Below are 230,686 nucleotides of genomic sequence, written 5' to 3' on the forward strand. Positions count from 1 at the left end.
TTTGCAGGCATCAGCCGGAATAAACCCAAAGACCGGCTCACGCCGCTACTCGATGCCCCGGATGCGGATTCGCTGCTGAACTGGCTACGTCGCCAACCGCTGTTACAGGTTGATGAAGAGAAGAAGCTGGTGATGGCGCATGCCGGGATTACACCACAGTGGGATCTCCAAACCGCGAAAGACTGCGCCCGCGATGTCGAAGCCGTGCTGTCGAGCGACTCGTACCCGTTCTTTCTTGATGCCATGTATGGCGACATGCCAAATAACTGGACGCCGGAACTGACCGGATTGGCACGCCTACGTTTTATTACTAACGCCTTTACCCGCATGCGTTACTGTTTCCCGAATGGCCAGCTGGATATGTACAGCAAAGAGTCGCCGGAAGACGCGCCCGCTCCACTGAAACCGTGGTTTGCCATCCCAGGACCGGTCAGTGACGCCTATAGCATTGCCTTTGGGCACTGGGCCTCGCTGGAGGGTAAAGGGACGCCGGAAGGGGTTTACGCGCTGGATACAGGCTGCTGTTGGGGCGGGGATCTCACCTGTCTGCGCTGGGAAGACAAACAGTACTTTACTCAGCCGTCAAATCGCCATCTGAAGCTGGATCCCGGTGAGGCGGTAAACGCCTGAAATGTTTATGCCTGATGGCGCTACGCTTATCAGCCCTACTCCAGTGCCGGATGTAGGCCTGATAAGGCGTTTCGCCGCCATCCGGCAATTACATGATTAACGACGTTCCAGAACTTCGAAGCAATAGCTGTGTGAGTTTTGCGCGTCGGCATCGTGGAATTCGCTAAAAACGGATTCCCAGTCATCCGGCTCGTAGTCCGGAAAATGCGTATCCCCTTCGACTTCTGCATCGATATGCGTCAGATACAGCTTCTGTGCTTTAGGCAGGAACTGCTCATACACGCGCCCACCGCCAATCACCATAATCTCGGGTTCATCGCCACAGGCAGCAATCGCCTCATCAACAGACTTCACCCACTGCACGCGATCGTCGGTGCCCGGCTTGCTGCTGATGACGATATTTTTACGCCCTGGCAACGGTCGGCCGATGGATTCCCAGGTATGGCGCCCCATAATAACCGGCTTATTTAAGGTGTTACGTTTAAACCAGGCGAGATCGGCAGGGAGGTTCCACGGCATGGCGTTTTCCATACCGATGACGCGATCTACCGCTAACGCCGCAATCAGACTGATCATTGAATAATTCCCGGATACAAAAAAATTGTCGCCACTATACGGAAAGCGCATTCTTTCGTCGACTAGCCAAAGGAAGATGTGCAGGAAAATTTTCTGTTCTGCTGGCGAGTCCGTGACTTCTTAGTGGGCTGCCAGCATTACAGTAGTTCAAAAACAGTCAATTAGCAGTAAAGTTTGCAGAACATCACATTTTTTACCCTATGTTGACGGTTTCACTTCCGGCTCATCTGCGACGTCTCCCGTATGTTTACCTTCATCCGTGCCTTGCCAGCCATGGCGTTGAATCAGAGACAAATGCTGACGATCCTCGGTAATAATTTCACTCAACATGGCGCTGGTGCGCTTATATACCGCCGCGCGTGAAATCGCGTCGTTTTCACCTTTCACCATTTCCTCAACCATCAGCGTATTGAAACGACGGAATAAATCGGCCCGCTCACGTGCTTCATAGCGCCCAAGCCCCAGACCCTCCAGCGCCAGGCGCCCGGTTTTCAACGCGCCTTCAAAGGTTTCACGCTCAGGCATCTCAACCCCCGCCTGACGCAAGCGAATGTAATGATCAACATCGCGCGCCCGGGCAATAATTTGCAAGTGCGGGAAATGTGCTTTCACCATTTCGGTCAGTTGCAGACTGGTTTGCGGATCGTCAATGGCATTAATGATCACCTCCGCTTTCGCGGCCCCCGCAGACTCCAGTAGATCCATCCGTGTTGCATCGCCATAAAAAACCTTCATCCCAAATTTGCGCAGCGTTTCGATATGGTCCGGGTCATGATCAAGTACCACCATCTTCACCCCGCTCGACAGCAGCAAGCGACCGGTTATCTGGCCGAATCGACCAAACCCGGCGATAATCACCCGGGGTTGCTCCTCATCGATTTCATCCGCCTCACGCGCTTCACCGGTGGACGATTTTTCCAGCCGCGTCAGGACAACCAGCAAAATGGGCGTGGCCGCCATCGACAGTGCCACCGCCAGCGTCAGCGCTTTTGCCCATTCAGGATCAAGCACATTGGCCATTTGCGCCGCACCAAACACCACGAAGGCAAACTCACTCCCTTGTCCTAATAATACGGCAAACCAGCGACGTTGCTTGTTCGGCACCTGCAACGGCTTAGCAATCACCCACAGCATGATGGTTTTGATTGCCAGGAAACCCGCCAGCAGAATAATAATACGTAGCGGATTATCAATTAGCGTGCCGAAGTCGATAGACATCCCGACGCCGATGAAAAACAGCCCCAGCAACAACCCTTTAAACGGTTCGATATCACTTTCCAGCGCATGACGATACTCCGAGCTTGCCAGCAAAACGCCCGCCAGGAATGCGCCCATCGCCATCGACAGGCCCACCTCTTCCAGCAATAAACCGAATCCAAAAACCAGGAACAGGGCGACGCCGCTGAACACTTCCCGCAGTCCGGAGCGCGCGACAAAACGCAGGGCCGGTCGTGTGACATAACGACCCAGAACCACCACCAACGCCAGTGCACCGGCCACTTTCAGCGCCGACAGCGCAAACGCTCCGAGCGTGGTTGACGCCCCGCTCGCCGCCAGCAGCGGGATCATGGCAACCAGCGGAATGGCGGCAATATCCTGGAACAACAGTACGGCAAACGCACTGCGGCCCATTTGCGACACCATCAGGTTGCGTTCATTCATCGCCTGCATGGCGATAGCCGTCGAGGAGAGAGCCAGCGTCATGCCAATAAGTACAGCCACCTGCCAGCGCAGGCCGAGGAACATACAGAACAAACCAATTAATCCGCCGCAGACCACCATTTGCAGCGCGCCACCACCAAACACCGATGTCCGCAGCTTCCATAAACGTTGTGGGTCGAGTTCCAGACCGATGACAAACAGCATCAGCACCACACCGATTTCCGCAAAGTGCAGGATAGATTCGGCGTCCGTCACCAGCCTTAAACCCCACGGGCCGATGATGCACCCTGCAATGAGATACCCCAGCACCGAGCCTAACCCCAGTCGTACCGCAATCGGCACAATCAACGCCGCTGAGCCAAGATATATCAGCGCCTGTATCAGCGTGTGGCTATCCATGATGTGCCTCCTGCCATTCCATTAAGCGCTGCTTGTAATGCCGCGCCTGCGCCTGCAGCGTTTCGTCATCACAGATGAACGTACAGTGCATCGCAAACGGCGGTAACCACTTAAGGCCGCAATATAACGCCGTGGCCTGCAACGGTTGAGAAAGCACGTCAAAACCTGGGTGTGAGCCGATATCAAAATGATTTTCACCGCCGCCGGTGGTGACCGCCCACAACAAATGTTTACCGCGCAGCGCAGTGCCACCATGACCATACGCCCAGCCGTGGGCGAGGACTTTGTCCATCCACAGTTTGAGGAGAGGCGGTGTGCTGTACCACTGCATGGGATGCTGCCAGACGATGAGGCTCGCGCGTGAAAGCGCGTCCTGCTCCGCGGCGATGTCGATATTGAAGTCGGGATAAAGCTGGTAGAGCGAACGAACCTCTACGCCCTCCAGCGTCCTTGCCTGCTCAAGCATCCGCTTATTCGCATGCGAGTGCTGCGGATAGGGATGTGCATAAATGATGAGAATCATGATTAGCCTGCTATCACTGCATTATTGTAATACCAGTGAGTTTAGTCAGTTAATCAGCAGGCTAAAAGTCAATATTATTGAGTAGCTGAATGGAGAAAACTGAATTAGTTGTCGAGTTCGCTCATATCTTTCACTTGATCGCGGTTAATTTGTTCCGTTTTACCGGTTTCCGCATTTTCATACGACACCAGGCCTGTATCATCATCCACCTGCGGCTTGCCGTTGGTGACAATGGTTTTACCGTCGGTTGTTTTAACCGCCTGGTTGGAGGAACAACCGACGACGGTGAACAGCGCTGCTGCGGTAAAAATGGTGGTGATCAGAATATGTTTTTGCATGGTGTTCTCCCTGCTTTTCAGTCATTTTCAGTGATATACCGTTTAAGTTTAGGCTAACTGACTGAGTAACAGGGAAAATACAGAACACTCCTAATGGCTGGCTCTCGACGCTGGCTTACTGCGGATCGTCATTTGGCTGGTCTGAGCCAGCGTCAGCCCCCGCGTTTCTGGCGCAAAGGCAATGGAAACCAGCAGGCCAATCAGCGAAATCCCGGCCCCCATCAGCATCACATGGCTGATCCCGTATTTGGTGATGAATACTGGCAGCGCCCAAGTAGACACAATGGTTCCTACCCGGCTTAGCGACATGATCACCCCGACGGCGGACGCGCGAATATCGGTGGGGAACAGCTCATTGGGGTACAACCACTGAAGGTTCCCCGGTCCTCCTGAGAAAAACGCATACACGGCAAACGCCAGCACCACCAGCCAGACGCCCATATCAGGAATCAGCCCTAACACCGCCAGCGCCAGCGTCATCATAATAAAGCTGCCGATCAACAGCGGCCTACGACCAGCACTGTTGAGCCAGAACATCGGTGGAATACAGCCCAGCATAAAGCACAGGCTAATCACCACGTTACCCAACGCGGCGCTTTTCCCAACGCCGAGGCCGAGCAGCCCGACAATTTGTGGACCGAAGGTGTAAATGGCGAACATCGGGATCACCTGACAGGTCCAGATGGCGGCGACAAACAGGACAAACGGGAAATGGCGGCGATTAAACAACTGGAGAAAGCGTGTTTCCTGCGGTGCTTCTTCGTCGAACACCACCGGCTCGCCGAACAGCTTGATCATCATCGCGTCACACTCTTTTACCCGCCCTTTACGCAGTAGCCAGCGCGGCGATTCGGGAAGATCAAAGCGACCGATGAGGATCAAAATGCAGGGGATCACCGCGCTGCCCAACATCCAGCGCCATCCACCCTCGACATCATACAGCCAGTAGCCGACCAGATCGGCGCAGGTCGCACCGACATACCACATGGCAGCGATAAAACCGATGGAAAAGGCGCGCTGTCGGGTATTGGAAAACTCGGTGATCATCGAAGTGGCTATCGGATAATCTGCGCCGATGACCACCCCGATCAACACCCGCATCACCAGCAGCTCTACGGGAGAAGAAACAAACATCGTCGCCGCCGATATCACGCCAATGGCGATGATATCGATGATGAACATTTTGCGCCGCCCGACTTTATCGGAGATGTAGCCAAACAGCGACGTGCCGACAAACAGCCCGGCCAGCGTCCCGGCACCTAACAGACCAATCCACTCCGCATCCAGCTTCAATGCCGGTGTGAGCTGCTCCAGTGCAACGCCAATCATCACCAGCACATAGCCATCCAGAAACGGTCCACCGCTTCCCCACAGCATTATTCGCCGGTGAATGGAGGTGAATTTGATGTCATCAAAGTTCCTGGGCTGCTGCATGGTGATGTCCTGTTTTATTTAACTTAATGCCTGATGGCGCTGCGCTTATCAGGCCTACGTACTGTGCCTGTAGGCCGGATAAGGCGAAGCTGCCATCCGGCACCAGGTTTAGCCGTAGCGGAACTCCACACCAAAGGTGCCGCGTGGGTATTCCCATTTCTCCAGCGCCGTATCGAGTCCGAGAATTCGACAAGTGCCGCATTCCAGGCAACCGGCGTAATCAAAGCGCACGCTGCCGTCATCCTGTTTTTTGTACAAGCCGGCCGGGCAGGCTTTGATCAGCACCTCCAGCACCTGTTTATCGGGCTGAGTTTTCAGAATGATATGCGGGCTTTCTTCATCGACATTGAATTTATTGACGCCCAGTTTGACGTCTACATTGACGGGAGAAGTCATAATACGGTCACTCCTTTAAGGCCATCCTTCATCAGGTTGATGAAGCCCACTTTCTTCGCATGACGCAGCAATGTTTTACGCATCGGGACCGGCGCTGAACCATCCACGGTAAACAGGTCGCGGGCGATATTCACTACCATTTCTGGATAGGCGGTAAACATGCGGGGGTTATCGAGGAACGCGGGCAGCTTCTGATACATGCGCATATCGCGCATCGGGCCGTCGTCCAAATGCTGGTGATATTCGGCAAGCGCTTGCTTGCTAAAATCGTCACGCTTCATGGCTGAAAGTACCGTTTTAGCGGCCGCTTCGCCTGCCGAGATAGCCAAATCCATACCGCGAATGGTGAAGCCAAGGTTCATACACATTCCGGCAGCATCACCAGCAATCAGTACACCGTCGCCCACCAGTTCCGGCTGCATATTCATCCCGGCTTCCGGCACTACGTGAGCGGCATATTCCACCAGCTTGCCACCAGCAATCAGTGGGGCAACGGCCGGGTGCTGTTTGAAATCTTCTAGCATTTGCGGGACCGATTTTTTCGCGTCCTTCAGGTGATGAAGGCCGCATACCAGCCCTAAAGAAACAGTGGTTTCATTAGTATAGAGGAAGCCACCGCCCATCAGGCCGTCAGTTGGCGACCCAGCAAACAGACAGGCTGCGCCTTCGTTACCCTGCAGATGAAAGCGGTCTTCAATCACCGATTTCGGCAATTCAATAAGCTCCTTCACACCAACGGCCACATGTGCCGCATCAACGCGCTTGGCCATACCCAACTTTTCTGCCAGAAGAGAATTCACGCCGTCAGCGAGGATCACCACTTTTGCTTCAAGAATATCGCCATCGGCCTCCACACCCACGACCTTGCCATCACGCTGGACGACATTATCCACGCGGATACCGGTAATCAGCTGGGCGCCCGCCTCTTCAGCCTGCTCCATCAGCCAGGCGTCAAATTTACTGCGCAATACGGAATAAGAAACCTGCGACGCCGCCGCCTCTTCTCCGTTGCAATAATCCATCGTCATCGCCCCTTTTTCAGTCATAAAGGCGAGTTTTTCGTGGGTGATCATGCGTTCAATGGGAGCATGCTCAGCAAAGCCGGGGATGATACGCTCCAGGCTGTGCGCATACATGCGCCCACCGGTGACATTCTTCGCGCCAGCAGAATTGCCGCGCTCGATAACCAGCACCTGTGCACCTTCACGAGCGAGCACCAGCGCCGCAACCGAGCCAGCCAGCCCTGCACCCACGATGATGGCATCAAAGATATCTTCGGACATATACAACTCCTCTCAGCGGCAGAGTACTTTCGTACTCTGCCCGGAATGGTTTAGCGCGCTAATGCGGCCGTCAGCGCAGGCAGGATCTTCAGCGCATCGCCAACGATGCCAAAGTCGGCGTACTGGAAAATCGGGGCATTCTTATCTTTGTTGATGGCAAAAATCGTCTGTGCGCCGTTCGCGCCAACCATGTGCTGGATCTGCCCGGAGATCCCCACAGCCAAGTACAGGTCGGGCTTGAGCATCAAGTTGGAGATCCCAACGTAGCGTTCGTGCTCCATCCACTTCTCGTTTTCAGCCACCGGACGGGAGCAAGCCAGCTCAGCGCCCATGGCCTGGCACAGCGCTTCCGCCAGCGAGATATTCTCTTTGCTGCCAATACCGCGTCCCACGCTGACCACCAGTCGCGCTTTGTCGAGATCGACGCTGTTGCTCTTGCGCGCTTGCGTGGCGGTACGGGTGACCGCGACGGCCGGAGCCTGCCACTGCACCTCATGCTTCTCACCGATGCGGGATGCCTCTGGCTGCATCGCGTCAAACGTTCCGCTGCTGAGCGTGATCACCGCAAATGGCGAGGCGATGGTTTCCGCCCCCATTGCCAGACCGCCATACACCATATGTTTGACCGCCACATTGCCGTCCTGCAACGTCACCGAGCTGGCATCGTTAGACACCGCAGCCGACAAACGAAAGCCCAGCTTTGCTGCCAGCAGTTTACCGCGACGAGTATTCGGCAGCAGTACCGCGCCACCTTCACTGTGCTGACGAATGGTCTGGGCCATCACATCCGCATAATCTTCGATCATACGGTCATCGGGTTTACCGCTGAGCAGCCAGACATGGTTGGCGCCCAGCTGGATTGCTGCCGCACTGTCAGCCTCGCTCAGTACGAACGTGTTGATTGACTCACCTAAAGCCTGCGCACCCTTCATCAGCTCCGGCAGACGAGAAGGGGTATCGCTGAATACCCAGACACTGGAAAACTTGTTCATAACATCCCCTGATAATTAAATGATTTTGCGCAGGTTCTCGACAAACGCGGCGATCTGTTCTTCACCGTCACCTTCAATCACAACGCGCTGACGCTCGCGTTGCTTCGGTGCAGCAACCTGTTGGGCGGAATACACATCCACGCTATTTAGCGCAATATCCGCTGGCGACCAGACCTGAACCGGTTTTTTCGCCGCGCCAAGAATGGCTTTCATGGAAGGGATTTGTGGGGTGTTGATGTCGGTAGAGACCGCAATCACCGCTGGCAGCGGGATGCTCAGAGTTTCAATTTCATCTTCCAGCTCGCGTTCTACCGTGAGGGTGTTATCCGCCAGTGAGAGGATCTTGCTCACACCGTTAATCGCCGGGATATTCAATGCTTCGCCCACCAGCAGACCGACCTGCTGGGCATAAAGATCGGAAGATCCATCACCACAGATAATCAGATCAAAACCGGATTTTTGTGCCGCGGCAGCCAGTGCTGTCGCCGTCTGCTGAGGCAGCGCCTGTTCGAATTGATCGTCAATCACCACGATCAGCTCATCCGGACCGCGAGAAAGCACATCTTTGCGCCCTTTAGCATTGGTCAACGCTTTGCCACCCACGCTCAGTGCAACAACCTGAACCTCTCCCAGCTGCTGTTTTAACTGGCAAGCAGCCTCAATCGCATTCAGGTCGTACTGACTGATTTTGGCATCAGCCTTGCTGAGATCCAGCGAACCATCAGCATTATTAATCGCAATATCCTGTTCGTCAGGCACGCATTTGTAGCAAGTAATTATCTTCATTGCATCTCCAGAAATCATGAAGGAAACGTTATTCATATCGGCTGTGTTAAATACAGATATCACGCTCTTTAATTCGGAAATAAAACATTAATCACCAATATTGAAAATGTCACACATTCATATTTGTAACTTTCAATAGTGTTATGCATCTCAACAATATTGAAAATCACCTGTCAAATATGAAAGTTTTCAATATTGTTTGCTGGTTCAACAATATTGAAAGACAACGACTTATAAAACTTAAAAAACCAACATCAAGATACTGATTTAAAACAATAAATGACAAAAAATCCAACAAAATAGCCAGCATAAAAAAGTGTGACGCACATAACAGAACCACCGCTAACGAATACCCATTATGAGTTACTCACAGAGGCGCCCCAGAGGTTAAATAGTTATCAACAAATTATTAATAATAAATATACAAAACAGCACAATCGGGAACGCTAAATAAATTTCGTTTTCACACTGGAATTCACTTATGAAAAATGAAAAGAAGAAATCGGGAATAGAACCAAAGGTTTTTTTTCCGCCATTAATAATTGTCGGAATACTTTGTTGGCTAACAGTAAGAGATCTTGATGCCGCGAATGTGGTTATTAATGCGGTATTCAGTTACGTCACCAATGTCTGGGGCTGGGCATTTGAATGGTACATGGTGATCATGCTGTTCGGCTGGTTCTGGTTGGTCTTTGGCCCGTATGCCAAAAAGAAATTAGGTGATGAAAAACCGGAGTTTAGCACCACCAGCTGGATATTTATGATGTTCGCCTCCTGTACATCGGCTGCCGTGCTGTTCTGGGGTTCAATAGAGATTTACTACTATATCTCCACCCCACCCTTTGCTCTCGCGCCTAACTCCACCGGCGCGAAAGAACTCGGTCTGGCGTACAGCCTGTTCCACTGGGGGCCGCTGCCGTGGGCAACCTATAGCTTCCTTTCTGTGGCCTTCGCCTACTTCTTCTTTGTGCGCAAGATGGACGTCATCCGTCCCAGCTCCACACTGGTACCGTTAGTTGGCGAGAAACACGCTAAAGGGTTATTCGGCACCATCGTCGATAACTTCTATCTGGTCGCGCTGATCTTCGCGATGGGGACCAGCCTCGGTCTGGCTACACCGCTGGTGACCGAGTGTATCCAGTATCTGTTCGGCATTCCGCATACCCTGCAATTAGACGCCATCATCATTACCTGCTGGATCATTCTGAACGCCATTTGCGTGGCCTGTGGTCTGCAAAAAGGGGTGAAGATCGCCAGCGACATTCGTAGCTACCTGAGTTTCCTGATGCTGGGCTGGGTGTTTATCGTCAGCGGTGCCAGCTTCATCATGAACTACTTCACCGACTCCGTCGGCATGCTGATGATGTATTTACCGCGCATGCTGTTCTATACCGACGCTATCGGTAAAGGCGGCTTCCCGCAGGGCTGGACTGTCTTCTACTGGGCATGGTGGGTGATTTACGCCATCCAGATGAGCATCTTCCTCGCCCGTATTTCTCGCGGCCGTACCGTACGTGAACTGTGCTTCGGCATGGTACTGGGTCTGACTGCTTCCACCTGGATCCTGTGGACGGTCCTTGGCAGCAACACGCTGCTGTTGATGGATAAAAATATTGTCAACATCCCACAACTGATTGAGCAACACGGCGTGGCGCGCGCCATCATCGAAACCTGGGCCGCATTGCCGTTCAGCACCGCCACCATGTGGGGATTCTTTATCCTCTGCTTTATTGCCACCGTCACGCTGATTAACGCCTGCTCTTACACCCTGGCGATGTCCACCTGCCGCGAAGTTCGCGACGGTGAAGAACCGCCGCTGTTAATCCGTATCGGCTGGTCGGTACTGGTCGGCGTCATCGGTATTGTTCTGCTGGCGCTGGGCGGACTGAAGCCCATCCAGACGGCGATTATTGCCGGAGGATGCCCGCTGTTCTTCGTCAACATTATGGTCACGCTGTCCTTTATTAAAGACGCCAAAGTGCACTGGAAAGACAAGTAAGTTTAATTAACCCATTACTGAAGAGGCTTGAAGATGGATTTCAATTTGAATGACGAGCAGGAACTGTTTGTCGCAGGTATTCGTGAACTGATGGCCAGTGAGAACTGGGAAGCTTACTTTGCCGAGTGCGATCGTGACAGCGTCTACCCAGAACGTTTTGTAAAAGCGCTGGCGGATATGGGCATCGACAGCCTGCTGATCCCGGAAGAACACGGCGGTCTGGAAGCCGGTTTCGTCACCGTTGCCGCGGTGTGGATGGAATTAGGTCGCCTTGGCGCACCGACTTACGTGCTGTATCAATTGCCGGGAGGTTTTAACACTTTCCTGCGTGAAGGCACCCAGGAACAAATTGATAAAATCATGGCGTTCCAGGGCACCGGTAAGCAGATGTGGAACTCCGCTATCACAGAACCGGGAGCTGGATCGGATGTTGGCAGTCTGAAAACCACTTATACACGCAAAGATGGTAAGGTTTATCTTAATGGCAGTAAGTGCTTTATCACCAGTAGCGCCTATACCCCGTATATCGTGGTGATGGCTCGTGATGGTGCATCGCCGGATAAACCGATTTACACCGAGTGGTTTGTTGACATGACGAAAGCCGGTATCAAAGTCAATAAGCTGGAGAAACTCGGCCTGCGCATGGACAGTTGCTGTGAAATTACCTTTGATGACGTCGAACTGGATGAAAAAGACATGTTCGGTCGGGAAGGTAATGGCTTTAACCGCGTGAAAGAAGAGTTTGACCACGAACGTTTCCTCGTCGCCCTGACCAACTACGGTACAGCAATGTGCGCCTTTGAAGATGCGGCGCGCTACGCCAATCAACGCGTCCAGTTTGGCGAAGCAATCGGTCGTTTCCAGCTCATTCAGGAGAAGTTTGCGCATATGGCGATCAAACTGAACTCCATGAAAAACATGCTGCTGGAAGCCGCGTGGAAAGCAGATAACGGCACCATTACCTCGGGTGATGCAGCAATGTGCAAATACTTCTGCGCTAACGCCGCGTTTGAGGTCGTGGACACCTCCATGCAGGTACTCGGCGGTGTGGGTATTGCGGGCAATCATCGCATCACGCGCTTCTGGCGTGACCTGCGTGTTGACCGTGTTTCCGGTGGCTCTGATGAAATGCAGATCCTGACGTTGGGTCGTGCGGTACTCAAGCAATACCGCTAAGTGGGATGCCGGATGGCGCTTCGCCTATCCGGCCTACAACTAACTGCCAGGAGTTACATTATGGACCATTTACCAATGCCTGCATTTGGGCCGCTTGCCGGCGTACGCGTTGTCTTTTCAGGGATCGAAATCGCCGGGCCGTTCGCCGGACAGATGTTTGCCGAATGGGGCGCTGAGGTTATCTGGATTGAAAACGTCGCCTGGGCCGATACCATCCGCGTGCAACCCAACTACCCGCAGCTGTCACGCCGCAACCTGCACGCCCTGTCACTCAATATTTTCAAAGATGAAGGCCGGGAAGCGTTTCTGAAGCTCATGGAAACCACCGACATTTTCATTGAAGCCAGTAAAGGTCCGGCCTTTGCCCGCCGCGGTATTACCGATGAGGTTTTATGGGAGCATAACCCGAAGCTGGTTATCGCTCACCTCTCCGGCTTCGGCCAGTATGGCACCGATGAGTACACCAACCTCCCGGCGTACAATACCATCGCCCAGGCGTTCAGCGGTTATCTGATTCAAAACGGCGACGTTGACCAGCCGATGCCAGCCTTCCCGTACACCGCCGATTACTTCTCCGGCATGACAGCCACCACGGCAGCCCTGGCTGCTCTGTATAAAGTGCGCGAAACGGGTAAAGGCGAAAGTATCGATATTGCCATGTACGAAGTCATGCTGCGTATGGGCCAGTACTTCATGATGGATTACTTCAACGGCGGTGAAGTTTGCCCGCGCATGACTAAAGGTAAAGACCCCTACTACGCCGGTTGCGGCCTGTATAAATGCGCCGACGGCTACATCGTGATGGAGCTGGTTGGCATTACGCAAATCAACGAATGCTTTAAGGATATTGGTCTGGCGCACATTCTCGGAACGCCAGAAGTTCCGGAAGGCACACAGCTCATCCATCGTGTTGAGTGCCCCTACGGCCCGTTAGTCGAAGAGAAACTGGATGCCTGGCTGGCAGAACACACTATTGCAGACGTTCAGGCGCGCTTTGCCGAACTGAATATCGCCTGCGCGAAAGTACTGACGATCCCGGAACTGGAAGACAACCCGCAGTACGTAGCCCGTGAATCTATTACCCAGTGGCAAACGATGGACGGTCGCACCTGTAAAGGCCCCAACATCATGCCGAAATTCAAAAATAACCCAGGGAAAATCTGGCGTGGCATGCCGTCACACGGCATGGATACCGCCGCCATTCTGAAAAATATCGGTTACAGCGAAGCAGACATTAATGAGCTGGTCGGCAAAGGTCTGGCCAGGGTTGAGGATTAAACGCGATGCGCTGACCGGCTTTGCGGGTTAGCGCTCACGCCTGATTTCAGTGGATAAGGTAAAATGGATATCGTTGGCAGACAAAACTTACGTCAGATGTGGGACGACCTGGCCGGGGTGTACGGAGATAAAGCAGCACTTATTTTCGAATCCTGCGAAGGAAACGTTCGGCAGTTTAGCTATGCCTCACTTAATGAAGAGATTAACCGTACGGCGAACCTTTTTCATTCATTGGGCATACGCAAAGGCGATAAGGTCGCATTACATCTGGATAACTGCCCGGAGTTCATTTTTTGCTGGTTTGGGCTGGCAAAAATTGGCGCCGTGATGGTACCGATTAACGCCCGCTTGCTGGGGGAAGAAAGCGCCTGGATCCTGCAAAACAGCCAGGTCAGCCTGCTGGTCACCAGCGCTCAGTTTTATCCAATGTACCGCCAGATAAAACGGGAAAATACCACCCCGCTTAATCACATTTGTCTCATCGGAGAGCAGGTTCCGGCTGACGATGGCGTGAGCCATTTTTCTCAGCTCAAGGACCAGCAGCCGACAACGCTGTGCTATACACCACCGTTATCCACTGATGACACGGCAGAAATTCTGTTTACCTCAGGCACCACCTCGCGTCCCAAAGGGGTGGTGATTACCCACTATAACCTGCGTTTTGCCGGTTACTACTCCGCCTGGCAGTGCGCCCTGCGCGATGACGACGTCTACCTGACGGTCATGCCCGCTTTCCATATTGACTGCCAGTGTACGGCAGCCATGGCGGCTTTTTCCGCAGGCAGTACCTTTGTGCTGATAGAGAAATACAGCGCCCGGGCCTTCTGGGACCAGGTACGTAAATATCAGGCGACGGTGACGGAATGCATTCCGATGATGATCCGCACCCTGATGGTACAGCCCGCAAGCCCGACTGACAGGCAGCACAAGCTGCGCGAAGTGATGTTCTACCTCAATTTATCGGTGCAGGAAAAAGATGATTTTATCACGCGCTTTGGCGTTAGGCTGCTGACCTCCTACGGCATGACGGAAACCATCGTCGGTATTATTGGTGACCGCCCCGGTGACCAACGGCGCTGGCCTTCCATTGGCCGCGTGGGCTTTAGCTATGAAGCCGAAATCCGCGACGATCATAATCAGCCGTTACCTGCCGGAGAGATTGGCGAAATCTGCATTAAAGGCGTGCCGGGTAAAACGATATTTAAAGAGTACTACGCACAGCCACAGGCCACGGCCAACGCGCTGGAGCCGGACGGCTGGTTGCATACCGGTGATTCCGGCTACCGGGATGAAGACGGCTTTTTCTATTTCGTTGACCGGCGCTGCAACATGATTAAACGCGGTGGGGAAAATGTTTCCTGCGTCGAGCTGGAAAATATAATCGCTGCTCACCCTAAAATTCAGGACATTGTCATTGTCGGTATTAAAGACGCTATCCGCGATGAGGCGATTAAAGCCTTTATCGTATTGAATGAGGGGGAAACATTAAGCGAAGCGGAATTTTTCAGTTTCTGCGAAGGCAATATGGCGAAGTTTAAGGTTCCCTCGTTTTTGGAGATAAGAACCGACCTGCCGCGTAATTGTTCCGGAAAAATAATCAAAAAAAATCTGAAATAAATCCTCCGCCAGGAATGCCTCCTGTCGGCAAATCTATTTTTTGGAGATGAGCTATGAGTGAATCATTACATCTGACCCGTAACGGCCCGATTCTGGAAATTACATTAGACAGGCCCAAAGCGAATGCCATTGACGCCAAAACCAGTTTTGCCATGGGTGAGGCTTTTCTTCATTTCCGCGATGACCCGGAATTGCGCGTGGCGATTATCACCGGCGGCGGCGAGAAATTCTTTTCTGCCGGCTGGGACCTAAAAGCGGCAGCAGAAGGTGAAGCGCCGGATGCCGATTTTGGTCCCGGTGGTTTTGCCGGTTTAACGGAAATATTTGATCTCGACAAGCCGGTCATCGCCGCAGTAAACGGCTATGCCTTCGGCGGCGGATTCGAGCTAGCGCTGGCGGCAGATTTTATCATCTGTGCGGAAAACGCCAGCTTTGCGCTACCGGAAGCCAAGCTTGGTATCGTGCCAGACAGCGGCGGCGTGCTGCGTCTGCCGAAGCTGCTGCCGCCTGCTATCGTCAACGAAATGGTGATGACCGGCAGACGAATGAGCGCCGAAGAAGCACTGCGCTGGGGGATTGTGAACCGCGTCGTCAGCCAGGTTGAACTGATGGACAGCGCCCGCGAACTGGCGCAGCAGCTGGTGAATAGCGCCCCGTTGGCCATCGCCGCGCTGAAAGAGATTTACCGCGCGACCAGCGAAATGCCGGTAGAAGAAGGCTACCGCTACATCCGCAGCGGCGTGCTGAAGCATTACCCATCCGTACTGCACTCTGAGGATGCGCTCGAAGGACCGCAGGCATTTGCTGAAAAACGCGATCCGGTGTGGAAAGGTCGTTAATGTGCTGAGGCCGGATGGCGCTTTGCTTATCCGGCCTACAAAAAATGCACACTCGTAGGCCGCGTTATCCGGCAAAAACAACTGAGGAATATCGTGAGTTATTATGCGTTTGAAGGCCTGATCCCGGTGGTACACCCACAGGCGTATGTCCATCCTAGCGCAGTGCTGATTGGCGATGTGATCGTCGGTGCTGGCGTATATATCGGTCCTCTTGCCTCGCTGCGCGGCGACTATGGCCGCCTGATCCTTGAAGCAGGCTCGAATCTTCAGGATGGTTGCATCATGCACGGCTACTGTGACACCGACACCATCGTGCATGAGAATGGACACATCGGACATGGTGCAATCCTGCACGGCTGCGTCATTGGCCGGGACGCGCTGGTTGGCATGAACAGCGTCATAATGGACGGCGCAACAATTGGCGAAGAGAGCATTGTCGCCGCCATGAGCTTTGTTAAAGCCGGATTTACCGGCGAGGCAAGGCAAATGCTGGTCGGTTCACCTGCCCGCGTGCTGCGAGAGGTGACAGACCAGGAGCTGCACTGGAAGCGGCTGAACACCAAAGAGTATCAGGATCTCGCGGTTCGCTGTCGGGTAGGGTTACGCGAAACACAGCCGTTAACGCAGATTGATAAAAACCGCCCGCGTCTGAAAGGCACAACGGATGTGAAGCCCAAATCAGCACAGTAATTGATGCCGGATGCGCTCACGCTTATCCGGCCTACGAGTCAATTACCGTTTATGCCGCCATCAGGCAAACTTACAATTAGCGACGCATACTTTTTGACAGCATCATCTGCCATTTCTGCTCGCGATTAAGCTCTGTTGGCGGTACAGCCGACATACGCGGCATTTTCCCTACGCTCACTTTTTTATCCTGCAAATTGTGATTCAATCTGCTGTAGAGATGAGAATCAATACTCACGACTTTCACCAGACGCTGGCACTGACAGCCCCGGCCTGCAATCTGGTTAGGGATCATCTTAACTTCACAAACAATTTCTCCCACCTCAGACAGAATATAGGAGAGCGTATTAATTGCTTTGCAGTGTTCAATATTAAAATGGAGGGAGATTTCTTTTGCCGTGACCCAACGATCTTCAGCCCTGATCCAATCGGCAATTAACAAATAAAGCGGTCTTTCAACATACTCTTCACACATAAGCACACCATTTCACAAATTAAAAATCTGGCTACGGCCTGTCTGGATAAATAAAAACAAAGCCATATTAAAATTGTGTATATGAGAGATAGTATGCGACTTGAATGTTGATTAGTGTGAGCAACATCTTGCTTATTACATTGAAAATGTGGTTATCACAGCGCTATTTGCCCGTAATGACCTTAATAGATAAAAAAAACGGTTTCTTTACAGAAACCGTTTCTTATTAAATTGCAGACCCGACCAGCTCAGAAGCGGGTGGGTCATTGTCGATTACTTCGCGATCTGTGCGTGCATTTCCTGAACGGAGGTCACCTTCTCGGTAGCATCCGCATTCAGCGCCATCGCCGTGGCGAAACCGCCGTTCAGCGTGGTGTCATAATGAACTTTGTACTGCAGCGCGCTGCGGCGAATCAGCTTGGAGTCTTCAATCGCCTGACGACCTTCAGTGGTGTTGATGATATAGGTATATTCGCCATTCTTGATACGGTCCTGAATATGCGGACGACCTTCATGCACCTTGTTTACCAGACGCGGGTTGATACCGGCTTCCCCCAGTACAATTGCCGTACCGTGGGTTGCGTCCAGCTCGAAACCAAACTTCAGCAGCTTCGCCGCCAGGTCAACGACGCGCTCTTTATCGCCTTCACGCACGGAGAGCAGTGCGCGGCCCTGTTTCTTCATGGTGGAGCTGCTGCCCAGCTGCGCCTTGGCGAATGCTTCCGCAAAGGTGCGACCTACGCCCATCACTTCGCCGGTAGAGCGCATTTCTGGCCCTAACAGGGGGTCAACGCCCGGGAACTTGTTAAACGGCAGCACCACTTCCTTCACCGAGTAGTACGGCGGGATAATTTCTTTGGTGACGCCCTGCTGTGCCAACGTTTGACCGACCATCACGCGCGCCGCCACTTTTGCAAGCGCAACACCGGTGGCTTTGGAGACAAACGGTACGGTACGCGCCGCACGCGGGTTGACTTCAATCAGGTAAACTTCGTTGTTCTTCACCGCAAACTGGACGTTCATCAAACCACGAACCTGCAGTTCGAAGGCCAGTTTCTGCACCTGCTGGCGCATCACGTCCTGAATTTCCTGGCTCAGCGTGTAGGCTGGCAGGGAACACGCGGAGTCACCGGAGTGAACGCCCGCCTGCTCAATGTGCTCCATGATGCCGCCAATCAGCACCCTTTCGCCGTCGCAGATAGCGTCCACGTCCACTTCTACTGCGTCATCCAGGAAGCGGTCCAGCAGCACCGGCGCGTCGTTGGAGACGCTGACCGCGGTCTGGAAGTAGCGACGCAGGTCGGCTTCGTCGTACACAATTTCCATTGCCCGACCGCCAAGCACGTAGGACGGGCGCACCACCAGCGGGTAGCCAATCTCTTTTGCCTTCTCGACCGCCATTTCAATGGCGGTAACGGTGGCGTTGGCCGGTTGTTTTAGCTTCAGACGGTCAACCGCCTGCTGGAAACGCTCACGGTCTTCAGCGCGGTCAATCGCGTCCGGGCTGGTGCCGATAACCGGCACGCCTGCGGCTTCCAGCGCACGCGCCAGCTTCAGCGGAGTCTGCCCGCCGTACTGCACGATAACGCCTTTCGGCTTCTCGATACGCACGATTTCCAGCACGTCTTCGAACGTTACCGGTTCAAAGTACAGACGGTCGGAGGTGTCGTAGTCGGTAGAAACCGTTTCCGGGTTACAGTTGACCATAATGGTCTCGTAACCGTCTTCGCGCAGCGCCAGCGACGCATGTACGCAGCAGTAATCGAATTCGATACCCTGACCGATACGGTTCGGGCCACCGCCCAGCACCATAATTTTGTCGCGATCCTGAGTCGGGTTCGCTTCGCACTCTTCTTCATAGGTGGAGTACATATAGGCAGTGTCAGTGGAGAATTCTGCGGCGCAGGTATCCACACGTTTATAAACCGGGTGCAGCTTATACTGTTCGCGCAGTTTGCGGATTTCCGCTTCGCGCACGCCAGCCAGTTTTGCCAGACGCGCATCGGCAAAGCCTTTACGCTTGAGCTGGCGCAGGAAATCAGCGTCGAGGCCGTTAATCCCCAGCTCTGCAACTTTTTCTTCCAGACGCACCAGTTCTTCAATCTGTACCAGGAACCAGCGGTCAATGTTGGTCAGGTTGAAGACGCCATCAACGGACAGACCAGCACGGAACGCATCGGCGATGTACCAGATACGCTCAGCGCCTGCATCTTTCAGCTCGCGACGAATTTTGGTCAGCGCTTCCGGGTCATCCAGGCTCACCTTCGGGTCGAAACCGGTGGCGCCCACTTCCAGACCGCGCAGCGCTTTTTGCAGCGATTCCTGCTGTGTGCGGCCAATCGCCATCACTTCGCCGACGGACTTCATCTGCGTCGTCAGACGGTCGTTAGCACCGGCAAACTTCTCGAAGTTAAAGCGCGGGATCTTAGTCACAACGTAGTCGATAGACGGTTCGAACGACGCCGGGGTGCGACCACCGGTGATGTCGTTCATCAGCTCATCGAGGGTATAACCGACAGCCAGTTTCGCCGCCACTTTGGCAATCGGGAAACCGGTCGCTTTCGAGGCCAGCGCCGAGGAGCGGGAAACGCGTGGGTTCATTTCAATGACAATCAGGCGGCCGTTTTTCGGGTTCACCGCAAACTGCACGTTAGACCCGCCGGTTTCTACGCCGATTTCACGCAGTACCGCCATCGAGGCGTTACGCATGATTTGATATTCTTTGTCGGTCAGCGTCTGGGCAGGCGCTACGGTGATGGAGTCACCGGTATGAATGCCCATGGCGTCGAAGTTTTCGATGGAGCAGACAATAATGCAGTTATCATTTTTGTCACGTACCACTTCCATCTCGTACTCTTTCCAGCCAATCAGCGATTCATCAATCAGCAGCTCTTTCGTTGGGGAAAGATCCAGACCGCGTTCGCAAATCTCTTCAAACTCTTCGCGGTTATAGGCAATACCGCCGCCGGTACCGCCCATGGTGAAGGACGGGCGGATGATGCACGGGAAGCCGACGTCAGCGGCAACCGCCAGCGCTTCTTCCATGGTGTGGGCGATACCAGAACGCGCGGTGTCGAGACCGATTTTCTTCATTGCGATGTCGAAGCGACGGCGATCTTCTGCTTTATCAATCGCATCGGCGGTGGCACCAATCATGGTCACACCGAACTCTTCAAGTACGCCCTGACGCTCCAGCTCCAGCGCGCAGTTCAGCGCCGTCTGGCCGCCCATGGTAGGCAGTACCGCATCCGGGCGCTCTTTTTCGATAATTTTGCGTACCACTTCCCAGTGAATTGGCTCGATGTAAGTGGCATCGGCCATTTCCGGGTCGGTCATGATGGTCGCCGGGTTGGAGTTGACCAGAATAACGCGGTAACCCTCTTCACGCAGGGCTTTACACGCCTGCGCGCCGGAATAGTCAAACTCACACGCCTGGCCGATAACAATCGGACCCGCGCCCAGAATCAGGATACTTTTTATGTCTGTACGTTTTGGCATGGCTCTTTTAACTCCTGATTATTTCGCGGACTGACGGTATTGCTCAATTAACTCGATAAAGTGGTCGAACAGCGGCGCAGCATCGTGCGGCCCCGGGCTCGCTTCAGGGTGGCCCTGGAAGCTAAACGCCGGTTTGTCGGTGCGATGGATACCCTGCAGGGTGCCATCGAACAGTGATTTGTGTGTGACGCGCAAGGTAGCAGGCATCGAGGCTTCATCCACCGCAAAACCGTGGTTCTGCGCGGTAATCATCACGGTGTTGTTATCGATATCTTTCACCGGATGGTTGCCGCCGTGGTGGCCAAACTTCATCTTGATGGTCTTCGCACCGCTCGCCAGCGCCAGCAGCTGATGGCCGAGACAGATGCCAAACACCGGAATATCGGTTTCGAGGAATTTCTGAATCGCGGCAATCGCGTAGTCACACGGTGCCGGGTCGCCAGGACCGTTGGACAGGAAGATACCGTCCGGATTCATCTTTAATACGTCTTCTGCGGAGGTCTGCGCAGGCACAACCGTCAGGCGGCAGCCGCGATCCACCAGCATACGCAGAATGTTGCGTTTCGCGCCGAAATCGTAGGCAACCACGTGGAACGGGAGTTCTTCAGCGGATTTTGCTTCCGGCAGGTCGCCTTCCAGCGTCCAGCTTCCCTGGGTCCAGCCATACGGTTCTGCCGTAGTGACTTCTTTCGCCAGATCCATGCCGTTCAGGCCCGGGAAGGCTTTCGCTTTTTCCAGCGCCAGCTGTGCATCCAGGTTATCCCCTGCGATGATGCAGCCGTTCTGAGCGCCTTTCTCGCGCAGCAGACGGGTCAGCTTACGGGTATCAATATCGGCAATCGCCACGATGTTATGGCGCTTCAGGTAAGAAGAGAGGTCTTCGGTATTGCGGTAATTGCTGGCAATCAGCGGCAGGTCGCGGATGACCAGACCTTGCGCATGTACCTGAGAAGATTCTGCATCGGCTTCATTGGTGCCGACATTGCCGATATGAGGATAAGTAAGGGTGACGATTTGGCGGGAATAGGAAGGATCAGTGAGGATTTCTTGATAACCGGTCATTGAAGTATTGAAAACGACTTCCCCAACCGCCGAACCTGTTGCCCCTATGGCCCGACCGTGAAACTGGGTTCCGTCTTCCAGAACCAATAGCGCTGACTTAATCAAAACACCCTCCAGAGAATATTCACTCACTTTATTTGCATATTAATTCATTAACACAGTATGAATCAATGCAAATTTGCTTACCTATGGATTTCTGGCAAACGGCGGCATTCTAGAGACAGCCCGGGGAAAAGTCTACCCAAAAGGGGATTTTTTATTATTATTTTACGCCACTGGGACAAATCATGTGATTTAACAGGCAAAAAGATCAGCTAAGTAACGGTAGAAAACGCTTGCGGGAGGTCAAGAATGTAAAAATGAATCATGACAGACAAAAAAGTGGACCATTTGGTCAAAATTTACATTGAGGCAACAAAAACACATTACAAAACATCTTAAAATAAGCATTTTAATTGAAAATTATAAAAACAATGGAAAAATAAAAGGGCAATAAAATATTGCCCTATGTAATCAATAAATTATGATTACAATAACCACATCACGAAGGGTAATAAAACCTTATAAACTGCCTAAATCAAGCACATCTTTCATATCAAAAAGACCATTTGACTTACCTTTCAACCACATCGCCGATCTTACCGCACCGTTGGCAAACGTCATACGGCTGGACGCTTTGTGCGTAATCTCGATACGTTCGCCAATATCGGCGAACATCGCCGTATGTTCCCCGACGATGTCACCAGCACGCACCGTGGCGAAACCGATAGTGCCAGGCACACGTTCACCGGTGTAACCTTCACGCGAGTAGACGGCACAGTCCTTTAAATCTTTGTCCAGCGCCCCGGCAATCGCCTCCCCCATCGCCAGCGCCGTCCCTGACGGTGCGTCGACTTTATGACGGTGGTGCGCTTCAATAATTTCGATGTCGGTGTAGTCGCCCATCACCTTCGCCGCTTTCTCCAGCAGTTTAAGCATCACGTTCACGCCGACGCTAAAGTTGGCGGCAAACACAATGGCAATATCCTGCGAGGCATCGCGAATGGTCTGCTTACCGGCATCATCAAACCCGGTCGTGCCAATCACCATGCCTTTTGCATGCTGCCGACAAAATGCCAGATGCGTCAGCGTGCCTTCCGGGCGGGTAAAATCGATAAAGACATCGAAATCGTCTTTTACCGCTTCGAGGCTGCTCTGAACGGTTACGCCAGATTTTCCAACGCCCGCCAGCTCACCAGCATCGCTGCCCAGTAAAGAGGAGCCATCACGCTCTAGTGCCGCCCCCAGTTGTACTCCTTCCATCGCCATCGTGGCCTGAATTAACTGCCGTCCCATGCGGCCACCGGCGCCTGCAATGGCGACGCGGATTTGTGCATCATGCATAGCTATTCTCTTTTGTTAAAATTGCGTAAATCGTTTTCAGAGTAACCAGCCCGCGACAGGGTCGCCAGCCGAAAACGTCCATAATTAGAAATTAATGATAAACAGAGAGGAATATCAGTAAAAGACATGATTCACCCCGCAGGATGAATCATTGCCGCAGACGGGGAAAGAAGTCAAACTCGCTCAGAATGGCGACAGACGATAAGAAAAGCACTTTAAAACCCAACGGTAGGTAGCCAATTCGCGTGACCGTTTCTGCCAGCCCATTTTCAGGCCGCTAGAGTATAGCTCACCACCATCTGCCCTTTTTTCAGCTTAACCTGTGTAATGATCACCTCACCCAGCTCGGATAAACGGGCCACGTGCGTACCGCCACAAGGATATCCCGGTAGGTCACCAAAACCGACCTGGCGTAAGCCGCCGTCAAAGGTAATTCGGCGCGCAAGATTGTCGGTCTGCCATTGGCCAATTTTCGCCATCAGTTGTGCCGCTTCCGGCAAAGTGCTGCCCTCACCTATCGCAAAAGTAATGCGCCCTTCATTCGGCCAATGGTGCGCTTTAACCGGTCGCCAACCAAATATTTCACCGGCCTGACCAATCATGTGCCCGGCTGAGTGCAGACGGGCGTGAAGATGGCGGACAGCAGCATCAATATGCAGCGTCGTTTCGCCAGGCGGCAGCGGTTGCGCCACAATATGCACCACCTCTTCACCGCGCGTCATCACGCCTTCAACCGGGACGCCACCGATCGCGCCACTGTCCGAGGGTTGTCCGCCGCCCTGTGGATGAAACAGCGTGCTATCGAGCGTAATCGCATAGCGCCCATCGGGTTCTGCCGTGCAGTGTGTGATCGTCGCATGGCCTCGGGTGTCATCGCTGGTGTAATAAAGACGTTCAGTCATGGTTGTTCTCCTCTTGATGAGCAGAGTATATTCACTTTACCAGCACCGATAATCCCATCAACATTCAATGCATCTTTGCCCGGTACGCACAAATGAATCCCAACCTGCTTCCTGACCTTGCCACCTTTGTGTTGATTGTCGACCAGGGGAGTTTCTCCGCCGCCGCCAAAATATCCGGCGCAACGCCTTCCGCTATCAGCCGCAGCGTCTCGCGGCTTGAGCAGGCATTAGGCAGCAAACTGCTGCACCGCACCACCCGTAAGCTGGCGCTAAGCGAGACCGGGAAGATGGTTTATGAACACGCGCAAGAGATGCTAAACGCCGCGCAAATGGCGGTAGACTCCGGCAGCAGCCGCCAGACCATTGCCCAGGGGAAGCTAACGGTCAGCGTGCCAAAGGCGGTCGGGCGTTTTGTTATTCACCCTTTAATGGCGGAGTTTTTCACCCGCTTCCCGGACGTGGATGTCTGTCTGAGGCTGGAAGACCGCTATATGGACTTGATTGATGATGGCGTGGATCTGGCACTGCGCATCAGTCAGTCGCCGTCGCCGGGTTTGTACGGCAAGCCGCTGATGCCGGTCAGTCACGTTATCTGCGCCACGCCGGAATATTTGCGCCAGCACGGTACGCCCGATACCCCACAAGCCCTGCGCGATCATAGCTGTATTAGCCTTGGCGAAACGCCCGCTGATTCGCGCTGGAAGTTTCGCCGTGGGGATAAAATTGAAACTCTGCAAACTCATGGGCGTTATGCTGCCAACCATACCGGCGTGCGGCTGGACGCGGTAAAGCATCATCTGGGGATTGGCAGCCTGCCGCTGTTTACCGCCCGTGAAACGCTTGCCAGCGGCGAGATTGTCCAGGTATTACCGGAGTGGGAGTTTATCAGCGATTACAGCGGCGATCTGTGGCTCTTATGGACACGCAACCAACATATGCCCGCCAGAATGCGGGCCATGATTGATTACCTTAGCGAGAAATTGCCTCAATCTGGCCGTTGATTATGGCGCGCGTGACAGCACCTCAGCGACCCACTGGCGGAAGCCGTCAACATCCAGCGCCAGCGCGACCTGCGCGTTGGCGGGCTGCCCAAGGCGACCCTCGATATCCACTACCGTCGTTCCCGAGGTGTATTCCCCCTGGGTTTCCACCGCCACAAAGCAGGGCTGGAGCGTGAACAGATCCGGGCGGACCAGCCAGGCAATGGCGCAGAGATCGTGCATACGCAGACCGGTATTCATGCTGCCGCTACGATAATGACTGAACAGCGCGTGCAGCATTTTCCCCGTCTGATTAAGTGCGGGTAATGTTGCCAGGTACTCTGGTGCCAGCATGGCCTGGTTGGTGACATCCAGCCCGCACATGACTATCTCCAGCCCACTGCGAAAGACCTTCGCCGCCGCTTCGGGATCGACAGCAATATTAAACTCCGCATTGGGCGTAAAGTTACCGCGCCCGGCTGAACCGCCCATCATCACCAGGCGGCGAATATTGAATACGCATTCAGGATAGTGGGTAAGCAACAGAGCAATATTGGTCAACGGGCCAATTGCCACCAGCGTAACGGGCTGCGGGGCATGCATCAGCGCATCTCGAATTGCCTGGAAGGCGGGTTTCGCCAGCGGCTGTCGATTGTGTTCGACAAAATCATACCCTGCCATACCGGACTCACCGTGCACTGAAGCCGCATCACGCAGCGGCCGCACCAGCGGCATAGCTGCCCCCTGCACCAACGGAATATCCGCATTCCAAAAGTGCAGCAACTGCAACGCATTACGGGTCGTTTTTTCCACCGACACGTTGCCTGCCACCGTCGTCATCAGCTGCAGATCCAGCTCAGGGGAAAACAGTGCAGCGGCAATCGCCGCCGCATCATCAATGCCGGGATCGGTATCAAGAATGATCGGTAAGCGCATGGTTTCTCCAAAAAAAATGCCAGACGTTAAGTCTGGCATCTTCTCATAATCATGACGCGAAAGAGTTACTCTACTTCACGAACATCCACACGCAGCTCTTTCGGCACTTCGAAAACGATGTTCTCTTCACGGCCTTCCAGTGGGATAGCATCCCCACCGCCGAGCTCCTGCAGACGGACAATCACGTTCTGTACCAGAATATCCGGCGCAGAAGCACCGGCCGTCACGCCGACGCACGCCGCATCTTTCACCCAGGCTTCCTGGATATCGGTCGCATCGTCAATCAGATACGCGGCCTTGCCCATACGCTGGGCCAGTTCTGCCAGGCGGTTGGAGTTAGACGAGTTTTTCGAGCCGACAACCAGTACCACATCCGCTTGCTCCGCCAACGCACGAACCGCTTCCTGACGGTTGGTGGTGGCATAGCAGATATCGTCTTTGCGCGGCCCAACAATTTTCGGGAAGCGTTGACGCAGGGCATCAATCACATCAGAGGTGTCATCAACCGAGAGCGTAGTCTGGGTCATGAAGGAGAGCTTACCTTCATTTTTGACATTCAACGTCAGGACGTCTTCCGGCGATTCCACCAGGTACATCCCCCCCTGCGGGTTGCTGTACTGGCCCATCGTACCCTCAACCTCCGGGTGTCCGGCGTGACCAATCAGAATCGACTCTTCGCCACGGCGGCTGGCGCGCGCGACTTCCATATGCACTTTGGTCACCAGCGGGCAGGTGGCATCAAAGACCGTCAGATCGCGGCCTTTGGCTTCGTTACGCACGGCCTGAGACACGCCGTGGGCGGAGAAAATCAGGATCGCACCGTCCGGTACTTCACTGATTTGCTCAATAAAAATTGCACCGCGCTCGCGCAGGCTATCCACCACATAGCGGTTATGCACCACTTCATGACGGACATAAATCGGCGCGCCGTAGATAGCCAGCGCGTTTTCCACAATGCTGATAGCGCGGTCTACGCCAGCGCAAAATCCGCGCGGGTTAGCCAACAGGATCTGCATTTTACGCCTCCAGTGCCGGTTCGACTTCCAGCACTTCAATATCAAAATGAACGGTATGCCCAGCCAGCGGATGGTTGAAGTCAACCGTGATGGAATCACCGTTGATTTCGCGGATAACGCCTGGCATCTCACTGCCGTCCATTGCGGTAAAGAGCATGATAGCGCCAATTTCTGGCTCACCCGCGTCCATAAACTCCCGACGCGAGAAATACTGAATGAGGTCCGGGCTTGATACGCCAAAAGCAGCATCAGGCTCCAGAGCAAAAGTGGTTTTATCGCCCTCTTTTAACCCCAGCAGGTGTTGTTCCAGTCCTTCAGACAGAGAACCGTCGCCCAGGCGAAACAGCGCAGGCTTGCCGTTGCTGCGGGTTGACTCTGCGGTGGAGCCATCGTCGAGCTTTAAGGTGAAGTGCACCAGCACCGCACTGTTACTCTGTACTGATTTAGACATGCAGGTTGCTCTTTAAAAGTGCTGCCGCCTGTTTGCCCGGTGGCACTACGCTTACCGGGCCTACAAGATTCGCAGTAGAATGTAGGCCGGATAAGCATAGCGCCATCCGGCATATTTTTATGCGGCTTTTTTCTCTTTCGCCGGTAAGAAGCCTTCCAGCACAATCAACGCCGCACCGATACAAATCGCCGTATCGGCAAGGTTGAAGGTGGCGAAATGCCAGTCACCTACGTAAAAGTCAATCATATCCACGACGAAGCCGTGCCACAGGCGGTCAAACAGGTTGCCCAGTGCACCGCCAATGATTAACGCATACGCGATGTTATTCAGCTTCTGCGTCGCCTTCGAGCGATACATCATCACCATTAGAATGACGCAAATACCGATCGCGATACCGGCAAAGAACCACCGCTGCCAGCCACCGCTGTCAGCCAGGAAGCTAAACGCCGCGCCATAGTTACGCGCATAGTGCAGATTCAGTGACGGGAACAGCGACACCGTATCCCCCAGAGCAAAATTCTGGAGGATCAGGTACTTGCTGCCCAAATCAATAATCAGCACGACTACCACCAGCCACAGCCAGCGGAGTCCTGTTGAACAAAGAGGCTGACTCATCAGGCAAACTTACGTTGTTCGCCATCACCGGCGATGTTGCTGACACAGCGTCCGCAGATTTCTGCGTGTTCCGCCACCTGACCCACGTCGGTCGTGTAATGCCAGCAGCGCGGGCATTTCTCGCCTTCGGCTTTGCTCAGAGCAATTTTCAAGCCTTTGAGCAGTTCGCTCTGCTGAGCATCGGCCGGTGCTGCAGCATAGTCCGCAACGGTCGCACCCGAGGTCAACAGAACAAAGCGTAACTCTTCGCCCAGCGCTGTCAGCTTGGCAGCCAGTTCAGGTTCAGCGTACAGGGTCACTGCCGCTTCCAGAGAACCGCCCACTTTCTTGTCTGCACGTGCCTGCTCGATGACCTTGTTCACTTCGCCACGCACTTTCAGCAGCTCGTCCCAGAACGTATCGTTCATCGCTTCGGTATCGGCCAGGCCAAACAGCCCCTGATACCACTCACCGGTGAAGACATACTTCTCGCGGGAACCCGGCAGGTAGCCCCAGATTTCATCTGCGGTGAAGGACATGATCGGCGCCATCCAGCGCACCAGTGCTTCAGCAATATGGAACAGCGCGGTCTGGCAGCTACGACGCGCCACGCTGTCCGCTTTCGCGGTGTACTGACGGTCTTTAATGATGTCGAGGTAGAACGAACCCATTTCGACGGAGCAGAAACGCATCAGGCGCTGTACCACTTCGTGGAAGTCATAGGCTTCGTAGGCTTTGAGGATCTCGTCCTGCGCCGCTTGCGCACAGCCCACAGCCCACCGGTCCAGAACAACCATCTCTTCCGGTTTCACCATGTCTTTCACCGGATCAAACCCGTTCAGGTTTGCCAGCAGGAAGCGCGCGGTGTTACGGATACGGCGATAGCTGTCAGCAGCACGTTTCAGGATTTCGTCAGAAACAGCCATTTCACCGGTATAGTCGGTAGACGCCACCCACAGGCGCAGAATATCCGCACCCAGCTTGTTCATCACGTCCTGCGGAGAAACGGTGTTACCGATGGACTTGGACATCTTGCGGCCCTGACCATCAACAGTAAAACCGTGGGTCAGTACCTGACGGTACGGCGCTTTGCCCTTCATCGCAGTGGAGATCATCAGCGAAGACATGAACCAGCCACGATGCTGGTCAGAGCCTTCCAGATACATATCTGCCGCATGCCCCGAAAACTCAGGACGCACGTCGACGACGGATGAGTGGGTAGAACCAGAGTCGAACCATACGTCCAGGGTATCCGGTACTTTGACGTACTGATCGGCTTCATCACCGAGGATATCTTTGGGATCGAGATCCCACCACGCCTGGATACCGTCAACTTCAACGCGTTTAGCCACTTCTTCCATCAGTTCGATGGCGCGCGGATGCAGCTCTTCAGTGTCTTTGTGGACAAACAGAGACATCGGCACACCCCACGTACGCTGACGGGAGATACACCAGTCAGGGCGGTTGGCGACCATCGATTCAATACGCGCCTGGCCCCAATCGGGGATCCACTGCACGCCTTTGATCTCTTTCAGCGACTGCGCACGCAGGCCTTTCTGATCCATGCTGACAAACCACTGCGGGGTGGCACGGAAGATGATCGGTGACTTGTGACGCCAGCAGCACGGATAGCTGTGCTGCATCTTCTCAACGTGCAGCAGTGCACTTTTTTCAGTCAGCAGCGCCACGACAACATCGTTCGCTTTGAAGACGTTAACCCCATCCAGGGTCGGGTACGTACCCGGCAGATAGGTACCATCTGGCCCTACCGGGTTTGCGACTTCCAGGCCGTATTTCTGACCAATCACATAGTCATCCGGACCGTGGCCAGGCGCGGTGTGTACCGCACCGGTACCGGCATCCAGCGTCACGTGATCGCCCAGGATCGCCGGAACATCAAAGCCCATGAACGGATGGGTAAAGCGCAGCAGTTCCAGCTCAGCGCCTTTTACCGTGCCCAGAATGGTGTAATCCGCCGCGCCGAGGCGCTGCATCACACTTTCGACCAGGTCTTTTGCCAGAATCACGGCCTGACCGTCAATCTGCACCAGTGCATAGTCAAAATCAGGGGCCAGAGAAATCGCACGGTTAGCCGGCAGGGTCCACGGAGTGGTGGTCCAGATAACCAGAGAGATCGGGCCATTCACGTCAGAAACGCCAAATTTCGCTTTCACCGCATCCTGATCGGCGGCGTGGAACGCAACGTCGATAGACGGGGAGGTTTTGTCGTAATACTCAACTTCCGCTTCCGCCAGCGCGGAACGGCAGTCTACACACCAGTGCACCGGCTTCGCGCCTTTATGCAGGTGGCCGTTGCCGATGATTTTGCCCAGCGCGCGAATGATGTTGGCTTCGGTTTTGAAGTCCATCGTCAGGTACGGCTTCTGCCAGTCACCCAGCACGCCCAGACGGATAAAGTCTTTACGCTGACCGTCAACCTGCGTTGCGGCGTATTCGCGGCACTTGGCGCGGAACTCTGCGGCAGTGAACTTTTCACCCGGCTTGCCGAACTCCTGCTCTACTTTCAGTTCGATAGGCAGGCCGTGGCAGTCCCAGCCAGGGATATAAGGGGAGTCGTAACCGGAAAGCCCTTTGGACTTCACGATAATGTCTTTCAGAATCTTGTTAACGGAGTGACCAATATGAATGCTGCCATTCGCATAAGGAGGGCCATCATGCAGAATAAAGGTTTTTTTGCCTTTTTTAGCCGCACGAATGATGCCGTACAGGTCATCATCGGTCCAACGCGCCAGCATTCCCGGTTCACGCTTGGCGAGATCGCCGCGCATCGGGAACCCTGTTTCCGGCAAATTCAGGGTTGATTTAAAGTCACTCATCAGATTCTCGGTTCCGTATTTAAAACTCGTATAGGCGTTAAGCCGGTTTTGATAGCCCAAAAAATTCGCGGGCAGTTAACTCATCACGCGCAATCTGCGCTTTTAGTTCATCCAGCGAGGCAAATCGCTGCTCGTTGCGTATTTTTTTACGCAGCACGACATCTATATGGCGACCGTAGAGGTCCATTACAACATCCAGTAGATGCACTTCTAACTGCTGGCGTACACCGGCCACCGTTGGGCGGGTTCCGATATTCGCGACACCGGGTAAAGGCGTTTCGCCCAAGCCCATCACCTCAACCGCGTACACCCCTTTAACTGGAGAAACCTGGCGACGAAGCGGTAAATTCGCCGTGGGGAACCCGATGGTCCGCCCTAACTCGTCGCCGTGTACCACCCGTCCTGAAATGGTAAACGGATGGCCCAGTAAGCTTTCGGCTAACAGCAGATTATCTTCTGCTAGCGCCTGGCGCACAGCAGTGCTGCTGATTCGCACCCCGCCCTCACAGAAGGTCTGGGTGCTGGTGATATCAAAGCCATACTCCGCGCCCGCTTCCTGTAATAACAAGAAATCGCCCGCGCGGCTAGCGCCAAAGCGGAAATCATCACCTACGGCAAGAAATTGTACGCCAAGGCGCTTCACCAACAGGTCGCTGATAAAGTTCTGCGCCGTTAATGCGGCAAAACGCCGGTCAAAACGCACGCACAGCACGTAATCAACACCACATTCCGCCAGATAACGCAGCTTTTCCCGCAGGCGGGTCAGTCGCGCAGGTGACTTTTCAGTCGCAAACAGCTCCAGCGGCTGCGGCTCGAAAATCATCACCATGACCGGTAAATTTCGTTTGCGCCCTTCTTCCTGTAAGCCCTGCAACAACGCGCGATGACCACGGTGCACGCCGTCGAAATTACCAATAGTCAGCACACACCCATGCGGGGCCTGACTGAGATTATGTATGCCTCGTATCAGCTTCATGTCTGGCTCAAAACAGTGAAAATCGTGAAAGTATACCCTGTACAGCGGTCAAGGTTAACCGGCGATTGGTTCTGCGAAACAGAAAGAAGATTGTTTTCATTGTTATGAAACAAAATGCGGTCCTCCGCTGACCAATCAATTCAACTTTTCTCGTGGAAAAGCTGTATTCACAGCACGCAAGCTGGTAGAATCCTGCGCCATCACTACGCAACGAGTGCTGCAATTTAAACGGCGCTTATTTGCACAAATCCATTGACAAAAGAAGGCTAAAAGGGCATATTCCTCGGCCTTTGAATTGTCCATATAGAACACATTTGGGAGTTGGACCTTGGCTAATATCAAATCAGCTAAGAAGCGCGCCGTTCAGTCTGAAAAGGCCCGCAAGCACAACGCTAGCCGTCGCTCTATGATGCGTACTTTCATCAAGAAAGTATACGCAGCTATTGAAGCTGGCGACAAAGCTACTGCACTGAAAGCATTTAACGAAATGCAACCAATCGTGGATCGTCAGGCTGCTAAAGGTCTGATCCACAAAAACAAAGCTGCACGTCATAAAGCAAACCTGACTGCACAGATCAACAAACTGGCTTAATCGCCTGCTTGCTGTCGCTTTGTGAAAAAACCCGCGTAAGCGGGTTTTTTTATGTCTGTTTACTTACTCCCCGGCGCAAACAATGCCGAGTAGTTAGCATTGCAAATACGCTGCACCGCCGGATGCTGGATCATCCTCTCCGCAAAAATGGCATGGTACTCCTCCATCACATTCTCCACGCGTCCAATCTCAATGATGGAATCATCAGCGTAGAAATTGTTCGAATAGAGCGTAGGGGCGACGAAAATAGCATTGTGCGTAGCGCCAAAGGCTTTCATCAAGGCGGCATCGTCAAACTCCCCGAGGATCTCAACGTTCAGTCCCTGCGAGTTAATCCAGTTCAGCAGCTTGCGCCCGAGCATTGAGCGACGTCCTGGTATCAGCAGGCGACGCTCCTCAAGGCAGGCTGGAAACGGCTTCTCCGGCAGCGGATTGGTGCACCAGAAACTCACGCAACACTCGCCGATTTTTACCGAGAACAGCCCTTCCTGCTGCGTTGAGTCGATTGGGCAGTCGGAGATAATCATATCCAGCTTGTGCTGGCTGAGCTGCTCCAGCAGCATCTCATGCGTGGATTCAAAGCAGCGTAGATGGATTTGTTCATCGTCAACGACGGCAGCGTCGAGCACGCTACTGACCAGCTGTTTAGATAACGCATCCGCCACGCCCACATCGAACAGCAAGTTAGACTCTTTGCGGTAGTTCACGATATCCAGCATCTCCTGGCTTAAAGTGAACATTTTGTCCGCATAACGAAAAACTAATTCGCCTAGCTCACTAGGCTCCAGCCCTCGCCCCTTACGCTTAAACAACTTCCCCTGTAAGCGCTCCTCCAGCGCTTTGATCTGCCCGGTAATGGTTTGCGGTGTCAGATAAAGCGCTTCTGCGGCCCCCACCACCGAACCTTCTTTATACACATGCCAGAAGTAATACAGGTGGTTGTAATTTATATGAGACATACTCTCTCCCTGAAAATTGTCACCAAAGGGTTATCGGCTCAGGCTGACGCGTTTAACCGGGTACGCAGCCAGCTATAACCGATCACCGCCGATAGCAGAGAACCAATCAGGATCCCCAGTTTCGCCCAGTTAATCAGCTCCGGATCAACGTTACCAAACGCCAGGCTGGCGATGAAAATAGACATCGTAAAGCCAATCCCGCAAAGAATACCCACCGCCATGATTTGCTGGAAGTTCGTGCCTTCAGGCAGCTGCGCCACCTTGAGGCGTAATGCCAGCCAGCAGAACAGGCTAATCCCCAGCGGTTTACCGATAAGCAGGCCGGCGATAATCCCTAGCGGCAGGATGGAGGTCAATCCGTCCATCGTCACACCCTGCAGTGGAACCCCCGCATTGGCGAAGGCAAACAACGGCAGAATCAGATAGGCCACCCACGGATGCAGCACATGCTCCAGACGTTTCGCCGGAGAACGGCCATGCTTTTCCTTCAACGGGATGAAGAAACCGACAATCACACCCGCCAGCGTCGCATGCACCCCTGACTTCAGCACTGCGGTCCATAACACGACGCCCACCAGGATATAAATACCGGTACGTCTGACACCACACAGGTTCAACGCCGCCAGAATAAGAATCGCTAATGCGGCAACCCCCAACGACAGCAGAGAGAGATCGCTGGTATAGAACAGTGCGATGATCACAATCGCGCCAAGATCGTCAATAATCGCCAACGCCATCAGAAAGATTTTCAGCGCCAGCGGAACACGGCTGCCCAGCAGCGCCAGTACGCCGAGCGCAAAAGCGATATCCGTTGCCGCCGGGATCGCCCATCCTTCACGTGTGATGGGGTCGGCATAGTTGAATGCCAGATACAACAGCGCCGGGACAATCATCCCGCCAATCGCGGCAATCACCGGAAACGCTGCCTGGCGTAAACTAGCCAGCGATCCCTGCATCAGCTCACGCTTAACTTCCAGACCAATCAGCAGGAAAAACACCGCCATTAAGGCGTCGTTGATCCACAGCAGCATATTTTTATTGATCTCAAGCGCGCCGACCCGCAGTTGAACCGGGGTCTCCAAAAAGTCGTGGTACCATCCACTGGTTACGCCGATATTGGCCATCAACATTGCTACTACCGCAGCGATGATCAAAATAATGCCTCCCGAGGCATCGCTACTAAAAAAACGATGTAGATGTTTCACTTTTATTCTCTCTATTGGGTGAATACTTCGTAATTACTATCTTACTCCGCATAACTCATCGTTAATATTAGATTATTCATGATAAATAGATCGGTTTTTACGATCTAACAATTTGGGATTGTTTCGTTCCTGTTCAGGACGGATCCGACAAAATAAAAAAGCCTGAGACTCTTCAGTCCCAGGCTTTTTATCAAATTTATGGCGGTAAATTAACGCGTCAGGTCGTCAAAGAATTTCTTCACGCCGTCGAAGAAGCTTTTAGAACGCGGGCTGTTTTGTTCCCCCGTCGGGCCACCAAAACTGTCCTGCAGATCTTTCAGCAACTGTTTCTGCTTGTCGTTCAAACCAACCGGGGTTTCAACCACCACGCGACACAGCAGATCGCCCTGAGCACCACCGCGTACCGACTTAACGCCTTTACCACGCATTCGGAAAAGTTTACCAGTTTGCGTTTCGCCAGGGACTTTTAACTTCACGCGGCCATCCAGCGTCGGGACTTCAATCTCGCCGCCCAGCGCAGCCATCGCAAAGTTGATCGGCACTTCACAGTACAGGTTATTTCCTTCACGTTCGAAAATCGGGTGCTGTTTCACCTGCACCTGAACGTACAAATCGCCTGACGGTGCGCCATGCTCACCCGCTTCGCCTTCACCAGATAAACGAATACGGTCACCGGTATCAACCCCAGCCGGGATTTTAACGGACAGTGTTTTGCTCTTCTCTACGCGGCCATGCCCGTGACATTTGTTGCACGGATCTTTAATCAGCGTACCGCGGCCCTGACAGTGTGGACAGGTCTGCTGTACGGCAAAGAAACCCTGACGCATCTGCACCTGACCGGAACCGTGACAGGTCGGACAGGTCTGCGGCTGAGTCCCGGATTTCGCGCCGCTGCCGTGGCAAACGTCACACTCTTCCAGCGTAGGAATACGGATCTCTTTGGTGACGCCACGCACGGCTTCTTCCAGAGTGAGATCCATGTTGTAACGTAAATCCGCACCACGTGAGGCGCGCTGACGGCCACGACCACCGCCAAAGATATCGCCAAACACGTCACCAAAGATATCGCTGAAGTCAGCACCGCCGCCGAAACCGCCACCGCCGCCCATACCGCCTTGCTCAAACGCAGCATGACCGTACTGATCGTAAGCCGCGCGTTTTTGCGCGTCGGTCAGGATCTCGTAGGCTTCTTTGATCTCTTTGAATTTGGCTTCGGCCTCTTTATCACCCTGGTTACGGTCCGGGTGAAATTTCATGGCCAGGCGCTTATAGGCCTTTTTGATTTCACGCTCTTCCGCTGTTTTGGAAACGCCCAAAATCTCGTAATAGTCTTGCTTAGCCATCTCTTTTTATCTGCCCCTAACATGCGTGCACGGGCGGAGAGGAAACCTCTTCGCCCGTGCCAGTGTTTTACCCGTTCAAAGGGCGATTATTTTTTGTCTTTCACTTCTTCAAACTCAGCGTCGACAACATCGTCATCTTTCGCGTTGTTCGCGGAAGCATCAGCTGAACCCGCCTGCTGCTGTGCATGCTGCTGCTGAGCGATTTCCATCAGTTTCTGGGAAACCTGTGCCAGCGCCTGCATTTTCGCTTCGATATCTGCTTTGTCTTCGCCTTTCAAAGACGTTTCCAGCGCAGTCAGAGCGGACTCGATAGCAGTTTTGTCGTCAGCCGGCAGTTTATCGCCTGCTTCTTCAACCTGCTTGCGAGTGCTGTGCAGCAGATGGTCACCCTGGTTACGGGTCTGGACCAGCTCTTCAAACTTACGGTCAGATTCTGCGTTCGCTTCTGCTTCGCGAACCATTTTCTGAATTTCTTCTTCGTTCAGACCAGAAGACGCCTTGATGGTGATCTTCTGCTCTTTACCGCTGTTTTTATCTTTCGCAGAAACGTGCAGGATACCGTCAGCATCGATATCGAAGGTCACTTCGATCTGCGGCATACCGCGCGGTGCCGGGCTGATACCATCCAGGTTAAACTGACCCAGATCTTTGTTATCAGCAGCACGTTTACGTTCACCCTGCAGCACATGGATGGTTACCGCAGACTGGTTGTCTTCAGCGGTAGAGAACACCTGGCTGTGCTTGGTCGGGATAGTGGTGTTTTTCGCGATCAGCGGAGTCATCACGCCGCCCATGGTTTCGATACCCAGAGAAAGCGGGGTAACGTCCAGCAGCAGTACGTCTTTAACATCACCGGTCAATACACCACCCTGAACAGCAGCACCGATTGCTACAGCTTCGTCCGGGTTAACGTCTTTACGCGGTTCTTTACCGAAGAACTCAGCAACTTTCTTCTGTACCATCGGCATACGAGTCTGACCACCGACCAGGATAACATCCTGAACGTCAGAAACAGACAGACCAGCATCCTGCAGAGCAACTTTCAGCGGCTCGATAGAACGGTTAACCAAGTCTTCTACCAGGCTTTCCAGTTTCGCACGAGTCACTTTGATGTTCATGTGTTTCGGACCAGACGCATCTGCAGTGATGTACGGCAGGTTAACGTCGGTCTGCTGCGCAGAAGACAGCTCAATTTTCGCTTTCTCTGCGGCTTCTTTCAGGCGCTGCATTGCCAGCGGGTCGTTACGCAGGTCAATGCCCTGATCTTTCTTAAATTCATCAACGAGATAGTTGATCATGCGGCTATCGAAGTCTTCACCACCGAGGTGGGTATCACCGTTGGTTGCCAGAACTTCGAAGGTTTTTTCACCGTCAACTTCGTCGATTTCGATAATAGAGATATCGAAAGTACCACCACCGAGGTCGTAGACCGCGATAGTACGGTTGCCGACTTCTTTGTCCAGACCGTAAGCCAGTGCAGCAGCGGTCGGTTCGTTGATGATACGTTTGACTTCCAGACCTGCGATACGGCCGGCGTCTTTCGTTGCCTGACGCTGAGCATCGTTGAAGTATGCAGGTACGGTGATAACCGCTTCAGTTACCGGTTCGCCCAGGTAATCTTCAGCCGTTTTCTTCATTTTTTTCAGCACTTCAGCAGAGATCTGCGGCGGTGCCAGTTTCTGACCTTTTACGTCAATCCATGCATCACCGTTGTCAGCACCGATGATTTTGTACGGCATGATGGCTTCATCACGCTGTACTTCTTCGTCCTGGAAGCGGCGGCCAATCAGGCGTTTAATCGCAAACAGGGTGTTTTGCGGGTTTGTCACTGCCTGACGTTTAGCCGGCTGACCAACCAGAGTTTCACCATCCTGGGTATAAGCAATGATAGAAGGCGTGGTGCGATCGCCCTCGGCGTTCTCCAGCACACGTGCAGTAGTGCCATCCATAATCGCTACACAAGAGTTGGTAGTACCCAGGTCGATACCAATAATTTTACCCATCTAAACGTCTCCACTAAAAATTCTGTCATCAGGTGGTTGTGAATCTGTAATAAGGGCGAAACGTGCGGTTTCAACTACCCTGAATCGTTTTTTTTCAGACTCACCACTGCGGTTGTCTACAAGATGGGGTCGTAACCCACGTCATCAAGGGGGGCATGCAAATTTTTTTTAGCCCGATCGCAATAAAATGAGAGATAACGGGCAGAAAAACAGGAAAGTAAATAGTCACCACCCCAAAATAATTCATAAAACCAATATTAAAAATACCAGTCATTCACTTGAAAATTGTAATAAAAAGAAAAGATTACCTGCATGAACCGTTTTTCCAACGGCGGTATTATGGTCACTCGTCACTCACTTTTGAACCCGTCAAAGAGAAATTTCATGAAATCCCTGTTTACCCTTCCCGCCAGCCTGTTGATAGGTCTGCTGCTGAGCAGCACTGCACAGGCTAACGATCATAAAGTTCTGGGAATGATTGCCATGCCCAGAAATGCAACCAACGATCTCACGCTAAGAATCCCTGTTTGTCGTGTCGTGAAGCGTATTCAACTGACGGCAGACCGTGGTGATATCACACTAAATGGCGCTTCCGTTTATTTTAAAGCCGCGCGCATGTCCAGCCAGAGCCTGAATGTTCCTTCCTCCATCAAAGAGGGGAAAACCACCAACTGGATTAACATCAATAGCGACAACGACAACAAACGCTGTGTGTCTAAAATCACCTTCTCTGGCCAGTCAGTAAACTCCTCCGACATGGCGACCTTAAAAGTCATTGGTGATGACTAACCCCCTGACTTCTCGGCCATGATATTCAGTACTGGGGAAAAAAATTCATTTTCCCCTCATCAGATCATAGACAGCCCCCTCTCCCCTGATTATCATGCCGCGCCCCGAAGTCCGTGATCGTTTTTCGGGGAAATTATTTCACCATTCAATCAATGATGATTTTGAGGAATTATGGGCAACACTAAGTTGGCTAATCCGGCACCACTGGGCCTGATGGGCTTCGGCATGACCACCATTTTGCTTAACCTGCATAACGCGGGTTTCTTCGCCCTTGACGGTATTATCCTGGCGATGGGACTGTTCTACGGCGGTATCGCGCAAATTTTTGCCGGTCTGCTGGAGTACAAAAAAGGCAATACCTTCGGCTTAACCGCCTTCACCTCTTACGGCTCGTTCTGGCTGACGCTGGTCGCGATCCTGTTAATGCCGAAAATGGGCCTGACAGAAGCACCGAACGTGCAGTTCCTCGGCGTGTATTTGGGTCTGTGGGGCGTGTTCACCCTGTTCATGTTCTTCGGCACACTGAAAGCAAACCGCGCGCTGCAGTTTGTCTTCCTGAGCCTGACCGTGCTGTTCGCCCTGCTGGCTGTGGGCAATATTGCAGGTAACGAAGCGATTATTCATGTTGCTGGCTGGATTGGCTTAGTGTGTGGTGCAAGCGCCATTTACCTGGCGATGGGTGAAGTGCTGAACGAACAGTTTGGCCGCACCATCCTGCCAATTGGTGAAATGCACTAATTCTGTCTGTATCCCCCCGCAAGGGGGGATAATCCTTACAGACGCTGTAATTCTCCCTCAGCGTCCGTATCACGATGATAAATATCCTGTCGTAGCCAAATCCCTAGCCCTAAACCCACCAGCGAAAGCGCCAGCACATACCAGGCCGGAGCCATCGGCGACACACTCATCAACATCGTGACCGCGATTGGCGTCAAACCACCGAAAATGGCATACGAGACGTTATAGGAAAAAGAAATACCGGTAAAACGGACTTCCGCCGGGAACGCCCGTACCATCACGTAAGGCACCGCGCCAACCACGCCAACGCACAGCCCAACCAGACCGTACAACAGGAACAGGTGCTCAGGATGACTGCCGATCAGGTGATAGAAAAACCAGCTGGAACAGGCCAGCAGCAGGCTACCGACAATAAAGGTTTTGCTGGCACCCACTCTGTCGACCACGAATCCCGCCAGCAAGCACCCGATGCACAGCATAATGGTGGCCACGCTGTTGGCCTGTAACGTCAGCGCAGGTGCAAAACCATACTGTTTTTGCAGCCAGACGGGCGACATCAGGATCACCACCACAATCCCAGCCGAGAGCAGCCAGGTCAGTAGCATCGACACCGCCACTGCTTTTTTATGCTTGCTGACGACCGACTTCACCGGCAGTTCCTGCGCCAACGCTTTGCGCTGCTGCATCTCGAGAAAGATCGGCGTCTCCTGCAACCAGCGGCGCAAATACATTGCCACCAGCCCAAACGCACCTCCCAGCAAGAAAGGTATACGCCAGCCGTACTCATGTACCGCCTGCTGCGTCAGGCTGGTATTCACCAACGTGGCCACCACCGAGCCCAGAAGGATCCCCACCGTTAACCCGGCAGTCAGCGTTCCACAGGCAATGCCGATACGGCGCTCCGGCACGTGTTCGGCAACAAACACCCAGGCCCCCGGCACTTCTCCTCCAATGGCGGCACCTTGCAGAATACGCATCAGCAACAGCAACAGCGGGGCCAGGATCCCCATCGAGGAATACGTCGGCAGCAGACCTATCGCCAGCGTCGGTATCGCCATCAGTAAAATGCTCAGAGTGAACATTTTTTTGCGCCCGACCAGATCGCCAAAATGCGCCATGATGATGCCGCCTAACGGGCGCGCCAGATAGCCCGCGGCAAAAATACCGAAGGTTTGTACCTGACGTAGCCATTCGGGAATGTCCGCGGGGAAGAACAGCTCACCCACAACGGCGGCAAAGAAGACAAAGATAATAAAATCATAAAACTCGAGCGCCCCACCGAGAGCAGCGAGCGAAAGGGTTTTATAATCCTGGCGATTCAGCGGTCGAGAATGTTGTGACATAGCAAACCATGCGTCAGTGGAGTGATTGAAGGTGTTTAGCGATACGTGTAAATCAAAAATTACTATATCGTAAACAATTCAATACTCCACCGGCATTACGCTTTATGTCACGAAAAGGCTACTTTCAGGCATTTGTATCGCGTATCGCGCTTTTAGGCCGAAAAGATGCTACCACTTCCGGGGCGGTTTCCACATACGGCCCATCCAGCAGCTGTATACAATATGGTACACTTGCAAAAATACCCGCCACAATAACGTTACCGTCGGCGTCTTTCACCCCTTCCAGCGTTTCTTTGATCGATTTCGGTTGGCCAGGCAGGTTGAGGATCAGTGCCTGCTTGCGAATAACCCCAACCTGACGGGAGAGGATCGCCGTCGGCACAAAGTGCAGGCTAATCTGGCGCATTTGTTCACCAAAGCCGGGCATCTGCCTGTCGGCTACCGCCATCGTAGCATCTGGGGTTACATCACGACGCGCCGGGCCGGTGCCGCCGGTGGTCAGCACCAGGTGACAGCCCATTTCATCAACCAGTTCACACAATGTTTGTTCAATGATCGCCTGCTCATCCGGGATCAACCGGGTTTGCAGTTCAAAAGGCGTTGTCAGGGCGGACGCTAGCCACTCTTCAAGTGCGGGAATACCCTTATCCTGATAAACACCGCTGGAGGCACGGTCAGAAATAGAAACTAAGCCAATGCGTAAAGTATTCATGATTATTCCGTTTAAACAGTCTCGTTAAACAGAATGATACACTGCGAAGGGAAGGACAGACAGATTTCAGAAGAGGTAGCGTGACCCCCGTCAGGGCCACGCGCAAATGATTACAGCAGATCGCCGATCATTTTTTCCAGTTTGCCCTGGTCTACAGCAAACTTACGGATACCGTCCGCCAGTTTGTCTACAGCCATCGGATCCTGGTTGTGTTGCCACAGGAACTCAGCTTCAGTGATACGTGCAGGACGCGCTTTCACTTCGCCAGAGAAGGACAGTTTACGTTCGAGCGCGCCTTCGCTTTCAGCCAGCTCTTTCAGCAGTGCCGGGGCAATAGTCAGACGATCGCAGCCCGCCAGCTCAATGATTTCGCCGATGTTACGGAAGCTCGCGCCCATCACCACGGTTTCGTAACCGTGCTGTTTGTAGTACTCATAGATTTCCGTGACGGAAACCACACCCGGATCTTCTGCCGGTGCGTACTCTTTCTTATCGGTGTTGGCTTTGTACCAGTCCAGAATACGGCCAACGAACGGAGAAATCAGGTAAACGCCTGCTTCTGCACATGCACGCGCCTGCGCGAAGGAGAACAGCAGAGTCAGGTTACAGTTGATGCCTTCTTTTTCCAGCTGCTCCGCGGCACGGATACCCTGCCAGGTAGAAGCTAGTTTGATCAGAATGCGATCGTTGCTGATGCCAGCATCGTTGTACATTTTGATCAGACGTTTCGCTTTCGCGATAGACGCTTCGGTGTCGTAGGACAGGCGCGCGTCAACTTCAGTAGAGATACGACCCGGGACCAGTTTCAGGATCTCCAGGCCGATGTTTACCGCCAGTTTGTCCGTCGCGTCGACGACCTGCTGCGCGCGGTCGTTGCTCTGCTGCTTAGCCCAGGCCACAGCGTCATCAATCAGCTTGCGGTATTCCGGGATCTGCGCTGCGTTAAGAATGAGAGAAGGGTTAGTTGTGGCATCCTGAGGCTGATACAGCTTCATTGCCGCGATGTCTCCGGTGTCGGCCACTACAGTGGTGAACTGACGAAGGGAGGTCAATTTGTCCGTCATGATAGCGTTTCTCTTTAAACAGCGTGTTAGGGGGATGTAACCGATCTTTCCTGATGATAGCACGACGCACTCTCAGCGCAACCGCCGGGAGTGCCTCACCTGCCGTTCAGCCCTGATTACGCATCTCAGAGCCTATAGTGCGCAATTAAAGAGTCGACCTGATGTTATGGTAAACTCCCGCTATCAATCTCATTACAAGGTTTATACTGTTCGATAATTGGTAGCGCTTACATCAGGATATTAGCGCGTGCCGGCATCAACAAGAGGGATGTTAATGCCTGATTTTTTCGCATTTATTAATGAAATACTGTGGGGCTCGGTGATGATCTATCTCCTGCTGGGCGCAGGATTTTGGTTCACTTACCGTACCGGTTTCGTCCAGTTCCGCTACGTTCGCCAGTTTGGCAAAAGTCTTAAAAATAGCATCAACCCACAACCTGGGGGTTTAACCTCATTTCAGGCTCTGTGTACCAGCCTCGCCGCCCGTATCGGCAGCGGAAACCTGGCAGGCGTAGCCCTGGCTATCGCGGCTGGGGGGGCGGGTGCCGTCTTCTGGATGTGGGTCTCGGCGGTGATCGGCATGGCAACTTCATTTGCCGAATGCTCACTCGCCCAACTGTATAAAGAACGCGACAGTAAAGGCCAGTTTCGCGGCGGACCCGCGTGGTATATGGCGCGCGGGCTGGGCATGCGCTGGATGGGCGTTCTGTTCGCCATCTTTTTACTCATTGCCTATGGCTTAGTTTTTAACAGCGTCCAGGCGAACTCGGTCTCGCGTGCGCTGGAGTTTGCTTTCGACATCCCGCCCCTCGTATCCGGGATCTCGCTGGCAGTGCTGTCTTTGCTCGTCATCGTCGGCGGTATTAAAGGCGTTGCCCGCCTGATGCAATGGATCGTGCCCTTAATGGCCCTGCTGTGGGTCGGCTGCAGCATCGTCATCTGCCTGTGGCATATCGGACAGATCCCTGAGGTCATCGTCACCATTGTGAAAAGCGCGTTTGGCTGGCAGGAAGCCGCCGCCGGCGCCGCCGGGTATACGCTAAGCCAGGCCATTGCCAGCGGCTTTCAACGCGGTATGTTTTCTAATGAAGCGGGCCTGGGTTCAACGCCTAACGCCGCGGCCGCGGCCGCGTCATGGCCTCCGCATCCCGCCGCACAAGGCATCGTGCAGATGATTGGCGTGCTGGGTGATACGTTGGTTATCTGTACGGCCAGCGCAATGATTATTCTACTGGCAGGCAATGGCACCACGTACGTTCCAATGGAAGGTATTCAACTGGTCCAGAAGGCCATGGTAACGCTCACGGGGGAATGGGGTGCCGGGTTCGTTGCGCTGATTGTGGTTCTGTTCGCCTTCAGCTCTATTGTCGCTAACTACATTTATGCAGAAAATAATCTGATCTTTCTGAAACTGGACACCATTCGCATCATCTGGATTTTGCGTATTACCACCGTCTGCACCGTGATCGGCGGAACACTACTCCACTTTCCGCTGGTGTGGCAGCTCGCCGACATTATTATGGCCTGCATGGCCATCACGAATCTGACGGCGATTTTGCTGCTTTCCCCGGTTGTTCATACTCTTGCCAGCGACTACCTGCGCCAGCGAAAACTCGGCGTGCGACCGGAATTTGATCCGCAGCGTTATCCTGATATCAGACAACAGCTTGCACCTGATACCTGGGATGAGCCGCCGCGCAGCTAGCGCGGCAATCGCAACCATCGATCAATTCTGTCGTTTTTTTTGCTACAGTCGCAGTAAATCTCCCGCAAGGACTGGATATGCTGATTCTGATTTCACCTGCAAAAACGCTCGACTACCAAAGTCCACTGGCCACCACGCGCCATACGCTGCCCGAGCTGCTGGACCATTCCCAGCAGCTTATCCACGAAGCGCGTCAGCTGTCTGCACCGCAAATAGGTAAGCTGATGGGGATAAGCGACAAGCTGGCGGACCTGAACGCCACTCGTTTCCACGACTGGCAACCTGACTTCACGCCCGATAATGCGCGTCAGGCCATCCTGGCGTTTAAAGGCGACGTCTACACTGGGCTGCAGGCAGACACCTTCAGCGAGGCCGATTTTGATTTCGCCCAACGGCATTTACGCATGTTGTCCGGGTTGTACGGCGTGCTGCGCCCGCTGGATCTGATGCAGCCTTACCGCCTCGAGATGGGCATTCGCCTTGCCAACACCAAAGGCAAAGATCTCTACCAGTTCTGGGGGGACATCATCACTGACAAGCTGAACGAAGCGCTGGAAGCACAAGGCGACAACGTGGTGATTAACCTCGCCTCGGATGAGTATTTTAAGTCCGTGAAACCGAAAAAACTGAACGCGGAGCTGATCAAACCGGTCTTCCTCGACGAGAAAAATGGCAAATTCAAAGTGATCAGTTTCTATGCTAAAAAAGCGCGCGGTCTGATGAGCCGCTATATCATTGAAAACCGCTTAACCCAGCCAGAACAGCTGACCGCCTTTAACAGCGAGGGCTATTTCTTTGATGAAGAAGCTTCCGATAAAGGCGAGTTGGTGTTTAAACGTCACGAGCACTAGTGTACATGCCGGATGGCGGCTAACGCCTTATCCGGCCTACGACACAAAACGAATGCCCGTAGGCCGGATAAGACGCGCTAGCGTCACCATCCGGCACAACAATTATCCGCGGGTCATCATCAGTTGACGCAGCGCGGCAAAATCAGCCGGTAGATGATGCGACAGCAGCGGCAAGTCCGCACGCTCCGCCAGCTCTTTTGGTAGATCCAGCGTCACATCAAGGATCTGTTCAACGCTTTCTTTAAACTTCGCCGGGTGCGCGGTCCCAAGGAACAGGCCATATTCGCCTGGGTTCAGTTGATCACGCAGCGCGCGGTACGCCACCGCCGCGTGCGGCTCTGAGGTGTAGCCAATCGCCTGCAGCTCACGCATCGTTTCCTCAGTGGTCGCATCGTCAACGGCCGCATAGCCCAGTTCGTTCAGACGCCAGATTTTACGACGGAACAGCTCTTCCACGCGCGGCCAGTTGTTCGGCTGGCTGACATCCATGGCATTCGATAAGGTCGCCTGGGTGGCTTTCGGCGCCCACTCGCCTTCTTCAAGGAAACGCGGAACCGTATCGTTGACATTGGTTGCCGCGATAAAACGCTTCACCGGCAAACCGAGTGATTTTGCCAGCAGTCCAGCGGTCAGATCGCCAAAGTTGCCGCTCGGTACAGAAACCACCAGCTGATTGCGCGCCTCCTGCGGCAGTTGCGCCACGGCCTCAAAGTAGTAGCAGATTTGCGCCAGCAACCGGCTGATGTTGATCGAGTTAGCCGAATTTAATCCCAGCGCCACCTTTAGTTCTTCGTCATCAAACGCCTGTTTCACCAGCGCCTGGCAGGCATCAAAATCACCGTCAATGGCGACAGTTTCAATGTTTCCACCCAGCGTACAGAACAGTTTTTCCTGTAACGGGCTGATCTTACCGTTAGGATAGAGGATCACCACGCGCACATTTTTCAGGCCATAAAAGGCATGCGCGACCGCCGCCCCGGTATCGCCGGACGTGGCCGTCAGGATGGTTACCGGCTTATCGCCGCTGATGTGCGTCAGCATCTGCGCCATAAAGCGCCCACCAAAGTCTTTAAAGGCCAGCGTCGGGCCGTGGAACAGCTCCAGACAACCGACATCCCCCGTCACCTGAGCAACCGGCGCAGGGAATGCAAACGCCGCGCGCACGCGATCTGCGAGGACGTCATTCGCTATTTCATCACCAATAAAGGCGGACAGGATCTTTGCGCTACGGCTGACAAAATCCAACTTCAGCATTTCATCGATTTCGGTCAGGCTAAATTCCGGCAGATCGTGCGGAAAAAATAACCCCTGTTTTCTACCCAACCCTTGGGTGACGGCCTGCGCGAAACTGACCTGCTCGTTATGATCTTTTAGATTGTAGAGTTTCATTTATTTTCCCAGTACCCGTGCGCCCGCCGTGTCCAGCCGGCAAATATGAACAAAGCCTTCCTGATTTTGCAGGTAATTTTTACCCAGCCAGTCTGCAACCCGCTGCGCCGTCTCCGGTTTATCGCACAGAGCAAACAGCGTCGGTCCAGAACCGGAAATACCACTGGCCACCGCGCCGATTTCCGCCACCGCCTGACGCGCCTGGCTGAAGCCTGGCAGCAAGCGGGTGCGATATGGCTCGGCAATCACATCTTTCATCAGCTTTGCCGCTAACCCTGGCTGACGGGAATAGCAAGCATGAATGAAGCCCGCCAGATGTCGCCCGTGGGCGATACAGTCCTGGCGACGGTATTGCGCCGGTAAAATCGCCCGCGCTTCAGCCGTTGAAACCTTAATTCCCGGATAGGCCAGCACCCACAACCACTCATCAAAGCCTGGCACCTGTTGGCTGATAATGCCGTTTTCCTCAATCATCAACTGCATACCGCCCAAAAAGCAAGGCGCCACATTATCGTAGTGAACACTGCCGGAGATACGCCCTTCCAGCTCACCCATGATCGCCAGCAGGCGGGTGTCGTTGAGCGGTTTACCGCAGTGCTCATTCATTGCCACCAGCGCGGCCACAACAGAACAGGCGCTGGAGCCTAAGCCGGAGCCAATCGGCATATTTTTTTCCAGCGTCATCGTCACCGGAACGGCTTTCCCCAGCTCCTGACAAAATCGCTCCCAGCACTGGTAGACGATATTTTCCCGCGGCTCTGACGGCAGTTTGCTCGCAAAGCGCCCCAGGTTGTTGAGGCTAAAGCTGTCAGCGGCTTCCACAGAGACAACATCACCTAACAAAGAACCATCAACGGGCGTGACCGCCGCCCCAAGCACATCAAACCCGACGCTCATATTGGCACTGGAAGCCGGGGCATAAACTCTCACCATGTTAAACTCCTAACTTCCATGAAAGGGTGCGTAGCAGATCGGCAAAGACGCCCGCCGCCGTGACATCATTACCTGCACCGTAACCACGCAGTACCAGCGGTAATGGCTGGTAGTAGTGACTGTAGAACGCCAGCGCGTTTTCGCCATTTTTCACTTTATACAGCGGATCGTTGCCATCCACTTCGGCGATTTTCACCCGACACACACCGTCTTCTTCGATATTGCCAACATAGCGCATGACTTTCCCCTCATCACGGGCTTTCGCCACGCGCGCGGCAAACGCATCATCGAGCTGCGACAGCTTAGCCATAAACGCAGAGACATCGCCAGAATCATCAAAATCTTGCGGTAACACCGGCTCAATAACGATATCGCTAAGCTCCAGCTCGCGACCGGTTTCGCGGGCGAGGATCAGCAGTTTGCGCGCCACATCCGTCCCGGAAAGGTCATCGCGTGGATCGGGCTCGGTATAGCCCATTTCGCGTGCCAGCGTGGTGGCTTGCGAGAAGCTCATGCCTTCATCCAGCTTGCCAAAAATAAACGACAGCGAACCGGACAGAATCCCCGAGAAGCGTTGCAGTTCATCACCTGCACTGAGCAGGTTTTGCAGGTTTTCGATAACCGGTAAGCCTGCGCCAACGTTGGTGTCATAGAGGAATTTACGTCGGGACTTCGCGGCGGCAAAACGTAGCTGATGGTAGTAATCCATCGACGAGGTATTCGCCTTTTTATTCGGCGTCACGACGTGGAAGCCTTCGCGCAGGAAGTCCGCATACTGATCTGCCACGGCCTGACTTGACGTACAGTCCACAATCACCGGGTTAAGCAGATGGTATTCTTTCACCAGGCGAATTAAGCGACCGAGGTTGAAAGGTTCCTTGGCTTCCGCCAGCTCCGCCTGCCAGTTTTCCAGATTCAGACCGTGAACATGGGTCAGCAGGGCCTTCGAATTCGCCACCCCGCAAACGCGTAAATCAATATGCTTGCTCTTCAGCCAGGTTTGTTGCCGCTTAAGCTGTTCAAGCAGCGCAGACCCGACGCCACCGACGCCTATGACAAAGACTTCTATCACCTGATCGGTATTGAACAGCATCTGATGCGTCACGCGCACGCCGGTGGTGGCATCATCATTGTTCACCACCACCGAAATAGAGCGCTCAGACGAGCCCTGGGCGATAGCCACGATATTGATGTTGGCACGCGCCAGCGCGGCAAAGAATTTCGCGGAGATACCGCGCAGCGTACGCATACCGTCGCCAACTACTGAGATGATCGCCAGGCGCTCAGTGACCGCCAGCGGCTCCAGCAGTCCTTCTTTCAACTCGAGGTAGAATTCATCCTGCATCGCACGCTGTGCACGCGCACAGTCGCCCTGCGGGACGCAGAAGCTGATGCTGTATTCAGAAGACGACTGGGTGATCAGTACCACCGAAATCCCTGCGCGAGACATCGCGGCAAACACGCGGGCCGCCATGCCGACCATCCCTTTCATTCCAGGACCCGACACGCTGAACATCGCCATATTGTTGAGATTCGAAATGCCTTTTACCGGCAGATCATCTTCATCGCGGCTGGCGCCAATCAGCGTACCCGGCGCTTGCGGGTTACCGGTATTTTTAATCAGGCAAGGGATCTGGAACTGGGCAATCGGGGTAATGGTGCGCGGGTGAAGCACTTTGGCGCCGAAATAAGACAGCTCCATCGCTTCCTGATAAGACATTGACTTCAGCAGTCTGGCATCGGGGACCTGACGCGGGTCGCAGGTATACACGCCGTCAACGTCCGTCCAGATCTCACAGCAGTCTGCACGCAAACAGGCAGCCAGCACGGCGGCGGAGTAATCAGAGCCGTTACGTCCCAGCACCACCAGCTCACCTTTTTCATTCCCGGCGGTAAAGCCTGCCATCAACACCATATGGTCTGCCGGAATACGGCTGGCGGCAATTCGACGCGTAGACTCGGTAATATCAACGGTCGATTCGAGGTAATGACCCACCGCTAACAGTTTCTCAACCGGATCAATAACCGTCACTTTGTGGCCACGTGCTTCCAGCAGCCCGGCCATAATTGCGATCGACATTTTTTCACCACGGCAGATAAGCGCGGCGTTGATGCTGTCCGGGCACTGTCCCAGCAGGCTGATGCCGTGCAGAACATGCTTAATTTGGGCAAATTCTTGTTCAACAAAGGCTTTGAGTTGCGCCAGCGGGAAACCGGGCTGAACCGCGGCAAGACCGACCAAAAGCTCAGAGAAAATACGTTCGGCGTCGCTGATATTGGCTAAAGCATCCTGGCCACCGATGGTCTTCTCAATCATCGCCACCAGATGGTTAGTGATTTTTGCCGGGGCAGAGAGGACGGTCGCAACCTGCCCCTGCCTGGCATTGCTTTCCAGAATATCGGCAACCCGCAGAAAGCGCTCTGCATTTGCCACTGATGTACCGCCAAACTTCAACACTCGCATGGTTTACCTCGTTGCCTCTGGTCGAAAAAAAAGCCCGCACTGTTTAGGTGCGGGCTTTTTTCTGTGTTTCCTGTACGCGTCAGCCCGCACCGTTACCTGTGGTAATGGTGATGGTTGTAGTAATGGTGGTGCCGATGCGTTTCATGATGTTGTGTGCTCTGTAATTATTATCTGTCTGTGCTCTATTCTTTTAGGGTTAAAGTATCTCGTGACCTAAGTCAATAAATTTCTAAATTGATCACGTTCCGAAACTTGTTCACGAGTCACTGCTTACCGTTTTACTTTCAACCAATACGGCGCGTCAGGCACGCTTGAAGTTAGAATAAAAAACCCACAAAGAATAGATTGGCAATATTTTATTTTGTGATATTTTTTTCAATATCATGTAAAAAACGGTGCAACATTGCCGTGTCTCGCTGTCCTAACAGGCCCATTCGTTGTTGCAACCAGTCCGTGAGTTTGATGTCATCGGCAACATCCAGCGTGGTCAATAAACGTAAAACACGCGTCCGTAATGCCTGGAGCTGAAGCTCATCCGTCACCTCAGCGGTTTTAGCGGGCTGTTGTATTAAACCGGCTAATTGATAGCAATACACCATCACCGCCTGCCCCAAATTCAGTGAAGGATAGTCAGCCACCATCGGTACGCCGGTCAACACGTCTGCCAGCGCCAGTTCTTCATTCGTCAGGCCAGAATCCTCACGGCCAAAAACCAGCGCAGCGTGATCCATCCACGCCGATTTTTCCTCCAGCAACGGAACCAATTCGACCGGAGTAGCGTAATAATGAAACTTTGCGCGACTGCGCGCCGTGGTAGCAACGGTAAAATCCACGTCGTGCAACGCCTCGGCTAACGTTGTAAAAACGTTAATATTATCAATAATGTCACCCGAACCGTGGGCCACCCAGCGCGTGGCCGGTTCCAGGTGTGCCTGACTGTCAACGATCCGCAACTCGGTGAATCCCATGGTTTTCATCGCACGGGCTGCCGCACCAATATTTTCCGCTCTGGCAGGGGCCACCAGAATAATTGTTAAACGCATTTTGCTACTCTTTTTGGTCAGTTTGCCGATAATAATGTGATGCACATCAACATATTACGCAGCGCGAATTTACATATTTTTAACAGAGATCACTGAAAAAGCATTTTACATTAAGTAAAAAATGCTAAACTGTTTCGTACCTGTACTATTGCTTTTTATGTTAACAGAAGTTGCATATCCTTCTGTTTATTCATGATAATTTAATTTAAAATGGATCTCATTCGTAGGATTCATTACATTTATTAGTTAGCACGTGCAACTAGTTGTATTATTGCAATTTTGTGATGAAAGCTAACATTTGGATACGATGATTTCATCAAACTGTTAACGTGCTACAATTGAACTTGATATATGTCAACGAAGCGTAGTTTTATTGGGTGTCCGGTACGTCTTAGCCTGTTATGTTGCTGTTAAAATGGTTAGGATGACAGCCGTTTTTGACACTGTCGGGTCCAGAGGGAAAGTGCCCACGACCAAGCTAATGATGTTGTTGACGTTGATGGAAAGTGCATCAAGAACGCAATTACGTACTTTAGTCATGTTACGCCGATCATGTTAATTTACGACATGCATCAGGCAGGTCAGGGACTTTTGTACTTCCTGTTTCGATTTAGTTGGCAATTTAGGTAGCAAACATGCAGACCCCGCACATTCTTATCGTTGAAGACGAGTTAGTAACACGTAACACGTTGAAAAGCATTTTCGAAGCGGAAGGCTATGATGTATTCGAGGCGACAGATGGCGCGGAAATGCATCAGATCCTCTCTGAATATGACATCAACCTTGTGATTATGGATATCAATCTGCCAGGTAAAAACGGTCTTCTGTTAGCGCGCGAACTCCGCGAACAAGCTAACGTTGCGCTGATGTTCCTGACGGGCCGCGATAACGAAGTCGATAAAATTCTCGGCCTCGAAATCGGCGCGGATGATTACATCACCAAACCGTTTAACCCGCGTGAACTGACTATCCGTGCTCGTAACTTGCTGTCCCGTACCATGAACCTGGGCACGGTCAGCGAAGAACGTCGTAGCGTCGAAAGCTACAAGTTCAATGGTTGGGAACTGGACATCAACAGCCGTTCTCTGATCGGTCCTGACGGCGAGCAGTATAAACTGCCACGCAGCGAATTCCGTGCCATGCTTCACTTCTGTGAGAATCCGGGCAAGATCCAGTCTCGCGCAGAACTGCTGAAAAAAATGACCGGTCGCGAACTGAAGCCGCATGACCGTACCGTTGACGTGACTATCCGTCGTATTCGTAAGCATTTCGAATCTACGCCGGATACGCCAGAAATCATCGCCACCATTCACGGTGAAGGCTATCGTTTCTGCGGCGACCTGCAGGATTAATCTCATCCTTGCGGGAACAAAAACGGCGCGTAAAGCGCCGTTTTTCATTTTATCTCCACCCTACTTCCACAAACGAAATTCATCGTTTTCCACGGGTTGCGTCTCTTTTGCTTTGGGCCGAGCCAGTGCGTGCCAGTCAAGATGACGCGTCAGGAACATAATCCCGCACAGTGCCAATAACAGCACGCCGGTTCCCAGTAGCAAAGAACTGTCCTGCGAACGCAGTAACACCCACATCACCCCGTCCAGTGCCAACAGCGCCAGGGTGAACAGAATACTGTTACGCCACCCTTGTAATACCGCCTGTAAATACACGCCGTTCATCAGGGCACCAATCAGGCTGGCAATAATCCACGCCGCGGTAAAACCAATATGTTCTGACAGTGCCAGCAACAGCAGATAAAACATCACCAGCGATAACCCTACCAACAGATACTGCATGGGGTGCAGGCGCAGGCTGGTCATACTCTCAAGCACAAAGAAAGACATAAAAGTCAGCACGATCAGTAAGATGGCATACTTCGTTGCTCTGTCGGTCAGCTGATATTGATCGGCCGGTGTAGCTACCGCCACGCTAAACGCTGGCATTCCCTGCCAGCCAATTTTTTCCCCATCAAAACGATCACCGAGGTTATTGGCAAACCAGCTGCTTTGCCATTGGGCCGTAAACCCTGATGCACTAACTTCACGCTTCGTGGGCAAAAAATCCCCCAGAAAATTGGGATGCGGCCAGTTACTGGTTAGGGTCATTTCGCTGTTACGTCCAATGGGGACAACGGAAAAATCCCCGGTACCGTTCAGATTAAGCGACAGCGCCAGACTAAGGTTTTGCTTCGTCCATTCCGCATCCGGCAGCGGAATGTGGATCCCCTGCGCACGCCCATCAAGCCCCGTTCCCGGCTCAACGGCCAGCGACGTCCCGTTAATCTGCGGCACTTTCACCACGCCAATCCCGCGTGCGTCGCCGACGCCAACCACAATAAACGGTTTCCCTAACGTTATATTAGGGTGATGCAATTCACTCAGCCGTTCCGCATTGAACTCCGCGTTCAACGACACATCGTTATGCCAGACCTGGCCCTCATAAATGCCGACTTTACGTCCTTCAACATTTTGATTGCCCTCAACCATCAACGACTCCGGCAGCCAGAAATGGATATAGCTGCGCTTTTGCGAGACTTCTTTACCGTCTTCCAGCGAGGTATAAAGTTCGGTCACGGGGATAGCAATTAGCGGCCCAACTAACTTCTGCGGCCCACTGGTACTCTGCCGGATAGCATCTTCGACCTCATTACGGTAATCCGATCGCTCAACGATTATCTGCCTGACCATCGTCAGAGGAATTAACAGCAACAGCATGGCGCCACCTAAGGTGACGATTTTCCAGAACAGGGGGGATTTCAACATAGCGTTCTCCTTTGCAATGACGACAAGGTAGAACGGCTATGTGCGCAGAATTTGAAGTTATGTGAAGTGACGGTGAAGTGTGAACGACGCCTGTACTCCGCCTTCGGGGCGATTACTCAGTGTCACATCGCCGTCAAACAGACGGGCAACTTCGCTGACAAACGCCAGCCCCAGACCGCTGCTCTTGTGACCATTCTTGCGGGGCAGTGAATAAAATCGTTCAAAAATGCGCGGTAACGCAAAATCAGGGATCCCGCTGCCGCAGTCCGTCACCTGCAATGAGACCTTTTCTCCTTGCTGCTGCGCACTCAGGACAATGGTCCCCTGTTCAGGGGTAAAGTCGATGGCGTTATCCAGCAGATTACCCATGGCCTGCTCCAGCAGCGCAGGTTCAGCCGCAACCACCCATGATGAGGGCACAATGTTGAGCGTGATATGTTTAGCAGCCAACTGGACGCTACGCGACTCGCGCAACTGAGCAAACAGTACATCAACCGCAACGGGCGTAAACGCAACATCCTGCCGGTTTTCCAGCCGCGCCTGGCGCAACAGGGTTTCGACCAGTGCCTGCATACGCGCATTTTGCGTCAGAATATTTTCGGTAAAACGTGCCACCACGTCAGGTGGCGGCCCTTCACGTAAAATCTCCGCCGCGCCACGAATAGCCGCCAGCGGGCTTTTCAGTTCATGGGTTAAGGCATACACATACTGCTCAATGTAATTCTTACCCTCCAGCTTCAGGCGCATACTTTCCAGCGCCTGCGCCAGTTTTCGCAATTCACTGCTGCCTAAATCCGGTAACGCGACGGGCCGATTCTCGGTCACCGAGTCAGCATAGCGCGCCAGCCGGGCAATAGAGCGGTTGATCCACCATACCATTCCCACGCCAATCACTAATGCGATCCCCAGCAACACCGCGCTCGCCCACAGCATCCGCCGCTCGCTGCGTTTAATTACCGGTGCCATTGCCGCATTGGGCTTCCCGACGCTAAGCACCCCAATAATGCGCTCACCGTCGATAATCGGTGCCGCAACGTACATCACCGAGCTTTCCGGGTCAGCCGGATTTTGCAGCGTACTGCGCGCACCATATTGCCCGCGCAGCGTTAACCACACGTCGTTCCAGCGGGAATAATCTTCCCCTACTGCTTTATTGGCGGAATCAAACAACACCTTGCCCTGAGCATCAGTCATGTAGACGTGATACTCATTGCGCACTTTGTTAATGCCGCTGATGTTGGCACGAAAAGGGCGGTTATGCAGTTGCGAGAAGGCCTGCGCCAACTTACCGTTGGCAGCAGAGCCAGAGAGTACGTCGTCGCGTGCCAGCGCCGCTAACAGCGTGGCGGTGTCAATCAGCGTGCCTTCGGTGGCCCGGCGTACGCCAGGTTTAATCTCCTGCACAAAAATAGACAGAACAAACCAGGCGGCAACGGCGACAATCAAAAAGTAGCCCAGCAGCAGTCGCATGCCAATGCGCATCAGGCGTTCCTCAGGCTGTATCCCATCCCGCGATGCGTGTTAATCGGCGAGAGATCCGGATTAATAGCCCGCAGTTTGGCGCGCAGTGTTTTGATGTGCGTGTCCACCGTTCTGTCGTAGGTATCCTGCGCATCGGCCCAAACTAAATCCATCAGTTGCTGGCGCGAGTAGATACGCCCCGGCGACATCAGCAAGGTTTTCAGCAACAGGAACTCATAGCGCGTCAGGTTTAACGGACAGCCAAACCACGCAATCTGCGCGGCGGGTTCATTGAGTTCAAAATTGCCAAAACGCGCTGCCGATGGCGGTGCTGCAAATTTCCTCACCCGCCGCAGCAGCGTGCGCACCCGGGCGCACACCTCGCGCGGCGAGAAGGGTTTGGCGACGTAATCATCCGCGCCAATCTCCAGACCTAACAGGCGGTCCACTTCATCGCTGCGGGCGGTCAGAAAAAGAACCGGCAGCGCCGGGTGGCGCTCCAGCAGACGTCGGCACAGTTCAAAACCGCTGATATCAGGCAGTCCGACGTCGAGGATTATCGCATCCGGGCATCGCTGACGCGCGCTTTCCAGCACCGGCAGTCCACGCTCAAACGCTTCCACGCTAAAACCTTCCTGTTGCAGCATGTAGATAAGCGTATCCGCGATACCCTGCTCATCCTCAACCAACCAGATCAACGCCTGTTGCATTTTGCTTCCTTGTTACTGCCGCCACGGCATGATGGGCACCGCGCTGATGGCATTTTTCGGCGAACCGTCGACAACCTTGTCGGAATAGGCCAGATACGCCAGCGTGTTGCGTTTTTCATCATAAAAACGCACCACCTGTAATGATTTAAACACCAGCGACGTCCGTTTCTTAAAGACGACTTCGCCCTGCGCTTTACCGTTCTTGATTCTGTCGCTTAGCTCAACCGGCCCCACTTGCTGGCAGGAAATGGCGGCATCGGAGGTATCTTCAGCCAGCCCTAACCCGCCCTTAATGCCACCGGTTTTTGCGCGGCTAACATAGCAGGTCACATTGGTTACATCGGGATCGTCAAACGCTTCGACGACGATTTTATGATCCGGTCCAAACATTTTAAATACCGTATCGACAGAACCAATCTGCTCCGCATGGGCCACCTGCGCCAACAACAGCAAAATTGAGGAAATGACTAAGCTCTTATATTTCATATTGTTACCATTTTTAAAAGTTGCCCTGAGCAATTATTCAACATTCTAAAATAAAATGTATACAGATCACAGGATTACAATAATCACGCTTTCGTATGTCCGAAAACAGCATTTATGAGCAAAAAAAACACTGAATGCTAAAACAGCAAAAAATGCTATTATCCTCTTACCTGACGTCAGGTACTCGCTGTTGAAAGGATGAGGATATTTTATGGATCAGGCTGGCATTATTCGCGACCTATTAATCTGGCTGGAAGGTCATCTGGATCAGCCTCTGTCGCTTGACAATGTGGCGGCAAAAGCAGGCTATTCCAAGTGGCATCTGCAGAGAATGTTTAAGGACGTGACGGGCCACGCTATTGGTGCCTACATCCGCGCCCGTCGTTTATCGAAGTCCGCTGTGGCGCTACGCCTGACTGCGCGTCCGATTCTGGATATTGCCCTGCAATACCGTTTTGACTCTCAACAGACGTTTACCCGTGCGTTCAAAAAACAATTCGCTCAGACGCCTGCACTGTACCGCCGCTCGCCGGAATGGAGCGCTTTTGGTATTCGCCCACCGATGCGACTCGGGGAATTTGCGATGCCAGCGCATCAGTTCGTGACGCTGGAAGACACGCAGTTGCTCGGCACCACGCAAAGCTACTCTTGCTCGCTGGAACAGATTTCCGACTTCCGTCATGAAATGCGTATTCAGTTCTGGCGCGACTTCCTGAGCCAGGCTCCTGCCATTCCGCCGGTGCTGTACGGACTCAACGAAACGCGTCCGAGTTTTGAAAAAGATGACGAGCAGGAAGTCTTCTATACCACCGCACTCACACCGGAACAGGCCAGCGGCTATGTACCGTCCGCGCAGCCAATCCTGTTGCAGGGCGGCGAATATGTCATGTTTACCTATGAAGGCCTGGGAACGGGCGTGCAGGAATTTATTCTGACAGTGTATGGCACCTGTATGCCAATGCTGAACCTGACTCGTCGTAAAGGTCAGGATATAGAGCGATACTACCCGGCAGAAGATGCCAAAGCAGGCGATCGCCCTATTAACCTACGCTGCGAATTCCTGATTCCTATTCGCCGTTAACGCTGTAGCTCATCCAACGCAGGGGCGTCCAGATGCGAGATGTCCCCTGCCGTTTCGACCACCCAACCCGGCGCAAGCCATAAACTTTCCTGATAATCGACGCGGGAAATCGAGCAGTTGCGCAGACGCAGCCGACGCTCAGCCCAGGCGGGCAGTCCCAGAATCGTACTCACCAGGCAACCCAGCGCAATACCGTGGCTTACCAGCAATGGGCGGCTCCCTTGCGGCAGTTCCAGACAAGATGCCAGCGCGGCGTTAACACGATCGGCCAGTTCCTGCATGGATTCCCCATCCGGAATACGACCATCAACCGTGCCGTTGACTAACTGGCGACGCCAGCCCTCTTCCTCTGGCGTCAGAGAGTCGATGTGGCGCTTTTCCAGCACCCCCATATTCAGCTCGCGCAGGCGGGCGTCGAAGGTGATATCACAGCCACACGCCTGGGCGATGATTTCTGCGGTGCGTCGTGTACGACCTAAATCGCTACTGATGACGTGAGTAATGCCAAGCGAGCGGGCGCGTTCGCCAACCTGCATAGCTTGCTGTTCACCTTTAGCGGTCAGCGGGCTGTCTGACTGGCCTTGAATACGTCGCTCGGCGTTCCACTGCGTTTCACCGTGGCGAACAAGGTATACCTGTAACATGCGTTTTTTCCGTTATACTGCGATGCGATGAATTTTCAAACTGAGCTTAATTATGCACAAGGTTATCTCTGCGACCACCAATCCTGCCAAAATTCAGGCAATTCTTCGGGCATTTGAAGAGATTTTCGGTGAAGGATCCTGCCATATTGAACCCGTCGCCGTCGAGAGCGGTGTGCCGGAACAACCTTTTGGAAGTCAGGAAACGCGCACTGGCGCACGAAATCGCATAGATAACGCACGCCGCCTGCATCCGCAGGCCGATTTCTGGGTGGCCATTGAAGCCGGCATTGACGATGACGCGACCTTCAGCTGGGTGGTGATTGATAATGGCGTTCAGCGCGGTGAAGCGCGTTCCGCTACGCTACCGCTGCCGGCGGTGATTCTCGACAGAGTCCGTCAGGGAGAAGCGCTCGGTCCGGTGATGTCACAGTACACTGGCATTGACGAGATAGGCCGTAAAGAAGGGGCGATTGGCGTGTTTACCGCCGGGAAGTTAACCCGTGCCAGCGTCTATCACCAGGCGGTGATCCTGGCGCTCAGCCCGTTCCATAACGCGGTGTATCGGTAATTATTTGCGCTACGTTATAGGCCTGATAAGCACTGCGCCATCAGGCAATTCAATCTTTTCCGAGCAGCACCTGTTCCAGCCACTGACGCAGCTCGACCGGCGCAGTTTTGAGGCTATTGGACCCACGCGTTATGGTCGCAATACCGGCCCCAAGCTCGTTTTTCAACTCGCGTTGGCTCATCTCGCCGCGCAGCAGTTCTTCAATAATGCGCACGCGAGTCCCCAGCGCTTCGCGCTCATCAGGCGTTAACATCAAATTGAGCAATGGCTGGTGTAAATCTTGCTCATAAGCGTGTTTAAGCAGGTCGACAAAACGTAACCACTCCTGGTGACGCTGTTCTGCCATCTCTGCTGAATAGGGTGATTGCTGAGTCATAAGATATCGCCATCGTTGCGGGGGAGGCGCGATTGCCTCCCCCTTTGTACTCTTTAACGAGTACGATAGCATAACACACTCACCACGATCAGTAACGGCGTTGCCATTCTGCGTCGTTCATCAATTCCGGCTTATCACCGAGGAAGTAACGATAGTAGGCATCGTAAGCCAGCACGTTTTTCACGTACCCACGGGTCTCGGAGAACGGGATGCTTTCTACAAAGGCCACCGCGTCAATGCGCCCTGCACTGTTGCCAAGCCAGGTACGAACGCGACCCGGTCCGGCGTTATAGGCTGCTGAAGCAAAGATGCGGTTATTGCCAAACTGTTGATACACATACTGTAAATAGCTGGTGCCGATGTTGATATTGGTCTCAGGATCCAACAGCTGATTCGGACTGCTGTAACCCGGAATCGAGAACATCTTCACTGTATGCGTCGCCGTACCCGGCATAATTTGCATCAACCCGCTGGCACCCACCGGCGATTTTACCTTCGGGTTCCAGGCACTTTCCTGACGGGCAATGGCCATCGCGTAGCTTGGCTGAATGTCTTTCCCGCTGGTGTAACGGGTAAACAGATCTTTGTAGGCCAGCGGGAAACGCTCTTCCAGATGATCCCAGAGTTTGCCAGCGATCGTGGCCTGCACGCTCAGATCCCACCAGTGGTTGTTAAACGCATAACGCGCCAGCTGCGCCTGCTCAGACTTGGTGCGGCTGGTGACCAGATTCGCCCACTCGCTGCGCGCGGTGTTGTCCATGTTCCAGTACATCAACTCACGTACGCGCGCCATCTCCGGTCCCTGCGTCAGGGCAGCGTCAACATCCGCAGGCGCTTTGTCTATTTTCAGCGTGTATTCTTCACCAAGGCGCTGTGCTGCCACCATCGGATAGAAGCCACGCTGCTGCATCAGCGCATGCAGGATCTCTTTCGCTTCGGCGTCACGTCCGCGCTCCAGCAGCAGATCCGCCTGCCAGTAACGCCATTCATCTTTTTCCTTCGCGTCCATCGGCAGACGCGCCAGCCAGGTATTCAGCCCTCGACGATCGCCAGTTCCCAGCGCCATCCGCACGCGGCGCTCCACAAGCGTGGTGGATTGTGAGCGCATAATCGCGTCATCGCGCCATTTGGCCTGCTCGTCAGTAACGTCGTTGCCCATCAGACGCCAGGCGACGATATCGCGCAGCTCCTGAGTTTGATCGTCATTTAACTGCTGCGCCTGCGCCAATGAAGGGATCATCAAACGTGCATTTTCCGCGTCCTGACGCGCTACGCTGGCAAACGCCACCGCCGCCATCTGACGGGTAAAATCCGTAGCGCCGGTGGTGCGCGCAAACGTCATCACCGAATTAGGGTTATTTGCCAGTGCAATAATCGCTGAAGCAATGGTCTGATAATCCGCTGGCATTTGTCCGGCCAGCGCGGTAACCAGTCCGGTATTACCCGCCTTCATCGCCAGGCGAATACGTTCAAGATACGCTAACGGATCCTGAGTCCCCGATGCCCGCCATACGCCGAATAATTTGTCACAGGCGTTGGGCTGACTCTTCCCGGTCAGCCAAAGATCTTTTGCACCTTGCCAGGCTTCTTCGGCCTGCCCGGTACTCCATTTCGCATAGTAGTAATTACATTGCGCTTCGGTGGTGCCGGGCTTATCCGGGCTGAATGCTAACAACCCTCGCCAGTCTTCCCGACGTGCCAATTCGTTCACGAAGCGCGATTGCAACGTGCGTGCAGGCGGCAGCGTTGGATTAGCGCGCACAAAATTGGTGACGGTAACGGTGGGCTGATTCATCAGATCGTCAGTAATCTGGCGATATTCAAGGTAGGGATACAGAGGGTAGCTTTTCAGGCCCGGCATCATCTGCTCGACGACGTCCATCTGCCGGTTATCCCAGGCCTGCTTAATTTGTGCATAGCGATTGCGCTGTTCATCCAGAGAATCCGCTCGCGCCACTTGACTGACCGTCAGCAGACATACGCTGGCTGCCAGCAGGCGCCAGGCTACGTGTTTGGCTTTGTCCACAAGCTCTTCCTCTTATCGTGTTACGACTGTGCAGCATCATGCCGCTTAATAGATTCATGCTAATCAGACATTGCAGAAAGTGCCACGTTCCGGACACTTTTTTACTTTTGTTGCGAGTGAGATCTGCTGGCTGGGATTGAGCAATGAAAAAGGCTACACTTCGCCTTTGATAACTATTCATCACCCTACTCAAAATCATTCTGGCTGCATCAAGGCGGCAAGAGAGAAAATCCCTGCAAGCATAGATGGCTATGTGACCAGGGTTTTCGAATGCAGCCAACACAGAGGCAGCCTGAAGGATGAAGAGTATATAAAAGAGGCGAAGTCCAACGTGGCTCAATTCGTTTATACCATGCATCGTGTCGGCAAAGTCGTTCCGCCGAAACGTCATATTCTTAAAAACATCTCTCTGAGCTTCTTCCCGGGTGCCAAAATCGGTGTACTCGGTCTGAACGGCGCGGGTAAATCCACCCTGCTGCGCATCATGGCCGGTATTGATACCGACATCGAGGGCGAAGCTCGTCCACAGCCGGGCCTCAAGATCGGTTACCTGCCTCAGGAGCCGAAGCTGAATCCGGAACATACCGTGCGTGAGTCCGTTGAAGAAGCGGTCGCCGACGTGGTTAACGCCCTGAAAGGCCTGGATGAAGTGTACGCGAAGTACGCCGAGCCGGATGCCGACTTCGATAAGCTTGCCGCACAGCAGGGTAAATTCGAAGAAATCATTCAGGCACACGACGGCCACAACCTGAACGTGCAGCTGGAGCGCGCCGCTGACGCACTCCGTCTGCCGGACTGGGATGCCAAAATTGAGAAGCTGTCCGGGGGTGAACGCCGCCGCGTCGCGCTGTGCCGCCTGCTGCTGGAAAAACCAGACATGCTGCTGCTCGACGAACCGACCAACCATCTGGATGCAGAATCCGTGGCATGGCTGGAACGCTTCCTGCACGACTTCGAAGGGACCGTGGTGGCAATTACCCACGACCGTTACTTCCTCGATAACGTGGCTGGCTGGATCCTGGAGCTTGACCGCGGTGAAGGTATTCCGTGGGAAGGTAACTACTCTTCCTGGCTGGAGCAGAAAGATCAGCGTCTGGCGCAGGAAGCCTCTCAGGAAGCGGCTCGCCGTAAATCCATTGAGAAAGAGCTGGAGTGGGTACGCCAGGGTGCAAAAGGCCGTCAGTCGAAGGGTAAAGCCCGTCTGGCACGCTTTGAAGAGCTCAACAATACCGAATACCAGAAGCGTAACGAAACCAACGAACTGTTTATCCCACCAGGACCTCGTCTGGGCGATAAAGTCGTTGAGGTTACTAACCTGCGTAAATCCTACGGCGACCGCGTCCTGATCGACGACCTGAGCTTCTCGGTACCGAAAGGCGCTATCGTCGGGATCATCGGTCCGAACGGCGCGGGTAAATCCACCCTGTTCCGCATGCTCTCCGGTGAAGAACAGCCAGATAGCGGCACCATTGAACTGGGTGAAACCGTGAAACTGGCCTCCGTTGACCAGTTCCGTGACGCAATGGATAACAGCAAAACCGTGTGGGAAGAAGTATCCGGCGGGCTGGATATCATGAAGATCGGCAACACCGAAATGCCAAGCCGCGCTTACGTAGGCCGCTTCAACTTCAAAGGTGTTGATCAGGGTAAACGCGTCGGCGAGCTGTCCGGTGGTGAGCGTGGTCGTCTGCACCTGGCGAAGCTGCTGCAGGTTGGCGGCAACATGCTGCTGCTCGATGAACCGACCAACGACCTGGATATCGAAACCCTGCGCGCGCTGGAAAACGCCCTGCTGGAGTTCCCGGGCTGCGCAATGGTTATCTCGCACGACCGTTGGTTCCTCGACCGTATCGCCACCCACATTCTGGATTACCAGGATGAAGGCAAAGTCGAGTTCTTCGAAGGTAACTTTACCGAATACGAAGAGTACAAGAAACGCACGCTGGGCGCAGATGCGCTGGAACCGAAGCGTATCAAGTACAAGCGTATTTCTAAGTAATTGCCGTTAAGTGCCGGATGGCGCTGTGCGTGTCCGGCCTACGAGGTGAGTGCAACTTGTAGGCCGGACAACGCGTTTATGCCGCCATCCGGTATTAAAATCTACCCCTGCTCACCCATCAATTCTTTCACCAACTCCACGCAGCGCAGGAAGCGACCGTCATAGTCTGGCTCCTCGACGTGGACAAAATCGATGTTATTTTCCTGCAGCATTTCCACCAGCAGCGACTGAAACGCCTTCCGGTCAACCGAACTGCCCAGACTGCGTAGTCCATCTGCCACCCACGGCGTGTTATTTTCCAGCAGAATCACCAGGTCAAAGCGGTACTCGTCGATCAGCGCCTGCACAAACGGGTGCTCACGCCCTTCATACTTTTTACAGAACGCCTGCGTCGTGACAAAGTCGGTGTCGATAAATGCCACTTTATTAGCATATTTAACTGCAAAATCAATGTATTGCGCTTGTCCAAGCGCGATTTTATCGTAATCGGAATACTGCAGAGCCATCTCATCGCCGCCCAAATGGGAGAAGACGTAATCACGGCCATATTCCCACGCACTGGTGGTGTTGAAGATATTGGCGAGTTTGTTCACCAGCGTCGATTTTCCGCTCGACTCACCGCCAAGGATCGCCACGGTGCGCACGAAAAACGGTTTCACCTCGGTGGGAATATACTCCCAGTAGCGAAACGGGTTCTCACGGATTTGCCCGCCGCTGATGCTCATGAATGTGCGCTTGGGATCGACCAGCACCGTTTCGATTCCCAGATGTTCCAGATACTGCGGCGCATCGGCTTCTTCAGAGGTGTAGATCCAGTTTGGCTGGATCCCTTTCTCCTGCATAAACGTTTTTATGCCGTTACTCCAGACATCCCAGCCGTGCGGATAGGGCTCCATGCCTTCTTCATTAAAGGCATGAATACGGATATTTTTCTGATATTTGAAGGTTTGCAGCAGCCAGCGAAGACGGTCAGAGACTGTGGGCTGCTGTGACATGGCACTGTCTTCAAACAGGCTACGGTCGCGCGTTTCATCATAGCCCATGATGATATGCAGCTCGTCAACCTGGCTACAGGCGCGCTGGATCAGATAAATATGCCCGGTATGCAGCGGATAAAACTTACCGAATACCACACCGATATTTTTCTGCTGACGGGGAAACTCAAGCCCGAGAAAACGGTGCAGCGCCTCCAGCTTTTGCGCGCTGGGGCTTTTGATTTTGGCATTCAGCAGTTGGCTTAAATATCCCTTGGTCATACCACTGGCATCCGCCACCTGTTGCAAGGTACAGCCCTTTTGCTTAATGGCGGTTTTGAGATAGTCGAACGATGACACAAGAGCCTCCTGCTGGAAAAATCGCGTAACACTGCCTGATGGCGCTTCGCTTATCAGGCCTACAGGGTGAAACAAATAATTACCCTATGGATTTCTGGTGGCAGCCAACATACCTGCCGACAGAAAGACGACGGGTAATGAATTATAAGTCGTCAAACACGTTTAACGCATCCGCGAGCTTTTTAACGCCAAAAACCTGCATTCCTTCCGGCACCTTTTTCGGCACATTGGCGGCAGGAACAATCGCCCGACGGAAACCGTGCTTCGCCGCTTCAGAAATTCGCTCCTGGCCGCTGGGAACCGGGCGAATCTCCCCCGCCAACCCCACTTCGCCAAAGACCACGAGATCGTGCGGTAGCGGCCTGTCGCGCAGGCTGGAAACCATCGCCAGCAGTAACGCAAGATCGGCACTGGTTTCGGTGACTTTGACGCCGCCAACCACGTTAACGAACACGTCCTGGTCAGACATTTGCAGGCCGCCGTGACGGTGCAACACTGCCAGCAAGATCGCCAAACGGTTTTGTTCCAACCCGACTGCTACGCGCCGAGGATTCGCCATCATCGAGTGATCGACCAGCGCCTGAATCTCCACCAGCAGTGGACGCGTCCCTTCCCAGACCACCATCACCGAGCTGCCGGAGGTCACTTCATCGCCACGACTTAAGAAAATAGCGGAAGGGTTACTGACTTCGCGCAGGCCCTGTTCGGTCATGGCGAAGACGCCAAGCTCATTCACCGCACCAAAGCGGTTTTTATGGCTACGCAGGGTACGGAAACGAGAATCCGCATCGCCGTCAAGCAGCACCGAGCAGTCAATGCAGTGCTCCAGTACTTTTGGCCCAGCCAGAGAGCCATCTTTGGTGACGTGACCGACCATGACAATCGCCACGCCGCGCGTTTTAGCAAAGCGCGTCAGGTATGCGGCGGTTTCACGCACCTGCGCCACGCTGCCCGGCGAAGACTGAATATCCGCCATGTGCATCACCTGAATGGAGTCGATGACCATCAGCTTTGGCTGCTCTTCCTCTGCAATCAGGCAAATCTGCTCAATGCTGGTTTCTGACAGCATATTCAGATTTGCCGTCGGCAGACCGAGTCGATGGGCGCGCATCGCCACCTGTTGCAGCGATTCTTCCCCGGTGACGTACAGGGTCTTCATCTGCTCGGCAAGCTTGCACAGCGTTTGCAGCAGCAGGGTGGATTTCCCGGCGCCTGGATTACCGCCGATCAGAATGGCACTGCCGGGCACCACACCGCCGCCCAGCACGCGGTCAAACTCTTTAAAACCGGTAGAAAAACGCGGCAGCTCTTCCAGACTGATATCCGCCAGCTTTTGCACCTTAGCGACGCCTGCATTACCGGCATAGCCGCTGAGGCGCTCGTTACGTGCCACCGTCGGTGACGCCGCAAGACGCACCTCGGTGATGCTGTTCCAGGCCTGACAGGCGCTACATTGCCCCTGCCAGCGCGGATAATCGGCCCCGCATTCATTACATACAAAGGCGCGTTTAGGAGCTTTTGCCACGTTTTACCTCGTTATTTCTGGTTCATGCTACCGGAGAGAATGCAGAACACCCCCATCAGGTCAGCGTGACGGATAGTAATCTCTGTCTTTTCATTCACTTTCGGCTTAGCATGGTAGGCGATCCCCAGCCCTGCCGTTTTGATCATCGGCAGATCGTTAGCGCCGTCGCCAATCGCCACCGTTTGCGTCATTGGGATTTCATATTCCTGCGCCAGTCGGGTCAGGGTGGTGGCCTTGTACTGAGCATCGACGATATCGCCAATCACGTTGCCGGTAAATTTCCCGTCCATGATCTCCAGCTCGTTCGCCACAACCGCCGTCAGGCGCAGCTTTTCGCGCAGATATTCAGCAAAGAAGGTAAAGCCACCGGAGGCTATCGCGACTTTCCAGCCCAGCGTTTCCAGCTTCAGCACCAGTTGCGTTAAGCCGGGCATCAGCGGGAGATTTTCACGTACCTGCATCAAAATATTGGCATCCGCCCCCTTCAGCGTGGCGACGCGGCTGCGCAAGCTAGCGGTAAAATCCAGCTCCCCGCGCATCGCGCGTTCCGTCACTTCTGCGACCATCTCGCCGGTTCCAGCCAGTTTGGCGATTTCATCAATGCACTCGATCTGGATCGCCGTCGAATCCATGTCCATCACCAGCAGGCCTGGCGTGCGCAAATGCGGGATTTTCCCCAGCGGGGCAACATCCAGTTTGGCATCATGCGCCAGTTTTGTTGCCCGCGGTGTTAACGATCCCGCGAGGCGAATCACCTGATAATCCTCGACGCACCAGGCCGCCACAATCACCATCGCCGCCCCCAGTTTGCTCTGGTATTGCGTTAAGCGTTGTTTATCCAGCCCACGACCATACAGCAGCCAGCCGCTACGGCCCGCGTGGTAATCCAGTGGCATCACTTCATCACCACTTAAAGAGAGGGGCAGACCTGGCCACAGAGAGACATCTTCAGGTAGATCGCACCAGGTAATGTTAGGCATTAAAGCTCCTGTAAAATCGTTCGGGTCGGAATCATCAGGGGAAAATAACGCATGAGGCTACCCTGTAACCAGCGCTTCTGGCAACATTAAGTCTCAAATTTTCAGCAGGTGGAATATGGCTCGCGCAAAACTGAAATTCCGACTTCATCGTGCAGTGATTGTATTGTCCTGCCTCGCGCTGCTCGTCGCCCTGATGCAGGGCGCGTCGTGGTTTAGTCAAAACCATCAACAGCAGCGAAATCCGCAGCTGGAAGAGCTGGCCCGCACGCTGGCCCGCCAGGTTGCATTAAACGTCGCGCCGCTGATGCGTACCGAAACGCCGGATGAAAAACGCATCGCTGTCGTGCTGCGCCAACTCACCGACGAGAGCCGTATTCTCGATGCGGGCGTCTATGATGAACAGGGCGATCTCATTACGCATGCCGGTGAGAGCGTGAATGTTCGCGACCGGCTGGCGCTGGACGGTAAAAAAGCCGGGGGCTATTTTAATCAGCAAATTGTCGAACCCATTCAGGGCAAAAATGGTCCGCTGGGCTACCTGCGCCTGACGCTGGATACCCACACCCTTGCCACCGAGGCCAAACAGGTGGATAACACCACCAACATTCTACGCCTGATGCTGCTCCTGTCACTGGCGATTGGCGTGGTATTAACCCGGACATTACTGCAAGGTAAGCGCACCCGCTGGCAACAATCGCCGTTCCTGCTGACCGCCAACAAACCGGTGCAGGAAGAAGACAGCGAGAAAAAAGAGTAATTCACCAGGAAGGAAATCAACCATGACCACATTACGCCTGCTTATCTCCGACTCTTACGATCCGTGGTTTAATCTGGCGGTTGAAGAGTGCATTTTTCGTCAAATGCCCGCCACGCAGCGCGTGCTGTTTTTATGGCGCAACGCCGATACGGTGGTCATAGGCCGGGCGCAAAACCCGTGGAAAGAGTGCAATACCCGACGCATGGAAGAGGATAACGTCCGGCTGGCTCGCCGTAGCAGCGGCGGCGGCGCGGTGTTTCACGATCTCGGTAATACCTGCTTTACCTTTATGGCAGGCAAACCGGAATACGACAAAACCATCTCCACCACTATCGTACTCAATGCCCTGAACGCACTGGGCGTCAACGCTGACGCCTCCGGGCGTAACGATCTGGTGGTCAAAACGGCCGAAGGCGATCGCAAAGTTTCAGGTTCGGCGTATCGAGAAACCAAAGATCGCGGGTTCCACCACGGTACGCTGTTGCTGAATGCCGACCTCAGTCGTCTGGCGAATTACCTCAACCCTGATCAGAAAAAGCTTCAGGCGAAGGGGATCACCTCCGTGCGTGGTCGGGTCGCGAATCTGGTTGAACTGCTGCCTGAGATCACTCATGAAAAAATCTGTGAAGCCGTGACCGACGCCTTTTTCCAACACTACGGCGAACGCGTAGCGGCTGAAATTATTTCCCCGGATAACACGCCGGATCTGCCCAACTTCGCCGAAACGTTTGCCCGCCAGAGCAGTTGGGAGTGGAACTTTGGTCAGGCCCCTGCCTTCTCTCATCTGCTGGATGAGCGTTTTACCTGGGGTGGCGTCGAGTTACATTTCGACGTGGAGAAAGGCCATATCACCCGCGCGCAGGTCTTTACCGACAGCCTCAATCCCGCGCCATTAGAAGCGCTGGCGGGCAGCTTGCAAGGGTGTCTGTATCGGGCGGACAGGCTGCAACAGGAGTGCGAGGCGTTGATTGGCGATTTCCCGCAACAGGAAAAAGAGCTACGAGAACTGTCGGCGTGGATAGCGAGCGCGGTACGTTAATAAAAAAGCCCGCTGGCGCTGTGCTTAGCGGGCTTACAAAACCGTAGGCCGGGTCAGGCGAAGCCGCCCCCCGGCACTAAAGATATTACTCTTTATCGCCCAGCAGCACGGATTCCAGCGCGATTTTGATCATGTCGTTGAAGGTCGTCTGACGTTCAGCAGCAGTGGTCTGCTCGTGAGTACGGATATGGTCGGACACGGTGCAAATGGTCAGCGCTTTCGCACCAAACTCAGCCGCAACACCGTAGATACCCGCCGCTTCCATTTCCACGCCCAGCACGCCGTATTTTTCCATCACGTCGAACATTTCGCCGTCCGGAGAGTAGAACAGGTCAGCGGAGAACAGGTTGCCCACGCGCGCGTCTACGCCCAGCGCTTTGGCCGCATCAACAGCATTACGCACCATGTCGAAGTCAGCAATAGCGGCAAAGTCATGATCTTTAAAGCGGATACGGTTAACTTTGGAGTCGGTGCAAGCACCCATTCCAATCACCACGTCACGCAGTTTGACGTCCATACGCACAGCGCCACAGGAGCCTACGCGGATGATTTTCTTCACGCCGAAATCGGTGATCAGTTCTTTGGTGTAGATGGAGCAGGATGGGATACCCATACCATGACCCATGACGGAGATCTTACGGCCTTTGTAAGTCCCGGTGAAACCTAACATGCCGCGAACGTTGTTCACTTCACGGACATCTTCGAGGAAAGTTTCAGCAATGTGCTTCGCACGCAGCGGGTCGCCAGGCATCAATACGACGTCAGCGAAATCACCCATTTCTGCATTAATATGTGGAGTTGCCATCTTTTATCCTTATTTCGTTGTTATTGCCTGATGGCGGCTACGCCTTATCAGACCTACAAAACCGTAGGCCCGGTAAGCTTGCGCCACCGGGCAATTGCATTACAGCATGTTTTTACCGTAGTCCATCGGCGACGTACCAAAGTAGCTCGCCAGCGTCTGACCGATATCCGCGAAGGTTTCGCGGTGACCCAGTGAACCCGGTTTGACTTTCGGGCCATAGATCAACACCGGAATGTGCTCACGAGTGTGGTCAGTGCCCGGCCAGCTTGGGTCACAGCCGTGGTCAGCGGTCAGGATCAGAATGTCATCTTCCCCCACCAGCTCCATCAGCTCAGGCAGGCGGCGGTCGAACAGCTCCAGGCCTGCGGCATAGCCGGCGATATCGCGACGATGGCCCCAGGAAGAGTCGAAGTCGACGAAGTTGGTGAAGACGATGGTCTCATCACCCGCTTCTTTCATCTCTTTGATGGTGGCGTCGAACAGCGCGTCCAGACCGGTCGCTTTCACTTTTTTAGTGATACCGCAGTTCGCGTAAATGTCAGCAATCTTACCTACAGAGACAACATGGCCTTTTTTCTCGTCGACCAGTTTCTGTAGAACGGTCGCCGCTGGCGGTTCTACGGCCAGATCGTGACGGTTACCGGTACGTTGGAAGTTACCGGCTTTATCACCAATAAACGGACGGGCGATCACGCGACCAATGTTGTAGCCGCCTTCGGTCAGTTCTTCACGGGCGATTTCGCACAGCTCGTAGAGTTTATCCAGACCGTAGGTCTCTTCGTGACAGGCAATCTGGAACACGGAGTCAGCGGAGGTATAGAAAATCGGCTTGCCGGTTTTCATATGTTCTTCGCCCAGTTGATCCAGAATGACCGTACCGGAAGAGTGGCAGTTGCCGAGGTAGCCCGGCAGGTTGGCGCGCTTAACCAGTTTGTCCAGCAGCTCCTGCGGGAAGCTGTTTTCATGATCGGAGAAGTAACCCCAGTCAAACAGCACCGGCACACCGGCGATTTCCCAGTGACCAGACGGCGTGTCTTTGCCGGAAGAGAGTTCATGCGCCCATGCGTAGGCACCGATCACTTCCGCATTACCGTCCATTCCGGCGGCAATTTTACCTGTAGAACCTTCGTGAGCTTTCACCAGGCCCAGACGGGTCAGGTTAGGCAAATTCAGCGGACCTTTGCGACCATTGTCAGCTTCGCCTTTCGCACAGGCTTCTGCAATATGCCCCATAGTATCGGCGCCAACGTCGCCAAAGCGGTCAGCGTCTTCAGTCGCACCTATACCAAAGGAGTCCAGCACCATAATAAATGCACGTTTCATATTATTCTCCGTACCTTTTGCGCCGCAAAAAAGCGATCAGATCAGTATACAGTTATTCGGTTATACGACGATAGACTGTCGGTGTAATTTCTGGCGCTTTGTCGTCAAGACTGATTGCCGCTTTGACCGCTTTCGCCGCTTCCTGCCAGCTGGCTTCATCTTTGGCATGGATCACCGCCAGCGGACGCTGCCCGTCTACGCTGTCGCCCAGACGCGCCATGTCGCTAAAGCCGACGCTGTAATCAATGGTGTCCGATGCCTGACGACGACCGCCGCCCATGGAAACTACCGCCATCCCCAGCGCACGGGTATCCATTGCGCTAACAAAACCTTCGGTATCAGCATATACCGCTTTGCTGAGCATTGCCGTCGGCAGATACTTCGCATAATTTTCCACGAAGTCGGTCGGACCTTTTTGCGCCGCGACCATGCGACCAAAAATTTCCGCCGCTTTACCGTTATCCAATACCGCCTGCAGCTTGGCGCGGGCTTCGGCATCGTCTTTCGCCAGTTTGCCGGAGATCAGCATTTCCACACTCAGCGCCATGGTGACGTCTAACAAACGTGGATTGCGGTATTCACCGGTCAGGAACTGCACGGCTTCGCGGACTTCTACTGCGTTACCGGCGCTGGAAGCCAGCACCTGGTTCATATCGGTTAACAGTGCGGTGGTACGCACGCCTGCCCCGTTCGCCACGCCGACAATTGCTTCAGCAAGGGCTTCTGAAAGTTCGTAGGTTGGCATAAAGGCGCCGCTACCAACTTTCACGTCCATGACCAGCGCATCCAGCCCTTCCGCCAGCTTTTTCGCCAGGATCGAACCGGTGATCAGTGGAATGGAATCCACCGTCGCGGTAATGTCGCGGGTGGCATAAAAACGTTTATCCGCCGGTGCGAGCGAGCTGGTTTGCCCAATAATCGCCACACCCACGTCTTTAATAATTTCACGGAAACGCGCGTCATCCGGGAAGATGTCAAATCCCGGGATCGCTTCCAGTTTATCCAGCGTACCGCCGGTATGACCCAGACCCCGCCCGGAAATCATCGGAATATAGCCGCCGCATGCTGCAACCATTGGACCTAACATCAGTGACGTTACGTCACCCACACCGCCGGTAGAGTGCTTATCCACAATCGGGCCGTTCAGCTGCAGACTTTTCCAGTCCAGCACGGTTCCTGAATCACGCATTGCCATGGTCAGCGAAACACGCTCAGGCATTGTCATATCGTGGAAGAAAATGGTCATCGCCAGGGCGGCGATTTGCCCTTCAGAGATGGTGTTGTCGCGAATACCGTTAATAAAGAAACGAATTTCTTCATCACTCAGCGCATGACCATCACGTTTTTTACGAATAATTTCTTGTGCGAGAAACAAGGGAACCTCCCGATTATGGGCCGGGTAAGCAATGCGCCACCCGGCAAGTCGTATTCATGCCGGATGGCGGCTTGCGCCTTATCCGGCCTACGATGGGCAATAAAAACTTAGTAGCTGCTTGCGCTCTTGCCGTCGCCGTGACCCAGCGCCTTCAGCAAGCTTGCCAGCAGGCTGGATGCGCCAAAGCGATAGTGACGGGAATCCGCCCAGTCTGCGCCAAACAGTTCATCAGCAATGGCGAGGAATTGCTGCGCGTCTTCCGCAGTACGCACGCCACCAGCCGGTTTGAAACCAACGGTTTTCGAAACGCCCATATCGCGGATCACTTCCATCATGATGCGTGCGCTTTCCGGCGTCGCATTAACCGGGACTTTACCGGTAGAGGTCTTGATGAAATCAGCCCCTGCTTTGATGGAGATTTCAGATGCTTTGCGAATCAACGCTTCTTCTTTCAGTTCACCGGTTTCGATGATCACTTTCAGCAGCACGTTTGCCGCTGCACACGCCTCTTTACAGGCTTTCACCAGGTCAAAACCGACCTGCTCATTACCGGCGATCAGCGCACGATACGGGAATACCACATCAACTTCGTCTGCGCCGTAGGCAATCGCTGCACGGGTTTCTGCCAGCGCAATATCGATGTCATCGTTGCCGTGCGGGAAGTTGGTTACCGTTGCAATACGGATATCCGGCGTGCCCTGCTCGTTCAGCGTTTTACGCGCAATAGGGATGAAACGCGGATAGATACAGATTGCCGCCGTGTTACCCACTGGGGTTTTTGCCTGATGACACAGCGCGATCACTTTTTCGTTGGTGTCGTCATCATTCAGGGTGGTCAGGTCCATCAGTTTCAGGGCACGCAGGCTGCTTGCTGTTAAATCGGTCATAACATTCTCCAACGGCATCGCCGTATAAAATTTCACCTTGCGAGTTTGTTAGTATTCTAACATCCGCTCGCTATTACACTTCGATATACATCACAGTTAATGAAAACCACATACAGATTTGCATTACTCTAATGAGATCTACTTCAAATAATTGAGCTTTACTGGCGAGAAGCGATGGCATCAGGCGCATCCGGATCAAAGGTTAAGGATCGGTTGCTTCCTACAATGTTGCTTAACCTTCGGCACATAAAGGAATCGACGATGCCCACTTCAAGCGAACTCGCGCTGCAACAGCGCTGCCAACAAATCGTGACCAGTCCGGTGCTCAGCCCTGAGCAGAAACGCCACTTTCTGGCGCTGGAGGCAGAAAACGCACTGCCTTATCCGCAGTTGCCTGCTGAAGCACGCCAGGCGTTGGATGACGGGGTTATCTGCGATATGTACGAAGGTCATGCCCCGTTCAAACCACGTTATGTTTTGCCCAATTATGCGCATTTTCTGGCCAACGGTTCAGCCTGGCTGGAGCTGGAAGGTGCACAGGATCTTGATGACGCCTTATCCTTGCTCACCATTCTGTACCACCATGTTCCATCAGTGACATCGATGCCGGTGTACCTTGGTCAGCTCGATGCCCTGCTGCAACCGTATGTTAGAATTCTAACACAAGAAGAGATCGATATTCGAATAAAACGTTTCTGGCGGTATCTCGACAGAACCCTGCCAGACGCCTTTATGCATGCCAATATTGGCCCGGCCGATACGCCGATCACCCGCGCCATTTTACGTGCAGATGCAGAGCTAAAGCAGGTCTCGCCTAATCTTACCTTTATTTATGATCCACAAATCACACCTGACGACCTGCTGCTGAACGTGGCACAAAATATTTGCGAATGCAGTAAACCACATATTTCCAACGGTCCTGAAAATGATAAAATTTTCACAAAAGGCCATTATGGCGTCGTCAGTTGTTACAACTCGCTGCCGCTGGCGGGCGGCGGAAGTACGCTGGTTAGGCTGAATCTGAAAGCCATCGCAGAGCGCAGCACGTCTGTCGATGACTTCTTTACGCACACCCTACCGCACTATTGCCAGCAGCAAATTGCCATCATTGATTCACGGTGTGAATTCCTCTATGAGAAATCACATTTCTTTGAGAATAGCTTCCTGGTGCAGGAAGGGTTGATTGATCCCGAACGTTTTGTGCCGATGTTTGGTATGTACGGCCTGGCGGAGGCGGTAAACCTGCTGTGTGAGAAGGCCGGGCTGCACGCACGCTACGGCAAAGATGAGAGCGCTAATGAGATGGGCTATCGGATCAGCGCCCAGCTTGCCGACTTTGTGGCCAACACTCCGGTGAAATACGGCTGGCAGCAGCGGGCGATGCTGCATGCGCAGTCGGGGATCAGTTCAGACATTGGCACCACGCCGGGCGCGCGTCTGCCGTATGGCGACGAGCCGGATCCTATTACTCATCTGCAAACCGTGGCCCCGCATCACGCGTATTATCACGCCGGGATCAGCGACATCCTCACGCTGGATGAAACCATCAAGCGTAACCCACAGGCGCTGGTACAGCTTTGCCTGGGCGCGTTTAAAGCCGGAATGCGTGAATTTACCGCCAACGTCAGCGGTAACGATCTGGTCCGCGTCACCGGTTATATGGTGCGCCTGTCGGATCTGGAAAAATACCGTGCCGAAGGCTCACGCACCAACACCACCTGGCTGGGCGAAGAGGCCGCTCGCAATACTCGCATTCTGGAACGTCAACCTCGCGTGATGAGTCATGAACAGCAGATGCGCTTCAGTAAGTAGGCTGATCCCTTTCTCCTGCGTCGACGGGCCGGGCAGTCGCCTGGCCCTGTTCCTGCAAGGGTGCAATCTGCGCTGTAAAAATTGCCACAATCCGTGGACGATGGGGCGCTGCAACGATTGCGGGGAGTGCGTACTGCATTGTCCACATGACGCCTTAAGTCTGAGTGCGGGAAAAGTGTGGTGGCAGTCCGATGTTTGCCAGCAGTGCGACACCTGCCTACAAATGTGCCCGCAGCAGGCCACGCCAATGACGCAGACGATGAGCGTCGATGAGGTGCTGCATCACATTCGTAAGGCATCGTTGTTTATTGAAGGGATAACCGTGAGCGGCGGTGAGGCGACAACGCAGCTTCCTTTCGTGATTGCGCTGTTCTCAGCGATCAAAGCCGATCCGCACCTGCAACACCTGACCTGCATGGTGGACAGCAACGGCATGCTGCGTGAAACCGGCTGGGAGAAGCTGCTGCCGGTTTGCGATGGTGTCATGCTGGATTTAAAAGCCTGGGACAGCGCATGTCATTTGCAGCTCACCGGGCGCGATAACGCGGCAATCAAGCGCAGTATTCTCTTTCTGGCCGAGCGGGGAAAACTGGCGGAGCTTCGCCTGCTGGTCATTCCCGGACACGTTGATTACCTGCAGCACGTTGATGCGCTGGCCGCGTTTATTCACCGCCTGGGCAACATTCCCGTGCGGCTTAACGCGTTTCATGCGCATGGCGTGTATGGTGAAGCCAAAGCCTGGCCGAGCGCGACGCCAGAGGACGTGGAGCAACTGGCGCAAGGACTGCGCGAACGCGGTGTGAATAATGTGATTTTCCCGGCGCTGTACCTGTGAAATGCCTGATGCGCTTCGCTTATCAGGCCTACGGAGCTCACACTTTTGTCGGCCGGATACGCCATCCGGCACTCAACAATCACACCGTAAACAATGCCGTCGTATTGCGATACAACGCCTCGGCGATGACCTCTGCGGGCTCCGGGCGCAGCTCACATAATACTTCAAACACCCTGGTGACCTGCTCCGGGCGATTGGGCTGACCCTGAAAGCCGTTGAGCGGCATATCCGGCGCATCGGTTTCCAGCAGCAAGGATCCCAGCGGCAGCCGCGCCATCACCTCGCGCGTTTTGCTGGCTCGGGGATAGGTAATGGTTCCGCCCACGCCAATTTTGTATCCCAGCTGCACAAAGCGTTCCGCCTGCTGCAAGCTTCCGGCAAAGCCATGCACTACGCCGGTACGCGGTAGCGCATGGCGCTTAAGGTGCATCGCCAGTTTGTCATGAGTACGTCGTGAATGCAGGATCACCGGCAGTTCGTAGCGCTTCGCCAGTTGAAGCTGCGCGTCCAGCATCCTTTCCTGCTTGTCGAACTGCGGATCGTCACGATACAAATCCAGTCCTATCTCTCCTACCGCCACCACCTTCTGTACACGCTTTTCCAGCGCCTGTTGCAACTGGTCAAGGGCATCATCGTCATGATGCTCAATCACAATCGGATGTAAACCCAGAGCTGCAAATAGCGGGGGGTAAGTTTGCGCCAACGCCAGCACGCGGGAAAAGTTCGCCGCCTCGGTCGCCGGCATAATAATGCGGCTCACACCGGCTTCAATTGCCCGCTGAATGCTGGCAGGTTCGTCGCCGGTGAACGGCGGAAAATCAAAATGACAATGCGTATCGATAAACCGATAGCTCACGCCAGATCCTCATGGCTAAACGTCGTGTCGTTGGCCTGAGGTGCATCGGCCACCACGGGTATAAGGGCATCGTTGGCAACCGGTGCCGGAGGGACCACCACCGGTCCAGGCACCATAATCTTCGGCGTCTGGCGGGGCAACGGTGTGTTTTTCGCCAACAGTTTACCGACGGTCGCCAAAAAGTAACGTCCGCACAGGCGTCCGGTTTTATAGTCTTCCCGCAGGGCCGGAATTCGGCTTCCCAGCGCCATACTGTGGAGCGGCTTGGGCGGATAGATCTCAAAGATACGCAGCTTACCCGGCGGTTTTTCAATAAAACTCTGAATGGCGCGGTAGCTGGCCTCATGATGCTGCACCAGATTGACCAGCGGTTGCAGGCTGCTTTCCCCCAGCCAACGTTCCATGCGTTTGAACCACTGCGGGGTGTAGTACATTTGCGAGGGCACGGTGCGGATCACCACCAGCGTTTTGGCCCCCTGTTTTACCGCCTGCTGAACGGGGATGGCGTCACTGACCCCACCGTCCAGATAGTTCACGCCGTCCAGCGCTACCCCGCTACGATAAAATCCAGGAATGGCGCTGGACGCACGCAGAAGGTCGAGCCAGTTTTGTCGGTTCGGCGAAAAATAACCCGGCGTGTAGTCATCTCCGCGACAGGCGCACATGTAAAACGCTTTTCCCGCGGCAAATAACTGTTCGGCATGGTCTATCGCCAGCGGCATCTGCGCGGCGGTGGCCTCTACCAGCCAGTCGAGATCGATGAGATTTCCCCCGCGCACAAACCGCACCGGGTCAAAGAATTCACGTCGGGTGGTGTAGCGCATAATCACTTTGCGCCCGTAACCTGGCTGGTTACAGAGATAGGCCGACAGGTTTTGCGCACCAGCGGACGTCCCGTAAAAGAGATCAAAAGGATTAAACTGCGCGCGCATAAACTCGTCCAGCACGCCCGCGGTAAAAATGCCTCTTTGCCCTCCGCCCTCGCACACCAGCGCCATGCTGCCGGGTTGAAACGGACGTAACGATAACGGCGCAATATTACCGAGCGTGACGGGTATTCTCTGCCCCACCTCTGCCTTCCTGTTTTTTTTATGATAGAGCGACAAAGTAACGCAAATTACGTATCACTAAAACCGTAAAAGCCAGTCCGCTGGACTGGCTGAGTAGCAATTTTTCTTTACGGTTTACCAACTAGGGTCGTTTACGCCCGGTAAACAGGCTGACCAGGAACAAGATAATCCCCACCACGAAGACAATTTTCGCTGCACCTGCAGCGGTACCCGCCAGTCCACCAAAGCCCAGAGCGGCGGCAATTAACGCGATAACCAGAAATATGATGCCCCAACGAAACATACGCTTCTCCTTTACCATAGTTAATGTCAACCGCTTGATATGGGCGCTCAGGCCGCCCATTGCGATATTTTAGTGTGGTGCACAACGCGCCTTCCGACAAATATCAGGTTGGCGAATTAAGTCGAATTACTGAGTTTTGAGGTCGTTTTTAACGCTTTTCACGCCATCAACGGCTTTGGCGATACTCTCAGCGCGCTCGATTTGCGCCTGTGAGTCAACGGTGCCTGAAAGCTGAACCACGCCATCGGTGGTCTCCACTTTCACTTTGCGAGAAGGAACGATGTCATCAGCCAGCAATTTGGCTTTGACTTCACTGGTGGTTGCCGTATCGCCCGCATAGCCTTTTACAGAAGTGCTTTTGCTGTCACGCACGTGCAGTTTGTCGCTCACGGAGGTAACTCCCTCAACGCCTTTCGCCACTTTTACCGCTTCTTCTGCCTGCGCCTGGCTTTCAACAAATCCGCTTAACGTGACCACTTTCTGGTCTGTTTTAACCGAGATATCGGTGCTCTTAATGCTTTCGTGATCGACCAGCGCGGCTTTCACTTTTGCGGTAATGGAGCTGTCATCCATGAAATCGCCGACTTTATTCATCGAGCTATCAACTTTCTGCCCTGTGCTTTCAAGACCGGATTGCCCTTTATCGGTGGTCGCGTTTTCTGCAAATGCAGACCCCGTGGCAACAGCAGACGTCAGCATCACAGCCAGCAGCGTTTTTGAGATCTTCAGTTTTGTCATTGTCATCGATTTAATCCTTTTTTTGCTCATATCGATGCTCTGCCGCTTATCGGGCTGAGCCAGCAACTAATCTCGTAATCAAAATAAATATCAGCTAAAACAACTAAGATGAGAAAGTAACGTAGAATTTAAAGCCGATATTTATGTCATCACATTGTTAAATATAGATCACAATTTTGATGTCGCAGACAAATATGGTCAAAAAATAGGCGAAATGAGGAAAAAATGCGGGATTTAAGAACATTCCGTAAGGGATTAATAAGGCAGGGAAAGTCGCAGGGCACGGCATAAGCCGCACCCTGGAAGGTCGATTAGTGTTCGCGAGTTTTACGGAACGTCACGTCCGGATAACGTTCCTGGGTGAGGTTCAGGTTAACCATGGTCGGGGCGATATAGGTCAGGTTATCGCCGCCATCCAGCGCCAGCTGAATTTCGTTTTTACGCTTAAACTCTTCGAATTTCTTCACGTCTGAGCATTCTACCCAGCGCGCGGTCGCCACGTTGACCGATTCGTAGATCGCTTCAACGTTGTATTCGCTTTTCAGGCGGGAAACGACGACGTCAAACTGCAGCACACCAACGGCACCGACGATCAGGTCGTTGTTGGCAATTGGACGGAAGACCTGCACCGCACCTTCTTCAGACAGCTGTACCAGCCCTTTCAGCAGCTGTTTTTGCTTCAACGGATCTTTCAGGCGAATACGACGGAACAGTTCTGGCGCGAAGTTCGGAATACCGGTGAACTTCATCATCTCACCCTGGGTAAAGGTGTCGCCAATCTGAATGGTGCCGTGGTTGTGCAGACCGAGGATATCGCCCGGGTAGGCTTCTTCCACGTGAGAGCGGTCACCCGCCATAAAGGTCAGCGCATCAGAGATCACTACGTCTTTACCAATGCGCACCTGACGCATTTTCATGCCTTTCTCGTACTTGCCGGAAACCACACGCATGAACGCCACGCGGTCGCGGTGTTTCGGGTCCATATTGGCCTGAATTTTAAACACAAAACCGGTGAATTTCTCTTCAGATGCCTCAACGATGCGGGTGTCGGTTTTGCGCGGCATAGGCGCAGGCGCCCACTCCACCAAACCGTCAAGCATATGGTCAACACCGAAGTTACCTAACGCGGTTCCGAAGAACACCGGAGTGATTTCACCGGCGAGGAACAATTCCTGGTCGAACTCGTTAGACGCGCCCTGCACCAGTTCCAGCTCGTCGCGCAGCTGCTGCGCCAGGTCTTCACCGACGGCGGCATCCAGCTCCGGATTATTCAGGCCTTTAACAATACGGACTTCCTGAATAGTGTGACCTTTACCGGTCTGGTACAGATAAGTTTCGTCTTTATACAGGTGGTAAACACCTTTGAACAATTTACCGCAGCCAATCGGCCAGGTAATTGGCGCGCAGCCAATTTTCAGTTCGTTTTCGACTTCATCCAGCAGCTCCATCGGATCGCGGATATCACGGTCGAGTTTGTTCATGAACGTCAGGATCGGCGTATCGCGCAGACGCGTTACTTCCATCAGCTTACGGGTACGGTCTTCTACACCTTTCGCGGCGTCGATAACCATCAGGCAGCAGTCCACCGCCGTCAGCGTACGGTAGGTATCTTCCGAGAAGTCTTCGTGCCCTGGGGTATCCAGCAGGTTTACCAAGCAGTCATGATACGGAAATTGCATCACAGAGGTGGTAATAGAGATACCACGCTGCTTTTCCATCTCCATCCAGTCTGATTTCGCGTGCTGGTTAGAGCCGCGGCCTTTAACGGTACCGGCGGTCTGGATTGCCTGTCCGAATAACAGCACCTTTTCGGTGATCGTCGTTTTACCGGCATCCGGGTGAGAAATAATGGCAAAGGTGCGGCGTTTGGCCACCTCTTGCAAATAAGGAGACAACGTCATAGTTCAATCTTCTTGAGTAAGCGCGGCTCTACGTCACGCATGTTGAATACGAAAAATTGCGGCTATTTTACCCATCAATGGGGGGGAGGCAATCAGTGTTTACACAGGAGTTGTTCCAGTTCGCTTAATGAAGCCACGGTCCAGGTCGGTTGAATGCCCGCCGGCTGTTCGCGTTGGTGCGCATTTAACCAGCAGGTTGATAGCCCGGAATTGATGCCACCCAGAATATCGGACTCCGCCGTGTCACCCACCATCAGCACGCGGGAGCGTTCGGGATTGCCCGCCTGCTCCAGCGCATAATCAAAAATACGCGGGTCGGGTTTTGCTACACCAACCTGCTCAGAAATAACCATCAGGTCAAAGTAATCGCGCAGACCGGTGCGTTCAAGACGGATTTGCTGCAACGCGGTAAACCCGTTGGTAATAATACCGATTTTCGTTTTGCCACGAATCGTATTCAGCAGCGACACCGCACCTGGCAACGGAGAGCAGATTTCTGCCATCGCATTAATAAACGCATCATTGAGCGACCCAGGCGGCACGTTCAGACGCTCAGCCCAGCTCAGGAAACGGGCATGCTGCAGTTGTAATGAGGTGATCGCACCGTTTTGATAATCCACCCACAGCGGTTTATTCACGGCCTGGTAGTCCTGAAAATCCTCAGCGGTAAAGGTAATGCTGTAGTCAAGAAACATCCGCTGTAGGCCGGTAAACGCGTCAAATGTGAACAGCGTTTCGTCGGCATCAAAGAAAATCCAGTCCCACTTCTTCATCATTACACCTTGTCTTACATACTGATTGGCAATGCCATAATAATGGCGTCTTCGTGGCCGTCGGCTGTCGGGTAGTAATTGCGGCGGATCGTCGCCTCGTTAAAGCCCAGGCTTTCGTACAGCGCAATCGCCGCAGCGTTCGAGGCGCGAACTTCTAACCACAGCGTCAGAATGCCGCGTTTTTCCAGCTCGTCGATCAGGTACTCCAGTAGCTCACGTCCCAGTCCCCGTCGCTGAAAATCAGGATCGACGGCAATGTTGAACAGCGTGGCTTCATCCAGCACGACCTGCGTTATCGCAAAGGCGGCCATCGTTCCATCAACGGTTAACTGATAGTTGAGATAGCGATCGCCCTGGTTGCTGGCAAATGTTTTTTCGCTCCATGGAAAAGCATGGGCGCGTTTTTCAATCTGAAATGCTGCGGGTAAATCAGTCGGATTGAGGGAAGAAATCGTGTTCATATGCGCAGATTTGTTGCCATAAGGCGGCGCGTGCCGCTGGGTTTTCCCGTAATTCATTAAACGCAGGACTGGTGACCTGAGCGCCATCCAGTTGCAGAGGCTCTTCGGTTCCCAGCCGCCAGCTATTACAGCGACTGCCTTGCGGCAGCATGGCGACACGGTCTGGCGTCAGTTGTAAAACCTGATCCGCACTGACGGTCAATGCGCGTAAAATATCGTTCATCAACGGTTCGGTTAACGCGGGTGGCTCCGCCGCGACCATCACCAGACGGACGTGCGCAGGAATGGAAATCGCGATCTCCCCTTGCAGTGCGCCAGGACGGCGCAGCGACCACTGCGTAATGCCCAGTTGCTGTAACTGCCAGTCTCGTCGGGATGTCATAGCGAAACACTCCTGTCTATCAGGGGCGCAAATATAGCAAATCTGTCGAATCTACGCCAACAAACAACGATACACGACATCCCGCAGGCCGCCTTGATTCAGCTTGACTGATTTTGTGTATATAATCGCAACCTGTATAAATTGAGGAGCATTCCATGTCTGCTTTTACCCCGGCAAGTGAAGTCTTGCTGCGCCACAGTGATGATTTCGAACAAAGCCGTATTCTGTTTGCCGGTGATTTGCAGGATGACCTGCCTGCCCACTTCGAAAGTGCCGCCAACCGCGCGCATACCCAACAACTCCACCACTGGCAGGTGTTAAACCGCCAGATGGGCGATAACGTACGCTTTAGCCTCGTAGCCCAGGCCGAAGACGTTGCGGACAGCGATACGCTGATCTATTACTGGCCGAAGAATAAGCCGGAAGCCCAGTTCCAACTGATGAACATTCTGTCGCTGCTGCCGGTCGGCACCGATATTTTTGTCGTTGGCGAGAACCGCAGCGGTGTACGCAGCGCGGAGCAGATGCTGGCCGAATTCGCACCACTGAATAAAATCGACAGCGCACGCCGCTGTGGTCTCTATCACGGTCGCCTGGAAAAACAGCCGGTCTTTGATGCCGAAAAATACTGGGACGAGTACAGCGTCGACAACCTGACCATCAAAACGCTGCCGGGCGTGTTCAGCCGTGACGGCCTGGATGTCGGCAGCCAACTGCTGCTCTCAACCCTGACGCCGCACACCAAAGGTAAAGTGCTGGATGTCGGTTGCGGGGCGGGTGTTCTCTCCGTAGCCTTAGCCAGTCATTCACCGAAAGTGCGACTGACCCTGTGTGATGTCAGTGCATCCGCGGTTGAAGCCAGCCGAGCTACGCTTGCGGCAAACGGAATTGAAGGCGATGTCTTCGCCAGCAACGTTTTTTCTGACGTGACCGGTCGCTTTGACATGATCATCTCCAACCCGCCGTTCCACGACGGGATGCAAACCAGCCTCGATGCCGCACAAACTCTGATTCGCGGCGCGGTGCGTCATCTGAACAGCGGCGGTGAACTGCGTATTGTGGCCAACGCCTTCCTGCCGTACCCGAAAATTCTGGATGAGATGTTTGGCTTCCATGAAGTCATCGCCCAGACCGGTCGTTTTAAGGTGTATCGCACGGTAATGACCCGCCAGGCAAAGAAAGCCTAACGGAAATCACTCACGGCCATGTACGTGGCCGTTTTTGCGCCAATCAACCCAGACCGCGTAATTAGCTATTGACGAAAAGTTGAAAACCACTAGAATGCGCCTCCGTGGTAACGATACTTTTTGAGTGTCGATGGTATGCGAAGGTGGCGGAATTGGTAGACGCGCTAGCTTCAGGTGTTAGTGTCCTTTCGGACGTGGGGGTTCAAGTCCCCCCCCTCGCACCATAATCCACGTTTGATATTGCTCGCACTGGGCGAAGGTGGCGGAATTGGTAGACGCGCTAGCTTCAGGTGTTAGTGTCCTTAGGATGTGGGGGTTCGAGTCCCCCCCCTCGCACCAACGAGGCGATATCAAAAAAAAGTAAGATGACTGTGCGAAGGTGGCGGAATTGGTAGACGCGCTAGCTTCAGGTGTTAGTGTCCTTAGGATGTGGGGGTTCGAGTCCCCCCCCTCGCACCAATTATCTTATTTTCCTCTCGATTATCTTCCTTGCTTTGTTCATCCCTGATTCCAGTTCATCATCATCAGAACCACACCGGCGATCACTGCTGCGCATGAAGGCAGTAAAACAAAATGCCGTAAACGCTTGTGGTACAGCATCAGTGAAGTTAACAGTAATCCTAATACAATCATCGCTTTCCATGCGTGAACTGACAGGTCAGTAAAAGCCAGACCCGCAATGAATATCCCCGGCAGCAGCACACCCCATCCACTGCCCAGCGCACGTTGCAACATGGTTTCACCTATGACATTGATAATGATAACCAATATCATATGATATATTTTCTCATTTGTCAGCGGGGAGGTACTATCAATTATATGAGTTTTACTTAACGATTGATGACATGAATAATTTAAGGTGATAAATTGCTCGCCGGTTAGCTTTTCAACTAAAAACAATAAAGACCCCGGCTAATGATACCTCGTTCGTTATTTGTTTTATTTACCAACACACCTTCGTATATAGCAGATAAATAACAACATTTACCTATGACAGTACAATCCTGGCGAACGCTACGCACCAAAAAATATCAACTCTCTTTACGACTGTTTCTGCTGCTCAACGCAGTCTCCGCACTGTTTACACTCTTTTTTCCACTTTTTGCCGTTAAAGCGTTATCAGAACCGGCGTTGACGATACTCGTGATGAGTACACTGTTGCTGGCATGGCATGGGAAATATGCGGATAAACGAATTAATCTTCCTTTTATTTCACTCGCTTTTGGCTTGTTGTGGGCATTACATATTTCCTTGAAATATAACGCACTAGGTCATAATGATTATTCTTTTCTATTGATAGCGCTGCTCAGCGTACTGTTTATTGGATCAATTGCTTTTGCCAATAATATCATCGCCTTTACCTTCCATTCACTCCCCTCCGTTGCCGTCTGCTTGTGGCTGAACGGCAGCGAACATGGACTGCGCGTGATCTATTTTATGGCGCTGCCGATGGCCGGGATCGCCATTCAGCACGTGATACAAAAGCGCTATGACGGTTTTGCTCAGCAACTGATGTACAAGCTACTGGAAGAACGGGAAACGCTAAACGGTCTCAGTATGCTCGACCCGTTAACCGGGTTGTATAATCGCCGGGGACTGCAACACCGACTCGATACGCTGCTGGCCCTGAGCAACGCGAAGCATTACGTGCTGCTGCTGGATATCGACCATTTCAAAGCCTATAACGACCATTACGGGCATATGATGGGTGACCAGGCGCTGATCCGTGTTTCTGCCGCCATTCGGGATTCCGTACGCTCACGGGATGTGGTGGCACGTTTTGGCGGCGAGGAATTTATGGTTTTACTGACAGCAGTCGATCCGCAGCAGGCACAGGCCGCCGCCGAGCGTATTCGCCAGAAAGTCTACGATCTTAAAATTCCCCACATGTTTAACGAAAACGTGGCCACCAACGTGACCGTCAGCATCGGCATTGCGCCGTTGGTGGATCAGGATATTGATGCCGCAATAAGCAAAGCGGATAAAGCCCTTTACGAAGCCAAAAATCAGGGACGCAATAACACGCTAGTCAGCGATGAACTGCGGATAAACTAACCCCTGCCTACGCTATCCGTGCGCTGCCTCCCGACACCACGACAAAGATCTTGCCATAGCCAGCCCTCGCCTATAGGATTAGCAATCATTATCATTTAGATTAACATCCTTATATAGCTATGGCTTATCGTTCCGCACCGATCGTTGAAATCGTTGAAGATGTCATCTGGCGCAGCCACCTCCCTACGGAGATGCCGTCGCTGGCCGATTCAGTGCGTGCAACCCTTGCTCAAACCCGTGAGCACCTACTGGATTTCATTCGTCTCGATGAAACACCGCCACAAGGTGCCATGACGCTGCATGAATGGGCCCAACCCGCCACGCTGCGTTCACTCCTGGCAGTTTATTCCGATCATATCTATCGCAATCAGCCCACGTTAACTCGTGAAAACAAACCGCTGATTTCACTCTGGGCACAGTGGTATATCGGCCTGATGATGCCCCCGCTGATGGTGGCGCTGCTGACGCAAAAAGACGCCATTGATGTTGCACCCGAACATATGCACGTCGAGTTTCACGAAACAGGTCGTGCAGCCTGCTTCTGGATAGACGTTCACCCCGACAGGCAGACCACCGCCCGCTCACCACAACAGCGGATGGAAACACTGATTCTTTCTGCACTGACGCCGGTTGTCCGGGCGCTGGAAGCAACGGGAGAGATTAACGGCAAGCTTATCTGGAGCAATACCGGATACTTAATTCACTGGTATTTGACAGAGATGAAGCCGCTGCTGGGTGATGAACTACTGGCAGCGTTGCGCCAGGCCTGCTTCTTTGAGAAACAACTCACCTGTGGCGAGGATAATCCACTCTGGCGCACCGTGGTGCCACGTGACGGGCTGTTAGTCCGCAGAACCTGCTGCCAGCGCTACCGTCTGCCAGACGTCCAGCAATGCGGCGACTGTACGCTGAAATAAGCGAGAATCCTCCCCCTCGCCGCTCGTCTTAAACGTCCTGCTGATGTTGCTTTGTTGTAACAATAAAATATTTACAGCCACGCTTCCCCTGTGACAAATTACGCCATGCGGTTTTCTGCCGTGCAGAACTGCGCGTACGCTATCGGGAGAGAAGAATGAGTTTGCAATCAGTACGGCAATTTTTGGCGGAACATGCCCCGGATATTGAAATCATTGAACTGGACCAGAGCACGGCCACCGTCGATCTGGCAGCGAAAGCCCACAATGTTGAACCCGGACAGATCGCTAAAACGCTTTCTCTAAAAGTAAAAAATGACATTATCCTGGTCGTCGCCAAAGGCGATGCCCGTCTGGATAATAAGAAGCTAAAAGGTACGTTTGGCGCGAAAGCCCGCATGCTGAGTAGTGATGAAGTGGTCAACGCAACGGGACATCCGGTTGGTGGCGTCTGCCCTTTTGGACTGGAGACCCCCATTTCAGTCTACTGTGATATCTCCCTGAAGCATTACGCTGAAGTCCTACCCGCAGCTGGTGCCACGCACAGCGCAGTGCGTATCACGCCAGACAGAATGGCTGAACTGACTTCTGCTACCTGGGTTGATGTCTGTCAGTAACGAATACCCACCCTGGTGCCGGAGAGTGAATCCGGCACACGCGTAATCGCCCCGTTACGAAACCGCATGGAGAAAAGGCGCTGGCTCCCCGGCACGCAGGTACAGCAGAATATCAGCGGCATCCAGGAGTCCGGCGTCAGAATTCACACCCAGTTTAGACATCACGTTAAATTTATGCGCCCGAATGGTTTTAATGTTCCGTTCAAGCTGAATGGCGATCTGCGGCATCGAGTATCCATTCGACATAAAACGCAGTATTTCGCGCTCAGTAGGGCTTAACATACGGTTTTGGTTAACAAACCAGTGATTTTTTGTCCCTTCGACTCCCCGTTTGGCGCAATTCAAGGCTGCGAGTAGCCCTTCCTGTAATACATCCAATGATGATGCTTTGCTGATGACCCCATCCAGCGGCAGCGGGGAAAGCGAGCTAATTAATCGCACTTCAGCATCATCATCAGCGATCACCACGCGCCGGATACGCGGGTAATTGACCGCCAGTTCCGTCAGGTAGACCAGCCCTGCGCGGCGATCCGCTCTTAACGCTGAAAGTGAAAAAATGACCGCAGAAAAAGATGTTTTTAACATTTCCTGGCTAAAGGTCGGCTGATTAGAAAACTGATAAAGATGGTATGGGCTATCTGGCATGGTATTAAATAAACTCTTAATACCTACACGACTCATTGCGCACTTTTCTACCAGTGCGACATTGCTTTTGTTATTTCTGCTTTCCATTCCGTGGTCTCTCCATAAACTGAAGGTAAGTTCAGCTCTCGTGCTCCTTGAGAACTGTTTATCCATGCATACATTTCTGCATTGCTATGGATTGATAAACGACGCATCGCGCTATTTTTTTGCGCGCTAATTGTTTTATTACTTTTCTTTAGTAACATCGCAATCTGGTTAATTCCCCAACCTTTTCCGAGTAGCCGTAACACTTTTCTTTCAGAAAGGGTGAGCACAATTGACCGAGCGCTGTGATCCTGTAATTCAGGGATAATTGGCGGAGAGAGCAGCACCTTACTGATTCTCTCGGCCCGGGTATTTCCCGAATGAATAACATTCACCAGACTCTCAATGGGTTCCGCATCAGATAAGAGTGAGCTGACAGGACACATGAGCAACTCAACAGCCAGAGGATAAAACAGGCGTGAAACGAGAAAAACCCAGTGGATATCGCGATATTGAGACAGTAAAGAATAGTATTGATCGCAGATTGCACGCGGATTACTACAGTCCCTGGTTAAGTCGGCTATCACCAGGTCAGAGCAGCGCAACTGCAGCAAAGTTAGTTCTTCTACGGAGCGACAATACGTCAGTTCATAATCAGAGAACTGCCCTTGCATCACCCCTTTAAGCCCAGTTTGTATGATTGGTAATTTACTAATGATAATTGCGTTCTTGCAGCGTCCTGGCAACATAAATCCTCCATATTCACCTGTCCGCAATCTTGTTCACCTGAAATTCTTTCATAAATAAAAAAACAATAAGACAGCAGGTAAAAAAGATAGACAGTATGAATTGTTTATCCTTGGTTTTTATTTTAAATATATGAAAAAGTGATGACACTACAATCCTAATAGCATCACACTATAAAACCATCCTGACATAATCACTTAGAGGAACATTAATTGTACAATTAAAATATCTACATTAATTTATTAGCGCTACTTACGTAATTGCTGCACACAGGAATAACCGCACCAGGGAAGTTAACCCTATAGCATAGAAAAGAGAGCCGTACATCGGCAAAACTCACCGCTCTGCCTCTTTTTTCAACACAAAGATTGATCTTAGCCAGAGCCAGCGGGATCATGCTTCATGATAAAAAGAAGACAGTCGTTATCCAGAGTGCATCTTTTCAGTCAGAGCGAGCCATGCAAACAGAGCAGTCGTCACAGCGAACGGTTACACGGTTATGTATACAATGCGGACTATTTTTATTGCAACACGGAGCGGAAAGCGCGCTGGTTGACGAACTCTCTACCCGCCTCGGCCTGGCGCTTGGTATGGATAGCGTAGAAAGCGCCATCTCCTCTAACGCTATCGTCCTGACCACCATTAAAGACGGACAATGCCTGACATCGACCCGAAAAAATCAGGATCGCGGCATCAATATGCACGTCGTAACCGAAGTTCAGCACATCGTCATTTTGGCCGAGCATAAGCTGCTGGACGGCAAAGGCGTGGAGAAACGCTTTAGTCAGATTAAACCGCTGCGCTACCCTCGATGGCTGGTTTCATTGATGGTCGGCCTGTCCTGCGCCTGCTTTTGTAAGCTGAATAATGGCGGATGGGATGGGGCGGTTATTACCTTTTTTGCCAGCATGATTGCCATGTATATCCGCCAGATTCTGGCCTCCCGGCATTTGCATCCACAAATTAACTTTTGCGTCACCGCTTTTGTCGCCACCACCATTTCCGGTCTGCTGCTAACGTTGCCGACGTTTAATCACACGCCGACGGTTGCCATGGCGGCCAGCGTGCTGCTGCTGGTTCCAGGTTTCCCATTGATTAACGCGGTCGCAGATATGTTTAAAGGGCACATAAATACCGGGCTGGCGCGCTGGGCCATTGCCAGCCTGCTCACGCTGGCAACCTGCGTTGGTGTAGTGATGTCGATGACTCTGTGGGGGTTACGCGGATGGGTGTAATTGATTTCATTTTTGCCCTGCTGCAGGACATGATCCTGTCTGCAATTCCGGCTGTCGGATTCGCCATGGTCTTTAACGTACCGCATCGGGCGCTCCCCTGGTGTGCCCTGCTCGGCGCGCTTGGGCACGGTTCACGCATGGTGATGATGACCGCGGGGCTCAATATCGAATGGTCAACCTTTATGGCATCATTAGTGATTGGCTGCATCGGGATCCAATGGTCACGCTGGTATCTGGCGCACCCGAAAGTCTTTACCGTCGCGGCAGTAATCCCCATGTTTCCGGGGATCTCCGCATACACGGCGATGATCTCTGCGGTAAAAATCGGTCATTTCGGTTACAGCGAAGAGCTGATGATTACCCTGCTGACTAACTTCCTGAAAGCCTCGTCCATCGTGGGGGCTTTGTCCATCGGGCTTTCCGTACCTGGATTATGGCTGTATCGCAAACGCCCGCGCGTGTGACGGTGCACCTGCTTAATACCATAGCGGATGGGGAATCACCCTCATCCTGCTTCTCTCCTTCTTCTCTGTGTTACTATAAAAGCAGTCCCCTTCTCGGTTGTTGTTCAGTATTGAGAAACATTATGCCCTGTAAAATTTTGACTCCGGACGTCGTCGGTATTGACGCCTTATTACACGATCACCAGGCCGTGCTGGCAAAGTCAGCAGGTGGCGCAGTGGCCGTTTTCGCCAATAATGCGCCCGCGTTTTATGCCGTAACCCCTGCGCGTCTGGCCGAACTACTGGCGCTCGAAGAGAAGCTGTCACGTCCGGGAAGCGATATCACGTTGGATGCGCAATTTTACGAAGAGCCGCAAGCGGCACCTGTTGCCGTACCGATGGGGAAATTTCCGATGTACGCTGACTGGCAGCCCGATGCTGACTTTCAGCGACAGGCCGCGCTATGGGGCATCGCGCTCAGAGAACCGGTCACCGCCGAAGAGCTGGCCGCGTTTGTGGCCTACTGGCAGGCAGAAGGTAAGATCTTTCACCATGTTCAGTGGCAGCAAAAACTCGCGCGTAGCGTACAAATTGGCCGGGCCAGCAATGGCGGAATGCCCAAACGTGATGTTAACAGTGTCAGCGAACCTGACAGTCATATTCCACCGGGTTTTAGAGGATAACGATGAAAAACGTTGGCGACCTGATGAAACGTCTGCAAAAAATGATGCCGCCCAATGTCGAGCCCGCATTCAAAACGGGCGAGGAACTGCTGGCGTGGCAAAAAGAACAAGGTGAAATTCATGCCGCGGCGCTGGCGCGCGAGAACCGGGCCATGAAAATGCAGCGCACGTTTAACCGCTCCGGTATCCGTCCGCTGCACCAGAACTGCTCGTTTGAGAACTATCGGGTCGAGTGCGAAGGACAAATGAATGCCCTGAGCAAAGCCCGTCAGTACGTCGAAGAGTTTGATGGCAATATCGCCAGCTTTATCTTCTCCGGCAAACCTGGCACCGGAAAAAACCATTTGGCTGCCGCTATCTGCAACGAACTGCTGCTGCGCGGCAAGTCAGTGCTGATCATTACCGTGGCAGACATTATGTCGGCAATGAAAGAGACGTTCAGCAATCGTGAAACCAGCGAAGAACAGCTGCTCAACGATCTCAGCAACGTAGATCTGCTGGTGATCGACGAGATCGGCATGCAGACCGAATCGCGCTATGAAAAAGTGATCATCAACCAGATCGTCGATCGCCGCTCTTCCTCCAAGCGACCGACCGGCATGCTGACAAACAGCAATATAGATGAAATGAACAAACTGCTGGGTGAGCGCGTGATGGATCGTATGCGGCTCGGCAACAGCCTGTGGGTGATTTTTAACTGGGAAAGTTATCGCAGCCGAGTGACAGGCAAAGAGTATTGAGACCATTCCTAACATCAGCAGCGCTATACTGCGCTGAAAAGGCATAACACGAGTTACCTATAATGATAATGATGAAAGCAACAAAACGATTTCTGTGCTGTGCGGTTGCCGCCAGCACGCTGATCTCCACCAGCGTTTTCGCCGCCTCCTGGCAGGATTCACTCTCCAGCGCGGCTGGCGAACTGAGTAAGCAAACCTCTGGCTCTCAGAGCAGCAGCTCACTTTCTTCCCTGACCAGCCTGCTCGGCAGTAATCAGTCGCTCACGTCCAGCAGTATGAACAACGCAGCCGGGATTCTGGAATATTGTGCGAAACAGAAACTGGCTTCGGTCACCGATACCGAAAACGTCAAAAATCAGGTGCTGGATAAACTAGGCCTGGGCGCAACGGAGCAGAAAAAAGACACCAACTATCTGGACGGCATTCAGGGCATGCTCAATGCCAAAGATGGTCAACAGCTTAATCTGGATACGATTGGTAACAGCTCACTGGCAAAGCAAGTCAAAACCAAGGCCTGCGATCTGGTGTTAAAACAGGGTATGAACTTCATTTCCTGATGTACAAATGCCGCGCACGGTTTTTCACAGCCTGCGCGGTATCAATTTATGTCCCGCAAACATTCCTCAAAATAATCAGTAATCCCCTTAAACACCCTGCATATCTAAACCAATTCTGAATAACAACGTAATTAAATGTCACTACAATTGCAGCAATGTAACAACGCTATTACATTGTACTTTTCAGAAATGATTAGCCTGCCAGGTATTTACCCGGCTTACTGAGGATCGTCCGTTGTCTGAATTATTCTCCATCACTCTGTTTCTCGCGTCGGTGTTGATTTACGCCTGGAAAGCGGGTCGCAACACCTGGTGGTTTGCCGCCACGTTAACGGTGCTGGGGATTTTTATTGTCCTGAATATCACGCTGTATGCCAGCGACTATTTCACCGGCGACGGCATCAACGATGCAGTTCTGTACACGTTGACCAACAGTCTGACCGGCGCGGGCATTGGCAAATATGTTCTGCCCGGCATTGGGATTGCACTGGCGCTGGCCACCGTGTTTGGCGCGCTGGGTTGGGTGCTTCGCCGTCGTCGCCACCATCCTCATCACGTGGGTTACAGCCTGCTGGCTCTGCTGCTGGCGCTGGCGTCTGTGGATGCCAGCCCGGCGTTTCATCAGATAACCGAACTGGTGAAATCCCAGTCGCGCGATGGCGACCCGGATTTTGCGGCGTATTACAAAGAGCCGTCAAAAACCATTCCCAACCCGAAGCTGAACCTGGTATATATCTACGGCGAAAGCCTGGAACGCACCTATTTTAACAATGATGCATTCCCGGATCTGACCCCGGAGCTCGGGGCATTAAAAAACGAAGGGATGGATTTCAGCAATACTATGCAGCTGCCGGGAACGGATTACACCATCGCCGGCATGGTCGCTTCACAGTGCGGCATTCCGCTGTTTGCCCCGTTTGAAGGTAACGCCTCGGCATCAGTTTCCAGCTTCTTTCCAAACAATATTTGCCTGGGCGACATCCTGAAGAACTCCGGCTATCAAAACGTCTTTGTACAGGGCGCAAATCTGCGCTTTGCCGGGAAAGACGTGTTCCTGAAATCCCATGGTTTTGATCATCTGTACGGCGCAGAAGAGTTAAAAGGCGTAGTAGCGGACCCGGCCTATCGTAATGACTGGGGCTTTTACGACGATACCGTCCTTGATGAAGCGTGGAAAAAATTCGAAGAGCTTTCACAGTCTGGTCAACGTTTTTCACTGTTTACCCTGACGGTCGATACTCATCACCCGGATGGATTTATTTCGCGCACCTGCAACCGCAAACGCTATGACATCGATGGCAAAGCCAATCAGTCATTTAGCGCAGTCAGCTGTAGTCAGGAAAACATTGCCGCGTTTATTAATAAGATCAAAGCGTCACCGTGGTTTAAAGATACCGTTATTGTAGTGTCCTCCGATCATCTGGCGATGAACAACACCGCCTGGAAATACCTGAACAAGCAGGATCGTAACAACCTGTTCTTCGTGCTACGCGGCGACAAGCCGCAGCAGGATACGCTGGCGGTGAAACGCAACACGATGGATAACGGCGCGACCGTCCTGGATATTCTCGGCGGCGATAACTTTATCGGTCTAGGACGCAGTAGCTTGTCGAGCGAGTCGGTGTCAGAAGTATTCCTGAACATCAAAGAGAAAATGCTGGCCTGGAAGCCCGATATTATTCGCCTGTGGAATTTCCCCAAAGAGATGAAAGCATTCACCGTCGACACGGACAAAAGCATGATCGCGTTCTCCGGCAGTCACTTCCGCCTGCCGCTGCTGCTGCGCGTGTCGGAGCAACGCGTTGAGCCACTGCCGGAAAGTGAATACTCTGCCCCGCTGCGCTTCCAGCTGGCGGATTTCGCCCCGCGCGATAACTTTGTCTGGATAGACCGCTGCTACAAAATGGCCCAGCTGTGGGCACCGGAACTGGCGCTCTCCACCGACTGGTGTGTATCACAAGGGCAACTGGGCGGGCAGCAAATTGTACAACACGTCGATAAAGCCAAATGGCAAGGTAAAACCGCGTTTAAAGACACGGTGATCGACATGGAGCGCTACAAAGGTAACGTCGATACGCTGAAAATTGTTGATAACGATATTCGCTACAAGGCCGACAGCTTCGTCTTTAACGTGGCCGGCGCGCCAGAAGAGGTGAAACAATTTAGCGGGATTTCGCGCCCCGAATCCTGGGGGCGCTGGTCCAACGCGCAGCTGAGTGACGAGGTAAAGATCGAATACAACGCCCCGTTACCGAAGAAATTCGATCTGGTGATCACTGCCAAAGCGTTCGGTGACAACGCCAATCGTCCCATCCCGGTACGCATCGGCAACGAGGAACAAACGCTGGTGTTAAGCCATGACGTCAGCACCACCACGCTGCATTTTGATAACCCAGCAGACGCCGACACGCTGGTCATTATCCCACCCGATCCCGTCGCTACCAACGAGGGCAACATTCTGGGCCACTCTCCGCGTAAGCTGGGGATCGGAATGGTTGAAATCAAAATCGTGGACCTGCAAGGATAAAAAAAACAGCGCCCAACACACCTCCGGGCGCTGCATGGCAACCTTATCAGAAGGTGATCACGCCCTTAATCAGTTCACGGTTGTTGATCACATCCCGCTCGTAGATCTCTGCAAGCGTGGCAAACGCGTAACGGTGAGTCAGCATCATGTCCGCCGTCAGCTTACCTTCCGACATCAGGCGACCGACTTTGGCAAAGTCTTCCGGCGTGGCGTTGCGACTGCCCATCATGGTGGTTTCTTTCTTGTGGAATTCTGGGTCAGAAAACTGCAAATCACCTTTGAACAGCCCAACAAACACAATGCTGCCGCCGTGACGAATCAAATTCACCGTGTTGTTCATTGCATGCTGATTCCCCGTCGCATCAATCACTTTTTGCGCCAGAGAACCGTCAAACTGCGCGCGTAGCTGCGCGTCAAAATCCTCAGCAGAGGGATCGATAACCGGTAATCCTAAGCGGGAGACTACATGCTCCCGCCTGGCAGGGCTGGTGTCCGCCACCACCACCTGCGCGCCATCGGCTTTGGCAATCGCCGCTGCGCCAAGACCAATCGGCCCCGCTCCCACCACCAGCACCTGCTCGCCAGGCACCACGGCAGCCCGACGCACAGCATGCGCACTGATGGCATACGGTTCGATCAGCGCCGCCGCCTGCGGATCAATGCCCTGCGCATCCAGCAAGTTGGTCTCCGGCACGGACAGGTATTCGCTGAAGCCCCCATCCTGGTGCACGCCAATCACCGAAATCTTCTCGCAGCAGTTGGTGCGCCCGCTCTGGCACGCCGGGCACTGTTGGCACGCAACGTAAGGAATAACCGCAACCTGCTGGCCTATTTCCAGATTTTGTATATTCCGCCCCAGACTGACAACTTCCCCACATATTTCATGGCCTAATACGCGTGGATAGCTGAAAAAAGGTTGATTGCCACCCCATGCATGAATATCGGTCCCACAAATCCCGACAGACTTTATTTTTATTAATGCTTCGCCATTACCCGGAATAGGTATATCACGTTCTTTCCAGACTAATTTTTTGGGTTCCTGGCAAATCAGTGTATTCATCGTAGACATGATTCTGCTCTCCTGTTTTTTTGTTGCCTCAGATATCGATGAAAATAAAAATACTGGCGCAAGCAGAAACATAATCTGTGAAACCCAACGCATAAAAATGTTTTAAATCGGGTTTTAATAGGTAAAAAGGAGACGCCATGAGCCGTTCACAGAATCTACGCCACAATGTGATTAACCAGATAATTGATGATATGGCGCGGGGTCATATTCCTTCCCCACTTCCTTCGCAAAGCGCGCTGGCAGAGATGTACAACATCAGCCGCACCACCGTGCGCCATATGCTGGGCCATTTAGCTGAATGCGGTGTGCTGACGCAGGTGGGTAGCCACTACGTAATCGTACGCAAACCGGATCATGACGACGGTTTTGATTGCACTACGGCCTCCATGGCTGAGCAAAATCGTATTTTTGAACAGGCCTTTTTCACTATGATTAACCAGCGCCAGTTGCGCGCAGGCGAAACGTTCTCCGAGCTGCAGCTTGCCAGAGCAGCGGGCGTCAGCCCGGTCGTTGTGCGGGAATACCTTTTAAAATTCGAACGTTACAACCTGATTAAAAACGAAAAACGCGGTCAGTGGAGCATGAAGCAGTTCGACCAGGCCTATGCCGAACAACTGTTCGAACTGCGCGAAATGCTGGAAACGCATTCTTTGCAACATTTCCTGAATCTGCCCGACAACGACCCGCGCTGGCTACAGGCCAAAACGCTGCTCGAGCGCCACCGGATGCTGCGCGACAGCATTGGCAGTAGCTTTCGTATGTTCTCGCAGTTAGACCGCGAGTTCCACGCCCTGCTGCTTTCCGCTGCTGATAATATCTTTTTCAATCAGTCACTTGAGATAATTTCTGTGATTTTCCACTTCCACTATCAGTGGGACGAAAGCGACCTCAAGCAGCGCAACATCATTGCCATCGATGAGCATATGACCATTCTCAGCGCGCTGATCTGCCGCAGCGACCTGGATGCCACCCTGGCACTCTGTAACCATTTGAATTCAGCCAAACAATCGATGATTCGCTCTATCAATCAAACCAGTGACAGCACCCATTAAGAACGGATAAAAAACAGCAAACCACTACCGGGAGCACGATTTTATAAAAATAAAAACGCCAGAAAAAACCTCTTGCCTATGCTCACGCTAAGTCGACTGCATTAAAAAAATTTCGTGAGCGGTGATGAATAACGTGATTTATCACTGGTATTTTTCAATACAGCACGGTCTGGCACCGTGTAAAAATAAATTATTGAGGTTCAGGAGTCCGGCGTGGAAAAAAATAATATTACCCTCGACCCGAGTTCTTCGTTTGGCACCTCGTCATCTGCGGATATTAATGTCCCGCCAGACGGCATGGTGCAACGCAGCAGTCGAATAAAACGTATTCAGACCACAGCAATGATTTTATTATTTTTTGCGGCGGTCATTAATTATCTCGACCGCAGTTCACTGTCAGTAGCTAACCTGACAATTCGTGAAGAACTGGGACTCAGCGCAACCGAAATCGGCATCCTGCTGTCCGTGTTCTCTCTCGCTTACGGTATTGCGCAACTGCCCTGCGGTCCGCTGCTGGATCGCAAAGGCCCGCGCATTATGCTGGGGCTAGGCATGTTCTTCTGGTCGCTGTTTCAGGCGATGTCCGGAATGGTACATACCTTCACTCAGTTTGTGCTGGTACGTATCGGGATGGGGATTGGTGAAGCGCCAATGAACCCGTGCGGCGTGAAGGTGATCAACGACTGGTTTAACATTAAAGAGCGCGGCCGCCCAATGGGATTATTCAACGCTGCCTCAACGATTGGTGTCGCCATTAGCCCACCGATTCTGGCCGCGATGATGCTGGTGATGGGCTGGCGCTGGATGTTTATCACTATCGGCGTACTGGGTATTTTCCTCGCCATCGGCTGGTACATGCTGTATCGCAACCGCGAGCAGATTGAACTGAGCGCCACCGAACAAGCGTACCTGAACGCCGGTAGCGTCAATGCCCGCCGCGATCCGCTGAGCTTTGCCGAATGGCGCAGCCTGTTCCGTAACCGTACCATGTGGGGCATGATGCTGGGCTTTAGCGGCATCAACTACACGGCATGGTTGTATCTGGCCTGGCTGCCGGGTTACCTGCAAACGTCCTATAACCTGGATTTAAAAAGTACCGGGCTCATGGCCGCGATCCCGTTCCTGTTTGGCGCAGCTGGCATGCTGATTAACGGTTTTGTCACCGACTGGCTGGTGAAAGGCGGCATGGCGCCGATTAAGAGTCGTAAGATTTGTATCATTGCCGGGATGTTCTGCTCTGCTGCATTTACCTTCGTGGTACCGCAGGCGACAACCTCAATGGCCGCCGTGTTACTGATTGGGATGGCGCTGTTCTGCATCCACTTCGCCGGCACGTCCTGCTGGGGTTTGATCCACGTCGCAGTGGCTTCCCGTATGACCGCGTCCGTGGGCAGTATTCAGAACTTTGCCAGCTTTATCTGTGCGTCGTTCGCACCGATTGTCACCGGATTTATCGTGGATACCACCAACTCTTTCCGTCTGGCGCTGATTATCTGTGGTTGCGTGACGATGGTAGGGGCGTTCGCTTATATCTTCCTGGTTCGCCAGCCGATTAGCGACCCGCGTCAGGAGTAATGACGTGTAGCCCGATAGCATCGGGCTACACATACCTTCCCGGTAAGCCGGATGAGCAATAGCACCATCCGGCATCACAGGCTTAGAACGTTTCCCAGTTCTCACCCGCATCCGTCGCCACGGCTTTACGCGGCTGGGTGGTTGTCGATGCCGGTTTTACGGCAGCAACATCACGCGGACGCTTTTGATCGTGCTGAATACGGAACACGGCAACGGCCTGGGTCAAACGGCTGGCTTGTTCTTCCAGCGCCGCCGCGGCGGCAGCGGACTCTTCCACCAGCGAGGCGTTCTGTTGGGTTACACGATCCATCTCGGCAACGGCCAGACCGACCTGATCGATACCGCGGCTCTGCTCGTCAGATGCTGAGGCGATTTCCCCCATGATATCGGTCACGCGGGTCACCGCATTGACGATCTCATCCATGGTTTCACCGGCGCTTTCAACCAGCGTTGACCCGACATCCACGCGGCTGACCGAGTCTTCAATCAGGCTCTTGATCTCGCGCGCGGCCTGCGCACTGCGCTGGGCCAGGTTACGTACTTCACCGGCGACCACCGCAAATCCACGGCCCTGCTCACCTGCGCGTGCCGCTTCTACTGCGGCGTTCAACGCCAGAATGTTAGTCTGGAAGGCAATGCCGTCGATCACGCTAATAATGTCGGCGATTTTCTGCGAACTGGAGGCGATGTCACGCATGGTTTGCACCACATTGTCCACCACTTTGCCGCCTTTCTGCGCCGTTTCGGAGGCACTCAGCGCCAGATGGCTGGCCTGACGGGCGTTTTCGGCGTTCTGCTTCACGGTTGCCGTCAACTCTTCCATGCTGGCCGCGGTTTCTTCCAGCGAAGCCGCCTGCTGCTCAGTACGTGACGAGAGATCGTTATTGCCCATCGCAATCTCGCTGGCACCGCTGTAAATGGCGTTAGCACCGTTACGCACATCACCCACGGTGCTCATCAACTCACTCTGCATGTGGCGCAGGCTCTCGGCCAGTTGCCCAATCTCGTTGGAGCCTTCCACGTCAATGCGCTTCACCAGGTCACCGCTGGCAATATGACGAATGCTGTCAATCAGGCGGTTCATCGGGGCGATCAGCGAGAACTTAATGCCAAACCAGACGGCGATAATGGCCGCCAGCACGGTAATCAGCACGCAAGCCAGCACCCACATCGCCTGGCTGTAAGAGCTGTTGTTATCTTCAACCGCAATGTCATACAGACGATCGTTCTGCTGCATGTAGTTCATATACTGCTTCTCAAAGCCATCCTGATAGCTTTGCGTCGGCTGATCAAAGAACGCATTGATCTTGCCGTCGCCCAGCAACTGGATCAGCTCCGCCAGCGCGCCGTGGTAGATGTCATAGGTACGATTGATCTCCTGGAACGCGGCTTCGCTTTGACGCGGATCGCGCGGCAGCGATTCATAGGTTGCCCAGTTTTTCTCGGTCATTTTCAGCGCAGTGCTCGCCACCTGCATCAGCTCCGCCACGGTGGCGCCGCTGCCGATATTGCTCTGATCCATCATGTAGCGGATCCCTGCCCTGTTCAGGGTATTTCGCGTTTGCAGCAGTTCAACCCAGGTCGCATTCAGCGCAGACTGCTGCTGGCGAATGGTTTGCAGAACGGTAAAGTTCTCCTTGTCATTCTTCAGTGAATTAAAGAACAACCCGCCCGAGGCCAGTTGTAAAAGGCCAAACAGCGCCAATACCAGCAGTAAGCTGGTAACAATCTTCATTCGTTTTAACATGTTTTCTCTTTCCGCTAGACAGATGTCAGAATTTTCGGCCTGAAAAGAGAAAACTTTACGGAATTCGTGCTTCCTGAATCGATCGCAGCATCGACGAATCGGCGATACCGCCTTCCGTAAGGGCTCTAAAGGAGTTTTTTAGTGATCTCAATCACATAATCATCCGCATTTACCGCTCCCCGGAACCGCTCACTGACACTTGGGACCGCTTAAGCTGACATATAACCACTCACATATTTACCTTACTTTACGCGCGTAATTCTCTGGCAAGATCCTCCCAACATAGCAGTCAACTTATCTCCTCAAACACACACTCAAACTCACGCGGCTTCGGCCAATTATTAATTAGATACCAGGTTTTACTATGGATACGAAAAAGATATTCAAGCACATACCCTGGGTGATTCTCGGAATCATCGGTGCATTTTGCCTCTCGGTAGTGGCATTACGTCGGGGTGAACACATCAGCGCCCTGTGGATCGTGGTCGCCTCTGTCTCTGTTTATCTGGTGGCCTATCGTTACTACAGTCTGTACATCGCCCAGAAAGTGATGAAACTTGACCCCACGCGAGCCACGCCGGCGGTCATCAACAACGACGGTCTGAACTACGTCCCAACCAACCGTAACGTCCTGTTCGGTCACCACTTTGCTGCTATCGCCGGGGCAGGTCCGCTGGTTGGACCGGTACTGGCCGCGCAAATGGGCTACCTGCCTGGTACGCTGTGGCTGCTGGCGGGCGTAGTGCTGGCCGGTGCAGTGCAGGACTTCATGGTGCTGTTTATCTCTTCTCGTCGTAACGGCGCGTCTCTCGGTGAGATGATCAAAGAAGAGATGGGCCCGGTACCGGGAACCATCGCGCTGTTCGGCTGCTTCTTAATCATGATCATCATCCTGGCAGTGCTGGCGCTGATCGTGGTGAAAGCGCTGGCGGAAAGCCCGTGGGGTGTGTTCACCGTCTGCTCAACCGTACCGATCGCGCTGTTCATGGGGATCTACATGCGCTTCCTGCGCCCGGGACGTGTGGGCGAAGTGTCGGTGATTGGTATTGTTCTATTGGTTGCCTCCATTTACTTCGGCGGCGTGATTGCCCACGACCCGTACTGGGGCCCGGCACTGACCTTTAAAGACACCACCATTACCTTTACGCTTATCGGCTACGCGTTTATCTCTGCGCTGCTGCCGGTATGGCTGATCCTCGCCCCGCGCGACTATCTGGCCACCTTCCTGAAAATCGGCGTTATTGTTGGTCTGGCTGTCGGTATCGTTATCCTGAACCCAGAGCTGAAAATGCCGGCGATGACCCAGTACGTTGACGGTACCGGTCCGCTGTGGAAAGGGGCACTGTTCCCGTTCCTGTTCATCACCATCGCCTGTGGCGCGGTGTCTGGCTTCCACGCGCTGATCGCCTCCGGTACCACACCGAAACTGCTGGCCTGTGAAACCGATGCGCGTTTCATTGGTTATGGCGCAATGCTGATGGAATCCTTCGTCGCAATTATGGCGCTGGTTGCCGCCTCCATCATCGAACCGGGTCTGTACTTCGCGATGAACACCCCGCCTGCGGGCCTTGGCATCACCATGCCAAACCTGCATGAAATGGGTGGCGAGAACGCGCCGCTGATTATGGCGCAGTTGAAAGACGTGACCGCGCAGGCAGCGGCAACCGTCAGCTCCTGGGGCTTCGTGATTTCGCCTGAGCAGATCCTGCAAACCGCGAAAGACATCGGTGAACCGTCCGTTCTGAACCGCGCCGGTGGCGCACCGACGCTGGCTGTCGGTATCGCGCACGTGTTCCACAAAGTGCTGCCGATGGCTGACATGGGCTTCTGGTACCACTTCGGTATTCTGTTTGAAGCGCTGTTCATCCTGACCGCACTGGATGCCGGTACCCGTTCTGGCCGCTTTATGCTGCAAGATTTGCTGGGTAACTTCGTCCCGTTCCTGAAGAAAACCGACTCTCTGGTTGCCGGTGTTGTGGGTACTGCGGGTTGCGTAGGCCTGTGGGGCTACCTGCTGTATCAAGGCGTGGTTGACCCGCTGGGCGGCGTGAAGAGCCTGTGGCCGCTGTTCGGTATCTCTAACCAGATGCTGGCCGCCGTGGCGCTGGTTCTCGGCACCGTGGTACTGGTTAAAATGCAGCGCACCAAATACATCTGGGTTACCGTGGTTCCGGCAGTATGGCTGCTGATCTGCACCACCTGGGCGCTGGGTCTGAAACTGTTCAGCACCAACCCACAGATGGAAGGCTTCTTCTTCATGGCAAGTCAGTACAAAGAGAAGATTGCTAACGGCGGTGAACTGACCGCGCAGCAAATTGCCAACATGAACCATATCGTCATCAACAACTACACCAACGCCGGCCTGAGTATTCTGTTCCTGGTGGTGGTGTACAGCATCATTTTCTACGGGTTCCGTACCTGGCAGAAAGCCCGCGCCATCAACGGCCGCTCTGATAAAGAGACGCCGTATGTACCGGTGCCGGAAGGCGGCGTGAAGACCTCTTCACACCACTAACCTGATGCCGGGAGGCGCGCAGCGATCCCGGCCTACAGAATGCAGTTAACGTAGGCCGGATAAGGCGCAAGCCGCCATCCGGCTTTATTCATTAACAGGACGGCAGAATGTTTGGTACTTTAGGTCAGGCAAAAAAGTATCTCGGTCAGGCGGCAAAAATGCTGATTGGTATTCCGGACTACGACAACTACGTCGAGCATATGAAGACCAACCATCCCGATAAGCCGTACATGACCTACGAAGAATTCTTCCGCGAGCGCCAGGAAGCCCGCTACGGTAGCGGCGGAAGCAGTTGCTGTTAGAAGGAGAAATGAATGACCCCGATTGCAGTCACCCTACTCACCGGTTTTCTCGGCGCGGGTAAAACCACCCTGCTGCGCCATATTCTCAACGAGCAGCACGGTTACAAAATTGCCGTTATCGAAAACGAATTCGGCGAAGTCTCGGTGGACGATCAGCTAATTGGCGACCGCGCCACGCAGATCAAAACCCTGACCAACGGCTGCATCTGCTGCACCCGTTCCAGTGAACTGGAAGACGCCTTGTTAGACCTGCTCGACAACCTCGACAAGGGTGCGATCGATTTTGACCGTCTGGTGATTGAGTGCACCGGCATGGCCGATCCCGGCCCGATTATTCAGACCTTTTTCTCCCATGAAGTGATTTGCGAACGCTACCTGCTGGACGGCGTGATCGCGCTGGTTGACGCGGTGCACGCCGACGAACAGATGAACCAGTTCACCATCGCCCAGTCGCAGGTTGGCTACGCCGACCGCATCCTGCTGACCAAAACCGACGTAGCAGGTGAAAGCGAGAAACTGCGTGAGCGCCTGGCGCGCATCAACGCCCGCGCGCCGGTGTATACCGTCACTCATGGCGACATCGACCTCGCGCAGCTGTTCGACACCAACGGTTTTATGCTGGAAGAGAACGTGGTCAGCGCCAAACCGCGTTTCCACTTTATCGCCGACAAACAAAACGATATCTCCTCGATCGTCGTCGAACTTGATTACCCGGTGAATATCAGCGACGTATCCAGGGTGATGGAAAACCTGCTGCTGGAATCTGCCGAGAAACTATTGCGTTACAAAGGCATGTTGTGGATCGAAGGCGAACCCAACCGCCTGCTGTTCCAGGGCGTCCAGCGTCTGTACAGCGCCGACTGGGACCGCCCGTGGGGCGACGAACAGCCGCACAGCACGCTTGTGTTTATCGGCATTAATTTGCCGGAAGATGAGATTCGGGCGGCGTTTGCGGGGTTGAAGAAGTAATCCCCTGCTGAATTGCCCGGTGGCGCTACGCTTACCGGGCCTACAAAGCCTTCTCCCGTAGACCGGATAAGGCGCAGCCGCCATCCGGCACTCACAACCTCGGTATAGGGCTATTTCTTGTTTTGCTCTCTCAGCATAGCCTCGCGCAAAATAGCATTTAGCCGCGTCTGGTAACCCTTCCCGGGACGCTTTAACCACTCCATCACATCGGCATCAATGCGCACCGATGCCTGAGTTTTCAACGGACGGAAAAACGTACCGCGATTAGCCTCTGACCACTGCTCATCCTCGGTCACCGGAATGTCGCTGTAATCAATATCATCATCCGGTTTATTCGCCAGCGCCTTCAGTTCCGCCTCATGCTGAGCACTCAGCGCGGATGCGCTGCCACGTTTATGTTTAATCATGCTCATAACGATTCCTCTCTTTACGATCTGCCTTTCTGGCACTGATGATACGAATGACTTCAAAGCCACTTTCAAACCTAACGCTATGGGCAACAAGAATAACCACAATGCCATGAACAAGACCGATGGTCTGCCACCGGTACTCACCGTTCTCATAACGATCCTGTCTGGACAAATGCCGGGGATCGTCGAAAACGAGTACCGCGTCCTCAAAGCGAACACCATGTTTACGGTGGTTACTTTGTGCCTTGTTTGCATCCCACTCAAACTCCATTGGCATGTATTTTATCCCTAATTGTATATACAAAAATGTATCTACAATTATCTTACGATTATACCTGGATTGTTGGAAATAGCTTCACAACTTGACGATCAGGGATTAAATTTTGTAGGCCGGATAAGGCGGTTACGCCGCCATCCGGCACTGACAGCCTCTGTCGATGAAAGAACAATTACTCCACCTGATCGCGTCGCAGCCCGACATCCTTTAGCCGCTCATCGCTCATCTGTTGCAATACGCGCCGCGTTTGCGCCCGCAGATGCCAGCGTTTAATCGCCCTCCAGACCTGCACCAAACCAATAAATGGCTGCTTTGCTCTGTTCTCATGAAATTCCATACCCGCCTCCCCGTCTTATCTGAGACGTTATCTTCGCGGATCCAGGGGGATACAATACAGATTCACAAAGTACTTTTATTTAACATACAGATTGGTTAAAAAGGATCCTGCATCGCCTTTTTCACGCCAGTCTGTACTGGTTTTTTGATCTGTATGGTACCCATGAGGGATACAGCATGACGCGTTACCAATATCTGGCCAGTCTGCTGGCCGAACGCATTGAGCAGGGGTTGTATCGCCATGGCGAAAAGCTGCCGTCGGTGCGTAGCCTGAGTCAGGAACATGGGGTCAGCATCAGCACCGTACAGCAGGCATATCAGATGCTGGAACAGCGACAGCTGATCACCCCGCAGCCGCGCTCCGGCTATTTTGTCGCCCCGCGTAAAGCACAGCCGCCGGTGCCGCCAATGTCGCGTCCGGTACAGCGTCCGGTGGAGATAACCCAGTGGGATCAGGTGCTGGACATGCTGGCAGGTCACGCAGACACATCAATCGTCCCTTTCAGCAGCGGCGTTCCCGATATTAATCAACCCAGCCTAAAACCGCTGTGGCGCGAGTTAAGCCGCGTGGCGCAGCATAATCTGCGCGCGGTGCTGGGTTACGACGAGCTGCCCGGCTGTCGGGAACTGCGCCAACAGATAGCCCGGCTGATGCTGGACGGCGGTTCGGTGGTCAGTGCGGACGATATCGTAATCACCAGCGGCAGCCAGAGCGGAATGTCGCTGGCGCTGCTGACGGTCTGCCAGCGCGGCGATATCGTCGCCGTGGAATCCCCCGCCTATTACGGCACCATGCAACTGCTACGCGGTCTTGGCATCAAAGTGATTGAGATCCCGACCGATCCGGATACCGGGATCAGTATTGAAGCCCTGGAGCTGGCGCTGGATCAGTGGCCGATTAAAGGGGTGCTGCTGGTTCCCAACTGCAATAATCCCCTCGGATTTATTATGCCGGATGCCCGCAAGCGGGCGGTACTCACCCTCGCCCAGCGTCACGACATTGTGATTTTCGAAGATGATGTGTATGGCGAACTGGCTACAGAGTATCCGCGCCCGCGCACGATCCACTCCTGGGATAGCGACGGTCGAGTGCTGCTGTGCAGCTCATTTACCAAATCCGTGGCGCCGGGTCTGCGCGTGGGTTGGGTGGTTCCGGGTCGCTATTATGACAAACTGCTGCACATGAAATACGCCGTCATCGGCACCAGCGTTCCCGCCACGCAGCTGGCGGCGGCAACCTTTGTGCGCGAGGGTCATTATCATCGCCATGTCCGGCGCATGCGCCAGATTTACCAACGCAATATGGAAATCTACACCTGCTGGGTACGGGAATACTTCCCCTGCGGGATCTGCGTCACCCGACCAAAAGGCGGCTTTATGCTGTGGGTCGAATTGCCACCACTGGTCGACATGGTCTGCGTCGCCAAACAGCTCTGCCGCCTGAAAATCCAGGTCGCGCCAGGTTCGCTGTTCTCGGCGTCAGGAAAGTATCGCAACTGCGTACGTATCAACTGCGCACTGCCACCAGACGAAAAGCACCGGGAAGTGATGCAGAAACTCGGAGAGGCGGTGATGGTGGCGATAGAGTAAATCGGCACACCCGGCTTCGCCTCTATCTAATGGCTTAAACCCTGGATATCCTCAGCGGACAGTCGGGTAATTTTTTGTATCGTGTTGATATCGATACCGTCGGTCAACATGGTGCGGGCAATACGCAATGCTTCATCACGCCGCCCCTCCATCAGCCCTTCCTGTTTACCTTCCTGTTTGCCTTCCTGCCACCCTTTTTTAAATCCCGCCTCATGCAATCTGTCCGCGATCGTCATCAAATGCTCCTTATGCTGCGGTGAACGTTCGGCAATCGCACTGATAAACGTATTGAAGCGAGGTGCATCACCGGTTCGCAAAATATAATTAAACAGCGTCTTGAGCTGGCTGTCATTAGTGGACCCGGTAACTAACAGAGAAACAATGTTCTCGACCAATCCCATAAGATCGCGCTGACGGATATGTTTTTGTATTAATTCCAGCAGCGCCATACGGCGATGCTGCACAATCTCATCGTCCGGAATAACTGTAATATCGACCAGCGGAAACGCTGCGGCATAAAGCCGACGAGCCAATGTTGGATTGGCAAATTCATCCAGCCAGCACAGTGACCAGGGATACGGACTTTTAGCGCCGTGATAAAACAGCATCGGCACCACCAGCGGTAATTGCGGGTGTCCGGCATCTAAATGTTTTTGCATGGCCGCTATCGCATAGCGCATCAACCTGAACGCCATATGCGCATCCGGTGTACTCTGATGTTCAATCACTACGTAAATATATCCATCCCCTTCCGTCGTTTTCAGCGACCACAGCACATCGGAGTAATACGCGCGTAAATCCCCCTCAATAAAACTGTCAGACTCGAGCTTTAGTGTCTGCAGGTCACATATTTCGCGTAACGCATCAGGGAGATGAATCTGTAGAAAATCCCGGGCAGTCTCCGGATGACGTAAAAATGTTTTAAAGACCGCATCATGCGGGGTTGAGGTCGGTGTTTTTTTCATGGAGATCCATCGTCCGAGGAAAAAGATGGCGCGACTATAACGGCTAAATTTATGACTCTCATTCAACACGTTTTATGTCTGCGAGGCACTATCCACAGTAAATACCGCCCTCTGCAAGGCAGACATTTTCTCAGAACACTCCCCGCAAAAACGCGTTTGCTTACGCGCCCATTCGCATTACACTGCGGATGTCTATTTTCCATTCAACTGACGCCACCCGAGGTGCGATCTCGCTATTCCCGTTGAGGGTTTTCTCCCGACAAGGAGCTGTTTTATGCAACGGATTTTCGCGTTTTTCTCGCAACGCGCCACGACGCTTTTTTTCCCCATCGCGCTGATTCTGTACGACTTCGCCGCCTACCTGTCAACGGACCTGATCCAACCCGGCATCATTAATGTCGTGCGGGATTTCAACGCCGATATCAGCCTGGCACCGGCTGCGGTTAGCCTGTATCTGGCGGGTGGGATGGCGCTACAGTGGTTGTTAGGTCCGCTTTCCGATCGAATTGGTCGCCGACCGGTGCTAATTACCGGCGCGCTCATCTTCACCCTTGCCTGCGCGGCTACACTGTTCACCACCTCAATGACGCAGTTTCTGATTGCTCGCGTTGTGCAGGGCACCAGCATCTGCTTTATCGCCACCGTCGGCTACGTCACGGTGCAGGAGGCATTTGGCCAGACAAAGGCCATCAAGCTGATGGCCATCATCACCTCCATTGTGCTGGTGGCACCGGTAATTGGCCCGCTCTCCGGGGCGGCGCTGATGCACTTTGTCCACTGGAAGGTTCTGTTTGCCATCATTGCCGCGATGGGCCTGGTCGCCTTTATTGGCCTGCTGTTGGCGATGCCAGAAACGGTGCAGCGCGGCACGGTGCCGTTCAGCGCACGCGGCGTACTGCGGGATTTTCGCGATGTATTTCGCAACCGGGTGTTCCTGTTTGGGGCCGCCACGCTGTCGCTGAGCTACATCCCGATGATGAGCTGGGTGGCGGTATCGCCGGTGATCCTGATCGACGCGGGCGGCATGACCACCTCGCAGTTTGCCTGGGCGCAGGCTCCGGTATTTGGAGCGGTTATCGTCGCCAATATGGTGGTGGTGCGATTTGTGAAGGACCCGACAAGGCCGCGCTTTATCTGGCGGGCGGCACCTGTCCAATTGAGCGGGCTGGCGATACTGATTGGCGGCAATTTACTCTGGCCACACGTCTGGCTGTGGTCGGTGCTGGGCACCAGTCTGTATGCCTTTGGTATCGGGATGATTTTCCCGACGCTGTTCCGTTTTACGCTGTTTTCCAACAACCTGCCGAAGGGCACGGTCTCCGCATCGCTGAATATGGTGATCCTGACGGTAATGGCGGTTTCTGTCGAGATCGGGCGCTGGCTGTGGTTTAACGGCGGCAGGATTTCGTTTCACCTGTTGGCGGTTGTCGCAGGTATTGTCGTGATATTCACGCTCGCCGGATTGTTGAAGCGGGTACGTCAGCACGAGGCCACGACGTTAGCCACGGAAAACTAACCTGCCATGCTTATTCGCCCTACGCCATCGTGGTAGGCCGGATAAGGTGCTGGCACCGCATCCGGCATTTATCACATCACATTACGCGATACGCGCGAACCCGGCGTCCAGATCGGCAATCAAATCACCGACATCTTCCAGGCCAATATGCACCCTGACCAACGTGCCGCTGAAGTCGACATCCCCGGCCGGGCGAATGCTGTTCAGCTCCTCCGGCTGATTAGCCAGAATCAGCGACTCGAATCCGCCCCACGAATAGGCCATATGGAACAGCGAGAAGTTATCGAGGAAATTCGCCATCTGTTCATCAGTCAGGCGCTTTTTCAGGATAAACGAGAACAGGCCCGAGCTACCGGCAAAGTCGCGCTGAAAATACTCATGGCCCGGACACTCCGGTAACGCCGGATGGTTCACCCGCGCCACCTCCGGTCTTGCCGACAGCCAGCGGGCAATATGGATACTGCTTTCCTGATGCTGTTTCAGACGTACCGCCAGCGTACGCAGTCCGCGGCTGCCGTTATACGCCGTGTCGGCATCCAGCGTTTGCCCCATCAGATACGAGTTCTCACGCAGACGATCCCAGCAGCGGGCGTTGGACACCGCCGTGCCCAGCATGCCGTCCGAGTGGCCAATGGTGTATTTCGTCCCCGCCTGAATGGAAATATCCACGCCGAAATCCAGCGCCTTAAACAGTACGCCCGCCGCCCAGGTGTTGTCGATCATGATGACGATGTCAGGGTTCACTGCGCGGATCGCCTTCACCATTCCCGGCACATCCTGGACTTCCATGGTGATTGAACTGGGCGATTCCAGAAACACCACTTTCGTCTCAGGGCGCAGAAAATCGACGATACCTGCGCCAATCAGCGGATCGTAATAGGTGGTTTCCACGTTGAATTTACTCAGGATCTTATTACAGAAATCCTGGGTTGGCTCATAGGCCGCGCCGGTCATCAGGATATGATCGCCGCTTTGTACAAACGCCAGAATCGCGTTGGTAACCGCCGCGGCCCCGCACGGGTACAGCGCACAGCCCGCACCGCCTTCCAGATCGCTCATCGCCTTCTGAAAAGCGAAGTGGGTATACGTACCGCGACGACCATAAAACAGTTCCCCGTTAGCGCGATTGGCGGTAGCGAATTTTTTATCCTTCACGGTATCAAACACCAGCGAAGAAGCGCGTTGGATAACCGGATTCACCGCCCCCTGGGTGTAACGTTTGTCACGTCCGGCGACGACCAGTTGGGTTTCAATCTTCATTGCGTCTTTCATAACATCTCCTGTTTCTTAATCCGTGTGCAAACCTATACCGCAGCGGCGGTCGCGTTGATTTCAGCGTCGTTCTGCTTTTTTCCAGCAAACCGCTCAACAATTTGTGCCGCGTTCAAATCATGGATCACGTTGATAAGCGTGGCGGGCGCATCGGTAATCGTACCCAGCACCACCAGCATCGGGATCGCTTCCATCGGCAACCCGAGCGTGGTGACAATAAAGATCTCACCCAGAAACGCGCCGCCCGGTACGCCGCCGACGATAATGGCCGAGAGCACGGCAATCAGCATGGTCAGGAAGAAGGTCTCGGTGGTGAACGGCATGCCGAGCACGGAATAGATAAAGACAATTTTCAGCGCGGCAATCATCGCCACACCGCCTTTATTCAGGTTAACCAATAACGGAATAGAGACATCGACGATTTCCGGGTTAATCCCCATCGCCTTACCGGCGCGCAGCGTGACAGGTAACGTGCCCAGTGAAGAACAGGTTCCCAGCGCGGTGGCGGAAGGTTCAATCGCATTACGCCAGAAGGCTCTGACCGCCGGAACACCGCCACCAATATACGAATAGAGAATTGAGCCGAAAACAAAGTAGACCAGCGTGGCGACCATAAACAGGCCAATGGCGCGGGCAAAGGTTAACAGCAGCGCGGAATCCTGGCTGGCCATGGTCGCAGCGAAATAGCAACCAAGACCAATCGGCGCCACTTTCATAATGATAGAGACGATCTTCATGATCACGGTATTGGCATCTTCCAGCAGTGACGCAATGCGTTTCCCCGCCTGATCTGATTGCCCAATCGCCACACCGGCAATGATCGCCATGACGATCAGCGCCAGAATATTGGACTTCGAAAACAGTCCGATAAAATCATTGGTGGTGATCATGCTGACAAAATCCATCTTGCCACTGCCCGCCTGCACGGACTGCGAGAGATCGATAGTGACGCCCTGCGCCGGGTTGTACCATAGCGCCAGCGCCACAATCCCGGCAGCCGGAATAAAGGCCATCGCGATCGAAACAATAAAGATAATCGCCATAATGCGTCCCAGCCTTTTCAGGTCGGTCATACTGGCGATAGAAGACATGACGCTGATCCCCACCAGCGGCACGATGATCATAAATAACAGGTTTAAGAATATCTGACCGACTGGCTGGAGTGTGCTGGCAAACGTCGGGGCATAAATACCTAATAAGCCGCCAATAACCAGAGCAAATAATAAAATAATCGACGATCTGTAGGGTTCGAGTCGTGACCACATAATGGGTACCTTTTAAATTATATAATTTTTAATGAGACTACATTCACAACTTGATGCGTTTCAGGCCTGCCTCCTTATATTTTGTGATGCAACTCACTTAACCTGTTATTTTTTCATTTTGCCAGCGAGTTGTTTCCTGTGATTCAATAGTTGCATGTTTAAAATGCGAATGTAACGGCCTATTCGTACCGTTTTTGCAAATCACTTGTGAATTAAAGGAAATTATGGGTACGCCGATTTCACTCAAGCATTTGGAATTTTTCGTCAAAATCGTTGACTGCGGAGGGTTATCGGAGGCCGCCGCGCAGCTCAACGTCTCGCCTTCCGCGGTAAGCAAAAGCCTGACGGCAATGGAAGACACGCTGGGGACAACGTTAATTAAACGCACCACCCGCAGTATTACCCTGACCGATGCCGGGCAATATTTATTTAACCGCGCCAATAAGCTACTGACAGAGTTTGATGAAACGCTGAATACTACCTCCGGTTATTACCACAGCCCGCAGGGCGAATTACGCATCACCTGTTCCATTGCCTTTGGTTATTCGCGACTGGTAAACCTGGTGGATAAATATCGCACCCAGTTCCCGGATGTGAATCTGTACATCGATCTCAACGATAACTTCGTCAATCTGAACGAAACCGATTTCGACATCGCCCTGCGCATCTCCACCGCGCCGCCGCAGAATTACGCCATGCGTAAACTGGTCCCTATCCGCTGGGCGTACTGCGCGTCGCCGGGATACCTCGCAAAAAAAGGGATGCCCCAGCGTCGCAGCGACTTGGTGAATCATGATTGCCTGGTTTACCCCGGCCTCACGCCAGTGCTTAAAGTGGCAGACGAGCAGGATCGTTTGCACCAATTGAAGCTCCATATGCCGATCCAGGCCAACAGCAGCCTGGTGTTATTGAAGTCGGTGTTAGAAGATCAGGGCGTGGCGTATTTACCCACCTATCTGATTGGCGATCATATTCAAAAAGAAGAGGTCACGCCGCTGATGCTCGACGGCACCATCACCTGTGAAACCCACGCCCTGTATGCGCTGTATTTTCCCAGCAAGTACAGTAATCCGAAGGTACGATCGTTTATCGATTTTCTGGTGGCGGAACTCGGTCCGTTACCCGCGTGGGACAACTGGATCCCAGGATAAGATCATTCAGTCTAAAAATGGGAGGCGTGCCACAATTTTTGCACGTTCCCCCCGTCTGGCTCTATCCTTAAGTCTATGAATAAAATTGCTGAACTCAAACGCGCCAAGCGACTGGCGCTCTCTCTGCTGCTGATTGCTGCCGCGACCTTCGTCATCACGTTGTTTCTGCCACCCAACTTCTGGGTGCTAGGGATCAAAGCGATTGCCGAAGCGGCGATGGTAGGCGCGCTGGCGGACTGGTTCGCCGTGGTCGCGCTTTTTCGCCGGGTACCGATCCCGTTTATCTCGCGCCATACGGCGATTATCCCGCGTAATAAAGACCGCATCGGCGAAAACCTGGGTCAGTTCGTGCAGGAAAAATTCCTCGACACCCAGTCACTGGTGGCGCTGATTCGCCGCCATGAACCGGCGCTGCTCATTGGCAACTGGTTCAGCCAACCAGAGAATGCCCGGCGCATCGGCCAGCATCTGCTGCAGATCATGAGCGGATTTCTCGAACTGACCGACGACGCCCGCATCCAGCGGCTGATCAAACGCGCGGTGCATAAGGCTATCGACAAGGTCGATCTCTCCGGCACTAGCGCATTAATGCTGGAAAGCATGACCAAAAACAACCGCCACCAGGTGCTGCTCGACACGCTGATTACGCAGCTGATCGCCCTGCTACAGCGCGACAGTTCGCGGGCGTTTATCGCCCAGCAGATTGTGCGCTGGCTGGAGACCGAACATCCGCTCAAAGCGAAGATCCTGCCAACCGAATGGCTCGGTGAACACAGCGCCGAGCTGGTCTCTGATGCGGTCAACTCCCTGCTGGATGACATCAGTCACGATCGGGCGCATCAGATCCGCCACGCCTTCGATCGCGCCACGTTGAACCTGATCGATAAGCTCAAACACGATCCTGACATGGCCGCACGTGCAGAAAGCCTCAAAAGCTACCTGAAAGAGGACGAAGCCTTTAACCGCTATCTCGGCGAATTGTGGGCGGATCTGCGTCAGTGGGTGAAAACCGACATTAACGCCGATGATTCTCGCGTGAAACAACGCATTGCCAGCGCCGGACAGTGGTTTGGCGAAACGCTGGTTGCCGATGGTGCCCTGCGTGCGTCGCTGAATGAACACCTGGAGCAGGCTGCGAAAAAAGTCGCTCCGGAGTTCGCTACCTTCCTGACGCGCCACATCAGCGACACGGTCAAAAGCTGGGATGCACGGGAAATGTCGCAACAAATTGAGCTCAACATCGGCAAAGATTTGCAGTTTATTCGCGTCAACGGCACGCTGGTTGGCGGTTCTATCGGGCTGGTGTTATATCTGTTGTCGCAACTACCGTCTCTGCTCACGCTGCCGAATTTTTAAGGAGAAAAAATGGCTGAAATCACCCTGTCATCCGCGGAGCGCGATCGCCTGCGCAACGAACTGGAAACGTATTGCAGCGACCACTTCGATCTCGACCTTGAGCAGTTCGATGCCGAGTTCTTTATTGATTTTATTATCGAAAAACTGGGACCTGCGTTTTACAACGCCGGTATTGAAGAGGCGATCCGCACCCATATCGCCTACAGCGAACGGATCCAGGAAGAAATGGACCTGAAGAAAATCCTCTGACGGTAAAACCTGCATCATTTAACTTTAAATTATCATTTGCATATGTAATATAACAAATATCCACATAACAGCGTGAAGTGAGCGTCTGCATGCCGCAGGGAAGTCCTGGTTCAAATCATCATTCCATCCGCATCGCGCTGTTTGGCCTGCTGGTCTTGACGCTGGGCATGGGGATTGGCCGCTTTCTGTATACGCCAATGCTGCCGGTGCTGTTGACTGAAGGTCAGTTTACCTTTAGCCAACTCTCGTGGATTGCCAGCGCCAACTACGCCGGGTATCTGGCAGGCAGCCTGCTGTTTTCCTTCGCCTTGTTCCACCAGCCCTCACGCCTTCGTCCGATGCTATTAGCCTCTGCGCTCGCGACCACCGGACTTATCCTGGCGATGGCGTTTTTTACTCAGCCCGCACTGATGATGGCGATCCGCTTTCTGGCAGGTGTCGCCAGTGCCGGTATGATGATCTTTGGTTCGATGGTGGTTCTGCAGCATACCCGTCATCCGTTTGTGATTGCGGCCCTGTTCTCCGGTGTCGGGACCGGCATTTTTCTCGGTAATGAGTATGTCATCGCTGGTTTACGCTTTGCGCTGTCATCGCACACGCTGTGGCTGGGTGCCGGAGTCCTTTCTGGCTTACTCCTTCTGCTGCTGGTCGTGCTGCTCCCCTCTCGTGACCGCGTGCTGCCCGCCGTACCACTGGCAAAATCCGCGCATCAACCGATGTCATGGTGGCTGCTGGCGTTGCTTTACGGGCTGGCCGGTTTTGGCTACATCATTGTCGCCACTTACCTGCCGCTGATGGCGAAAAATGCCGGTTCGCCACTGCTGACCGTACACCTGTGGTCGCTGGTTGGCATCGCAATCATTCCGGGGTGTTTCAGCTGGCTATGGGCGGCGAAACGTTGGGGAGTCCTGCAATGCCTGACAGCCAATCTGCTGACCCAAAGCGCCTGTGTGGTGTTAACACTTGCCAGCGACTCGTTGTTCCTGCTGGTTCTCAGCAGTATCGGTTTTGGCGCAACCTTTATGGGAACCACCTCACTGGTGATGCCGCTCGCCCGCCAACTCAGCGTGCCGCGAAACATTAACCTATTGGGACTGGTGACGCTGACGTACGGCATTGGGCAAATTCTCGGGCCGCTATTAACCAGCCTGCTGGGAAGCGGTGCTGTCGCCATTATCAACGCTACGCTATGTGGTGCTGCGGCGCTATTTTTTGCTGCACTGATTAGTGCAGTACAATGCTATAAACAGCGCTCTCTTACACCTAAAGAAGTATAAGCACCCCCTCTAAAAAATATTAAATTCGGATTACTCCGTAATTAAATGTCAACATTTCATAATCCACAAATAACCAATAATTCATTTCCCAGACACTTTATAATCCGTCTTAACTCATTTGTAAAATAAACATAAAATGAGTAAAAATGGACATATCCATACAACATCAACAGCATATTCAGGAACAGTACATGTCGTGGTTTAAAAAAATCATACTTGGGTTAATTATTATCATCAGCTTATTTAGCACCATGAAGGATTATAAAGACTTCGGCTTTTTCGGGGCCGCAGGGCTGTTTATTATATTTGTACTCACCACGATTTTTCTCTGGCAGTGGGCTGCCGGAAAGTGGCCAGAGATAGGCACCATCAAAGCGATTCTTATTTTGCTGGCCAGTACCATTGCCTCTATATTCGTCATTAATATGGCCATCGCCGGAAATTTACATGTAGATCTGATGGAAGTAATGCGCGTTTCGATTACGCATAAACCACTTTTTTATCTCATTTTCTGCGTGGTGGCATGGGTAAAAGTGGGGATCTGGAAGTGGTTATTTAGCGAAGTGCGTGGCAACCCACAGCAGCCAGTCTGACAGGAAAAGCAATGTAAAAAAGGCGTCTGACTAGAGACGCCTTTTTCATGACATAACAAAAACTTAGAACTGGTAGGTCAGGCCAGCAACAACTTCGTTGTCACCGTCCTGGCCATTGAGCAGGTTAAACTTGTAACCCACATCGGCCACGATGTTTTTGTTGAAGTAGTAATCGGTACCCAGCGCCACGTACTCGGTCAGGTCAGTGTTGTCAGTGTCACGTGAGTGGACGTAAGCCACGTTCGGACGCAGACCAAAATCAAACACATAGGCCGCCATCGCTTCAAAGTGCTGCGCTTTGTTGGCATTCTGGATCAGGTTGTGGGATTCACCGTACATCGTCGCCACATAGACAGCATTGGCATCATACTTCAGGCCCGCACCCCAGAATTCAGCGTTATCACCTTCCCAGCCCTGCTGTTTCTGCTCAGCAGTTACCGCGCTGGTAGAGTAAGCCGCGATGGCAGACACGCCAGAGTCCGCGATGTTGTCATAACCCAGAGAGAAGCCATAGCCATTGCCGTGCTGTTTAGCCGGGTCCGCATCGGTATCATCCTGACCCTGGTATTGCGCCGCCAGGTTTACACCATCAACGGCACCAAACAGATTTTTGGTACGGAGTGTTGCAACGCCAGAAGTGCGTGTAGTAAGGAAGCGGTCAGTATTTTCATAGGAATCACCGCCGAACTCTGAAAGAACGTCAGTGTAAGATCCCACGTCATAAGCGACACCGTAGTTACGACCGTAGTCAAAGCTAACGTCGTGACCGTAATCCAGGCCAGCAAACGCGAGACGTGTTTTAATACCATCCTGAGAACCTTCTGCTCCAGCGGCATCAAACTGACTTTCAAAGTGGCCATAACCGGTCAGCTGATCGTTAATTTGTGTCTCACCACGAAAACCCAGACGCGCATAAGTACCGTCGGCGTCGGTGCCGTCAGTCCAGGTATGTACGGCTTTAACTTTGCCGTACAAATCCAGTTTATTGCCATCTTTGTTATAAATTTCCGCTGCATGAACGGACGTTACCCCTAATGCCATCACGGCTAATGCCATTGCTGTCTTTTTCATTTTTTACTCACTTTTAATTGTGAATTTTGCTATCAACTTTGTTATGCGGGCGGCGCGCCAACATAAAAAAGCCCCCTATTGAACAAGGGGAAAACAAATAACACACCAGTAAAATTATTAAGGACGTAGCAAGGCATATATCATTATTGGGAATATAAATAAAACCCAGGCAGAGCGTGATAGCATGTATTACTGAGAGTCACTCTCATTAATAGAGCGATGTAGCATTAATGCTTCAGCAATAATATCTTGTTTGCTTTTTCGTGTTTCAAATGCCAGCGTGCGAACGTATTCCCACAAAGAGGTATCGACACGCGCACTTAAAAGAACCATATCTTTCGAGCGGGTACCTCTGGCTTTTCGACTATCGGGATAATCTCGAGAAGGCATTGTCATCTCCTGAACGCAATAATACGCTTATGGCGATGAAATATGCATCCAGTGTAAAAACATGTCAACGGCAAAAAAAATGCACAATAGTAATGAAACTGTTAATAAATCACTTAAAAGTGGAACGCTATTTCAAATGAAAGATAACTTGATTGTAGAATAATGTGTAATTTTTACTTTACGCACATTCATTGTGACTCATTAGATTAAAAAAAAGACGTCTACCGCGTGGCTAACAATGTGCCATCAAAACATCATTCCAGCCAATAGGTTACATAACGTGTTTAATGTCTACTTTTACCTAAAACCCCTGTTTTTATATGCCTTTTTGCGTTGATTTTCGGTGCTATCCGCTGCGTAAATCGCGTTGATTCTCACTGCGTTGTCGCCTGCGTTGTCGAAAAATAAGCACGGAAAGGTAAAATTTTAGTAAACATTGCATTCTTTCGCTTTTAAAAATAAGTCGATTTAAATTGATTTAGATCAATTTTACCAGCCACGTAACGGCGTAAAAATCGCCACTTGCGGTGACTGGAAACAATGTTGTACACCGATTTTATCAGCAGAAAAAACAGGTGCAGGGACGTTAAACCGCAGAGGAAAGCGCGGACCAGGACGCCATTTTCAGGCGATCCCTTGCGAAAGGAGAGTCCGCAGAGTGCGGAATGTCATCCCGCTCTGGGCTACAACGCCAGAGCGGTCTTATTCACGAATCTCAACAATCTTCAATAATCAGATACACCGCCTTCACCGGACCATGCACCCCGACCACTTTGATAAGCTCAATATCCGCCGTTGAGCTGGGCCCGCTGATGATGTTAATGCACGACGGCATACGCTCACCGGCCTGCGCTTTCTGATGCAGAACCTGCGCCAGTTGCGCCACACGCGGCAGGATGCTGCTTTTACGCAGCACGAAAATAGAGGACTCGGGCAACAGGCTGATTGAACGCCCGCGCTCCGGAGCGGAAAACAGCACCACGCCCCCGGACTCCGTCAGGCCATACTCGGCATACACCACGCCAACTTTCGCCTGCTCGGCCTGAACAATATTCTCGGCTCCACGCACCGGATCCCAGACCACAGCATTACACTCTCGCTGCAAACGATCGGTTATCCCCAGTTCTGCCAGCCGACTGTCGCCGCTAACCACCACCGGCTGCTGCCCCAGCTGTTGGCACAGACGTAACGCCGCCTCAGGGGCCTGCGCCTCATGGGTCAGTTCGCACTGCGCCAGCATCACCTCGCTGGCAAACTGCACAAACGCATCGCAGCGCTGCTGCGGGCTGAGTTCGGTCAGCCGCTCGTTCGCATAGTTGTTCACCGGCGCGGCTTCGGCCTGCGGTTCCCGCCGCAGCGGACGGCCCAGCGCCTGGGCAACGGTGTTTAAAAACGCGGTACGGTTATCCATTCTTTTTCTCCTGCGCCTGATGTTTCTTAAACCAGCTACGGAAACTCTCTCCGTCAGCATCAGGAAGATCGCGCGCTTTCATCCAGTCGCCAATCGCGCCAACCTTGAGCGGCGTTTTACCGCCATTGATAAACCAGCTCGCCGCGTGGGCACCGGCCATCATGCCGACCTTCCACAACCCTGGATGGCTGTTGGCATAAGCGAACATTTTGATCGCCCGACGTTCCGCTTTCGGGGTAATCCCTTCCTCGGCCATTACCCGGCGATGGCGCAGGATCAGTTTTGACAGCGGGATCTGTACCGGACAAACGCTGTCGCAGGCCGTGCACAGTGAACAGGCGTAAGGCAGGTCTTTAAAATCTTTATAGCCGCCGAGCAGCGGAGAGATCACCGCCCCGATAGGCCCTGGATAAATAGAACCGTAGCCGTGCCCGCCAATATGGCGATACGCCGGGCAGGTGTTCATACAGGCTCCACAGCGGATGCAGCGCAGCACATCGCGAAACTCAGAACCCAGCACCTGCGAGCGACCGTTATCCACAATCACCAGGTGAAACTCTTCCGGCCCGTCGACGTTATCCGCCTCGCGCGGCCCGGTAAGCCAGGTGTTATAGCCCGTCAGACGAGCGCCCACCGCACTGCGTGCCAGCATAGTGATCAGCACGTCCACGTCGGCAAACGTCGGCGCGATGCGCTCCATGCCCATCACCGCAATGTGCGTTTTCGGTAACGTGGTACACATCCGCGCGTTACCTTCGTTGGTGACCAGGCAAACCGAGCCGGTCTCCGCCACCGCGAAGTTACAGCCGGTAATGCCAATTTCAGCGCTGAGGAAATCCTCGCGGATCTTCTGGCGGATGAACAAGGTCATCGCTTCCGGCGTTTCCGGACCGTCATAGCCCATCTGCTCATGCAGCACGCGACGGATCTGATAGCGATCTTTGTGGATAGCCGGGACCACCACATGCGAAGGCGGATCCTGATCCAACTGGAGAATATATTCGCCCAGATCGGTTTCGATCACCTGAATACCGGCATCCTGCAGCACGTGGTTAACGCCGATCTCTTCGGTCACCATCGACTTGGACTTCACCACCTTCTTCGCATTTTTCGCTTTCGCGACCTGCAAAATATAGCGGGTAGCCTCTTCCTTGGTCTGCGCGAAAAACACCTGACCGCCGTTTTCCGTCACTTTCTCGGAGAGTTGATACAGGTAGGCGTCGAGGTTACTCAGAACGTGGTCGCGGATCTGGCTGGCACGGTCGCGCCATTCTTCCCAGTGCCCTAACTCATCGACCATTTTTTGCCGGTTCGCGCCGATGCGCCCCTGCGCGTTCGCCACGGCTTTACGCATAATCGGATCGTCAATTTGCTGGCGAATGCGCGTTTTAAACTCTACATCGCTGGTTTTTATCGACATCTCTTTCCCCTCAGCGGCTCATCAGCACTTCAGCAATATGCATTACTTTGACCGGCTGGCCTTCACGCTGCAGTCGGCCGCCAATGTTCAGCAGGCAGCTGACGTCGGCACCAATCAAATACTCCGGTTTCGCATCCATGAGATGCAGGACTTTCTCTTTCACCATCTCGCCGGATATTTCGGCCATTTTGACCGAGAAAGTGCCGCCGAATCCGCAGCAGGTGTCCTGATCGGCAAAGGTTAACAGCTCCAGACCGCGTACGTTTTTCAACAGCGTGAGCGGCTCTTCTCTCACGCCCAGCTTGCGAGTCAGGCTGCACGAAGGGTGATAAACCGCTCTGCCCTGCAGGCTGGCACCGACGTCCACGACGCCCAGTTTGTTGACAATAAAAGAGGTGAGATCCTGCATACGCGCGGCAACCTTTTCGGCGCGCAATGCCCATGCAGGTTCATCGGCCAGATACGTCGGGTAGCTTTTGACCGCATAGGTGCATGAACCTGCCGGAGAGATAATCGGATCGTCATTATCCTCCAGCGCAGCGATCATGTTTTTCATCCCCGGGATGGCTTCTTTGATATAGCCACTGTTAATGGCGGGCTGACCGCAGCACCCCTGCTTCTCGGGGAAATTAACGCGGCAGCCGAGCTTTTCCAGCAACAATACGGAATCACGTGCCATCCGTGATTTCAGCGCGTCACCAATACAGGTGACAAAGAAATTTACATTCACAATAAATACCCCATTGCTTCATTGCCTTTTAAAACCGGCGGCACATCGCCGCCCGGTAATAATTCAATAATAAAAACTGGCCATTAATAAAACGGTGATACCTGACCTTTACTGTTTTATTGTCTGTTTGTCAGGCCCAGTTTTTACGTTTACTGGTTTTACCAATGCCCGGGTTCATGCTGTTGGTCGGGTCATTTTCCTGATAAAACCGCGCCAGATTTTCAGGCGCTTTATAAAGGTGGCCAACATTATGTTCTGCCGGATATTGCGCCCCGCGTTGGCGCAACAGTTCGAGCATCTGTTCTTTTAACGCGTGCGCATCAACGCCTTTTTTAACGATATAATCCTGATGGAACACATGGCACATAAAGTGGCCATAATAAAGTTTATGCACCAGCTGACTGTCAATTTCAGCCGGCAGATGTTCATACCACTCGGTATCATTGCGGCGTAGCGCAATATCCAGCGCAAGAATATCCTCAACCTCATCAGAATGAACGGCCTGATAGCGAATGGCGGCTCCCGCTGCAGCAAAGCGGTGCAGAAACGCCTTGCTGCCCTCTTCCGGGGTACAGGCAAAGAAATCTCCGTCTGCCGTTTTAAAGTACTCGGTTAACCATGCCTGCGCTTCGCCGATGCCGTCCCCTGCCATTTTCAGCATCAGATGATGCTCGTAGTTGTCACGCCAGGTTTTCATGCGTGGCGGGAGATGGCTCGGGAAAAAATGACTGAATGTCTGCATTGCGCGGTCGGTAAAGTGCGGGCGGAATATCTTCACCTTCTCCAGCATGGCCTCGGTGCGCCCCTTCAGATTAAAGAAAAACGGCATTTTGTCGGTGCCGAGTTTGTCGATCATCAGGAAGGTGTCTTTGCTGTATTTCTCTGCAACATCATAGATATCACGATGCATATACTCACCGGCGACCGGTAAGTGTGTAAACGTCGCCAGCATATGGCGGCGTATGTCCGTCAACACCGAGGTCTGATTGGTGCCAATATAGAAAACCTGCTGATTCTTCTCAGCTTCAAAGGTGTCCAGACGCACGGCAAACACCGCCAGTTTCCCCGCGCAGCCTGAGGATTCGAACAGGCGGTCCGGGTCGGCGTTGTAGCGCGCCGGGGTGTCGGCATCAACGTCTCTGACGCGGGTCACGTAGTCGTGGTCGTGCGCGTGACGCCCGTCATGACTGACGTCAGCACGCGCAATCGCGTTGTTATCCAGGCGGGCGAGGATCTGTTCCGGCGTCTCGCCCAGTTCGATGCCCAGATGATTAACCAGTTGTAGCTGTCCCTGTTCATCCACGCGGGCAAACAGTGACATCTCGGTGTACGCCGGGCCACGCTGAACCAATGCACCACCAGAGTTATTACAGATACCGCCAATCACCGACGCACCAATGCAGGAGGAGCCAATCACCGAATGCGGCTCCCGGCCAAACGGCTTCAGCGCCTTCTCCAGCGAATACAGCGTGGTGCCCGGATACGCCAACACCTGCTTGCCCTCATCCAGCACATGCAGACTGTCGAGGCGCAGCGTGCTGATGATAACGATGTCGCGATCGTAGCCCTTGCCGTTCGGCGTGGAGCCTTCCGTCAGGCCGGTATTTGAGGCCTGCATCAGAATGATTTTATCGGCCTCCACGCAGGCCTTGAGCACCTGCCACAGTTCAAGCAGAGAGCCGGGGATCACCACCGCCAGCGCCTCGCCCTGACCCGAGCGGAAGCCCTTGCGATAACGCGCCGTTTTGGACGGATCGGTAAGGACGTAGGCGGGGCCAACCCGTTGGGTAAGTGCAGTCAAAAAGGATTTATTATCAGTGTTTTTCATGGAGGGCGGCTCTCCGCTCCTTATATCAAGGCAATCGAAAATGGCGATAGATTCATTTGTATGACAAAACAAAATAATCCCCCAATCATTACTTACATGCAATACCCTGGTTTATTTCTTTCGGCCTCGCTCACATTTTTATATTGAAAACCACAATTATCAGAAATCAAAAAACCGTTTAAAATGACTTACCCGCCCGTCTCTATCATTATTACACAGACCATTATATAACTATTTATAGGTACCCATTTTGCGCCCAAAGATATTTACAGAGCATTATTTCTCAATTAAAAGCTTACAATAGTTACAAAACCATTAATCATAATTACTTTATCCACTGAAGCGATTCAGTTTGCATATTTTATTTATCCAGCAATGTAACTTTCCCGCCATAAATACAAATAAGGTTTAATAAACCCATCAGGAATAGTAATGAACGAATATATTATGTTTGTTTTAGCCCTCTCTCCTTTGCTGCTTATGGTATTTTTAATACTAAAATTAAAAATGCCGATTCATTATTCAGTCTTGATTACGCTGGCCTTTACCATCGCGCTGTCGGCGATATTCTGGGATATGCCGTTACAGAATTTGAAAGCCTCCGTGGGCTATGGTGCCCTCAAAGGGTTATGGCCGATTGTGATTGTGATCCTCGGTGCGATATTCAGTTATAACGTGATGCAGGCCACCAAAGCGCTGGATATTCTGCGCGATATTCTCGCCAGTATTAGTGAAGATAAACGCATCCAGGTACTGCTTATTTCGTGGTGTTTTGGCGGGTTTCTTGAGGCCGCCGCTGGCTACGGCACCGCGGTTGCCATTCCTATCGGCATCCTGATCGCACTGGGATTCAATCCGCTCAAAGCGGCCATCGCCTCACTCGTCGCCAATACCGTGCCGACGGCATTCGGCGCGGTGGGTATTCCGGTTTCAATTCTCGCTGAACAGGTTAACCTGCCGGTTTTCACCCTCGGCGGAACCATTATTATGCAGCTGGCGCTGTTTAATATTCTGCTGCCGTTTGTGATTATTTGTATTATCGGCGGTGGCCTGAAGGCGATTCGCGGCGTGTTCTTCATCACACTAATTTGCGGTATTACCACGCTGGTGCCGCAGTATTTTGTCGCTATCCACCTTGGCGCAGAACTCCCTGCATTTGCCGGCAGCCTGGTCAGCCTGTTTGCCGTCGCCATTCTTGGTCGCCTGCGCAACGGCAAAACCGCTCCCGAATGGCGCATTGAAACCAGCCATACCCGGGAAACCACACCGCGCTCGGCGAAGGTGCTGTTCCGGGTCGGCTCCATCTACCTGTTTATTTTTATCTTTATTCTGCTGTGCTCGCCGCTGTTCCCGGCGGTAAAAGCGGCAGCATCGCAGCTGGCTTCGGTACTGCATTTCACCCTCGCCGACGGTAAAACGCTGGCGCTGAAAATCGAGTGGGTCACCACGCCGGGGATGCTGATCATCTTTGCGACCCTAATCGGCGGTTTTATCCAGGGGGCTTCGGCGCGCGGGATGCTGGAAGTGTTTGTCAAAACCATTTTCCAGTTGAAGAACTCGATCGTCGCCATTATGGCGATTGTTGCGCTGGCCACGGTGATGGATCTCAGCGGTATAATCGCCACGCTGGCTCAGTCGATTGTTGACCTGACCGGCGGCTCGTATGTCTTTCTCGCCCCGGTCATTGGCGCGCTGGGTACGTTTGTCACCGGCAGCGACACCAACTCGAATATTCTGTTTGGTAAACTGCAAACCATTGCTGCCAGCAAGTTGAATATTGACCCGAACTGGCTGGCGGCGGCCAACACCTCCGGCGCGACGGGCGGGAAAATGATCTCCCCACAGAGCATCGCCATTGCGGTTTCCGCCACCAAAATGGAAGGCCAGGCGAACCAGATTATGTCTGGCACCATGAAATACTGCTGCGCCTACATCGTGATCCTCGGCTTAAAGGTCGGCCTCTTTTACTACTGGTTTATGGCGTAACGCATTGTCAACCCCAGCCATATTCTGGCAAGCGTGTTTGACAAGACAGTGAACAAAAAGGTTTACAGCCACCCGGTCAGGAGAACGCCGCGGCTGGCTTTACGATTTGTCGGCGCTGACTAAAATAGCGCCGATATTTCAAAGAGAGGATTGTTGTTATGTTGTTCTGGAAAAAGATGGTGAAGAAGTTCGACGCCTTTTCTGCGTTGATCCCACCACGCTACTTCCGCGTGTAATGCCTGGCACTTATGCCTGATGGCGCTTCGCTTATCAGGCCTACGTTTCACGCACATTTGTAGGCCGGATAAGGCGCAAGCGCCGCATCCGGCTGCTACAGCAGAGTAAAACACTCACCCCTTTCTCTTACGCATTCCGCACGTTCTTAACACCACCACCCGTAAACGCAGCCACGCAAAGCGATAAACCAGCGGATGCTGAAACCGTAGCAATGTCAAAAACATAGCGCCTCCCGTTACCGGAACGTAGGCAGCAGGCCAAACACGTCCAGCACCACCGTCAGGTAGACAACCGCCCCGCAGACGATCACCAGGTTAAGCACCGTGTTATTGCAGGGTGCAGTGTAGCTGGCCGTAGGGAAACGCTTACGCGCCGCTTTTACCAGGAACGGTGGCAGGATCACGCTCCAGATGGTGAAGGCCAGACCGGCATAGCCAATCGCGTGAACAAAACCATTCGGGAAGAAAAAGCACACAGCAGCCGGTGGGAAGTAGGTTACCAGCGCAGTTTTCAGACGACCGACGCCATTATCCGGGAAGTGAAACAGGTCAGCGATATAGTCAAACAGGCCGAGGGTTGCCGCCAGCAGGGAACTGGCTACCGCAAAGTTGCCGAAGAAGGTCAGGATCAGATCCATATAGCGGCTGGTAAACAGCCCGCTGATGGCCTCGACAAACACGTCGATATTGCCGCCTTTAGCGATAATCGGCGGGAATTCCGAACGGCTAATGTTGCCCATCGTCACGCCCAGCCAGAAGACATACAGCAGTAGAGCAAACAGCGTGCCGATGATTATCGAACGCGTAATATGCGGGATCCCACTCTTACCGTACAGTTTGACCAGGCTCGGCACGTTGCCATGAAAACCAAATGAGATAATACAGAACGGCAGCGTCATCAGGATATACGGCAGGTACTGCGACCCTGGGATCGCCACCGCGACACTGTCGACCAGTTTCGCCACTTCAATATGGCCGACTAGTCCGGAGAACGTGGCAAAGAAGGCGATAAACTTACCGATGATCAAAATAGTGGTGATGCGTCCGACCAGCAGCGAACTGTACCAGGCAATCGCCCCGACCAGCATACTGACAATCACCACCGAGACATTCGCCGGAAAGCGCACGCCGCTGTATTTGAACACAGTTTGCGCCATCACCGCCGATGACCCGGAGATATAGGCGTAGGTCAGAATATACAACACAAAGCCAAACGCGATACCGACCACGATATTCCACTTCTGGCCTAATAAATCCTGAGTAAAGGTATTAAAACTGGCACCTGCGCCGTAATGCAGGTTAACTTCAACCAGCATCAGGCCGGTTAATAACATCATGATGGCAACAAAAAGCAGAATGACAGAGGCGCCGGGAAACCATACGCCGGCCATCGCAATCGGCAGGGAAAACATTCCACCGCCCACGACGGTTGCGATAACCAACATGGTTCCGCTAATCAGTCCGGGGGTACTACTCTGTCGCTCAATGGCATTAATATCCATGATAAATGTTCCTGTAGACTATTCGTTATAATTACAGCTGTCATTTGTACATCATGCGGATAATAAAAATGTCGGAGTCAGGGTTTGCAATTTTTTCGTTATATTGCGGTAACGGGCACCGCAAAGGCTTCCTGTTCATGGAAAAGGAATACAAAAAAGCCCCATCACAAGATGGGGCCTGAATAACATTTAAATATAGTCAAAGCGTGCGGTAAAGAAGCGCAACTGCTTAGGCTCGTAAATAAACTTCAACCCGCGAATATCTTCTTTATGCTGGTAAAGTTTAATGATGCCGTCTGCCACAACATCCATATGCGCATAGGTATACACGCGACGTGGAATAGTCAGGCGTACTGTTTCCAGTTTTGGTCTGTGGTGCTCACCAGTGGCATTATTACGGCCCGCAGAGATAATTCCACGCTCCATACTGCGCACGCCGGTCTCGACATAAATGCTGGCTGCCAGACTCTGCGCCGGGAACTCGTCCTGGGTCAGATGCTCGCAGAAGCGACGCGCATCGAGGAATACCGCGTGTCCGCCCACTGGCTCAACAATCGGCACACCGGCAGCTTTCAGCTTGTCGCCGAGGTAGCGAACTTGCTTCACGCGGTGCTCGATGTACTCATACTGCATGGCTTCGCGCAGGCCAATCGCCATCGCTTCCATATCGCGTCCGGCCAGACCGCCGTAGGATGGCATGCCTTCATAGACCACCACTAACTCTTTGGCAGAAGAGAACATTTCGTCGTCGTTCATGCACAGGAAGCCGCCGATGTTCACCAGACAGTCTTTTTTACCACTCATGGTACAACCGTCGGCATAGCTGAACATTTCATGGACGATCGCGGCGATGCTCTTGTCCTCAAAACCCTGCTCTTGCTCTTTGATAAAGTAGGCGTTTTCTACGCAGCGGGTGGCATCGTAGAACACTTTAATGCCGTGAGCTTCCGTCAGCTCGCGTACCGCACGCATGTTAGCCATCGAGACCGGCTGCCCGCCCGCGAGGTTAACCGTCACCGCCAGGCAGATATACGCAATATTCTCTGCGCCTTTTTCATCAATCAGCTTTTGTAATTTTTTAAGATCAATATCACCTTTAAAAGCAATATTCAGACCAGCATCGTGTGCTTCGTCACGCACGATATCCACGAAGATGGCACCGTTTTTTTCCTGGTGATAACGCGTGGTGGTGAAATACATATTCCCGGCAACATATTGCCCCGGCTTAATGGCCAGCTGCGATAACAGGTTTTCTGCACCGCGTCCCTGGTGAGTCGGAACAATATGTTTAAAGCCAAACAGTTCCTGCACGGTTCTTTCCAGATGATAGAAGTTTTCGCTGCCCGCGTACGCTTCATCACCCATCATCATTCCGGCCCACTGCTTGTCGCTCATCGCGTTAGTGCCGCTGTCTGTCAGCAGGTCAATATAAATATCTTTCGAATTTAACAGGAAAGTATTGTAACCCGCTTCTTGCATTTTTATCAGGCGTTCATTACGCGGGATCATAGATACAGTTTCAACGCTTTTAATACGGAAGGGTTCTGCCGGATAATTCATGTTGTTTCTCCAGTAACAGTGGTCGTGTACGTATTAATGTGAAGTAAATCATATCGAGTTCATCAACAGAGGCTGATGAAATATTACTATTCTCCGCCTGATACAGGGGGTGAAATAATGTGGAAGCACTATGCAAGATTTGATTGATTATGGAAATAGCCCAGTCAACATTAATCACTGCCAATAATTTAAAAAGCTGTAAATGTGAGTGATGCAAATCACACGTCTTTTTTTTACCCGTTCATATTCAACAAGTTTTTTTCTGCGTGTTGATTTGCTGTTTGCCGTTGTGTGTCTGTGGAAAGTGGAAATACTGAAAACTTAACTTTCCACGCTGTTCTCACAATCTACGGGTGAATAAGTACACGCCATTTTGTGAGAGTCGGATCACTTCACGGGGTTATATTTGTGATTCATATCACTAAAAGTGTAAACCAAAGTGTACAAACCGGTGTAGTTTCAGAGTTTGCTATTTGCTTCAGTGAGTTAGATCGCATTTTTAGCCCAACTCAGAGCCATGATATTTTCTGGAAATAATCGGTCTTTGACGGATGAAATGAGAATGAATTTATACGCTGAATAATACTGGTTTTATTGGCGCAGGGAGATGTTCTATTTATTCCGAATAGCATGCTAATCGCGCTTATTTCATTATATTTACATCTGGACTTCCCCCATTCTACTGGCGTAATTTACAGGGGTTTTATTAGCGCGACGCGAAGGTGCTACCAACACCTCCGCATCGCTAATCACAGTAACTATTTCACGAGAATAGCCATCATGACTGATACGCATTGTATTGCAGTTTCGTTTGATCCAGAAGTCCACGCCGCCGATAACCGCCATTTGAAGGTGGGATATGCGAGTCGTTATCCCGATTACAGCCGTATTCCGGTGAAGTACGTTCGCTTTCCGTCCATCGTGATGAAGGGGATGTGGTTAAAAGCCGCCGGATTCGACACCGGCACCGACGTAAAAGTACGGGTGATGGAAGGCTGCATCGTGCTCACCGCCCAAACGCCCCAGCCCGAAGAGTCAGCGCTGATGACGTCGCTGCGCAAAGTGGAAAAGCTGTCGGCGCGCAAACAAAAGCAGGTGCTGGAGTTTATCGCGGTAATTGCGGGGAAAGCGTCGAAGGGGTAACGGTCTTGCTAAAGGCGCCTGCGGGCGCCTTTTTAGAGTGGGCTGCGCCATCATTCCATTATGCCGTGGCGCGTTCGTTCCAGGAATCATGCGCTAAAAGATTACCGTCTTTATAGAGATGAGTGATCTTCTCGTAATTCATTGCAACTTCTTCCATATGACCCGTACCCGGACAACCTCTCGTGTCATGCATAACCGGACTGACTGAAATGACCTTTACGTTTTCCAGCGTGATCCGATAATACTCCACCTCCTGCCCTGCATCATTGATATGGTAGAAACGAAAGTCAGCAGTTTTAAACGTCTGGCCCGTTGCTGTCGCCTTGAAAAGATAGGGAGACGAACTATCAAGTTCTTTGGTGAATTGGAATGGCGAATGCTGACGGGTGCCAGTAACCTTGCCGGTCATTGGATCTGTCGGGATGTTTAAATTATGGTACAAACCCCGTAGTTCAATGCTTCCCTCACGAGCAGCAACATCAGAAGAACCGCGGATAACTGCACCGCCATCATCAGTCAAAAATAAGTGTACTGGTACAGCCATTTTTTGCACTCCTTACCACTTAGTCGTATAACCATTTCCCGGCTTTTGCCGATGCAATCAACATCCCGATAGTGAAGTCAGGCACAGGAACAGGTCGTAACTTCTTGAAGGGATTCCATGAGAAAGGCTCAACAGGATAGTAAGTTTCAATCTTAAAATTCCCTCTGGCGACCTGAAATTCTTCAAAGAACTCATCCATTAGCTCTTCTGCTTCACTAACATCAAACTGCATGTCAGTGTCAAAATCACTGTCCATCGTTAGCAAGCTTTGCTTCTTTTCATTATTGAATAAATAAACACCGTTGTAGCGTCTTACCAGTGCAAAAACACGTTGCTCAATATCATCTACCATAACTTATCATTACCCCGCGCTATACGATTGTAATCGCGTATTGAGCAGTAAGTGATTATCGAAACATCAGCGAATAAAATCACCTCCCCTATTAGGGGAATCGTCCGACCTACGAATGTACTTATTTTCGTAACCATTCGTCGTTTTGCCGTCCAGGGAGTATAGCCGCCAACCCAGGTTGGTAATTTTATGCCAAAAGGAAATTTGGCAGTTTTAAAATACCTCCGCATTGCTTTAGAAATCCGTGACGTACCTTCCTTTGCCCCTTTAGGCTTGGCTCTCGTTTTCTGATTGTTAACGCCGCTGTAAAGTGCAACCATTGCTAACACATCAACCCCAAAGTGATCTGCTGTGGTTTCGCAGAAAATCATGAAAAACAATTCAGACGCGGTAAGGTTAGAGCGACCGGCATAAAAGTATGTTCCGTTGAGTTCCTCTACTGTGTCCATCAGCACCCCTTCTTCCCTCAATGATTAGCTTGCTTATCGTACTCCTGAGGAATCACGAAGAATAAGGTTGACTACCATAAAAATTCTATTTTCAGATAAAATAAAATTCATGTCGCTGGTAGTAAGATAACAGACGACAGTAATATAGTAATTGAGTGTAATATCTGGCAAGGAAGACATTCATAACAGTAATATAAATAAAAATACTGAGGCAGTGCAATATGAGTAAGCTTACCATTTTGATAATAAATATAATTCTTAGCGGTTATTTGGCAACTGTATATTTAATTTACTTATTCGACTTTCCATTATTATCACCGCCAGGAGTGATTATATTTCCACCTTTATAGTCAACAGGTTATTATCCTCGAAGATACGCCTGTTGGGTGGAGTACTTGATATATTCTCCGTCACCATACGCGATTTCCCTCTCTGCATAGATCCTGGCAGTACGACTTTACGCTCGAAATACGGTGTGAAAAAGAAATACGTAACGAAAAACGTATAACAGGAGGGACATTATCCCGCCTGTTATAGCGATAATTATTTCACTAACGCAGATATATCCTTGAAAAGTGAATGGGCGATTTCCACACCGTCTCGAATTGTACGCGTACGGGAATGGTAGCGACGTTCGCCCGGCAAACGCGCCCCTTGCCGCTGCATCCCGGCAAAGAGCATCTCGGCACGCGCCAGATGCCGCGGGGCATCCAATCCCAGAAAGCGGACCGGATCCAGGGCCAGGATCAGCTCACCACCATAGGGCAACCCGCCAGCGCCGTTATCCCACGCCAGTGATTCCGCACTGGTCATATCACCGATTAGCGGTCCGGCAAGCAGTTCCACCATCGCCGCCAGAGCTGACCCTTTATGCCCGCCAAACGTCAGCATCGCACCGTCGAGGATCGCCTGCGCGTCGGTGGTGGCCTGACCGTCACCATCGATCCCCCACCCTTCCGGCACCGCTTTTCCTGCCCGTTGATGGAGCTGGATCTCACCCCGTGCCGCTGCACTGGTCGCCATATCAAAGATAAACGGTGGTTTTTCTTCACGCGGCCAGCCAAACGCTATCGGGTTAGTGCCAAAAAGTGGCTGCGTCCCGCCAGCAGGGGCAACCCATGCATGGCTGGGCGTCGTCGCCAGCGCCACCAGCCCAGCCTCCGTAAGCGGCTCAACATCGGCAAACAGCGCCGAAAAGTGCACGCAGCGGTTAATCGCCAGTGCTGCAATACCACTGTGGCGCGCCTTTTCCATCAACAGCGGAAGCGCGCGCTCGAACGCCAGCAGGGAAAATGCCCCACCGGCGTCCACCTTCACAATGGCCGGAGCGGTATCGGTGATAACCGGCTCGGCGTCGGGTGACACCTTCCCTTTACGTAGGGTCGCCACAATCCCCAGCAACCGCCACAGACCATGCGAGGCACAGCCATCACGCTCGCCGTGGGTAACGTTTTTCGCTACCACTGCGGCATGCGCTTCACTGAATCCGTTCCCGCGCAGCACCTTATATGCCAGCGCATAAGCCTCTGTTAACGAGAGGTTTACCATCTCCATGACCGACTCCTTTACTCTTCTTCATCACCGGTAAAGTTAGCCTGCGGCAGACAGGTTCGCTCACCCCAGTAGTAAATCCCCAGCGACATCACCGCCACCACGACCGTATCCCACGGATGACCAATGACCCCTGTGCCGCCAAAACTGCCCAGCCAGGAGAAGAGCATAATCAGCGCGTAGAAGGCGATAAGCCACAGAGACGATTTCACCTGTTGTGCCAGACTCACGGTGTGCACCGGCACTTTTGACTTGCACAGCACATAGACGACAAACATCACAATCTGCAGCCCCAGCAGCCATGACAGCGTGCCCCAGCCGGACCAAAATACAATCAGCGCCGAAATCACAAACGACACCGGGCCGATGATCCCGAAGGCACGCACGCGGAATGGGCGCGGCAAATCCGGCGCATTACGACGCAGACCCGCCGCCGTGACCGGAGCAATGGCGTAGCTCAGCACCAACGCCGCCGACACCACGCTAATCAACTGTTCCCATGACGGGAACGGCAATGTCCAGAAGATAGACAATGCGAAGGTCAGCCACAGCGCCGGACGCGGAATGCCGGACTCTTTATCAATGTGGGTAAACGCCTTAAAGAAGGTGCCCGCTTTGGCCCAGCCATAAATCACGCGCGGCGTGGCGTTCATGTAGATATTGCCGGTACCACTTGGGGAGACAATCGCGTCGCACACCACCATAAACGCCAGCCATCCCATACCGAGTGTAATGGCGATATCTCGGTACGGCAGCGAGAATTGCTTGCTGATCTCCGCCCAGCCCCCTCCCAGCATATCGGTCGGAATACTGCCAAGAAACGCCACCTGCAGCAGCACGTAAATAATCGTCGACAGCACCACAGATAAAATCAGCGCCACCGGAATGGTACGCTGCGGATTCTTTACTTCACTCGCCACCGAAATAATTGGCGTCAGCCCCAGGTAGGCAAAGATGATCCCACCGGCGCTAATCGCGGCCTCAACGCCCGACATGCCAAAAGGGGCAATGCCCTGAACGTGCAAGTTCTCCGGTTTGAAAAAGGTAAAGAGCGTCACAACCACCGCCAGCGGTACCAAAAACTTCAGAATACTGATGATGTTATTGGAGCGGGCAAACGTTTTTACACTGTAGTAATTCAGCGCGAAGAATAAACACAGCAGCAAAAACTGCACCACCCATCCCAGCAGCGTTGGGTCGCTCGAGCCAGGTTGAGTCAACATAGGGAACCAGGCTGCCGCATACTGCCGCGCGGCAACAATCTCAATGGAGATGAGGCTTGAGAACGCAATCAGCGTAATAAATCCAAGCAGGTATCCCATCAATTCACCGTGGGAAAAGACCGGATAACGGATAATCCCCCCGGCGCGAGGCAGCGCAGCGCCCAGTTCACAATAGACAATCCCCAACAGCAGAACGGCAATCCCGCCGATGACCCACGAGGCAATGCCCGCAGGTCCGGCAATGGATGCGACATGGCTTGCGGCAAACAGCCAGCCGGAACCGAAGATGGCCCCGAGCCCAATAAACGTCAGGTCAGTTAGCGTAAGCTGCTTTTTAAATTTCCCCACCTCGACAACGCGGGACTGTGTTTGGTGCGTAGAGTGAATCGTCATGGTCATGCCCTTTAGTCAACAGAGGGGGAAATGGCTTCCCGGGTCCACTGCCCGTTAATCAGGCGCAGCAGGTTCAGAGGGTTGTCATCCTGGACAGCAGGCGGAAGCAGCGCGGCAGGCACATTTTGCAGGCATACCGGGCGTAAAAAACGATCGATAGATTGGGTTCCTACCGAGGTACCGCGAGAGTCGGTGGTGGCAGGCCACGGGCCGCCGTGCACCATGGCATCACAGACCTCGACACCGGTCGGATAACCGTTAAACACGACGCGTCCCGCTTTTTCACTGAGGGCGGGCAGCAGGCGCTGCGCCAGCGGCCCATCATCAGATTCAGCGTGAACCGTTGCCGTCAGTTGGCCAGGAATGGCGTGCAGAATGGACTGCAATTCCCCCTCATCTGCCACCTCGACCAACACCGCCAGCGGGCCAAACACCTCATGCTGCAGAAGTGGATCCTGTGCCAGCAGCAGCGAAGCCGGTGCCCGATACAGCCGGGCCTGCGCGCGACCGATAACCCTTTCGTCCGATCCTGCCAGACGCTGAATATTCGGATGCGCCTCAAACGCGCTGACCCCTTCTTCGTAATGGGCAAGCGTCGGGGCATTCAGCATGACTTGTGCCGGCACCTGGCCCACCGCGTCTTTCAGTGCCTGCGTGAAGCGGGACATGCCCTCGCCGCGCAAGGCAAGGATCAGCCCCGGCTTGGTACAAAACTGGCCACATCCCAGGGTGAAAGAGGACACCAGCTCATGTGCCAGCGTTTCTGCCCGGGCAGCGACGGCCTGCGGCAGAATAATCAGCGGGTTAATGGCAGACATTTCCGCAAAGACGGGGATCGGCTGTGGACGCTGCTGCGCCAGTTGCCAGAGCGCCTTGCCACCGCGCAGCGAACCGGTAAACCCCACCGCCTGAATCGCCGGATGGCGAACCAGCTCCGCGCCAATATCGGTGCCGAAAATCATGTTAAAAACACCCGCAGGCAGGCCAGAGGCCGCGACCGCACGCACTATCGCCTGGGCAGTCAACTCCGCCGTCGCCATATGCCCAGGATGGGCTTTCACCACCACCGGGCAACCGGCCGCCAGCGCGGAGGCGGTATCGCCCCCCGCCGTAGAGAAGGCCAGCGGGAAATTGCTGGCACCGAACACCGCCACCGGGCCAAGCGCGGTCAGATACTGACGCAGGTCCGGGCGCGACAGAGGCTTACGCTCAGGGAGTGCGGTATCAATGCGTACGCCAAATGCATCGCCCCGACGCAGCACCCCGGCAAACAGACGCAGCTGATTGCTGGTACGCGAGCGCTCTCCCTGTAACCGTGGCAGCGGCAGCGCCGTCTCCTGATGGGCAATCGTGAAAAAGTCCTCACCGAGCAGATCCAGCTCGTTGGCAAGCGTGTCGAGAAAGTGGGCACGCACATCGGGCGATGTCTGTGAATAGACCGGGAATGCCTGCTCAGCCGCCACCGCGGCGGCGGCGGCCTCCTCGCGGGAGGCCGGGTAAAAATGGTATCCAGTCAGTTCGCCATCAGCGGCGCGCAGGCTCGGCAGTGTCGCCTCACCGCTTGCCACGCGGCGACCGGCAATAAACTGCTGCCCCGATACAGAGAGAGGTAATGTCATCATCGCTCCTTTACTTAAAGGCCGACATCCGGCAGCTGTGGTCGGGTCGCCAGCGCCTTCTCAACAATCGCCACCACTTGCGCACGGGTATCCCCTTCCAGCGCCAGACGCGGTGGGCGGGTAATGGCGCTACCGCGCCCCAGCAATTCTTCACAGAGCTTGATGCACTGCACCAGATCCGGACGCACATCCAGATGCAGCAGCGGCATAAACCAGCGGTAGAGCGCCATCGCTTCCTCATAACGCTGCTGTTTTGCCAGGCGGAACAATGTCTCTCCTTCACGCGGGAAGGCGTTTGACATCCCGGAGATCCAACCTTCTGCCCCAACGGCGATACTCTCTACCACCACATCATCCAGCCCGGCGAACAGCACAAAGCGGTCGCCAACGGAATTACGCAGGTCGATAAAACGGCGGGTATCGCCGGAGGAGTCTTTGAAGCAGACGATGTTGTCGCAGTCGGCGAGCGTGGCCAGAATGTCCGGCGTCACGTCGTTTTTGTAAATCGGCGGGTTGTTGTACACCATGATCGGCAGGTCGGTAGCCATAGCCACACTGCGGAAGTGGGCCGCCGTTTCATGTGGTTTTGAGGAATACACCAGCGCAGGCATCACCATAATGCCGTCAACGCCCACGTGCTCAGCCTCTTTCGCCATCTTCTGTGCAAACGCGGTGGTGAATTCGGCCACCCCCGCAATGACCGGGATCTGACCGCCCGCAGCGTCTTTCGCCACTTCGATGATCTGCAGCTTTTCCTGCGTGGTCAGAGAGGTGTTCTCCCCCACGCTGCCGCACACCACCAGGCCAGAAACACCATCCTTGACCAGGTTTTTCATTACCGTGTGGGTGGCATCCAAATCCAGGGAATAATCGCTGCGAAACTGGGTGCTGACTGCCGGGAATACACCGCTCCAGTGAATGGCTTTCTTACTCATGTTCGGTTCCTTGTCGTCAATTTGTTAATTTAAAGTGAATGAATGGTGAATATTCACTGACAGATTGACGTTTCAGGCGACCGACTGCTTGGTGGTTTTCTTCCTCTTTGATGACGAAATTAGCACAGTGCGCGTGTTTTACCCGGCGAGCGTGAGGCGGAAATCACGCGGTGTAGAGCCCGTCATCGCCTTAAACTGGCGGCTAAACGCGCTGTGATCGGTATAACCACACTGCAACGCAATATCAGTAATCGGCGTATCGCCCGCCAGCAGTTCGGTGGCTTTTTCCAGTCGAACTTTGTGGATCATCTGGCGCGGTGTGAGATGAAAAATACGCTTGCAGTAGCGTTCAATTTGCGCGACCGACATGCCACTCAGGGCGGTTAGCTCTTCCATCGCAATGGGCCGGTGGTAATGGTTGCGGATATGATCATCGACGATCGCCAGCCGCTGCCACGCCGGGTGACGCGCCTGCGCTTCCTGCAGATCGTGTGAAATTCCTGCCATACCGATGACCTGGCCCTGCGTATCCCGCAACGCCAGTTTCTGGGTCAAACACCAGCCACGTTCGCGACCGTTGTAGAGATGCATTTCCAGCTGATCGCGCAGCGTTACCCCTTCGCGCAGCACCCGCATATCCTGCTCGGTATAGCCCAGCCCAAGCGCCGAAGGGAAAACATCGGCAGAGGTTTTGCCCAGCAGGGAGACCACAGTCTTAAACCCGCAGCGACGTGCCAGGGTCATATTGACCATCAAATAGCGAGCCTGCACATCTTTGATAAAAAAAACCACATTCGGAATGGCATTAAGCAGTGGCGCAATCAATGCCATCGCATGGAGCAACGTCTGGATATTGTCCGGACGCTGCCGCGCCAGCCCTTCACATATCTGGCTAAGTTCAGCCACTTCCAGCACCGGCGACAGGGCCCGCACATCATCAATCACACAGGACATCATGCTTCCTCCCGATTAGTGACCTGAATATTTATTAACTTTTTGTTAACTGAGCAAGTGTCCTTACCGCGTTTTGCGATCCTGCCGTAGGTTTATAATTTCCCCTTTTCCAACCACTGGCGCGGTTGCCTTTTTTGGTTTACCACACCACTAACCAAATGATTAATAAAAAAATAAATATGACAAAGCCCTAACAATGATGCCGGCCATTATGCTGATTTCGTCATTTGGCGTGACGAAAGCGATCAAGCAAGAACGCAAGGCTTGCGTCAGCATTTAGCAACAAAGTATTAACCTTCTGGAGATCCTATGACAGCGCAGTACAGTGAACTGAGAGTGATTGATTCCCACACCGGCGGTGAACCTACTCGCCTGGTCATTGACGGTTTTCCGGATCTGGGTACGGGGAACATGGCCGAGCGTCGGGCGCGTTTTTCCCGCGACTACGACGACTGGCGTAAAGCCATTATTCTTGAGCCACGCGGTAACGACGTCCTGGTCGGCGCATTACTCTGTGAACCTGTTTCGCCACAAGCCACGGCAGGGGTCATCTTCTTTAACAACTGCGGCTTTCTGAATATGTGCGGCCACGGCACCATCGGGCTTATTGCCTCGCTGGCATGGCTTGGCCGCATTCAACCCGGTAAACATCTGATTGAAACGCCGGTGGGCGATGTGACCGCCACGCTGCACGAAGATGGCAGTGTCTCGGTCGAAAACGTTCCGGCATACCGCTGGCGTAAGCAGGTACAAGTTGAAACCGTTCACGGTACGGTAACGGGTGACATCGCCTGGGGCGGCAACTGGTTCTTCCTCGTCAACGATCATCCGTTCGCGGTCACGCCGGACAAGATCCCTGAATTGACGGCATACGCATGGGCAATCCGTGAAGGGTTAGATCGTGCAAGCATCCGTGGCGAACATGAGGGCATTATCGATCATATCGAACTGTTTGCGGAGGATGATCACGCGGACAGCCGCAACTTTGTACTCTGTCCAGGTAAAGCCTGGGATCGCTCCCCCTGCGGCACCGGCACCAGCGCCAAGCTGGCCTGCCTGGCAGAGGACGGTAAACTCAAATCCGGAGAGTCCTGGCGGCAGGCAAGCATCATCGGCAGTGAATTTACGGCGCATTTCGTGCCGCATGGCGACAAGATCGTCCCGACGATCCGCGGAGAAGCATGGGTCTGCGGTGATAACCGGCTGATCCTCAATCCTGACGATCCGTTCTGCTGGGGGATCGTGCTGTGACCGAAAGTGACGTTATTGTCATCGGAGCCGGGATTATCGGTGCCGCCTGCGCCTGGCAGTTGGCCGCTCGCGGGCAGCGCGTCACGCTGGTCGATGACGGCAACCCGGGCGCGACGGCGGCAGGCATGGGCCACCTGGTGTGCATGGATGACGATCCTGCGGAGCTCGCCCTCTCCGCCAGGTCTCTGGCGAGCTGGCGCAAACTGACGCCCCGGATGCCGGAAAGCTGCGCCTGGCGCGGATGCGGCACGCTGTGGCTGGCAGAAACGCCGCAAGAGCTTGCGCTGGCAGAAGAAAAGAAACAACGGATGGCACAATACCAGGTTGTCAGCGAAATGCAGACCCGCGATCAGCTTGCCGCACGTGAACCGCTGCTCACCGCCGGGCTCACCGGCGGGCTGTGGGTCCCCGACGACGGGATAGTTTACGCCCCAAACGTCGCCCGCTGGTTCATTGACGATGCCGATTTAACCCATCTTCGTGATAGCGCCCTCTCTGTTGATGCCCCCTACGTCACCCTACGCAGCGGCAAACGACTGCGCGCACGCGCCATCGTCATCGCCAATGGTCTGGGGGCCAACACGCTGTTGGATGAACACTGGCTCAGGGCAAAAAAAGGCCAGTTGGCGATCACCGACCGTTACGGCCCCTTGCTCAGCCACCAACTGGTAGAGTTGGGATACGGTGCCAGCGCCCATGCAGGCGGCACCTCTGTGGCATTTAACATTCAGCCGCGCCCCACCGGACAGCTGCTGATTGGCTCCTCCCGCCAGTTCGATAACACCGACCGCGAGGTTGATCTCCCCTTGCTGGCACAGATGCTGGCGCGAGCGCACCATTTTTTACCGTCTCTGGAGACGCTTAATATCATCCGCTGCTGGAGCGGTTTTCGGGCAGCATCCGCTGACGGCAACCCGCTGATTGGCCCACACCCCACTCGTCCGGGTATATGGCTGGCGCTGGGGCATGAAGGTCTGGGCGTCACGACCGCACCGGCAACCGCCGAGTTACTCTGCGCCCAGATCCTGGGTGAACGCCCGGCGATATCTCCGGATGCCTGGCTCCCCGCACGCCTGCACAAGCAGGAGGCCATCGCATGACAACTCTGAACGTGAAAATCGACGGCCAGACCTGTGAGGTTCCCGTCGGAATAAGTATTGCGGCAGCACTGGCCCTGATGGGCAACGGCGTGACCCGCCGTTCGGTCAGCGGCAAACTGCGCGCGCCCTTCTGCGGAATGGGTGTGTGTCAGGAGTGCCGCATCACGGTGAACGGGCGCCGGGTGCTGGCCTGTCAGACAGAATGCCAGCCCGAAATGGTGATTGAAAGGAGCCATCATGCAAAGCGTTGACTGTGAGATCCTGATCCTTGGCGCAGGGCCAGCCGGATTGTCGGCGGCACTGGCTGCCGCACGTTGTGGAAAATCGGTGGTGATCCTCGATGACAACCCGCGCCCCGGCGGGCAAATCTGGCGCGACGGGCCGCAGGTTTCGCTCCCCCGGCACGCCCGGCAGCTTCGTCAGGCGGTGGCGGAACACCCCCGCGTTACGCTGCTGAACGGTGCCCGGCTCATTGCCCGTCCCACCCCACATTCCGTTGTCTTCGAAACCGCAGACGACTGCGGCGAAATCCGCTGGCAGCGACTGATTTTATGCTGCGGTGCCAGAGAGCTCTCGCTACCTTTTCCCGGCTGGACGCTACCCGGCGTGACGGGTGCCGGAGGCCTGCAGGCCCAGATAAAACACGGCCTGCAGGTCAAGGGGGAACGCGTGGTCATTGCAGGCAGCGGTCCACTTCTGCTGGCGGTCGCCAGTACGGTGAAACGCGCTGGCGGGAATATTGTGGCCATCATCGAACAGGCACCGATGACCACACTGGCCCGTTTCGCGACAGGGCTTTGGCGTTGGCCGGAAAAATTGCGCCAGTTGGGCGAGCTCTTTCCGGCCCGCTATCACCCGGCAAGCCAGGTCATCCATGCGCAGGGGGATTCCTGTCTTCAGTCTGTAACCGTACGTCACCAGGACAGAAACCGGGAGATCGTCTGCGACAGGCTGGCTATCGGCTACGGACTGGTACCGAATATTGAACCCGGCGCAATCTTTGGCTGCAAAACAGAAAACCAGGCGATTTGGGTCGATGCAGAGCAATGCACCAGTGTGCAGAATATCTATGCGGCAGGGGAATGCACAGGTTTTGGCGGCAGCGAGCTGGCGTTAGCCGAGGGAGAAATTGCTGGCTACGTCGCAGCAGATTGTCCGGAAAAGGCCCAAACCGCCATAGCCGCGCGCGCGCGCTGGCAGCGTTTTGCACAGGCACTGCATGCGACATTTGCGCTGCCGGAGTCGCTCAAAGCCGCGATCACCGCGGATACGCTGCTGTGTCGTTGTGAGGATATTCGCTGTGGAGATGTACAAAATGCTGAAAACTGGCAAACAGCAAAGCTTGCGTCACGCTGTGGTATGGGTGCCTGTCAGGGAAAAGTCTGCGCCACCAGCGCCCACTGGCTGTACGGCTGGCCGCTACCGCAACCGCGCGAACCGCTCTCCCCCGCGCGAGTCGACACGCTTATCCATCTCGCAAAACCAGAGGGCTGATTTATTTGTTCCCGCGCTTTGCAATATGGCGATTCACACTCAGAGCGATGATGAGTGTCCTTTCAACGATTCTGCGTGGGTACAAATATTATCGAACCGGGATATACCTGCAGATGTACCTACATCAGCAGGTTGATGTAAATTGAATCAGGTTGACTTAGGTTGAGTGAAAAAGCGTGGAAAGCCTTGCGGATACTGGATTTCAGGCATAAAAAAAGACGTCTGTTGACGTCTGATTTTTCGCTTTTGGTGCGAAGGCCGGACTCGCATTTTCAACATAACCATCTGAATAATATAAATATAAAAACAAAACGAATCGCTTTATATACTCACTTATATACTCAATAAATTTTAGTTTACAACCATTAAGAATCAATGAGTTAAGCCAAGTGGTATATTCCCAGCTTTAAGCCGTTTTTGCTAGTAAGAAACAGCGGCAAAAGACTAGTTTCAACGGGGCGTAACTAACATCCCCGATATCCTCTTTGGTGATATGTGCAGTATTGCACTGGCTCCCCCTTAATATTACCGTTGGGGGGCAACGGCGAAACGACATGAACATGCCCGGGTTCATCAGCAATGTGAAAGGTTCCGTCGTTAGTATTTACGGCATCAATCAGCTCAGTCAGTTCCCCCCCCCACCAACGTCTACGGCTATTTCCATATTGAGCACCCAGAACACTGATATTGTCAGCGTTAACTCTCAGACCAATTTTCATCGTTTGGGCTCCAGCAGTTTGTTGCCACCAGTGATATCGGCCACCATTCTGTAACTGTTGCGGGTCATCAGGCCGCAGGCTTTACGGGCAAGTAGGATATCGATACGGGTAACAAGTGCTGACTGCTCAGTGAAACTGAATCCCGGGCAGTCGGTGCGCACCAGTTCGTATTTTTCAACGATAAAATTGACGGCATCGCACAGCGATATACCAGCGTCAATGTGTGCCTGAATGATGCGCTTGTCGGCAAAGGGGGTGTCATTCAGTGCCAGGCCATAGTGCTGCGCCAACAAATGGGTCAGTAACATCTGCCAGACTTCGGCTGGTGACGGGCAGGCGCGAGCCGCCCGTTCTGGTGAAACAGGTAAGGTTTGCATGCTAATACTCTCATTTGTAGATGAAGAAAAGGGGGAATAAGAGGGACAGTGGTAACGGTGTGTTATGCGTTTATCGTGGGGGTGGGATAAATCGAAATATACAGATAACCGCAACTACCCCTCGTGTCTGCGTCGCAGGTTAATCCTTTCGCATGCATCGTGACACAGTGCGGGTGGCGGGGATTAAGCACCCCGCTGCTCAGCATTAGTTCTAACTGTTTCAGCAGCAGCGGGAAGGCCTGGTCGAGGTGACGCAAATCTTCATTACTGAATGTACCGGTGATACTGCCGCGGTCAGCCAGGTAGTGCAGACGGTTGCCTTCCTGCACCAGACGTGCGCCAAAGCACGGGGTGATATCGCGCTTCAGCCCCCACCAGGGCTCTGTGACGTCATGATTTACGGCGGGTGTAGCTGGTGTTGTTTGCGACAAGGTAGTGCTCCTTAAATAAGGTTAATTGAGGGTGACGCTGCGCAGGACCACATACGGGCCATGGCGGTCCTGACGACGTTCAGCAAAGACCGCCAGCACCCCACGGATGTCCTGGACCTCACGACCGGCATAATGGCAGACGCTGCCGGACCATTTGTATTTTCCAGTACAGAAGCGAAACAACCGGGATTCGGGATGCTGACGGTATATCGTCATCGCCTGGCGTTTACTGATAATTTTCATTCCCCCTCCCTACAGCCAGCCACGTTCGGCAAAGGAGACGATACCCATCCCGCCGATGACCAGGTGGTCCGGCAGGCGAACATCAACAAGGGTGAGTGCAGTTTTCAGGCGCGCCGTAACCTGGCGGTCGGCATCACTGGGTTCGGCATGCCCTGACGGATGATTGTGGGCAAGGATGACGGCAGCAGCGTTATATTTCAGCGCTGCCTTCACCACCTCACGGGGATGCACCTCTGTGTGGTTGATTGTACCGGTGAACAGTGTTTCGTGAGTAATGAGGCAGTTCTGATTGTCGAGGAACAGAACCATGAACACTTCGCGCTCTTCCCTTGCCAGCTGCAGGCGCAGCCAGTCCCGGACTGCACTGCTGGAGGTGAAGACCACACCGGGTTCACGTAGCTGGCGTTCCAGGATGTTCAGCGCGCTCCGCAGAGTTCGCTGTGCATGCGGGGACAGGACAGATGGTGGGTGAGGATGAATTAATGAAGGGAACATATCGGATTGTGACGGTGCGGGTAACAATGTGGTGTTCGTCATAGGCAGCAATTCCTAATCAATGATGCGCATAATCGCGTGACATTCTGGGTGGCGGAGTGCGTAGTCGCGCAGACGGTAATAATGCTCAGTCATGGTGTCGCATTCGGTACGACAGGCATGATGACTGTACTCAATGAGACAGACCGCAATACCAGCGGCTTCAGTGCTCATTCCTGCATCGTTACCGTTCATGTTGTTGAACAGTATCCATTTTTCTTCATTGCCGCTGCTGGCCTCCGGTGCCATAAAGGCTCCACCGTTGCTCAGCGTGTAAAAACTCCAGATACCGCCGCCGTAATCCTCACAGAAGCGGTCCATCCAGGTGAAGATGCGGGGTTCCAGCGTTATCCACTGCGGAATGGTGCCGAAGTGTTGCGGCCAGAAGCCGATGCGTTGTTCATCGGGTACTGGCGTGGCGGTGATAATTAGCTGTGGCTCGTTAGCCGGGGTGAGGGTGTGTTGTGTCATGGTGCTCTCCGGGAATGAAAACGCCAGCGACTCAGGCTGGCGTGATGGCGAATAAATGATGTGGTGTGAAGAGTGTTGTTGTGCTATCGGGTTAAGTGCGCGAGGAATTAGTGTGCTGATGGCTCCTTCAGAATACCGTACTGCCGGATATAAGGGTTAAGCCCGGCTCCGGCGTCAGACTCAAAACTCCATGCCCGCCAGGCCATCCGGCCTTCGCGGTCACGAACGACCAGGCGGAAATGGCTGTGCTGGTCATCTTCAATGGTGATATTGCGGTACGTTGCCGTGACAGCTTCCGCCTGTGCCCGGGTGAAAGGACCCGGTGGCAGTAACACTGACTGGAACATTTCAGGCTCCTGATGAAAGAAAACCCCGGCAGCCTGGTGGCTGTCGGGGTTGGATTGCATGTCGAAAATGAATGTATCAGTCGTTAGTGCAGTTCGCTAACGTTGGCAGGACCTTTTGTGCATTCTGCACATCAGATTTAAACGTTCCAACTTTCCTGTCATTGATGTAGACATCAAACTGCGAGGCCTTGCGAATATCCATGATGAAGCCGTACCAGGCGTTATCCCCGTTACGCCAGCCCAGGCTGGACGGAATGGGGTATTGCTGATGGTTCATCACCACCGTGATGTCGGTACCGTCATCATGCGAACTGACCGTTTTGTCTCCCGCGAGGGTAAGAAAAACCGAGTGCTGGTAGATACCGTTCTGGTCCGGATTTTCCGTACAGTTGATGGTAAACATCTTCCCACTGGCGTCCGTCACGCTGTATTCCGCATTGCCCTGGCCGTAACCCTGCTGCCAGAGTCCGGGAACCGCAGAAGCATTAAAGCTCGCGAGCAGTACGCCTGCCAGCACAAACCGGCTGAGTGAATGTGTTTTCATTCCTGTTTCCTTTATCTTTGTTTTTATTCCTGATTATCAGGATTTGACGGTATCAGCAGCCGCCCCATCAGTTTGCCGTCATGGGAGTATTCGAAGTATTTTTCCTTCGTATACGGGTCCGTGATCTCGTGGTATTCCAGTTTGATGTTGTCGGCAATACACAGCGCATTCATCAGCGGCTGCACGGTTTTTTCCTCCATATCCACCAGGTAGTAATAACTGCCGCCCTCGCAACCTTCCGGCGACTGACGGGTACGTAAGACCTGCAGAGTGAGACCTGTGGAGAAGCCAATCTGTGCCCATTCCTCACTGACATCATCCTGGCGGCTGACCACGTCACTGAAGCGCGGAGGCGTGAGGTCCTTGAATTTGCTGATGGCTTTCAGGTCATCACTCCTGTCATCGCAGGCGCTCAGCAACAGGGTGGTGGCAACCAGTGTCAGCAGAGGGAGTGTTTTACGTTTCATTATTTTTTTCCTGAAATCAGACGAACGACTTTGGCAAAGACATAAATCCCCACGAAAATGCCTACCGGAACACCGACGAACGGCGTCAGCGCAACACTGGCAGCACCGGCTGCGCCACCGCCTGTCAGCAGTGCGGCAACGGTGCCAAGTGTCAGGGCCGTGAGGCTGTCAGACACCCCGGTTTTGTTCAGAATGATGACGATGACAACAATGGCGATAATGGCAATAACGGGCATAGGGTTCCTCCCTGTTGCCGGGTTGATAACAAAGCCTGTGCTATTCCGGTGGGTTGTCAGCCGGAACAAACGCAAGCAGTGACTGCTGGATAAAACGAAAATGGGGCAAGGCCTGAATGAACACCGGTTCTTCAGCCAGGCGGCACAGACTGTCATTACGGCGGAACGTCTCCTGCAGGGGCTGAACCAGATGGATTTCATCCAGGGTGAATACGGCGATATGTCCGCCGTGCTCACCCACCAGGTACCAGGCCTGCTGGTGGATGAGCAACCGACAGGGAGCCAGTCGCTCACAGCGCTGTCCATCCGCAATCAGCATCACCCGCCTGCGCCCGGTAATAGCCTGAATCAACCGCCAGAAAGACAATGAGCCAGACGGTGAAGGGAGCGGACTGGCGGGCGATATCACGCAAGGAGACTCGTCACACATCAGCAGTGCGTTCACCAGGCGTCGGTCAAGGCCAGGGAAAAGCCCGGCCAGCCCGCTCCGGTGGGCAAAGATAAGCACATCTGGCACCATCTGCATCTCACTGCCAGCAGTACGTAAGCGGCAGTAGCCGGACTGATATTCCAGGTCCAGATACATCAGCCGCTCACGAAAATCCCGCCGCAGTGTGCGCACTGACACGCCAAACTCAGCGGCCAGTTTGCGTATGCTCAGCGTTTCCCCCGCCACCAGACGGCTGATTATCAGTGACAGCCTGACAGCCAGCCGGTCATGGCGGCGTTCTGCCTGTATCATGAATGGTTCTCCGTGAAAGTTAACTGACTGAAAATGATGTGAATATTTTAAAGAGGGGTGTGGACAGGGTATGGACACTGCAGAAACTATTTTTCATTTCTGCAAAAGTCAGATGTGGTGGGGGTTACAGGTCATCTTCGAGGGAGTGAGATCTGTCAGTACGTTGCAATGCGGACAGGTGGTGTCCGATATTAACAACATGGCAACAATGGGAATGACTACTGCAGTTGTGTAAGCAACGTTTCCGCCATCACCCACAGTGCCCGGTTAAGCTTCACATCCCCGTCAATGCCACGTACCGCACGGGTGTGCGTCCGCCCGCCTTTAACATTACGGCCACTGAGTCCGCCCTTAATCAGGTTTTCCTGCACGCGCTGATAAGTGGTCCACAGGTCATTGCTCTCATCCTGCCAGCGGCGCGGGGAGAGTATCTGCGATTCGGTCACGGGCTGGTGGTCCTCGCCAAAGCGGTAGGTGAGCGCAGCCTTTGCCAGTGCCCGCTGCGCGGGAGGCGGCAACAGTAGTGACTGCATGGCATCGCGCTTTTCTTCCACCCGGTCAAAAATCCCCAGCACCTCATAGGCCCCTTCAATCACCTGACTCACCACGTCCCCTTTGTGTGGCACCCTTACTTCACCAAACGACTCGCCGCAGACAAGGCCGTTCTGACACACGGCACGAAATAACCCCGGAAGCATCTGATACGAACTGGTGCCATCGTGAGAGTTGAGCAGGATAATTTCCGGTACCTGTTTACCGGTAATCTGTCCCTCCCGACGCAGGCGCAGCATATGCTTCGTATGCTCCCGACGACCCGGGTCACGCACCCGGGTCTGACAGGCAAAGAACGGCTGAAAACCTTCCCGCTGCAGACTGTCCAGCAGAGAGATGGTCGGTATGTACGTGTATCGCTCACTGCGGGATGCGTGTTTATCCTCGCTGAATACGCTGGGCACCACCCGAAACAACTCTTCACGGGTTAACGGACGGTCACGACGGATAAGGTTTGCTGCGCCAAAGCGCGAAGCCAGACGGGTCATAGCTAAACTCCTCATTACTGGAAAAATAGATACAGGAAAACCCTGTCGCTTAAGCGACAGGGCCTGGGGAATAACAGGAAAGGGTTAAATACTCAGAAGAAGAAATCCCAGACGGCGCGGGCCACGGACACCACTGTGGTGCGCACGGCCTGAATGATGGCCCGCACCGGGGCAGGTATCAGGGGAAAGGCGCTGACTGAATCAAGTACTGTACCTATGGTTTCACCAAAATCATTCCGGGCCTGCTCCTGGACTACCGTTGTGTGAAAGGGGCGCTGCAGATGCACTACTACCGGGCTGCTGGCCTCGCGTGGCAGGCACTTAATCATCTGCTCTGCCATCACCCGTACTCCCCACTGCAGACGGACCGATATGACACACACCGGATGCACGGGCTGGAACAGTTCGTGCAGCAGGCAGATTTTACGGCTGATATTTTGTTTCTGCTCTGTGGACAATTTATCTCCACCGCTGCCAGGCTCGGCCTTGTCCGTCTGACTGATTACGAACAGCACCTTATGCCGGTATGCTTCACCGATCACCTGCTGGTAAAAATGCTCATCTGTTACCAGTGCCCGGTCATCGGCCTTAATCAGCCACAGCACCAGGTCAAGCCGGGGAAGCTGGTCTCGATACAGCGCAGCATACTCGTTGTCACGTGCACCACTTTCGCCTACACCGGGCAGGTCCACCAGTGTCATAAACCGTTCGCCAACCTGCAGGCGAAATCGCAAAGGTTCACGGGTACAGGCCGCCACATCGCTGACCGGCGATACTTCACCGGCAAACAAAGCATTACAGAGTGACGATTTCCCCGCTCCGGTTTTTCCCATAATGCCGATCGCTGGTTCATAATGGGTTAACTGATTAATCTGCTGCAATATACGTTCAGACACCCATTGCGGCAGGCCGGAAAGCGAATGGTTTAATGACTGTAAACCTCGAGAGGTATTCATGGAAACTCCTGCAATTAATAAAACTAAAACGGCAGAACCGTGAAGTTCTGCCGTTATGCTGGTATGTTCATGAAGATGATATATATCTGAGATTTGTTTAAATTACGTAACGCTCACCAATAATCAATCTAAATACTTCCAGTATTCATAAGGAAAGTTGATAGTGACATTGGGTGGGTAAAGTTGATGGGACAAAGCTTTATCAATGGGCATAGCAGCTATAAAAATAAAACCATCCCGAAAGGCAGTTACAGGAACCCATGAAATGTAAGCAGCGTTTAAATGTTTTTTATTTCTGCGCATGTAGTCATCAATCCCAAAATTACAAAAATCAATAGCGCGTACATAACAAATCGATTGAATATCAAACAAATATTTATCAATAACAAATAATGGAATTTCCACCTCAATTAAATCAAATTCAAACCTCTCGACAACCTTACTTTTTATGCATAAATAAACATAATTAGATTTTTCATCCCCTTCTCTCCTGTGAGTTTTTATAATTCCCTCTATCTTTTCAATAAACCCCTCTCTGTAAGAATTCCATTCATCTAACACAGGAAGTGAAAAATTAGTTATAGGTTCATGGCGGACGCAGAAAACAAGTTTTCCGGAGAGAGAGTGAAGATATTTAAGTGTGGAATTATCTTTATGCTGCTGTGTTTCGAAGTGACGAACCTCATGATAAAACATGCTAAAAAGTCTGTTTTCAACCTCCTGAGTAATTCTATTTTGATATGTCACAAAATCAAGAATAGGTGCAGTGGAACGCAATAACTCACATATTACTTTAGAACGTGATGTGCCATTGGATTCGGCATACCTGTCGATTGAATCAATCGTTAAATTATCATCGGTATTAAATGTTATTCTCTTTATCATAATTGTTATGCATTTTATTGATTATGCATAACAACATATCACGAAGGACCGTAAAGCGCCAGATCGCACTGCAATACTTCAGATTTCGCGCACACATTTCTTCCTGTGTAAGGCCACCATGCGAACCTGCGATAGAATCCTTGAAACCATCAGTTCTTACTGATTTAAGGTTAATTAGTATTATCACCCGGAGTTAACCATCTTCCTCCTGTAATCAATACTCATCCCTGTATAAAAAATACATCACACATCTATCTATTGAACCCCGTTTAGTTTGAGGATAGATCATGAAAGAACCCTACAATGCTAACCCTAATTACCCTATGCATCGTTTACTTCTCGAAGATATAAACCACCACCTGGATGAAATGTTTGAGCGTTATTCCCGCTTACTGGCTTTTCGTATGGATTTTGGCTGGAAACAAGGAAGTGAACGCTCGCAGCGTAATCTCATGGATGAGATGGAGGGCGAGATACAGCACCTGATGGACGTGGTAATTGGCCGAAAGATGGTTATTGGGTACTACTGGGTAATTGAATACAGACAACGTAAGGGGCTACATGTACATGCCATGATTTATCTTGATGGGCAGAAGCATCGGAAATGTTATCCGACCTCGCGTGCGATAGGTGAAGAATGGCGCAGCTTAACAGACGATGAAGGTCTCTTTCATCTGTGTTCCAAGAAAAAGCATTTCGTTGCAAGCTCCGGAACAATAGTGGATCACCGCAATAGGCAAGCAGTTGATGAACTACGTTACGTAATCAGTTATTTAGCCAAATCTGAGCAAAAGTCACGAGGGGTTATTGCAGGTATGAATGCTATACCTCCCCGCAGCCGTAGAGGCAGGCCCAGGAAGGAATAGCGACAAGTAAATATTGAGCCGAAGTTTTTTTACAACAGAAGCCATTGATGTGGAGGAGCTGACGGTAATGATTGGTTTACTAGCAGCTCCGGTTATTCATCTTTAACCGGAACACATCACCATGTATACAAAACCTGCACTGCTTGAAGATCAATTCATTGATATGAAATTCATTACCCAGCTTACTGGCCTGAGCGATAAATGGTTTTATAAGCTGATACAGGATGGATTATTTCCTAAACCGATTAAGCTAGGCAGAACGTCCCGCTGGCTAAAGAGTGATCTGGAAGAATGGCTATATTACCGTATTTACGAATCTCGTAATTAAACCCTATGGCCCGGAGAAAATGCTTTCATCTGTAATCAAGATTAAGCGTCCCCTTCCCTCCTTGTCAAAGCCAAGACTAATCAATACACAAGCGTTTACGTGACTTACTGTTCGTGAGATCATACCTTCAAAATCTAAATCATGGGCAGCTTCAACAGATTAGCTTGGAAATCGTTATAAGTTAACACCTAAACTCAGTGAAAACGCCGGCGAAGTTAAGCCGAAATGAGATAAGTACATGATTTCATTAACAGCTAGTCAGCTGATTTCCTTTAAGAACGAGAAGATTATTAGATGAAGAAAGTATCTTGTGTTGATTTATTTTGTGGTGCAGGCGGGTTGACACATGGTCTTGTGCTTGAGGGAGTACCTGTTGTCGCAGGTATTGATATTGATCCTGCCTGCAAGTTTCCCTATGAGACTAATAATCAAGCAAAATTTATTGAAAAAAGTGTAAGCGATTTTACATCTTCAGAATTAAATGAGCTTTACGCTGATTCAGATGTGAGGATTCTTGCAGGTTGTGCACCTTGCCAACCGTTCTCAAGCTACGCAAGACGCTATGAGCATGGTGGTAAGGATGGGAAATGGGGGCTATTGTACGAGTTTTCTCGCTTGGCTGAGGAAACGTGCCCAGATCTGATCACCATGGAGAATGTCCCTTCCGTTGCAAAACATGAAGTTTTCAACGACTTTGTCGATACCTTAAAACGCATTGGCTACCATGTGTGGTATAGCGTGATCGATTGTACGCATTATGGTGTTCCCCAAACGCGCAAACGCATGGTTCTACTCGCTTCACTACATGGCGAAATTAAGCTAACTGAGTCAACTTGCATTCAACCCATTACAGTACGGGAAGCAATTAGAAATTTACCTGCTATAAAAGCTGGTGAGTCAGACATTGGGGACAAGTTGCATGTTACTTCAACGTTGTCAGTGAAAAACCTACAACGTATCAAAGCTTCTAAACCCGGTGGGACGTGGCGTGATTGGCCAGAGCATCTAGTTGCTGACTGCCATCGCACCGATAGAGGCAAAACATACTCAAGTGTCTATGGCCGTATGGAATGGGATAAACCAGCTCCCACAATGACCACGCAGTGCTATGGCTTTGGGAACGGCCGCTTTGGCCATCCAGAACAAGACCGGGCAATCTCTTTGAGGGAAGCCGCTATCCTACAAAGTTTTCCTCAAGACTATGTATTTGTTCCCAAAGAACAAAAAGTAAGTCTTAGAATTCTGGGGCGTATGATAGGTAATGCTGTTCCTGTGAAGCTTGGTCAGGCAATCGCTCGTAGTATCAATGCACACCTTAGTGATGTGAATTTAGCCTGAACGAAGTGAGAACGTTTAACCAGCTACTGGGCATAGTGAACCGGAATCTGAATAATGTATGGATATTTCGAATAAAATAAACCAGGTCCAAAGAAGTACTCCTGAGCCAGGACAGCTCGTTGAAGTTCGCCGACGCCAATGGATCGTTGTAGAAGTCGCATCCTCTCAATTACCAACTGCTTCATCTCAGCAGCATGCAGTGACTCTTTCTTCTATTGATGAAGATGGTTTAGGGGAATTACTTGAGGTCATCTGGGAAATTGAACCAGGGGCTCAAGTAATTGAACGCGCTGGTTTGCCATCAATTACTGGCCTTGATGACTCTGACACCCTGGAAGCCTTTCTTGATGCTGTGCGCTGGGGGGCAGTGACCAAAGCAGACCACCGTAATTTCTTACAAGCACCATTTCGTAGTGGAGTCAGCATTGAGGACTTCCAACTGGATCCTTTGGTTCGTGCAATTGACATGGCTCGTGTCAATTTACTCATCGCCGATGACGTAGGCCTTGGTAAAACCATTGAGGCTGGGTTAATCATTCAAGAGATGTTACTTCGACATCGTGCTCGTACGGTTTTGATTGTCTGTCCTGCATCGTTGCAGGAGAAGTGGCGTATGGAAATGCTGGAAAAATTCGGTCTAGAATTTCATATCGTCGATACCAGTTATATCAAGAGATTAAGGCGTGAACGAGGAATTCATGCCAACCCGTGGACATCGCATCCACGGTTAATCACTTCGATGGACTGGGCCAAGAGCGGCGAAGGCCTACGCGCCATGCGTGATGTTCTCCCCCTAAAGACCAGCTATCCACGCAAATTTGACATGCTGGTCATTGACGAAGCACACAACATCGCACCAGTAGGTGGAGCAAGCTACGCCATGGAAAGTCAGAGGACTCGATTCATCCGCTCGATCAGCCCTCACTTCCAGCATCGTTTGTTTCTAACCGCTACACCACATAATGGCTATACCGAATCTTTCACTTCTTTGTTAGAACTGCTGGACGATCAACGCTTTGCCAGGAACGTACTTCCAGACGAGAAACAGCTGAATCAGGTGATGATACGTAGACTCAAAAGTGATTTGGTCGATTCAGAGGGTAAGCTGCTCTACGCTCAACGCAAACTCGAAGCCTTATCCGTCGCATACTCAGCACAAGAGCGCTCTATCCACGATAAACTAAATGAATACTGCAAAAGCAGAGAACAAGATGCAGAGAAATCTAATAAAATCTTTGGGACTGCCTTTGTCAATCAGCTGCTGAAGAAACGACTATTTTCCTCACCTGCAGCCTTCGCATCCACGCTTGAAAAACACATAGCAACTTTAACACATGGCAAGCAAACCAGTGACAAGAACGCTATGGCAGAGCGTATTCTGCGCAAAGCAATTCTTCGGGCTGAAGAGGATTACGCCAACGATCAAGAGGTAGAAAATGCCCAAGCAGAGGCCGTTGAAGAAGCCTCTCGTCACACCCTACCGCTCACGCCCGACCAGAAAGAATTATTGAATGATCTGCGCCAATGGGCACAAATAGCCAAGTACCAAGTAGATGCTAAAGCTAAGGGTGTTCTTGATTGGATTGACACAAATTTAAAAACACATGGTCATTGGAATGAACACCGGGTGATTCTGTTCTCCGAATATCGAACCACTCATCAATGGATGCACGAGATTCTTGCCAGCCATGGACTTGGTGGCGAGCGCTTGGCTATTCTTCATGGAAGCATGGCGCAGGATGAACGCGAGAAAGTCAAAGCAGCATTCCAGACATCACCTAAAACATCTGCCGTTCGCATCCTACTTGCTACTGATGCTGCTTCAGAAGGTATCGATCTGCAGAATTACTGTAATTACCTGATACATCTAGAGATTCCTTACAATCCCAATGTAATGGAACAACGCAATGGACGTATCGATCGCCACGGACAGCGCCAGAAAGAAGTCGTGATCTGGCATCCCGTGGATGGAAGTGAAAACGGTGATCTTCGTATCGGTGGTCACGGTGACGACATCCTTCGAGCTCTACGGAAACTCGAATCAATGCGAGCAGACATGGGCAGTGTCAATCCAGTCATCGCACCACAAATGTCAGGTTTGATTGAAGGCTCTATCAAAGAAATTGATACTCGTCTAGCAGAATCCAGAATCGCAAAAACCAGACGCTTCATTACTGCTGAGCGCGAACTTAAAGAACGAATTGCTAAGCTACATGATCGACTCTTGTCTGCTAAGCATGATTTTCATCTTACTCCTGAACATATCCACATGGCCGTTAATACCGGTCTCACACTTGCAGGCCGTCCAAATCTAGAGCCTTTTGAGCTACCGGATTTGCCTGCTGGCTCTATATTCAAGATGCCTGCACTGTCAGGTACATGGGCACGCTGTCTTGAAGGATTGCGACACCCCTACACCCAGCAGATTCGCCCCATAACATTTGATCACTCAGTGGCTAAAGGTCGCGATGATGTCGTATTGGTCCACTTGAATCACCGTTTGGTGCAGATGTGCCTGCGTTTACTACGAGCCGAGGTGTGGGCACATGATGATGTAAAGAACTTGCATCGAGTTACAGTACGCTCAGTACCAGACACATTACTTAATAGTCCTGCTGTGGCCGTCGTCTCACGATTGGTCATCACTGGGGGTAATCACCATCGACTTCATGAAGAGTTGACAGTAGCGGGGGGCTATCTTGGTGACAAAGCCTTTCGACGTGAAGAAGGCGTCAACAAAATTCAACAATGGTTCGAACAAGCTAAATCATTGACCACTGAATTTGCGCTATTTGATGCCTTCCGCGTTCGTTTTAATCGTGCACAAAACAGCATTCTTCAGTCTGTTGAGGCAAGATCAAAAGACCGTCTGCAAAACCTAACTAATACCCTTCAGACCCGTAAAGATCGTGAATTGGCTGATATCAGTAATGTTCTCAACGAACTTGAAAGAACTATTACTGCTGAGTTGGCGAAAGATCAACAACCTATGCAGTTTTCACTGTTCTCAGAAGATGAACGAATACAACTCAGACGTGATAATGCTGCCTTGGAAGCTCGTCTTGCACGCATACCGACAGAGCGCGAACAGGAAATACAAGCAATTGAAACTCGCTACACCAAAATTGATGACCGCACTTTCCCAGTTGCAGTCATTTTTCTCGTTCCTGAATCTACTATTCAGAGGGGTGTAGCATGAGTTTGACTAATTTACACGCCGATTGGCTATCACTGATCGACATTTCAGGACCCTTTCTCGCAATTCCCGTACTGATGGAAGCCTTCCCTCAGGGGCTAGAAGAACTCAACGGAATCAAACGCAAACGGGTACGCCAGGCCTATGATGAATGGCGTGAAGCGCTGGAACAGGAAGATCCTCTGTTAATTGAATTGCACTATGCATGGCTTGATGAGGTCCTATCTCGAGTCCTTGATCTTGATGAAGATGGTAAAAGTGATGTACTAAAACGCGTTGAATGGTGCGCAAACCATCTGGAATCTGTGCTACCGGATCATGGTGTAGCCCAGTACCCAGATTTAGCCGTTGTTGATGAGCAACGTGCAAACAAGCCATTGATGCTCATACACACCTATACACCGGACGTGGATCTTGAGGCCACGATGAAACAGGATGGATGGCTAACTACCCCGGCAGACCGCATGGTCCAGTTATGCCGCTCTCTTGATTGTCGTCTCGGGTTAGTGACTAACGGTGAACGCTGGATGTTAGTAGATGCGCCAGTTGGTGCGGTTACCTCCTTCGCCAGCTGGTATGCACGCCTATGGAACCAAGAGCCAATTACATTGCAAGCTTTTGTGCACCTGCTCGGAATCCGTCGTTTCTTCGTTAATGAATCCGAACAATTACCAGCATTGTTCGACTGTTCGCTGAAATACCAAGACGAAGTGACCGACGCTTTAGGTGAACAAGTCCGCCGCGCCGTAGAAGTATTAATACAGTCCCTCGACAAAGCTGATCAAGATCGTAATCGCGAACTACTGCACAACGTTATAGAGACCGAGCTTTATGAAGCCGCACTGACTGTCATGATGCGTCTAGTATTCCTTCTCTCGGCTGAGGAGCGCGGACTACTACTCTTGGGCGACGAACGCTACGAGACCAACTATGCGATTTCCACTCTACGCATGCAGTTACGTAAAGAGTCTTCAGAAATCCTCGAACGACGTTGGGATGCCTGGTCACGCCTGCTGGCAATCTTCCGTGCAGTTTACTGCGGCGTAGAGCACGAGAACTTGCGTCTACCCGCATTGGGTAGCTCACTGTTCGATCCCGACCACTTCCCTTTCCTTGAGGGAAGGGCCAAAGGTTCTAATTGGCGAACAGATACAGCTAAACCATTGCCAATTGATAACCGTACTGTTCTGCTCCTACTGGAAGCTATTCAACAGTTCCAGGGACGCACACTTTCCTATCGCGCATTGGATGTGGAACAGATCGGTTATGTCTACGAAGGTCTGCTTGAACGCACAGTCAGGCGCATCGGTGAAGTCACGCTAGAACTAGATGCAACAAAAAAAGCGCAATCACCTTGGGTCAAATTGGCTGAGCTGGATTCTGCAAACATGGATGGTATCGAGTGCTTGGTCGAATTGCTGCAAGAACGCTCTGGTAGTTCTGTCAGTAGGGTGCGAAAAGATCTGACTAAAACAGTCGATGACACCTTAGCCGATCGCCTCTTAACAACTTGCCAAGGCGACATACAACTACGCGACCGAATCAAACCCTACGTTCACCTACTTCGAACCGATCCTTGGGGTTATCCTTTGGTCTATCCTGCCGGGGCTTTCATCGTCACCAGCGGTTCTAATCGACGCGAGACTGGCACTCACTACACACCGAAATCGCTTACCGAAACCATCGTTACTGAAACGCTAACACCGATGGTCTATATCGGGCCAGTGGAAGGTACTCCACGTGAAGCGTGGAAACTTAAATCCCCCGTCGAACTTCTTGATATTAAGATCTGTGACCCTGCAATGGGCTCGGGTGCTTTTCTTGTACAAGCCTGCCGCTGGCTGGCCGATCGTCTCGTTGAGGCTTGGTCGCTGGCTGAAGAAGCAGGAAAAATGGTGAGTGAGGACGGCTACGTACTGGAGATGCCTGACACAAAAGAGCTACTGCCACGCGATACCGATGCTCGCATCGTCATCGCCCGCCGCCTTATCGCCGAACGCTGCCTTTATGGTGTTGACTTGAATCCACTGGCAGTTGAGCTTGCTAAGCTTTCCATCTGGCTAGTAACGTTAGCTAAGGGTCGACCATTTGGGTTTCTTGACCACAATTTACGCTGTGGTGACAGTTTGCTTGGTATCCATCGGATTGATCAGCTTACCCAGCTTTCGATGAGTCCTACAACTCAAGGACAGCTGCGTCTGTTCGGCAAAGATATTAAGCAGGCTGTACACGAAGCCATTGCGCTGCGCCAGCAATTACGTGAGACATCTATTCGCGATGTGCACGACGTGGAGTCTATGGCACAACTGAACACCAATGCTCAATTCAGACTAGATGTGCCGCGACGTATTGCAGATGCGTTTATCGGGGAAGTATTTGCAGCAAACGGCAATGCCGTAGCATTGGAAACCGCTTTAGTATCTCTTGCCATCCAAGCCGAGCAAGCGATGGAAGGTGATAACGAACAACTTGTGTTAATACAACAAAGGACAATCACTGCTTTTTCTACTGATTTGCTCACCGACAAGCTATCTCGTAAGCCTTTCCATTGGCCATTAGAGTTTCCAGAGGTGTTTGAGCGTTGCGGAGGATTTGACTGTATAGTCGGTAATCCACCATTTTTAGGTGGACAAAAAATTACTGGTACCATGGGTGATTGTTATCGAGAGTATTTGGTAAACGCAATCGCTGGCGGAAAACGGGGTTCTGCTGATTTGGTTGCCTATTTCTTTATTAAAGCTAATTCTTTACTTGCTCCTCATGGATTCTTTGGGTTGATCGCGGTGAATACCATATCAGAAGGAAATACCAGAGAAGTTGGGCTTGATTCAATACTTAATTTAGGCTCAGTAATTTATAGCGCAATCCCAAATTTAGTGTGGCCAGGTAAAGCTAATGTTGTTACTAGTAGTGTGTTTATTTCAAAATCAAAATGGAACGGCCCTTTATACATTTCAGATCATCAAGTTTCAGTCATTAGTGCAGCATTAACGCAGCGAGAAAACTGGCGACCTGTCAAGTTGAAGGATAGTTGTGGTCTAGTATTTCAGGGAGTTATAACTCTTGGCGAAGGATTTTTAATTGACAACGAAACTTATACAAATTGGGTTGATGAAAGGGACAAATCCTGTGAGATAGTTTTTGACTATCTGATAGGGAAAGAGGTGAATCAATCACCAACACATGCACCAAGTCGAAGAGTGATTAATTTCTTTGATCTTGATGAAAGTGCTGCTACGCAATATTCATCTGCATTCAATTTAATTGAAAAATTTGTCAAACCGGAAAGACAGCGTCAGAAAGATGGTGAGTATGTGCTTAGAAGCCCTCTACCACAGCGGTGGTGGCAATATGGAGAAAAAAGACCAGCTTTATTTCATAAAATTGGAAGAGGTTCAAACTTCATTAGCCATCCTAAGGGCTGGAGTAATGATATTAAACCGCTTAAGCGAGTTATTGTTTTTGCAACAGGTGCAACAAAATATCCCTGTTTTACACTAGTACCGAATACATATATCTATGCTAATACACTCTGTGTAATTGCTAGCGATAGCTATTCACTATTTGCTTGCCTGTCATCCGATATTCACGCGGTTTGGGCTTGGGAACATGGTTCTCGAATGAAGCAAGACTTACGTTATACGCACGGAGATATCTTCGAAACATTTCCTTTTCCTCCAGATGTTATAGATCAAAACGATCAATTACTATCTTCTTTGGGAGCAAAATTTTTCGAAGAAAGAGCGACATATATGGTGAATGAAAATCAAGGGATGACCAAGTTCTACAATGCCTTCCACAATCCAGAAAGATCATCTCCATCTCTCAGCGAATTACGCAAACTGCAAGTAAAAATAAATCTAGCTGTGTTACATGCCTATGGTTTCGATGACTTGGACTTAAGCCATGATTTTCATGAAGTGGCGTACTTACCAGAAGGAAAAAATATTCGCTATACCATCAGTGAGTTTGCCAGAGAAGAATTGCTCTATCGCTTGGCTAACCTGAACAGAATCCGGCATGAGGAAGAACAAAGAAAAGGATCAAAGTAATAAGAGAAAATAGGTCCCCAAACCAATAGACCATCGGAACCGTGTATAAGGCAGTATTTTGGGTAAGGAGCCCGTATGACAGAGAAAAGCAAATCAACTATATCGCCTAATGCATGGTTCGCTATTGACCGTGACCGAGTGAAAGATCCCGCCTTAGCCTCCTTTGCACTGCTATTAAAAGGTGGACGTCCCCTTAATCAAGGTATATCCAATGACGATTGGGTATTGATCCTGGACAAAACAGGTCATATCACCCGAGTGGGGCGTATTCTGCGTATTCGTTCTGATCTCGAAACCACCACACTCTTTTTCGATCGAATGTTGCAGGTTGAGCCATCGGTTTCAATTGGTATGACCTCCATCAAATTACCTGCTAAAGGAAGCTCTGGTCGCATTCAATGGAAAGATTTCATTGAAATGCTCCCCGAGGTACTGCACACGAGCATTGCTGAAATACCAACGATCGAAGATCAGACATACATCCGTGAATTACTGCAGTTGGCTGTGATGGATGACTTGCTCGGTCCGGCAGCCGGTCCTAATGAACTTATAGTCGATATGGGAGTGAGAGACCGCTATTTGGTTGGTAAGCTTGCGCCACGTGAAGCAGCCGAACGCGGCTCAGAGTTTCCAGTAGATCCAGAAAATGCAGACGATGATGCTGGAGACCAGATTGTTAAAGCTCAGACGACAAAAGTTAATTCTCCAACAGTAGCTGGTCGTGGAGAACCTGACGCACCGGAAGAAATTGATGCCGCTAGCAACCAATCATTGATACCAAGTAGCCTCGGAATGACTTTCTGTGTAGACGGCGATGTTGCTCAAATCGAAATCGAAGCTCGTTGGGGACGTTACGAACGCAGCGAAGATCATGAGATCTACAGAACTCGCAAAAACAAGGAAACAGGAGTCGAAGAGCAGACAAAAGCCAAAGTCTGGCAGCGCATCCCTTGTGGTGGGAAAAGAGTATTATCGCTTACCGAAGGGGTTATTTCACCAGAACCGCTAGACTGCACCACTCCAGAAGTCCTGATACAAGGTACCATCCGTCCCAAAAATGAGAATGGCGATCGGCTAGTCACACTATTCCTTGTCAATAATCAGGAAGAACCGCCTTCTAACCGTGACTCGGCATGGGTTTTCCAACCTGAATTGATTGCTCGACCAATACAAGATGCTGTCGACCCATTTGTTTTTAGGCGTAAACCTGTTCTGAATGCTGACGGTGTGGATCCTGAACGCGAAGCATTAGAAATGATTTACCAGAACCGCGTAGAATTTGCAGTAGGGCATGGTGTTGCGGTACATGCTGAAACTGCGGATAACGTAGAACTAGCGACAGAAATTCGTACGACTGTGATGCCTCAGTACGAGGTACAAAGAACTGAGACGCCTGGTCTTGATATATCTGATCGGCCAGCGCTGCAGAAAATGGTAAGTAGTGGTTTCCTTGATATGCAGACACTGGCGACTTTGGATATAGATTCGCTCGTTAATGCATTGAGTATGCTGACCAAGGACTACGATGCGTGGATAAGTGAGCAGTACTCAAGCATGGGAACCAAGGCTACAAGATTTGACGCTCAAGCCCAAGCAGCCATGGATAGATGCAAAGAAATTCTTATCCGCCTGCAACAAGGTATTGACACACTTAAACATAATGAAAAAGCGTTGCTGGCTTTCCGTTTCGCTAACCGGGCAATGGCAGCACAGCGCATACGCAGTTTATACGCACTGGATAAACGTCGTGGAAAAGATGTTACGGTCGAAAAATATAATAAAGAAAAAAACCGTACCTGGCGCCCTTTTCAGTTGGCATTCCTGTTGCTTTCCATCCCATCGTTGGCAGACCCGTGCCATCCCGATCGAGTACAACCTGTAAATGCTTATGCTGACCTACTGTGGTTTCCTACTGGTGGCGGCAAGACTGAAGCCTATTTAGGTGTAGCGGCCTTCACTATGGCCATACGGCGTCTACAGGGTAATTTAGGCGGGTATGATAGCTCACGCGGCTTAGCCGTTATCATGCGATACACACTTCGCCTGCTAACACTGCAGCAGTTTCAGCGTGCGACAGCTTTGATTTGCGCAATGGAAGTATTGCGCCGCGAAGCACAAGATAATGGAGATAAATCCCTTGGTATAGAACCTTTCACTATAGGTCTTTGGGTCGGAAATAAGGTGACTCCGGGTTCTACCGATGACAGTCATCGAGCCGTTGAAGATGCCCGCAATCCAGGTAAGTACAATGCAGGTGCAGCTTCACCCGCCCAACTAACCAGTTGTCCTTGGTGTGGTACCGAAATAGCACCAGGACAGGACGTAGAGGTTCACAAGGACAAATCGGGTGGCCGAACTTTCGTTTACTGCGGTGACAAAAAGGGGCGTTGTGACTTTTCAAAGGGCAAATCAAGCAATCAATCACATCCCGGTATTCCAGTATTGGTAGTGGATGAAGAGATCTATCACCGCCCTCCAACGATGATGATTGCCACAGTGGACAAGTTCGCCATGATGGCGTGGCGCGGTCAGGTACGGACACTCTTTGGCCGGGGGGGACAGGAATGTACGCGGCATGGTTTGCTCTGGCCAGGAGCCAACTGCAACGGCAATCACCCAGCCTCCAAGGGGCAACCTTCCACTAAGGCGAAAACTATCGGCCCTATCCGACCACCAGACCTTATTATCCAAGATGAGTTCCATCTCATCAGCGGGCCTCTGGGCACGATGGTAGGGTTATATGAAACCGCTGTTGATGAGTTGTGTAGTTGGACACTTGATGACAAGACCGTCAAACCGAAAGTCATCGCTTCTACAGCAACCGTCCGCAAAGCTAAAGAACAAGTAAACAGCGTCTTCATGCGCAAAGTAGCAGTGTTTCCGCCGCATGGATTGGATGTTGAAGATAACTTTTTCTCGGTTCAACGTGCAATAAAAGAGAAGTATGGTCGTCGTTATCTCGGCGTATGTTCACCCGGTAGCTCAAGACCTGCAATGTTAATTCGCGTTTACACCGCTTTCCTGACCGCGGCACAAGAATTATTTAACCACTTTGGTGAACCAGCCGATCCCTACATGACTATGGTCGGTTATTTCAACTCGCTACGTGAATTAGGTGGGATGAAACGACTGGCAGAGGATGATGTGCAGACACGTTCTTATCGGGTCCAAATGAGTATGGTTGAGCGGCCCGCATTGGCACAACGCAGTATAAGCAACATTCGCGAACTAACTTCCCGCGTATCTAGCCAAGACATTCCTAAATACCTTGATAACTTAGAGGTTAAATTCAAGTCTGAATTTGATACAACTACCGGTAAATATGTTACCAGATGGCAGGAAGGTGATACTCGAGCCATTGATATCGTACTCGCCACCAACATGTTGTCAGTAGGTGTTGATATCAATCGACTTGGTCTCATGGCAGTGAATGGTCAACCCAAAGGAACAGCGGAATATATTCAGGCTACCAGTCGCGTGGGGCGCTCATTTCCTGGTTTGGTTTGTACCGTACTCACATGGGCTCGTCCGCGAGACTTATCTCACTATGAAACATTTGAACATTATCACGCCACTTTCTACAAACATGTAGAGGCTCAATCGGTCACCCCATTCTCTCCTCGAGCTATGGATCGCGGTTTAACAGGGACTCTGTTAAGCCTTGTACGTCTGGAGAATGACGCATTCAACCCGAATGAAGGCGCAGGCCAATTGAGTACGTCTAATCAATTCGAGATCAGCAATGCCATCAAAGTGCTGGCAACAAGAGCAGGTAATGTTGCGGAAGACAACTCGCGTAAAAAATTAGCAGAGAATGAATTGAAAGAGCGTGCCGACGAATGGGCAAAAAAAGCATCTATGGGCGGAAGAATTCTCGGATATGAAAAGCGTGGGCCTGAAAAGGATAAGACAGTTAATTTAATTGAATCTCCAGGCCTGAAGCCGTGGGATAACTGGACGGTTCCAATGTCAATGCGAGAAGTCGAACCGGGCGTACGACTGATAATGAACAAAAACCATATCACTGATGATAAAGATTGGAAGCCACGTCCCGCAACGAAGGGTGAGGATTGAATATGAATAGTGATGAGAAAACACCTGTGGGTGAAGTACGCCCCAGCCAATTACTTTGGACCTATGGGCCTGGAGCGCTAATTGATCTTCCAAATCTATCTGTCGTAACGCTTGGAATAGACCGGTGGGAAAAGAACCGTTGCCAGCCAATCCAGGAAATCCGGCTGCTTGAAGCAGTTCGGAAGAAATTGGGAGATCAAGTTGAAAGTTTGCGTATGCCACCATTTCAGAAAGGTGAAGTGGTCGATATGTGGTCTGCTGAAGCAAATATAGGAGTTCCCGTTCGTCCTTTCCCACGGTGGCTACGTTGCGTAAAGTGCGGGCTTCTTTCACCTTATGATGCTGGATTATTTGAGATCAAAGAAAATCGGTATAGACCCGAACGCACTCGCTTTCTCCATAAAGGCTGCCGAGGTTCTAAAGGAGATCAGCCTGCCAGGGACGCGGATGCCGTACCTGCCCGTTTCCTGTTGGCCTGCCGTGATGGTCATCTTGATGATTTTCCTTGGCATTACTTTGTTCACGGCGGCAACAGCTCGTGCAAAGGGACGCTGCGATTCTTTGAAAGTGGAGCCTCGCTACAAACCGAAAATTTATGGGTAAAATGCGATGAATGCGAAGCCTCAAGGAGTATGGCACATGCGTTTGGTAAGGCAGGCAAAGAGAATCTTCCTGCATGCAGGGGACGTCATCCTCACTTGGATTACTTCGACACCGAATGCGATGTGGAACCACGTGCAGTATTGTTAGGAGCCACTAATAGTTGGTTTCCGATGACGCTGTCTGCACTCGCGATCCCTCTGTTGCATGTATCACCATTACATCAGATTATTATTGATTATTGGGATGATCTCGCTGATGTGGAGGATCGTTCTGAGCTGAAGGGGATACTCAAAGCGCTCAAGAAAAGGGGTGAGGCTCAAGGCATTGAGAAACACGACCCAGAGACAATTTGGTTAGCTATTGAAGCACATCGGTCGGATAATTGTGAAGAATCTGTCGGTGAGATCGATATCAAAGGGCCAGAGTGGGATGTTCTAATAGAACCAAATCCCCCTGCAGACTACCCACATTTCATGAGTAAGAAGACCTGTACTCCTCCACGATTTTCACCATTTATCGAACGAGTATTACTCCTAGAACGGCTACGTGAGGTCAATGCATTAGTCGGATTTACTCGAGTTGAAGCGCCTGAAGAATCTGACGATCCGAGTGAACGTGTTCAAATGGCTAATCTATCGCGAAACAGACCTGACTGGGTGCCAGCCAGCCAAGTACATGGCGAAGGTATTTTCCTCCAATTTAATGAAGAAGTCTTAGTTGCTTGGGAGTCGCTGGATGCGGTCAAAAAAGTGGACAAAATGCTTCGTGATGGGCATACCGGATGGCGAAATTCACGTCATCTAGATCCCAATGAGGGCTATCCAGGTATTCGCTTTGCCATGCTTCACACACTTTCACACGTGCTGATTCGTGAGCTGGCACTGGAATGTGGATACAATGCCGCAAGTATTCGTGAACGCATCTATGCCAATACAACCTATGATAGTCCGCAGGCTGGTATCCTTATCTACACAGCTGCCGCCGATTCAGACGGTACTCTGGGAGGTCTAGTCGATCTTGGTAAACCGGAAAATCTAGGTCGGTTACTAGTACAAGCGCTGAATCGCTCAACGGTTTGCTCCTCTGACCCTCTATGTTCTGAACATGATCCAGCGAAGGATCGCTCGTTGCATGGTGCCGCATGCCATGCATGCAGTTTAGTAGCCGAAACCTCTTGCGAGAAGGGAAACCGCTACTTGGATCGAGCTCTGCTTGTGCCAACACTTGAGTACGCTGATGCAGCTTTCTTCAAGGATTTATTAAATGGATGAACTTCTGGAAGCCATTTCAGCATTGATCTCTCTTGTCTCATCCGAGAAGGTAAGATCCATCGCTGAGCACATGCGTCGCATTAACGCCAACAAATCTATGACCACACTAGACAGTGTGGTCAGTACCCCGATAGCTGCGACAGTGGTCAAACAACTCGCGATCGCTTGGCAGAAGACTTCCATCAGTCCAAATGAGTTAGCAGCTATGCTTCTTGCTGCCAGCCACATATATTCCAAAGTTACTTCAGAGCAATCTACTGAATTAGTGTGGACCGGGCCAACTACACCATTTGTTTCAGCGCGCCGCACCGAGCAGGCATTACTGCAGGTTATTAGCGCAGCAGAGCGAACTCTGTTCATTACTAGTTTTGTCGCTTATAACGTTCCGACTATAGCGAAAGCACTAAACGCAGCAAATGAGCGTGGAGTTATGATCTCAATTTTACTTGAATTATCCCAAGACCAAGGTGGTAGTGTAACTTTCGATACGATCGCAAAGATGAGGATACAAGTGCCGTCTGCCAAGCTTTATACATGGCAAGATAAGGACAATGAATATTATGGCGGATGTGTCCACGCAAAAGTTGCAGTTGCTGATGCCAAGGAGTGTTTTATTACCAGTGCAAACCTAACCGAACATGCTATGGAAAAGAACATAGAAGCAGGCGTGCTTATTTCAGGTGGAAGCATTCCAAAGCAACTTAATGAGCATCTTTTTTCACTTGTTAAAACAAAAATAATTAGTTTAGTGTGACCAAATTATATGCATTGCTCAGGTTTGAGATTAGATATATTAGTCGCAACCAGATCTAACTACGTGCTATACAATCGGGGAAAAGTGGACATAGTACCTGAAAATAGCATTCGTAGCAGCGCCCTGGATACTCCTAAATTGTTTGTGGCGATTCATTGTAATGATATCAAAGCAACTATACTTAAATCACGATATGAGTCACATACAATCATTCCCCCACAATAAACCAACAATGCTTTAATATTGTTGATTTATTGTGATTTTTAATAATTCAGATGTTTTATATTACAATTGAATAGTGCAATTTATCTCTGAACAGGACCTCAAAATGTCAATTAACACTCAAGCAACTGAGATAAATTTTCAGCTTCTAGTACAACGCCATCTACAGCAACGACTTCTGGCGGCGCCAAGCGAGAAATGAACTTGACACAGCCCCCCAGATCTTACCGATGAAAATAACATACCAATGAGATAAAGAGAATCACGCAACGAGTTATTTTCAAAAACCTTATTTAATAATCTCTTGGTAACTACTTAGAGCTCTTTTATATATTAAATCGCTTCTATTACCTAAATTATCAATCACATATTCATATCCAAATTTTAAATCTAAATCTCTAACGAAATTTTCAGTTTCAGACGAGATGATATCAATTGTACTAGCTAACTGAACTCGCCCCAAAGTAGACGACGAATTCCATGCATATTTTGGAGAATGTTTCAGCATGGCTATAAGTTTTATTACTTCTTCCACAATGAAATTTTCATCTAATTTATCATATGATGATTTAATAAAACTAGGGTATCGATACCACTGAAACTCATCTATTATAGAAAAATCAATTAGACTTTTTCTTGGAATAAATGCAGCAAAGGGTATTTTTTTTAACTCAGAGACTAGCTCTTGTTTGATAAATATTCTTGCGCCTTTACCTGCTCCCTCGAGTTTCACCGCATCTGTTACTGCACCACCACAAATAAACATTCCGAGCTTAGTATTTATTTTTTCGGGTTCAACAATCTGTCCATTTGCGAGCCCCCCCCTACAAAGGAGTCCGCCCAGAACAGACCTCCACATTATATCACGAGCTACATTAACAACCACATTCGGGTCTTCTGACCAAATAAAAGCACAATCAGATAGTTGTGCCACCTTGACGTTTTTTAGGTCTTTTGTAGCAGATACTAATATTCTTCTGAATTTTAATAATAATTTTGCACAAAACTGATGTTCTGAAAAACCACTATTATAACTAAAGTTATGCGCCAGAAAATCCTTTTCACTAATGTCTACTTTTCCTTGAGTCAAAGCGCCAACGCCAAGAATATCTACAAAAAAAACCGCTCCAGTGTATTCTTTCAAAGAATCCCCCAATAGTATCCTTAATCACAATCCGACATAGGCTTAGGAAGAAGCAATTCTTCTTATCATGCCAGTGATTCTGCCTAATTTAAGTTCAGTCGAAACTGAAATCAATAGCAGTACTAAATTAGCAATATCCGATTCTTGCACAGGCTGTGTGAAAATTCAGACTAAGAACTGAAATGCGTGAAGCTATGCAAAATCTGAAACTGAACGACTGGACAACTACGCAGAGACACAGTTTTCAGCTCTGCTTTTTGCCGCATCGTTTTCACACTGCCTGTGCACAAAGAGAACGTAATGCGTATGTAATGCTTTGCCATCTACTATAACTTACTAACTCAAATGAGATGACACGTGCTTAATGGGTTAGGCGTTTCTTTGGCACGTACATCATGACCAAGGATATCGCGGCGCAAAAGATAAGTAGGGAATCAGGTGCGACGTTGCGGTACTACCGCCCTTTCTGAGCGCTGGTAAGAGCAAATCTGCCGGAAAAGTGTATACTTTAAACATAAACAGGCAAAAATGGTTTGAAGCAATTAGTAGTTATATTCTTTATTATTTTCACAGGTGGGTAGTATGAGTTTTTCGCAAAAAGAAATCGAAGAACATGAACATTATGAATCATATTATTTCTGTAATGTTGTCAAAAATGTATTGAGCAATCAAAGTGCTTATATGAGAGGTCTAAATGATTATTATGGCGATGGTCGATCTCTTGTATTCAACAAGGCTTTTCCAAAATGGTCGCACTTTCATTACTTCATTGAATTTATTATTGATTGTGTGTATCTTGAGAGTTTAAACTATAATGAGCTTGAGACGCGTCTGAAAGCATTCAAAAACCACGCAAAAGATTTTGGCGCAAACTCTAGTGATGCAGTTGTTTCTTTCAATAATATGCGACAATCATACTTGCTGTATCTTAATAAGATAAATGTATCTTTGAGTGTAAGTACCGCAACTGAATTAGATGGTTTTTTAAACGATTTTTATGAGAGCTTGGAGTTTGAAGAATATAAAGAAAGAACGATTAAAGAGGTGTTTTATATTTTATTTGGGGATCGTTTTGTTTTACAGTTATATAATGAGATGATCGCTGAGGTTAGAGAGGGAGATTGGGATTCTATAAATTGTAAGGAAAGTGTCACTACAAAAAAGGGATATCTCAAAAGATCAGCGATCCCAAAATGGGTACAAAAAGCTGTATATCATCGAGATAAAGGTCGCTGTGTGCTATGTAAAAAAGATTTGACTGGATTGATAAATATTTATAACAAATCTAATTACGATCACATCGTTCCATTAGCTAGGTTTGGAATCAACGATGTTTCTAATATCCAATTACTCTGTGAAGCATGCAATCAGAAAAAAAATGCAAATAACAATCAATCTTCAAAAGACTACTTCCCTTGGTATGTCATTGGAAAGAATTAGCATTTAGACTCATGGGTAAATATTAATGGCATATCGAAAATAATCACCTAAATTATCAGCATTAGCCACATTACGCTACAGTGCCTATATCGCGGTATAATGATCGGAATTTTACCTTGATATTTTTCAGATAAAAGAGAAACCGTATCGTATACCTCCACCTAACAAATGCAGCTTTTATTTCTGAGTAAGACATAGTGGTAAAACGAAAGACGCTTATGACAAGACGAACGTAGACCTTGCTTCATCAAGCGATTCTTACCAAAGAGGAGCAGGTTACCACAAAAGATTAAGTATGAGCCAATGCAGATAATTGTTGCTGGATATTAAATCAGCATTCACCATCCAACCATAGGTGAAAAAGACATCTGACTATTGATACTGCCAAATGCCTTTATGACGAATACTATGCATTAGCCGCGAAATCTCATGCAACCAATTTATTATTTTTATCTATTTTCCAACATTGATTTTCGCAAAATCAAACGGGCTAACCCCCTTCTCCCGATTCGCATCCAAATAATCCGCCCACCACTGCACCATCAGCCTCCGCTCCCCTAAGTGTTCAGCCTTATGAATATAAGCCGCACGCACAGAGTTACGCTCTTGATGACTCATCTGCCGTTCTACAGCATCCTTCGACCACAATCCCGACTCAATCAATGAACTACAAGCCATGGTTCTAAAACCATGTCCGCAAACTTCAACTTTCGTATCGTAGCCCATCACACGCAAAGCCTTGTTAACCGTGTTCTCACTCATCGGCTTACGAGGATCATGATCGCCAACGAAAATTAGCTCGCGATTCCCACTCATACTTTTGATCTTTTCCAAAATCAATAGAGCTTGCCGCGATAAAGGAACAAGATGAGGAGTCCGCATTTTTGATCCTCGATGTGAATGCTTCACACCTTCCAGTGGCTCACGCTCCCCCGGAATCGTCCACATTGCGTTTTCAAAATCGACTTCTGACCAGCGAGCAAAACGCAACTCACTAGATCGAATGAAGACTAACAACGTCAGCTCGACAGCTAAGCTTGTTAATGGTCTGCCGGTATATGTGTCGATACGATGAAGTAGTTCAGGAATGCGATTAAGTTCTAGCGCAGCACGATGCTGTCGTTTAGCTGTGGCAACTGCTCCAGCGATCTCTTGTGCGGGGTTGTAATCAATTAAACCGCTTTGCACGGCAAATCGCATAATTGCTGTTGTTCGTTGCTGTAGACGCGCCGCCACTTCAAGACGTCCAGACATCTCTACGGCTTTGATGGGAATAAGTAAATCTCTGGTTTTTAACTCAGCGATATTCCGCTTACCAATCGCATCGAACAGATTATCTTCCAGACTTTTAAGGACACGGGCACTATGGGACTCAGACCACTTTTGATTGCTAGCGTGCCAGTCTCTGGCAACAGATTCAAAAGTGATGACCTCTTTAGCCTGTTCTTCTTTTACTGCACGCTTATGCTCACGAGGATCGACACCGGCAGCAACAAGCCTCCTGGCCTCTTCCCTCTTTTGACGAGCATCAGCCAGTGAGGTTTCGGGGTAAACACCAAAAGCCATCAGGTGTTGTTTACCGCCAAAGCGAAAACGAAACCGCCAATACTTTGAGCCATTTGGGTGAACAAGCAAAAACATGCCGTCGCCATCGACGAGCGAGTATTCCTTTGCCTCAGGTTTTGCCGAACGCACCTTGGTATCAGTCAGGGCCATGATGGTATTCCTTCCATATGCTGCCGTGAGTATATAAGCATTATCGAACCAGCATATATACTCGGTTCTATACTCACAAGCATGTTGATGTGGGGTAACTCAGATTGACGTCAGTTGACTGAAAAGCGGGGCAAAGCCTTGCGGGGACTGGATTTTAGCCATAAAAAAAGACGTCCGTGGACGTCTATTTACATACATATGGTGCCGAAGGCCGGACTCGAACCGGCACGTATTTCTACGGTTGATTTTGAATCAACTGCGTCTACCGATTTCGCCACTCCGGCACGGAAGGGATGCGGAAAACGTTGTGGATTATACCTGTCGCACGCCACCATGCAAGCGGCAGCGCACGATAGTCGCGCTAAGTGTTGAAAAAAACAGCGCCATTGCGGTTCGATCGCCCACGCGCCCTTCTTCCTCCCGCTATTCTCATCTCTAACCTGAATTTTTCCGGAATTTACCTCGCAAAAAAATGCAACGTGACCCGCTCGGTTTACATTTGCTGCTGTTTACTATGAGATATCGTTACTGAATCCAGTAATAGCAGTTACCAACCGTTCTCAGGACACCGTTATGCGTTTCTATCAGGTTGAACCCACGCTGGAAAACTACTGGCGCGGGATTATCCTCTTTGGCAAGAATGTGGCTTCCTACAAGTTTGCGCTCGCCCATGCCTTGCACGAACTCAAACCTGATGGCAGCGATCTCATCACACTTGAAGATCTGGCTGTACCGTTCAGCAGCCATTTGTGCCGCCATCTCAGACATGCGCCAAAGCAGATAACCTCACGCAGCAGCCAGTTTATTACCGCCTGTACGCAATTTAATAACGGCGAGATCACGCGTGATGAACTCACCGCCATCACGGTCCGGCAAGGGTTTAATAACGTGATTGATGCCTTTCATAATGTGAATCAGGGCGAAATTGAAAAACGCTTTTTTATTGATGAGCGTAAAACGCATAAAGGCATCCGGATGACGGATAATTTCTACAATCTGGGTGAACGTCTGCAATACCGAAACCTTATTTTTGAAACAGATGCGCGCTGGAACCTCGTCGAACAAGCCTGGGCAATGAATATCTCCAGCCACCTGATAAATGTCGAGTATGACAACGATGACCAAATGCTGTTTAGCAGGAACAGTGACCGGCGGGTGACGATCTCCAGCTGTCGTGACAGCCTTAACGGTTATCAGAAGGGGCGCTGCTTCTACTGTTTTGCGCCTATTAGTTTGCTCCCTGGCGACGACACCTTTGCCGATGTTGATCATTTTATCCCGTGGAAAGCTCGGGGACAGGTCGCAAATATCGATGGCGTCTGGAATCTGGTACTCGCCTGCAAAGAATGTAACCGGGGTGGGAAAGGCAAATTTGCCCAACTTCCCTCACCCAGGCTACTTCAGCGTCTTCGGGACAGAAATGAATATTTCATAAACAGCCATCTTCCACTGCGTGAAACATTGATTCGCCAGACGGGCGCGACCCCGACGCTGAGAAACACATTTTTGAACGACAGCTGGAACGAGGCGCTTAAAATACTCTTTCACCAATGGGAACCCCTTGCACAAGGAACGGATACATTCTGATGACTCTCGAATATTACCAGCGCCACGCGCAGGATTTTTTTAGCTCTACGGTTAATGTCGATATGGAATCGCTTTATCTCCCCTTCCTGCGACACCTCCCGCAGAGCGGACGTATTCTGGATGCAGGCTGCGGCTCCGGCCGTGACAGTAAGGCCTTCCTGGAAAAAGGTTATCAAGTCGAAGCATTCGATGCCTCTGCAGAAATGGTTAACCTTGCCAGCCAGCATACCGGACTGTGCGTCAAACAGATGACATTTAACGATATCGCCGACACCGAACGCTATGATGGTATCTGGTGCTGTGCATCGTTGCTGCATGTGAGCGCCGAAGCGTTACCCGGTGTAATGAGCAAACTCGCTCACGCGCTTAAAACCGGGGGGATATGGTATGTCTCGTTCAAATACGGCGAAACAGAAAGAGTGAAAGACGGCCGTCACTTTACCGATCTCACCGAGCAGGGACTGGAAAAGCTGATCGCACCGCTGAGCGATATCACGCTAATCAGCAGTTGGACGACGCTCGATAAGCGTCCTGACCGCGACGAAATGTGGCTCAACGCATTGCTGCAGAAAAGGCCCTAATCCCCCCTTCTGCGAAGCACCCTATTTCCCCATGCTCTACACTTCCTGTTCAACACCACACTGAGGGAAACACGATGTCGATGATAAAAAGCTACGCCGCAAAAGAGGCGGGCAGCGAACTCGAACTCTATGAATATGATGCGGGCGAGCTAAAGCCGGAAGATGTCGAAGTACAGGTCGAATACTGCGGTATCTGCCATTCCGATTTGTCGATGATCGACAACGAATGGGGGTTCTCTCAGTATCCGCTGGTTGCCGGGCATGAGGTGATTGGTCGCGTGGCGGCGCTCGGCAGTGCGGCGCAGGATAAAGGTCTGAAAGTGGGCCAGCGCGTTGGGATTGGCTGGACGGCGCGCAGCTGCGGGCACTGCGATGCCTGTATCAGCGGTAATCAGATTAACTGTCTGGAAGGCTCCGTTCCCACGATCCTCAATCGCGGCGGCTTTGCCGAGAAGCTGCGCGCAGACTGGCAGTGGGTGATCCCGCTGCCGGAGAGCATCGATCATGCGGCTGCCGGTCCATTGCTGTGCGGCGGCATAACGGTGTTCAAACCGCTGCTGATGCACCACATCACCGCCACCAGCCGCGTCGGGGTGATTGGTATCGGCGGCCTGGGGCATATCGCCATTAAGCTGTTACACGCGATGGGGTGCGAAGTCACCGCGTTCAGCTCCAACCCAGCGAAAGAACAGGAAGTGCTGGCGATGGGGGCCGATAAAGTGGTTAACAGTCGCGATCCGGAGGCGCTGAAAGCGCTGGCGGGCCAGTTCGATCTCATCATTAATACGGTTAACGTCGATCTCGACTGGCAGCCCTATTTTGAAGCGCTGGCCTACGGCGGTAATTTCCACACCGTCGGCGCGGTGCTGAAGCCGCTGCCGGTGCCGGCGTTTACCTTAATTGCCGGCGATCGCAGCGTCTCTGGTTCGGCAACCGGCACGCCGTTCGAACTGCGCAAGCTGATGAAGTTTGCCGGGCGCAGCAAGGTATCGCCAATCACCGAGCAGTACCCGATGTCGAAAATCAATGAAGCTATCCAGCACGTGCGCGACGGCAAAGCCCGTTACCGCGTGGTGCTGAAAGCCGATTTCTGATGCGGTGGCTCAGTCCCGTAAGGGGCTGAGCTTATTGCCCATGACGAAATGCGAGCACAGCCTGGCGGCACTGTTCCGTCACATGCTCGATGTCATGGTTCACGTCGATGCGGGCAATATCGCGTTCATCTTCCTGCGGGCACTCCAGCGCGTCGAACTGGCTTTTTAGTAATCCCACCGGCATAAAATGCCCTGCCCGACGCTGCATGCGCGCCAAAATAGTCTCGTAATCGCCATCCAGCCACAAAAAATGCACATTCGGGCTGCCCTGGCGCAATATATCGCGATACTGTTTTTTTAATGACGAGCAGACAATAAATCCGGTTTCATTCTTTTTATACAGGCTGTATGACGCGTCATTTAACCGTTCTAACCACGGCAGCCGGTCTTCATCAGTTAATGGAATACCTTCCGACATTTTATCAATATTTTTGGCGGGATGGAGATCGTCACCATCTATGAATTTAGCGGATAATACGGCGGCAACTTTGCTGCCAATGAGTGATTTACCGCTACCAGAAACGCCCATCAAAATATAACTTTCCCCAGCCATCTAAAAAACTCCAGATTCATATTCCATGGCGCGATATTACGCCTTGCTGATGAGGGAATTCACGCTTTTTCAGTACCACTGAGCAGATTTATAAGGCGCATCACGTTATGCGTAACATTGTAGTGTAACAATTTTCCAGCGTGATCCTCATCACAAATAATAACAATTAAAACCGTTTAAATGCTGCCGAGGTTACTACCTGACCAGTGAGGAATTTATGCAAGTCAAAACCCAATCCTGCGTTGTCGCGGGTAAGAAAGCTGTTGCCATTACCGACCAAAATATTGAATGGAATAATAAAGGAACGTTAGTGCAAATTACCCGCGGGGGAATTTGTGGTTCCGATTTACATTATTATCAGGAAGGCAAAGTCGGTAATTTTACCGTTAAAGCACCAATGATTTTAGGCCATGAAGTTATTGGTAAAGTGGTCCAGAGTGATTCACCTGAATTACATGAAGGTCAGTCGGTGGCGATTAACCCGTCGAAGCCCTGCGGCCACTGCAAATACTGTCTGCAGCATGAAGAAAATCAGTGTACGGAAATGCGATTTTTTGGCAGCGCCATGTATTTTCCCCATGTTGACGGCGGCTTTACCCGGTTTAAAACCGTCGATACCGCACAGTGCATCCCCTACCCGCAGCAGGCCGATGAAAAAGTCATGGCCTTTGCCGAACCGCTGGCGGTAGCAATCCATGCAGCGCATGAAGCGGGCGACCTGCAGGGTAAACGCGTGTTTATCTCCGGCGTTGGGCCAATTGGCTGCCTGATCGTCAGCGCAGTGAAAACGCTCGGCGCAGCAGAAATCGTCTGTGCAGACGTCAGCCCGCGTTCGCTTTCGCTGGCGCAACAGATGGGCGCAGACACGCTGATTAATCCGCAACAAGACTCGCTCGACGCGTGGAAAAAAGAGAAAGGCTATTTTGACGTCAGCTTCGAAGTCTCCGGCCATCCTTCCTCAATCACCACCTGTCTGGAAGTCACCCGCGCGAAAGGCGTGATGGTGCAGGTCGGCATGGGCGGCGCGGTACCAGAGTTCCCGATGATGATGCTGATCGGCAAAGAGATCGCGCTTAAAGGCTCGTTCCGCTTTACCACCGAATTCAATACCGCGGTGTCGTGGCTAGCAAATAACGTTATCGATCCGCTGCCGTTACTCAGCGCCGAATATCCGTTTACCGACCTTGAACAGGCGCTGATCTTCGCCGGGGATAAAACCCAGGCGGCGAAAGTCCAGCTCGTTTTTGAAGACATAAAATAAGGAATAGCATGATGAACGATCTTTTTTCACTGGATGGCAAAAATATTCTGATCACCGGTTCGGCGCAGGGTATTGGTTATTTACTGGCGACCGGGCTGGGCAAATATGGCGCGCAGATCATCGTCAATGATATTACGCCGGAACGCGCAGAAGCCGCCGTGGCAAAACTGCAGCAGGAAGGGATCCGCGCCGTTGCCGCGCCTTTCAATGTTACGCATAAACAGGATATCGACGCCGCCATTGACCATATCGAAAAAGATATTGGCCCGATTGATGTGTTGGTGAATAACGCCGGTATCCAGCGCCGTCATCCGTTCACCGAGTTCCCGGAACAGGACTGGAACGACGTGATTGCGGTGAACCAGACGGCAGTATTCCTGGTGTCGCAGGCGGTCACTCGTCGCATGGTGGAACGCCAGGCCGGGAAAGTCATCAACATCTGCTCCATGCAGAGCGAACTGGGCCGCGACACCATCACGCCATATGCCGCCTCAAAAGGGGCGGTAAAAATGCTCACCCGTGGGATGTGCGTTGAGCTGGCGCGCCACAATATCCAGGTCAACGGCATCGCGCCGGGCTACTTCAAAACCGAGATGACCAAAGCGCTGGTCGAAGACGAAGCCTTCACCGCCTGGCTGTGCAAACGGACGCCGGCCGCGCGCTGGGGCGATCCGCAGGAGTTGATCGGCGCGGCGGTCTTCCTCTCGTCCAAAGCATCCGATTTTGTTAACGGACACCTGCTGTTTGTCGATGGCGGCATGCTGGTCGCCGTCTGATACAACACAACGCAACATCACGCAGCGCCCTGGCGCTGCATTTTTGGCACACCACTCTACATAATTTATAAGAGAAAAGATTATGCCATTAATTATTATTGCGGCAGGCGTCGCGCTGCTCCTGGTCCTGATGATTGGCTTTAAAGTTAACGGCTTTATTGCTCTGGTCCTGGTAGCGGCGGTCGTCGGTTTTGCCGAAGGGATGGATGCCCAGGCCGTTCTGCACTCAATACAAAATGGGATCGGCGGTACGCTTGGCGGGCTGGCGATGATCCTCGGGTTCGGCGCCATGCTCGGAAAGCTAATCTCCGATACCGGCGCAGCCCAGCGCATCGCCACTACGCTGATTGGCACGTTCGGTAAAAAACGCGTGCAGTGGGCGCTGGTCATTACCGGGCTGGTCGTCGGTCTGGCGATGTTCTTCGAAGTCGGTTTTGTTCTGCTGCTGCCGCTGGTGTTTACGGTGGTGGCCTCATCCGGACTGCCGCTGCTGTACGTCGGCGTGCCGATGGTGGCGGCGCTGTCCGTGACCCACTGTTTTCTGCCGCCTCATCCGGGACCAACGGCGATTGCCACGATCTTCGAGGCCAACCTTGGCACCACGCTGCTGTACGGCTTTATCATTACTATCCCGACGGTGATTGTCGCCGGGCCGCTGTTCTCCAAGCTGCTGACCCGCTTTGAGAAAGCGCCGCCGGAAGGCTTATTTAACCCTCACTTGTTCACCGAAGAAGAGATGCCGTCGTTCTGGAACAGTATCTTTGCCGCGGTTATCCCGGTCATACTGATGGCGGTCGCCGCAGTGTGCGAAATTACGCTACCGAAGACCAACAGCGTGCGGGTGTTCTTTGAGTTTATCGGTAACCCTGCTGTCGCCTTGTTTATTGCCATCGTCCTCGCCATTTTCACCCTTGGCCGTCGTAACGGACGTACGATCGAGCAAATAATGGATATCATTGGCGACTCTATCGGCGCCATCGCCATGATTGTGTTTATCATCGCCGGCGGTGGGGCGTTTAAGCAGGTGTTGGTCGACAGCGGCGTGGGCCAGTATATCTCGCACCTGATGACCGGTACCTCACTCTCTCCGCTGCTGATGTGCTGGACGGTCGCGGCGTTGCTGCGCATCGCGCTCGGTTCAGCCACCGTGGCGGCGATTACTACCGCGGGCGTGGTGCTGCCGATTATTAACGTCACCCATGCCGATCCGGCGCTGATGGTGCTGGCAACCGGTGCGGGCAGCGTGATTGCTTCCCACGTTAACGATCCGGGATTCTGGCTGTTTAAAGGCTATTTTAATCTCAGCGTCGGCGAAACGTTGCGCACCTGGACAGTCATGGAAACGTTGATTTCCATTATGGGACTCCTTGGGGTTCTGGCGCTTAACGCCATTCTGCATTAGTTCGGCATTACCGGGGAGCACAAGCCAGCGCTCCCCGGCTCAGGAGAGAAGATGAGGAACCACAGAATTTCTTTGCAAGATATCGCCACCCTGGCGGGTGTGACCAAAATGACGGTGAGTCGCTACATCCGCTCGCCGAAAAAAGTCGCAAAGGAAACCGGCGAGCGCATCGCGCAGATAATGGAGGAGATTAACTACATCCCCAACCGCGCGCCGGCAATGCTGTTGAACGCGCAAAGCTATACGCTCGGCGTGCTGATCCCCTCGTTTCAAAACCAGCTGTTTGCCGACATTCTGGCGGGGATTGAATCCGTGACCTCGGACCATAACTATCAAACGCTGATCGCCAACTACAATTACGATCGGGAGTCCGAGGAAGAATCGGTTATCAACCTGCTGTCGTACAACATCGACGGCATTATTCTTTCCGAGAAATATCACACTTTACGTACCGTGAAGTTTCTGCGTTCAGCGACTATTCCGGTGGTTGAGCTGATGGATATCCAGGGCGATCGTCTGGATATGGAGGTGGGATTCGATAACCGCCAGGCGGCGTTTGATATGGTCAGCACCATGCTGGATAAACGCCCGCGCCACAAAATCCTGTATCTGGGTTCGAAAGACGACGTCCGTGACGAGCAGCGCTATCGCGGCTATTGCGATGCCATGACTCGCCGGGGTCTGGAACCACTGCGCGTGAATCCGCGCGCCATCTCCTCCATCCATCTCGGTACCCAGATGATGCGTGACGCGCTGGCTGCGCACCCGGATGTAGACGGCGTGTTCTGTACCAACGACGATATTGCGATGGGCGCGCTGCTGCTGTGCCGCGAGCGCGATCTGGCTGTGCCGGAGCAGATCTCGATTGCCGGATTCCACGGGCTGGAAATGGGCAGGCAGATGATCCCAAGCCTCGCGAGCGTGATCACCCCACGTTTCGACATTGGTCGCATGGCGGCGCAGATGTTGCTCAGTAAAATCAAGAACAACGACCATAACCACAACACCGTAGATTTGGGATATCAGATTTATCACGGCAATACGCTTTAAGTCATTTTCTCTCCCCTGCGCATATTCTCTTTCATCGACATTGCCTATACTCCAGGCAGGATAAATGGAGGAAATCTCAATGAGCGCACCCCTGTTAATTGCCCGCACGCCGGACACCGAACTGTTTTTACTGCCTGGCATGGCCAACCGCCACGGGCTGATTACCGGCGCGACCGGGACCGGTAAAACCGTCACCTTGCAGAAGCTGGCCGAATCGCTGTCGGAGATCGGCGTGCCGGTGTTTATGGCCGATGTTAAAGGCGACTTAACCGGCGTGGCGCAGGCAGGACAGGCGTCTGAAAAGCTGCTGACCCGTCTGAACAACATCGGTATTACCGACTGGCAGCCGCATGATAATCCGGTCACGGTGTGGGATATCTTCGGTGAGAAAGGTCACCCGGTGCGCGCCACGGTATCGGACCTCGGCCCGCTGCTGCTGGCCCGCCTGCTGAACCTGAACGATGTGCAGTCCGGCGTGCTGGATATTATCTTCCGCATTGCCGATGACCAGGGGCTGTTGCTGCTCGATTTCAAAGACCTGCGAGCCATTACCCAGTACATCGGTGATAACGCCAAATCCTTCCAGAATCAGTACGGCAACATCAGCAGCGCCTCGGTCGGGGCTATCCAGCGCGGGCTGCTGTCGCTGGAGCAACAGGGCGCGGCGCACTTCTTTGGCGAGCCGATGCTGGATATCAAAGACTGGATGCGCACCGACGCCAGCGGCAAGGGGATAATCAATATCCTTAGCGCAGAAAAACTGTACCAGATGCCCAAACTGTACGCCGCCAGCCTGCTATGGATGCTCTCCGAGCTGTACGAGCAGTTGCCGGAAGCGGGCGATCTGGAAAAACCCAAGCTGGTGTTCTTCTTCGACGAAGCCCATCTGTTGTTCAACGATGCCCCGCAGGTATTGCTGGATAAAATCGAACAGGTGATCCGCCTTATCCGCTCGAAAGGCGTCGGCGTGTGGTTCGTGTCGCAAAACCCCGCCGATATTCCGGACAACGTGCTCGGTCAGTTGGGTAACCGCGTGCAGCACGCCCTGCGCGCGTTCACGCCCAAAGACCAGAAGGCGGTGAAAACCGCGGCACAAACCATGCGCGCCAATCCGGCATTTGATACCGAAAAAGCCATTCAGGAACTGGGGACCGGCGAGGCGCTAATCTCGTTCCTCGATGCCAAAGGCAGTCCGTCGGTGGTGGAGCGGGCGATGGTCATTGCGCCGTGCTCACGCATGGGACCGGTAACCGACGATGAGCGCAATGGGCTGATTAATCACTCCGCGCTGTACGGTAAATATGAAGAAGAGGTTGACCGTGAGTCGGCCTATGAGCGCTTACAGCAAGGCGTGCAGGCCAGTACTGAGCAGCAAAACACACCTCCCGCCAACGGCAAAGCAGTCGCAGTGGACGACGGTATTCTCGGCGGGCTGAAGGATATCTTGTTTGGCAGCACCGGGCCGCGCGGCGGCAAGCGTGATGGTGTGGTGCAGAGCGTGGCGAAAAGCGCGGCGCGTCAGGTCACCAATCAGATTATTCGTGGCATGTTGGGAAGTTTGATGGGCGGAAGAAAACGCTAGTGCCTGTGTTACTTTGCCAGATAAGGCGTTAACGCCTTATCTGGCCTACGGGTCCTGAGTAGGCTGGATAAGCGCAGCGCCATCCGGCACTGCGTGTGACGTTGCCGGATGGCGGGCTGTAATTACGATTTACGCAGCATCAGCCACAGGCTTATCAGGAAGAAGCTGGCACTTGGCAGCAGCGCCCCGATAATCGGTGGAATACCGTATACCAGCGTCAGCGGACCAAAGATCTGGTCCAGCACGTAGAACACGAAACCGAAGCTAATCCCCGTCACTACACGCACGCCCATCGGCACACTACGCAGCGGGCCAAAGATGAACGACAGCGCCATCAGCATCATCACCGCCACGGACAGCGGCTGGAAGACTTTGCTCCACATGTTGAGCTGGTAGCGTCCGGCGTCCTGGCCGCTGGACTTCAGGTACTTCACGTAATTATGCAGACCGCTGATCGACAGCGCATCCGGATCCAGCGCCACGACACCGAGTTTGTCTGGCGTGAGGTTGGTCTTCCAGGTGCCGCTCACGGTTTGTGAACCGGTAACCTGCTTCGGATCCTGCAGGTTGGACTCATCCACCTGCGACAGACGCCAGACCTTATTGTCTTTATCAAATTTGGCAGACGCCGCATAGCGCACGGACTGCAAACGACGCTGGTCGTTAAAGGTATAAATACTGATACCCCCTAACTCTTCGTCGCCTTTCACCCGCTCAATGTAGACAAAGCTGTCGCCGTCTTTCGCCCACAGCCCTTGCTGGGTAGACAGCAGCGAGCCACCGTACATCTGCTGTGCGCGGTAGTTACGCGCCATCTGTTCACCCTGCGGCGCAACCCATTCCCCGATGGCCATCGTCAACAGCACCAGCGGAATAGCGGTTTTCATCACCGACAGCGCAACCTGCATGCGGGTAAAACCAGACGCCTGCATCACCACCAGTTCACTGCGCTGGGCCAGCATGCCCAATCCCAGCAGCGCGCCGAGCAGCGCCGCCATCGGGAAGAAGATCTGAATGTCTTTAGGGGCACTGAGCAGCGTATACAGCCCGGCCCCCATCGCGTCGTAGCTCCCCTGCCCGGCCTTTTTCAACTGGTCAACAAACTTGATGATGCCGGAGAGCGACACCAGCATGAACAACGTCATCATGATGGTGGTGAAAATGGTTTTACCGATATAGCGGTCAAGTACACCAAAGGGCTGCATTATACCGCTCCTTTACGCAGAAAACGGGCACGCAAGCGGCGCACAGGCACCGTATCCCACAGGTTAAGCGCAATCGCCAGAGCCAGATAACTCAGGTTAACCGTCCACATCCAGAACACTGGATCCAGTTTCCCTTTGCCGCCGTTCGACTTCAGTGAGGTCTGGATCAGGAAGAACATCAGATACAGCAGCATGGCGGGCAGCATCGACAGTACGCGTCCCTGACGTGGATTCACCACACTCAGCGGTACCACCATCAGCGCCATCATCGCCACCGTGAATACTAACGTGATACGCCAGTGCAGCTCCGCACGGGCGCGATCGGTGTCGGTCGTCCACAGCGTGTGCATGTCCATCTGGTCGGTATCGTTCGGATCCAGCGCCACGGCCTGATGGCCAATAATTGCCTGATAGTCCTTGAAGTCGGTAATGCGGAAGTCACGCAGCAGCGCGGTCCCTTCAAAGCGCGTACCTTCGTTCAGCGACACCACCTGGGAGCCATCGCGCAGTTGCGTCAGATGTCCGGAATCGGCCACGACCACGGAAGGACGGGCGTTACCTTTTGGGCGGATCTGCGCGAGGAACACATCTTTGAAATTACTGCCATCGACGCTTTCGATAAACAGCACCGAGCTGCCGTTAGTGGCCTGCTGGAACTGTCCCTGCGCGAGTGCCGCCATGCCGGGGTTCGCTTTCGCTTCCGCCAGCACTTCGTCCTGATGCTTTGAAGACCAGGGCCCCGCCCACATCACGTTGATCGCCGCAAAGATACTGGTAAACAGCGCCAGCACCATCGCCGCTTTCACCAGTACGGCCTTACTCAGCCCGCAGGCGTGCATCACCGTAATTTCACTTTCGGTATACAGTTTGCCCAGCGTCATGAGCAGCCCGAGGAACAGGCTTAATGGCAAGATAAGTTGCGCCATTTCTGGCACGCCCAGCCCCAGCAGCGAGAGCACCAGATTTGCCGGGATGTCACCGTCAACCGCCGCACCGAGGATCCTGACCAGCTTTTGACAAAAGAAGATCAACAGCAGGATGAATAGGATCGCAAGTTGGCTTTTGAGCGTTTCCCGTACCAGATATCTTATGATTATCACTTTAAATACGCCCGTAAAAACCCGTCTTTTGCAGGAAAATAGCTTGTTTCATGGCTTAAACGTCATTTATTCTCTTGAGTCGTCGAAATCGTCGCTAAGATCATTATACTCAACGGATCCACCTCTCAGAAATTGTTCTGACGTGCCAATGCCGTAATAACGTTAAGATTAACACGAAGTCACCGCAACAGCGGGTATGAGTTACGAAAGCTTGCAATTCTATCCGTAGCCACCGCCGTTGTCTTTAAGATTCAGGAGCGTAGTGCATGGAGTTCAGTGTAAAAAGCGGTAGCCCAGAGAAACAGCGGAGTGCCTGCATCGTCGTGGGCGTCTTTGAACCACGCCGCCTTTCTCCGATTGCAGAGCAGCTCGATAAGATCAGCGACGGGTACATCAGCGCCCTGCTGCGTCGTGGCGAACTGGAAGGCAAACCGGGTCAGACCCTGTTGCTACACCACGTTCCTAACGTTCTGTCTGAGCGCATTCTTCTCATTGGTTGTGGCAAAGAGCGTGAGCTTGATGAGCGCCAGTACAAGCAGGTTATTCAGAAAACCATCAATACTCTGAATGATACCGGCTCCATGGAAGCCGTCTGCTTCCTGACCGAACTGCACGTTAAAGGCCGTAACAACTACTGGAAAGTGCGTCAGGCTGTCGAGACAGCACAAGAGACCCTCTACAGTTTTGATCAGTTGAAGACCAACAAAAGCGAGCCACGTCGCCCGCTGCGTAAAATGGTGTTCAACGTCCCTACCCGCCGTGAACTGACCAGCGGCGAGCGCGCCATTCAGCACGGCCTGGCGATTGCCGCCGGTATTAAAGCCGCGAAAGATCTCGGCAACATGCCGCCGAACATCTGTAACGCAGCGTACCTGGCTTCTCAGGCGCGTCAACTGGCCGACAGCTACAGCAAAAATGTCGTCACGCGCGTCATTGGCGAGCAGCAGATGAAAGAGCTAGGTATGCACTCTTATCTTGCCGTCGGCCAGGGTTCGCAGAACGAGTCCTTGATGTCGGTTATCGAGTATAAAGGCAACCCGTCAGAAGACGTGCGCCCGATTGTGCTGGTCGGTAAAGGGCTAACCTTTGACTCCGGCGGTATTTCCATCAAGCCTGCCGAAGGCATGGATGAAATGAAATACGACATGTGCGGCGCGGCGGCAGTGTACGGCGTGATGCGCATGGTGGCGGAACTTCAGTTACCCATCAACGTTGTCGGCGTGCTGGCGGGCTGTGAAAACATGCCAGGCGGGCGCGCGTATCGTCCGGGTGATGTGTTAACCACCATGTCCGGGCAGACTGTTGAAGTACTGAACACCGATGCCGAAGGCCGCCTGGTGCTGTGCGACGTGTTAACCTATGTCGAGCGTTTCGAACCTGAAGCGGTCATCGACGTCGCCACCCTGACCGGTGCCTGCGTGATTGCGCTGGGTCATCACATCACTGGCCTGATGTCGAACCACAACCCGCTGGCGCACGAGCTGATTGGCGCGTCCGAACAGGCGGGCGATCGCGCATGGCGTTTACCGCTGGGTGATGAGTTCCAGGAACAGCTGGAGTCCAACTTCGCAGATATGGCGAACATCGGCGGACGCCCTGGTGGCGCGATTACCGCTGGCTGCTTCCTGTCGCGCTTTACCCGTAAGTACAACTGGGCACACCTCGACATCGCGGGAACCGCCTGGCGTTCAGGAAAAGCCAAAGGTGCAACCGGTCGTCCGGTGGCGCTGCTGTCGCAGTTCCTGCTCAATCGCGCCGGGTTTAACGGCGAAGAGTAAGTTTGCTTGATTGCCGGATGGCGCCGCATACGCGTCTTATCCGGCCTACAGTGAGTATTTAACCGTAGGCCGGATAAGCGTAGCGCCATCCGGCTTTGCATTTAAATCCACAACAAGAAGCCCCATATTATGAGAAACGCAACGTTCTATCTTCTGGATAACGACACACAACAAGATGGCTTAAGCGCCGTTGAACAACTGGTGTGTGAAATTGCCGCAGAACGTTGGCGCGCGGGCAAGCGCGTACTGATCGCCTGTGAAGACGAAAAACAGGCTATTCGGCTGGATGAAGCGCTGTGGGCAAGACCGGCAGAAAGCTTCGTGCCGCATAATCTGGCGGGGGAAGGTCCGCGTGGCGGTGCTCCGGTCGAAATTGCCTGGCCAGAAAAACGCAACAGCAGCCCACGCGATCTGCTGATCAGTTTGCGCGTCGGCTTTGTAGATTTTGCCACCGCTTTCACAGAAGTGGTAGACTTCGTCCCTTATGAAGATTCTTTGAAACAATCGGCACGCGAGCGCTACAAAGCTTACCGCGTGGCTGGTTTTAACCTGAATACGGCAACCTGGAAATAATGGAAAAGACATACAACCCACAAGATATCGAACAGCCGCTTTACGAGCACTGGGAAAAGCAGGGCTATTTCAAACCTAACGGCGATGAAAGCAAAGAGTCCTTCTGCATCATGATCCCGCCGCCGAACGTCACCGGCAGTTTGCATATGGGTCATGCTTTCCAGCAAACCATCATGGACACCATGATTCGCTACCAGCGCATGCAGGGTAAAAACACCCTGTGGCAGGCCGGTACTGACCACGCGGGTATCGCCACCCAAATGGTGGTTGAGCGTAAGATTGCCGCTGAAGAAGGTAAAACCCGTCACGACTACGGTCGCGATGCGTTTATCGATAAAATCTGGCAGTGGAAAGCGGAATCCGGCGGCACCATTACCCGTCAGATGCGCCGTCTGGGCAACTCCGTGGACTGGGAGCGCGAGCGCTTCACCATGGACGAAGGTCTTTCCAATGCCGTGAAAGAAGTCTTTGTTCGCCTGTACAAAGAAGACCTGATTTACCGTGGCAAGCGCCTGGTAAACTGGGACCCGAAACTGCGCACCGCCATCTCCGATCTGGAAGTAGAAAACCGCGAGTCAAAAGGCTCAATGTGGCACATCCGCTATCCGCTGGCTGACGGCGCAAAAACCGCAGACGGGAAAGATTATCTGGTGGTCGCCACCACGCGTCCGGAAACCGTGCTGGGCGATACCGGTGTGGCCGTCAACCCGGAAGATCCGCGTTATAAAGATCTGATCGGCAAATTCGTTATCCTGCCGCTGGTTAACCGCCGTATTCCGATTGTTGGTGATGAACACGCCGATATGGAAAAAGGCACCGGCTGCGTGAAGATCACCCCGGCGCACGACTTTAACGACTATGAAGTCGGTAAACGTCACGGCCTGCCGATGATCAACATCCTGACCTTTGACGGCGACATCCGCGAAACCGCGGAGGTGTACGACACCAAAGGCGAAGAATCTGACGTCTATTCCAACGCGATCCCGGCTGAGTTCCAGAAGCTGGAGCGCTTTGCCGCACGTAAAGCGGTGGTTGCCGCTATCGACGCGCTGGGCCTGCTGGAAGAGATTAAACCGCACGACCTGACCGTGCCTTACGGCGACCGTGGCGGCGTGGTTATCGAACCGATGCTAACCGACCAGTGGTACGTCCGTGCCGACGTGCTGGCAAAACCGGCGGTAGAAGCGGTTGAGAACGGCGACATTCAGTTCGTGCCGAAGCAGTACGAAAACATGTACTTCTCCTGGATGCGTGATATCCAGGACTGGTGTATCTCCCGTCAGCTGTGGTGGGGTCACCGCATCCCGGCCTGGTATGACAACGACGGCAACGTCTATGTCGGCCGTACCGAAGACGAAGTGCGTCAGGAAAACAACCTCGGCGCCGACGTTGCGCTGCGTCAGGACGAAGACGTTCTCGACACCTGGTTCTCCTCCGCGCTGTGGACCTTCTCTACGCTGGGTTGGCCGGAAAACACCGACGCGCTGCGTCAGTTCCACCCAACCAGCGTGATGGTTTCTGGCTTCGACATCATCTTCTTCTGGATTGCCCGCATGATCATGATGACCATGCACTTCATCAAAGATGAAAACGGCAAGCCGCAGGTTCCGTTTAAGACGGTCTACATGACCGGTCTGATTCGTGACGACGAAGGCCAGAAGATGTCCAAGTCCAAGGGTAACGTTATCGACCCGCTGGATATGGTTGATGGTATTTCCCTGCCGGACCTGCTGGAGAAACGTACCGGCAACATGATGCAGCCGCAGCTGGCTGAGAAAATTGCTAAACGTACCGAGAAGCAGTTCCCGGACGGCATCGAGCCGCACGGTACCGACGCCCTGCGTTTCACCCTGGCGGCACTGGCCTCAACCGGTCGCGATATCAACTGGGATATGAAGCGTCTGGAAGGTTACCGTAACTTCTGTAACAAGCTGTGGAACGCCAGCCGCTTTGTGCTGATGAACACTGAAGATCAGGATTGCGGCTTCAACGGCGGCGAAATGGCCCTGTCACTGGCGGACCGTTGGATTCTGGCGGAATTCAACCAGACCATCAAAGCGTACCGCGAGGCACTGGATAACTTCCGCTTCGATATCGCCGCGGGCATTCTGTACGAGTTCACCTGGAACCAGTTCTGCGACTGGTACCTGGAGCTGACCAAGCCGGTCATGACCGGTGGTTCTGAGTCTGAGCTGCGCGGCACCCGCCATACGCTGGTAACCGTGCTGGAAGGTTTGCTGCGTCTGGCGCACCCAATCATCCCATTCATCACCGAAACCATCTGGCAGCGTGTGAAGGTTATTTGCGGTAACACTGCCGACACCATCATGCTGCAGCCGTTCCCGGAATACGATACGGCACAGGTTGATGAAGCCGCGTTGGCCGATACCGAATGGCTGAAGCAGGCAATCGTGGCCATCCGTAACATCCGTGCGGAAATGAACATCGCGCCGGGCAAACCGCTGGAGCTGCTGCTGCGTGGTTGCAGCGAAGCCGCGATGCGTCGTGTGAACGACAACCGTAGCTTCTTGCTGAACCTGGCACGTCTGGAAAGCATCACCGTGCTGCCTGCTGATGATAAAGGTCCGGTTTCCGTGACTAAAATTATCGACGGCGCCGAGCTGCTGATCCCGATGGCTGGCCTGATCAATAAAGAAGATGAGCTGGCACGTCTGGCGAAAGAAGTGACCAAAATCGACGGTGAGATTGGCCGCATTGAAGCCAAACTGTCCAACGAAGGCTTTGTCGCACGCGCGCCGGAGGCGGTTATCGCTAAAGAGCGTGAGAAGCTGGAAGGTTACGCGGAAGCGAAAGCGAAGCTGATTGAACAGCAGGCGGTTATTGCCGCGCTGTAAAGCTGTTTGCCGGATGGCGCTACGCTTATCCGGCAAACAGGCACCGTCATCGTAGGTCGGATAAGCGTAGCGCATCCGACACCGCAGACGATAAAAGCCTCTGACGCACTCGCCCAGAGGCTTTTTATTGAATTATCCTCGCTTGCGCTTTCCCTCTCCGCAGTGGTATTAACTGCATATGTCCCACTTTTACGTCATGAGTTCGCTATGAGTGTCATTACACCTGTCTCGGCGACGCTGCGTCGCATTGCTGCCGACGATAACACCGCCATTGCCCACGTGATCCGCCAGGTCTCCGCCGAATACGGTTTGACCGCTGATAAAGGTTACACGGTGGCTGACCCTAATCTCGATGAGTTATTCCAGGTATACAGCCAGCCGGGTGCGGCCTATTGGGTGGTTGAACAAAATGGGCAGGTCGTCGGTGGCGGTGGCGTTGCGCCATTAGGCTGTAGCGAGCCGGATATTTGCGAATTACAGAAGATGTACTTTCTGCCGAGCGTGCGTGGTCAGGGACTGGCGAAAAAGCTGGCGTTGATGGCTCTCGATCACGCCCGTGAGCAGGGATTTAAACAGTGCTATCTGGAAACCACCGAATTTCTGACCGAGGCGATTCACCTCTATGAACGTCTGGGCTTTGCGCATATTGCCGAGCCGCTGGGCTGCACGGGGCATGTAGATTGCGAAGTGCGGATGCTAAAACCCCTCTGACGTTAGGCAAAGGGGCAATACTGCGTTATTGCATTTCGGCTGAGAGCATCAGACGAATCACGCCGGCGGCGCGAGCGGTCGGCAATTTGAGAACCTGCGTCCACAGATCCTGAACCATATCGCAAGCCAGTTGCTCTTTACCCACGCCTTTATTCGGGTCGGCCATGATTTGAATATCCGGCCCATAGCGCTGCACCAGTCCCGGACTCATGGCTTGCAGATCCTGAAGCGCCAGCTCTTTTTCTTCCGCCGTAACTGTATGTTTTCCCGGGCCATAAGCCGCCTGCAGCATCGTCATGTCATTCGCCATACGGCGACTCATAATTTCACGTGGAATAAGCTGTACCGGGTTGATACCGCCCTTTACCGCCGGGAACAGGAAGCGAAAGCATTCGTCACCGCCTACTTTCGCTATCGCGTCAATTTGCGCGAGGTTCACCTGCATATAGGCAATCACGTTGGCATCGGGTGCCTGCTGTAAGCGCGCCATCTGGAACGTCAGGATCTGCGGCTGTATGGTGTCAATAATCTGCTGCTCGCTTTTCCCCGCCGTTTTCATCTCCACCGCCTGGTTGAGAATCGTCTGCCATAGCGCGGGTTCCTGCTCCTTAATGACCTCATAGACGGGCATTGTCAGCATTGCTTTCTCGAATTTCTGCGTTTCAGTCAGCCCATAGTCCGGACTTTCGCGCGGGATGAGATAGTGCGTATCAAACAGATTCCAGCCGATAATCGCCACGACAAAAATCACCGCACCGGAAACCTTACCTACCCAGCCCTTTTTACGACAGACGCCCACCACGGTTGCAATCACCGCCCCGATATAGCCTGCCAACAATACGTGTGCCCAGTTCATTCACCATCCTTTTTCATATCAATGCATATGGCGGGGATATATTCCCCCTTCAAGTGGTTTGATTATTGCGGCAGGCGCGATCGATTTCTAGCCACCAGATTTTAGCTACCGGGAAGGAGGAAGAGAGACACCGTACCAGAGAGTGGAGCTAGGCTGGCACGCCGCTATGAAAACGAAACTCATCGTCCGGTGATAAGATCAGGGATGCTTCCACCTCACCAAAAAACCGTACCCGGTCACTGATGTCATGGTCGGCCGCCTGCTGTGCCAACGCCAGATAATCCTGATAATGGCGCGCCTCTGAGCGCAGCAGCGACAGATAAAACGCCTGTAATTCATCATCCAGATACGGTGCCAGCGCGGCAAAACGCTCGCAGGATCGCGCCTCAATGTAGGCGCCGCAGATCAGCTTATCAATCAGCGTTAACGGCTCATGGGTACGGACTTCTTTAAGCATACCCTTGGCGTAACGACTGGCGGTCATTTTGATATACGGAATTTGGCGGCTTAGCATCGCTTCACGCACTTGCCAGAAGTGGTGTAGCTCTTCTTTGATCAGCAGCACCATGCTGTCGATAAGCTGTCGCCCCCACGGGTCGTCAGTCTGGGGCATGATGCTTTTGCTGATTTGCTTGTTCAGCAAGGTGAAATCCGGCTCTTCCCCTTCTCGGAAGGCAAAGGCTTCATAGGGTTTCAGCCACTCCAGCATCGCCTGCGATCCCTGCTTATCCGCAACATATTTACGCACCAGCAGCATCGCGGTTTGCGCCGCTTTCAGCTCGCAGACCAGATGGTCAGTCAGCAGCAGGGGAAGATTTGCCGGGTCGCGCGCTTTATCAAGCCAGGCCTCGGGCGTTTTGCAGTGCAGGAAATCCAGAATCGGGGAGAGTATTTGCGGGTAATCCATACGTTGTCCTTGCCCTACGGCAGCATGCGCCGCCGTAGGTCAGCAGATGACTTAGTGACGCACGCCGTCATCATCTTCGTCGACGAGATCGTCATCGTCGCCGTCTTCACCTTCTTCGCCGTTAGGGTCTTCAAAATAAGTGCCCCATCCGTCGTATTCCACGTCAAATTTTTCAGCCAGGTTCATCAGTTGTTCAACCTGAGTGTCAATCAGCTCGGCGTTCAGCGCACATTCACTGAGGATGTCACAGCAAATGACCGTGTCGCCTTCTTCCACTTCCAGCTCTTCCGGCTCGGTGACTTCATAACCCAGCTTGAAGGCTTCTACCGCTGCTTTTTCCAGGGTTTCAAAGTCATCCGCGGAAAGGTGATGCTCAATGGTATACAGCGCGTCAGGATCGCTACCATCTTCAAGTAACTCTTCAATAATCAAGCGTGTTTCTTCACGCTGTTCTTCCAGGTGTTCCGGGTTTGCCATGGCTCATATCCTCATAATGTCCTGCCGATACTCTTATTGTCACATACCGCTGACATTGCCTCCACCTTTCCAGGAAAGATTTGTTAAACAAGGTTGCAAATGAATAAACATACATATAAATTGAATTTTAATTCAATAAATGGCCTAAGCCATGTGAGGGAACCATGTCTGCATTTTATCAGAAGCACTTCTTGAAACTGCTCGATTTTACCTCTGCTGAACTCACGTCACTGCTGCAGCTCGCCGCCCAGCTCAAGGCGGACAAGAAAAACGGCACAGAGGTCGCTATGCTGACCGGTAAAAATATTGCGCTCATCTTCGAAAAAGACTCGACCCGTACTCGTTGCTCTTTCGAAGTTGCCGCTTACGATCAGGGCGCGCGTGTGACCTATCTGGGGCCAAGCGGCAGCCAGATTGGCCATAAAGAGTCGATAAAAGACACCGCCCGCGTACTGGGCCGCATGTATGACGGTGTCCAGTATCGCGGCCACGGCCAGGAGGTGGTGGAGACGCTGGCCGAATATGCCGGGGTTCCGGTATGGAACGGATTGACCAACGAATTCCACCCCACCCAGTTACTGGCCGATCTGCTAACCATGCAGGAACACCTGCCGGGCAAAGCGTTTAATGAGATGACGCTGGTGTACACCGGCGATGCCCGTAACAACATGGGCAATTCAATGCTGGAAGCCGCCGCGTTAACTGGGCTGGATCTGCGCCTGGTGGCACCACCGGCTTGCTGGCCAGAAGAGAGCCTGGTAGCCGAATGCAAAGCGCTGGCACAGAAAAACGGCGGTAATATCACCCTGACCGACGATATTGCGACAGGCGTGAAAGGTGCGGACTTCATTTATACCGACGTCTGGGTATCCATGGGTGAAGCCAAAGAGAAGTGGGCCGAACGAATTGCCCTGCTGCGTAACTATCAGGTCAACAGCGCGATGATGGCACTAACCGGCAATCCGCAGGTGAAATTCCTGCACTGCCTGCCAGCATTTCATGATGACCAAACCACGCTGGGTAAACAAATGGCGCAAGAATACGGTTTGCACGGTGGGATGGAAGTAACCGATGAGGTCTTTGAGTCACCAGCCAGTATTGTCTTTGATCAGGCAGAAAACCGCATGCACACCATTAAAGCGGTGATGGTGGCGACATTAGCGAAGTGAGTACGTCGGTAAAAAGAATGCCGGATGGCGATGCTACGCATCTTATCCGGCCTACAACCGTGCTCCCGTAGGCCGGATAAGACGCTATTGCGTCGCCATCCGGCATCATAAAATCACTTATTCGACCAGCATTTTTACCACGGCTTTGCGCACCAGCGCAGGCGTACCTACCGCGCACAGCGGCTTATGCACTTCGCCCGGATAGAACACCACAAAATCACCTTCATTCAGCACCACCGTCTTCTCTTCCGCCCCTTCCGGCAAGAAAGCGATATCTTTGTCCGCCAGCCAGTCGGTTTCCGGCGTGCCCGCAGGCAGCGTGCTGAAGGTCATCCCTTCCTGCCCTTTTAGCAGGATCTGAATATCCAGATAACGGGCATGATACTCGGCGCGACGCTGCTCAAACGGCTCGGTCATATCTTCGGCGATCAGATAAAACAGGCGGTTACCGTCGATTTCATGTTTCCCTTTTTCGGTTGTGTCCGTCACGTGCGCTTTAATGTGTTCAATTGCCTGACGCAGCTCTTCCGGCAGCCATGCTTCCAGGTGATGAATATTGCCGATAATCATTTCAAACCCCTTAATTAAAACATTGTTTCATTTTAGTTGTTATACGAAAAATCCGTCTGCCATACCACTGCTATTTACCGATATTTTGCGTCAACGCATGTTTATCGCCTGCGGCGGTTCCCGCGGGCTTGGGTGAATGAATATTCATGAGAATCGTTTGCGATGAATAATTTGTGCATTATTCGCTTGATCCTATAACGTAGCTGAGTATAATCGCCGACAATTTGCCGGGAGGATCTATGGTTCAGTGTGTACGACATTTTGTCTTACCGCGTCTGAAAAAAGACGCTGGCCTGCCGTTTTTCTTCCCGTTGCTCATCATTCTAAGCCCCTCAATTGAGGGGCTTTTTTTTTGCCCAGGCGTCAGGAGATAAACATGGCTAACCCGCTCTATCAAAAACACATCATTTCCATAAACGACCTCAGCCGCGATGACCTCAATCTGGTACTCGCGACGGCGGCGAAACTAAAAGCCCACCCGCAGCCGGAGCTGTTGAAGCATAAGGTGATCGCCAGCTGTTTCTTCGAAGCCTCAACCCGCACCCGTTTATCTTTTGAAACCTCAATGCACCGTCTGGGCGCCAGCGTGGTGGGATTCTCTGACAGCAGCAACACCTCACTGGGCAAAAAAGGTGAAACGCTGGCTGACACCATTTCCGTAATCAGCACCTACGTAGACGCCATTGTAATGCGTCATCCGCAGGAAGGCGCCGCGCGTCTGGCCACGGAGTTCTCCGGCAATGTGCCGGTACTGAACGCGGGAGACGGCTCTAACCAGCATCCGACCCAGACGCTACTGGACCTGTTCACCATTCAGGAAACGCAGGGTCGCCTGGACAATCTGCAAATTGCGATGGTAGGCGATCTGAAATATGGCCGTACCGTTCACTCTCTGACTCAGGCGCTGGCGAAGTTCGAAGGCAACCGCTTCTACTTTATCGCCCCGGATGCGCTGGCAATGCCGCAGTACATTCTGGACATGCTGAATGAAAAAGGTATCGCCTGGAGCCTGCACGGCACGATTGAAGAAGTGATGGCGGACGTAGACATCCTCTACATGACCCGCGTGCAAAAAGAACGCCTGGACCCGTCCGAATACGCCAACGTGAAAGCACAGTTCGTTCTGCGCGCCAGTGACCTGGAAGGTGCCAGAGAGAACATGAAGGTGCTGCACCCGCTGCCGCGCATCGATGAGATCACTCCCGACGTCGATAAGACGCCACACGCCTGGTATTTCCAGCAGGCAGGCAACGGCATCTTCGCCCGCCAGGCGTTACTGGCACTGGTACTGAATAGCGAACTGGCACTGTAAGAGGACATGACGATGACACACGATAACAAACTGCAGGTTGAAGCCATCAAACGTGGCACCGTGATTGACCATATTCCCGCACAGGTGGGTTTTAAGCTGCTGACACTATTCAAACTGACAGAGACCGATCAGCGTATCACCATCGGCCTGAACCTGCCGTCCGGTGAGATGGGGCGTAAAGACCTGATCAAAATTGAAAATACCTTCCTGACCGACGAGCAGGTCAACCAGCTCTCGCTGTACGCCCCGCAGGCCACGGTAAACCGCATTGATGACTATGACGTGGTGGGTAAATCACGTCCCAGCCTGCCTGAGCGTATCGATAACGTGCTGGTGTGCCCGAACAGTAACTGTATCAGTCATGCCGAGCCGGTTTCCTCCAGTTTTGCAGTGAAAAAGCGTGCCGATGACATCGCACTCAAATGCAAATACTGTGAAAAAGAGTTTTCCCATTATGTGGTGCTGGCCAACTAATTGGGGTTGGTTATGAGATCCCGGCTCCCTATAATGAGCGGGAACATTCTATTACCGCTGTAATTCAGGAGAAATCATGAGCAAGACTATCGCGACGGAAAATGCACCAGCAGCAATCGGCCCATACGTTCAGGGTGTTGATCTGGGTAGCATGGTAATCACTTCCGGTCAGATCCCGGTTGACCCAAAAACCGGTGCCGTATCGGAAGACGTGTCCGCTCAGGCGCGTCAGTCGCTGGAAAACGTTAAAGCTATCGTAGAAGCAGCAGGCCTGAAAGTAGGCGACATCGTAAAAACTACGGTCTTCGTTAAAGACCTGAACGATTTCGCCACCGTCAACGCCACCTACGAAGCGTTCTTCACCGAGCACAACGCAACCTTCCCGGCACGCTCTTGCGTGGAAGTGGCCCGTCTGCCAAAAGACGTGAAAATCGAGATTGAAGCGATCGCCGTTCGTCGCTAAACCTTCTTGTGCCGGATGGCGGCTTAGCCTTATCCGACTTGGGGAAGCGTAGTTTGCAGGCCCGGTAAGCGCGAGCGCCACCGGGCATTTATCACATTACACCAAACAGTTTCGGCAGGAACAACGAAATCGCCGGAATATACGTCACCAACATCAGCACCAGGAACAGCACCGCATAGAACGGCAGCATCGCCTTCACCACCTGCTCAATCTTCTGCTTACTCACCGCACTGGCGACAAACAGCACCGATCCTACCGGCGGCGTAATCAGGCCAATCCCTAAGTTCACCAGCATGATCATGCCAAAATGCACCGGATCGATACCCAACGCGTTGGTCACCGGCAGCAGGACCGGAGTCAGGATCAGGATCAGCGGCGCCATGTCCATTAGCGTACCGATCAGCAGCAGCATGATGTTAATGCACATCAGAATGACGTATTTGTTATCCGAGATGCTGGTAAAGGCTTCGGTGATACGCATCGGCAGCTGCATATAGGTCATTACCGCGCCGAAGGCGGCGGCAAAGCCGATCAGGATCATCACGATAGTGACCGTTTTCACCGTGCGGAACATCAGCTTCGGCAGCTCAGACCATTTGTAGTCACGATAGATAAACATGGTGACAAAGAAGGCCCACAGACAGGCGATCGCCGCGGATTCCGTCGCGGTGAAGATACCCGAGAGGATCCCTCCCATAATGATCACTACCGTCATCAGGCCCCACAGCGTGTCGACAAAAATCTTCAACGCCTGGCGAAACGGTACGCGCTCCCCTTTTGGATAACCGCGTTTGTGCGCAAACGCTACGCACATCACCATCAGGCTAAAGCTCAACAGCAGACCCGGTAAGATGCCGGCAATGAACAGCGCGGCAATAGACACCGTACCGCCGGTCGCCAGCGAGTAAATCACCGAGTTATGGCTGGGGGGCGTCAGGATCGCCTGTACCGATCCGCTGGCGGTCACCGCCGCCGCAAAGTCACGCGGGTAGCCTTTTTTGTCCATCTCCGGGATCATCACCGAACCAATAGAGGCGGTGTCGGCTACGGACGATCCGGAAATCGCACCAAAAAAGGTGGAGGCCACAATATTCACCAGCGACAGTCCGCCGCGAATAAAGCCCACGAATATGTAGGCAAAATTCACCAGCCGACGCGCAATCCCGCCTTCGGCCATAATCGCTCCGGCCAGAATAAAGAACGGGATCGCCAGCAATGAAAATTTATTCACCCCGCTGGTCAGTTGGATCATTACCGCTTCCAGTGGAATATCAATGTACCAGGCGCCAATGATCGCGCTAATACCCACCGCGTACGCTACCGGTACCCCAATCGCCAGCATAATGCCGAGCGTAAAGACGAGAATAAATGCATCCATCTGCTTTCCTTTCTGAAATGGGGGCGGTAACTAGCTGGTCGAACCCAGCATGACAACAGGACGTTGGTACTGCGGACCACGGCAGATCTTCTCAACAATAAAAAGCAGCGTGATGGCAGAGCCAATCGGTAACGGCAGGTAGTTTTGCCCGGCGCTTAACAGCGGGAATTCCGCAACGGGTTGTTCCCACAGTTCAAGACACAGCGTGGTGCCGTACCAGAGAATAAACAGGCTAATCGCCGTCAGCATAATATCGGCGATAAGAGAGCAGTAACGGCGGGCGGTTTCACCCAAACGATCGGTCACCATGCTTACCGCGATATGCGAACCTGCGCGATAACTCACCGCGGCGCCAATAAAGGTGAATGTCACCATACAGAGAATAGCGACAGGCTCAGGCCATGACAGGGCATTGTTCAGAACATATCGTGCAAATATCCCAATTGGTATGATGGCGACCATCACTAATAATGCCATCCCGGCAATCCACATTGAGACCCGGTAAAAAAAATCCATTACCGATGAATAGCATTCACCCATAATCATCACCTCGAATTAATCAAAAGACTCAGGCAGATGGTGGATGCCATCCGCCTGATGAACTACTTCACATCCTGAATACGTTTGATCAAATCTTGGTGATCTTTACCGTAATTATCCCTTACCGACTGCGTGGCTTTATAGAAAACATCAGTATCAATATCATGGAACTGAACACCATTGGCTTTCATAGTTTCCAGTGATTTCGCATTATAGGCTTCCCACAATTTACGCTGTTCTACCTGCGCTTCTTTCGCGAGCTTAATAATGAGATCCTGATCTTCTTTTTTCAATTTATCCCATTTCGTTTTCGAGAACAGGAATAGCTCAGGAATAATAAAATGTTTGCTCCAGGTGTAGTTTTTAACCACCGGTAAATAGTTGTGCGCCACAAACGTTGGTGGGTTATTTTCCGTGCCATCAATTACGCCGGTCTGCATGCCGCTAAACACTTCGCTGACCCCCATCACAATGGAGTTCGCGCCCATCGCTTTTAAGGTATCCAGCGCGATTGGGCTGGCCTGCACGCGGATTTTCATCCCGTGTAAATCTTCTGGCTTGATAACCGGATTTTTAGTGATCAGGTTGCGCGTACCTGCATCCATCCAACCAAGGAATACCAGTCGTGATTTACTGTTTGCGGTCAGACGGTCGCCAATCTCCTGGCCAATCATCCCGTCCAGCACCTTATGCATATGGTCTTCATCGCGGAAAATATACGGCAGGGTAAAGACGTTAATTTCAGGGAGTATGGCGGCAACTGGGGTCATTGAGACGCGAATAATATCGATGGCGCCTAATTGCGCCTGCTCAATCATCTGTTTCTCATCGCCTAATACGCCACCGGGAAAGGTTTTAATCTCCAGACGCCCGTCGGTCGCTGCACTGAGTTTTTCCCCCATGTGCTTCACGGCAACAACGTTCGGGTAATCAGCCGGATGCACATCGGCGGCACGGAAGGTTTGGGCTAACGTGGTATGACTGGCCAGCAAGACTGACGCGCCAATACACAGGCTTAACAGGTTTTTTGTCAGTTTCATTTGTCCTTCTCCAGAAGTTCATAATTTCCATTAATAGAAATGGTATGCAGAGCAAATGACTGCCGGAATTAAAAATGGGCAGCGAGAAACTTTTTTAACGACGTTACCTGCGCAGACTAGCTGGTGTAACAATTTATTTCGATGACTGCCTTCACAAAAAAACGTCAATGATAATAATTTTTAGCACACTGTTTCATTTTTGCAACGGAGATCGTTTTATTGAGAAAAAACAAAAGGCGAGAACGGGATATGTTAATACTTTACCCCGTTAGTATTTCAATAAAATTAAAACACAAATATTGCGAGGGAATATCTTCGAATGAAAAAGAAAAATGCCGAATGGCTGTACCCGCACCATTCGGCAGAGAAACGAAACGGTTATTGCCAGCCGTAACGGCGGCTATAAAAACCTTTCACTAATTGGGTCAACGTCATGTAACCCGCCAGAATCGCAATCAGCCACGGGAAGTAGCTCAGCGGCAATGCCTGCAATTGCAGGTAGCTCGCCAGCGGGGAGAATGGCAGCGCAATCCCCACCACCATCACCACCAGCGTCATCAGCATCAGCGGCCATGCGGCGCGGCTCTGGATAAACGGTACGCGGCGGGTACGGATCATATGCACAATCAGCGTTTGTGACAGCAGACCCACCACAAACCAGCCCGACTGGAATAACGTCTGATGCTCTGGCGTATTGGCATGGAAGACAAACCACATCAGGCAAAAGGTCAGAATGTCGAAGATCGAGCTAATCGGTCCAAAGAACAGCATAAAGCGCCCCAGTTCGGCGGGATTCCAGCGCTGTGGTTTTTTGATCTGCTCTTCATCGACGTTATCAAACGGAATTGCCACCTGGGATACATCGTACAGCAGGTTCTGGATCAGTAAGTGCAACGGCAGCATTGGCAGGAACGGCAGAAATGCGCTCGCCACCAGCACGCTAAAGACGTTACCAAAGTTGGAGCTGGCCGTCATTTTGATGTACTTCAGCATGTTCGAGAAGGTTCGACGCCCTTCGATCACCCCTTCTTCCAGCACCATCAGGCTCTTTTCCAGCAGGATGATATCCGCCGCTTCACGGGCAATATCAACCGCACCATCGACGGAGATACCAATGTCCGCCGCGCGCAGCGCCGGGGCATCGTTGATGCCATCGCCCATAAAGCCGACCACGTGGCCTTCGCGTTTGAGCAGGGTCACTATGCGTTCTTTGTGCATTGGCGTCAGGCGGGCAAACAGCGTGGTGCGCTGGGCAAGCCGGGCCAGCTCGTCGTCGCTCAACCCTTCAATGTGGCTACCAATCACCACCTCACCCGCGTCCAGACCGACTTCATGACACACTTTTGCCGCCACCAGTTCGCTGTCGCCGGTGAGGATTTTTACCGTAATGCCGCTGGCCTTCAGCGCCTTCAGCGCCGGGGCGGTGGTCTCTTTCGGTGGATCGAGGAATGCGATGTACCCTTCGAGGATCAGATCGGACTCATCAATACGCTGGTAGTCCCCTTCACGCGCGGGCAGGTATTTGGTTGCCACTGCCACCACGCGTAGCCCCTGACGGTTCAGCGTGTCGGTCACGCGCTTCACCCGACGCAGCATGTTGTCGTCCAGCGGAACAATTTCACCGTTGTGGCGCACCTGGGTACAGACGTTGAGGATCTCCTGCAGCGCGCCTTTGCACACTAACTGGTGAACATCGCCCACTTCTGCCACCACCACCGACATGCGGCGGCGTTCGAAATCAAACGGGATCTCATCGATTTTCTGCCAGCGGGTCGAGAGTTGACGCGCCGATTCTTCATCCACACCGTCCAGCACCGCCGTATCCAGCAGGTTCTTCAGCCCGGTCTGATAATGGCTGTTCAGCCACGCAGAATGCAGAACGTGCTCGCTGGGTTTACCGGAGATATCGGTATGATTCTCCAGCACAATTTTATCCTGGGTCAGCGTACCGGTTTTATCGGTACACAGAATATCCATCGCACCAAAGTTCTGGATGGCGTCGAGGTGCTTAACGATAACTTTTTGTTTTGACAGCTTCACCGCCCCGCGCGCCAGCGTTGAGGTGACGATCATCGGCAGCATTTCTGGCGTTAAGCCTACTGCCACGGACAGGGCAAACAGCGCCGCTTCCCACCAGTCGCCTTTGGTGTAACCGTTGATAATCAGCACAATCGGCGCCATCACCAGCATAAAGCGGATCAGCAGCATGCTGACGCGGCTGATCCCTTTCTGGAATGCATTCTGCTCGCTATCCTGCTCGGTCACGCGACCCGCCAGCTGTCCAAACCAGGTGTTCGCCCCGGTAGAAATGACGATCGCCTGCGCCGTACCGCTCACCACGTTGGTGCCCATAAAGCACAGGGTATCGCACTCCAGCGGGTTGCTTTGCTGCGGGTCACGGCTGGTCGCCACCTTCTCGACCGGCAGTGACTCACCGGTCAGCGAGGCCTGCGCGACAAACAGATCGCGCGCCTGAACGATGCGTAAATCCGCCGGGATCATATCCCCCGCCGCCAGCTTGATAATGTCACCGGGCACGAGCTGATCGATAGGCAGCTCAACCCAACCGTTTTCGCCGGTCTCATTAATCACCCGCAGGACCGTGGCGGTGTTGCTGACCATCGCTTTTAGCGCATCCGCCGCTTTGGTGGAGCGCGCCTCCTGCACAAAGTTCAGCAGCGTCGAGATAATCACCATCAGGGCAATCACGCCTGCGGCAAACAGATCCTCGGTGGCATAGGAAATCCCGCCCAGAATGGTGAGCAGAATATTAAACGGGTTGCGGTAACAGACCCACAGATGTACCCACCACGGCGACGGTTTCTGCGCCGGCAGCTGGTTTTCGCCATGCTGCTCACGGGCGCTTTCCACTTCCGCGGCGTTCAAGCCTTCAGGGTGGGTATTAAAGGTTTTCCACAGCGTCTCTTCGTTCATCAGCGCCATCTTCAGGCAATGTTCACTCAGAGAAGGCGGAATAGGCGTGCTGGCAACGGTCTGGGCGTTCGGCAGCGGATCACGATGCACCAGACGATGCGGTAAATGGCGGTTCAGCCGGGCAAACAGCTGGCGGGTGATATTTTTAAACATAGGCAGTCCCTCTGCGCCGGTATCAACAGGCGCAGTAAATCCTTCAGGCGTGGCAAAGCCTTGCCTGATGGCAATCATAAAATCACAACAGGGACGTCAGAACGTCACTGTCTTACGTTTCCGGTAAGACAGTGAATGCAGGCTTACCGGAAAGGGGTTTTTCTCCGTTTCGGGAGAGGGGTGGGATCGGGATCCATACAGCCTCCGGTAAGTGAATGATTTGCCCCGCGCATTATAGGGATAAATCTATAAGGTTCGTGGCAATTATGGCGGTATGATAAAGCACAGAAACTAAACCAAACGTATACCAGACTTTGCCCATTGCGCTGAGCATGAGTAAAGTTATTCTCTTTTGGCATAACTTCACACGCGACACGGGAATACAGGATGCAAAATCGGCTGACCATTAAAGACATCGCCCGCTTAAGCGGTGTGGGAAAATCAACCGTTTCCCGCGTCCTCAACAATGAAAGCGGCGTCAGTGAGCGCACCCGTGAACGCGTTGAAGCGGTGATGAATCAGCACGGTTTTTCCCCTTCCCGCTCTGCCCGTGCCATGCGTGGGCAAAGTGACAAAGTGGTGGCGATTATCGTCACGCGACTGGATTCGCTTTCCGAGAATCTGGCCGTGCAGACCATGCTGCCCGCCTTCTATGAGCAGGGCTACGACCCGATTATGATGGAAAGCCAGTTCTCGCCCGACCTAGTGGAAGAACACCTGGGTATGCTCCGACGCCGCAACATTGACGGCGTGGTGCTGTTCGGTTTTACCGGTATTACCGAAGCGATGATCGCCTCCTGGCAGGACTCCCTGGTGCTGCTGGCAAGGGATGCTAACGGTTTTGCCTCGGTTTGTTATGACGATGAAGGCGCAATCCATACCCTGATGCAGCGTTTATACGATCGCCAACACCGCCATATTAGTTTTCTTGGCGTTCCCCACAGCGACGTCACCACCGGTCAACGGCGTCATGCCGCCTACCTGGCCTTCTGTAAAAAACGTCAACTGCATCCTGTTGCGGCCCTGCCGGGTCTCGCCATGAAGCAGGGCTACGAACACGCTGCCGATGTCATTACCCCAGAGACCACCGCCTTAGTGTGCGCCACGGATACTCTGGCTCTTGGGGTCAGCAAATATTTGCAGGAGCAGCGCATTGAACATCTGCAGCTGGCGAGCGTGGGCAGCACACCGCTGATGAAATTCCTCCATCCGGAGATCGTCACCGTCGATCCCGGTTACGCCGAAGCCGGTCGACAGGCGGCGTTGCAGTTGATCGAGCAGATCAACGGCCGCAGCGAACCCCGACAGATCGTCATTCCCGCCACCCTTTCCTGATCGCTTTCTGAGCGCTAATTTGTGATCTTCGCTGTGTTTCGGGAACGTTCCCATTTTTAAATATCCAGCGAAGATATACTCTGGCGCCAACAACAAGAACGTTGCCGGATGGCGACGCTAACGCCTCTTATCCGGCCTACGGGGAAGACACTTCATCATGAGCAAAGTAAAACAAGCAGACATCGACCGGCTGGTAGAGCTGGTTGGCGGGCGCGACAATATCGCCACGGTGAGTCATTGCATCACGCGCCTGCGTTTTGTGCTGAATCAGCCCGCGAATGCCAGACCGAAAGAGATCGAGCAGCTGCCGATGGTCAAAGGCTGCTTCACCAACGCCGGGCAGTTTCAGGTAGTGATTGGCACCGAGGTGGGCGACTACTACAAAGCGCTGCTGGCCACCACCGGACAGGCCAGTGCCGACAAAGAGCAGGCGAAAAAAGCCGCGCGACAGAACATGAAATGGCACGAGCAGTTGATCTCGCACTTCGCGGAGATCTTCTTCCCCCTGCTGCCCGCGCTGATCAGCGGCGGCCTGATCTTAGGTTTTCGCAATGTGATCGGCGATCTGCCGATGAGCAACGGTCAGACGCTGGCGCAGATGTACCCGTCGCTGAAAACCCTCTATGACTTCCTGTGGTTGATCGGGGAAGCGATCTTTTTCTATCTGCCGGTCGGCATCTGCTGGTCAGCGGTGAAGAAAATGGGTGGCACGCCGATCCTCGGCATCGTGCTAGGCGTCACGCTGGTTTCACCGCAGCTGATGAACGCCTATTTGCTGGGCCAGCAGGTGCCGGAAGTGTGGAACTTCGGCCTGTTTACGATCGAAAAAGTCGGCTACCAGGCGCAGGTTATTCCTGCTCTGTTGGCAGGTCTGGCGCTGGGATTGATTGAAACGCGCCTGAAACGCCTCGTCCCGGATTACCTGTATCTGGTGATCGTCCCGGTGTGCTCGCTGATCCTCGCGGTGTTCCTCGCCCACGCGTTTATTGGTCCGTTTGGTCGCTGGATTGGCGATGGCGTCGCCTTTGCCGTGCGTCATCTGATGACCGGCAGCTTTGCCCCGATTGGCGCAGCGCTGTTTGGCTTCCTGTACGCCCCGCTGGTGATCACCGGCGTGCATCAAACTACGCTGGCCATTGATATGCAGATGATCCAAAGCATGGGTGGCACGCCGGTGTGGCCGCTGATTGCACTGTCAAATATCGCCCAGGGCTCGGCGGTAATAGGGATTATCATCGCCAGCCGCAAGCAAAACGAACGTGAAATCTCGGTACCTGCCGCTATCTCCGCCTGGCTCGGCGTGACCGAACCGGCAATGTACGGGATCAACCTGAAATACCGCTTCCCGATGCTGTGCGCAATGATCGGTTCCGGCCTCGCCGGTCTGCTGTGCGGCCTGAACGGCGTGATGGCGAACGGGATTGGCGTCGGCGGTATACCTGGCATCCTCTCCATCCAGCCGACTTACTGGCAGGTATTTGGCCTGGCGATGGTCATCGCGATTGTTATCCCGATGGTACTGACCTCGTTCGTCTACCAGCGTAAATACCGTCAGGGCACGTTACAAATTGTCTGACTCTTTTTTGGGGTGCCATTGCACCCCTCCGCATTTGCAGGAAACCACAATGACTATTCCACACTGGTGGCAACACGGCGTTATCTATCAGATTTACCCCAAGAGTTTTCAGGACACCACCGGCAGCGGCACCGGCGATTTGCGCGGCGTTACGCAGCGTCTCGACTATCTGCAAACGCTGGGCGTTGATGCGATATGGTTGACGCCGTTCTACATTTCGCCACAGGTTGATAACGGCTACGACGTTGCAGATTATATCTCCGTTGACCCGGCCTACGGCACGCTGGATGACTTCGACGAACTGGTGGCGCAGGCGAAAGCGCGCGGCATACGCATTATTCTTGATATGGTGTTTAACCATACATCGACGCAGCACGCCTGGTTTCGTGAAGCGCTGGATAAAGACAGTCCGTATCGTCAGTTCTATATCTGGCGTGACGGTACGCCAGAGGCCTGCCCGAACAACTGGCGCTCCAAATTTGGCGGCAACGCCTGGGACTGGCACGCCGCAAGCGAACAGTATTATCTACACCTCTTTGCCCCGGAACAGGCCGACCTGAACTGGGAAAATCCGGCGGTTCGCGCCGAGCTGAAAAAAGTGTGTGAGTTCTGGGCCGATCGCGGCGTAGACGGACTGCGCCTCGACGTGGTGAATCTGATCTCCAAGGATCAGGACTTCCCGAGCGATCCTGACGGTGATGGCCGCCGTTTTTACACCGATGGTCCGCGCGTGCATGAATTCTTACGCGAGATGAACCGCGATGTCTTCACCCCACGCAGCCTGATGACAGTGGGTGAAATGTCCTCCACCACACTCGAACATTGCCAGCAATACGCCGCACTGGACGGCAGCGAATTGTCGATGACCTTTAACTTCCACCACCTGAAAGTCGATTACCCGAATGGTGAAAAGTGGTCGTTAGCCAAACCGGATTACGTGGCGCTGAAAACCCTGTTCCGCCACTGGCAGCAGGGGATGCACAACGTCGCGTGGAACGCGCTGTTCTGGTGTAATCACGATCAGCCGCGCATCGTTTCACGTTTTGGCGATGAAGGACAATATCGCGTGCCGGCCGCCAAAATGCTGGCGATGGTGCTGCACGGGATGCAGGGCACGCCTTATATCTATCAGGGCGAAGAAATTGGCATGACCAACCCACATTTTCGCCAGATTACCGATTATCGCGACGTCGAAAGCCATAACATGTTTGCCGAGCTGAATGCTAGCGGGCGTGATGCCGACGAGCTGTTGGCGATCCTCGCCAGTAAATCCCGCGATAACAGCCGCACGCCGATGCAGTGGGACGGAAGCAAGCACGCGGGCTTTACCCAGGGGGAGCCGTGGATCAACCTGTGCGACAACGCGGCGGAGATCAACGTTGCTGCAGCGCTAAGGGATTCCGATTCGGTGTTTTACACCTATCAGAAGCTGATTGCCTTACGCAAAACAGAACCGATTCTCACCTGGGGCGATTATCAGGATCTGTTGCCGGACAGTCCGCATGTCTGGTGCTATCAGCGCGAATGGCAGGGACAACGGCTGCTGGTCGTTGCTAATCTGAGCAACGCCTTCCAGCCCTGGCAACCGGCGCACACTCGCGACAACTGGCAGGTGTTGATGCACAACTATGACGAGGTCGCCCGCCAGCCCGGCGCGATGACGCTACGTCCTTTTGAAGCTATCTGGTGGCTGCAAAAATAGCTTGCAATTGGCATCAAGCCCGGCGCGTATAGCGCTGCCGGGCTTCACGGCATACGCTCAACTTACCCGTCTGTTTTTGCTGAATAATTAATCAGAATTTTCTACGGGCAATTTACAATCGCTGTACTGCCCGTCATCTGTACGCTCTGGTTTTTACTTTGAGCTACATCAATAAAATCGCAAACATCCTTGATGCAAATCACTACATATAGAACTTAAAATGCACGCCGACCCAATATGTTGTATTAATCGACTACAATTGCTACAACGCCATTTCCCTCGGTAGCGGTGGAAATGTGGATAAATGGGGTCTGAATTACGGGAAGTCATTGACCAGAGAGATGAATAAACCAGTGAGTGCTTCCCACCCTCTGTGGATAACCTGTTCTTATAATGTTCTTATAAATATGGAGTGATCATGACACCGCATGTGATGAAGCGTGATGGCTGTAAAGTGCCGTTTAAATCAGAGCGCATCAAAGAAGCCATTCTGCGTGCAGCTAAAGCAGCGGGAGTCGATGACGCAGATTACTGTGCCACCGTCGCAGAAGTCGTTAGCAGCCAGATGAATGAGCGCAACCAGGTCGATATCAACGAGATCCAGACAGCGGTGGAAAACCAGCTGATGTCTGGCCCGTACAAACAACTCGCCCGTGCGTACATCGAATATCGCCACGACCGTGATATCCAGCGTGAAAAACGTGGTCGCCTGAACCAGGAAATTCGGGGTCTGGTTGAGCAAACCAACTCCGCGCTGCTGAACGAAAACGCCAACAAAGACAGTAAAGTGATCCCAACCCAGCGCGACCTGCTGGCCGGTATCGTCGCCAAACACTATGCGCGCCAGCACCTGTTGCCGCGTGATGTAGTTCAGGCACACGAGCGCGGTGATATTCACTACCACGATCTCGATTACTCGCCGTTCTTCCCGATGTTTAACTGTATGCTTATCGACCTGAAAGGCATGCTGACGCAGGGCTTTAAGATGGGTAACGCGGAGATTGAGCCGCCAAAATCCATCTCCACGGCGACCGCGGTCACCGCACAGATTATCGCCCAGGTTGCCAGCCACATTTACGGCGGCACCACCATTAACCGTATCGATGAAGTTCTCGCGCCGTTCGTCACCGAGAGCTTTAACAAGCACCGTAAAACCGCAGAAGAGTGGCAGATCCCGGATGCCGACGGCTATGCGCATTCCCGTACCGAGAAAGAGTGCTACGACGCATTCCAGTCCCTCGAGTATGAAGTGAACACGCTGCATACCGCCAACGGCCAGACTCCATTCGTTACCTTTGGCTTTGGCCTGGGAACCAGCTGGGAATCACGATTGATTCAGCAGTCTATTCTGCGCAACCGCATTGCCGGTTTGGGTAAAAATCGTAAAACCGCCGTGTTCCCAAAACTGGTGTTCGCGATTCGTGACGGTCTGAACCACAAGTTTGGCGATCCGAACTACGACATCAAACAGCTGGCACTGGAATGCGCAAGCAAGCGTATGTATCCGGACATCCTGAACTACGATCAGGTCGTAAAAGTGACCGGTTCGTTCAAAACCCCGATGGGCTGTCGCAGTTTCCTCGGCGTATGGGAAAACGAGAACGGCGAACAGGTTCACGACGGGCGTAACAACCTTGGCGTGATTAGCCTCAACCTGCCGCGTATTGCGCTGGAAGCACACGGTGATGAAGCCACTTTCTGGAAACTGCTCGACGATCGCCTGGTGCTGGCGCGTAAAGCGCTGATGACCCGCATCGCGCGTCTGGAAGGCGTAAAAGCGCGCGTGGCGCCAATCCTGTATATGGAAGGTGCCTGCGGCGTGCGTCTGAAAGCCGACGATGATGTGTCTGAAATCTTTAAAAACGGCCGGGCGTCGATCTCTCTGGGCTACATCGGTATTCACGAGACCATCAACGCGCTGTTTGGCGAAAAGCATATGTACGACAGCGAGCAGCTTCGCGCCAAAGGCATCGCCATTGTTGAACGCCTGCGTCAGGCCGTCGATAAATGGAAAGACGAAACCGGCTATGGCTTCAGCCTGTACAGCACGCCAAGTGAAAACCTGTGCGACCGCTTCTGCCGTCTGGATACCGCCGAGTTTGGCGTAGTGCCGGGCGTGACCGACAAGGGCTACTACACCAACAGCTTCCACCTCGACGTGGAGAAAAAGGTTAACCCGTACGACAAAATCGATTTCGAAGCACCGTATCCGCCGCTGGCGAACGGCGGCTTCATTTGCTACGGCGAGTACCCGAACATTCAGCACAACCTGAAAGCGCTGGAAGACGTCTGGGATTACAGCTATCAGCACGTGCCGTATTACGGAACCAACACGCCGATCGATGAGTGCTACGAGTGCGGCTTTACCGGTGAATTCGAATGCACCAGCAAAGGCTTCACCTGCCCGAAATGCGGTAACCACGACGCTGCGCGCGTGTCGGTCACCCGTCGCGTCTGCGGTTATTTAGGCAGCCCGGACGCACGTCCGTTTAACGCCGGTAAGCAGGAAGAAGTGAAGCGCCGCGTGAAGCACTTAGGTAACGGGCAGCTCGGTTAATTTCCGTTTGCAAAGACCGTAGTCCTGATAAGGCGCAATCGCGTCGCCATCAGGCATCACAATGTTGCCGGATGGCGGTGCAAGCACCTTATCCGGCCTACATTCTTTCTGGACATCCTCTATGCGATATCATCAATACTACCCCGTCGACATCGTCAACGGCCCCGGTACGCGCTGCACCCTGTTTGTGTCTGGATGCGTGCATGAATGCCCAGGCTGCTATAACAAAAGCACCTGGCGTCTGAACTCCGGCGAGCCGTTTACCAAAGAGATGGAAGATAAGATCATTGCCGATCTCAACGATACGCGGATCCCTCGCCAGGGGATCTCACTGTCCGGCGGCGATCCGCTACATCCGCAAAACGTGCCGGATATCCTGAAACTGGTGCAACGCATTCACGCTGAGTGTCCGGGGAAAGACATCTGGGTATGGACCGGCTACAAGCTTGATGAACTCAACGCCGCGCAAATGCAGGTGGTGGATCTCATCAACGTGCTGGTCGATGGCAAATTTGTGCAGGATCTGAAAGACCCGGCGCTGATCTGGCGCGGCAGCAGCAACCAGGTGGTACATCATTTGCGTTAACACGCGCTCTGGAGAAGCTTTTTCACAGCTTCTCCGTCCATTTGCTCATTCGCGACTGCGCTTTACCCGTGGCATCGATGGCGCGCCCATCCGGTAGCCAGCGTTCCGCTTCTCCCTTGATCATTCCCTTTTCATAAGATACCCGTTGGGCAAGCGAGCCGTCAGGGTAATACTGTTCGCTGAAAGAGTGACGCAACCCTTGCTGCCACTGTTCACACAGTTGCAGTTGCCCGGATGGGTAAAAGCTGCGGCATTCGCCGTGCAGTTGACCGTTAAGCCACTGCTCTTCACGTATCAGCACGCCGTCCTCCGAGAAGTAGCGGGCCGCGCCGTCCGGCCTGCCGTCGCCATATTCCTGCTGCATGGCAAGCTGGCCGTTAGGGTGCCAGCGCTCCATCATCCCGTTCAGCGCACCCTGCTGGTAACGCAGAACCGCCAGCAGCCGCCCGTTTTCTTCAATCCGCGTTTCGCCGTTTAGCTGATCGTTTGCGAAATTTGCCCGTAGCAGGGTGCCATCCTGTTGATACTCCAGCGTATCGCCCATCAGTTAATTTTCACCATCCCGCCTTTAATCACCAGCATCCCGCCGCCATCCACGGTCTGAGTGGCGCTGGCTTTGCTGGTGAGCGTGGCTTTCGCTTCGTGGCTGATGGTGGCGGCTTTTTGCGTCAGTGAGGCTTTGGCTTCACTGGCGATGTTGGTGGCATCCAGCTTCATACTTGTCGCCGCGCTGGCGTTAAGGCCCGCCCCGCTCTTGATATCCAACGTTTTGCCGCTCTCCAGGGTTAGCGTACCGCTGACCTTAATCGTCAGGTTGCCGTCGACGTTCAGCGTGTAGTTGCCCTTTACCTTATGCGTCTCGTTGCCGTCGATGGCGTGTTCCTGATCGCCTTTCACCGTCACGCTGCGTTTATCTTTCACCTCCAGCGTGTCGCTGCCCTTTTCGATTTTCACCGAACGATTGCCCTTTTTCAGGGTGACGGTTTCGTTGCCCTCTTCAACGGTGCACGTACGATCGTTTTTGACGCTGTGAATGTCGTCATGGCTGATAGTCGTTTTGCTGTCGTTCAGCACGGTGAGCTGGAAGTCTTTCTGCGCCTGCATCGCCAGCAGTTCGGCGTCTTTTTTATCGTCGAAGCGCAGTTCGTTAAAACCTTTTTCGCTGTGGGTTTTTATCCCGGATTGGGTCTGATTCGCTGGCAGCGCATACGGCAACGCATTCGCGCCGTTGTACACACAGCCGGTAATGAGCGGTTTATCCGGGTCGCCGTCGATAAAGCTCACCACCACTTCCTGACCAATGCGCGGGATAAACTGCGCGCCAAAGCCGTTGCCGCTCCAGGCGGTGGCGACCCGCAGCCAGCAGGAGCTGGTTTCGTCGTTTTTACCCTCTCTGTCCCACGGGAACTGCACCTTCACCCGACCAAGCTTATCGGTCCAGATCTCTTCTCCCGACTTGCCAACCACCGTCGCCGTCTGGGTATGCATAAACGGTACTGGCGTGCTGCTCTGCGGGCGGTATAGCGTGGCTTTTGGAATAGCGGTAAAGCGGTTGCGGTAGTGTTCGCCGTCGTACTCGTGGCTGACGGCGGTGATGAGCCAGTCGATGTTGAGCGCCTTGTCGTCGTGATCGGTTAAGGTGAACCAATGTCCGGCCATCAGCGCCGCGCAGTCGCTTTCACCGACCAGCTGTTTCGCCTGCGCCTTCAGGGCGTTAACCTTCCACGCCGCCAGCGCGTCGCCTTCGGCTTTAACGCTAAACCTGCCCGGATGCTGATACTGCATGCCGCCCTTCTTCTCCCCGGCCTGCGCAAACAGCGTAGCTTTCGGCTGTTCATAGTTATAGTCGCTGCTCTGGAAGCCCTGCGCGGTGGCCTGCAAACGCAGCTGCGCCGAACGAATCGCCCCGGTTTCCCGTGCGCCGCTTGCTTCGGCCTGATACTTGACCTTTTTATCGCCAGTAATCGGCGGGAAGGCGCTGTTATCATCCGCCAGCACCAGCGTGTGCTTGCCTGCTGCGTGTGTGAAGAACCAGAAGATCCCCTCCTGCTCCAGCAGCCGCGAGACAAAATTAAAGTCGCTCTCGTTATATTGCAGGCAGTATTCGCGTTTTGTCGGTTTGGTTTTGAGCTGGAATTTGTAGTCGGTAAAACCGCCGTCTTTAAACACCTGCTCGACGATCTCCTGCGCGCTGAGGTTCTGAAACACGCGGTTATTGCTGGAGAGCGTCAGCCACCACAGCCACGGGCGCAGCACAAACTGGTAGCGATCGGCATTGCTGGTCGCCGGAAGCTGGTGCGCCTCGGCAATCAGCCCGTCGTAGTCGGCATTGTTGATAGTGGCAGTCAGATGGGTTGCCAGGGCGCTGTCTAAGGTTAGCGGCGCGGAGGTGGTGGCGGCGATGGTGGAGGTGGTCAGGGCGTTAAGTTGCGATTCGGTTTGCGCAGCTATAGCATTGAGAACTATTCGATCTGAAACAGTGAAATTGATGCTGATATCAGTCATAGAGGATCCTTTTTTATTCGTAGCAGTACTTATTGCCGAGTAGCAATAGCTGTAAATAATTAAGTGTATTTTTTGATTTGATATACTCAGCTTAATCTACAAATGCAGGTGTTATTTTGGAAAGAACCAGTCCCACCTCTTACCTGTCCATCCCCAATATGCGTGACAACCAGCTCTTTCTAACCATATCTGACAATTCCTGCAAGGGGGGACGGGTACACCTTCTTTATTAATACTTATGAACACTAGGTCATTAATTTTTTCATCATAGGAAAGTGCAATTGTAAGTGCGCAAGCCTCAGCGCAATTATAAAAAGTACGATCAAATTTAGGGGTTTCCCCTACTAACGAGGAGCCAACTACCGAATGAAAGCGATCTATCCTTCTATCTTTTTGATATTTATCTGCTGAAAAACACGATGGATCTTTCATTCCGCCAGCAGTTCCACTATACCCAACATAAAATTCTTCACTAGTAATAGAATAGGCATAGCAAAGCATAGCTAACGGCCTGTATCCTGGATCTGGCACATCTTTTCGTGGCGTCGTTGATATAATTTTATCATTTTCCCTTCTATCCTTTGCCCTACTAATTATTTTTTTATATAAATCATCCCAAAATGACATATTTTCTCCGAATGATGTTCGATTCATTTAATTAACGTTTAATAAAGAGGGAGTGAAAAATTCACATGTACCCCCCCATCACTTCCCCAACCACCAGGTTCTCAACATCTCTGGCCCCAGCTCCCTTACATTTCTCCATTACCCTTTCCACCAACCCATCTTCCATATTCAACTTCTCCCCCGTCGCCACGAAATACCGTTGTGATAATTTCTCTAATTTAGCCCGCACAATTCCCTTCAATATTTCTTCATCCAACGCCCGATAGGCCACCGTGGTCATCCTTGCCAAAAAAGCTGGGCGGAAATGAGTTAATAATTCCTCGCGCAGCGCCTCGTTAAAGCGTTCGCTATTTAATTCAGCCGCAGGCGTGTCGAGAATTAATTCCGCGCCGACGTTGCTGGTCGCCAGCATCACCGTGTTTTTGAAATCGACAATCAGCCCGGTGCCATCTTCCATTAACCCTTTATCGAAGACGTTATAAAACGTCTCCAGCACGTCCGGGTGCGCCTTTTCGATTTCGTCGAGCAGCACTACCGAATAGGGGCGACGGCGCACGGCTTCGGTTAACGCTCCGCCGCTGCCGTAGCCGACGTAGCCCGGCGGCGCGCCTTTGAGCTGGCTGACGGTATGCGCCTCCTGGTATTCGGAAAGATTGATCGTAATCAGGTTGCGTTCACCGCCGTACAGGGCGTCGGCCAGCGCGTACGCTGTTTCGGTTTTGCCCACGCCGGTTGGCCCCACCAGCAGGAACACGCCGACCGGTTTTTGCGGGTCGGTCAGACCGCTGCGATAGGCGCGCAGCCGCTGGGCGATGGTCTCCAGCGCGGCCTGTTGCCCCATCACCCGCTCGCTCATCCGTGCGACCAGCGTGCGCAGAGCGTGGGCTTCGTCAGTGAGCATCTGCCCGAGCGGAATGCCGGTCCAGCCGCCGATCACCGCCGCCACAGTGGCAGGATCCACGCAGTCCGGCACCAGTGGTACCTCATCGCGCAATTGCGCGGCGGCGGTTTCCAGCTTGCCAATCAGCGCTGCGCACTCCACCAGCTCCTGTTCCAGCTCGTCGTCATCGTCCAGTTGTGCGCTGAGATCCAGCATCCGCTGACGGGTCGCCAGTAGTTCGCCGACCCGCTGACGCTCATCCTGCCAGCGACCTTCTACTTCCCGCGCCTGCAGACGCAATTTCTCTGCCATCACTTCCAGTTCACACAGTCGGTCGTGATGATCGACGCCCACCAGCAGCTCGCGGTTGAGGCGTTCACTCTCTTCTTCGATGGCCGCCTGCTGCTGACGGATCTCCTCAAGCTGTGGCGGCACATCATGCTGCGCCAGCGCCACTCTTGCGCAGGCAGTGTCGAGCACGCTGATGGCTTTATCCGGCAGTTGGCGCCCGGAGATGTAGCGCTGCGACAGACGCACCGCCTCGCGGATCGCGGTATCGAGAATTTGCACGCCGTGGTGCGCTTCCAGCTTATCGGCCACCGCCCGCAGCATTACCACCGCGCGGTTCTCATCCGGCTCTTCAATCTGGATGCGCTGAAAACGCCGGTCCAGCGCCGGATCTTTCTCGAAGTATTTTTTGTACTCCTGCCAGGTGGTGGCGGCGATGGTACGCAGTTCCCCACGTGCCAGCGCCGGTTTCAGCAGGTTGGCGGCATCACTGCCGCCCTCGGCGCCGCCTGCGCCAATTAGCGTATGGGCTTCGTCGATAAATAAAACGATCGGCTGCGGGGATTTCTTAACAGCATCAATGACACCTTTAAGCCGCTGTTCAAATTCCCCTTTCACCCCTGCGCCAGCCTGTAATAACCCCAGATCCAGCGACAACAGCGCGACATCGCGCAGCGGCGGCGGCACGCTGCCTTCGGCAATACGTCGCGCCAGCCCCTCAGCGACGGCGGTTTTCCCCACGCCTGGCGCACCGACCAGAATCGGGTTGTTTTGTCTGCGGCGCAGCAGGATGTCGATACACTGGCGGATCTCCGCGTCGCGCCCGATGATCGGATCGATCAGCCCTTCCCGCGCATCACGGGTCAAATCGTGGGTGTATTGATCCAGCACGCCGCCTTCACGCTCCGGGTTTTCTCCCGTATGCGTGTCGCTTAATTCTTCAACGGAGCCACGACACCAGCTCTGCCACTGGCTTTCCATCACCCCCGCCGGAAGCTGCAACAGCAGCGGCATTCCCTGCGCCAGCTGGGCGCGCAGACGTTCTCGGGTGAGTAAGGCCTGCAGCAACAGCGCTGAACGGACCTTCAACAGGCGCTGGAAAGCCGCCAACAAAACCGCCCCTTCCAGCAATTCCACCAGTTGCACGGAAAACACCGGCATCCGCGTGCAGCCGGATTTAAACTGCGCCTGGGCGCTGTGGATCTCTTCGCGCAGCGTGTCGACGGAAATCGCCGCGCCGCTCAGGCAATAAGCGAGATCACAGTGTTCATCATCGAGTAATGCCAACAGCAGATGCTCCGGCTCAACAAACCAGTGTCCCTGCGCCCGGCTGCGTTCGGCGGCCTGCTCCAGCGCACGAAAGCAAACCGGATTCAGTCGTTGTACCAGCGCTTTTAAGTCCATGCGTTGTTCTCCTCAAGTTGCTGTTGGCAATGAAACGCGGCGGGTTTACGCCCTGCCAGTTGAGCGGTATAGCCCAAGCGCGGCGGGGTATCCCGGCTCAGGCAGTGATCAAGATTTAGCGTCCCACGCATCATCAGTTGCAGCGTTATCCCTGGACCAAACCACAGTTGCCCCAGTTGGCTGAGCTGAATAAAGGCTTGCCCATCGGATAAAAACGCCCGCCACTGGGCGGCGCTTTCAGCATGCAGATGCACCCGCAGCGCCGCATGCTGATTCCAAATCCGTCGCCCGGCAACGCTGTTGCGCCCCAGCCGACATCCCGTCCGGCTTACGGATGCCTGCGGCAAAGGCTGCCAGCGGCCGATAAACTCTTCGACATGCACGGTGACGTTCAGTGCGGCCTCCACCAGCGCCACAAATCCAGCCGTAGAACGCCTGCGATTCGTCAGGCTGCCGCATTGCATCAGCAGGCTCTGCACCTGTGCAGACTCATGCTTTTCCATGGCATCAAGCCTGAAACCACACAGCGTCCGCATCACCGACAGCCCCGGCGCATTCTCGCGGCGCGCATAGGGCGTAGCCAGCCGATACAGGCTCAGGCTGCGGTAGTGATGCTGAATAAAACGCTGTTGAAACATAAAGATAAAATCCTGCGGTGCGCTGTTTTTATCCTGTGTCGCCTGCTGCAGCCATTCCAGCCAGCCGTAGGGCAGTACGCCATCCGCGCCTCCCGGTCCGAGGCTACGAATCTGGAGAACGCCTTCACTCAGCGCACCGATTTCTGCAGGCGCAAACGCCAGCCCCAGCTCGCCCCACAGCTCTGGCGTTTCGCCGCTTGCCTGTAAAATCCGGAGGCATTGCTCCAGCGAAAAACGCCACGGCTCGCCCTTAAGTTGCGCCATTACGCTATCAGCGCAGTCTGTTCGACGTCTGTCCATAGCGACAGCTCCTCCCCCTCATCCAGCAATACCGTATGAACAAAGCAGTTGGCGGTAGCGTTACGCGCCAGAAAACGGGCGACGATCCCCGCAAATAACAGCCGACTGTTGCCCGTAAATGCCAGTGGGTCGAGGGTTAACGTTACCCGGATGCCGTTATGCCAGCCGCGCCAGGCATCGCCTCCGCGGTGCTCACTAACCCGCCGGCAATGCATCTCGCGGATACCATTTATCTGTTGCCAGACAGCGGGTGATGCAGAGAAAGGGGCATACAGCGCCAGTAGCTCTTTCAGCGAGTCCAGTGCCCTCTCACCTTCGGTCAATGAAAGGTGATTGAGCGCCAGAGAAGAAAGCAGTTTCCAGCGAGCATCTCGCTGTAAGGCAGGCGCGGAAGGTGTGGTCGGCGTTCCCAATAAATGCACCTGCGCAACCGGACCAGGCACTTCAAAGGTCAACGGCGTTCCCGCACAAAGCTGTGCGGCCTTCTCACCGTTGCCGCACCAGAGCGTCGCCGTCAGGCTCGCCTCGTCAACCGGGGCAAACGGATCGAAACAGCTGTCCACCAGGGTTAACCACAACGCACTGCTCTGCTGGGGGTTGCGCCGCGCATGCCAGAACCAGCGGGACTCGCTATGCCCGTGGGCCGAGTAATATGCAGGCACGCGCCAGGCCTCCTCACGGCGACTCATCCACATCGTCTGTACACGGTAGATCTGTACATGTTGATCATGGTGATCGGCCACCAGCCGGTACTCGCTGCGCGTATGCTCAGCAATCAGCGGCTCAGAGGTTCGGGTGAAAAGGTTAACTATTGGCACACAGCCCAGACGAATATCACCCAACTGAATATGCTGCGCCCCCGGCGGCGCGCGATCGAAAGGAATGCACAAGGTCATGCCATCGCCATCCTTCGTCGTTGGCAGCGGCAAATCAAAATACATTAGCGCCTGCGGGCTGTTCATCCAGGCACTGAGCGCCAGCACGCTGGACTCTACGCCCGGTTCGCAGGGCAAGATCTTTTCGGCATTCAGCAAACCAATGGGATGTGGGCGCAGCGGCCCAATGACATGGGCGTACAGCAAATCAAACAACGTGGCGTTGATTTGCGGCGAACCGCTGAGATGAATGCGCAACGGTGTTATCGCCAACGTCGAAAACTGATATGGCGGCAGACAACGTAGCTGAATACGCAACGCGCCACGCGCCTGCACCAACCCGCTCAACTGCTGGGCCTGCGCGGCATCACACCAGGCGACATCCTCAATCACCAGGGGCCATAGCGTTTGCGCCAGCGCCGTACGCCACCAGATTGTTTCTCCGCTTTCCGTTAGCGCATAAAGCGGCGTTCCGGCAGGAAGCGTATAGCCATGACTCAGCTCGCCCGCCAGCGGATCTGGGGTAAAACAGGCGGTAGCGCAGGAGGGAAAAGGTCGTATTGCATGGGGAGAAAGCTGCTCCAGTAGCGATTCGCACAGTTCACCAAAGCCGTCGTCAAGGCGCTGATGCAGTCTGGCGCTTTGCAGAGCGAAGCCTTCTAAAAGCCGTTCAACGTGGGGATCCGGGCAATCAAATTCGCTCAGCCGCAGACGAGAGGCTACGTGCGGGTGCCGATGGGCGAACTCCCCGCTGGCTTTTCGCAACCATCGCAATTCCTGCAGATAATTTTCCAGCAATCGATCGTCCATTGATCTCCTCCTGCGATGGTCATCGCCAGTTGCCGTGCAAATACATGAGATCCAGCTCCAGCAGCTCGTCATCGTTCCACAACATCGCCTCAAGACGCAGCGCCAGCGTCTGATGATGCGCATCTTTCACGCTGACAGTGAGTGCTTGAATCCGCGGCTCGTTGCGTAAAATGGCTGCGCGAAGCCGGCGACAATACCAGCTAAGCACTCGTTCATCGCCCGCGTTCAGCCCATGCCATTCCGGGACACCCCAGGCAAGCAGCAGCGGTAACGCGTCATCATCCGCAGGAGCACGGGAGTTGAACAGTCTTCTCAACTCCCGGCACACCGATTCGCGCGGCGTAACGTCCTCATCCATCAGTCTGTCGAGCAGCGCGACGGGCAGTGACATGGGCATCACCTCAGGTTACGGTTTTTTGTTCATCGCCATATCCCAGACGGAAGAAACGTTGCCCTCTTTCTGGCCTCCCAGTTTCTGAGCGGTGATTTCCCATTTAATCTTGGTGAAATTCAGCGACATTGTTTCCACCGGCTTACCACCGGAACCGCCGCTGACGCTCAGATGCGAGATAATCACGTTATCCAGGGTATAGACGATAAATGGCAGCATTTTTCCGTCATCATTACGGCACAACGTCAGCACGGCTTCTTTAACCATCTTCCCGCTGCAGCAGTACTCGTTAAGCTTCGGCGTGGAAAGGTCGACAAACTTGGTCAGCGACATTTCCCCAACGTGCGCTCGTCCAGAGGTGCGTTCCGTGTTACTGACGTCGTTGGTGACCTGCATCGCCACGTTGTGGCTGAAGGACATGATCTCTATCTGGTCTTTGAATCCTTCAGCCTGACTTTCACCTTTGATATCGTCGAGCTTTAAAAAAATCGCATCCATGGTTTATCTCCTTATTAATCAGGCTGCAGCCGGCGGCGGCAGTTCAGCGACCAGGCGAATAGAGGTGGTCAACTCTTCTAACTGGAAATGCGGTCGCAGGAACACGACGGCACGATAGGCTCCCGGTTTGCCTGGCACTTCACTCACGTCCACCCGCGCTTCGCGCAGCGGATAACGCGCTTTGATCTCCTGCGGGGCGCTGTCGGTCAGCAGCACATAATCAGCAATCCAGTTGTTGAGGTAGCTTTCGACATCATCACGGCTCATAAAGCTGCCAATTTTGTCGCGCATAATGACCTTCAGGTAATGCGCAAAGCGGGAGGCGGCAAGGACGTATGGCAGCATTGCCGAGATCCGCGCGTTGGCGTTGGCTTCCGGGGTGTTATAAATTTTGGCCTGATTAGTGGTTTGTCCGCCAAAGAACGCGGCAGTATTGGTGTTCTTTTTATGGCACAGGGCGATAAACCCAAGATCGTTCAGCTCTTTTTCGCGCCGATCGGTGATGGCAATCTCCGTCGGGCAACGTAAACTGATATCACCGGATGGCGTGGAGAAAGTATGCGCCGGGAGATCTTCCACTAGTCCGCCACCTTCCGCGCCACGAATCGCGGCGCACCAGCCATATAAGGCAAACGCCTCGGTAATGCGATTGGCCAGCACCCATGCGGCATTCCCCCACAGGTATTTGCTGGCATCCAGGCCATTGACGTCCTCGATAAAGTTCACCCCGTCTACCGGCACCGTCTCCGGTCCGTAAGGCAGACGCTGTAATACGTGCGGCAGCGCCAGCGAGACATAGCGCGAGTCGTCGCTGTCGCGGAATGCTCGCCATTTGATCATTTCGGTGCTTTCGAAGATCTTCGCCAGATCGCGTGGCACGCTCAGCTCAGCGAACGATCCCATATCAAACAAGCGCGGACTGGCAGCCGCAATAAACGGCGCATGAGCGGCCGCCGCAACCTGAGATATTTTCTCCAGCAGCGCCACGTCCTGCGGATGACGGCCAAACTCAAAATCCCCCACCAGCACACTGTAAGGGTTACCGCCAAAGGTGCCATATTCATCTTCGTACAACTTTTTGAACAGCGTGCTCTGGTCAAACTCAACCGCTTTTTCCAGATCGTCCTGCAGCTCTTTGCGCGAGACGTTCAGCAGCCGTAATTTCAGTCGCGTACTGGTTTCAGTATTCATTACAAACTGATGCAACCCGCGCCAGGATGCTTCCAGTTTTTGCATATCAGGATGGTGTAACACTTCATTCAACTGGCCGCTGATAAGTTGATCGATCTGCGCAATACGGTGGTTGATCATTGCCACCGTGTCACCTTCTATCGCCATCCCTTCGTCGAGGATTTGCGTTGCCAGCTCTTCCAGCATGTCACGCGCATAGGTCTGTTGCAGCTCATCACGCGCCATCCGGCCTTCCTGAATAATACGATCCAATACGCTCAGCGTGACCGTCTGTGCACCGCTTTCCGCTTGTTCCTGAACATTCTCCATTGCTCTTCTCCTTCTCAGTTACGCATCTTCAGTCGGTTTTTCTTCAGCAGAAGGTCTTAATGCCTGAAGCTCGGTGTTATCGTTTACCACCTGCTGTAACAGAGCATCCAGTGAGTCGTTACCATCCAATTTGGTCAGGAGATCGCGCAAGCGTTGGCGGGCAAGGAAAAGACGCTGGAGGGGTTTAACCTGATTGATAATATTGAGCGGCGAAAAGTCGTCGAACTCGTTAAAGCGCAGCTCAACGTTCAATTTGCTGCCATCATTAGCCAGACGATTTTCTACCTGAACCGCCAGACGAGGTGAGATGGAGGAAAGCACATCATCGAAATTATCACGATCGATTTCGACGAATCGACGCTCACGTAATTTAGCGGGTGGGGATGCGGGATGTCCGGATAAATCAGCCAGAATACCCACGACTAACGGAAGTTCTTTCTTCTCAATCGCGCCCCCCGTTTCTACGTCATAGGTTATTTGAACGCGCGGTGGTCTAATGCGGTTGAGTTTATGCTGAATGCTCTCGGCCATATTCAATCCTTTTTATTGCAATAGTATCCCTGGTACGATATTTGCCGCACCATTATTTATTCTAAGAACAATATTCACGAATAATCACATGCAATATAAAAAACACAACGCAAAATAAATATCAACTTAATTCTTTATTTTTACACAAAAATACAACATTTGATTAAAATCAATAAACCAAAAAATAACACATAAAAATCAACAAGTTAAATATAGAATTAGTTTTTATAAATACTTTTCACTGAAGTCATTCATTTAATGAATATTTTATATGTTAACGAATTTATTACACCAGATGAACCCAATAATGATTTAAGTCAAAAAACAAAACGTCACCATTAATTACCTTCTTAATAACGATATAAAGGGATTTTATATGACAAACGGCCTACGCCATTCAGCCAACATAATATTATTCGGTGTTTTAATTTTATTGAGTAGCAGCTGTTCATTGTGGCAAAACCGCGTAGCATTTAATGACGTGGTCATTGAAACGGTTCCAGATGCCAATGATAACACGCCAGTTGCAGTAGATATTGTCGCCGTTGCCGATAGCGCACTGCTGCCAACTGTACAAACGCTTAGTGCAGCACAATGGTTTAACGCCAAATCACAGCTCCTGCGCGATAGCCCTGACGGGCTGCACATCTGGTCCCTGGAGCTGGTGCCAGGCTCGCGCTTTGTGACAAAAAATTCTCCCCTGCACGGCGTTAAAGCAGAAACAACCCTGGTGTTTTCCCACTATATCAGTGCAGGGGAACACCGCTTAAGGCTGGATAAAGCAGATTCGCTGCATCTGTTGCTGATGACCGATGAGGCAATCCTCGCCCCCTGAACAAGGAAGATACGATGAGCACAATTCCGGCAATGGTTTGCTGGTATGAAGGGATGGCAATGCTGCCGCAACATTTTCAGTTGCAAGCATTGCGCAATGAAACGCTTTCCGCCGCGCTCACAAGATGCGCTAATCCCTGGTTCTGGGGCGTCAGTCAGCTACAGATTGACGAAGCGGCATTATGTGCAGGAACGCTACGCATATTGCGCCTGGAGGCTATTATGCCAGACGGGACGCCGGTGGATTACGACATTGGCCGCGAACCGCTGCTGGAGTTTGACTGTACTCGTTTACTGCCTGCCGCACCGGACAGTGAGCATATCCTCTGGCTGGCGCTGCCGCCGCTAAACCGTGCCGGACAGTGGCAATTAATGAATAGCCGCTATCGCTCAGTTAACAGCCCCCCGCTGCCTGACCTGAGTAGCGGTGAATTTCCCGACAGCATTTCACAATGGCAGCCCGTACCGCGTCTGGTTCGCCAGCATGACCTTGCTGATTTCATCTGTCTGCCGCTGGTTCAGGTGGTGTATACCGAAGGTGGATTTCGTCTGAGCGAATGGTTTCCACCGACTCCCGCCGTCGGCGAAGAGAGCTATCTTGTACGCCGCACCCGTCAACTCTGCCTGCAAGCGAGAGAGAAAAACCTGTTCCTGAGCCGGGAAATGCAGTTGGCGCAGCAAGGTCAACGCCTGAATGACTGGCTGTGGTTAGCGTTATCGCTACACAGTATTCAGGGCGCACTGCCGCTGCTGGAAAGCCTTATCAATAGCGGAAAACCACATCCCCAGGACCTTTACCGCGCACTGTGTCTGTTTATCGGACAAACGGCAATACTGACTCAGGATAAGACACTGCCCCTGCTGCCAGCCTTTAATTATCAGAATATGCTGCCCGCATTTTCTTCCCTTTTCACCGTGTTAAAAAACCAGTTGGCACATATTCATCGCCGCTATCAGCGGCTCAACTTCAACAAACTGGATAACTCTTTTTCGCTGCAACTCCCTGCGGATATCCATGCCGGAGAGCCGGTGGTAATTGGCCTGCTGATGCCTGCTGGCAACACATCCAGAGCAGAAAACTGGTTACAACATAGTCTCATCGCCAGCCAGCCTTTCCTGCCGATTCTGCGCCGTCAACGCATGCACGGAATGACGCTTACACCGCTGGCAGCAGAGCAGCGCAGTGACTGGGAAATAGACAACAGCGTAGCCTTATTCACGCTAACCCTTACCACCCAGTGGTTTGAAAAAGAAACGCCGCTGGTCATCGCCTCATTGCACGAAACAGAGGATATGCCGCAGCGGATCATGCTTTACCGGCAGGAGGATTATCATGACGCCCGTGGATCCTGATATGCCAGCTTGCCGCCTGTTTGATGAGATTTATTCCCGCTGGTTGGCGCAGTTCGAACGTTGGAAAAGTACCATGTTGCCACCGAATGAACTGCATAATCAGGCCGTTGAATACGCCAGCCAGACGGTGGCGGAATATAACCGACGCCTGAGCCGCGAACTGGGTACGCCGTTTCAGCAGCAGATTGACGCCGCCGTTTATGCCCTGGTCGCGCTGATTGATGAGTCCGTACTCTACGGTGACTGGCCCGCACTCTCCCTGTGGCAGTCCTGCCCGCTGGAGTATCATCTGTGGCAAACCCACAGCGCAGGGGACCAGATCCCCCGCAAGATCACCGCCCTGCTCAATGAACGCAACCCAGGTCAGCGCGATTTAGCCGCCCTGTATTTGCGCTGTCTGACGCTGGGTTTTGGCTCCCGGCGAGATGATTTTTCCCCGCAGGTACACCAGGAAACCTGCCGCCTCCTGTGGCATTTTGCCTTTCAGCATGATGCTCAATTCAACGATATTGCCCAACGCATGGCTTCCGCTGCGCTGGGTTCACCATTACAGCTTCCGGCGCATCGTCGTCTACCGGATAACTCACGCCTGCACCTGATTGCTGTCATCATACTTCTGGCGCTACTGTTATTGAGTCAGCGCTTGTGGCTGAGTATTGAAGACGCCATCGGCGTGACTGCACTACCTGACTTCCCAGTGACTCAGTCCTGCCCGGGAGATGCCAAGTGACGCAGCCCTGGTTTACGCTACTGATTATTATGTTGATGCTGTTGGCGATTACCCTCTGGTGCGTCTGGTGGCAGTGGGAATACCGCAACAATACGTTTACCCGCGCGCAAAAGGAGATCCAGCGCGCCTGCGGCGGTCAAGATCCCTACGACAGTATGCGTATCCTGATGCTGGGTAACGAAGAAGATAACCGCCTGCTCTGCCGTAGTTGGTCACTGACCGACGGTCAGGAACACTGGTTCGGGCAGTGGTGGTTTAACTCCCAGTGCAGCATTCTGTGCTTGCCGCAAACACTGCAAACCGCAGGGAGGAAGCGGCTTATTCGCCAGAACGACTGGCAAAAAATACTGGCTGCGCTAGTGAAAAGCCGCCCGCAGCGTCCGCTGGACGCGCTAATCATCACCCTGCCACTGGACGCGCTGAACGGTGATGATGTCACCCGCGCTAGCCTGCTGAACAACTGCCAACAAATTCAACAGGTGTGCGGGCTGAGTCTGCCCGTCTACCTGCTGATAAGTGGCATGGAATCTCTGGAAGGAACCGCCGCTCTGCTGGCGATACTGCCGGAGGATGCCCGCCGCAGCCCCATTGGCAGCGCAATACCTACTGCCAGAGAAGCTATCTGGAAACCACAGTGGATTGACGACGTGTTGGACAATGCCCGGATGTCGCTGCGACGACTCATCACCGAACTCGGTGCTCTGCAAGGGAGCACGCCGGAAACACTGTTCCAGTTACCAGAAAACCTCCCGCAACTTGCCACGCCGCTACATGATTATTTCGATACCTTGTTCAACAGCAATGCTCGCGATGAACCGCCGCTGCTGAGAGGGATCTGGTTTGTTGCGCGAACGATGGCAGAGGGCAAACCGCAGATGCAGTTTTGCCAGACGCTGCTGAGCGGGAAAATTGCCGCTGAACGCGGCCTTGCATTGCCCGTGCGTCGCCTGCTGCGCCTGAACCTGCGCCGCCATTTCATTACCCTTGCCTGCTATAGCTGTCTTTGTGTTCTGTGGCTGGCGGCAATGACCTGGAGCTGGCGATACCAGCACACCAACGCCGTACTATTGCACGATCGTCTGCAGGTTCTCGCCACAGGCGTCCGAGCCGATATTACTGGTGAGCGTTCTACCACGCTGTACTGGCGGGTACTCAACGGTATTCCACAGTGGCAGTTTCGTTCCGTCGTCTGGCCAGGCTCGCTGTTCAGCCACACCGATAAAAAATTGCGGGAGACGTTTAACAACGTCACCCTGATCAGCCTGTTGGTTCCCGCCACCAACAGTATCTGCCTGCAAAATCAAGATGAAAGGGGTTCGGAGCAGGACGATCTGCTACCCGAAGAGCGTTACCAGCAGATTCAGCACTTGCTCGCTCAGGCAAAACAAATGGAGTCGCGCTATTTGCCGTTGCTACAATTGATGCAGATGAAGCAACCCACCGTGCAGACGTTGGCAAACGTCAGCGCCAGCATTTGGGACGTGACAGTTGACACCGACTCTTTGCCCTCGCAGGAGAAGCTCAACGAGATGTTTGCCACACTCAATCTCTCACGTCTGAAATTACCCGACGCCAGTGAACTGACTCAGCGCAACAGCGTACAATTTTCTCACGAAACTATGCGCTGGCTGGAGCAAAACTATGGCAACACCAGCCTGGATAGCAACGAAGAGCAGCTCGAACAACTGCTGGCGCTATTCGGCAATGGCTCCGGGGTTACCCCATTATTCGTCCGCTCACTGGTCCGGCAGGTTAGTCGCTTACAGGCAACGCTGACGACCATCAATAACTTGAGCCGCGATGCAACGAACTCGCCAATCAGACTGCCACTGGATGAACTGCTCACTCAGGCACGAACCCTCAGGCTTATCGACAACAGCGTGGTTCAGGAACTGCTTCGCCACGAAACCCTACTACGCCAACGCTTTCTGGCGCAGGTTGATGGTTCCAGGCTGCACTTCTCCTCGTTAACTGAGCAATCCCCGGAAGGACAATTCAGCGTATCGACGGATATTCTGGCACTACAAAAAAGCTTGCGTGATTTACTTAATCAGCCCTTCTGGCAACAGGGAGCAAGTCAGCCTACCGAGACCTCCGTCGGTTATCCCGGTAATCTGCAACTTCAGCAAGCTCTGGCGCTGTATGGCGGATATGAGCGCTTTATACAGCAGCTTTCGGACAGCATCTGGCGGCCTAAACTCACTATGCTGGCGCAACAGGCGGCGGAAAACGCCATGCGTCAGGCACTCTACGCAGGCGCACCTGAGGCGCCGGATCGCAGTAATATCAGTACCGCCAGCGCGGATCGGGTCATTGACGCCTTTAGCCAGCTTAACCGCCCTCAGTTTGCCATTGTATTACGCCAGCAAACTGCCGCCCAGGTGATTAGCCGGGTACGTCAGGACGGTGGCGCGTTACTTCCGCCGATTAACCCTCCGGCGGTCAATTACGCTACGACAGAACAAGCTCAGGCTAGCGGGCAGAAAATTGTCGGGTGGGCTAGCGCACAAGCAGAGCAAATCTCCGGCGTACTGGTCCGCTATCAGCAGGATATTGACTGGCTCGACAAGCAGCGCCCATGGCTAACGGCAACGGATAACCAGATTATCGTTCGCTGGAGCAGTTCACTGGCGGCCATGCAACGACTTCAACAACAGGATCCTGGCAGTCCGCCGATGCAGATGGCGACCCTTGCCGCCGTGCTACCGACGCTCTCCGCACAGAACTGCCAGAGTGAATTGGCGCAGTTTCGCAGCGATGGCAGTAACGATTTTTACGGTCAATCGCTAAACGCTTTGGTAAACGCATCATTGCAAAAATGTCAGCAGTTACGCCAACAGGCCAGCATCGGCGCGGTACAGAAGATCTTCAATCTGTACAACATCTGGCTTGCGGGGCGCTTTCCCTTTACCGCTGTGCCAAACGCGCCGGATGCTGATGTCGATCGGGTGCGCGAACTGACTCTTTTGCTGGCGCAACTCCCCGCTGAAACGCTATCCGAACAACCGCCACTGATTCAACAACTGGCAGCAGCACAACCGTTACTTTCGGCGTTGGTCAGCCCTGAAGGCGTGACGTTACGGGTCATCTGGCGAACCTCACGCAACCATGAGGCTGGCGCGGATCAGATTGCCGACTGGCGGCTTGTCGGCAATCAACAATCGATCAGCTACCCCGGCGGCTCGACGGACCTGCACTGGCGCAGCGGCGATAGTCTGAGCTTTAGTCTGCGCTGGGCAGCCAATTCCACCTGGCGTCCAATGCCAGGCCTGTCACAGACAGGCGTAACGGTAAGCGGTGATACTGGTCGTTGGCGCTGGCTGGGGGCATGGTCGCTGCTCAGGATGATTGAACAACAGCGCGTCGATGGCGCGCTGACGCAACCGCTGCCGCTACGCTTTTCGCTCCCCGTAAGCGATGGTCAGAAGCCATTGCAGTCGACGGTATTTTGGCAGGTCACGTTGTTAGGTGCCCAAAGCAAAGCGCCGCTACCATGGATACCGCTTACCGAGCAGGGATTATCAAGAGGAAAATGATGGAACATATTCAGGCATTACTGGCCCCCATTCAGGCGGATAATCCGTGCGGGGACTCTATCCGTTATTCACCCGAGTTCGACAGGCTGGTCGCCGCTCGCCAGCAGGATGACGAAACGCTGCCCACCGGCGTCTGGCAGAGTACGCCACGCCGTGCCGACTGGGACGAAGTTGCCAACATTGCCACTCTGCTGACGAAAACGCTCAGTAAGGATCTGGTGATTATGGGCTGGCTGGGGGAAGCGTGGATTAGGATTCGCGGCTTAGCTGCCCTACCCGATGCATTGGCATTAGTGACTCTGGCGCTTGAACATTACCCGGAGGAATTGCATCCCCAAATTAAAGAAGGTGACTATGACTATCGCGCCGCGCCACTGTGTTGGATAGCGCAACATTACGCCACGCTGGTCGCTGAAGCCTCGCTGTTTATCGCCCATGGGGAAACCGTCTCACTGACGCAGTGGCAGCAGGGAAAATTTTCTGACATTCCGCTACCCGGCGCAGACGAAGCGCCCCTTCAGCCTCTGGCATCCAGCATCGAGTGGCTCAAACGTCTCAATGCCGTCTGTCAGAGTTGGCCCGAAGCTTCAGCCCCCTCCTTCAGCTTGCTTGAACAAAAAATCAAAACTTGCCTGCAGGCGTTAGGAGGCAGCGCATTGCCAGTGCAACCGCAATCTGTCAGCGAGGAAAGCGCCCCAACATTCAGCAATAACGCCACATTTACCCATCGGGAGGAGGCATATCTGATGATTAAACAGGTCGCAGACTACCTGGCGCGCACCGAACCACATAGCCCGGTACCCTATTTGCTGTACCGCGCCTTTGCCTGGGGGCACACACCGCTGCCGGAACTGCTCTCAGAACTGATTAATAGCGATGAATCCGCTCGCCGACTGTGGCGGCAACTGGGGGTGTTACCATGAGTTGTCCAGGAGTCTGTACCGGCGCACTGCTACAATGTTCCTTTGGCATCGCGCCTGGTACGCTGAACGTACTGCCCACCAGTCGAACCATCGTCAGTAACATGCCAATGGCGAATATTATGGACAACAAACCATTTGTGAATATTCTACCGTTCGCGATGTGCAACAGCATCGCCAACCCGACCGTTGCTGCCGCGACCGCCGCAGCGCTGGGCGTGCTGACGCCAATGCCGTGCATTCCCGCCACACCGGCACCCTGGGCGCCGGGATCACCCACGGTATTAGTGGGAAATATGCCCGCCCTTACCGCCCAGTCAACATTGATCTGCATGTGGGGCGGCGTGATCCAGATTAGTTTTCCTGGGCAGATGACGACTGTTGTGGCGTAATGTTATGCCCTTGAAATTAAGGGTAACGATTGCAGGAGACTACGCTGCAAGGTAATTGCGGCGTCTTTAAAAACGACTGACGCACTCCATGGCAACCGTTTTGAACTCGGTAAAATTCTGACACGCACAGAGCCGCGTCATAGCGCGTTCACGCAGGAAGGTGACGAAAATATCGTAGATGGCCATCGCTTCTTCATACTCGCTTTTACTAATGGCCAGCAAGAAGATCACATGTGCGGTTTCGTCTCCCCAGGCGATGCCCTGCGGGGCGAGCACCGTATAGACCACCGTTTTTTTAGCCAGCAAACCGAGGGAGTGCGGCAGGGCAATGCTATCACCCAGCAGGGTGCTGACGATGGCCTCGCGCTCAACGACGGAGTCGAGAAACTCCGCATCGACAAAGCCTTCATCGTGCAGCTGGCCGCATAACGTGTTGAACAGCGTCTGTTGATCCATCGGTTCGTCAATAATGCGAAAATGGGCGGCGTCGAAGAACTTGTTCAGCATCCACGGGCGGGTGCGATCCACCAGCACCAGCTTACCAATTTGCTCCAGCTGATAATCAGTGGGGAACGGGGCGATCATCACCACAGGCTTATCTTTTTCATTTATTCGTGCGGTAGAAATCACGAAGTCTTCGCTGATGGCGTCCCGTTGTTCGTAGTCGCGCAGCGTCACGGTGCCGACAATCTCAATCTGCGGATATTTACGCGCCAGCACCGCTTCAATCATTCGCGCCATGGCGTTTCCTGCGTCACAAACCAACAGCACACGAGGCTGTCGCTGGTAACCGATGTTGTAACTACGTTCCAGTCCAACGCCAATGTGCAGCACGAGGAAGCCAATCTCATTTTCGCTAATGGTATACGGGGTGTATTTCCCCCAGCCTGACACGGCGGCCAGCGTCATATCCCATGCCATCGGATAGTGCTGTTTAATATTTTCCAGCAGCGGATTGGGGATCATGATCTGGTAGCGTACCCGGGTGATCATGGTCTTAATATGAGTCAGTAGATCGGCATGCAGTTGCCGATCGTTCATCAGGTTGTAATTGTACTGCGTGTTGATAAAACGCAGGATGTAATTGACCAGCGCTTCGTCATCATCGGCGTTAATCGCGCTGGGGGCGATATCCTGTACCTGACGGGCGGCGATATGTACCTTCAGCCAGTTCTCCTCAAACACGGAGAGTGGTTTGTCTGCCAGTTGGTGCAGGACCGAAGCAATTTCCCGCGTCGCCAGGCACACCTCATGTTCCACCTCTTCTGCGGTAAATTCCGGCAGCGGATAGCCCTCGCTAATCCGGCGTACCGCCACCGCACAATATAAGCGCAGAAAGAGCTCTCCTTCGTCGGTCAGGCGAATATGAAAGCGGGTGAAAATATCCTGTAAAACCGGCTGCAGCTGTTGCGGGACGCCCGCATTGAGCGCCTCTTCCATCACCAGCGGATGGGCCGGATCCTGCTGCGCCAGCATCCACAGAAGATCGGTCAGACAGGCGCGGATCGCCATCTCACTGCCAAACAGCTTCATCCCATGTCGGGGGCGCGTTTCCAGCGTCAGTCGATAGCGTTGCAGGTGCTCACGCACGTCTGCCATGTCGTTTTGCAGCGTCGCCCGGCTGATGAACCATTCATCAGCTAAATCTTCCAGCTTCAGCGAAAAAGCCGATGTCAGAAAACGAACCACCAGCCAGTGTACCCGCTCCTGGCTGGTACGCGGAATGCGCAGCAACCGCTCGGGCTGCTGCGTTTGTAACGTCTGGTAGCGTGCCGGATCGTCAATTTTCAACTGATAACCGTTGCCCCGGCTAAGGACAAACTGCGCGCCATACGGGGTGAGAAGCGCGTTCAGCGCGGTAATATCCGCCCTGACCGTGCGTGTGGAAACCGACAACCGCTGCGCCAGCTCATCCTGCGGCAGCGCCTCGCTTTGCAGCATGCCAAACAGCTGCGCTAAACGTTGGTTGGGGAATCGCACGTCAGTTTCCTCACTAATCAGTTAACCTACGCAGGCCCGGGTCATTGCCAACAGCTGGCGCACATCGTCAGGCCGGGTGTTGCCGCTCACCTTATCAATAATAGAACTATAAATGTGAGGAATGATTTTGCTCACGCCGGCATCAAGGGCAATCTGCAGAATCTCAGTAAAGTTGTCCAGGTCGATACCGCCCGTAGGCTCCAGCCAGAAGTCATGCCGGGCGCAGGCTTCAGCCACCGCCTGATATTCGTCGCGGCATTGCAGACCGCCCATCGGAAAGTATTTAATCGAGCTGCCGCCCATGTCTTTCAGCAGTGCAATGGCGGTTGCCACCGGTACCACACCATCTGCTGACTGGCTGCTGAGCGGGCCGGTGGAGATCTTCACCCAGCCCGGCGTACCGGTTGGCGAAACCAGACCGTTGACCACCGTTTGAGATTGCCCCAGCAGCGCCCGACTGGTCGCCACGCCGGTAAACACCTGATTGACGTGCTGCGGCTGCACCTGACGGGAAATTTCACTAACCATCGCCGACTGGTTCGGATCGCCCGCCCCGAGACCAACGGACAGCGCATTGTCGATAAGCGCCGCGTATTCACGCATATCCGCCACCGCGCTTTCAACGCTCGGGTAATTTTTGGACAGCACACCGACCAGCACATGGCCTTCGGCCGCCGCGTAAATATCACTGGCGTTCTCTTTTGACCCCGCCAGCACGTTCAGGCAGACGCGATCGCGATAAAAGTTAGGCGTCAGTTTCATACTTTTTTCTCCTGCCCGGTCACGTCCGCAATACGACGCGCCACTATCTCCAGCTGCGCGCGGTCTACACTGCGCACGTCCGCTTCAATAATGCCTTCGTTGGCTTTGTAGCCGCGGAAGTAGATCGCATACTCGCCCTGCTTAAGCGCCTCAACCAGCTCGCCGGTGGCGATCCCGGTTACCGCTTCGTCAAACTTAATTTCGGTACGCGCAATGTCGCGCCCTGCGCTGTCCCACACCACCCGCGCACTGACGCCATTGAAGGTATTCAGCGTATTAATAAACGGCGTCATTTTTTCGACCATCTCCGCGCCGCTCTCTTTCTGCGCGCTGAGGTACAGTTCAATGGCGCAGGTCAGCCCGAGAATGCCCTCTTTGCCGACCTTCATCGCCCGGCCAATACCTGCCGTCTGGCGTTTCACCCACTCCACATATTGTGTTTTACCAATCACCAGGCCGCTGGTTGGCCCTTCGATCGCCTTGGCGCCGCTGTAAATCACCAGGTCCGCACCGACACGGTAGTAGCACTGCAAATCTTCTTCCGCCGCTGCATCCACAATCAGCGGCAGATTATGCGTACGTGCGACCACGGCGGCCTGCTCTACGCTGAGCATGCTTTTTTGTACGCAGTGGTGCGATTTGATATACAGAATGGCCGCCGTGCGCGGCGAGATGGCGGCTGTCAGCTGCGCC

General features: G+C 52.9%; 212 protein-coding genes, 4 tRNA genes and 1 other annotated feature (2 of these 217 cut by a window edge). Of the genes, 90 read left to right on the forward strand and 126 right to left on the reverse strand.

Annotation, left to right across the window (positions count from 1 at the left end):
* Positions 1-630 carry the 3' portion of a bis(5'-nucleosyl)-tetraphosphatase (symmetrical) ApaH gene (gene apaH, locus FCH32_RS08115; protein ID WP_115259484.1) on the forward strand. Its footprint begins 219 nt before the window's first position, so only the last 630 of its 849 coding nucleotides appear in the window; the start codon falls outside the window, past its left edge; it ends in the stop codon at positions 628-630.
* 96 nt (positions 631-726) lie between these two features.
* Here apaH and folA read toward each other — a convergent pair whose 3' ends face one another.
* The 9 genes from folA to FCH32_RS08160 all read right to left on the reverse strand — a co-directional run bounded on the left by folA (position 727) and on the right by FCH32_RS08160 (position 9,019).
* Positions 727-1,206 carry a type 3 dihydrofolate reductase gene (gene folA / locus FCH32_RS08120; protein ID WP_117342331.1) on the reverse strand — a complete coding sequence of 160 codons (480 nt, stop codon included), beginning with the start codon at positions 1,204-1,206 and terminating at the stop codon, positions 727-729.
* Between the two features lie 198 nt (positions 1,207-1,404).
* Complete coding sequence (gene kefC / locus FCH32_RS08125) at positions 1,405-3,267, reverse strand: glutathione-regulated potassium-efflux system protein KefC (RefSeq protein WP_174360728.1); 1,863 nt, start codon at positions 3,265-3,267, stop codon at positions 1,405-1,407.
* Positions 3,260-3,790: a glutathione-regulated potassium-efflux system oxidoreductase KefF gene (gene kefF, locus FCH32_RS08130; RefSeq protein WP_115259486.1), complete on the reverse strand. Its 531-nt coding sequence runs from the start codon at positions 3,788-3,790 to the stop codon at positions 3,260-3,262. The genes kefC and kefF overlap by 8 nt, the downstream gene beginning before the upstream one ends.
* A gap of 104 nt (positions 3,791-3,894) precedes the next feature.
* On the reverse strand, positions 3,895-4,128 hold the full coding sequence (locus FCH32_RS08135) for a YgdI/YgdR family lipoprotein (RefSeq protein WP_174360729.1): 234 nt from the start codon (positions 4,126-4,128) through the stop codon (positions 3,895-3,897).
* Positions 4,129-4,218: 90 nt separating this feature from the next.
* Positions 4,219-5,562, reverse strand: a complete 1,344-nt coding sequence (locus FCH32_RS08140; protein WP_115259487.1) for an MFS transporter — start codon at positions 5,560-5,562, stop codon at positions 4,219-4,221.
* 108 nt (positions 5,563-5,670) lie between these two features.
* Entirely contained in the window at positions 5,671-5,958 is a 288-nt protein-coding gene (fixX, locus tag FCH32_RS08145) for a ferredoxin-like protein FixX (RefSeq protein ID WP_096758345.1), read from the reverse strand.
* Entirely contained in the window at positions 5,955-7,241 is a 1,287-nt protein-coding gene (locus FCH32_RS08150; RefSeq protein WP_135912607.1) for an FAD-dependent oxidoreductase, read from the reverse strand. The genes fixX and FCH32_RS08150 overlap by 4 nt, the downstream gene beginning before the upstream one ends.
* Positions 7,242-7,291: 50 nt before the next feature.
* Positions 7,292-8,233: an electron transfer flavoprotein subunit alpha/FixB family protein gene (locus FCH32_RS08155; RefSeq protein ID WP_115259489.1), complete on the reverse strand. Its 942-nt coding sequence runs from the start codon at positions 8,231-8,233 to the stop codon at positions 7,292-7,294.
* Positions 8,234-8,248: 15 nt separating this feature from the next.
* Positions 8,249-9,019 (reverse strand): electron transfer flavoprotein FixA, encoded by a 771-nt coding sequence (locus tag FCH32_RS08160; RefSeq protein WP_174360730.1) that lies wholly within the window; start codon positions 9,017-9,019, stop codon positions 8,249-8,251.
* Positions 9,020-9,500: 481 nt separating this feature from the next.
* Here FCH32_RS08160 and caiT point away from each other — a divergent pair, with 481 nt between their 5' ends.
* From caiT to caiE, 6 genes are all read left to right on the forward strand, one after another.
* The gene (gene caiT / locus FCH32_RS08165) at positions 9,501-11,018 is read left to right on the forward strand and encodes an L-carnitine/gamma-butyrobetaine antiporter (protein WP_096758349.1); all 1,518 of its coding nucleotides are present in this window, start codon (positions 9,501-9,503) and stop codon (positions 11,016-11,018) included.
* A gap of 33 nt (positions 11,019-11,051) precedes the next feature.
* On the forward strand, positions 11,052-12,194 hold the full coding sequence (caiA, locus tag FCH32_RS08170) for a crotonobetainyl-CoA dehydrogenase (RefSeq protein ID WP_096758350.1): 1,143 nt from the start codon (positions 11,052-11,054) through the stop codon (positions 12,192-12,194).
* 60 nt (positions 12,195-12,254) lie between these two features.
* On the forward strand, positions 12,255-13,472 hold the full coding sequence (gene caiB / locus FCH32_RS08175) for an L-carnitine CoA-transferase (protein ID WP_115259491.1): 1,218 nt from the start codon (positions 12,255-12,257) through the stop codon (positions 13,470-13,472).
* Between the two features lie 63 nt (positions 13,473-13,535).
* The gene (caiC, locus tag FCH32_RS08180; protein ID WP_115259492.1) at positions 13,536-15,089 is read left to right on the forward strand and encodes a crotonobetaine/carnitine-CoA ligase; all 1,554 of its coding nucleotides are present in this window, start codon (positions 13,536-13,538) and stop codon (positions 15,087-15,089) included.
* Positions 15,090-15,142: 53 nt separating this feature from the next.
* Positions 15,143-15,928 (forward strand): crotonobetainyl-CoA hydratase, encoded by a 786-nt coding sequence (gene caiD / locus FCH32_RS08185; protein ID WP_115259493.1) that lies wholly within the window; start codon positions 15,143-15,145, stop codon positions 15,926-15,928.
* A 93-nt stretch (positions 15,929-16,021) separates the two neighbouring features.
* On the forward strand, positions 16,022-16,618 hold the full coding sequence (gene caiE / locus FCH32_RS08190) for a carnitine operon protein CaiE (RefSeq protein WP_117342338.1): 597 nt from the start codon (positions 16,022-16,024) through the stop codon (positions 16,616-16,618).
* Between the two features lie 76 nt (positions 16,619-16,694).
* On the opposite strand, the gene caiF is transcribed toward caiE, so the two are convergent.
* The 5 genes from caiF to FCH32_RS08215 form a co-directional block, all read right to left on the reverse strand.
* Complete coding sequence (gene caiF, locus FCH32_RS08195; RefSeq protein WP_096758355.1) at positions 16,695-17,090, reverse strand: carnitine metabolism transcriptional regulator CaiF; 396 nt, start codon at positions 17,088-17,090, stop codon at positions 16,695-16,697.
* Between the two features lie 273 nt (positions 17,091-17,363).
* Positions 17,364-20,588, reverse strand: a complete 3,225-nt coding sequence (gene carB, locus FCH32_RS08200) for a carbamoyl-phosphate synthase large subunit (protein ID WP_117342339.1) — start codon at positions 20,586-20,588, stop codon at positions 17,364-17,366.
* 18 nt (positions 20,589-20,606) lie between these two features.
* Positions 20,607-21,755: a glutamine-hydrolyzing carbamoyl-phosphate synthase small subunit gene (gene carA, locus FCH32_RS08205; protein ID WP_096758357.1), complete on the reverse strand. Its 1,149-nt coding sequence runs from the start codon at positions 21,753-21,755 to the stop codon at positions 20,607-20,609.
* Positions 21,756-22,211: 456 nt separating this feature from the next.
* On the reverse strand, positions 22,212-23,033 hold the full coding sequence (gene dapB / locus FCH32_RS08210) for a 4-hydroxy-tetrahydrodipicolinate reductase (RefSeq protein ID WP_115259496.1): 822 nt from the start codon (positions 23,031-23,033) through the stop codon (positions 22,212-22,214).
* A 269-nt stretch (positions 23,034-23,302) separates the two neighbouring features.
* On the reverse strand, positions 23,303-23,935 hold the full coding sequence (locus FCH32_RS08215) for an alanyl-tRNA editing protein (RefSeq protein WP_117342340.1): 633 nt from the start codon (positions 23,933-23,935) through the stop codon (positions 23,303-23,305).
* A 92-nt stretch (positions 23,936-24,027) separates the two neighbouring features.
* On the opposite strand from FCH32_RS08215, the gene FCH32_RS08220 reads away from it, so the two are divergent.
* Positions 24,028-24,936 carry a LysR family transcriptional regulator gene (locus tag FCH32_RS08220; RefSeq protein ID WP_135912612.1) on the forward strand — a complete coding sequence of 303 codons (909 nt, stop codon included), beginning with the start codon at positions 24,028-24,030 and terminating at the stop codon, positions 24,934-24,936.
* Here the strand turns inward: FCH32_RS08220 and rihC are convergent, their stop codons facing one another.
* The 7 genes from rihC to FCH32_RS23200 all read right to left on the reverse strand — a co-directional run bounded on the left by rihC (position 24,937) and on the right by FCH32_RS23200 (position 31,948).
* Positions 24,937-25,851 (reverse strand): ribonucleoside hydrolase RihC, encoded by a 915-nt coding sequence (gene rihC, locus FCH32_RS08225; RefSeq protein ID WP_174360731.1) that lies wholly within the window; start codon positions 25,849-25,851, stop codon positions 24,937-24,939.
* A 65-nt stretch (positions 25,852-25,916) separates the two neighbouring features.
* The gene (ispH, locus tag FCH32_RS08230; RefSeq protein ID WP_115259499.1) at positions 25,917-26,867 is read right to left on the reverse strand and encodes a 4-hydroxy-3-methylbut-2-enyl diphosphate reductase; all 951 of its coding nucleotides are present in this window, start codon (positions 26,865-26,867) and stop codon (positions 25,917-25,919) included.
* Between the two features lies 1 nt (position 26,868).
* Complete coding sequence (gene fkpB / locus FCH32_RS08235; protein WP_115259500.1) at positions 26,869-27,318, reverse strand: FKBP-type peptidyl-prolyl cis-trans isomerase; 450 nt, start codon at positions 27,316-27,318, stop codon at positions 26,869-26,871.
* A 117-nt stretch (positions 27,319-27,435) separates the two neighbouring features.
* Entirely contained in the window at positions 27,436-27,933 is a 498-nt protein-coding gene (lspA, locus tag FCH32_RS08240) for a signal peptidase II (RefSeq protein ID WP_096758363.1), read from the reverse strand.
* The gene (gene ileS, locus FCH32_RS08245; protein WP_174360732.1) at positions 27,933-30,749 is read right to left on the reverse strand and encodes an isoleucine--tRNA ligase; all 2,817 of its coding nucleotides are present in this window, start codon (positions 30,747-30,749) and stop codon (positions 27,933-27,935) included. Before ileS ends, lspA begins: the two co-directional genes overlap by 1 nt.
* 37 nt (positions 30,750-30,786) lie before the next feature.
* Positions 30,787-31,725 carry a bifunctional riboflavin kinase/FAD synthetase gene (gene ribF / locus FCH32_RS08250; RefSeq protein ID WP_115259502.1) on the reverse strand — a complete coding sequence of 313 codons (939 nt, stop codon included), beginning with the start codon at positions 31,723-31,725 and terminating at the stop codon, positions 30,787-30,789.
* A gap of 7 nt (positions 31,726-31,732) precedes the next feature.
* Positions 31,733-31,948: a DUF2575 family protein gene (locus tag FCH32_RS23200; RefSeq protein ID WP_096758366.1), complete on the reverse strand. Its 216-nt coding sequence runs from the start codon at positions 31,946-31,948 to the stop codon at positions 31,733-31,735.
* Positions 31,949-32,053: 105 nt separating this feature from the next.
* Here FCH32_RS23200 and rpsT point away from each other — a divergent pair, with 105 nt between their 5' ends.
* Entirely contained in the window at positions 32,054-32,317 is a 264-nt protein-coding gene (gene rpsT / locus FCH32_RS08260) for a 30S ribosomal protein S20 (RefSeq protein ID WP_003018940.1), read from the forward strand.
* A 59-nt stretch (positions 32,318-32,376) separates the two neighbouring features.
* On the opposite strand, the gene nhaR is transcribed toward rpsT, so the two are convergent.
* The 4 genes from nhaR to dnaK all read right to left on the reverse strand — a co-directional run bounded on the left by nhaR (position 32,377) and on the right by dnaK (position 37,827).
* Complete coding sequence (gene nhaR, locus FCH32_RS08265) at positions 32,377-33,276, reverse strand: transcriptional activator NhaR (protein ID WP_115259503.1); 900 nt, start codon at positions 33,274-33,276, stop codon at positions 32,377-32,379.
* A 38-nt stretch (positions 33,277-33,314) separates the two neighbouring features.
* The gene (gene nhaA, locus FCH32_RS08270; protein ID WP_115259504.1) at positions 33,315-34,481 is read right to left on the reverse strand and encodes a Na+/H+ antiporter NhaA; all 1,167 of its coding nucleotides are present in this window, start codon (positions 34,479-34,481) and stop codon (positions 33,315-33,317) included.
* Between the two features lie 209 nt (positions 34,482-34,690).
* Positions 34,691-35,824: a molecular chaperone DnaJ gene (gene dnaJ, locus FCH32_RS08275; RefSeq protein ID WP_115259505.1), complete on the reverse strand. Its 1,134-nt coding sequence runs from the start codon at positions 35,822-35,824 to the stop codon at positions 34,691-34,693.
* Positions 35,825-35,910: 86 nt separating this feature from the next.
* Entirely contained in the window at positions 35,911-37,827 is a 1,917-nt protein-coding gene (gene dnaK / locus FCH32_RS08280) for a molecular chaperone DnaK (RefSeq protein WP_096758373.1), read from the reverse strand.
* 384 nt (positions 37,828-38,211) lie between these two features.
* On the opposite strand from dnaK, the gene FCH32_RS08285 reads away from it, so the two are divergent.
* A complete protein-coding gene (locus tag FCH32_RS08285; protein ID WP_115259506.1) occupies positions 38,212-38,616 on the forward strand; it encodes a DUF2541 family protein in 405 nt (134 codons plus the stop codon).
* A 171-nt stretch (positions 38,617-38,787) separates the two neighbouring features.
* Entirely contained in the window at positions 38,788-39,354 is a 567-nt protein-coding gene (gene satP, locus FCH32_RS08290; protein WP_096758375.1) for an acetate uptake transporter, read from the forward strand.
* A gap of 35 nt (positions 39,355-39,389) precedes the next feature.
* Here the strand turns inward: satP and FCH32_RS08295 are convergent, their stop codons facing one another.
* From FCH32_RS08295 to tal, 3 genes are all read right to left on the reverse strand, one after another.
* Positions 39,390-40,697, reverse strand: a complete 1,308-nt coding sequence (locus tag FCH32_RS08295; RefSeq protein ID WP_137362035.1) for an MFS transporter — start codon at positions 40,695-40,697, stop codon at positions 39,390-39,392.
* 124 nt (positions 40,698-40,821) lie between these two features.
* Positions 40,822-41,409, reverse strand: coding sequence for a molybdopterin adenylyltransferase (gene mog / locus FCH32_RS08300; RefSeq protein WP_117342344.1), 588 nt, complete (start codon positions 41,407-41,409; stop codon positions 40,822-40,824).
* Positions 41,410-41,519: 110 nt separating this feature from the next.
* Positions 41,520-42,473, reverse strand: a complete 954-nt coding sequence (gene tal, locus FCH32_RS08305; protein ID WP_096758378.1) for a transaldolase — start codon at positions 42,471-42,473, stop codon at positions 41,520-41,522.
* A 274-nt stretch (positions 42,474-42,747) separates the two neighbouring features.
* Between tal and FCH32_RS08310 the strand changes: the two genes are divergently transcribed.
* Positions 42,748-44,178 carry an alanine/glycine:cation symporter family protein gene (locus tag FCH32_RS08310; RefSeq protein ID WP_115259510.1) on the forward strand — a complete coding sequence of 477 codons (1,431 nt, stop codon included), beginning with the start codon at positions 42,748-42,750 and terminating at the stop codon, positions 44,176-44,178.
* Between the two features lie 77 nt (positions 44,179-44,255).
* Positions 44,256-45,029, forward strand: a complete 774-nt coding sequence (yaaA, locus tag FCH32_RS08315) for a peroxide stress protein YaaA (protein WP_096758380.1) — start codon at positions 44,256-44,258, stop codon at positions 45,027-45,029.
* A gap of 102 nt (positions 45,030-45,131) precedes the next feature.
* Here the strand turns inward: yaaA and thrC are convergent, their stop codons facing one another.
* The 6 genes from thrC to yjjY form a co-directional block, all read right to left on the reverse strand.
* On the reverse strand, positions 45,132-46,418 hold the full coding sequence (gene thrC / locus FCH32_RS08320) for a threonine synthase (protein ID WP_096758381.1): 1,287 nt from the start codon (positions 46,416-46,418) through the stop codon (positions 45,132-45,134).
* Positions 46,419-47,351, reverse strand: a complete 933-nt coding sequence (gene thrB, locus FCH32_RS08325) for a homoserine kinase (protein ID WP_096758382.1) — start codon at positions 47,349-47,351, stop codon at positions 46,419-46,421. It lies immediately after the preceding gene.
* Position 47,352: 1 nt separating this feature from the next.
* Positions 47,353-49,815 (reverse strand): bifunctional aspartate kinase/homoserine dehydrogenase I, encoded by a 2,463-nt coding sequence (thrA, locus tag FCH32_RS08330; protein WP_137362037.1) that lies wholly within the window; start codon positions 49,813-49,815, stop codon positions 47,353-47,355.
* 23 nt (positions 49,816-49,838) lie between these two features.
* Positions 49,839-49,965: a sequence feature (Thr leader region), on the reverse strand.
* Positions 49,895-49,960 (reverse strand): thr operon leader peptide, encoded by a 66-nt coding sequence (gene thrL / locus FCH32_RS08335; RefSeq protein ID WP_096759473.1) that lies wholly within the window; start codon positions 49,958-49,960, stop codon positions 49,895-49,897. Its footprint overlaps the feature before it by 66 nt.
* A gap of 206 nt (positions 49,966-50,171) precedes the next feature.
* Complete coding sequence (locus tag FCH32_RS08340) at positions 50,172-50,858, reverse strand: tRNA/rRNA methyltransferase (RefSeq protein WP_115259514.1); 687 nt, start codon at positions 50,856-50,858, stop codon at positions 50,172-50,174.
* Between the two features lie 399 nt (positions 50,859-51,257).
* Positions 51,258-51,398, reverse strand: a complete 141-nt coding sequence (yjjY, locus tag FCH32_RS08345) for a YjjY family protein (RefSeq protein ID WP_001541509.1) — start codon at positions 51,396-51,398, stop codon at positions 51,258-51,260.
* 95 nt (positions 51,399-51,493) lie between these two features.
* On the opposite strand from yjjY, the gene arcA reads away from it, so the two are divergent.
* Positions 51,494-52,210 carry a two-component system response regulator ArcA gene (gene arcA / locus FCH32_RS08350; protein ID WP_001194359.1) on the forward strand — a complete coding sequence of 239 codons (717 nt, stop codon included), beginning with the start codon at positions 51,494-51,496 and terminating at the stop codon, positions 52,208-52,210.
* A gap of 60 nt (positions 52,211-52,270) precedes the next feature.
* Here the strand turns inward: arcA and creD are convergent, their stop codons facing one another.
* Genes creD through creA form a run of 4 tightly spaced genes read right to left on the reverse strand, consistent with a single transcriptional unit; the run spans position 52,271 to position 56,274 of the window.
* Positions 52,271-53,617, reverse strand: a complete 1,347-nt coding sequence (gene creD / locus FCH32_RS08355) for a cell envelope integrity protein CreD (RefSeq protein ID WP_115259515.1) — start codon at positions 53,615-53,617, stop codon at positions 52,271-52,273.
* A gap of 57 nt (positions 53,618-53,674) precedes the next feature.
* Positions 53,675-55,099, reverse strand: a complete 1,425-nt coding sequence (creC, locus tag FCH32_RS08360; protein WP_117342346.1) for a two-component system sensor histidine kinase CreC — start codon at positions 55,097-55,099, stop codon at positions 53,675-53,677.
* Positions 55,099-55,788 carry a two-component system response regulator CreB gene (gene creB / locus FCH32_RS08365; protein ID WP_096758387.1) on the reverse strand — a complete coding sequence of 230 codons (690 nt, stop codon included), beginning with the start codon at positions 55,786-55,788 and terminating at the stop codon, positions 55,099-55,101. Before creB ends, creC begins: the two co-directional genes overlap by 1 nt.
* Before the next feature lie 12 nt (positions 55,789-55,800).
* Positions 55,801-56,274, reverse strand: coding sequence for a protein CreA (gene creA, locus FCH32_RS08370; RefSeq protein ID WP_096758388.1), 474 nt, complete (start codon positions 56,272-56,274; stop codon positions 55,801-55,803).
* 211 nt (positions 56,275-56,485) lie between these two features.
* Between creA and robA the strand changes: the two genes are divergently transcribed.
* Positions 56,486-57,355, forward strand: a complete 870-nt coding sequence (gene robA, locus FCH32_RS08375) for an MDR efflux pump AcrAB transcriptional activator RobA (RefSeq protein ID WP_096758389.1) — start codon at positions 56,486-56,488, stop codon at positions 57,353-57,355.
* Here the strand turns inward: robA and gpmB are convergent.
* A complete protein-coding gene (gene gpmB / locus FCH32_RS08380; protein WP_096758390.1) occupies positions 57,352-57,999 on the reverse strand; it encodes a 2,3-diphosphoglycerate-dependent phosphoglycerate mutase GpmB in 648 nt (215 codons plus the stop codon). The genes robA and gpmB overlap by 4 nt on opposite strands.
* 52 nt (positions 58,000-58,051) lie before the next feature.
* On the opposite strand from gpmB, the gene yjjX reads away from it, so the two are divergent.
* Positions 58,052-58,567 (forward strand): inosine/xanthosine triphosphatase, encoded by a 516-nt coding sequence (gene yjjX / locus FCH32_RS08385; protein ID WP_096758391.1) that lies wholly within the window; start codon positions 58,052-58,054, stop codon positions 58,565-58,567.
* 49 nt (positions 58,568-58,616) lie between these two features.
* Here yjjX and trpR read toward each other — a convergent pair whose 3' ends face one another.
* Positions 58,617-58,943: a trp operon repressor gene (trpR, locus tag FCH32_RS08390; RefSeq protein ID WP_096758392.1), complete on the reverse strand. Its 327-nt coding sequence runs from the start codon at positions 58,941-58,943 to the stop codon at positions 58,617-58,619.
* An 88-nt stretch (positions 58,944-59,031) separates the two neighbouring features.
* Complete coding sequence (gene sltY, locus FCH32_RS08395; protein WP_115259518.1) at positions 59,032-60,969, reverse strand: murein transglycosylase; 1,938 nt, start codon at positions 60,967-60,969, stop codon at positions 59,032-59,034.
* Between the two features lie 331 nt (positions 60,970-61,300).
* Here sltY and ettA point away from each other — a divergent pair, with 331 nt between their 5' ends.
* Positions 61,301-62,968 (forward strand): energy-dependent translational throttle protein EttA, encoded by a 1,668-nt coding sequence (gene ettA / locus FCH32_RS08400; RefSeq protein WP_096758394.1) that lies wholly within the window; start codon positions 61,301-61,303, stop codon positions 62,966-62,968.
* A 101-nt stretch (positions 62,969-63,069) separates the two neighbouring features.
* Here ettA and nadR read toward each other — a convergent pair whose 3' ends face one another.
* The 3 genes from nadR to serB all read right to left on the reverse strand — a co-directional run bounded on the left by nadR (position 63,070) and on the right by serB (position 66,807).
* Positions 63,070-64,302: a multifunctional transcriptional regulator/nicotinamide-nucleotide adenylyltransferase/ribosylnicotinamide kinase NadR gene (gene nadR / locus FCH32_RS08405; protein ID WP_135912622.1), complete on the reverse strand. Its 1,233-nt coding sequence runs from the start codon at positions 64,300-64,302 to the stop codon at positions 63,070-63,072.
* Positions 64,303-64,444: 142 nt separating this feature from the next.
* A complete protein-coding gene (gene radA / locus FCH32_RS08410) occupies positions 64,445-65,827 on the reverse strand; it encodes a DNA repair protein RadA (protein WP_096758396.1) in 1,383 nt (460 codons plus the stop codon).
* A gap of 11 nt (positions 65,828-65,838) precedes the next feature.
* Complete coding sequence (gene serB, locus FCH32_RS08415) at positions 65,839-66,807, reverse strand: phosphoserine phosphatase (RefSeq protein WP_115259521.1); 969 nt, start codon at positions 66,805-66,807, stop codon at positions 65,839-65,841.
* Between the two features lie 115 nt (positions 66,808-66,922).
* On the opposite strand from serB, the gene FCH32_RS08420 reads away from it, so the two are divergent.
* Positions 66,923-67,564: a YtjB family periplasmic protein gene (locus tag FCH32_RS08420; RefSeq protein ID WP_096758398.1), complete on the forward strand. Its 642-nt coding sequence runs from the start codon at positions 66,923-66,925 to the stop codon at positions 67,562-67,564.
* 22 nt (positions 67,565-67,586) lie between these two features.
* Complete coding sequence (gene lplA / locus FCH32_RS08425; protein WP_115259522.1) at positions 67,587-68,603, forward strand: lipoate--protein ligase; 1,017 nt, start codon at positions 67,587-67,589, stop codon at positions 68,601-68,603.
* 85 nt (positions 68,604-68,688) lie between these two features.
* On the opposite strand, the gene deoD is transcribed toward lplA, so the two are convergent.
* The 4 genes from deoD to deoC form a co-directional block, all read right to left on the reverse strand.
* A complete protein-coding gene (gene deoD / locus FCH32_RS08430; RefSeq protein ID WP_000224864.1) occupies positions 68,689-69,408 on the reverse strand; it encodes a purine-nucleoside phosphorylase in 720 nt (239 codons plus the stop codon).
* 99 nt (positions 69,409-69,507) lie between these two features.
* On the reverse strand, positions 69,508-70,731 hold the full coding sequence (gene deoB, locus FCH32_RS08435; RefSeq protein WP_096758401.1) for a phosphopentomutase: 1,224 nt from the start codon (positions 70,729-70,731) through the stop codon (positions 69,508-69,510).
* A 52-nt stretch (positions 70,732-70,783) separates the two neighbouring features.
* Positions 70,784-72,106, reverse strand: coding sequence for a thymidine phosphorylase (gene deoA / locus FCH32_RS08440; protein WP_115259523.1), 1,323 nt, complete (start codon positions 72,104-72,106; stop codon positions 70,784-70,786).
* Between the two features lie 107 nt (positions 72,107-72,213).
* Positions 72,214-72,993: a deoxyribose-phosphate aldolase gene (gene deoC / locus FCH32_RS08445; protein WP_197970842.1), complete on the reverse strand. Its 780-nt coding sequence runs from the start codon at positions 72,991-72,993 to the stop codon at positions 72,214-72,216.
* Positions 72,994-73,254: 261 nt separating this feature from the next.
* Between deoC and FCH32_RS08450 the strand changes: the two genes are divergently transcribed.
* Together FCH32_RS08450 and FCH32_RS08455 are read left to right on the forward strand one after the other, a co-directional pair.
* Positions 73,255-74,805 carry a YjjI family glycine radical enzyme gene (locus FCH32_RS08450; protein ID WP_117342355.1) on the forward strand — a complete coding sequence of 517 codons (1,551 nt, stop codon included), beginning with the start codon at positions 73,255-73,257 and terminating at the stop codon, positions 74,803-74,805.
* The gene (locus FCH32_RS08455; RefSeq protein WP_174360733.1) at positions 74,777-75,640 is read left to right on the forward strand and encodes a YjjW family glycine radical enzyme activase; all 864 of its coding nucleotides are present in this window, start codon (positions 74,777-74,779) and stop codon (positions 75,638-75,640) included. Before FCH32_RS08450 ends, FCH32_RS08455 begins: the two co-directional genes overlap by 29 nt.
* A gap of 79 nt (positions 75,641-75,719) precedes the next feature.
* On the opposite strand, the gene FCH32_RS08460 is transcribed toward FCH32_RS08455, so the two are convergent.
* The 8 genes from FCH32_RS08460 to FCH32_RS08495 all read right to left on the reverse strand — a co-directional run bounded on the left by FCH32_RS08460 (position 75,720) and on the right by FCH32_RS08495 (position 82,104).
* Complete coding sequence (locus tag FCH32_RS08460) at positions 75,720-76,496, reverse strand: metal-dependent hydrolase (protein ID WP_137362045.1); 777 nt, start codon at positions 76,494-76,496, stop codon at positions 75,720-75,722.
* Positions 76,493-77,566: a patatin-like phospholipase family protein gene (locus FCH32_RS08465; RefSeq protein ID WP_096758407.1), complete on the reverse strand. Its 1,074-nt coding sequence runs from the start codon at positions 77,564-77,566 to the stop codon at positions 76,493-76,495. Before FCH32_RS08465 ends, FCH32_RS08460 begins: the two co-directional genes overlap by 4 nt.
* Before the next feature lie 121 nt (positions 77,567-77,687).
* Positions 77,688-77,849, reverse strand: coding sequence for a DUF1328 domain-containing protein (locus FCH32_RS08470; RefSeq protein ID WP_003019081.1), 162 nt, complete (start codon positions 77,847-77,849; stop codon positions 77,688-77,690).
* 126 nt (positions 77,850-77,975) lie between these two features.
* Entirely contained in the window at positions 77,976-78,593 is a 618-nt protein-coding gene (osmY, locus tag FCH32_RS08475) for a molecular chaperone OsmY (protein ID WP_174360734.1), read from the reverse strand.
* 305 nt (positions 78,594-78,898) lie between these two features.
* Positions 78,899-80,488 (reverse strand): peptide chain release factor 3, encoded by a 1,590-nt coding sequence (gene prfC, locus FCH32_RS08480; RefSeq protein ID WP_115259529.1) that lies wholly within the window; start codon positions 80,486-80,488, stop codon positions 78,899-78,901.
* A 92-nt stretch (positions 80,489-80,580) separates the two neighbouring features.
* Positions 80,581-81,261, reverse strand: coding sequence for a pyrimidine 5'-nucleotidase (yjjG, locus tag FCH32_RS08485; RefSeq protein ID WP_117342359.1), 681 nt, complete (start codon positions 81,259-81,261; stop codon positions 80,581-80,583).
* Positions 81,262-81,275: 14 nt separating this feature from the next.
* Complete coding sequence (gene rimI, locus FCH32_RS08490) at positions 81,276-81,722, reverse strand: ribosomal protein S18-alanine N-acetyltransferase (protein WP_096758411.1); 447 nt, start codon at positions 81,720-81,722, stop codon at positions 81,276-81,278.
* Positions 81,691-82,104: a DNA polymerase III subunit psi gene (locus FCH32_RS08495; RefSeq protein ID WP_096758412.1), complete on the reverse strand. Its 414-nt coding sequence runs from the start codon at positions 82,102-82,104 to the stop codon at positions 81,691-81,693. Before FCH32_RS08495 ends, rimI begins: the two co-directional genes overlap by 32 nt.
* A 155-nt stretch (positions 82,105-82,259) precedes the next feature.
* Here FCH32_RS08495 and rsmC point away from each other — a divergent pair, with 155 nt between their 5' ends.
* The 4 genes from rsmC (at position 82,260) to FCH32_RS08515 (ending at position 83,750) form a co-directional block, all read left to right on the forward strand.
* Positions 82,260-83,291, forward strand: a complete 1,032-nt coding sequence (gene rsmC / locus FCH32_RS08500) for a 16S rRNA (guanine(1207)-N(2))-methyltransferase RsmC (protein ID WP_115259530.1) — start codon at positions 82,260-82,262, stop codon at positions 83,289-83,291.
* Positions 83,292-83,428: 137 nt separating this feature from the next.
* Positions 83,429-83,515: transfer RNA gene (locus FCH32_RS08505), tRNA-Leu, on the forward strand.
* Positions 83,516-83,544: 29 nt separating this feature from the next.
* Positions 83,545-83,630: transfer RNA gene (locus FCH32_RS08510), tRNA-Leu, on the forward strand.
* A gap of 34 nt (positions 83,631-83,664) precedes the next feature.
* Positions 83,665-83,750 (forward strand) — tRNA-Leu (locus tag FCH32_RS08515).
* 39 nt (positions 83,751-83,789) lie between these two features.
* Here the strand turns inward: FCH32_RS08515 and FCH32_RS08520 are convergent.
* Positions 83,790-84,065: a DUF1435 domain-containing protein gene (locus FCH32_RS08520; protein ID WP_096758414.1), complete on the reverse strand. Its 276-nt coding sequence runs from the start codon at positions 84,063-84,065 to the stop codon at positions 83,790-83,792.
* A gap of 216 nt (positions 84,066-84,281) precedes the next feature.
* On the opposite strand from FCH32_RS08520, the gene FCH32_RS08525 reads away from it, so the two are divergent.
* The 3 genes from FCH32_RS08525 to FCH32_RS08535 all read left to right on the forward strand — a co-directional run bounded on the left by FCH32_RS08525 (position 84,282) and on the right by FCH32_RS08535 (position 86,877).
* Positions 84,282-85,346, forward strand: coding sequence for a GGDEF domain-containing protein (locus tag FCH32_RS08525; RefSeq protein WP_115259532.1), 1,065 nt, complete (start codon positions 84,282-84,284; stop codon positions 85,344-85,346).
* 119 nt (positions 85,347-85,465) lie between these two features.
* Positions 85,466-86,263: a siderophore-iron reductase FhuF gene (gene fhuF, locus FCH32_RS08530; protein ID WP_174360735.1), complete on the forward strand. Its 798-nt coding sequence runs from the start codon at positions 85,466-85,468 to the stop codon at positions 86,261-86,263.
* Between the two features lie 155 nt (positions 86,264-86,418).
* On the forward strand, positions 86,419-86,877 hold the full coding sequence (locus tag FCH32_RS08535) for a YbaK/EbsC family protein (protein WP_115259534.1): 459 nt from the start codon (positions 86,419-86,421) through the stop codon (positions 86,875-86,877).
* A 54-nt stretch (positions 86,878-86,931) separates the two neighbouring features.
* On the opposite strand, the gene bglJ is transcribed toward FCH32_RS08535, so the two are convergent.
* Both bglJ and FCH32_RS08545 read right to left on the reverse strand, forming a co-directional pair.
* Complete coding sequence (gene bglJ, locus FCH32_RS08540; protein WP_174360736.1) at positions 86,932-87,609, reverse strand: DNA-binding transcriptional activator BglJ; 678 nt, start codon at positions 87,607-87,609, stop codon at positions 86,932-86,934.
* Complete coding sequence (locus FCH32_RS08545; RefSeq protein ID WP_117342363.1) at positions 87,570-88,295, reverse strand: helix-turn-helix transcriptional regulator; 726 nt, start codon at positions 88,293-88,295, stop codon at positions 87,570-87,572. The genes bglJ and FCH32_RS08545 overlap by 40 nt, the downstream gene beginning before the upstream one ends.
* Positions 88,296-88,751: 456 nt before the next feature.
* Between FCH32_RS08545 and FCH32_RS08550 the strand changes: the two genes are divergently transcribed.
* The 6 genes from FCH32_RS08550 (at position 88,752) to opgB (ending at position 94,478) form a co-directional block, all read left to right on the forward strand.
* Positions 88,752-89,528 carry a threonine/serine exporter family protein gene (locus FCH32_RS08550; protein ID WP_138140550.1) on the forward strand — a complete coding sequence of 259 codons (777 nt, stop codon included), beginning with the start codon at positions 88,752-88,754 and terminating at the stop codon, positions 89,526-89,528.
* Entirely contained in the window at positions 89,519-89,992 is a 474-nt protein-coding gene (locus tag FCH32_RS08555) for a threonine/serine exporter (protein ID WP_137362049.1), read from the forward strand. Before FCH32_RS08550 ends, FCH32_RS08555 begins: the two co-directional genes overlap by 10 nt.
* A gap of 122 nt (positions 89,993-90,114) precedes the next feature.
* A complete protein-coding gene (gene dnaT, locus FCH32_RS08560; RefSeq protein ID WP_096758422.1) occupies positions 90,115-90,654 on the forward strand; it encodes a primosomal protein DnaT in 540 nt (179 codons plus the stop codon).
* 2 nt (positions 90,655-90,656) lie between these two features.
* On the forward strand, positions 90,657-91,394 hold the full coding sequence (gene dnaC / locus FCH32_RS08565) for a replicative helicase loader DnaC (RefSeq protein ID WP_096758423.1): 738 nt from the start codon (positions 90,657-90,659) through the stop codon (positions 91,392-91,394).
* 68 nt (positions 91,395-91,462) lie between these two features.
* Entirely contained in the window at positions 91,463-91,951 is a 489-nt protein-coding gene (locus tag FCH32_RS08570; protein WP_115259538.1) for a YjjA family protein, read from the forward strand.
* Between the two features lie 235 nt (positions 91,952-92,186).
* Positions 92,187-94,478, forward strand: coding sequence for a phosphatidylglycerol--membrane-oligosaccharide glycerophosphotransferase (opgB, locus tag FCH32_RS08575; RefSeq protein WP_174360737.1), 2,292 nt, complete (start codon positions 92,187-92,189; stop codon positions 94,476-94,478).
* 46 nt (positions 94,479-94,524) lie between these two features.
* Here opgB and FCH32_RS08580 read toward each other — a convergent pair whose 3' ends face one another.
* Positions 94,525-95,547 (reverse strand): zinc-binding alcohol dehydrogenase family protein, encoded by a 1,023-nt coding sequence (locus FCH32_RS08580; RefSeq protein ID WP_096758426.1) that lies wholly within the window; start codon positions 95,545-95,547, stop codon positions 94,525-94,527.
* A gap of 137 nt (positions 95,548-95,684) precedes the next feature.
* Here FCH32_RS08580 and FCH32_RS08585 point away from each other — a divergent pair, with 137 nt between their 5' ends.
* Positions 95,685-96,599, forward strand: a complete 915-nt coding sequence (locus FCH32_RS08585) for a GntR family transcriptional regulator (RefSeq protein WP_096758427.1) — start codon at positions 95,685-95,687, stop codon at positions 96,597-96,599.
* Positions 96,600-96,812: 213 nt separating this feature from the next.
* Positions 96,813-98,174 (forward strand): MFS transporter, encoded by a 1,362-nt coding sequence (locus tag FCH32_RS08590; RefSeq protein ID WP_096758428.1) that lies wholly within the window; start codon positions 96,813-96,815, stop codon positions 98,172-98,174.
* Positions 98,175-98,256: 82 nt separating this feature from the next.
* Here the strand turns inward: FCH32_RS08590 and tsr are convergent, their stop codons facing one another.
* A complete protein-coding gene (gene tsr / locus FCH32_RS08595) occupies positions 98,257-99,921 on the reverse strand; it encodes a methyl-accepting chemotaxis protein (RefSeq protein ID WP_115259543.1) in 1,665 nt (554 codons plus the stop codon).
* 364 nt (positions 99,922-100,285) lie between these two features.
* Between tsr and btsT the strand changes: the two genes are divergently transcribed.
* The 3 genes from btsT to yjiA all read left to right on the forward strand — a co-directional run bounded on the left by btsT (position 100,286) and on the right by yjiA (position 103,707).
* Positions 100,286-102,436: a pyruvate/proton symporter BtsT gene (gene btsT, locus FCH32_RS08600; RefSeq protein WP_135912629.1), complete on the forward strand. Its 2,151-nt coding sequence runs from the start codon at positions 100,286-100,288 to the stop codon at positions 102,434-102,436.
* Between the two features lie 107 nt (positions 102,437-102,543).
* Positions 102,544-102,738 (forward strand): YbdD/YjiX family protein, encoded by a 195-nt coding sequence (locus tag FCH32_RS08605; protein ID WP_003830038.1) that lies wholly within the window; start codon positions 102,544-102,546, stop codon positions 102,736-102,738.
* Positions 102,739-102,750: 12 nt separating this feature from the next.
* Positions 102,751-103,707 (forward strand): GTPase, encoded by a 957-nt coding sequence (gene yjiA, locus FCH32_RS08610; protein WP_146717580.1) that lies wholly within the window; start codon positions 102,751-102,753, stop codon positions 103,705-103,707.
* A gap of 110 nt (positions 103,708-103,817) precedes the next feature.
* On the opposite strand, the gene FCH32_RS08615 is transcribed toward yjiA, so the two are convergent.
* The 3 genes from FCH32_RS08615 to FCH32_RS08625 all read right to left on the reverse strand — a co-directional run bounded on the left by FCH32_RS08615 (position 103,818) and on the right by FCH32_RS08625 (position 104,731).
* Positions 103,818-104,120, reverse strand: coding sequence for a BrnA antitoxin family protein (locus tag FCH32_RS08615; protein WP_117342368.1), 303 nt, complete (start codon positions 104,118-104,120; stop codon positions 103,818-103,820).
* The gene (locus FCH32_RS08620) at positions 104,107-104,394 is read right to left on the reverse strand and encodes a BrnT family toxin (protein WP_117342369.1); all 288 of its coding nucleotides are present in this window, start codon (positions 104,392-104,394) and stop codon (positions 104,107-104,109) included. Before FCH32_RS08620 ends, FCH32_RS08615 begins: the two co-directional genes overlap by 14 nt.
* A 172-nt stretch (positions 104,395-104,566) precedes the next feature.
* The gene (locus FCH32_RS08625) at positions 104,567-104,731 is read right to left on the reverse strand and encodes a DUF1127 domain-containing protein (RefSeq protein WP_117342370.1); all 165 of its coding nucleotides are present in this window, start codon (positions 104,729-104,731) and stop codon (positions 104,567-104,569) included.
* Positions 104,732-104,907: 176 nt separating this feature from the next.
* Here FCH32_RS08625 and FCH32_RS08630 point away from each other — a divergent pair, with 176 nt between their 5' ends.
* Positions 104,908-106,320, forward strand: coding sequence for an aminotransferase-like domain-containing protein (locus FCH32_RS08630; protein ID WP_174360738.1), 1,413 nt, complete (start codon positions 104,908-104,910; stop codon positions 106,318-106,320).
* Positions 106,321-106,346: 26 nt separating this feature from the next.
* Here FCH32_RS08630 and FCH32_RS08635 read toward each other — a convergent pair whose 3' ends face one another.
* Positions 106,347-107,285 (reverse strand): Rpn family recombination-promoting nuclease/putative transposase, encoded by a 939-nt coding sequence (locus FCH32_RS08635; protein ID WP_174360739.1) that lies wholly within the window; start codon positions 107,283-107,285, stop codon positions 106,347-106,349.
* Positions 107,286-107,559: 274 nt separating this feature from the next.
* On the opposite strand from FCH32_RS08635, the gene mdtM reads away from it, so the two are divergent.
* Complete coding sequence (gene mdtM, locus FCH32_RS08640; protein WP_174360740.1) at positions 107,560-108,801, forward strand: multidrug efflux MFS transporter MdtM; 1,242 nt, start codon at positions 107,560-107,562, stop codon at positions 108,799-108,801.
* Positions 108,802-108,882: 81 nt separating this feature from the next.
* Here the strand turns inward: mdtM and metC are convergent, their stop codons facing one another.
* Together metC and FCH32_RS08650 are read right to left on the reverse strand one after the other, a co-directional pair.
* Positions 108,883-110,073: a cystathionine beta-lyase gene (gene metC, locus FCH32_RS08645; RefSeq protein WP_153880210.1), complete on the reverse strand. Its 1,191-nt coding sequence runs from the start codon at positions 110,071-110,073 to the stop codon at positions 108,883-108,885.
* Between the two features lie 32 nt (positions 110,074-110,105).
* Positions 110,106-111,338 carry a dicarboxylate/amino acid:cation symporter gene (locus FCH32_RS08650; protein WP_115259547.1) on the reverse strand — a complete coding sequence of 411 codons (1,233 nt, stop codon included), beginning with the start codon at positions 111,336-111,338 and terminating at the stop codon, positions 110,106-110,108.
* 224 nt (positions 111,339-111,562) lie between these two features.
* Here FCH32_RS08650 and FCH32_RS08655 point away from each other — a divergent pair, with 224 nt between their 5' ends.
* The 5 genes from FCH32_RS08655 (at position 111,563) to FCH32_RS08675 (ending at position 115,964) form a co-directional block, all read left to right on the forward strand.
* On the forward strand, positions 111,563-112,489 hold the full coding sequence (locus tag FCH32_RS08655) for a LysR family transcriptional regulator (RefSeq protein WP_115259548.1): 927 nt from the start codon (positions 111,563-111,565) through the stop codon (positions 112,487-112,489).
* A 75-nt stretch (positions 112,490-112,564) separates the two neighbouring features.
* The gene (locus tag FCH32_RS08660) at positions 112,565-113,845 is read left to right on the forward strand and encodes a DUF445 domain-containing protein (RefSeq protein WP_115259549.1); all 1,281 of its coding nucleotides are present in this window, start codon (positions 112,565-112,567) and stop codon (positions 113,843-113,845) included.
* A 9-nt stretch (positions 113,846-113,854) separates the two neighbouring features.
* Positions 113,855-114,094 carry a DUF2164 domain-containing protein gene (locus FCH32_RS08665; protein WP_115259550.1) on the forward strand — a complete coding sequence of 80 codons (240 nt, stop codon included), beginning with the start codon at positions 113,855-113,857 and terminating at the stop codon, positions 114,092-114,094.
* A gap of 89 nt (positions 114,095-114,183) precedes the next feature.
* The gene (locus tag FCH32_RS08670; RefSeq protein WP_174360741.1) at positions 114,184-115,371 is read left to right on the forward strand and encodes an MFS transporter; all 1,188 of its coding nucleotides are present in this window, start codon (positions 114,184-114,186) and stop codon (positions 115,369-115,371) included.
* Positions 115,372-115,562: 191 nt separating this feature from the next.
* Positions 115,563-115,964 (forward strand): hypothetical protein, encoded by a 402-nt coding sequence (locus tag FCH32_RS08675; RefSeq protein ID WP_137399037.1) that lies wholly within the window; start codon positions 115,563-115,565, stop codon positions 115,962-115,964.
* A gap of 63 nt (positions 115,965-116,027) precedes the next feature.
* Here the strand turns inward: FCH32_RS08675 and FCH32_RS08680 are convergent, their stop codons facing one another.
* From FCH32_RS08680 to dld, 6 genes are all read right to left on the reverse strand, one after another.
* A complete protein-coding gene (locus FCH32_RS08680; RefSeq protein WP_115259553.1) occupies positions 116,028-117,035 on the reverse strand; it encodes a porin in 1,008 nt (335 codons plus the stop codon).
* 189 nt (positions 117,036-117,224) lie between these two features.
* Entirely contained in the window at positions 117,225-117,425 is a 201-nt protein-coding gene (locus tag FCH32_RS08685; protein WP_096758446.1) for a hypothetical protein, read from the reverse strand.
* A 715-nt stretch (positions 117,426-118,140) separates the two neighbouring features.
* Positions 118,141-118,836, reverse strand: coding sequence for a LutC/YkgG family protein (locus FCH32_RS08690; RefSeq protein ID WP_174360742.1), 696 nt, complete (start codon positions 118,834-118,836; stop codon positions 118,141-118,143).
* Positions 118,829-120,256 carry a LutB/LldF family L-lactate oxidation iron-sulfur protein gene (locus FCH32_RS08695; protein ID WP_174360743.1) on the reverse strand — a complete coding sequence of 476 codons (1,428 nt, stop codon included), beginning with the start codon at positions 120,254-120,256 and terminating at the stop codon, positions 118,829-118,831. Before FCH32_RS08695 ends, FCH32_RS08690 begins: the two co-directional genes overlap by 8 nt.
* Before the next feature lie 10 nt (positions 120,257-120,266).
* The gene (locus tag FCH32_RS08700; protein ID WP_064186363.1) at positions 120,267-120,986 is read right to left on the reverse strand and encodes a (Fe-S)-binding protein; all 720 of its coding nucleotides are present in this window, start codon (positions 120,984-120,986) and stop codon (positions 120,267-120,269) included.
* 130 nt (positions 120,987-121,116) lie between these two features.
* Entirely contained in the window at positions 121,117-122,814 is a 1,698-nt protein-coding gene (gene dld, locus FCH32_RS08705; protein WP_096758449.1) for a D-lactate dehydrogenase, read from the reverse strand.
* 432 nt (positions 122,815-123,246) lie between these two features.
* On the opposite strand from dld, the gene FCH32_RS08710 reads away from it, so the two are divergent.
* Positions 123,247-124,800 (forward strand): L-lactate permease, encoded by a 1,554-nt coding sequence (locus FCH32_RS08710; protein ID WP_096758450.1) that lies wholly within the window; start codon positions 123,247-123,249, stop codon positions 124,798-124,800.
* A 472-nt stretch (positions 124,801-125,272) separates the two neighbouring features.
* On the opposite strand, the gene FCH32_RS08715 is transcribed toward FCH32_RS08710, so the two are convergent.
* Together FCH32_RS08715 and FCH32_RS08720 are read right to left on the reverse strand one after the other, a co-directional pair.
* Positions 125,273-126,538: an aromatic amino acid transporter gene (locus tag FCH32_RS08715; RefSeq protein WP_096758451.1), complete on the reverse strand. Its 1,266-nt coding sequence runs from the start codon at positions 126,536-126,538 to the stop codon at positions 125,273-125,275.
* Between the two features lie 189 nt (positions 126,539-126,727).
* The gene (locus FCH32_RS08720) at positions 126,728-128,098 is read right to left on the reverse strand and encodes a tyrosine phenol-lyase (RefSeq protein WP_096758452.1); all 1,371 of its coding nucleotides are present in this window, start codon (positions 128,096-128,098) and stop codon (positions 126,728-126,730) included.
* 780 nt (positions 128,099-128,878) lie between these two features.
* On the opposite strand from FCH32_RS08720, the gene symE reads away from it, so the two are divergent.
* Positions 128,879-129,241: an endoribonuclease SymE gene (gene symE / locus FCH32_RS08725; protein ID WP_096758453.1), complete on the forward strand. Its 363-nt coding sequence runs from the start codon at positions 128,879-128,881 to the stop codon at positions 129,239-129,241.
* Positions 129,242-129,299: 58 nt separating this feature from the next.
* Here symE and FCH32_RS08730 read toward each other — a convergent pair whose 3' ends face one another.
* The 8 genes from FCH32_RS08730 to FCH32_RS08765 all read right to left on the reverse strand — a co-directional run bounded on the left by FCH32_RS08730 (position 129,300) and on the right by FCH32_RS08765 (position 137,261).
* Positions 129,300-129,785 (reverse strand): Hcp family type VI secretion system effector, encoded by a 486-nt coding sequence (locus FCH32_RS08730; RefSeq protein ID WP_094760967.1) that lies wholly within the window; start codon positions 129,783-129,785, stop codon positions 129,300-129,302.
* Between the two features lie 19 nt (positions 129,786-129,804).
* Positions 129,805-130,137 (reverse strand): DUF1493 family protein, encoded by a 333-nt coding sequence (locus FCH32_RS08735; RefSeq protein ID WP_117342379.1) that lies wholly within the window; start codon positions 130,135-130,137, stop codon positions 129,805-129,807.
* A complete protein-coding gene (locus FCH32_RS08740) occupies positions 130,131-130,586 on the reverse strand; it encodes an STM2901 family protein (RefSeq protein ID WP_094760969.1) in 456 nt (151 codons plus the stop codon). Before FCH32_RS08740 ends, FCH32_RS08735 begins: the two co-directional genes overlap by 7 nt.
* Before the next feature lie 543 nt (positions 130,587-131,129).
* The gene (locus FCH32_RS08745) at positions 131,130-132,140 is read right to left on the reverse strand and encodes an Ldh family oxidoreductase (RefSeq protein WP_174360744.1); all 1,011 of its coding nucleotides are present in this window, start codon (positions 132,138-132,140) and stop codon (positions 131,130-131,132) included.
* Positions 132,141-132,151: 11 nt separating this feature from the next.
* Entirely contained in the window at positions 132,152-133,753 is a 1,602-nt protein-coding gene (locus FCH32_RS08750) for an APC family permease (protein ID WP_153880229.1), read from the reverse strand.
* An 11-nt stretch (positions 133,754-133,764) separates the two neighbouring features.
* Complete coding sequence (locus tag FCH32_RS08755; protein ID WP_174360817.1) at positions 133,765-135,372, reverse strand: aldehyde dehydrogenase (NADP(+)); 1,608 nt, start codon at positions 135,370-135,372, stop codon at positions 133,765-133,767.
* Positions 135,373-135,386: 14 nt separating this feature from the next.
* The gene (locus FCH32_RS08760) at positions 135,387-136,307 is read right to left on the reverse strand and encodes a dihydrodipicolinate synthase family protein (RefSeq protein WP_174360745.1); all 921 of its coding nucleotides are present in this window, start codon (positions 136,305-136,307) and stop codon (positions 135,387-135,389) included.
* A gap of 138 nt (positions 136,308-136,445) precedes the next feature.
* Complete coding sequence (locus tag FCH32_RS08765; protein ID WP_117342384.1) at positions 136,446-137,261, reverse strand: AraC family transcriptional regulator; 816 nt, start codon at positions 137,259-137,261, stop codon at positions 136,446-136,448.
* A 309-nt stretch (positions 137,262-137,570) separates the two neighbouring features.
* On the opposite strand from FCH32_RS08765, the gene FCH32_RS08770 reads away from it, so the two are divergent.
* The 4 genes from FCH32_RS08770 to FCH32_RS08785 are packed head-to-tail and all read left to right on the forward strand — an operon-like array spanning position 137,571 to position 141,106.
* Positions 137,571-138,512, forward strand: coding sequence for a 4-hydroxyproline epimerase (locus FCH32_RS08770; RefSeq protein WP_174360746.1), 942 nt, complete (start codon positions 137,571-137,573; stop codon positions 138,510-138,512).
* Positions 138,509-139,612, forward strand: coding sequence for an FAD-dependent oxidoreductase (locus tag FCH32_RS08775; protein WP_174360747.1), 1,104 nt, complete (start codon positions 138,509-138,511; stop codon positions 139,610-139,612). The genes FCH32_RS08770 and FCH32_RS08775 overlap by 4 nt, the downstream gene beginning before the upstream one ends.
* On the forward strand, positions 139,609-139,863 hold the full coding sequence (locus FCH32_RS08780; RefSeq protein WP_174360748.1) for a (2Fe-2S)-binding protein: 255 nt from the start codon (positions 139,609-139,611) through the stop codon (positions 139,861-139,863). Before FCH32_RS08775 ends, FCH32_RS08780 begins: the two co-directional genes overlap by 4 nt.
* Positions 139,850-141,106 (forward strand): NAD(P)/FAD-dependent oxidoreductase, encoded by a 1,257-nt coding sequence (locus FCH32_RS08785; protein WP_174360749.1) that lies wholly within the window; start codon positions 139,850-139,852, stop codon positions 141,104-141,106. The genes FCH32_RS08780 and FCH32_RS08785 overlap by 14 nt, the downstream gene beginning before the upstream one ends.
* A 464-nt stretch (positions 141,107-141,570) precedes the next feature.
* On the opposite strand, the gene FCH32_RS23425 is transcribed toward FCH32_RS08785, so the two are convergent.
* From FCH32_RS23425 to FCH32_RS08850, 14 genes are all read right to left on the reverse strand, one after another.
* On the reverse strand, positions 141,571-141,825 hold the full coding sequence (locus FCH32_RS23425; protein WP_420838395.1) for a DUF5983 family protein: 255 nt from the start codon (positions 141,823-141,825) through the stop codon (positions 141,571-141,573).
* Entirely contained in the window at positions 141,822-142,202 is a 381-nt protein-coding gene (locus tag FCH32_RS08790) for a TA system toxin CbtA family protein (RefSeq protein ID WP_174360750.1), read from the reverse strand. Before FCH32_RS08790 ends, FCH32_RS23425 begins: the two co-directional genes overlap by 4 nt.
* A 62-nt stretch (positions 142,203-142,264) precedes the next feature.
* Complete coding sequence (locus FCH32_RS08795; RefSeq protein ID WP_174360751.1) at positions 142,265-142,633, reverse strand: type IV toxin-antitoxin system YeeU family antitoxin; 369 nt, start codon at positions 142,631-142,633, stop codon at positions 142,265-142,267.
* Between the two features lie 21 nt (positions 142,634-142,654).
* Positions 142,655-142,876 (reverse strand): DUF987 domain-containing protein, encoded by a 222-nt coding sequence (locus FCH32_RS08800; RefSeq protein ID WP_174360752.1) that lies wholly within the window; start codon positions 142,874-142,876, stop codon positions 142,655-142,657.
* A 9-nt stretch (positions 142,877-142,885) separates the two neighbouring features.
* Entirely contained in the window at positions 142,886-143,371 is a 486-nt protein-coding gene (gene radC / locus FCH32_RS08805) for a RadC family protein (RefSeq protein WP_244958400.1), read from the reverse strand.
* 54 nt (positions 143,372-143,425) lie between these two features.
* The gene (locus tag FCH32_RS08810; protein WP_174360754.1) at positions 143,426-143,881 is read right to left on the reverse strand and encodes an antirestriction protein; all 456 of its coding nucleotides are present in this window, start codon (positions 143,879-143,881) and stop codon (positions 143,426-143,428) included.
* A gap of 107 nt (positions 143,882-143,988) precedes the next feature.
* On the reverse strand, positions 143,989-144,228 hold the full coding sequence (locus FCH32_RS08815) for a DUF905 domain-containing protein (protein ID WP_174360755.1): 240 nt from the start codon (positions 144,226-144,228) through the stop codon (positions 143,989-143,991).
* A 76-nt stretch (positions 144,229-144,304) separates the two neighbouring features.
* Positions 144,305-144,772: a protein YfjT gene (gene yfjT, locus FCH32_RS08820; protein ID WP_174360756.1), complete on the reverse strand. Its 468-nt coding sequence runs from the start codon at positions 144,770-144,772 to the stop codon at positions 144,305-144,307.
* A gap of 23 nt (positions 144,773-144,795) precedes the next feature.
* On the reverse strand, positions 144,796-145,239 hold the full coding sequence (locus tag FCH32_RS08825) for a YfjS/YafY family lipoprotein (protein WP_059177452.1): 444 nt from the start codon (positions 145,237-145,239) through the stop codon (positions 144,796-144,798).
* A complete protein-coding gene (ypjK, locus tag FCH32_RS08830) occupies positions 145,239-145,475 on the reverse strand; it encodes a protein YpjK (RefSeq protein ID WP_042015432.1) in 237 nt (78 codons plus the stop codon). Before ypjK ends, FCH32_RS08825 begins: the two co-directional genes overlap by 1 nt.
* A gap of 40 nt (positions 145,476-145,515) precedes the next feature.
* Positions 145,516-146,217 carry a DeoR family transcriptional regulator gene (locus FCH32_RS08835; protein WP_059177451.1) on the reverse strand — a complete coding sequence of 234 codons (702 nt, stop codon included), beginning with the start codon at positions 146,215-146,217 and terminating at the stop codon, positions 145,516-145,518.
* A 218-nt stretch (positions 146,218-146,435) separates the two neighbouring features.
* Entirely contained in the window at positions 146,436-147,257 is an 822-nt protein-coding gene (locus FCH32_RS08840) for a DUF932 domain-containing protein (protein WP_174360757.1), read from the reverse strand.
* Positions 147,258-147,349: 92 nt separating this feature from the next.
* On the reverse strand, positions 147,350-148,213 hold the full coding sequence (locus FCH32_RS08845) for a GTPase family protein (RefSeq protein WP_174360758.1): 864 nt from the start codon (positions 148,211-148,213) through the stop codon (positions 147,350-147,352).
* Positions 148,214-148,336: 123 nt separating this feature from the next.
* The gene (locus FCH32_RS08850) at positions 148,337-149,098 is read right to left on the reverse strand and encodes a hypothetical protein (RefSeq protein WP_174360759.1); all 762 of its coding nucleotides are present in this window, start codon (positions 149,096-149,098) and stop codon (positions 148,337-148,339) included.
* A gap of 287 nt (positions 149,099-149,385) precedes the next feature.
* Between FCH32_RS08850 and FCH32_RS08855 the strand changes: the two genes are divergently transcribed.
* The 8 genes from FCH32_RS08855 to drmC all read left to right on the forward strand — a co-directional run bounded on the left by FCH32_RS08855 (position 149,386) and on the right by drmC (position 165,580).
* Complete coding sequence (locus FCH32_RS08855) at positions 149,386-149,964, forward strand: rolling circle replication-associated protein (protein WP_153880691.1); 579 nt, start codon at positions 149,386-149,388, stop codon at positions 149,962-149,964.
* A gap of 121 nt (positions 149,965-150,085) precedes the next feature.
* Positions 150,086-150,292: a helix-turn-helix transcriptional regulator gene (locus tag FCH32_RS08860; protein WP_000288254.1), complete on the forward strand. Its 207-nt coding sequence runs from the start codon at positions 150,086-150,088 to the stop codon at positions 150,290-150,292.
* Positions 150,293-150,586: 294 nt separating this feature from the next.
* Positions 150,587-151,630: a DNA cytosine methyltransferase gene (locus FCH32_RS08865; protein WP_174360760.1), complete on the forward strand. Its 1,044-nt coding sequence runs from the start codon at positions 150,587-150,589 to the stop codon at positions 151,628-151,630.
* A 58-nt stretch (positions 151,631-151,688) separates the two neighbouring features.
* The gene (gene drmD / locus FCH32_RS08870) at positions 151,689-154,829 is read left to right on the forward strand and encodes a DISARM system SNF2-like helicase DrmD (protein WP_174360761.1); all 3,141 of its coding nucleotides are present in this window, start codon (positions 151,689-151,691) and stop codon (positions 154,827-154,829) included.
* Positions 154,826-158,878, forward strand: a complete 4,053-nt coding sequence (locus tag FCH32_RS08875) for an Eco57I restriction-modification methylase domain-containing protein (protein WP_174360762.1) — start codon at positions 154,826-154,828, stop codon at positions 158,876-158,878. Before drmD ends, FCH32_RS08875 begins: the two co-directional genes overlap by 4 nt.
* 75 nt (positions 158,879-158,953) lie before the next feature.
* Complete coding sequence (drmA, locus tag FCH32_RS08880; protein WP_174360763.1) at positions 158,954-162,952, forward strand: DISARM system helicase DrmA; 3,999 nt, start codon at positions 158,954-158,956, stop codon at positions 162,950-162,952.
* A 2-nt stretch (positions 162,953-162,954) separates the two neighbouring features.
* On the forward strand, positions 162,955-164,826 hold the full coding sequence (gene drmB / locus FCH32_RS08885) for a DUF1998 domain-containing protein (protein WP_174360764.1): 1,872 nt from the start codon (positions 162,955-162,957) through the stop codon (positions 164,824-164,826).
* Positions 164,819-165,580, forward strand: coding sequence for a DISARM system phospholipase D-like protein DrmC (drmC, locus tag FCH32_RS08890; RefSeq protein ID WP_174360765.1), 762 nt, complete (start codon positions 164,819-164,821; stop codon positions 165,578-165,580). The genes drmB and drmC overlap by 8 nt, the downstream gene beginning before the upstream one ends.
* Positions 165,581-166,091: 511 nt before the next feature.
* Here the strand turns inward: drmC and FCH32_RS08895 are convergent.
* A complete protein-coding gene (locus FCH32_RS08895) occupies positions 166,092-166,946 on the reverse strand; it encodes a hypothetical protein (protein WP_174360766.1) in 855 nt (284 codons plus the stop codon).
* 582 nt (positions 166,947-167,528) lie between these two features.
* Between FCH32_RS08895 and FCH32_RS08900 the strand changes: the two genes are divergently transcribed.
* Positions 167,529-168,386: an HNH endonuclease gene (locus tag FCH32_RS08900; protein WP_174360767.1), complete on the forward strand. Its 858-nt coding sequence runs from the start codon at positions 167,529-167,531 to the stop codon at positions 168,384-168,386.
* 453 nt (positions 168,387-168,839) lie between these two features.
* Here FCH32_RS08900 and FCH32_RS08905 read toward each other — a convergent pair whose 3' ends face one another.
* On the reverse strand, positions 168,840-170,102 hold the full coding sequence (locus FCH32_RS08905) for a tyrosine-type recombinase/integrase (protein WP_174360768.1): 1,263 nt from the start codon (positions 170,100-170,102) through the stop codon (positions 168,840-168,842).
* Positions 170,103-170,301: 199 nt separating this feature from the next.
* Positions 170,302-170,386: transfer RNA gene (locus FCH32_RS08910), tRNA-Leu, on the reverse strand.
* Positions 170,387-170,675: 289 nt separating this feature from the next.
* On the opposite strand from FCH32_RS08910, the gene FCH32_RS08915 reads away from it, so the two are divergent.
* The 3 genes from FCH32_RS08915 (at position 170,676) to ahr (ending at position 173,364) form a co-directional block, all read left to right on the forward strand.
* On the forward strand, positions 170,676-171,689 hold the full coding sequence (locus FCH32_RS08915; protein ID WP_174360769.1) for an HNH endonuclease: 1,014 nt from the start codon (positions 170,676-170,678) through the stop codon (positions 171,687-171,689).
* On the forward strand, positions 171,689-172,270 hold the full coding sequence (locus tag FCH32_RS08920) for a class I SAM-dependent methyltransferase (protein WP_096758481.1): 582 nt from the start codon (positions 171,689-171,691) through the stop codon (positions 172,268-172,270). Before FCH32_RS08915 ends, FCH32_RS08920 begins: the two co-directional genes overlap by 1 nt.
* 74 nt (positions 172,271-172,344) lie before the next feature.
* Positions 172,345-173,364, forward strand: a complete 1,020-nt coding sequence (gene ahr, locus FCH32_RS08925) for an NADPH-dependent aldehyde reductase Ahr (protein ID WP_174360770.1) — start codon at positions 172,345-172,347, stop codon at positions 173,362-173,364.
* Positions 173,365-173,395: 31 nt separating this feature from the next.
* Here the strand turns inward: ahr and idnK are convergent, their stop codons facing one another.
* The gene (idnK, locus tag FCH32_RS08930) at positions 173,396-173,917 is read right to left on the reverse strand and encodes a gluconokinase (RefSeq protein WP_096758483.1); all 522 of its coding nucleotides are present in this window, start codon (positions 173,915-173,917) and stop codon (positions 173,396-173,398) included.
* 217 nt (positions 173,918-174,134) lie between these two features.
* Between idnK and idnD the strand changes: the two genes are divergently transcribed.
* From idnD to FCH32_RS08955, 5 genes are all read left to right on the forward strand, one after another.
* Positions 174,135-175,178, forward strand: coding sequence for an L-idonate 5-dehydrogenase (gene idnD, locus FCH32_RS08935; protein ID WP_096758484.1), 1,044 nt, complete (start codon positions 174,135-174,137; stop codon positions 175,176-175,178).
* 11 nt (positions 175,179-175,189) lie between these two features.
* Positions 175,190-175,954 (forward strand): gluconate 5-dehydrogenase, encoded by a 765-nt coding sequence (gene idnO, locus FCH32_RS08940; RefSeq protein ID WP_096758485.1) that lies wholly within the window; start codon positions 175,190-175,192, stop codon positions 175,952-175,954.
* Positions 175,955-176,036: 82 nt separating this feature from the next.
* A complete protein-coding gene (gene idnT / locus FCH32_RS08945) occupies positions 176,037-177,356 on the forward strand; it encodes a gnt-II system L-idonate transporter (protein ID WP_016155581.1) in 1,320 nt (439 codons plus the stop codon).
* Between the two features lie 51 nt (positions 177,357-177,407).
* Positions 177,408-178,406 carry a DNA-binding transcriptional regulator IdnR gene (idnR, locus tag FCH32_RS08950; RefSeq protein ID WP_096758486.1) on the forward strand — a complete coding sequence of 333 codons (999 nt, stop codon included), beginning with the start codon at positions 177,408-177,410 and terminating at the stop codon, positions 178,404-178,406.
* A gap of 79 nt (positions 178,407-178,485) precedes the next feature.
* Positions 178,486-179,988: a helicase HerA-like C-terminal domain-containing protein gene (locus FCH32_RS08955; protein WP_115259998.1), complete on the forward strand. Its 1,503-nt coding sequence runs from the start codon at positions 178,486-178,488 to the stop codon at positions 179,986-179,988.
* Positions 179,989-180,110: 122 nt separating this feature from the next.
* Here the strand turns inward: FCH32_RS08955 and lptG are convergent, their stop codons facing one another.
* The 3 genes from lptG to FCH32_RS23120 form a co-directional block, all read right to left on the reverse strand.
* On the reverse strand, positions 180,111-181,193 hold the full coding sequence (gene lptG / locus FCH32_RS08960) for an LPS export ABC transporter permease LptG (protein ID WP_115259560.1): 1,083 nt from the start codon (positions 181,191-181,193) through the stop codon (positions 180,111-180,113).
* A complete protein-coding gene (gene lptF / locus FCH32_RS08965) occupies positions 181,193-182,293 on the reverse strand; it encodes an LPS export ABC transporter permease LptF (RefSeq protein ID WP_115259561.1) in 1,101 nt (366 codons plus the stop codon). Before lptF ends, lptG begins: the two co-directional genes overlap by 1 nt.
* A gap of 62 nt (positions 182,294-182,355) precedes the next feature.
* Entirely contained in the window at positions 182,356-182,406 is a 51-nt protein-coding gene (locus FCH32_RS23120) for a hypothetical protein (protein ID WP_212723231.1), read from the reverse strand.
* Between the two features lie 153 nt (positions 182,407-182,559).
* Here FCH32_RS23120 and pepA point away from each other — a divergent pair, with 153 nt between their 5' ends.
* The 4 genes from pepA (at position 182,560) to FCH32_RS08985 (ending at position 188,210) form a co-directional block, all read left to right on the forward strand.
* Positions 182,560-184,071 carry a leucyl aminopeptidase gene (pepA, locus tag FCH32_RS08970; RefSeq protein WP_115259562.1) on the forward strand — a complete coding sequence of 504 codons (1,512 nt, stop codon included), beginning with the start codon at positions 182,560-182,562 and terminating at the stop codon, positions 184,069-184,071.
* A gap of 129 nt (positions 184,072-184,200) precedes the next feature.
* On the forward strand, positions 184,201-184,644 hold the full coding sequence (gene holC, locus FCH32_RS08975) for a DNA polymerase III subunit chi (protein WP_096758490.1): 444 nt from the start codon (positions 184,201-184,203) through the stop codon (positions 184,642-184,644).
* The gene (locus FCH32_RS08980; protein WP_174360771.1) at positions 184,644-187,499 is read left to right on the forward strand and encodes a valine--tRNA ligase; all 2,856 of its coding nucleotides are present in this window, start codon (positions 184,644-184,646) and stop codon (positions 187,497-187,499) included. The genes holC and FCH32_RS08980 overlap by 1 nt, the downstream gene beginning before the upstream one ends.
* 207 nt (positions 187,500-187,706) lie before the next feature.
* Positions 187,707-188,210 carry a GNAT family N-acetyltransferase gene (locus FCH32_RS08985; protein WP_115259564.1) on the forward strand — a complete coding sequence of 168 codons (504 nt, stop codon included), beginning with the start codon at positions 187,707-187,709 and terminating at the stop codon, positions 188,208-188,210.
* A gap of 25 nt (positions 188,211-188,235) precedes the next feature.
* Here FCH32_RS08985 and FCH32_RS08990 read toward each other — a convergent pair whose 3' ends face one another.
* The 3 genes from FCH32_RS08990 to rraB all read right to left on the reverse strand — a co-directional run bounded on the left by FCH32_RS08990 (position 188,236) and on the right by rraB (position 190,450).
* On the reverse strand, positions 188,236-189,066 hold the full coding sequence (locus tag FCH32_RS08990) for a topoisomerase II (protein WP_174360772.1): 831 nt from the start codon (positions 189,064-189,066) through the stop codon (positions 188,236-188,238).
* A gap of 148 nt (positions 189,067-189,214) precedes the next feature.
* Complete coding sequence (gene miaE / locus FCH32_RS08995) at positions 189,215-189,973, reverse strand: tRNA isopentenyl-2-thiomethyl-A-37 hydroxylase MiaE (RefSeq protein WP_115259566.1); 759 nt, start codon at positions 189,971-189,973, stop codon at positions 189,215-189,217.
* A gap of 51 nt (positions 189,974-190,024) precedes the next feature.
* Complete coding sequence (gene rraB, locus FCH32_RS09000; protein WP_096758495.1) at positions 190,025-190,450, reverse strand: ribonuclease E inhibitor RraB; 426 nt, start codon at positions 190,448-190,450, stop codon at positions 190,025-190,027.
* 99 nt (positions 190,451-190,549) lie between these two features.
* Between rraB and argL the strand changes: the two genes are divergently transcribed.
* Together argL and argF are read left to right on the forward strand one after the other, a co-directional pair.
* A complete protein-coding gene (argL, locus tag FCH32_RS23430; protein WP_371414759.1) occupies positions 190,550-190,645 on the forward strand; it encodes a putative translational regulatory protein ArgL in 96 nt (31 codons plus the stop codon).
* A complete protein-coding gene (gene argF / locus FCH32_RS09005) occupies positions 190,615-191,619 on the forward strand; it encodes an ornithine carbamoyltransferase (RefSeq protein ID WP_174360773.1) in 1,005 nt (334 codons plus the stop codon). The genes argL and argF overlap by 31 nt, the downstream gene beginning before the upstream one ends.
* Before the next feature lie 117 nt (positions 191,620-191,736).
* On the opposite strand, the gene FCH32_RS09010 is transcribed toward argF, so the two are convergent.
* The gene (locus tag FCH32_RS09010) at positions 191,737-192,189 is read right to left on the reverse strand and encodes a YhcH/YjgK/YiaL family protein (protein ID WP_174360774.1); all 453 of its coding nucleotides are present in this window, start codon (positions 192,187-192,189) and stop codon (positions 191,737-191,739) included.
* A 239-nt stretch (positions 192,190-192,428) separates the two neighbouring features.
* Between FCH32_RS09010 and pyrL the strand changes: the two genes are divergently transcribed.
* The 4 genes from pyrL (at position 192,429) to ridA (ending at position 194,438) form a co-directional block, all read left to right on the forward strand.
* Entirely contained in the window at positions 192,429-192,563 is a 135-nt protein-coding gene (gene pyrL, locus FCH32_RS09015; protein ID WP_096758504.1) for a pyr operon leader peptide, read from the forward strand.
* 2 nt (positions 192,564-192,565) lie between these two features.
* Positions 192,566-193,501, forward strand: coding sequence for an aspartate carbamoyltransferase (gene pyrB / locus FCH32_RS09020; RefSeq protein WP_115259569.1), 936 nt, complete (start codon positions 192,566-192,568; stop codon positions 193,499-193,501).
* 12 nt (positions 193,502-193,513) lie between these two features.
* The gene (pyrI, locus tag FCH32_RS09025; protein WP_003025816.1) at positions 193,514-193,975 is read left to right on the forward strand and encodes an aspartate carbamoyltransferase regulatory subunit; all 462 of its coding nucleotides are present in this window, start codon (positions 193,514-193,516) and stop codon (positions 193,973-193,975) included.
* 76 nt (positions 193,976-194,051) lie between these two features.
* Complete coding sequence (gene ridA / locus FCH32_RS09030; RefSeq protein ID WP_006686395.1) at positions 194,052-194,438, forward strand: 2-iminobutanoate/2-iminopropanoate deaminase; 387 nt, start codon at positions 194,052-194,054, stop codon at positions 194,436-194,438.
* A gap of 91 nt (positions 194,439-194,529) precedes the next feature.
* Here the strand turns inward: ridA and FCH32_RS09035 are convergent, their stop codons facing one another.
* The 5 genes from FCH32_RS09035 to mgtL all read right to left on the reverse strand — a co-directional run bounded on the left by FCH32_RS09035 (position 194,530) and on the right by mgtL (position 200,899).
* Positions 194,530-195,816, reverse strand: a complete 1,287-nt coding sequence (locus tag FCH32_RS09035) for a TRAP transporter large permease (protein WP_006686394.1) — start codon at positions 195,814-195,816, stop codon at positions 194,530-194,532.
* Between the two features lie 30 nt (positions 195,817-195,846).
* Positions 195,847-196,356: a TRAP transporter small permease gene (locus FCH32_RS09040; RefSeq protein WP_096758507.1), complete on the reverse strand. Its 510-nt coding sequence runs from the start codon at positions 196,354-196,356 to the stop codon at positions 195,847-195,849.
* A gap of 62 nt (positions 196,357-196,418) precedes the next feature.
* Positions 196,419-197,396: a TRAP transporter substrate-binding protein gene (locus tag FCH32_RS09045; protein ID WP_096758508.1), complete on the reverse strand. Its 978-nt coding sequence runs from the start codon at positions 197,394-197,396 to the stop codon at positions 196,419-196,421.
* Positions 197,397-197,774: 378 nt separating this feature from the next.
* Positions 197,775-200,483, reverse strand: a complete 2,709-nt coding sequence (mgtA, locus tag FCH32_RS09050; RefSeq protein WP_096759475.1) for a magnesium-translocating P-type ATPase — start codon at positions 200,481-200,483, stop codon at positions 197,775-197,777.
* Between the two features lie 143 nt (positions 200,484-200,626).
* A complete protein-coding gene (gene mgtL, locus FCH32_RS23435) occupies positions 200,627-200,899 on the reverse strand; it encodes a mgtA regulatory leader peptide MgtL (protein WP_370317568.1) in 273 nt (90 codons plus the stop codon).
* On the opposite strand from mgtL, the gene treR reads away from it, so the two are divergent.
* The 5 genes from treR to nrdG all read left to right on the forward strand — a co-directional run bounded on the left by treR (position 200,871) and on the right by nrdG (position 208,239).
* Positions 200,871-201,818, forward strand: a complete 948-nt coding sequence (gene treR / locus FCH32_RS09055) for a trehalose operon repressor TreR (protein ID WP_174360775.1) — start codon at positions 200,871-200,873, stop codon at positions 201,816-201,818. The genes mgtL and treR overlap by 29 nt on opposite strands.
* 157 nt (positions 201,819-201,975) lie before the next feature.
* On the forward strand, positions 201,976-203,394 hold the full coding sequence (gene treB / locus FCH32_RS09060) for a PTS trehalose transporter subunit IIBC (RefSeq protein ID WP_161959012.1): 1,419 nt from the start codon (positions 201,976-201,978) through the stop codon (positions 203,392-203,394).
* A gap of 49 nt (positions 203,395-203,443) precedes the next feature.
* Positions 203,444-205,096 (forward strand): alpha,alpha-phosphotrehalase, encoded by a 1,653-nt coding sequence (gene treC, locus FCH32_RS09065; protein WP_174360776.1) that lies wholly within the window; start codon positions 203,444-203,446, stop codon positions 205,094-205,096.
* 418 nt (positions 205,097-205,514) lie between these two features.
* Positions 205,515-207,653: an anaerobic ribonucleoside-triphosphate reductase gene (gene nrdD, locus FCH32_RS09070; protein ID WP_174360777.1), complete on the forward strand. Its 2,139-nt coding sequence runs from the start codon at positions 205,515-205,517 to the stop codon at positions 207,651-207,653.
* A 121-nt stretch (positions 207,654-207,774) separates the two neighbouring features.
* Entirely contained in the window at positions 207,775-208,239 is a 465-nt protein-coding gene (gene nrdG / locus FCH32_RS09075; protein WP_096759476.1) for an anaerobic ribonucleoside-triphosphate reductase-activating protein, read from the forward strand.
* A gap of 22 nt (positions 208,240-208,261) precedes the next feature.
* Here nrdG and FCH32_RS09080 read toward each other — a convergent pair whose 3' ends face one another.
* The 10 genes from FCH32_RS09080 to tssB form a co-directional block, all read right to left on the reverse strand.
* Positions 208,262-208,783 (reverse strand): toxin-antitoxin system YwqK family antitoxin, encoded by a 522-nt coding sequence (locus FCH32_RS09080; RefSeq protein WP_174360778.1) that lies wholly within the window; start codon positions 208,781-208,783, stop codon positions 208,262-208,264.
* Complete coding sequence (locus FCH32_RS09085) at positions 208,783-210,744, reverse strand: type VI secretion system Vgr family protein (RefSeq protein ID WP_174360779.1); 1,962 nt, start codon at positions 210,742-210,744, stop codon at positions 208,783-208,785. The genes FCH32_RS09080 and FCH32_RS09085 overlap by 1 nt, the downstream gene beginning before the upstream one ends.
* A 111-nt stretch (positions 210,745-210,855) precedes the next feature.
* Positions 210,856-211,398, reverse strand: a complete 543-nt coding sequence (locus FCH32_RS09090; RefSeq protein ID WP_174360780.1) for a hypothetical protein — start codon at positions 211,396-211,398, stop codon at positions 210,856-210,858.
* Between the two features lie 34 nt (positions 211,399-211,432).
* Positions 211,433-213,943: a type VI secretion system ATPase TssH gene (gene tssH / locus FCH32_RS09095; protein ID WP_174360781.1), complete on the reverse strand. Its 2,511-nt coding sequence runs from the start codon at positions 213,941-213,943 to the stop codon at positions 211,433-211,435.
* Positions 213,934-214,881: a type VI secretion system baseplate subunit TssG gene (gene tssG, locus FCH32_RS09100; RefSeq protein ID WP_174360782.1), complete on the reverse strand. Its 948-nt coding sequence runs from the start codon at positions 214,879-214,881 to the stop codon at positions 213,934-213,936. The genes tssH and tssG overlap by 10 nt, the downstream gene beginning before the upstream one ends.
* On the reverse strand, positions 214,845-216,566 hold the full coding sequence (gene tssF / locus FCH32_RS09105; RefSeq protein WP_174360783.1) for a type VI secretion system baseplate subunit TssF: 1,722 nt from the start codon (positions 216,564-216,566) through the stop codon (positions 214,845-214,847). Before tssF ends, tssG begins: the two co-directional genes overlap by 37 nt.
* A gap of 19 nt (positions 216,567-216,585) precedes the next feature.
* Entirely contained in the window at positions 216,586-216,963 is a 378-nt protein-coding gene (gene tssE, locus FCH32_RS09110) for a type VI secretion system baseplate subunit TssE (protein ID WP_217438965.1), read from the reverse strand.
* Positions 216,964-216,972: 9 nt separating this feature from the next.
* Positions 216,973-217,455 (reverse strand): Hcp family type VI secretion system effector, encoded by a 483-nt coding sequence (locus FCH32_RS09115; protein ID WP_047406626.1) that lies wholly within the window; start codon positions 217,453-217,455, stop codon positions 216,973-216,975.
* A gap of 18 nt (positions 217,456-217,473) precedes the next feature.
* On the reverse strand, positions 217,474-218,955 hold the full coding sequence (tssC, locus tag FCH32_RS09120) for a type VI secretion system contractile sheath large subunit (RefSeq protein ID WP_174360785.1): 1,482 nt from the start codon (positions 218,953-218,955) through the stop codon (positions 217,474-217,476).
* An 18-nt stretch (positions 218,956-218,973) separates the two neighbouring features.
* A complete protein-coding gene (gene tssB / locus FCH32_RS09125) occupies positions 218,974-219,486 on the reverse strand; it encodes a type VI secretion system contractile sheath small subunit (protein ID WP_174360786.1) in 513 nt (170 codons plus the stop codon).
* A gap of 376 nt (positions 219,487-219,862) precedes the next feature.
* Between tssB and FCH32_RS09130 the strand changes: the two genes are divergently transcribed.
* From FCH32_RS09130 to FCH32_RS09155, 6 genes are read left to right on the forward strand one after another with little or no spacing between them, the layout of a single operon-like run.
* On the forward strand, positions 219,863-220,321 hold the full coding sequence (locus tag FCH32_RS09130) for a T6SS protein Cts2N (protein WP_174360787.1): 459 nt from the start codon (positions 219,863-219,865) through the stop codon (positions 220,319-220,321).
* A 14-nt stretch (positions 220,322-220,335) separates the two neighbouring features.
* A complete protein-coding gene (gene tssK / locus FCH32_RS09135; RefSeq protein ID WP_174360788.1) occupies positions 220,336-221,673 on the forward strand; it encodes a type VI secretion system baseplate subunit TssK in 1,338 nt (445 codons plus the stop codon).
* Entirely contained in the window at positions 221,654-222,403 is a 750-nt protein-coding gene (locus FCH32_RS09140) for a DotU family type IV/VI secretion system protein (protein ID WP_174360789.1), read from the forward strand. The genes tssK and FCH32_RS09140 overlap by 20 nt, the downstream gene beginning before the upstream one ends.
* Complete coding sequence (locus FCH32_RS09145) at positions 222,400-225,939, forward strand: type VI secretion protein IcmF/TssM N-terminal domain-containing protein (RefSeq protein ID WP_174360790.1); 3,540 nt, start codon at positions 222,400-222,402, stop codon at positions 225,937-225,939. Before FCH32_RS09140 ends, FCH32_RS09145 begins: the two co-directional genes overlap by 4 nt.
* Positions 225,936-226,862, forward strand: a complete 927-nt coding sequence (locus FCH32_RS09150; RefSeq protein ID WP_244958398.1) for a type VI secretion system protein TssA — start codon at positions 225,936-225,938, stop codon at positions 226,860-226,862. Before FCH32_RS09145 ends, FCH32_RS09150 begins: the two co-directional genes overlap by 4 nt.
* The gene (locus FCH32_RS09155; RefSeq protein ID WP_174360791.1) at positions 226,859-227,251 is read left to right on the forward strand and encodes a DUF4280 domain-containing protein; all 393 of its coding nucleotides are present in this window, start codon (positions 226,859-226,861) and stop codon (positions 227,249-227,251) included. The genes FCH32_RS09150 and FCH32_RS09155 overlap by 4 nt, the downstream gene beginning before the upstream one ends.
* A 66-nt stretch (positions 227,252-227,317) precedes the next feature.
* Here the strand turns inward: FCH32_RS09155 and FCH32_RS09160 are convergent, their stop codons facing one another.
* The 3 genes in view from FCH32_RS09160 to FCH32_RS09170 are tightly spaced (at most 21 nt apart) and all read right to left on the reverse strand, a layout consistent with a single transcriptional unit that may run on beyond the window.
* Entirely contained in the window at positions 227,318-229,231 is a 1,914-nt protein-coding gene (locus FCH32_RS09160; RefSeq protein ID WP_174360792.1) for a BglG family transcription antiterminator, read from the reverse strand.
* 21 nt (positions 229,232-229,252) lie between these two features.
* Positions 229,253-229,993, reverse strand: a complete 741-nt coding sequence (dagF, locus tag FCH32_RS09165; protein ID WP_174360793.1) for a 2-dehydro-3-deoxy-phosphogluconate aldolase — start codon at positions 229,991-229,993, stop codon at positions 229,253-229,255.
* Positions 229,990-230,686 carry the 3' portion of a DgaE family pyridoxal phosphate-dependent ammonia lyase gene (locus FCH32_RS09170; RefSeq protein WP_146717607.1) on the reverse strand. The gene runs 422 nt beyond the window's last position, so only the last 697 of its 1,119 coding nucleotides appear in the window; its start codon lies off the right edge, out of view; the stop codon is at positions 229,990-229,992. The genes dagF and FCH32_RS09170 overlap by 4 nt, the downstream gene beginning before the upstream one ends.

The organism is Citrobacter gillenii, from assembly GCF_013337685.1.
Lineage (GTDB): Bacteria > Pseudomonadota > Gammaproteobacteria > Enterobacterales > Enterobacteriaceae > Citrobacter > Citrobacter gillenii.

Excerpts from the sequence above, each read along its gene's own strand:
- btsT (WP_135912629.1), top strand. The coding sequence starts at position 100,286 with ATGGATACGAAAAAGATATTCAAGCACATACCCTGGGTGATTCTCGGA.
- FCH32_RS08535 (WP_115259534.1), top strand. The coding sequence starts at position 86,419 with ATGAGTTTGCAATCAGTACGGCAATTTTTGGCGGAACATGCCCCGGAT.
- dnaC (WP_096758423.1), top strand. The coding sequence starts at position 90,657 with ATGAAAAACGTTGGCGACCTGATGAAACGTCTGCAAAAAATGATGCCG.
- FCH32_RS08720 (WP_096758452.1), bottom strand. The coding sequence starts at position 128,098 with ATGAATTATCCGGCAGAACCCTTCCGTATTAAAAGCGTTGAAACTGTA.
- robA (WP_096758389.1), top strand. The coding sequence starts at position 56,486 with ATGGATCAGGCTGGCATTATTCGCGACCTATTAATCTGGCTGGAAGGT.
- mgtL (WP_370317568.1), bottom strand. The coding sequence starts at position 200,899 with ATGTCTTTAATGGTCAGCCGATTTTGCATCCTGTATTCCCGTGTCGCG.
- FCH32_RS08140 (WP_115259487.1), bottom strand. The coding sequence starts at position 5,562 with ATGCAGCAGCCCAGGAACTTTGATGACATCAAATTCACCTCCATTCAC.
- FCH32_RS08520 (WP_096758414.1), bottom strand. The coding sequence starts at position 84,065 with ATGATATTGGTTATCATTATCAATGTCATAGGTGAAACCATGTTGCAA.
- FCH32_RS08715 (WP_096758451.1), bottom strand. The coding sequence starts at position 126,538 with ATGGATATTAATGCCATTGAGCGACAGAGTAGTACCCCCGGACTGATT.
- FCH32_RS08770 (WP_174360746.1), top strand. The coding sequence starts at position 137,571 with ATGACAGCGCAGTACAGTGAACTGAGAGTGATTGATTCCCACACCGGC.
- fixX (WP_096758345.1), bottom strand. The coding sequence starts at position 5,958 with ATGACTTCTCCCGTCAATGTAGACGTCAAACTGGGCGTCAATAAATTC.
- rihC (WP_174360731.1), bottom strand. The coding sequence starts at position 25,851 with ATGCGCTTACCGATCATTCTTGATACCGATCCCGGCATTGATGATGCG.
- FCH32_RS08815 (WP_174360755.1), bottom strand. The coding sequence starts at position 144,228 with ATGTTCCAGTCAGTGTTACTGCCACCGGGTCCTTTCACCCGGGCACAG.
- dnaK (WP_096758373.1), bottom strand. The coding sequence starts at position 37,827 with ATGGGTAAAATTATTGGTATCGACCTGGGTACTACCAACTCTTGTGTA.
- FCH32_RS08835 (WP_059177451.1), bottom strand. The coding sequence starts at position 146,217 with ATGATACAGGCAGAACGCCGCCATGACCGGCTGGCTGTCAGGCTGTCA.
- FCH32_RS08310 (WP_115259510.1), top strand. The coding sequence starts at position 42,748 with ATGCCTGATTTTTTCGCATTTATTAATGAAATACTGTGGGGCTCGGTG.
- FCH32_RS09155 (WP_174360791.1), top strand. The coding sequence starts at position 226,859 with ATGAGTTGTCCAGGAGTCTGTACCGGCGCACTGCTACAATGTTCCTTT.
- tssH (WP_174360781.1), bottom strand. The coding sequence starts at position 213,943 with ATGGACTTAAAAGCGCTGGTACAACGACTGAATCCGGTTTGCTTTCGT.
- fhuF (WP_174360735.1), top strand. The coding sequence starts at position 85,466 with ATGGCTTATCGTTCCGCACCGATCGTTGAAATCGTTGAAGATGTCATC.
- rimI (WP_096758411.1), bottom strand. The coding sequence starts at position 81,722 with ATGAACACGATTTCTTCCCTCAATCCGACTGATTTACCCGCAGCATTT.
- FCH32_RS09045 (WP_096758508.1), bottom strand. The coding sequence starts at position 197,396 with ATGAAACTGACAAAAAACCTGTTAAGCCTGTGTATTGGCGCGTCAGTC.
- FCH32_RS08875 (WP_174360762.1), top strand. The coding sequence starts at position 154,826 with ATGAGTTTGACTAATTTACACGCCGATTGGCTATCACTGATCGACATT.
- mgtA (WP_096759475.1), bottom strand. The coding sequence starts at position 200,483 with ATGTTTAAAAATATCACCCGCCAGCTGTTTGCCCGGCTGAACCGCCAT.
- mog (WP_117342344.1), bottom strand. The coding sequence starts at position 41,409 with ATGAATACTTTACGCATTGGCTTAGTTTCTATTTCTGACCGTGCCTCC.
- nhaR (WP_115259503.1), bottom strand. The coding sequence starts at position 33,276 with ATGTCTCATATAAATTACAACCACCTGTATTACTTCTGGCATGTGTAT.
- tssB (WP_174360786.1), bottom strand. The coding sequence starts at position 219,486 with ATGGCCGAGAGCATTCAGCATAAACTCAACCGCATTAGACCACCGCGC.
- FCH32_RS08580 (WP_096758426.1), bottom strand. The coding sequence starts at position 95,547 with ATGTCTACGATGAATACACTGATTTGCCAGGAACCCAAAAAATTAGTC.
- nrdD (WP_174360777.1), top strand. The coding sequence starts at position 205,515 with ATGACACCGCATGTGATGAAGCGTGATGGCTGTAAAGTGCCGTTTAAA.
- FCH32_RS09085 (WP_174360779.1), bottom strand. The coding sequence starts at position 210,744 with ATGACTGATATCAGCATCAATTTCACTGTTTCAGATCGAATAGTTCTC.
- FCH32_RS09140 (WP_174360789.1), top strand. The coding sequence starts at position 221,654 with ATGACGCCCGTGGATCCTGATATGCCAGCTTGCCGCCTGTTTGATGAG.
- ypjK (WP_042015432.1), bottom strand. The coding sequence starts at position 145,475 with ATGCCCGTTATTGCCATTATCGCCATTGTTGTCATCGTCATCATTCTG.
- FCH32_RS08550 (WP_138140550.1), top strand. The coding sequence starts at position 88,752 with ATGCAAACAGAGCAGTCGTCACAGCGAACGGTTACACGGTTATGTATA.
- bglJ (WP_174360736.1), bottom strand. The coding sequence starts at position 87,609 with ATGGAAAGCAGAAATAACAAAAGCAATGTCGCACTGGTAGAAAAGTGC.
- FCH32_RS08450 (WP_117342355.1), top strand. The coding sequence starts at position 73,255 with ATGCCCACTTCAAGCGAACTCGCGCTGCAACAGCGCTGCCAACAAATC.
- FCH32_RS08545 (WP_117342363.1), bottom strand. The coding sequence starts at position 88,295 with ATGTTGCCAGGACGCTGCAAGAACGCAATTATCATTAGTAAATTACCA.
- FCH32_RS08920 (WP_096758481.1), top strand. The coding sequence starts at position 171,689 with ATGACTCTCGAATATTACCAGCGCCACGCGCAGGATTTTTTTAGCTCT.
- deoB (WP_096758401.1), bottom strand. The coding sequence starts at position 70,731 with ATGAAACGTGCATTTATTATGGTGCTGGACTCCTTTGGTATAGGTGCG.
- FCH32_RS08915 (WP_174360769.1), top strand. The coding sequence starts at position 170,676 with ATGCGTTTCTATCAGGTTGAACCCACGCTGGAAAACTACTGGCGCGGG.
- FCH32_RS08660 (WP_115259549.1), top strand. The coding sequence starts at position 112,565 with ATGAATAAAATTGCTGAACTCAAACGCGCCAAGCGACTGGCGCTCTCT.
- satP (WP_096758375.1), top strand. The coding sequence starts at position 38,788 with ATGGGCAACACTAAGTTGGCTAATCCGGCACCACTGGGCCTGATGGGC.
- FCH32_RS08740 (WP_094760969.1), bottom strand. The coding sequence starts at position 130,586 with ATGGACACAGTAGAGGAACTCAACGGAACATACTTTTATGCCGGTCGC.
- FCH32_RS08340 (WP_115259514.1), bottom strand. The coding sequence starts at position 50,858 with ATGCGTTTAACAATTATTCTGGTGGCCCCTGCCAGAGCGGAAAATATT.
- FCH32_RS08555 (WP_137362049.1), top strand. The coding sequence starts at position 89,519 with ATGGGTGTAATTGATTTCATTTTTGCCCTGCTGCAGGACATGATCCTG.
- FCH32_RS08635 (WP_174360739.1), bottom strand. The coding sequence starts at position 107,285 with ATGAAAAAAACACCGACCTCAACCCCGCATGATGCGGTCTTTAAAACA.
- dapB (WP_115259496.1), bottom strand. The coding sequence starts at position 23,033 with ATGCATGATGCACAAATCCGCGTCGCCATTGCAGGCGCCGGTGGCCGC.
- creB (WP_096758387.1), bottom strand. The coding sequence starts at position 55,788 with ATGCAACAGGCGTTGATCTGGTTGGTTGAGGATGAGCAGGGTATCGCG.
- FCH32_RS08860 (WP_000288254.1), top strand. The coding sequence starts at position 150,086 with ATGTATACAAAACCTGCACTGCTTGAAGATCAATTCATTGATATGAAA.
- tssF (WP_174360783.1), bottom strand. The coding sequence starts at position 216,566 with ATGGACGATCGATTGCTGGAAAATTATCTGCAGGAATTGCGATGGTTG.
- idnK (WP_096758483.1), bottom strand. The coding sequence starts at position 173,917 with ATGGCTGGGGAAAGTTATATTTTGATGGGCGTTTCTGGTAGCGGTAAA.
- idnT (WP_016155581.1), top strand. The coding sequence starts at position 176,037 with ATGCCATTAATTATTATTGCGGCAGGCGTCGCGCTGCTCCTGGTCCTG.
- FCH32_RS08710 (WP_096758450.1), top strand. The coding sequence starts at position 123,247 with ATGAACGAATATATTATGTTTGTTTTAGCCCTCTCTCCTTTGCTGCTT.
- FCH32_RS09115 (WP_047406626.1), bottom strand. The coding sequence starts at position 217,455 with ATGGATGCGATTTTTTTAAAGCTCGACGATATCAAAGGTGAAAGTCAG.
- FCH32_RS08840 (WP_174360757.1), bottom strand. The coding sequence starts at position 147,257 with ATGACCCGTCTGGCTTCGCGCTTTGGCGCAGCAAACCTTATCCGTCGT.
- caiA (WP_096758350.1), top strand. The coding sequence starts at position 11,052 with ATGGATTTCAATTTGAATGACGAGCAGGAACTGTTTGTCGCAGGTATT.
- treC (WP_174360776.1), top strand. The coding sequence starts at position 203,444 with ATGACTATTCCACACTGGTGGCAACACGGCGTTATCTATCAGATTTAC.
- drmA (WP_174360763.1), top strand. The coding sequence starts at position 158,954 with ATGACAGAGAAAAGCAAATCAACTATATCGCCTAATGCATGGTTCGCT.
- FCH32_RS08665 (WP_115259550.1), top strand. The coding sequence starts at position 113,855 with ATGGCTGAAATCACCCTGTCATCCGCGGAGCGCGATCGCCTGCGCAAC.
- lspA (WP_096758363.1), bottom strand. The coding sequence starts at position 27,933 with ATGAGTCAGCCTCTTTGTTCAACAGGACTCCGCTGGCTGTGGCTGGTG.
- FCH32_RS08845 (WP_174360758.1), bottom strand. The coding sequence starts at position 148,213 with ATGAATACCTCTCGAGGTTTACAGTCATTAAACCATTCGCTTTCCGGC.
- FCH32_RS08690 (WP_174360742.1), bottom strand. The coding sequence starts at position 118,836 with ATGGATAACCGTACCGCGTTTTTAAACACCGTTGCCCAGGCGCTGGGC.
- idnD (WP_096758484.1), top strand. The coding sequence starts at position 174,135 with ATGCAAGTCAAAACCCAATCCTGCGTTGTCGCGGGTAAGAAAGCTGTT.
- FCH32_RS09035 (WP_006686394.1), bottom strand. The coding sequence starts at position 195,816 with ATGGATGCATTTATTCTCGTCTTTACGCTCGGCATTATGCTGGCGATT.
- FCH32_RS08735 (WP_117342379.1), bottom strand. The coding sequence starts at position 130,137 with ATGGTAGATGATATTGAGCAACGTGTTTTTGCACTGGTAAGACGCTAC.
- caiT (WP_096758349.1), top strand. The coding sequence starts at position 9,501 with ATGAAAAATGAAAAGAAGAAATCGGGAATAGAACCAAAGGTTTTTTTT.
- FCH32_RS08680 (WP_115259553.1), bottom strand. The coding sequence starts at position 117,035 with ATGAAAAAGACAGCAATGGCATTAGCCGTGATGGCATTAGGGGTAACG.
- FCH32_RS08825 (WP_059177452.1), bottom strand. The coding sequence starts at position 145,239 with ATGAAACGTAAAACACTCCCTCTGCTGACACTGGTTGCCACCACCCTG.
- FCH32_RS08295 (WP_137362035.1), bottom strand. The coding sequence starts at position 40,697 with ATGTCACAACATTCTCGACCGCTGAATCGCCAGGATTATAAAACCCTT.
- FCH32_RS08850 (WP_174360759.1), bottom strand. The coding sequence starts at position 149,098 with ATGATAAAGAGAATAACATTTAATACCGATGATAATTTAACGATTGAT.
- FCH32_RS08990 (WP_174360772.1), bottom strand. The coding sequence starts at position 189,066 with ATGAACTGGGCACACGTATTGTTGGCAGGCTATATCGGGGCGGTGATT.
- caiD (WP_115259493.1), top strand. The coding sequence starts at position 15,143 with ATGAGTGAATCATTACATCTGACCCGTAACGGCCCGATTCTGGAAATT.
- dnaT (WP_096758422.1), top strand. The coding sequence starts at position 90,115 with ATGCCCTGTAAAATTTTGACTCCGGACGTCGTCGGTATTGACGCCTTA.
- FCH32_RS09040 (WP_096758507.1), bottom strand. The coding sequence starts at position 196,356 with ATGGGTGAATGCTATTCATCGGTAATGGATTTTTTTTACCGGGTCTCA.
- kefF (WP_115259486.1), bottom strand. The coding sequence starts at position 3,790 with ATGATTCTCATCATTTATGCACATCCCTATCCGCAGCACTCGCATGCG.
- ileS (WP_174360732.1), bottom strand. The coding sequence starts at position 30,749 with ATGAGTGACTTTAAATCAACCCTGAATTTGCCGGAAACAGGGTTCCCG.
- thrC (WP_096758381.1), bottom strand. The coding sequence starts at position 46,418 with ATGAAACTCTACAATCTAAAAGATCATAACGAGCAGGTCAGTTTCGCG.
- creD (WP_115259515.1), bottom strand. The coding sequence starts at position 53,617 with ATGTTGAAATCCCCCCTGTTCTGGAAAATCGTCACCTTAGGTGGCGCC.
- FCH32_RS08695 (WP_174360743.1), bottom strand. The coding sequence starts at position 120,256 with ATGTCGATAAAAACCAGCGATGTAGAGTTTAAAACGCGCATTCGCCAG.
- FCH32_RS08215 (WP_117342340.1), bottom strand. The coding sequence starts at position 23,935 with ATGACTGAACGTCTTTATTACACCAGCGATGACACCCGAGGCCATGCG.
- tssK (WP_174360788.1), top strand. The coding sequence starts at position 220,336 with ATGAGCACAATTCCGGCAATGGTTTGCTGGTATGAAGGGATGGCAATG.
- rsmC (WP_115259530.1), top strand. The coding sequence starts at position 82,260 with ATGTCTGCTTTTACCCCGGCAAGTGAAGTCTTGCTGCGCCACAGTGAT.
- FCH32_RS08620 (WP_117342369.1), bottom strand. The coding sequence starts at position 104,394 with ATGCCAATGGAGTTTGAGTGGGATGCAAACAAGGCACAAAGTAACCAC.
- idnR (WP_096758486.1), top strand. The coding sequence starts at position 177,408 with ATGAGGAACCACAGAATTTCTTTGCAAGATATCGCCACCCTGGCGGGT.
- FCH32_RS09130 (WP_174360787.1), top strand. The coding sequence starts at position 219,863 with ATGACAAACGGCCTACGCCATTCAGCCAACATAATATTATTCGGTGTT.
- treB (WP_161959012.1), top strand. The coding sequence starts at position 201,976 with ATGAGCAAAGTAAAACAAGCAGACATCGACCGGCTGGTAGAGCTGGTT.
- folA (WP_117342331.1), bottom strand. The coding sequence starts at position 1,206 with ATGATCAGTCTGATTGCGGCGTTAGCGGTAGATCGCGTCATCGGTATG.
- FCH32_RS08730 (WP_094760967.1), bottom strand. The coding sequence starts at position 129,785 with ATGGCTGTACCAGTACACTTATTTTTGACTGATGATGGCGGTGCAGTT.
- caiB (WP_115259491.1), top strand. The coding sequence starts at position 12,255 with ATGGACCATTTACCAATGCCTGCATTTGGGCCGCTTGCCGGCGTACGC.
- caiC (WP_115259492.1), top strand. The coding sequence starts at position 13,536 with ATGGATATCGTTGGCAGACAAAACTTACGTCAGATGTGGGACGACCTG.
- tsr (WP_115259543.1), bottom strand. The coding sequence starts at position 99,921 with ATGTTAAAACGAATGAAGATTGTTACCAGCTTACTGCTGGTATTGGCG.
- carB (WP_117342339.1), bottom strand. The coding sequence starts at position 20,588 with ATGCCAAAACGTACAGACATAAAAAGTATCCTGATTCTGGGCGCGGGT.
- deoD (WP_000224864.1), bottom strand. The coding sequence starts at position 69,408 with ATGGCAACTCCACATATTAATGCAGAAATGGGTGATTTCGCTGACGTC.
- metC (WP_153880210.1), bottom strand. The coding sequence starts at position 110,073 with ATGAAAGACGCAATGAAGATTGAAACCCAACTGGTCGTCGCCGGACGT.
- miaE (WP_115259566.1), bottom strand. The coding sequence starts at position 189,973 with ATGGATTACCCGCAAATACTCTCCCCGATTCTGGATTTCCTGCACTGC.
- FCH32_RS08790 (WP_174360750.1), bottom strand. The coding sequence starts at position 142,202 with ATGCAAACCTTACCTGTTTCACCAGAACGGGCGGCTCGCGCCTGCCCG.
- drmD (WP_174360761.1), top strand. The coding sequence starts at position 151,689 with ATGGATATTTCGAATAAAATAAACCAGGTCCAAAGAAGTACTCCTGAG.
- argL (WP_371414759.1), top strand. The coding sequence starts at position 190,550 with ATGAATAAACATACATATAAATTGAATTTTAATTCAATAAATGGCCTA.
- FCH32_RS09010 (WP_174360774.1), bottom strand. The coding sequence starts at position 192,189 with ATGATTATCGGCAATATTCATCACCTGGAAGCATGGCTGCCGGAAGAG.
- dld (WP_096758449.1), bottom strand. The coding sequence starts at position 122,814 with ATGAAAAACACTGATAATAAATCCTTTTTGACTGCACTTACCCAACGG.
- FCH32_RS08810 (WP_174360754.1), bottom strand. The coding sequence starts at position 143,881 with ATGACACAACACACCCTCACCCCGGCTAACGAGCCACAGCTAATTATC.
- pepA (WP_115259562.1), top strand. The coding sequence starts at position 182,560 with ATGGAGTTCAGTGTAAAAAGCGGTAGCCCAGAGAAACAGCGGAGTGCC.
- FCH32_RS08745 (WP_174360744.1), bottom strand. The coding sequence starts at position 132,140 with ATGGAGATGGTAAACCTCTCGTTAACAGAGGCTTATGCGCTGGCATAT.
- FCH32_RS08420 (WP_096758398.1), top strand. The coding sequence starts at position 66,923 with ATGGCTCGCGCAAAACTGAAATTCCGACTTCATCGTGCAGTGATTGTA.
- FCH32_RS08675 (WP_137399037.1), top strand. The coding sequence starts at position 115,563 with ATGTCGTGGTTTAAAAAAATCATACTTGGGTTAATTATTATCATCAGC.
- FCH32_RS09090 (WP_174360780.1), bottom strand. The coding sequence starts at position 211,398 with ATGAATCGAACATCATTCGGAGAAAATATGTCATTTTGGGATGATTTA.
- FCH32_RS08455 (WP_174360733.1), top strand. The coding sequence starts at position 74,777 with ATGAACAGCAGATGCGCTTCAGTAAGTAGGCTGATCCCTTTCTCCTGC.
- yjjG (WP_117342359.1), bottom strand. The coding sequence starts at position 81,261 with ATGAAGAAGTGGGACTGGATTTTCTTTGATGCCGACGAAACGCTGTTC.
- yaaA (WP_096758380.1), top strand. The coding sequence starts at position 44,256 with ATGCTGATTCTGATTTCACCTGCAAAAACGCTCGACTACCAAAGTCCA.
- FCH32_RS08750 (WP_153880229.1), bottom strand. The coding sequence starts at position 133,753 with ATGACGATTCACTCTACGCACCAAACACAGTCCCGCGTTGTCGAGGTG.
- kefC (WP_174360728.1), bottom strand. The coding sequence starts at position 3,267 with ATGGATAGCCACACGCTGATACAGGCGCTGATATATCTTGGCTCAGCG.
- FCH32_RS08755 (WP_174360817.1), bottom strand. The coding sequence starts at position 135,372 with ATGACATTACCTCTCTCTGTATCGGGGCAGCAGTTTATTGCCGGTCGC.
- FCH32_RS08955 (WP_115259998.1), top strand. The coding sequence starts at position 178,486 with ATGAGCGCACCCCTGTTAATTGCCCGCACGCCGGACACCGAACTGTTT.
- FCH32_RS08655 (WP_115259548.1), top strand. The coding sequence starts at position 111,563 with ATGGGTACGCCGATTTCACTCAAGCATTTGGAATTTTTCGTCAAAATC.
- FCH32_RS08650 (WP_115259547.1), bottom strand. The coding sequence starts at position 111,338 with ATGTGGTCACGACTCGAACCCTACAGATCGTCGATTATTTTATTATTT.
- FCH32_RS08785 (WP_174360749.1), top strand. The coding sequence starts at position 139,850 with ATGCAAAGCGTTGACTGTGAGATCCTGATCCTTGGCGCAGGGCCAGCC.
- FCH32_RS09150 (WP_244958398.1), top strand. The coding sequence starts at position 225,936 with ATGATGGAACATATTCAGGCATTACTGGCCCCCATTCAGGCGGATAAT.
- FCH32_RS08605 (WP_003830038.1), top strand. The coding sequence starts at position 102,544 with ATGTTTGGTACTTTAGGTCAGGCAAAAAAGTATCTCGGTCAGGCGGCA.
- nrdG (WP_096759476.1), top strand. The coding sequence starts at position 207,775 with ATGCGATATCATCAATACTACCCCGTCGACATCGTCAACGGCCCCGGT.
- drmB (WP_174360764.1), top strand. The coding sequence starts at position 162,955 with ATGAATAGTGATGAGAAAACACCTGTGGGTGAAGTACGCCCCAGCCAA.
- FCH32_RS08525 (WP_115259532.1), top strand. The coding sequence starts at position 84,282 with ATGACAGTACAATCCTGGCGAACGCTACGCACCAAAAAATATCAACTC.
- FCH32_RS08495 (WP_096758412.1), bottom strand. The coding sequence starts at position 82,104 with ATGACATCCCGACGAGACTGGCAGTTACAGCAACTGGGCATTACGCAG.
- FCH32_RS08155 (WP_115259489.1), bottom strand. The coding sequence starts at position 8,233 with ATGAACAAGTTTTCCAGTGTCTGGGTATTCAGCGATACCCCTTCTCGT.
- rraB (WP_096758495.1), bottom strand. The coding sequence starts at position 190,450 with ATGGCAAACCCGGAACACCTGGAAGAACAGCGTGAAGAAACACGCTTG.
- symE (WP_096758453.1), top strand. The coding sequence starts at position 128,879 with ATGACTGATACGCATTGTATTGCAGTTTCGTTTGATCCAGAAGTCCAC.
- FCH32_RS08905 (WP_174360768.1), bottom strand. The coding sequence starts at position 170,102 with ATGGCCCTGACTGATACCAAGGTGCGTTCGGCAAAACCTGAGGCAAAG.
- gpmB (WP_096758390.1), bottom strand. The coding sequence starts at position 57,999 with ATGTTACAGGTATACCTTGTTCGCCACGGTGAAACGCAGTGGAACGCC.
- ispH (WP_115259499.1), bottom strand. The coding sequence starts at position 26,867 with ATGCAGATCCTGTTGGCTAACCCGCGCGGATTTTGCGCTGGCGTAGAC.
- yjjX (WP_096758391.1), top strand. The coding sequence starts at position 58,052 with ATGCACAAGGTTATCTCTGCGACCACCAATCCTGCCAAAATTCAGGCA.
- FCH32_RS09080 (WP_174360778.1), bottom strand. The coding sequence starts at position 208,783 with ATGGGCGATACGCTGGAGTATCAACAGGATGGCACCCTGCTACGGGCA.
- arcA (WP_001194359.1), top strand. The coding sequence starts at position 51,494 with ATGCAGACCCCGCACATTCTTATCGTTGAAGACGAGTTAGTAACACGT.
- FCH32_RS08900 (WP_174360767.1), top strand. The coding sequence starts at position 167,529 with ATGAGTTTTTCGCAAAAAGAAATCGAAGAACATGAACATTATGAATCA.
- tal (WP_096758378.1), bottom strand. The coding sequence starts at position 42,473 with ATGACGGACAAATTGACCTCCCTTCGTCAGTTCACCACTGTAGTGGCC.
- FCH32_RS08800 (WP_174360752.1), bottom strand. The coding sequence starts at position 142,876 with ATGAAAATTATCAGTAAACGCCAGGCGATGACGATATACCGTCAGCAT.
- FCH32_RS08160 (WP_174360730.1), bottom strand. The coding sequence starts at position 9,019 with ATGAAGATAATTACTTGCTACAAATGCGTGCCTGACGAACAGGATATT.
- thrA (WP_137362037.1), bottom strand. The coding sequence starts at position 49,815 with ATGCGAGTGTTGAAGTTTGGCGGTACATCAGTGGCAAATGCAGAGCGC.
- ridA (WP_006686395.1), top strand. The coding sequence starts at position 194,052 with ATGAGCAAGACTATCGCGACGGAAAATGCACCAGCAGCAATCGGCCCA.
- FCH32_RS08670 (WP_174360741.1), top strand. The coding sequence starts at position 114,184 with ATGCCGCAGGGAAGTCCTGGTTCAAATCATCATTCCATCCGCATCGCG.
- creA (WP_096758388.1), bottom strand. The coding sequence starts at position 56,274 with ATGAAATATAAGAGCTTAGTCATTTCCTCAATTTTGCTGTTGTTGGCG.
- dagF (WP_174360793.1), bottom strand. The coding sequence starts at position 229,993 with ATGAAACTGACGCCTAACTTTTATCGCGATCGCGTCTGCCTGAACGTG.
- yjiA (WP_146717580.1), top strand. The coding sequence starts at position 102,751 with ATGACCCCGATTGCAGTCACCCTACTCACCGGTTTTCTCGGCGCGGGT.
- fkpB (WP_115259500.1), bottom strand. The coding sequence starts at position 27,318 with ATGTCTAAATCAGTACAGAGTAACAGTGCGGTGCTGGTGCACTTCACC.
- creC (WP_117342346.1), bottom strand. The coding sequence starts at position 55,099 with ATGCGCATTGGCATGCGACTGCTGCTGGGCTACTTTTTGATTGTCGCC.
- lplA (WP_115259522.1), top strand. The coding sequence starts at position 67,587 with ATGACCACATTACGCCTGCTTATCTCCGACTCTTACGATCCGTGGTTT.
- drmC (WP_174360765.1), top strand. The coding sequence starts at position 164,819 with ATGGATGAACTTCTGGAAGCCATTTCAGCATTGATCTCTCTTGTCTCA.
- ribF (WP_115259502.1), bottom strand. The coding sequence starts at position 31,725 with ATGAAGCTGATACGAGGCATACATAATCTCAGTCAGGCCCCGCATGGG.
- FCH32_RS08985 (WP_115259564.1), top strand. The coding sequence starts at position 187,707 with ATGAGTGTCATTACACCTGTCTCGGCGACGCTGCGTCGCATTGCTGCC.
- FCH32_RS08865 (WP_174360760.1), top strand. The coding sequence starts at position 150,587 with ATGAAGAAAGTATCTTGTGTTGATTTATTTTGTGGTGCAGGCGGGTTG.
- pyrL (WP_096758504.1), top strand. The coding sequence starts at position 192,429 with ATGGTTCAGTGTGTACGACATTTTGTCTTACCGCGTCTGAAAAAAGAC.
- FCH32_RS08585 (WP_096758427.1), top strand. The coding sequence starts at position 95,685 with ATGAGCCGTTCACAGAATCTACGCCACAATGTGATTAACCAGATAATT.
- yfjT (WP_174360756.1), bottom strand. The coding sequence starts at position 144,772 with ATGAAAACACATTCACTCAGCCGGTTTGTGCTGGCAGGCGTACTGCTC.
- FCH32_RS08470 (WP_003019081.1), bottom strand. The coding sequence starts at position 77,849 with ATGTTTCGTTGGGGCATCATATTTCTGGTTATCGCGTTAATTGCCGCC.
- FCH32_RS08220 (WP_135912612.1), top strand. The coding sequence starts at position 24,028 with ATGAATCCCAACCTGCTTCCTGACCTTGCCACCTTTGTGTTGATTGTC.
- argF (WP_174360773.1), top strand. The coding sequence starts at position 190,615 with ATGTCTGCATTTTATCAGAAGCACTTCTTGAAACTGCTCGATTTTACC.
- FCH32_RS08765 (WP_117342384.1), bottom strand. The coding sequence starts at position 137,261 with ATGTCCTGTGTGATTGATGATGTGCGGGCCCTGTCGCCGGTGCTGGAA.
- FCH32_RS08150 (WP_135912607.1), bottom strand. The coding sequence starts at position 7,241 with ATGTCCGAAGATATCTTTGATGCCATCATCGTGGGTGCAGGGCTGGCT.
- deoC (WP_197970842.1), bottom strand. The coding sequence starts at position 72,993 with ATGACCGATTTAACAGCAAGCAGCCTGCGTGCCCTGAAACTGATGGAC.
- pyrI (WP_003025816.1), top strand. The coding sequence starts at position 193,514 with ATGACACACGATAACAAACTGCAGGTTGAAGCCATCAAACGTGGCACC.
- treR (WP_174360775.1), top strand. The coding sequence starts at position 200,871 with ATGCAAAATCGGCTGACCATTAAAGACATCGCCCGCTTAAGCGGTGTG.
- holC (WP_096758490.1), top strand. The coding sequence starts at position 184,201 with ATGAGAAACGCAACGTTCTATCTTCTGGATAACGACACACAACAAGAT.
- FCH32_RS08615 (WP_117342368.1), bottom strand. The coding sequence starts at position 104,120 with ATGAGCATGATTAAACATAAACGTGGCAGCGCATCCGCGCTGAGTGCT.
- lptG (WP_115259560.1), bottom strand. The coding sequence starts at position 181,193 with ATGCAGCCCTTTGGTGTACTTGACCGCTATATCGGTAAAACCATTTTC.
- FCH32_RS08685 (WP_096758446.1), bottom strand. The coding sequence starts at position 117,425 with ATGCCTTCTCGAGATTATCCCGATAGTCGAAAAGCCAGAGGTACCCGC.
- trpR (WP_096758392.1), bottom strand. The coding sequence starts at position 58,943 with ATGACTCAGCAATCACCCTATTCAGCAGAGATGGCAGAACAGCGTCAC.
- FCH32_RS08760 (WP_174360745.1), bottom strand. The coding sequence starts at position 136,307 with ATGAGTAAGAAAGCCATTCACTGGAGCGGTGTATTCCCGGCAGTCAGC.
- idnO (WP_096758485.1), top strand. The coding sequence starts at position 175,190 with ATGAACGATCTTTTTTCACTGGATGGCAAAAATATTCTGATCACCGGT.
- radC (WP_244958400.1), bottom strand. The coding sequence starts at position 143,371 with ATGTTCCCTTCATTAATTCATCCTCACCCACCATCTGTCCTGTCCCCG.
- FCH32_RS23425 (WP_420838395.1), bottom strand. The coding sequence starts at position 141,825 with ATGAAAATTGGTCTGAGAGTTAACGCTGACAATATCAGTGTTCTGGGT.
- tssC (WP_174360785.1), bottom strand. The coding sequence starts at position 218,955 with ATGGAGAATGTTCAGGAACAAGCGGAAAGCGGTGCACAGACGGTCACG.
- yjjY (WP_001541509.1), bottom strand. The coding sequence starts at position 51,398 with ATGACTAAAGTACGTAATTGCGTTCTTGATGCACTTTCCATCAACGTC.
- prfC (WP_115259529.1), bottom strand. The coding sequence starts at position 80,488 with ATGACGTTGTCTCCTTATTTGCAAGAGGTGGCCAAACGCCGCACCTTT.
- mdtM (WP_174360740.1), top strand. The coding sequence starts at position 107,560 with ATGCAACGGATTTTCGCGTTTTTCTCGCAACGCGCCACGACGCTTTTT.
- ahr (WP_174360770.1), top strand. The coding sequence starts at position 172,345 with ATGTCGATGATAAAAAGCTACGCCGCAAAAGAGGCGGGCAGCGAACTC.
- FCH32_RS08570 (WP_115259538.1), top strand. The coding sequence starts at position 91,463 with ATGATGAAAGCAACAAAACGATTTCTGTGCTGTGCGGTTGCCGCCAGC.
- FCH32_RS08285 (WP_115259506.1), top strand. The coding sequence starts at position 38,212 with ATGAAATCCCTGTTTACCCTTCCCGCCAGCCTGTTGATAGGTCTGCTG.
- thrB (WP_096758382.1), bottom strand. The coding sequence starts at position 47,351 with ATGGTGAGAGTTTATGCCCCGGCTTCCAGTGCCAATATGAGCGTCGGG.
- caiF (WP_096758355.1), bottom strand. The coding sequence starts at position 17,090 with ATGTGTGAAGAGTATGTTGAAAGACCGCTTTATTTGTTAATTGCCGAT.
- tssE (WP_217438965.1), bottom strand. The coding sequence starts at position 216,963 with ATGCCCATGTCACTGCCCGTCGCGCTGCTCGACAGACTGATGGATGAG.
- FCH32_RS08630 (WP_174360738.1), top strand. The coding sequence starts at position 104,908 with ATGACGCGTTACCAATATCTGGCCAGTCTGCTGGCCGAACGCATTGAG.
- osmY (WP_174360734.1), bottom strand. The coding sequence starts at position 78,593 with ATGACAATGACAAAACTGAAGATCTCAAAAACGCTGCTGGCTGTGATG.
- dnaJ (WP_115259505.1), bottom strand. The coding sequence starts at position 35,824 with ATGGCTAAGCAAGACTATTACGAGATTTTGGGCGTTTCCAAAACAGCG.
- serB (WP_115259521.1), bottom strand. The coding sequence starts at position 66,807 with ATGCCTAACATTACCTGGTGCGATCTACCTGAAGATGTCTCTCTGTGG.
- FCH32_RS08625 (WP_117342370.1), bottom strand. The coding sequence starts at position 104,731 with ATGGAATTTCATGAGAACAGAGCAAAGCAGCCATTTATTGGTTTGGTG.
- tssG (WP_174360782.1), bottom strand. The coding sequence starts at position 214,881 with ATGGACAGACGTCGAACAGACTGCGCTGATAGCGTAATGGCGCAACTT.
- FCH32_RS08855 (WP_153880691.1), top strand. The coding sequence starts at position 149,386 with ATGAAAGAACCCTACAATGCTAACCCTAATTACCCTATGCATCGTTTA.
- FCH32_RS08135 (WP_174360729.1), bottom strand. The coding sequence starts at position 4,128 with ATGCAAAAACATATTCTGATCACCACCATTTTTACCGCAGCAGCGCTG.
- pyrB (WP_115259569.1), top strand. The coding sequence starts at position 192,566 with ATGGCTAACCCGCTCTATCAAAAACACATCATTTCCATAAACGACCTC.
- FCH32_RS08980 (WP_174360771.1), top strand. The coding sequence starts at position 184,644 with ATGGAAAAGACATACAACCCACAAGATATCGAACAGCCGCTTTACGAG.
- FCH32_RS08780 (WP_174360748.1), top strand. The coding sequence starts at position 139,609 with ATGACAACTCTGAACGTGAAAATCGACGGCCAGACCTGTGAGGTTCCC.